Here is a 230686-nt window from a genome sequence, read left to right as displayed (position 1 = left end):
CGATCCGGTGCACTTCGGCTTGTTTGCCATTATGAATCTCTGTGTGGGTTCTATCACACCACCAGTGGGCTCAGGTTTGTACGTGGGGGCCAGTGTCGGCGGGGTCAAAGCCGAGAAAATGCTGCGGCCTTTAGTACCATTCTACATTGCAATTATGCTAGTTTTACTAGCCATCACCTACTTCCCACAATTGGTAATGTGGCTACCAAATTTGGCTTCTTAATGCAGTGAAATTTTTCATACGAAAAAGACGGCTTCCTTCCCAAAGTATTAATTGGGAGGAAGCCGTCTTTTGTTGTTTCACGTGGGGAGATACTACTGGCCACGTTTTTCTTATTTTTCGTCTACTTTGGTGTAATGGAAGATGATCTCTTTCAATAAGTTGGCAGAAGGCTGGCTAGTGCGGTCATTGTAATAAGCAGTAAAGCGTTCGTCGGCCACATACATCTCTCCTAACATCCGATGATAGGCTTCATTGTAAAAAGGGGCGGTGGTGGACAGCCATTCCCGGTGAGCCAAGAAGGCTTCTTTAGCTTGTGCCGAGTCTAAGTCTAGGGGCGTGCCCTGTTTTAGCAATGCTTCCAGATTGGCAAAAAGGCGAGTTTCCGCGGCTTGCATCGTTTCGTATTGTTCTTTGGTTAAGTGCTGCCATTTTTCATTGGAACGATCCACGGCTTCATCGCCGTAACGTTGGCGGATTTCCGTGCCGTATTGTTCTTCGTTTTGGGCGATTTTTGCGGCTTTAAAGGCTTCAAATTTTTCTGTATCACTCATGTTTTCTACTCCTTTGTAATAGGCCAATGTCTGCTCCAAATGTTGGAGCTGGCCTTTGATTTGGGTCATTTGTTGGGTCAAAACCAGGCGCTGTCTTTCCAAAAGAGGGGTGATGTCAAAGTCCGGCTTCGTCACGATCTCTTTGATTTCTTCTAGCTTAAGGCCAAATTGTTTTAAAAACAAAATCTGCTGCAGGCGATCCACTTGCGCGGGACCATAGATTCGATAGCCGGCGGAACTAATCCGTTTGGGTGGCAGGAGTCCTTGTTGATCGTAATAGCGCAAGGTGCGTTTGGTGACCCCGGATAGGGCAGCTAGTTGGTTGACTGTGTATTCCATCTGGTTCTTCCTTTCTCAATGACAAGCTTAGTCTACAGGTTAACGTTGGGTAAAGGTCAACAAAAATACAATCTTTTTTCAAAGTTTTATGTTATACTATTATTATAAAATAACCGTTTTCAAAAAATCAAAAAAAAGGAAGGTCATGCCATGAAGTTAATCGAATCACCAATTAATCGCAACTTAAACCTAGAAACATTCTATCCAAACATTACAAAATTTTTATTTGATCACACGTGTATCAAATACTACAAACTCTATACATTAGACCGAGTACAAATCATTTACGTGGACACTTACGAAAAGATTTACTTGGTCATGCTCGATACAAAGAAAAAAATCAAGCGCAGTGAAGTGGATACTGCGATTCACCGTCTATTGCATACAGATCGGGATCACGTACAGGTGGACGTGAAGATGAAACAACGAATGATCGATGCCGGCGTTACCTTTAGCCAAGCCAGAAAAGACATCGTGGTTGTTTCCATGGACGCTGCTGAGTCTAGCGTCGCAAGCTAACGAAGAATAAGGACAATGACTAAACCCGTCAATTTTGACGGGTTTTTTCTTTTTGATGAGAAAAATGAAAGCTTTCAGAGGCTTTTCTTCTGCGAAAGCTGCTTTTTTCGCTAATTCTGACGCTTTTTTGCTATAATAAAAGGCGAGTACAAGGCTGCGAGAAAATCGCGGCGGAGAGGAGTATTGACATGAAACATTATCCGGATGATAGTCTAACACTACACACGGATCTCTATCAAATCAATATGATGCAAACTTACTGGGAACTAGGCAGAGCCGATCGCAATGCGGTTTTTGAATGCTACTTTCGGGAGATGCCTTTCCAGCACGGCTATGCGATTTTTGCCGGCTTGGAGCGCTTAGTTCACTATTTAGAAGAATTGAAATTCAGTCAAAGCGACTTGGATTATTTGCGAGAAGTGGGAGGCTATCCTGAGGAATTCCTACAATACTTGGCAGACTTTGAATTCAAATGTTCCGTGCGTTCCGCCAAAGAAGGGGATTTGGTCTTTGCCAATGAACCCATCGTGCAAGTGGAAGGTCCTTTAGGCCAAGCACAATTAATCGAAACGGCTTTGTTAAATATGGTCAACTTCCAAACTTTGATTGCCACGAAAGCAGCGCGGATTAAATCTGTGATTGGGGACGATCCTTTACTAGAATTTGGTTCTCGTCGTGCGCAAGAAATGGATGCGGCCTTTTGGGGCACCCGGGCGGCTTACATTGGAGGCGCCGATGCTACTAGTAACGTCCGAGCGGGGAAAGTCTTTGGTATTCCAGCAAGTGGTACCCATGCTCACTCATTAGTTCAATCTTACGGTAACGACTACGATGCCTTTATGGCTTATGCCAAGACTCATAAGGACTGTGTGTTCTTGGTGGATACGTACGATACGTTGAAACTCGGTGTTCCTACGGCGATTCGTGTGGCCAAAGAAATGGGCGACAAGATCAATTTCTTAGGCGTCCGTATCGATTCTGGGGATATGGCTTACATTTCCAAACGCGTGCGGGAACAATTGGACGAAGCCGGTTTTACCGAAGCAAAAGTCTATGCGTCCAATGACCTAGACGAAAACACGATTCTCAGCTTGAAGATGCAAAAAGCCAAAATCGATGTTTGGGGCGTAGGGACGAAGTTGATTACCGCTTACGACCAACCGGCCCTAGGAGCAGTTTACAAGCTCGTTTCCATTGAAAACGATGAAGGCGTCATGGAAGATACGATTAAGCTTTCCAGCAACGCCGAAAAGGTCAGTACCCCAGGGAAAAAGCAAGTTTGGCGCATTAACCGCAAATCCGATGGCAAATCAGAAGGGGATTATATCACCTTGTGGGATGAAGACCCCCGGACAGAAGAGGAACTCTTTATGTTCCATCCAGTGCATACCTTTATCAATAAAACCATCCGGAACTTTGAAGCGCGGCCAGTCCTGACGGCGATTTATGAAAATGGCCAGTTGGTTTACGACTTACCGGAATTAGAAGAAATCAAGCACTATGCGCAAGATAGCTTGAACTCCTTGTGGGAAGAGTACAAACGGGATCTAAATCCACAACAATACCCAGTAGACTTGTCGACGGAGTGCTGGAACCATAAGATGGCTATTATGAACAAGGTCCGCAAGCGGGTGGCAGCTTCCAAAGAGAAAGGGGATAATGAACTGTGAGTTTACAAAGTGAAATTATCGCACAACTAGGGGTGAAACCGGTGATTGATCCGGAAAAAGAAATTCGCGTGAGTATCGACTTTCTTAAAGCCTACTTATTGAAATATCCTTTTTTGAAAAGCTTAGTCTTAGGGATTTCCGGTGGACAAGATTCCACCTTAGCCGGACGTTTAGCGCAATTGGCAATCAATGAATTACGGGAAGAAACCGGTGACGCAGACTACCGCTTCATCGCTGTGCGCTTGCCCTATGGCAGTCAAGCAGACGAAGCCGATGCCCAAAAAGCCTTGGCCTTTATCGAACCCGATGTCAGTCTTGCGGTAAATATTAAAGCAGCGGTGGACGGACAAGTACTAGCCTTAAAAGAAGCCGGGGTTGCGATTTCCGACTTTAATAAAGGCAATATCAAAGCGCGCCAACGGATGATCACCCAATACGCCATTGCCGGGGCCGAGGCTGGCGCCGTGATTGGGACCGACCATGCGGCGGAAAACATCACGGGCTTCTTTACGAAGTTTGGGGATGGTGGGGCAGACATTTTGCCACTGTTCCGCTTGAACAAACGGCAAGGCAAGCAACTCTTGGCTACTTTAGGTGCCCCAGCGGAGTTGTACACGAAGATTCCTACGGCGGACTTAGAAGATGACAAGCCACTAGTTGCCGATGAAGTAGCGCTAGGTGTGACCTATGACGAAATCGATGACTACCTAGAAGGCAAGACTGTTTCTACGGCTGCCAAAGAAATCATTGAAAATTGGTGGCAGAAAACTCAGCACAAACGTCATTTGCCAATTAGTGTTTTTGATGACTTTTGGAAATAAAATTCTAGTATTACTTAGTGAAAAGACGAACATTATGCAAAAAATGCGACAAATAATTGGTGATTTCCCTTTACTCGATAACTACCCTTATTTTATAATAAGGGTGGGAGTTTTGGGGAAGACTCCGTCAACAACGGCTAGAGGATACCGGATGGTTCCTCTTTTTTTTGTGCATTTTTTGCTAGGAATCCTTAAGTGAAACGAGGTCGAGGGCTGGTTGCTTGTTAAATTTCCTTAGGGCTAGCGGGGATAACTTTACATCTTTTTAGGAAACGGCTAAAATATGGACTATTGGTGTCCTTACTACAAAGGATTAGATGTCGCAATTACGAGGAAGTTTTTCATGAAAAAATTGATTTATGGCTTAAAGGCCGTGGGCGTTTTAGCCTTGGTGTTGATTAGTAATCTTTACTTGCAGTGGTGTCAAAATAATCTGTCTCTGGATTTGGCTTTGAAGTTTGCTTTTTCTTGGCATACGGAAAAATTCTTTCTAGGAGGTTTGGTATTGTTGGCACTTCTGCTCTTTTTGTCTGGGGTGATTGGTTCCTTGGGCATGGGGGCGGTGTTGTACACGGTGTTCATTGGGATTTTAGGCTATGCCGATTATCTTAAGATGACCATGCGGCAAGAGCCGATTTATCCTGATGATTTGAAAATGGCAGCGAACTTAGGAATGATGAAAGACCTGGTAGGCTTGCCCTTGTTTCTGGTCTTATTAGTGGTGATTCTCGCTGTTTTAGTAGGCATGGGGTATATGTTCTGGCGCAGTTTGAAAAAGCCTAAAAACATCCAGATTTTGCGTTTGGTGACGGTTGTCTTAAGTGGGGGACTCTTGCTGTACGCTAGTAATTTTAACTCCAGTAGCAATCTCTTGCGTAAAGGCTACGACCGCACGGCACTGTGGATTCCGTATTCCCAAAAGATGAATTACTACAATGTGGGCTTTGTGGGAGGCTTTTTATATAATTTGAAAGTAGAAGCCATGGAAAAACCTAAAGGCTATAGCGAAGCGGCAGTGAAAGAAATCACCGAACGTTATCAAAAAGAAGCGGATGCGGCCAATAAAAAGGTGAAAGAAGAGGAACAGCCCAATATCGTCTATGTCATGAGCGAAAGCTTCTCTGACCCCAATCGCTTGAAAGGCGTCACCGTATCCTGGGATCCCTTAAAAGACTACTACGAAGTGGTCAATCAAACCTACAGCGGACAGATGCTTTCCCAAAACTATGGCGGGGGCACGGCAAATATCGAGTTTGAAGCGTTGACCGGCTTTTCTATGGAACCATTGAACGCACAAATGACCACTCCTTATACGCTTTTGGTACCGAAGTTGGAGAAACTGCCTTCCTTGGTTTCCCTTTTGAAGGATTCCGGCTATGAAACCACGGCGATTCATCCCTATGATACGTCGATGTACAAACGAAAAGACGTCTATCAAGTTTTGGGCTTTGACCAGTTCTTGGATCAAGATACTATGACCCACAGGGACAAACTGGAAAACAATCCCTATATTTCCGATGAATCGGCTTATGAAGAAGTCTTGGATCAGCTGGACTCGGATACGCCCCAGTTCTTGCATTTGGTGACCATGCAGACCCACATGCCCTATAATGGCAAGTACAGTAATATTTCCTATCAAGTCACGGCGGAAGGCAACAACGACTCCATCGCCAATTACGCCCAAGATGTGGCCTATGCCAGTGAAGCCTTGAAGAACTTTACTCAGGAGCTATCCAAGCTTTCCCGTCGGACGATTGTGGTTTTCTGGGGGGATCATTTACCAGGGATTTACTCCGATGCTACCCAAGCTGCAAATACCGGCACTACATTACACGAGACGGAGTTTTTGATCTACGACAGTGCGGGGAAACTTGCAAATACTGCGTCAGGGCAAATTACCAGTCCTTTTTACTTTGCGCCGACACTCTTTCAACAAGCAGATCAAGCGACCACAGGTTTTTACCAGTTGCTTTTGGACTTACAAAAAGTCTTGCCGGCTTTTGAAAAGAGCATGTACTACCAAAATGGGCAGTGGCAAGCCACGGCTTCTCTAGGGGACAAAGAGAGTATTTATAAGGACTATCAAATGATTCAATACGATATCTTAGCAGGCAAGCAGTACAGCTTGGCTAGTGATTTTTTTGCGAGGGAAAATGAATGAGTTTTGTAAAAAAAGACAATCAACTATACTTTAATCCGTTACGCCGGGCCATTTTAAATCATGGGATGATTCAACCAGGAGACAAGGTTGCCATTGGCATGTCCGGGGGTAAAGACAGCACCACTTTGTTGTATTTACTGGACACGGTGCGTCGGCAAAAGCGTCTCGGGTTTGACTTTGAGATTCAGCCCATCACTTTGGATATGGGCTTTCCCGGGGTGGACTTAGCACCTATGAAAAACTTTGTGGAAAATCTCGGCTACGAATTGACCGTGGTGCCCACGAATATCGCCCAAGTAGTTTTCGAGGTGCGAGAAGAGCGTTCCCCTTGTTCCTTGTGTGCCAAGTTGCGTCGGGGCATTTTGTACCGTAAAGCAGCGGAGCTCGGGTGCAACAAAGTCGCTTTAGGCCACCATTTAGACGATGCGGTGGAAACGTATTTTATGAATTTCCTCTTCCACGGGAAAATGGCCAGCTTTGAGCCGGTAAGTTATTTGACTAAAACCCAAGTGACCTTGATTCGTCCCATGATTTACTTGGAAGAAAAAGCGATTATCCGCTATGCCAAACGAGAAGAACTTCCGGTGATTTTCAATCCTTGCCCGGCGGATAAGAAAACCAAGCGAGAAGAAATCAAGCACTTTGTCAGTCAAATCGCGGAAAGCTACCCCGATGTGCGGGAACGTTTCATCATGGGCATGGAACAAGGCACGGCGGCGGATTTTTGGCAGACGAGCCTGATAAATCAAGAAGTAGACAAAAAGACCCCCTTGCGATAAACGCAAGGAGGTCTTTTTCCTATCAGTAGGAGGTTAATCCAAAACTTGCCAAGAGCGATGTTCGTCGAAATAGCGAGCCTCGGCTTGGGCGTTGGCCACTAGTTCGGCCGGATAGTGCAAGACTTTCAATAATGCGATGGCATTACGGCTAGTTGCCGGACCTTTCTTCACTTGATAGTCGAAGGTTACACCATTTTCATCGGTGACTTCTTCTCCAAAGTGGAGGTTGTCACACTTGTTTTTCAAAATCTCCGTCAACTCGATATCGTGAGTGGCCACAAAGGCCAAGCTAGGATATTCATGAATCCAGTTGACCACACTAGCGGAAGCAGCGATTCGTTCCACCGTATTGGTACCTTTTAGAATTTCATCCACGAAGCAGTAGCAACGCTGACCACCTTTGACCACGTCCAACAAGCGCTTGATGGATTTTGTTTCGGCGATAAAGTAGCTGTCCCCTTCAAAGATATCGTCTTCCACCGCCATGGAGGTAATCACATGTCCTGGCTGCAAGGTGAAGCTTTTCGCCAAGGCGGTGTTGATGGTTTGGGCCAAAATACAGCTAATGGCGATACTCTTGACGTAGGTGGATTTTCCGGAAGCATTGGAGCCGGTGACTAGCGTATTTTTTTGCCAGTCCACAGGGTTGACCACGGCGCCGGAAACCAAGGGATGGTAGATATCCGTAGCATGAACCGGGCCGTCTTTAAAGGTCGGTTGACTCGTTAAGGGCATAAAGGTCCGGAAATTCAAAATGGCAATGGCTACTTCTTGATTGCCTAAAAGTTCCCATAGATTGATGGCTTCTTGGGTGTGATTGCCTATTTTTTTTAAGACAAAGTTATAAGCCAAGAACGGTAACATGAAAATCATGTTGATGTATTCCATAAACATTTCCGTTTCACTAAATCCTTTGGCCCGGAAAGAAAAGCCCCAGGAAGCAATGCCCTTTAGAGGCTTTAAATTTTCTTTCAGTGCTTTTTGATCGGGAAGGGGGAGTTTCGCAATTTTTTCCGCCACGGCGATGGTTTGGACTAAGTAGCGCATACTGTTCAACTCGGTCTCCAACTGATTTTTCTTCATTAAGTAGTAGACTACGTTGAATAAAATGGCACCGATCATCAGCACTAAGCCTACACCTTGCCCGAATAGCAGGAGCAAAAGCCCCACAAGTGGCAGTGCACCCAATAGCGCAAACTGTGCGAAGTGACCGATTTCTTTTTTGACACCTTGGGCCAAGTATTCCTTGGTGAAGTTATTGTCTTGTTTGCCAAGGCGGGCAAATTGAAATTGGACTTCTTCTCTGAGTTGGGGATTTTCTTGATAAAACTGAATCAAAGTTTCCAACTGATCCGCTTTGCCTAAATCAAAATTGCGCAAGCGTTGGTACAAGGCTTCGGAGCCGACGCTGGAATAAGTTGCGTTAATCTGATCAAAAATAGCAAAAAGATCCAAATCATACCAAGTGATATCGTCGACTTCCGATTCGAAGTGACGGAAGCTTTTTTCCGTTTGCCAGGCGTGTTTGAGACTTTCTTCTTTGTCCAAACGGGTTTGATGAGGCTGGCGGCCCCACCGGTAACGCACCTCGTTGCGTAATTTGTAGCGATTGTAGAGACTAAGACCGACAACTAATACGATAATGGCGGCAAAAATGGCCAAGCCAATGTAAATTTCCTTCATAAAGCGACTCCTACTGTTTTTTTTCTGCTAAGTATGCTTCCACACTAGTCAGAATTTGTTTGATAATTTCCCGAAATGCGGTCTTCGGGGTCAATAAATAAAAGAACCGATGATTTTCTCCCGGGACGTTGCGCCAAGCTTCTTGGCCGGTTAAGGAGAGTTTGGAAATAATTGATTGACCGACACCTTCGTGAAGCAAGGCCAAGGCCATTTCCCCGTTATTGACTTGAATCAGGTGGGGGTTAAGGTTCTGTTGTTTTAGGTAGTCTTCATTTACCAAGCGCATCCCGGAAAGTTCTTCCCGCATGATCCAATACTCGGACTCCGGATCGCCCACTAAAACCAGCTCGTCTTTGTAGATGATGCTCTGGTTTAAAAACTCACTGCGCACAGGTTTTTCCACGAAGCCAATATCGGCTTTATTTTGCTCCAGCTGATGCAAGACTTCTTCGGAATTCATCATTTCCAGGCTAAAGTCGATTCGCGGATACTGCTCAATCAAGTGGGCGACGATTTCCGGTACGAGGTAGACGCCACACGTATTGGAACAAGCGATAAAGCAATGCTCTCGGAAATTTTCCTTTTCCCGGATCCGCTGAGCTGAGTCTTCCCAAAGCTCTAACATCTGAAGCGCTCGGGGATAAAAGAAGTCCGCCGCTTCTGTCGGGCGAATCTCTTGTTTCCCATTACGAATGAATAAAGTGGCGTTCATTTGCTCTTCTAGTTTTTTGACCTGTAAAGAAATGGTCGGCTGAGACAGGTAGAGCTGTTCTGCGGCCTGAGTAAAATTGCGGCTTTCGTAAACCGCAATGAAAGTTTTAATTAATTGAAACATCTGACTTCCTCCTAGTGGTGCTTGAGTAGCTGTTGCTGGATAAAAAAAGAGAGAAGCTAGCTTTCTCGGCTGACTCGTACCAACTCGTCATAGATGCGTTTTACGTCGGCACTAGTTCCCCGCAGCTCGTAGTCCGCCAATAAAGGCAAGTCGAACTCCGCGGCGTACTGTTTAGCCGTCAGACAGTATTGGTTGTTAAAGTTTTTATTGCCACTACCGACGATGCCTAGGCACAAAGCGGCATTGTCGCCAAATTCTAAGTATTCTCGGAGACTTTCAGTCAAAATTTCCTGATCGCCGTTATCAACACCATTGCCCCCTTCTAAATAAGTCGGAACAAAGGCGAAGAAAGGCTGGTCTTCATCGGCCGGCAGGGTGTTGTCATCGATTTCTTTTAGGGTGATTTTATTAGGTGACTCCAGACTTTGATTTTCAGCGTAGGCCTGTAGTTGGTGAACGAAGGCTCGGGTATTACCGGTAATCGAAACAAACAAAATACGAATTTCCATGAAAGCGTTCCTCCTTGTGATTTCGTCAACGGGTTGCAAGCATTGACCTTATCTATTATAGCATTATCTTTAGGCCTTGACTCGGACTTTCGCCAAGGAGGCAAGGCTTGTTTTCTGGAAAAATCCTGTTATCCTAGGGAAGAAGCGGTCGGCACCATTTTGAAACTAGGGCCGGCCTGATAGGAGGAAGAGTATGATACGCAATGCACGAAAAGAAGACGCCAAAGCCATTGCACCTTTGATTTTGGTGATTTTAGAGGATATGGAGTTGCCTTTTGTCGCTCGTTACGGAGTGGACCAGACGTTAGCAGTTTTGGAAAAAGGCATTCAAACGGAGGATTATCGTTATAGTTACCGCCGAGCTCTTGTAGACGAAGAAGACGGTGTAGTTGCCGGGGTGGCCTTTGGGTATCCTGATTGTGATGAACCGACAATCGATAAACCCCTAGAAGCAATTTTGCAAAGTATGGGACTACCGCAAGACGAACAGCTTTTCACGGATCCAGAGACGTTCCCAGAAGAGTGGTATTTGGATACCATCAGTGTCAATGCAGATTTTCGGGGGCGAGGAATCGGGAGTCACTTGCTAGCGGCTTTGCCGGCATTTGCGAAAGAGCAAGGGCAAAGCGTGATTGGTTTAAGCGTAGACTTGGGCAATCCCAATGCCAAACGCTTGTACACGAGAGCTGGGTTTGAAGTGGTAGGTCAACGAATGATCAGCGGTCACCAATACGATCACATGCAAAAAAAAGTCTAAAAAAGAACCGTTTCCCTTAAGTGACAACCAAAGGGAGACGGTTCTTCTTTTTCATGATTAATTTGCTTGATGACGGTAGTAGTGCACACACAAAGTATGGCTCATTTTTTCCCCTACATACCAAGCCATAGCAACTGATGCAAAGAGTACCAAAGGTGAGTTTGCAAAGGCTGGACTGATGCTAGGCAATGCCAGACACAACAGACCAAACAAAAGCACACCCACAACTAAGCCCACTAGACCAAAGCGGAAAGTCATCTTGTCTTGTTCGAATTCCGATTTGCCGTAGTCCACGGTAACAGCTTCTGAGCCAGTCAACAGTTCTGGAATGTAGTAGTAAGATACTGGGTTTTGAGGGTCGAACTCACTTTTGGTCAAAGCTGTTTTGCAACTTCTGTCTTGATGCATGATGGTTTCCATTAAGAAATCCTCCTTTAAAGATTCAAAAGACTATGTAAAACAATTGTACAGACATTATGTACCACTTTTACAGGCATATTGTAACGCATTTTTCTTCGGATAGAAAGCAAGAAAGTGGCTGTTTATGGAAGATTAAATCTTCGGAAAATTCCGTTACAAACCCCAGTGTAATAGGAATTCCCTTCGTTTGAAATGCTTGTATTTTCTGATAATTGAAACACTATCGACAAGCAAGATAAATAACAAAAAAACAGCCCTTCCTCAAAAAGAGGAGGGCTGTTTAGTTGGGCATAAAATGCCAGGTAAAATCGCGATTATTGTCCTTGCGCCGGTTGTACAACCAGTAATCCATGACCGCAGCAATGCAGATACACAAAGGAGCGTTCTCATCATCGGTGACGTCTAACACGTAGTAATCCCCGGTGAGCAAGGTTGCCTTGTCCATCTTCATAATGCGATGGTTAAAGTGGTGGATACTGTAGCGATGGTTGTAAATATCCCCTTGCACGGTCCAGTGCAGTTGTTGAATGTAGTAGAAGTCTCCCGGCCAATTAAAAATCTTTTGCAAAGTGCCCACTCGTTTGAAGTCTTGGTAGATTTCAAAGCGGGAGCCAAAAGTAAAACTGATTTGCTTGATACTGGCGACTAAGCGGCCGTCCATGGCGTAAAGAGACAAGGCGTCTCCTTTGGTACCCCAGCGGCCCACCAGTAAGAAGAGGGATTTGCCGGCTTCATCTTTAACGATGGTCCGGGTGACTTTGCTCAGTTGTTTGTCCTGAATGAAAAATTCCGACATGTGCATTCCTCTTTTCTGTCGTGATTTCTGTCGGGACAAGGACGACGGTCAAGTGAATTTAGAAAAGTTAAAAGGACTGCTTACAAGTTTTCCCGTAAAGCCCGCAAAATGGCTTTGCCTACGCCATCTTCAATATTCGTGTCGGTGACATATTTGGCGTATTCTTTGACTTCCAAAGCGGCATTGCCCATGGCAAAACTAACCCCAGCCATTTGAATCATGCTAATATCGTTTAAATTGTCGCCAATGGTCATAATTTGTTCCAAAGGGATGTTGCGTTCGTGAGCCAAGTGAGCTACCGCAATGCCTTTTTGCGCATCCCGATGATTGATTTCGATGTTGTTTGCCCCAGAAGACGTGATGCTCAGTTCCCTAAAGCCTTCCAATTCTTTTGCTACAGGGCCTAAGACGCGAGCTTCTTCTTTGTGGAAGCAGATGATTTTTAAAACTTCTAAACCTTCTGCCAGGCGCTGACGGACATTTTATACATAGTGAATCGGTAAAATCTCCAGCTGAGAAGCCACCATGGCAATGGCCATCTTGTGGGTCAAATGGGGCATGACTTCCCCTAAATGAGTGGCAAACAGCTCGATACGCTGTTCCTGACTCTGAGAAAAGAGTCCTTGGTCGGTGGCCACTTCATAGTAGATATCTTGTTCATCCAAGAGATCCAAAATACTAGTGACGGTTTGGGCGTCAATCGGTACGGTAAACAGAGACTGACCGGTTTTATCGAAAACCTGGGCGCCGTTTAGTGTCACCATGGCACACTCGATACCTACTTGTTCCAATGCGGGCAAAGCTTCGGTACGATTGCGGCCAGTGGCAACGATGAATTCCACACCTTGCTCGGTAGCATGCTTAATCGCCGCGGCATTTTCCGGGGAGATTTGCATACTGGAATCTAGTAGAGTACCGTCCATGTCTGATGCGATTAATTTGATCATATATGCTCCTCGTTTCCATAGGTTCGCTACTTCCAGTTTACCACAAATGGGCGCTTGCCGGACACCTAGAGTTTCTCAAGACAAAGGAGAAAAAATAAGGTACACTGGCTCATGAGGTGAGAAACAGTGAAAGAAATTTTGCATAACAGCTGGCAACAGGTCTTAGAAAAAGAGTTCACAAAACCTTATTATTTACAGTTACGAGAATTTTTGAAACATGAATACCAAACCCAAACCGTTTACCCGGATATGTACCGGATTTTTACTGCGTTGGAATTAACCGATTATCCTGATGTGAAGGTGGTCATCTTAGGCCAAGACCCTTACCACGGGCCGAATCAAGCGCATGGCCTAGCCTTTTCTGTGGAAAGTGGCAAAGTTCCGCCTTCTTTGCAAAATATCTACAAAGAAATGAGTGAAGATGTCGGGGCCAAACCGGTGAATCATGGGAATTTGACAAGCTGGGCGAAGCAGGGTGTGCTCCTGCTTAACACGGTTTTAACCGTGCGCAAAGGGGAGGCCAATTCCCATCAAGGGCGTGGCTGGGAACAGTTCACCGACCGGATCATTCAAGCATTGAATGAACGGGAGAAACCCGTGGTCTTCTTGCTTTGGGGGAGACCCGCACAACAAAAGGACAAGATGATTGATCAGAGTAAACACGTGATTCTCACGGCACCCCATCCTAGTCCGTTGTCTGCTTATCGTGGCTTTTTTGGTTCCCGTCCGTTTTCCAAGGCAAATGAAGCATTGGTGGCCTTAGGAGAAACCCCCATTAATTGGCAGTTGCCTCCGGAGTAATACAGATTTGATACAGTAAAGGTAACTGTATTAGCATAGTGAGGATTGAAAAGCATCAGTATGTGAAATGTGTAACGAATCTAAAGAGAAAATTACTGTAACAGGAAATTCAAACTGTTTTTTTTATTGGGAATAGTGTATGATGTATGAGAAATCAAAAATAGCATCGCTTCATGGTGAAGCATCATACTCAGGAGGGTATTTCAGTGGAATTATTCGAAAGCTTGAAAGCAAAAATCTACGGGAAAAACATGCGCATTGCGTTTCCAGAAGGGACCGAGCCACGGATTCTAGGAGCTGTTGCACGTCTAAAAGCGGATGGATTGGTTGATCCTATCTTGATCGGTAACCCAGCGGAAGTGAAAGCAGCCGCAGAAGATCGTGGTGTTTCAGTGGACAACTTCGAAATCCTAGATCCAAACAACTACGAAAAATTTGATGAAATGGTCGCAGCTTTCGTGGAACGCCGCAAAGGCAAAGCGACAGAAGAACAAGCTCGGGAAGTCCTAAAAGATGTGAACTACTTCGGTACAATGTTAACCTACATGGGCTTGGCTGACGGTATGGTTTCCGGTGCCGTTCACTCAACTGGTGATACCGTTCGTCCGGCATTGCAAATCATCAAAACCAAACCAGGAGTAAGCCGCACAAGTGGTGCCTTCCTAATGGTTCGTGGCCGGGATCAAGAAAAATACCTCTTCTCTGACTGTGCCATTAACGTGAGTCCAAACGCTCAAGAATTAGCTGAAATCGCCGTAGACTCTGCGAAAACCGCTGAACTTTTCGACATCGATCCTAAAGTTGCTATGTTGAGCTTCTCAACAAAAGGTTCTGCAAAAGCACCAGAAGTCGACAAAGTGGTCGAAGCGACTAAGATTGCCCAAGAATTGGCACCTAACTACCAAATCGACGGAGAATTGCAATTTGATGCGGCTTATGTTGCTTCTGTTGGTCAATTGAAAGCACCAGAATCTCCAGTAGCTGGTAAAGCCACAGTCTTCGTCTTCCCAGATCTACAAGCTGGTAACATTGGCTACAAGATTGCACAACGTTTCGGCGGTTTCGAAGCCATTGGACCAATCTTGCAAGGGTTGAACAAACCAGTTTCTGACTTGTCTCGTGGGGCAAATGAAGAAGACGTGTACAAATTGTCAATCATCACTGCTGCTCAAGCATTGAACAACTAAGATTGCCTACTAAGAGAGTGTCGCGCAACTTGCGACACTCTCTTTTTGCTTTGGTATGGGGAAACGGGTATACTGACCATAGAAAAAAACGAGGAGGAACAGCCGTTGTTATTGCACAATCTTGAAGAGACTGAACAGTTTGCCCAAACAATCGGTCAGGTGGCCCAGCCGGGAGATGTCCTAATCCTAAGTGGGGATTTAGGCGCCGGGAAGACGACTTTGACCAAGGGAATCGCTCTAGGGCTGGGGATTACTCAAATGATCAAAAGCCCCACGTACACGATTATCCGGGAGTATCCAGGAGGACGCTTGCCCTTGTATCACATGGATATTTATCGGGTAACAGAAGGTGCCGGGGATTTAGGCTTAGAAGAATACTTTGAAGGGGAAGGCCTGTCCGTGGTGGAATGGGGGACTCTGTTAGAAGAGGACTTGCCGGCAGACTATTTGGAGCTGACGTTGGCCCAAGTGCCGGGAGTAGAAACAGAACGTCAGGTAACTTTGACTGCTCATGGCAAGCAAGGTGCGGCCTTTCTAGACCGTATCAAAGCTAGGAGCCAAAAGCATGAGTGAGATTGATTTAACTCTACGTGGGGCCGAGTTTGAAGATGCGGCCAGTCTGATTGACCTGTTGAATCAACTGGGTTCGGAAACGGAATTTATGAGTTTTGATCGCTTTGGCATGGGGTTAAAGCCAGAGTCGTTGGGCCGGCACTTGGAGGCGATTGCCGCTAGCGACCACCAGTTGCTACTCGTTGCTGAAGCCGATGGAGCGCTAGTTGCCGTAGCTTCTATCGCCGCAGACAAAGACCCGCGAACGTATCATATTGGCGAGGTGGGCATCGGCGTGTTACAAGAATACTGGGGGCTCGGACTCGGAAGTATTTTATTAGAAGAGTTGCTAGATTGGGCTGAGGTCGGAGAAGTGCTCTTCCGCTTGGAGCTTAAAGTCCAGGTTCAAAACCAGCGAGCTCGTCACTTGTATGAGAAGTTTGGCTTTGCCACAGAAACAATCATGTCCCGAGGTGCCAGAGGAGATCAAGGAGAGTTTTTAGATGTGGCTTTCATGAGCCGTTTGTTGCATTGAAAAAGGACGCCCGTTTACAGGCGTCCTTTTTATTGTATCGTGACCAATTTTTTCAAAGGGTCGGTGCCAAAGCTGTCCTCTTGCCGCAAAAGAATCTGAGCGCAAGCACGACTGTCTTCTAAAGCATCATGGTGATTGTCCAAGCCGATGTTTAAGTAGTCACACATGGTGTTTAAACGATGGTTACTGCATTCTGGATAGAGTTTCCGGCTTGTGCGCACCGTGCAAAGGGACAAATACTCGGGTTTTTCCAAGCCGTAGTAGTCTAAGCATCCGGCCAAAACTTTATTATCAAAAGCCGCATTGTGGGCCACAATCAGGCTTTGGGGATTAAAGTATTGGTTGATCTGTTGCCAAACGTCTGGAAATTTTGGGGCATCTACCACGTCTTGAGGGTGGATTTTATGAATCTGGATATTACGCCAGAAAAAGTCAGTTTCCGGTTGAATCAACGTATAGTATTCCCCTACAATCCGGCTGTCACGAACCATGACAAGTGCCAAGGAACAGGCGCTGTAGGGTTTGGCATTGGCTGTTTCAAAATCCATCGCGATAAAGTTCATCCCGACAACACTCCTTACAAAAACGTTTGTTTGCGCCTTGACTATATCACAAAAAATTGTCCGTGACACATTTCTTAATAGAAAAAAAAGACCCACAACCGGGCACTTTGCTTAGATTACTTGCAAAGTGCCTAGTTATGGGGCATTGCTGATTATAACTGTAGGTCTAGTTCCACAGGACAATGGTCGCTGCCAAAAATTTCCGTGTGAATTTTGGCATCCACGAGCTTGTCTTGTAAATCATCGGAAACCACGAAGTAATCGATGCGCCACCCGGCATTATTGGCCCGGGCGTTGAAACGATAACTCCACCAAGAATAAATCCCTTCTTGCTCTGGATAGAAGTAGCGGAAACTATCGGTGAAGCCTGCTGCCAAGAGTTCCGTGAATTTATTTCGTTCTTCTGGTGTAAATCCGGCGTTCTTTTGATTGGTTTTCCAATTTTTTAAGTCGATATTTTCGTGGGCGACATTTAAATCGCCACATAAAATCACGCTTTTTTGTGCTTTTAAATTCGTCAGATACTCTCGGAAATCGTCTTCCCAGTTCATACGATAATCCAAGCGTTTTAATTGGTTTTGAGAATTTGGGGTGTAACAACAAACTAGGTAAAATTCCGGGTATTCCAAAGTAATCACCCGGCCTTCCAAGTCATGTTCGGCAATGCCGATGCCGTAGTTAACGGACAGCGCTTGTTCTTTGGCAAAGATGGCCGTGCCGGAATAGCCTTTCTTTTCTGCGTAGTTCCAATACTCGTAATACCCGGGCAGATCCATTTCGATTTGTCCTGCTTGGAGTTTGGTTTCTTGAAGACAGAAAAAATCTGCGTCTAATTCATCAAAAACTTCCATAAAATTCTTTTTCATAACGGCTCGTAAGCCATTCACGTTCCATGAGATACATTTCAACTGCTAACGCCCTCCGATCTATTTGTATCCATTCTAGCGAAAAATAGGGTAAGATGAAAGAAATCTGTACGCAAGAAAGCCCGGATGAGTCTGGGACTTTACCTAAATAAAGGAGGAACTAAAATGAAAATCGGTGTCATTGGAATCGGCAATATCGCTCAGAAGGCTTATTTACCTTTGTATGGGCAAAATCGCGGCCAAGGGGACTTCATCTTTGCGACGACGAATCAGAAAACCAAAGAGTTGCTAGCAAAAGAGTATGGCTTTACCCACTGTGTGACTAGCCTAGAAGAATTATTGGAAGAAGGGATTTCCGCTTGTTTGATTCATGCGGCGACCAAAGTTCACAGTGAATACATCCGTCGTTGTTTAAAAGCGGGGGTCCATGTCTTTGTGGATAAACCAATCGCAGAAGATTCCGTTGTCGTAGCCGAGCTTTTACAACTGGCTAAAGAGAAAAATTTATTGCTAATGGCGGGCTTTAATCGCCGCTTTGCTCCTTTGGTGAAGCCTTTAAAAGACCAAACAGACAAGCACTTATTGATTTTGCAAAAGCATCGAATCGACGCTCCTCAACCGGTGAAATTTGTCGTCTATGATTTGTTTTTACACTTGGTAGATACTGCGGTCTATTTGTTGGATGAGGAGATTGAGAAGTTGCAAGCCCGAGGCGTGGTCAAAGACGGCCTGTTGTATCAAGCCCACTTGACCTTGCACACGAAAAACACGGTGGCTACTTTACACATGGATCTCACCAGTGGGGTCAATCAGGAGTCCTATCAACTGATCGCACCTGGGGGCAACTATGAACTACAAGAGTTAACCCAGTTGACCCAAGTGACTCAAGAGGCTGTGATACAACACCGAGGCAACGATTGGGAAACCACCTTGCACAAGCGGGGCTTTGAGCCAATGCTACAAGCCTTTTTAGCCGCTTTACGAGGAGAGGAAGTCGACTTGTGCCAAGACAATGTTTTAAAGAGTCACGAACTGTGTGAGGCCTTTTTGCAAGCTCTTAAGGATTCTTCTCAGGACTAGCCAGTCTAAGCAAGTCGTGCTAAAATGAAAAGGATGTTTTAGGGGAGTTTAACCTAAGAGCCGATTAGGGGCTATGTAGAAAGGATTTTTACTTTGAAAAATAATCTTCCGGCAATTTTTCCTGAAATTGCGATTTTAGTAGACGAACCATTGATGAATTACACCTTTACCAAAACCGGAGGGCCGGCAGACTTTTTGGCTTTTCCTAAGAATGCTGACGAAGTACGGGAGTTGGTCTTGTATTGTAAAGACGAAAATATGCCTTGGTTGATTTTGGGCAATGCCAGCAACCTGATTGTGAAAGACGGTGGCATCAGAGGTTTGGTAATTATGCTTAGCGATATGACGGACATCACCGTGGAAGAGGGACTCTTGACAGCGGAAGCCGGAGCTAAGTTAATCGACGCGACTTATGTGGCTCTGGACCATAGTTTAACCGGCTTTGAATTCGCCTGTGGGATCCCTGGGAGCGTCGGGGGCGCTGTCTTCATGAATGCTGGAGCTTACGACGGGGAAGTTCAAACGATTTTTGAATCTTGCGACGTGCTACTGGCGGATGGAAGCATTCAGACTTATACCAAGGATGACATGGATTTTGCCTATCGTCACACGGCAATTCAAGAACTGCAAGCCATTATTTTACGGGCGCGCTTCCGCTTAGTAAAAGGCGACTATGACCAAATCAAAGCTCGCATGGTAGAGCTCACCGAATTGCGCCAGTTGAAACAACCATTGGAATATCCTTCTTGTGGGAGTGTCTTTAAGCGTCCAGTGGGTCATTACACCGGGAAATTGATTCAAGACGCAGGCCTTCAAGGGATGAAATGGGGAGGCGCTCAGATTTCCGAAAAGCATGCTGGCTTTATCGTAAATGTGGACAATGCCACCGCCACGGACTACTTGGAGCTGATTGCGTACATTCAAAAGACCATCTTGGAAAAATTTGGTGTAACATTGGAAACTGAAGTCCGCATTATTGGCGAAGAAGTGTAGCAAATAAAAAAAGCTTGTGCTGACCTTTAAAGATCAGCACAAGCTTTTTGTTTGCAAACTGTTAGTTCCCCAGGGCGTTTTGCTTACGCAGACGCAAGAGAATACTGGCTACGGCGGCAGTTAGAATACCGGCCACAATCGCCTCGGGAACGCCTTGGGTAGCAATGACCGCTAAGATGGCGCCGTAGACTTGGTCGGCGCCTTTTTTGATAATCTGACCATACGAGTCTTTGAATAAGAAATAAATCAAGTTCATAACCAATAAGGTATTGGTCAACCCACCGGCAATCCCAGCGAGAAACAGCGAGATGCTATTGGTTTTTCCTTTGAAGAAGCGCTGACCAAATTTGTAAACGTAATAAGGCACGATTCCCACAAGAATTCGTGGAACTAAAGCGACTAATAAGGCTTTCCAACTTCCGTGACTCGTCCCGATAATGGGGATGAAAGGGGAGAAGACAAAGGACAGGGCGCTAGGGCGAGTAGTGGCATTAATCACGCTCATGACCCCAAAGGATGTGCCCAAAAAAGCACCTAAGCGGGGGCCTAAAATCACCGAACCGATAATTACCGGTACGTGGAGGATGGTAGCATTTAATGGTCCAATCGGGATAAAGCCGAGAAAGGGAACCACGCTCATTAAAATCATGATGCCTAGAAAGAAGGCGGTTAATACGATATCAAAGGTCTTCTTATTTTTCATTGGATGAGTACGCTCCTTGCAGCTAGTCTTCTAGTGCGGCGAGTTCGTTTTCAATCGCCGCTACGATATCTTCAATGGTGGCCAATGCCCCACGGCCAAAATCACCGCAGGCTAACATGGCTTCCCGAGGTTCGATTTCTTTGTAGCCGATTTCTTTTAAATAGTTCAGATTCTTTTGGTTCACGGGATTTTGATACATATAGGTGTTCATGGCGGGAGCCACTAATTTCGGTGTTCCCGGGTGAACCGCCATGGCTACTGTGGAGACCATATCATCAGCGATACCATTGGCGATTTTGCCAATAGTATTGGCTGTGGCCGGAGCGATTACCAGTAAGTCGGCTTTTTTCGCTAGCTCGATATGGGTAATCAGATTCGGCTGGCTTTCCGCCATGACATCCAGATAGACCGGACGTTTGGAAAGTGATTGCAAGGTTAAGGGGGTGATGAATTTTGTTGCATTGCGGGTCATTAACACATCTACCGCATAACCTTTTTTGGTCAATTCATTGGTTAAATCCGCTGCTTTGTAAGCGGAGATGCTAGCAGAGACGCCTAGCAAAATATGAGGTCGTTTCATCGTACTTCCTGCCTTTCTAAAAGAGTATCCAGAATCAAGTGAGCAATCTCCGCCTTCGTATTTGCCTCGGCTACGATGCCCTTTTTGTCCAAGAGATAGCCATGGTGCTGCCCTTCGTGAATGGAGGTTAAATCATTGGCTAGGACATAGTCCGCCTGATTTTTCTCTAGTGCTGCTCTGGCGACTGTCAGAAGTTCAGTAGAAGAGACATCCACTAAAAGTTTGAAGCCTACCAGCTGAGTTTCTGGCTGCAACGCTTTAATGCGTCCGATTACTTTCGGTGTCTGCTTTAAAACCATGAATAAATGCTCAGTTTTAGAAGAGAGCTTCGTAGCAGACTGACTTTTTTCTAAAATTGCTCTTAGTAAATCGGGAACGTCTTCTGCTGTAAAGTTTGCGTCTTTTTTTGTAGCCAGCCACGTATTCATGCCTTGGATAAGGTCTTCTTGGGTGGCGGCGATTTCTGGCGTGAAGTCACTTACTGCCATGGCGTGAATCACCGCGCCATAGGTATGAGCTTGTAGAAGTTGTGCCATGGTTTTTTCTAAGTCGGCGGTGTCGGTTACGGGATGTAATGTAATCCGGGGATCCTTTGGTGGCAATAGAGCACCTTTGGCCCAGACATAGTCCACTGTAATCGTCCCTTTTTGTAAAGCCGCTTTGGCTAATTCCACGCCGAGACTACCAGAAGAATGGTTGGTAATGGAACGGACTTGGTCGATTTTTTCAGCAGTTCCGCCTGCCGTGATTAAAATACGCATACTGATCACCTACAATTTTACGATTGTGCGTCCTGTGTGGGTGCCTGCTCTAAGGCTAGCCGCCACAGTGGGAACATCGGGTAAGGAAATTTCTTGCAAGACAATTTCTTGTAACAAGTCTTTGTGCTCAATCAAAAGGTTCCAAGCTTTTTGTCGGTCCTGGCTTGTGGCATTCACTGAATCGATGCCGGCTAGAGTAATGCCCCGCAAGATAAAAGGGAGAACCGTGGTGTTGAGCTTGATGCCACCAGCATTGCCACAGGCGGCTACGATACCGCCGTAATGAACATGAGGCAATAGTTTGGCTAGTAAATCACCGCCCACTGTGTCCACAATGCCAGCAAAAAGTTGACTATTTAGTGGTTTTTCTTCTATTAAAAAGACTTCTGGATTCAAGACGTCCTTTGCCTTAGGAAAAAGACTAGGAGCATTTTCTTTTCTGCTGAGGATCGTCAAATCACGATAGCCTAGTTTGGACAATAAATGATACGCCATGCTACCGACACCACCAGTAGCACCGGTGATTAAGACGGGTTCATCTAGCTGTACCTTTTGGGTAATGGCGGCAACACACAGGGCAGCGGTTAAGCCGGCAGTCCCAAAAGCCATGGCTTCCCAGGGAGCGAGGTTTTCTGGCAAGGGCAACAACCATTTTCCAGGGAGTGTTTGGTATTCGCTAAAGCCACCGTCCCAGCTGACCCCAATGCCAAACCCTGTCCCATAAACTTGGTCCCCTGGAGTGAAGTCTGGATTTTTGCTTTCCACTACGACACCTGCAAGGTCGATTCCTGGTGTTCGGGGAAAGGAACGGATCACGCCGGCATCCGTCAGTGCCAAAGCATCTTTATAGTTGAGCCCGGAATAAGCGATCTTTACCAAGACTTCTCCGTCTGCCGGTGTAGGGCGGGGAATTTCCTTGATTTCCCACTCATATTTTTCTTGGCGATTGACTCGTAACGCTTGCATCTTAGACAAAAGATTCCCTCCTTCTTCCTATCCTAAAGCTTTCTTTTCTGACATCATACCACAAACGATAGCCAGATGCGGGAGGAGAATTTCTCTTGTGTGAAAATTTTCTTTTCTTTTTCTATGTTAAGAGTAGGGTTTTCAAAGGGGTATTTCTTGATTTACCGGGTCTGTATGGTATGATAACTCTGTTAGAAATGTCCCTGTGCGTGTCGCGTTACGCTGGGAGGTTTTTCAGGAACAGTTCTCCGTTTTTGACGAATGACTGCGAGAATAAATAAGGATGTGTAGTTGATGAGTGAAGCCACAAAATTTACGCCGATTTTGTTGGGAAGTGATATGAATGTCTACGGGATGGCCCGGGGATTTTATGAAGCCTATGGAATCAAGTCCATTGCTTATGCCTCGGATCAGTTGGCGCCGACCCGCTACAGTAAAATTGTCGAAGTCCGTTTGGTTCATGATTTTCATGATGATCCGGTCTTTATTGAAACCATGCGTAAATTGCAAAAAGAAGTTTTCAACGATCCTGAAGGAAAGTACTTATTGGTGGCCTGTGGAGATGGCTATGCAGAATTATTAGCCAAGCACAAAGAAGAGTTGTCGGAGCATTTTCTCTTTGCGGCTAATGACTACGATTTGTTTAAGAAATTGTCCAATAAAGTCAGCTTTTACGAAACTTGTGAAGAATACCAACTACCTTATCCAAAAACCATGATCATCACCAAAGATATGGTGCAAGATGGTAAGCTAGATCGGGCACTGCCATTTGATTTTCCGGTGGCATTAAAACCGGCCAACAGTGTGGAATGGTTGGATATTCATTTTGAAGGACGGAAAAAAGCCTTTATCATCGACAACTTGACCGAGTTTAACGTGATTTTAAACCGCCTTTACGAAGCCGGCTACACCAGTGAAATGATTGCCCAAGACTTTATCCCAGGAGACGACAGCAACATGCGCGTGCTTAATGCCTACGTGGATCAAAATGGCAACGTGCGTTTCATGTTCTTAGGCCATCCTTTGTTGGAAGACCCGACACCGGCTTCCGTGGGGAACTATGTGGTCATCGTGCCGGATGAAGATGAAGGCATCTACCAAACCATTAAAGCCTTCTTGCAAAAGATCAACTATCGTGGTTTTGCCAACTTTGACTTGAAGTATGACACCAGAGATGGCATCTTCAAACTCTTTGAAATCAATTTGCGCCAAGGTCGGAGCAGTTTCTTCGTGACGTTAAACGGCTTTAACCTAGCTACTTTTGTTGCGGAAGACCGGGTGTTTAACACACCTTTTGAAGCAACTCGTTACGGTCGCAAAAAAGCCGCTAATGCCAAAGTCTGGCTAGGCGTGCCGAAGAAGATTTTTGAAGAATACGCGGTGGATAGTCCAGACAAGCGCTACGCCGAAGAATTATTGGCAAAAGGCCGGTGGGGCACCACGGTATTTTATGACAAAGACCGTTCCTTACAGCGCTGGGTCTTGATGAAATACATGTTTTACAATTACTACAAACGCTTTAAGACCTATTTCAGTGTGAAATAGGCGTACCATCAAAGTCTGATTTTAAAAGCCCTTTGCTTTCACTTAAGCAGAGGGCTTTTTTGTAGCAATACCTTTGGGGAACCCGTGAGGCTAACGTTATCTGAAAGATTTTTAACTTGTTTTTTTGAATAGAATCAGTATGCTTATAGAGAACCAAAAACCAACAGAAGGGCGCATTTTGTGCCGTCTGCAATAAGGGGAGGAGACAATTGGCAAAATCAATCATTTCATTTGAACATGTAACAAAACGCTACGAAGACACTGAGGATGCGGTCTTAAAAGACATCTGCTTTGACATTGAAGAAGGGAAATTCTATACCTTATTAGGTCCTTCTGGTTGTGGGAAGACCACGATTCTGCGGATTATCGCCGGCTTTTCAGAAGCTACGGCTGGGGACATTTATTTCGATGGTCAACGAATCAATGACATCCCCGCCAATAAACGGCAGGTGAACACGGTTTTTCAGGACTACGCATTGTTCCCTCACATGAACGTCTTCGATAATGTGGCTTTTGGCTTAAAGATTAAAAAGTTGTCCAAAGCAGCCATTCAAGAAAAAGTGATGGAAGCTTTGCGACTCGTACAATTAAAAGGGTACGAAAAACGGGAAATCTCGGAAATGTCCGGGGGACAACGGCAACGAGTGGCGATCGCTAGAGCCATCGTCAATGAACCAAAAGTCCTTTTACTAGATGAACCATTGTCCGCCTTGGATTTAAAACTGCGGACAGATATGCAATACGAACTGCGGGAATTGCAACAACGCTTAGGCATTACCTTTATCTTTGTGACCCACGATCAGGAAGAAGCTCTGGCCATGAGTGACGAAATTTTTGTCATGAACAAAGGGAAAATCGTTCAAAGTGGTACTCCGGTGGATATTTACGATGAACCGATTAACCATTTTGTTGCGGACTTCGTGGGTGAGTCCAATATTGTAAAAGGTACTATGATTGAAGACAACCTGGTGGAATTCGTGGGCAAACAATTCGTCTGTGTGGATGGTGGAATGCGTCCCAATGAACCGGTAGAAGTTGTCTTACGCCCAGAAGATTTGAATATTACCACAGCGGAAAAAGGCAAACTAGTGGTGAAAGTCGACACCCAACTGTTTCGTGGGGTGCACTATGAAATCATCTGCTACGATGAAGATGGCAATGAGTGGATGGTTCACTCCACTAGAAAAGCCAAAGAAGGCAGTCAGGTGGGCTTGTACTTTGAACCGGAAGACATCCACGTAATGCGTTTCAACGAGTCAGAAGAAGACTTCGACGCTCGTTTGGAAAGCTACGAAGAGTAGGGGGCGACGATATGACAAAAATGCGCCGTCTTTATTCGATCCCTTATGTGATTTGGCTTTTGCTTTTTGTAATCGCACCGGTTCTTTTGATTATCTATCAGTCCTTTTTTGATATGAATGGCAATTTCACCTTTGCCAATTACCAGACCTATTTAGCCAGTGGCAAATATTTGGCGATGACCGTCAACTCGGTTCTCTATGCCTTTTTGATTACGGTGTTGACCTTATTGATCAGCTACCCCACGGCTTACTTTCTGACAAAACTTAAGCACAAAGACTTGTGGCTGTTGTTGATCATCTTGCCCACCTGGGTTAACTTGCTCTTGAAAGCTTATGCCTTTATCGGAATCTTCGGGGTTCACGGTGGGATTAACAACTTTTTAGGACTCTTTGGCATCGCCCCGCGTCAGATTTTGTTTACTGACTTTAGCTTTATCGTGGTGGCTACTTATATTGAATTGCCTTTCATGATCATGCCGATTTTTAACGCCTTAGAAGAATTGAATCCGTCCTTGATTTTCGCCAGTCGTGATTTAGGAGCCAATAGCTTCGAGACATTCCGGCGGGTAGTCTTTCCACTATCTTTAAACGGAGTCAAAAGTGGCGTTCAGGCCGTTTTTATCCCTTCGCTGTCGCTCTTTATGCTGACGCGTCTAATCGGAGGAAACCGGGTAATTACCCTGGGGACGGCGATTGAGCAACATTTCCTAGTCACCCAAAACTGGGGTATGGGTTCCACAATCGGTGTGATTTTAATCATTGCCATGTTTGTGGTCATGCTCTTAACCGGTGAAAAAAGTAAGGGAGGTCGTCGTCCATGAAAAAGAAATTTGCTTGGTCGAAATTGTACCTCGTGGTCTTTTTCGTCTTGTTATACATTCCGATTTTTTATCTGGTGTTTTACTCCTTTAATGCCGGGGGCAATATGAATTCCTTCACGGGCTTCACTTTTGAACACTACCAAGCCGTTTTTGAAGACACCCGCTTGATCATCATCGTTTTAAATACCTTCATGTTGGCGTTCTTATCCGCTTTATTGGCGACGATTATCGGTACTTTTGGCGCCATGGGGATTTATTACACTAAGCGCCGGCGCACTAGAAACGCGTTGCTGTCTTTTAACAATATCTTGATGGTTTCTCCGGATGTTATTATCGGTGCCAGTTTTTTGATTTTCTTCACTTTGGTAGGTTCCGTGGTAAAAAGCTTCCAATTAGGCTTTACCAGCGTGCTTTTGTCTCACGTAGCATTCTCGATTCCCATTGTGGTCTTAATGGTCTTACCGAAGCTCCAAGAGATGAATGACTCCATGGTGGATGCCGCAAGAGACTTAGGAGCAAATAATTTCCAAGTCTTGCGCCACATTATTCTGCCGTTTCTGACACCGGGAATTATCGCTGGTTACTTTATGGCCTTTACGTATTCCTTGGATGATTTTGCTGTGACTTTCTTTGTCACAGGAAATGGCTTTAGTACTTTGTCAGTGGAAATTTACTCTCGGGCTCGACAAGGTATCAGCCTAGAAATCAATGCCTTGTCAACCTTGGTCTTCCTATTCTCCATGGTACTTGTTGTCGGTTATTACTTCATCAGTAAGGAAAACCGCAAGCGTCCAGGAAAAGGCCGACGGAAGGGAATGGAGGTGCCAGAAATTCGATGAAACGATTGCAATCATTGATTATCGGCATCGTCGCCATCATCTGTGTGCTCCTTTTTGCTGTGAAACAATTGGAGCATGCCACCGGGATGGCCGGAGCGAAAATCGTCAATATTTACAACTGGGGAGACTACATCGACCCTGAGTTAATCGATAAGTTTGAAGAAGAAACAGGCTACAAGGTGAATTATGAAACCTTCGATTCCAATGAAGCCATGTTTACCAAGATTCAACAGGGAGGAACGGCTTACGACATCACCATTCCTTCCGAATACATGATTCAAAAAATGATGAAAGAAAACCTCCTAGTGAAATTGGACCACAGTAAGATCAAAGGTCTGGAAAACATTCATGACGACTTTTTAGATCTGAGTTTTGATCCTGGAAATCAGTATTCCATTCCTTATTTCTGGGGGACGTTGGGCATCGTCTACAATGACAAATTCATCAAAGACGGGGCGATTGCTTCTTGGAATGATCTGTGGAAGGAAGACTTCCGGGATTCGCTCATGGTTATCGACGGCGCCCGAGAAGTCATGGGCATTGGCTTACAAAGTCTCGGTTATTCTTTAAATTCAAAAGACCGTGGCCAGCTACAAGCAGCCTTTACCCATCTGAAAGACTTGACGCCAAACATCAAAGCCATCGTGGCGGATGAAATCAAGATGTACATGGCCAACGAGGAAAGTCCTTTAGCCATCACGTTCTCCGGGGAAGCCGCAGATATGATGTACGAAAATGAACATCTTCATTACGTGATTCCCGAAGAAGGCTCCAATCTCTGGTTTGATAATATCGTGATTCCTAAGACTGCTAAAAACATCGATGGCGCCTATGCCTTTATCAACTTCATGTTGGAACCAGAAAATGCCGCTCAAAATGCGGAATATATCGGTTACTCCACGCCCAATGAAGCCGCCAAGAAACTCTTGCCGGCCGAAATTTCTGGAGACACGCAATTTTATCCAACCGATGAAATGCTGACTCATATGGAAGTTTATGAAGACTTAGGACCTGAGTATCTAGGAATTTACAACGACTTGTTCTTAGAGTTGAAGATGTATAGGAGATAAGCAAATTCAAATTTCAATCAAATAGATAATCAAAAAAACTACCAGCGAGCAACATTCGCTGGTAGTTTTTTGTTAAACAAGTGTCAAGAAGCGTTGCGCCCAGATTCCTTCGTAAAAGCCAATGGTTTGTCGCGCACTCATAAAATCATTGTCGTAAGTGCTAGTGAGACTCTTTTCTAGAAATAGACGGTAGCCCAGCCCATGTGCCATTTTAATAGTGGCATCAATGCAGTATTCGGTTTGGGCACCACAGATTTCAATGGTTTGAACCTGATGCTTTTTTAAAATCAAATCCAAGTCGGTTTGATAAAACGAGTTTGCATGCTGTTTTTGAACAAAATGGGTACCTTTTTCTGTTTGTAGTTTTGGGATGAGTGACCAGCTTTGGGTATTTTTCACAAGGTCTGCATCATTGTGCTGAACGAAAATGATTGTACGCTTAGCCTTATGGTAGCACTCAATTTTTTGATTGACTCGGATAATCAGTTCGTCTAAATGATGCAACTGTGTTTCACCATAACAAACGCCATTTTGCAGATCGATGATCAATAGAGCATCGCATAATCCTGCCTCGTTCATAGCAATTGTTCCAATGAAGTGTAGGACATATCCAGATCTTCGGCCACGGCTTGTAAGGTTAGGTGCCCTTGGAAAGTATTGACACCATGACAAAGGTCTTGGTTTTCTCGCAAAACGTCGCTAATTGGTTGTTTGGCCAATTCTAAGATATAAGGCAAGGTGGCATTGCTCAGGGCATAGGTCGAAGTTTGAGGGACCGCTCCAGGCATATTGGCCACGGCATAGTGGATGACGTCTTCTCGAACATAAGTCGGCGCGTCATGGGTGGTCACGGTATCGCCGGTTTCAAAGATGCCTCCTTGGTCGATGGCGATGTCTACGATGACGGAACCAGGTTTCATTTGAGCCACCATTTCTCGAGTGACTAATTTAGGTGCTTTGTGTCCTGGCAAAAGGACGGCGCCAATCACGAGGTCTGCCACAGCCAATGATGTTTCCAAGTTGCTTAAATTCGAGGACAGGGTCTGAATCTGCCCGGAGAATTCGGACTCCAGTTCCTGTAGGCGTTGCAAGTTTGTATCTAAAACGGTGACTTTTGCTCCTAGTCCAAAGGCGATTTGCGCGGCATTGGTACCGGCGATGCCGCCACCGATAATGACAACTTCTCCTCGTTTCACTCCTGGAACACCGGCTAGTAATATGCCTGCTCCGCCAGAGGAACGTTCCAAGAAGCGGGCGCCGATTTGTGGTGCCATTCGTCCTGCGATGACACTCATGGGAGCAAGTAGTGGCAGTTGGCCGGTAGGAGTAGTGACATTTTCGTAGGCAATGGCATTGACCTTGCTGGCTAAAAGGGCTTCGGCTAAAGGTTGGTTGGCCGCCATGTGTAAATAGGTAAAGAGCAACAAGCCTTCCCGGAAGTATTGATACTCTTCTGCCAGCGGTTCCTTGACTTTTAACACCAAGTCACAGGACCAAACCTCGGTCGCTACCTCCTTAATGACCGCTCCAGCCGCTGCGTATTCCTGATCAGTAATGGCCGAACCAAGGCCGGCGCCAGCTTCCACCCAGACCTCATGACCTTGATTGCGTAATTCCAAAACGCCACTTGGGGGGAGGGCGACCCGATTTTCATTGTTTTTGATTTCTTTTAAAATTCCGATGCGCATCCAATCACTCCTTTATGATTAAGCCTTTTCTTTGTTACTAGTATAGCAAAGAAAAAAGCGTAAGCGAAAAAAATAAAAAACTGTCTAAAAAATAGACAGTTTTTTATTAGAGTGCTGTGTCTTTGGTAAAGGTCCAATAATGCTGGAACTGATCGACATACTCACTGGCGGCATACCAAGTGTAAGTATGAGATTTTTCCGGATCGTCATTAGGGTCTAAGATAGTCAAATGATCTTCTGTTGCTTGGTAATTTGCTAAAACCATAATGTGTCCATTGTCGGTGAATTCACCAGGGAGGGCGGAAACCACCACGGGGATGCCCTTTTCTAAGTAAGGTTGAGCCTTGGTAAAGTCGGCACCTAAATCGTGGTAGGTCAGATTGTTGGCCTGGGCAAAGTCAGAGAAAATCGACCAGTCGGTGCCAGAACCTGCCACGTAGTATTTCGCTTGGGCCCAATCGGTAATTTCACTCGGGGAGACGCTGCGTTTTTCATGATAGGCAAGCACCATGGCCAATGAAGCAGGGGCACAGCCGTTTTCGGCGATGCTCTGACCACCGTCGACGCCGTAGCTTTCGTTGGACCACCGTTCATCGGTTTGCAGTACCAAAGGGGTTTGAATGCCTTCCACTTTCAAGTAGTCGTTAGCCTCATCTGCGTACTCAGTTTTGGTCAAAGTGCTTTCGAAATACTCGTCATCGGTAAAAGACCCATGAAAAGAATTATAGGTGATTTGTTGCATACCTAAAATACCTAAGCCACTCGAAATCAAAGCCACCCCAAGGATGATTTTAAGCGGGTTTCTGGTGCGTTCGTTTCTCATGTTGCGCCTCCTTCGTCTGTGTAGTCAAGACTAGTTAACCAGATAAAGAGGCAAAATACATCAGACTAAAGGCGGATACTTGGGAAACTAAGCAAAAAACCTCGGCGCAATCACCGAGGTTTTTGGTTAGTTTTCGTATTCTTCTAGTTCCAGGCTAGCGGCTTCCCATTCTTCCAGCAGAGCCTCTTGTTTTTCTTGTGCTTCTTCCAGCTGTTGGTTTAATTCTGTCAAAGCTAGATGATCAGCTTGAATCTCTGGTTTCGCCATTTCGCTTTCCAATTGTCCCATAGTTTCTTCCAGTTTTGCCAAATCTTCTTCTACTTGGGTGACTTTCCGTTGCAAGCTACGCAGGAGTTTTTGCTGTTCCTTGCTGTTTTGGAAGCTTTGTTTGCCTTGGGAAAGAGTAGTTGTCGGCGCAGTCTCTTGAGCCAGCAATTCCTTTAGCTCTTCTTCTTCCTTTTTCTTTTCCAAGTAGTAATCGTAGTCGCCTAAGTACAACTTGCTACCTTCAGGGGAGAGCTCGACTACTTTGGAAGCCAGACGATTGATAAAGTAACGGTCATGGGAGACGAAGAGCAAAGTGCCTTCGTAATCGATTAAGGCATTTTCCAAGACTTCCTTATTGTCGATATCCAAATGGTTGGTAGGTTCATCTAGAATCAAGAAGTTTTCTTTGTTCATGGCCAATTTTGCCAAAGCGACCCGGGCTTTTTCGCCACCGCTTAAGAGGGCAATCGGTTTTTCCACATCTTCTCCGGAGAATAAGAACCCGCCTAAGACATTGCGAATTTCCACTTCCGGGGTAGTCGGATGCTCGTCCCAAAGTTCTTGGAGAATTGTTTTGCGTGGATTGAGTTCTGTTTGTCCTTGGTCGTAATAGCCGATGGAGACGTTGGTCCCTAGATGAGCACTACCTGCTAGAAACGGCAATTCACCGATTAAAGACTTAAGCAAGGTGGATTTGCCGATGCCGTTTGGTCCCACCAGTGCCACGGAGTCTTTGCGGCGGATGTCTAAATCAATCGGACTGGCTAAGACTTCTTTGTCGTAACCAATGGCGGCAGCTTCCACTTGGCAGACCACATTGCCAGAAGGCTTGTCGATATCAAAAAGAAAATGGACGGACTTTTCATCCCCTTGAGGCTTATCCATACGTTCCATTTTTTCCAATTGTTTGCGACGGCTTTGCGCCCGTTTAGTAGTGGAAGCCCGCACTAAGTTACGAGCCACAAAGTCTTCTAGTTTGTGGATTTCTTCCTGTTGTTTTTCGTAGGATTTCCACTCACTTTGCAACTGCTCCGCTTTTAAATCTAAGTAACGACTGTAATTTCCTTTATAGTGGCGCATTTTATGGCGACTGATTTCGTAGATTTCCGAGACGACTTTATCCAAGAAGTAGCGGTCGTGGGAAACAATCAACAGCGCACCGCTGTAGTTTTGCAAATAGTTTTCCAACCAAGACAATGTCTCGATATCCAAATGGTTCGTAGGTTCATCGAGAATCAAGATGTCCGGTTTTTGCAACAACATCCGGGCTAGGGCTAGCCGGGTTCTTTGACCACCGGATAGGGTATCAATGGTCTGGTTGTAAAAGCTCTCGTCGAATTGGAAGCCGTGAAGCACGGAACGAATCTCTGCTTCGTAGCCATACCCATTGGCCGCTAGAAAGTCGTGTTGTAATTGATCGTATTCTTTTAAGATCCGTATAGCTTCTGGGGTGTTCGGGGTGCTAGCAGCGATGGCTTGTTCTAATTCGGCCAGACGACGCTCTTGTTGCCTTAATGCGTCAAAGGCTGCGAGCATTTCTTCCCAAACGGTTTTATCAGAGGTCAGTCCGGTATCTTGGGCCAAGTAGCCAATGGTGGCCGTTTTGTTTTTGGCGATGGCACCTTCGTCAGGGGCTTCCAGCCCGGCTATAATTTTTAAGAGGGTGGATTTGCCGGCACCATTTCGTCCCACTAAACCGATGCGAGCATGGTCGGCAATCTCCAGCTGAATATTTTGGAATAACACCTCGGCGCCAAAGAGCCGGGCGATTTGATTTGCTTGTAATAAGATCATAGTCGATTTTCCTTGCTTGTGAAAAGTAGGTCAGACTCGCCTGACAACCGGTGTCAAAAAGCGGTCGACGCTCCCCGTTAGTCTATCATACTTTCCTTCCCGTTGCGATGGTCTTGCTTAAAAAGTAAAGCTTGTTGTCTAGTGAGCAAGGTTGTTGTTTTTTCACAAAATTACTGGTATGATTTCGACAGTTCGTAAGAGAAATTCACAAGCGGAGGTAGTACAATTGAAAGATCAAGTTATTCCGAAGGCGACAGCCAAGCGTCTGCCGCTTTATTATCGTTATTTACGTATATTGCATCACTCTGGGAAACAAAAAGTCTCATCCACAGAACTAAGCGATGCGGTTCAAGTGGACAGTGCCACGATTCGTCGGGACTTTTCCTACTTTGGTGAGTTGGGCAAGCGAGGATACGGCTATGATGTCGAAGCCTTGATGAACTTTTTTGCCAAGACGTTAAATGACGACCAAATGTCCAATGTGGCTTTAGTCGGCGTGGGGAATCTCGGCAGCGCCTTGTTAAAATACAAATTCCACCAAAGCAATAGTATCCGTATTAGCGCGGCTTTTGATGTGAACAAAGACATTATCGGCCGGATTTTAGACGGGATTCCCGTGTATCCTTTGGAAGACATGGCAGAACAAATTCGTCTGCAAGAAATCGACATTGCGATTTTAACGGTTCCCGCAGAACATTCCCAACCAATTGTGGATGAATTAGTCCGAGCAGGGATTAAAGGCATTTTGAACTTTACTCCGGCACGGCTTCATGCGCCAAAACAAGTCTTGATTCAAAATGTAGACTTGACCAATGAACTGCAAACTTTGATTTACTTTTTACACAGCAATGCTAACGTGGAAGCAGAATAACAGCACAAAAAAACTCGCCCTAAAATGCTAGGGCGAGTTTTTATTCTTCTGACGCAAAAAGTGCAGCGTAGTCCACGGGAGCACTGCCGGCTGCTAAGTAGTTTTTAACCTCGGTTTCCAGGCGGTTGAAGTCGATGAACCGGGCTTGGCGGTCGACTTCTTTGCCTTGGGCGTAGAGTAAAATGGCCGGAGCGGTTAAGACTTGGAAACTTCCGGCGACTTCAGGAAGTGCCGCAGCATCAAAGTGTAACAGTGGAATTCCGGTAGGGCCTAAGCGCTTGACTAGCTGAGGCTTTACGGAGACACAGACGCTACAATTTGGCATGGAAATATAGGCAATGGCTAGCGGGGCTTCTTGCAATTGCGTCAAACCTGTTTCAAAATCGGTTACGTTAATCATTCAATCACCTCGCCCTTACCATAAGCCCGGGACAGTGAGAAGTCAAAAAAGGTGCTTTCTTGTGTTTTCAAGGTGGGAGAGTCTACCAAATTCCTTGGGAAACTGCTACAATCAAAATAACAAACGAAACGACGGAAAACCCGTCTTAGGAATAAGGGAGACAGTTTATGACAGAGATTTGGATCGTGGGCTTGGCAGCTTTAGTAGGGGTGATGATTGGTGCGTTAATCGTGATTATCGCATTTAATTTACGGATTCGGTACGAGGAACGTCGGGATATTCGTCGGCGGATGTTGGAGCACAAAACCAAAGAAATCGAAACCGTACTTTTATTAAATCAAAAGATTCAAGAAGTCTTGCAGAAACGGGCGGCCACCATGTCTAGCTACGTGGGCTTTGATTCTTTGGATGACGTTTATATCACCATTGATGATTATGTCTTCTTGCAGTCATTTACCGCCCAGAATAATTTTTATTTACCTAATTACATCGTGGAAGAGTTTTTCAAGCAAATCGGCCAGCGCAAGGTCATCTTATCTCCCGAAGACACGGTAGCCATGGGTGGCTATGCATACAAAGGAGCCCGGAGTGTTTTAGAAGAATTCTCCGCTTCGCTTTTGTCTTTGGTCAATGAGCGGAAGGTTCAGTTGAAGAAGCTGGCCAATGAAGAACTTACGTATTTGAAATAAAAGGGGGCGGTGGCAAACAGTTGTCACCGTCCTTTTTCCTTCTCAGGAAAGAAAATGGTACAATGAACAAGATTGGAGTGGAAACAATGACACAAGTGGTAGCACATCGTGGCGCCAGTGGCGTTCGCCCGGAAAACACGTTGCCGGCTTTTTCCGAGGCGATTCGCCAAGGAGCCAATATTATCGAATTAGACGTCCATCTATCTAAGGACCAGCAGTTAATCGTTATGCATGATGAAGACGTGGATCGCACCACAGAAGGCAAAGGTTTGATTCGTGAACATACCTTAGCCGAGTTGAAACGCTTGAATGCAGGAAGTTGGTTTTCCGATCAATATTCTTCGACGAAAATCCCTACCTTGCAAGAAGTGGTGAATCTCTTATTGATTCGCAACTTTCGTGGGGCGTTGTGCATCGAGGTCAAGACGGATAAATACGAATACCCAGGCATTGAAGAACGCTTAGCGAAGTTCATGCAAAGCCAAGAATGGACGTTTTCATACTGGTATTGCAGTTTTAATATCAATTCCTTGGATCGTCTGTATGAACTGGATCCTGGAGCACAGTTGGACCTTATTTTAGGGACTTCCGAGGCCAAGGTTCAACAAGCTATTGATCGTGGTTATATTGAAGGAATTCATCCGAAGTTGGAATGGGCGGAGAAAAATGCCGGTAAGCTAGCGACCTTTCCATTAGCCGTGCGTCCTTGGACCGTGAACACCATGGTGGGAGTTCGCAGTTGTCTCAATCTAGGGGTAACCGGGATTATCACCAATTTTCCTGAAATGTGCTTTGACGGTATTAATGCCTTTCGACAGGAGAAAAGCAAATGAAGAAAGTCTTGGTGATTGCCGGACCCACCGGTGTAGGAAAAACCGCTTTAAGCATTCATTTGGCCCAGCGTTTTCAAGGAGAAATCATCAGTGGGGATTCCATGCAAATCTATCGGGGACTAGACATTGGCACGGCGAAAGTCACGGCAGCAGAAGCTCAAGGAGTTCCCCATTATTTGATTGACATTAAAGACCCGAGTGAGTCTTTTTCCGTGGCGGAGTTTCAGCGCTTGGCCCGAGAAAAAATTGACGAAATCACCAGTCGTGGAAAGTTGCCCATGATTGTGGGTGGCACGGGACTTTACATTCAGGCGTTGCTTTATGATTACGACTTAGGCGGCGCTCCTGAATCTGGGAACCAAGAACTGCGGGAGCACTATGCTGCTTTTGCCACAGAGCAAGGCAATCAAGCTCTATGGGAACTTTTACAAGAAAAAGATCCTCAAGCAGCCGAGAAGATTCATTTTAACAACCAACGGAAAGTCATTCGCGCTTTGGAAGTCTTGGAGCGCACCGGTCGCAGTATTTTAGCGCCGGAAAACGAACCCCAGAAGCGTTACGATGATTTCTTGATTGGCTTGACTACGGAGCGCAGTCTTTTGTATCAGCGGATTAATCAACGGGTGGAGCAGATGTTTGCTGCCGGGCTAGAAAAAGAAGCGGCTACTTTGCGAGATTTGCCAGACAGTCAAGCGGCAAAAGGCATCGGCTATCGGGAGTTCTTTCCTTATTTCACCGGTGAAGTGGACTTGCTCGCAGTCAAAGAAGCGATTAAGCAAGACTCCCGTCGCTATGCCAAGCGTCAGTTGACTTGGTTTCGCAATCGCATGGCGCCGCATTGGGTAGACCTAGTGCAAGAGCCGGAGCAACTTGCAACACTGGAAGCACAAATACACCAATGGTTGGAGGGATGACCATGGAAGCAAAACAAGAACGAGTAATCTTGGTAGGGGTTGAAACCGAGGAGACTTGGCGTAATTTTGGGGAATCTATGTTGGAGTTAAAAGGTTTGACGAAGACCGCCAAGGGAACGGTTTGTTTTTCATTGATTCAAAAGCGCCCTCAAGTGGATCGGCAAACCGTGATTGGCAAAGGAAAACTGGCGGAATTACGCCAGTTGGTAGAAGCCCACGAGGCGGATTTGGTGATTTTTAACCATGAATTAAGCCCTCGGCAAAGCCAGCTGATTCAAGATCAAGTGGAAGTTCCGGTAATCGACCGGGTGCAATTGATTTTGGATATCTTTGCCATGCGGGCACGCTCTAAAGAAGGAAAATTACAGGTAGAGTTGGCCCAGTTGGAATATTTACTGCCTCGACTTGTAGGGCAAGGGAAAAATCTTTCTCGCCTAGGTGGGGGGATTGGGACTCGTGGTCCGGGGGAAACCAAGCTGGAAACGGACCGACGGCATATTCGTAATCGCATTACCGGGATCAAACGAGAGCTAAAAGAAGTGGCGGCTCACCGGGAGCGAACGCGGCAAAAACGCCAAAGCCAAGTCTTTCAAATTGGATTAATCGGCTACACCAATGCCGGTAAGTCGACGATTTTAAACCTTTTGACCAGTGCGGCGACTTATGAACAAGACGCCTTGTTCGCCACTTTGGATCCTTTAACCAAGCAGTGGTGTTTACCAGAAGGTTTTCAAGTGACGGTGACGGACACCGTGGGCTTTATTCAAGACTTGCCTACCCAGCTAATTGACGCCTTTCATTCCACGTTGGAAGAAAGTCGCAATATGGACCTACTTTTGCACGTGGTGGATGCGGCGAGCCCCGACCGCCAGCAGCAAGAAGCCACGGTGATGGCATTAATGGAGGAATTGGATTTTGCTCATATCCCTCTTTTAACCGTCTACAATAAAGCCGACAAGCTCGAAGGCGCCCAGTTTGTGCCGACGCTTTTTCCCAATGTTTTGATTTCCGCCAAAAGCAGTCGCGGGAAAGCGGACTTAACAGAAGCGATAAAACTGCGCCTGATGGAGATTTTGGAGCCGTATTCCTTAGCCGTGCCTCAAAGTGAAGGCAAGTGGTTAAGTCGTTTGAAAAAGGAAACGTTGCTCTTAAGTGAAGAATATCAAGAGGACAGCCAAAGTTATTTGGTGAAGGGCTTTGTGCCTGAGGGAGCCTCAGTTGTGAGAAAGAAGGAAGAACCATGAGTTGGACAAAGAATTTTACTCCGGAACTAGTTGAAAAAATCAATCAAGTAGATGCGTTGATTGCCCCGCGTTTAGAAGAAGTGCGACAAATTGCCTTGGACAATCAAGCCAAAGTGTTGCAGGCATTTGCTCATGCCCAGATTTCTGAAACCCATTTTATGCCATCCACTGGTTACGGCCATGATGATTTAGGCCGGGATGCCCTAGAAGCGGTCTATGCAGAAGTCTTTGGCACAGAGGCCGCTTTGGTCCGGCCACAGATTGCTTCCGGGACCCACGCCATTGCCACTGCTTTATTTGGTACCTTGCGTCCGGGAGAAAAATTGCTTTATATCACCGGCACCCCGTACGATACCTTATTAGAAGTCATCGGCTTGACTGGTGATGGCGTCGGTAGTTTGAAAGAATGGGGCATTGATTTTGATGAAGTCCCACTTTTGGAAGAGGGAGCGGTAGACTTTAAGTGTGTGCGGGAAAAATTAACGCCTAACGTGAAAGTCGTCGGGATTCAACGCTCTCGAGGCTATGCTAGTCGACCTTCATTCACCGTGGCTCAAATTAAGGAAATGTGCGACTTCGTGAAATCCATCGCCCCTGAAGTGACCATTTTTGTGGACAACTGCTACGGGGAATTCGCCGAAGAATTGGAACCGACCCAAGTCGGGGCTGATTTAATGGCTGGTTCCTTGATTAAAAATCCCGGGGGTGGCATCGCCAAAACCGGGGGCTACATCGTTGGTTCCGAAAGATTGGTCACGGCTTGTGCTAACCAACTGTCTGCTCCTGGGGTAGGCATGGAAGGTGGAGCCATGTTGACTACGGTCTTCGATATGCTTCAAGGTTTCTTCTTAGCTCCTCATGTGGTCAGCCAAGCCATTAGTGGTGCCATCTTTACTGCGGCGCTATTGGACCTTCACGGGATTGCTTCCACCCCGGCCTGGGATGCTCCTCGCACGGACTTGATTCAGCTAGTGGATTTGCAGGATAAAGAAGCCATGATTACCTTTGCCCAAGCGATTCAGCGTTTTTCGCCGGTGGATGGCTTTGTGGCGCCGATTCCAGCGTATATGCCCGGCTATGAAGATGACATCATCATGGCGGCAGGCACCTTTATCCAGGGAGCCAGCATCGAGTTATCCGCTGATGGGCCATTGCGGGAGCCTTACTGCTTGTACGTGCAAGGAGGCTTGACCTATGAGCATGTAAAAATCGCCGTGGCCAATGCGGTGAACGATGTGTTCTACAAAGGACAATAAGTAGATAAAAAAATTTGGCAGTGTTCTTTTGAAAAAAAGGAACGCTGCCTTTTTTGCGCTGAATCCTTAAGAAGTACTTATCCTTCAGCAAGAGAAGGCCGATGCTTCGGGTTTTTTACGTGAATCGGGTATACTTTAAGTGAGAGCTGGCCTTAGTGTGGCTGTGGAATAAGTTTATTTTTGGAGCGCTTTTTAGTAAGTAATTTTATCCAAAAGGCTATGGAAAAAGAACGGAGGGGTTCACATGAAAAAAGGAATCGTTTTAGGTTTGGTCATAGTAGCGGGACTCTTAGTGGGGTGTCGTAGAAATAATGAGACGCCAAATTCCAGTACAGAAGAAACCACGGTGCAATCCAGTAGCACGCAGGAAAGTTCCACTGCTAGTAGTCAGTCCAGCAACCAAAAAAGCAGTGAGTCTAGCGAAAGTAAGCCAAGTAGCAGCTCTTCTGCAAGCAGTTCAAGTAGTAGTTCAGCTAATAGCTCTGAAAAATCCAGTGAACCGGCCGCGTCTACGGAGCCTAGTAGTGAACCGGCGGGCAATACACCAAATGCAGCAGCGGAATTAGCGGCCATGCATTCGGAGTTACGTTTGCCAACCGTAACGGCACCCAATCAAAAGGCTTTAAATATCGCGAGTGCGTTGGAAGTCAATCATCTTAGCGTCTTGTACTATGCCATGGATCAGCCCTTAGTGATGAATCACCGGCAATTGAACAATGAGACGCCTTTTGCAAGCTATCAGATTACTAGTTATGGTAGTGCCGCCGAAGCCCAAGCCGCAGTCAACTATGTGGTGGATCAAGGAGGGCAAGCCGTGGACTTGGGGTACAATATAACTGGGCACATGCAAGGTGCCGCGGGATCTACTTATCTCAATTGGCAAGAGGGCAAGTGGAGTTTAACCGTCCGGGGCATCAACAGTGAAAATCAAGATCCTATACCGGTAGCAAAAGAAATGGTCACCTATTTAGAAGAAGGCTTCTTGCCGGTACCAAAATCTGTGGGACAGGTGACGGTCGACCTAGGTATTTCTGGCTACCAAAAGGCCCAAGTAGTTTGGCAGGAGGATGAAACAGTGTATCGTGTGACCCACCAAGATCCGGTTTCCGCCTTGAAAACAGCTGTCTCGGTGAAGTGATTCGGAAATTGTAGAGGTTAGATGGTTAGTTAATAGCGATCAAAAAAATACCAGTCCGGTTTAGGGATTGGTATTTTTCTTTTGCTTATTTTTTTGTGCTTTTTTGACATCTGACAAGGGAAAGTCAGGATTTTTTGAAAAAAATATTTTGAATGTTCGGTTTTTATGCTGTTGAAAAGGCCGGTATTATCAGGTTTTTAAATTTAACGAAAAAAATATTGGGTTTCATGTTAGAAAATCTAACATATGTGGTTGACGGATGAATCTCAAGTGGTATAGTTAACACATGATTTAATTGCTGATTCATGAGAGGAGCAAAACTATGCGGGAAAAAGAATTGCGACGTTCCTTGTCTGTTTTCCCCATCGGGACCGTGATGAAGTTGACGGATTTGACGGCTCGCCAGATTCGCTACTATGAGGAGCAAGATTTGATCCATCCCGAGCGCAGTGAAGGAAATCGGCGGATGTATTCTTTAAACGATATCGACACCTTGCTCGAAATCAAGGATTATCTCTCCGATGGCTTGAATATGGCCGGAATCAAACATGCTTATCAGATGAAACAAAAGCAAGAGCGACAAGCAAAAGCTAAAAAGCCTCTGACAGACAATGATGTGCGTCGGATATTTTACGACGAGCTCTTGAATCAAGGAGGACTCAATCAAAAAAATCCATACCAACAGGGTCCACGGATGTAGTCGCTGTTGTGGAAATAAACAAACAAATAGAAGGATGGGATAAAATGCCGAAAGCAAATTACACAACCGAAGATATTAAAAGCATCGCTTCAGAAGAAAACGTACGCTTCCTCCGCTTGATGTTCACTGATATCATGGGAACAATCAAAAACGTGGAAGTACCAGTTAGTCAATTGGAAAAAGTTTTAGACAACAAGATGATGTTCGATGGTTCTTCGATTGAAGGCTTTGTACGGATTGAAGAATCAGACATGTACTTGCATCCAGATCTTTCTACTTGGATGATCTTCCCTTGGGAAAGCGACCACGGCAAGGTTGCCCGCTTGATCTGTGATATTTACAATCCAGATGGCACACCATTTGCTGGTGATCCTCGTGGCAATTTGAAACGGGTCTTGGCCAATATGGAAGAAATGGGTTTCACTTCCTTCAACTTAGGACCTGAACCGGAATTCTTCTTGTTTAAACTGGACGAAAATGGCGAAATTACTACAGACCTAAATGATGCTGGTGGTTACTTCGACTTCGCACCAACCGACTTGGGAGAAAACTGCCGTCGGGATATCGTATTGGAATTAGAAAACTTGGGCTTTGAAGTGGAAGCTTCTCACCACGAAGTTGCCCCAGGCCAACACGAAATCGACTTCAAATATGCCAATGTAGTGGAAGCTTGCGACAACATCCAAACCTTTAAATTAGTCGTGAAAACCATCGCGCGAAAACACGGCTTACACGCGACCTTCATGCCAAAACCATTATTCGGCATCAATGGTAGCGGGATGCACTGCAACATGTCCTTGTTCAAAGGGGATGAAAATGCCTTCTTTGATCCAGATGGGGACATGCAGTTGTCTACCACGGCGTATAATTTCTTGGGTGGTTTGATGAAACACGCCCGGGCCTATACCGCAGTCTGCAACCCAATCGTGAACTCTTACAAACGTTTGGTGCCTGGTTACGAAGCACCGGTTTACGTTGCTTGGTCTGGTTGCAATCGTTCCCCACTAATCCGAGTACCAGAATCTCGTGGTTTGTCCACTCGTTTGGAATTGCGTTCGGTGGATCCATCGGCGAACCCATATCTCGCTATGGCAGTGCTTTTGGAAGCCGGCTTAGACGGAATTCGCAACGACTTGACACCACCACCATCCGTAGACCGTAATATCTACGTGATGAACGAACAAGAACGGGAAGAAGCGCAAATTCAAGACTTGCCTTCAACTTTGCACAATGCTTTGAAGGAATTGCGGAAAGATCAAGTGATGATCGATGCGTTAGGACAGCACATCTTCTGCAACTTCAATGAAGCCAAGCGCATGGAATGGGCTTCCTTCCGTCAAACCGTCTCCGAATGGGAACGGGATCAATATTTGGAATTGTACTAAAAACAGGAAACAAACCGCTATGGGATACGTCTCATAGCGATTTGTTTGTACGGCGTGCTTTGTGCTCCGAGAGTTAGCAAGTTAAGGAAGTTTTAGGAAAACCCCTTTCAAAAAAATCTCAAGCTTGACTTTTTTTTGACCAGCTTGTATTATCCTACTTGGGCACCCTTTTAGGAGGGTACACGAACTGTGATTTCAAAGCTCCCTATTCTTATGGATAGGGAGCTTTTCTATTTTTTGCAAAGCTGGTGCAACGAGCGTGATCACCTGGTTGGCTTTCTTTGGAAAAATTGCTTTACAGTGCTTTCCCATCACACAAGAAAAGGAGTAGTTATATGACGAAATATATTTTTGTAACAGGCGGCGTGGTTTCTTCCATTGGGAAAGGAATCGTGGCAGCATCCCTTGGCCGGTTGCTGAAAAATCGCGGGCTAAAGGTCACCATTCAAAAATTCGATCCCTATATCAACGTTGACCCAGGAACCATGAGTCCTTATCAACACGGGGAAGTATTTGTCACCGATGACGGCGCCGAAACCGACTTGGACTTAGGTCACTACGAACGCTTCATCGACATCAATCTGAATAAATACTCCAATGTGACTACCGGGAAAATCTATTCAGAAGTTTTACGCAAAGAGCGTAAAGGGGAATACTTGGGGGCAACCGTGCAAGTCATTCCACACATCACCAATGAGATCAAAGAAAAAATCATGCGGGCCGCTAAAATGACGGACTCCGACGTGATCATCACCGAAGTCGGCGGTACGGTAGGGGATATCGAATCCTTGCCATTTCTAGAAGCGTTGCGTCAAATGAAAGCCGATGTAGGCTCAGACAATGTAATGTACATTCACACCACTTTGATTCCTTATTTGAAAGCTGCCGGAGAAATGAAGACCAAACCGACCCAACACAGCGTGAAAGAATTACGGGGGTTAGGGATTCAACCAAATATCTTGGTAGTTCGGACGGAAATGCCGGTTTCTCAAGGCACGAAGAACAAATTGGCGCAGTTCTGTGACGTGGCACCAGAAGCGGTTATCGAATCTCGTGACGTAGAAACTCTATACTCCATTCCATTGATGTTGCAAGCACAAAAAATGGACCAAATCGTCTGTGATCATTTGAAACTAGATGCACCAGAAGCAGATATGAGCGAATGGCGCGCTTTGGAAGAACGGGTGTTGAACTTGAAGAAAAATGTCCGCATCGCTTTAGTGGGTAAATATGTGGAATTACCAGATGCGTACCTTTCTGTCGTGGAATCCTTGAAACACTCAGGCTTCTTCTACGATTCCGATATCACCATTGACTGGGTGCAAGCACAAGACGTAACCCGGGACAATGTAGATGAAATCTTGAAAGACGCAGATGGGATTTTGGTTCCTGGGGGCTTTGGTGACCGAGGAATCGAAGGGAAAATCGAAGCGATTCGTTACGCCCGGGAAAACGATGTACCGTTCTTGGGTATCTGTCTTGGGATGCAAATGGCCTGCGTGGAATTTGCCCGGAACGTGGTGGGCTTGGAAGACGCCGCATCTGCAGAAACCAATCCGAATACTGCCAACAACATCATCGATTTAATGGCAGACCAAGAAAACATCGAAAACCTTGGTGGTACCTTGCGTCTAGGCTTGTACCCATGTAAATTGAAAAAAGGTACGAAGACTGCGGCGGCTTACGAAGAACAAGAAGTCGTGCAAGAACGTCACCGTCACCGTTATGAATTCAACAACCGTTACCGGGAAATCTTTGAAGACAACGGCATGGTCTTCTCCGGGGTTTCACCAGACAATCGTCTTGTGGAAATCGTGGAAATTCCTGAAAACAAATTCTTCGTGGGTTGCCAATTCCACCCAGAATTAATCTCTCGCCCAACCCGCCCACAACGCTTGATCAAAGCTTTTGTTGGTGCGGCTTTAAGTGAAGGAGAAGCAAAAGCCTAAGTTAAAATTATCGCCTCTAGTCTTGGTGCTAGAGGCGCTTTTTTATTGAAAAGGTTTTTCCTTTACACCGGGGAAGTCTATCTGTATAATGAACCATCTAACACCAAAAAGAGACCGTCTATCGATTCTGCTATTGCGTAATCGATAGTTTTTTTGCGTCTCTAGCAGTCGACACTGGTTCAATAAAAGGAGGGCAATTCATGACAGACACACGCGATACGATTATTTTAAAGGGTATGCGCCAAAACAATCTCAAGAACGTTTCTTTGGAAATTCCGAAAAACAAGATTACGATTTTTACCGGAGTCTCTGGTTCCGGAAAGTCTTCGATTGTTTTCGATACGATTGCCAATGAAGCGGGCCGCCAGATGAATCAGACGTACAGTACCTTTGTTCAAGCGTATTTACCGAAATACGAAAAACCGGTAGTAGACAGCATTCAAAACTTGTCTCCAGCTTTCATCGTGGATCAACGTCGCTTAGGCGGGAATGCTCGTTCGACGTTAGGTACTCGGACGGATATCTACAGTTTCTTGCGCTTGTTGTATTCCCGAATTGCCAAACCTTTTGTTGGTTTCTCCCATGTGTATTCCTTTAATGATCCAGAGGGCATGTGTCCGACTTGCCAAGGGATCGGCAAGGTCATCGCCCCGAACATGAAGAAAATCTTGGATATGAGTAAGTCCTTAAATGAGGGGGCTGTTTTGTTTCCGAGCTTTGCTAAAGGAACGTGGTATTACAATTCCTTTGCAGTTCCGGAGTTTTTCGACTTGGACTTACCTCTTGAGCTATACCCGGAAGAATTATTGGAAAAACTGCTCTACGGTCACGGAGAAAAAGTGATGGTGCCCTATAAAGATGGTACTTTTAAGACGGATTTCGAAGGGATTATCTACAAGTTTAAGCGCTTGTTTATCGACCGCGATTTAAGTAAACACTCGGAAGCCACCCAAAAGCGACTGACAGATTATACCATAATGGATCTGTGCGAAACTTGTCATGGAAAACGACTCAATGCCAAATCATTAAGTAGTAAAATTAATGGGATTACGATCGATGAAGCGGCTCGCATGGAGCTAAGCGAGCTGCTAAGTTTCATTCAGTCTTTGGATGAGCCAGAAGTGCAACCGATTTTAGATGAAATGACCTTACGCCTGCAAAATCTAATCGATATGAATCTGGATTATCTCTCCCTGACTCGGGAGACGACCACGTTGTCCGGCGGGGAATCTCAGCGAATCAAAGTAGTCCAGTATTCAAACAACAGTTTGAACAATATCCTCTATGTATTCGATGAGCCGAGAACCGGACTGCATCCTCGTGATGTGCAAAGTTTAAATCGGATGTTGCAAAAACTACGAGACAAGGGCAATACCGTCTTAGTAGTGGAACACGATCCAGATGTGATTGCCGTGGCGGACTTTATCGTGGATGTGGGTCCTTTAGCCGGCAGTAAAGGTGGCGAGATTACTTTTACCGGTAGTCTTACGGAGCTGAAAAGCAGTGACACTTTAACCGGACGCTACTTAAAGCGAGATCTCACCTTAAAAGAAAATCAGCGCGTTAGCTCAGATTACTATCAAGTGGAAAATGCCAATACGAACAATTTGCAAAATGTCTCCGTCAAGATTCCCAAAGAAGCCTTCACCGTGGTGACTGGGGTGGCCGGTTCAGGTAAGAGCTCTTTGGTTTTTGGGGATTTTGTGGCGCAACACCCGGAATCCATCATTATCGACCAAAGCGCTTTGCACAAATCGTCTCGTTCCAACTTGGCAACTTACACCAAAATCATGACCGCCATTCGCGACAGTTACGCCAAAAAATACCAGGTAGACAAGTCGCTCTTTAGCTTTAACTCTGCCGGAGCCTGTGAACATTGCCAAGGAAAAGGGTATGTGGTGATGGAGCTGGCATTTATGGAAGGGGTCAAAACCACTTGTACCGCATGTGGCGGCAGTCAGTACAAAGACGAAGTACTCCAATACAAATTAGGTGGCTATAATATAGTAGAAATTTTGAAGATGACGGTTAGTGAAGCGCTGGCCTTCTTTGAAAATCCTAAGATTCAAAAGACTTTAGCTACACTGGCTGAGGTGGGGCTAGGGTACTTGTCCCTTGGCCAGATGATGGATACTTTGTCTGGTGGGGAGTGTCAGCGAATCAAGCTAGCCAGTGAACTCCACAAATCGGGGAATCTCTATATTTTAGACGAACCGACCACGGGGTTGCACATGGCCAACGTTGGGGAATTGTTGGAATTATTGGAGAAACTAGTAGACAACGGCAGTACCGTTATCGTGATTGAGCACAATGTGGAAGTCATGAAACAAGCCGACTGGATCGTGGATATTGGTCCGGAAGCCGGTAAAAATGGTGGCCGCATCCTGTATTCAGGGCCAGTGAAGAGCTTGACCAAAGAAGAGTCCATCACCGCTCGTTATTTATAAAGAAAAGAAGCGTCCCGGACTTTTCTAAGCGTTCGGGACGCTTTGTCGTGGTATACTTTATTGAAATCACAATAGTAACAGATGTGTTCACAAAGAAAGGAGTCCATCATGCTTACGAAAACCAATTATCCTTCGCCTTTAGGTCAGCTGATTTTGGTTAGTGATGAAACGGCTCTTTTAGGTCTGTGGTTTGAAGATCAAAAATATTTTGGTGCAGGCTTTGACTTAAGGGCAATCCCGGAAAAGCAAACCGCAATTTCGGATCAAGTCACCACTTGGCTGGATGAATACTTTAAAGGCAATGCTCCTAGTAGTGAGGCATTACCGTTAAATCCCCAAGTGACGGCTTATCGACAACGAGTGTTGCAGGTTTTGTGCCAAGTCCCTTATGGCCAGACGATTACCTATGCCGAACTGGCCCACCGTTTGTCCAAACAAGGTGCAGCCACATCGCCTCGAGCAATCGGCGGCGCGGTGGGACACAACCCTTTATCCATCGTGATTCCTTGCCATCGGGTGGTAGGAAGTGACGGCTCATTAACTGGTTACGCCGGTGGCTTAGAGCGGAAAATTGCTTTATTAAAACTAGAAGGCGCAGACTTTAGTCATTTGAAATAAGTAGGGCACAAGTTTTTGACGCAGATGTTGCAGTTAAATAGTTAAGTGCTGTATAAAACCCCATCACGAACTAATTCGTGATGGGGTTTTGCTATTGTTTATGCTTCCACTGGGGCGTTTTGAACTTTTTTCAAAATGCTCCGGGAAAATGGTCCCACGATGAGCAATTGATAAGGCAAGGCCACGACAAAGTTGGTTAACCAAGCTTTGAAATAAGCACTGCTGAACAAGATGCCGGCTTGACCTTCTACGATTAAGCCGTAAGCGGACATGAAACTTACCATGCCCAACACCATTAGAGAGGAAATCGTTAAAATCATGTAAATTGGTTTGTGTTTTGGTACAGGCAGGCGAAAAGCGATTTTTTTAGCCACAACCCCTACGACGAAAACATCTAAAATAAAAGCCACGATAAATCCTAAGGGAAACCCACCAAATAATGCGCTAGCCGTTAATGCATCATGGATGGCGAGGTTGTACAAGCTCATGCCCAACACCATTAAGCCACACATTAAGACTGTAAAAATCATTCCTTCTTTTTTGTTTCTTGGCAAAACATTCACTCCTTTAAATTCCGGTTTTTTACCGAGTGAATTTATGGTAGCAGATTTTTTTGCCCCTCGTAAGCAAAAATCTTCATATTTTCATTATTTTTTTCAAAAAGATAGGTTAGATGCTTTTTTTCAATGGGTCTGTTTCCAAATAAGCTAAAAGCTGTTCCAAATCTTCAATTTGGCGCAATAGTCTACGCCCAATCGTAGTGTCCCGAATCAGGGTTTTTCCCTCGATTTTGTCGACTACGTGTTTTACGCCTAAGTCTTCTTTTTGACGAGTCAGCACATCATTCACGGAAGTAAAGGGCTGGTGAGTGACGATTTGAAAACCGATGGAATTGTAGAGTAGGGTGTAACCAGCGATACCCGTGGTTTTTTGATAGGCCTTTGATAGACCACCGTCGATTACAAAGAGCTTGCCACCTGCCTTAATCGGACTTTCCCCAGCTTCGGCTTTCACCGGGGTGTGGCCATTGATGATATGGGCGTTGTCATGAGTTAGACCAAAAGCTTCCAAAATCAGTTGGCACGTTTCTTTGTTGTTCCGTAATTTGTAGTAAGGATTTTTGGTTTCTTGATGGGTTTCTTTCTTTTGGATAAAGTAGCGCTCGAAGGTAGTCATCTTTTCCTTGCCGAAGAGTGGGGAATAGCGGCCACACCAAGCGTACCAGTAGAAATCCGTGGCAAAATCATCGTGAATCTGGGGGCGTTGCAGTCCTTTTCGCAGCAAGCGATCCATTTCATCTAGCAGAGCCTTTCCTTGATAGGCTACCCCTTGAATGTTTACCGGTTGAAACTCTCCAGACATCGTCAAAGGAATACAGCCGTGAAAGAGCAGTTGACCATTATAAAGTAGGTACATGCTGCCTTTCTTTGCCAAAAATTCCATATGTTTTTGCATCTTTTCCGAGCTTTGGAAAGAAGCTAAAAGGGTTTTTACCACCCATTCTTCTTCTGGGGTCAAAGCGTAGGGATTATTAGGATCAATGGTTTGAAAGCAAGTATTCGTTAAGGGATACCAGTGGCCGTCAATTTGGACCTGATTTTCTGAGAAGTTCACCTGTTCTAAAAGCCGCCGATTGTCTAAATGAAAATCCGGCCGCCGTTTAATCAGTTGTCCTTCTAGCTTAAATTGCAAGGTGGTCAAAGCTTGATGGACTTTTTCCAGAGTTTGAAGATCCTCGAAATCATAGGCCTTGTTTTGGCGATTTGCTGGCGTAAAGGCTGGATTTTCATGGTAGTGATTTTCCCCATAGGTAAAGAGGGGACGGAGGTTTAGACTGTAAGTATCCTCGATTTCGTAAAGATAGTTATAGCGAGCGGCAATGCGCAAAAGATTCATCAAGCAAACCGCCGATCCGGCATACGCCCCCAGCCAGATGATATCGTGATTGCCCCACTGGATATCCACGGAATGATGGGCTATCAAAAGGTCCATGACCTGATCGGCGGCCGGGCCCCGGTCAAAGATATCTCCCACCACGTGTAAGTGATCCACCACCAGTCGTTGAATGGTCTGACACAAAGCGATTAGGAGCTGATCGATTTGACCTAATTGAATCAGCTTATTCACAATGGCCTCATCGTACTGGGCTTTATTTTCTTCTGCTTCTGTGCGGTAAATCAACTCTTCCAGCAGGTAGCTAAAAGACTGGGGCAAGGCCTTGCGCAATTTCGATCGGGAATACTTGTTGGCGCAAAACTTCGTGAGTTCAATCAGTTCACTGAGTCGGGTGGTGTACCAGTCTTTAGAAATTTCCGTCTCTCGTTTCAAACTTTCCTCTGGGTAATAGATAAAGAGGGCTAGTTGTTCTAAGTAATCTGCTGGCAAGCGATCTTCAAAGAGCAGAAAGATTTTTTCACGGATATTGCCGGCGCCGTTTTTTAACGTATGGGCAAAGGCGTCTGCTTCGCCGTGGAGATCACTGATGTAGTGCTCGGTTCCCTTGGGCAAATTCAAGATGGCTTCCAAGTTGATTAGCTCGGTGTAGACATCTTCTTTGCTTTGAAACTCTTTGTACAATAGCTCGTAGTAATTTTTGGCGTTCATCAGTTTCCTCCTAACACAGTGATTGCTTCGCTTGTTTTGAAATGGTTAACTTGTCTAGCTTTAGATAATAACCTAATCATACTGATGAAAACAAGATTTGTAAATGCAAACTTTCGCTATTTTCACTTTTTTAGAAAATCGGTCTAGTTGAAAATCCATTAGAGGTGAAACAGTTCAACCGCAATAAAAAACACCTTGCCATTTGATAGGCAAGGTGTTTTTAAGAGGAAACTATTGGTTTAACAGTTCTTTTAAGACGGGCATATCATGAACTTGATAGGTGTCTTTAAAGGCTTGAATTTCTTCTGCGCTGTATTTATCTGGATCCAATTGCAATGCTTCCACAGGGAGAGGATTGTCATTTTTGATTTTAACTTCGATGACAACGGGTCCCTTGGCTGCTTTGGCGGCGGTAAAAGCGGGTTCCAATTGATCGTAGCTCGTAACGGTAAAGCCTTTTGCTCCCAGTGCTTCCGACGCTTTTCCGAAATCGGCATCGGCTAAGTCCACTCCAAAGAGGGCGGAGTTAGTAGTTTCTTGTTCGGCTTGGATAAAGCCAAAGGAATCGTTGGTCAAAACGATGTTAATAATCGGCAATTGATACTTCACTTGGGTGATGATGTCCGGCATGTTCATAGCAAAGCCACCGTCACCGGAAATGGTGAAGACTTGTCGATCCGGGAAGTGGAGCTTGGCCGCAATGCCCCCGGGAACTCCGTAGCCCATGGTGGCAAACCAGCCAGAGGTAGTGAAGGCCTGGTGTCCATTAAGGGCCAGATGACGAACGGAGTGGGTGGTGACATTGCCCACGTCCACTACGAAGATGGCATCATCTTCGGCAATCCGGTTGATTTCTTTGTATACGGGTTCTGGTCGCAACAGGCCACCATCGTCGAATTCATCGAAACTATGGCGCCAAGCGTGCCAATTTTTGACGTTTTGTTGATTGCTTTCTAGCCAGTGATCACTAGGTCGAGGTTTGCCCAATTCTACTAGACGGCGCAAGCTTTCGCCACCGTCAGCAAGGATTGCCACATCGGCTGGATGCCGGCGACCAAATTTCGCTGCATCAATGTCGATTTGGATCATTTTCGCCTCGGGATTGATAAAAGCTCCGGCAAAAGGCATGTCACTACCTACAAAGACGACTAAATCGGCCAGTGCCAAAGCTTCATTGGCAGGCTTAGTGGCCACACGAGCACTGGAACCCAAAGCATTTTCAAAAGTATCGGCTAGAATTCCCTTGGCTAATACCGCATTGACCACGGGCATGCTAAAGTGCGTCGAAAATTCTTTAATAACGTCTTCGTGTCCTCGCAAACCTTGGCCGATAAAGAGGACGGGACGTTTGGCAGCTTCAAGATAGGGTAAGGCTTTTTCCAGTTGTTTCTCATTTAATTGAGGCAAGCTTGTTTGATAGCTAGCCGCAGCCACGTGATAGTTATCTTCAATTTCGGTAAACCCGTAGTCCACAGGAATGGTTACTACGGCAACTCCTTGGTGTTTGTAAGCGGCTTTGATGGCATCTTCCACCACATGAGGGAGACTTTCGGGATTCATCACCGTGCGATTGTAGACACTGACATCCACGTAAAGGGGATTTTCGTTCATTTCTTGGAAATAGTTGTAGTTCATAAAGGTGCTGCCCACTTGGCCTAGTAAGACTAAAAGAGGTACGTGATCCATCTTGGCATCATACAGGCCGTTGATCAAATGAGTGGCTCCAGGACCAGCCGAGCCAAAGGTACAAGCGATTTTTCCGGAGAGTTTTGCTTCTGCCGCAGCGGCTAGGGCACCGGCTTCTTCGTGACGAACTTGGATGTAGTCTACCGTTCCTTGTTCTTTGTACAATGCATCCATGGTGGAATTGAAAGAACCTCCGGGAATCCCGTATACCCGATCGATTCCCCAAGCTTTCATCACCCGTAACATAGCAACACCAGCAGCGACTTTCGCCATTTTTCCTCACTTCTTTCTTTTATTTTAAAGGCTTCTATTCCATTGTAGGACGGACTAGCAAAAAGTACAAAAAAAGGGTCTTGCAACACATCTAGCGGTCTCTTCTATAGAGAAACTAGAATGTGTCGCAAGCCCTAAAAGCAATCGAGCTCAAAACTTAGTTGCTACTTTTTGTAATGTAAGGATCCAAGAGTCCCGCTAAAGCTTCCACGTTGCGGCTTTGAATCAAAACGGTACCTTTACCAGAGAAGCTGTTGACCAAGCCTTCCCCAGTCTTAAAGCCAAAAGTTCCAGAAGCTACTTGGATTTGGTAATCTAAGCTAGCACTCCAAGCTAAGACGTGGTGGTTGTCTACCACTAGTGGCTGATTGCCGTCTAAGGTTACTTCGACGATATCCCCGTAACCGGAAATCAACATCCGTCCACTGCCTTTGGTTTCCATCACGAAGAGGCCACCTGTGCCTCCTAAAAGAGCGCCGCTGATGCTTTGGCGTACCATTTCATACTGGACGCTACTTTCGGCGGCTAAATAAGCTCCGGTGTTTAAGCGCCATTGTTCACTACCGATGGCTAATTCCCGAATCGTTCCCGGCGTGCCAGGGGCAATGGCAATCAAAGCGTCGTCTGCTAACCCGGTGGCGGTGGTAATAAAGAAACTTTCCCCACTGGTAACGGAGCGCCCTAGTGCTCGTAAAGCGCCACCAATGCCTTTTTTGCCATTGGCATTCATATGGCCTTCCAAGCTGATTTGGCCATTGTGATAGACCATGGCACCAGATTCCAATTGAAGTGCTTCCCCTTTTGCTAACGTGACTTCGACTAAAGGAAAGACGGATTGTGAAGTGAGTCGATACTGCATGAGATCCCTACTTTCTGTAATTTATTTTTATGCTTATTAGTATACGTTATTTGTAATCATTAAGCTCTTCTAAAGAACATTTTGTTCCTTTTTGGTGTCAGGGAAAAACCATGGTACACTGAATCCAGACAAATTAACGAGGGTGACGAAATGGGAAATTGGCTTTTGCTTCTAGGGGGCATTTTAATAGTAGTAATTCTCCTGTTGATTGCAGGTGTATTGTATCTAAATCGCTGGGCGCAGTTTTATGTGAATGCAGCAGTGGACCGGGGGAATGACTGGTTTGCTACGGAAGGCGCAGCGCTCTTTGATCAAGCGTGGCAAAAGCGAACGGATGAAGAAGATGAGGCGGATGCGACGTTTTGGTTGCAAGAAAAAACTTGGCGGATTACCTCAGAGGATCGTTTAAAACTGGTGGCGGCAACGTTTACCCAACCGGGACATCGTTGGGTGATTGCTTTACATGGCTATCGCAGTACTGGGTTTCAAGATATGAACGACGTGGCACAAGTCTACTATGAAAAAGGCTACAATGTCTTAGTGCCAGATTTGCGAGGGCATGGGCGAAGTGAAGGCCAGACTATCGGTTTAGGCTGGCTGGACCGCTTGGATTTGCTTCAATGGATTGACGCCATCTTGGTCCAAGACGCAGAAGCCGAGATTTTGCTCCATGGCTGTTCGATTGGTGGTGCCAGTGCATTAATGGCCAGTGGGGAAAAACTCCCCCCGCAAGTAAAGCTGATTATCGCCGACAGTAGCTTTACTTCCGTATACAGTGAGTTCAAATGGTTACTGCGTCGCTATACCAAGTACCCTGTGAGTCGATTTATGGTCTTAGCCAATCGCTACGCTAGAAGAAAAGTTGGCTATTCCTTGATTCGAGCTTCGGTGACGCGGCAGTTAGGTAGCAATCATTTGCCAATCTTACTCTTACACGGGCAAGAGGATCAATTCGTCCCGGTGAAAGAACTCGGGGCATTGGCTAAAGCCAGCGCCGGTCCAGCAGAAACTCGAACTTTTGCCGAATGTGGGCACCTGGAGGCCAAGGAGCAAAAAGCTACGGAATATTGGGATGCGGTCTTTGCTTTTATCCAACAGTACACTAAATAAAGTCATTGTCAGCCAATCAAGAAGCTATCCCTTGGTATTTGTTATCAGGAGGTGAGCGAGTCTTGATTGGCTGTTTGTACTTTTCAGGGAAACCTTAGAAAAGCTGTCAAAAAGGTAATTACTTGCGTTTTTTTTCAGCCCTCACTAGAATGAAGATACAGAGGGCCATGAGCTTATGTTATCCTCGTGTTCCTTTGCCAAAGTAGGGAAAAATTAAATAAAACAAGTTGAATGGGGGACTTTTCATGGAAGGCAACAAGATTGGTGGGCAAGCAACAACGGAAGAATCATTGCTGGCTCAAGGGTATCGGAAATATACTGGCAAAGATATCGATATTTATTACAACAAAGACATTTGTGCGCACGTGGGCAACTGTGTCCGGGGGAATGGTGCGGTCTTCGAAGTCGGCCGGAAACCATGGATTTTACCAGATAATGGGGATGCAGCTGACGATGCCCGGGTTATTAATACTTGCCCAACAGGCGCGCTAAAGTTTGTACGAAAAGACCAATAAGAATGACCAGGAAGGATGAACTTCCTAGAAAGTAGGCTAAATATGGAAATCAAAGAAGAAAAAAATCGCATGGTATTGTTAACCGACGACGGCCAAGAAGCCGGTGAAATGACGTGGTCCCAAGCCGGGGACGACTTAATCATCATCGATCATACTTTTGTGGACGATGCGTATCGCGGTCACCAATACGCGCAACAGTTAGTAGCAGCTGGGGTAGAAATGGCTCGTGAAAAAAACTTGAAAGTCTTGCCCTTGTGCCCATTTGCGAAAAAAGAATTCGCCGAAAAACCAGAGTACGGCGACGTCTTACGGAAATAGCCTTTCAGCAGGTTGAACCCTGAATTGTGTCTAGCCAAATTTGTGGGAATATGCTAAAGTAAGAGAGACGTATTTTCCAAGGAAGGGAGCTAGCGCGCAATGTATAACTTTCTCTTGGCAGTGGTCATCGTCTTATCGATTTTGATCATTATTGCCGTTATGATGCAACCAAGCAAACAAAATAGTGCAGCCAGCGCATTTAGCGGTGGGGCAGGCGAACTTTTCGGTAAACAAAAAGCTCGTGGCTTTGAAGCTGTCATGCAGCGGGCAACGGCTGTGATGAGCGGAGTCTGGATGATTCTTTTGTTCGTCTTGGCGATTTTGTCATCAAAATAAGCACTTGGATACCGTGACCTTGCCAAAAAGGTCGCGGTTTTTTTATATGCGGTGTAGTGAAAAACGCGAAGTTAAGGTAGCAGACGGCGAATGGGTAACGGTTTGCAACAGGTCTATGATAAAATGAGCTGGGAGGTGGTTTGATGGAAAACTTACCAAAACCTTTTTATAGTAAGAAAAGTCAGCGAGGCGTTTTATTACTTCACGCCTATTCCGGAAGTGCCAATGACGTCCGCATGTTGGCCCGTTCTTTGGAAAAAGCCAATTACACAGTTTATGCACCGATTTTATCCGGGCATGGTACGTTAGAGCCACTCGATATTTTAACTGCTTCGGTGGAACAGTGGCGCCAAGATGTTCGCGATAGCGTGGCCTACTTGAAAAACGAAGGAATCACTCAGCTGGCGGTCTTCGGACTGTCTATGGGTGGGATTTTAGCCATGGATTTACTAACGGAAGACGATCCGGCAATTATCGCCGGAGGTGTTTTTTGCTCGCCGCTGTTTCCAGGAAGCAATCGGGTTACTGAAAGCTTTTTGCGTTACAGTGAAGGAGTCTATCGCAAACAAGGCTTAGCACAATCTGTCGCTAAAGAGCGCTTGGAACAGCTAGCAGCCCGCCAACCAGAGCAGCTACAAGCCATCGAAAATTTGGCGGCTAAAGCAGCTCAAAAATTACCAAATGTAACACAACCGGTCTATATTGCCCAAGGGGGAGCGGATCAAATGATCGATCCCACCACTGCCTATCGCACCCTTCAGGCCTTGTCCCAAACCGACGCGAGCTTTCATTGGTTTGCCAAAAGTGGCCATGTGATTACGGTAGCGGCAGAACACCAGCAGTTTGAGGCAACAGTGGGGCAATTTATCGAAAATCTGACTTGGAATGAGGAAAACTAGTGAATATAACAGAGCAGATTCGCCAATTTCTAGCGAATAGTTCAAAAAACAGTCTCTCTCCAGAAGAACTGGCAGCAGGTCTCGGCCTGCAAAAGAGCGCCGACTACAAACGCTTAGTTCAAACCTTGGCCGTCATGGAACACGATGGCAGTCTGGTATTTACCAAAAAAGGCAAGATTCAATTGCCTCCAGAAAATGTCTTATTAGAGGGCACCTTCCGAGGAAATGAACGAGGCTTTGGCTTTGTGCATTACGATGACGAGGAAGAGGATATCTACATTAGCAAGGAACACACGGGCTATGCCATGGATGGAGACACGGTGGCAGTGGACATCCTTGCTGTGGCAGATCCTTTTAAACAAAAAGGGCCCGAGGGCAAAGTCGTGGAAGTACGCAAGCGAGGCTTTACCCAGTTAGTAGGGGAGTTTACGCTTTTTTCTGAGGAAGAGATTGCCGAGACCGATTTGTATGGTGTGGTAAAACCCAAGGATAAAAAGCTTGCCGCGTTTCAAATCTTTGTGGCCGCCGAAGGAATTCGTCCGGTAGATGGCAGTGTGGTTCAAGTGGAAATCACCCACTATCCGGAAAAAGGCTACGGGACCAGTTTAGAAGGTTTAGTAACAAGCGTCTTAGGTCACAAAAACGATCCAGGTATGGATATTTTGTCCATCGTGGTTGCCCATGGGATTCCCATGGAGTTTCCTGAAGATGTTTTGAAGCAAGCGGATCAAGTACCAGATGCTATCGATCCCACAGCGTTTCCTGAACGCCGGGATTTGCGAGATCAGACGGTGGTTACCATTGATGGGGCCGATGCCAAAGACTTAGATGACGCGGTAACTGTGCACAAGTTAGCCAATGGCAATTATTTCTTAGGAGTGCATATTGCAGATGTTTCCTATTACGTGACGGAGGATAGCCCCCTAGATCGAGAAGCATTTGAGAGAGGAACCAGTGTCTATTTGACGGATCGAGTGATTCCTATGATTCCCCACCGTCTATCCAATGGTATCTGTTCTTTGAATCCGAAAGTGCCTCGTTTGACCATGAGCTGCGAAATGGAGATTGATCCTCAAGGAAAAGTCGTGCATCATGAAATCTTCCAGAGCATCATCCAAACTACAGAGCGCATGACCTATACTAGCGTCAATGAAATTCTGGAAGACCGTAATCCGGAAACCATGGAACGATATCAAGCGCTAGTTTCCATGTTTGAAACCATGGCGGAGCTCCACGAGATTTTGACGGCTATGCGGGAGCGGCGCGGTGCGGTTTCCTTTGAAGACCGGGAAGCCCAAGTGGTAGTAGACGAGGTAGGGCATCCAGAAGCAATTTTATTACGCAGTCGTGGCGTCGGGGAAAAGCTAATTGAGTCCTTTATGTTAGCGGCCAATGAAACTGTGGCGGAGCACTTCAATAAACGTCGCTTGCCGTTTTTGTATCGGATTCATGAAGAGCCTAAAGAAGACAAGTTGCGTCGTTTCTTTGATTTTGCGGCGACTCTAGGTTTGGTTATCAAGACCACCAAAGGTAGCATTACCCCAACGGATTTGAAAAGAATTGTGGAAGAAGTAGCCGACAAACCGGAATCCTTTGTGGTAAATACGATGCTCTTGCGCTCCATGCAGCAGGCGAAGTACTCAGAGGTCAATTACGGCCACTACGGATTAGGGGCGGAGTACTACACCCACTTTACTTCTCCCATTCGTCGGTATCCGGATTTAATCGTCCACCGCTTGATTCGTGCGTATGGAAAAGATAGCAGCAAGGAAAATCAAGAAAAATGGGCAGAAAAACTACCGGAAATCGCCGTCCACAGTTCGCAAATGGAACGACGAGCGGTGGATTGTGAGCGGGAAGTCGACGGTATGAAGAAAGCCGAATACATGGCGGCTCATATCGGCGAAGAATTCGAAGGCATCGTCAGTTCCGTGGTGCGTTTTGGGCTCTTTGTGGAATTGCCCAATACTATCGAAGGCATGATTCACATTACCAATTTGAAACAAGATTATTTCCATTTTATGGAAACCCAGCTGGCGCTAGTAGGAGAACGTACTGGAGTCACCTTTAAAATCGGTCAGAAAGTCAAAGTCAAAGTAACTAAGGCTGATCCGGTAACTCAAGAAATCGACTTTGAATTGGTGGAAGCCGAAGAAGTAACGCCGATTGTGCGACAAGAAAATCGCAAACGCCGACGCAGTCGTGAAAAGAATCAACGAAATAACCGGAAAAAAGGCAATTTCAAGGACCAAGGTAAAACTAAGGAAAAACCAGGCAAAGGGAAAGAGAAGAGCGGAAAAGGCAAGAAAAACGCCGGATTCACCCAGTCTGGAAAATCCGGGAAAAAGCCAAACGGGAAAAAAGGCGCGAAAAAACCTTTCTACAAAGGAGTCAAGAAGAAAGGAAAGTAAGGTAGCGTCGGTTTAAGAGGAGGTACGCAATGCCAAAAGGGGAAGGAAAACTCATTGCCCAGAATAAAAAGGCCCGGCATGATTATACGATTGTGGACACCATCGAAGCGGGGATCGTCTTACAAGGAACGGAGATTAAATCCATCCGCAACAGTCGGATTAACTTAAAAGACGGTTTTGTCCGGATTCGTAATGGAGAAGCATTTTTGGTAAATGTCCATATCAGTCCTTATGAACAAGGAAATATCTTTAATCATGATCCTCTGCGCACTCGGAAACTACTGCTACACAAAAAGCAGATTGACAAGTTATACGGGGAAATGAAGCAGCAAGGGATGTCGATTGTACCTTTGAAAGTCTACTTGAAAGACGGCTATGCCAAAGTATTAATTGGCCTGGCAAAAGGGAAGAAACAATATGACAAACGGGAAAGTTTGAAGCGTAAAGATCAAGAGCGACAAATCGCCCGGGCAATGAAGAACCATTAAAAATAGTAATCGGTGTAATGATAATTTTTAAAAGAATTATCATTACGCCTTTTTCATAGACAGCAAAAGCATCTGTAAGGCTTTTCATTTTTTGAATGCAGGGAATGGCGAAATCAAATCGAGACTTTCTCTCATTTTTGTCTAATGAAATCCTTTTCCGGTTTAGGAGGGCTATTGCTTTATAAATTCAAGGCTTTTTGATAGCATTTAAGCAATAATAGGAAATGCCGTTCCGATTTCCTAGACCAAAAAAAGTGAAGAAATGGTGCGATTCGGATTTCCCCCCATAAAAAATTCGGCAAAACTTCTTGATTGTCTAATTTTCGTGAAAATACTTTGAAATTTTCTTTTTGTGGTGGTATGATTCGGATGGTTATTCACTCAGAGCCTTTTTTGGCCGTGTTTTACCAGTGTTTCTCAGGATTTTGCAGGAAAAGAGGTGAGAAATTTTGAAGGAAAAAACCTTGCTCTTCCATATCGGTCCGATTTGGTTTGATGGCACGGTAGTATTGATGACACTGTTAACCTGTTGCATCGTATTTGCACTCGTTTTCATTTGTACCCGAAATTTGCAGCTGAAACCAAAAGGAAAGCAAAATGTAATTGAGTATCTAATTGATTTTGTTCGAGGGATCTTAAAGGACAGTCTGTCATCAAAGGAAGTCAACAATTTCCACTTACTATCCGTCACGCTGTTTTTATTCGTCTTCGTGGCAAACGAAATTGGTTTGATTACCAAGATTGTTTTCGAACGGGGGGGTGAAGAAATCTCTCTGTGGAAAAGTCCCACGGCCGATCCTATCGTAGCCATGTCTTTGGCAATGATGATGATTGTTTTAACCCATTACTTTGGGGTGAAAAAATTCGGTTTTGGCGGGTACATCAAAAACTCATTCCTGCAGCCGGTCAGCTTCTTGCTTCCGATTAAGCTTATTGAAGAGTTTACCAATGTTATCACATTGGGGTTGCGTCTTTACGGAAACATCTATGCTGGGGAAGTACTGTTAGGACTAATCGTGACGATGGCAAATTCGCTTGGTTGGTGGTCACTCCCAGTGGTGATGCCACTGGAAATGATTTGGATTGCCTTCTCCATCTTTATCGGGGCGATTCAAGCGTACGTATTCGTAACCTTGTCCATGGTATTTATGGGTCACAAGGTCGAAGCGGAACATTAACAACGGATTTACAAAATTATTTTCATATTATAGGAGGAAATTAACAATGAATTATATCGCAGCAGCAATCGCAGTTTTAGGGGCGGCAATCGGTGCCGGCTACGGGAACGGTCGCGTTATCTCACAAACTCTTGAATCTATGGCTCGTCAACCAGAAATTGCTGGTCAATTACGTTCTACCATGTTTATCGGGGTTGCCTTGGTCGAAGCTGTGCCAATCCTAGGTATCGTAATTGCTTTTATTCTCGTATTGATGTAGTAGACGATAAAAGCGGAAAATGTAACGGAGACTCGTTGTTTTCTGCTTTTTTGTATGAGGAATCACCTGCATTTTATGCTAAGAAAAGGAGCACAAGCGTATGCTAGATCATTTGGTACTTGCGGAGATCGCCCATACGACACTAAGTAGTATCGTTGTGGTGACAGGATCCTTTACGATCCTTTTGGCCCTCTTGAAGAAATTCGCCTGGGGACCAATCTCAGAAATAATGAAGAAACGTGAAGATCAGATCGCCAATGATTTAGATTCAGCCGAACAAGCGCGGGTTAATGCTGCGAAGTTGGAAGAAGAACGTCAATTAAAATTGATGTCTTCTCAAACGGAAGCTGCTGAAATCATCAAATCCGCCAAAGATAGTGGAGAAACAAGCCGTCAAAAAATCTTAAGCGAAACAAAAAGCGAAGTTGGTCGTTTGAAAGAAAAAGCTCAAGCGGACATCCAATTGGAAAAAGAAGCTGCGTTAACTAGTGTTAAAGACGACGTAGCGGATCTTTCTTTACAAATCGCAGCTAAGATTTTGAACAAAGAGCTTACTCCACAGGCTCATGAATCACTAATCAACGACTATATCGAAGGTCTGGGTTCACAAAATGAAACTCGATAAATACACCGTAGGCAAACGGTACGGCAAAGCCCTCTTCGAATTGGCGGCAGAGGCGGGACAGACCGAGCCAGTCTACGAAGATCTGTTGCAACTGCGACAGATTTACCAAGAAATCCCCGATTTGGGCAATCTACTCAGTGACGTCCGGTTAGATCAAAGCGCCAAAACGACTTTGATGGGGCAGTTGACCGCAGGCTTTGAGGGTATCGTCAAAAACTTCTTGCTCGTATTGCAACGGTATAATCGCATGGCAGACTTACCCTTTGTCATCGATGAATACGAAAAACGTTACGACCAAGAACAGGGTATGATTTTAGGTCAAGTAACCACCGCGGTGGCCTTGGCTCCGGAACAAAAACAACGCTTGGAAGCTTCCGTGGCAAAACGCCTCGGCTTTGAAAAAGCGCAGTTAACCGAAAAAGTCGACCCTTCCATCGTTGCTGGTGTCATTGTCGAAGCCGATAATTGGGTTATCGACGGCAGCGTGGCGAACCAATTAGCCAAATTACGGGAACAATTGAAGTAAAGTTACGAGAATGATAAAGAGGTGAATCGAATGGCCATCAAAGCTGAAGAAATCAGCGCTTTGATTAAAGAGCAAATCAAAAATTACCAAAGTGAGCTTTCAGTCGAAGAAGTCGGCACCGTCACCTATGTAGGGGATGGGATTGCCCGGGCCCACGGCTTAGAAGGCGCCATGAGCGGTGAATTATTGGAATTCGCCAATGGCACTTTTGGTATGGCACAAAACTTAGAAACAAATGATGTTGGGATTATCATCCTTGGCGATTTTGAAGACATTCGTGAAGGAGATAAGGTTAAACGAACAGGCAAAATCATGGAAGTTCCAGTTGGGGAAGCCATGATTGGCCGGGTAGTTAACCCATTAGGACAACCAATCGACGGCTTAGGCCCAATCAAGACGGATAAATTCCGTCCTGTGGAAACTATGGCTCCTGGGGTTATGCAACGGAAATCCGTTTCCGAACCAATGCAAACCGGTTTGAAAGCAATCGACGCCTTAGTGCCAATCGGTCGTGGACAACGGGAATTGGTCATTGGGGACCGGAAAACTGGGAAAACCTCGATTGCGATTGATACGATTATCAATCAAAAAGGCCAAGATATGATCTGTATTTACGTAGCCATCGGACAAAAAGACTCCACCGTTCGGGCGCAAGTGGAAACATTGCGTAAATATGGTGCGATGGATTACACCATCATCGTTTCTGCCGGTGCTTCTCAACCAGCACCAATGTTGTACATCGCTCCTTACGCTGGGACAGCCATGGGGGAAGAATTCATGTACAACGGCAAACACGTATTGATCGTGTTTGATGACTTGTCCAAACAAGCGGTTGCTTACCGTGAACTTTCCTTGCTATTGCGTCGGCCACCAGGTCGTGAAGCATATCCAGGGGACGTCTTCTACTTGCATTCTCGTCTTTTGGAACGGGCAGCAAAATTGAGTGACGAACTGGGCGGCGGTTCAATGACGGCCTTGCCATTTGTTGAAACCCAAGCCGGAGATATTTCTGCTTACATTCCAACCAACGTAATTTCCATTACAGATGGTCAAATCTTCTTGGAAAGTGACTTGTTCTACGCAGGGGTTCGCCCAGCGATTGATGCCGGTCTTTCCGTATCACGGGTTGGGGGCTCTGCCCAAATTAAAGCTATGAAGAAAGTTGCCGGAACCTTGCGTTTGGACTTGGCCAGCTACCGTGAATTAGAAGCCTTCACTCAGTTTGGTTCTGATTTGGACCAAGCGACTCAAGCGAAATTGAATCGTGGTCGTCGGACTGTGGAAGTCTTGAAACAAAAACTTCACAGCCCACTAGCAGTGGAAAAACAAGTAGTCATCTTGTACGCTTTGACCCACGGCTTTACCGACAGTATTCCAGTAGCGAAAATTTTGGAATTCCAAGATTTCTTGTTTGAACAAATCGAAAACAATCACAATGAATTGTTTGAAACGATTCGGACAACCAAAGATCTACCTGCTGAGGCAGACTTAGACGCTGCGATTAAAGAAGCTAAAGACTTGTTCATGTCTTATAACAGTCAATCTTCTTCCGCACAAGAAAAAGTTCAATCCATCGAAACCGAACGGGAAGACAATAAATAATCGACCAACGTTCTGACCAAAACGTCTTAGTTTTATGTCAACACTACGACTAAACGTTACAGGAAAGGGGGAAAAGACGCATGGGTGCTTCCCTTAACGAAATCAAACAACGGATCGGCTCCACGAAGAAAACCAGTCAAATCACGAAAGCGATGCAGATGGTTTCCGCTTCGAAGCTGACAAAATCCGAAAGCCATTCAAACAATTTTCAGATTTATGCCCACAAGGTTCGGGAAGTCGTTACACATATGACGGCGCAAGAATTGACGGACATTTATACGAACAATGTGCACGATGGCGTGAACTATAACAGCATGCTACTAGCTCGTCCGGTGAAAAAGACCGGCTACATCGTGATTACTTCCGATGGGGGCTTAGTGGGCGGTTACAATAGTTCAATTTTGAAACAAATGATGACCATGCTAGAAGAAGATCACGAATCTCAAGATGATTATGTCATGATCGCCATTGGCGGGACTGGCGCCGATTTCTTTAAAGCACGGGGGATCAACCTGGCCTATGAATTGCGTAATTTGTCAGACCAACCAAGTTTTGACGAAGTTCGTAAAATCGTGACCATGGCGACCACCATGTATCAAAATGAAGTCTTTGATGAGTTATACGTTTGTTACAATCACCACATTAATTCATTAACGAGTCAGTTCCGGGTAGAAAAAATGCTCCCGATTACGGACTTGGATCCAGATGAAGCAGAAAGTTACGAACAAGAATACTTGTTTGAACCTTCAAAAGCAGCCATTTTGGATCAATTGTTACCTCAGTATGCGGAAAGCTTGATTTATGGCTCCATCGTGGATGCCAAGACGGCGGAACACGCAGCCGGGATGACCGCAATGAAGACGGCAACGGACAACGCGAAGAACATCATTGATGATTTGACGATCTCGTTTAACCGGGCGCGTCAAGGGGCTATTACCCAAGAAATTACCGAGATTGTTGCCGGAGCCATCGCTCTGGAATAAGCTCGCTGTGACTGAATCACTGACTGTGATGAAATCAGTCAGTCATTCAAAAGTGTATATAAGGAGGAAAACAAATGAGTTCAGGAAAGATTGTTCAAGTAATCGGTCCCGTTGTCGACGTGGAATTCTCATTGGATCAATCCTTACCAGATATCAACAATGCCCTTGTGGTGTATCGCGGTGATGATCAAAAACGGATCGTCTTGGAAGCGACCTTAGAGCTTGGAGATGGGGTCATCCGGACGATCGCAATGGAATCAACCGATGGCTTGCAACGGGGGATGGAAGTTGTCGATACTGGCAAACCAATCTCTGTTCCTGTAGGGAAAGAAACACTAGGACGGGTTTTCAACGTTCTAGGGGATACCATCGATATGGAAGCAGAGTTTCCAAAAGATGCTCCCCGGAGCAGTATTCATAAAAATGCACCAGATTTCGACCAACTGAGCACTAGTACCGAAATCTTGGAAACAGGGATTAAAGTAATCGACCTATTGGCTCCTTACCTTAAAGGTGGGAAAGTCGGCCTCTTCGGTGGTGCCGGTGTTGGGAAGACTGTCTTAATCCAAGAATTGATTCACAATATCGCCCAAGAACACGGGGGGATTTCCGTCTTTACCGGTGTTGGTGAACGGACTCGTGAAGGGAACGACTTGTACTACGAAATGAAAGACTCTGGGGTTATCGAAAAAACTGCCATGGTCTTTGGGCAAATGAATGAGCCACCAGGTGCCCGGATGCGGGTTGCCTTGACTGGTTTAACCATTGCCGAATACTTCCGGGATGAAGCGGGCCAAGACGTGCTGTTGTTTATCGACAACATCTTCCGTTTTACCCAAGCCGGTTCCGAAGTTTCTGCCCTTTTAGGTCGGATGCCTTCAGCCGTTGGGTACCAACCAACTTTGGCTACTGAAATGGGTCAATTGCAAGAACGGATTACTTCTACTAAGAAGGGTTCCATCACATCCATTCAAGCGATTTACGTGCCCGCCGATGACTATACTGACCCGGCGCCAGCAACGGCCTTTGCTCACTTGGACTCCACAACCAACTTGGAACGTAAATTAACCGAACAAGGGATTTATCCTGCGGTGGATCCATTGGCATCTTCTTCTAGTGCCTTGGCGCCAGAAATTGTCGGGGAAGAACACTACCGAGTAGCGACAGAAGTCCAACACGCATTACAACGTTACCGTGAATTGCAAGATATCATCGCAATTCTAGGGATGGACGAATTGTCTGACGATGAAAAAGTCCTCGTGGCTCGTGCCCGTCGGATCCAATTCTTCTTGTCACAAAACTTTAACGTGGCGGAACAATTTACCGGTCTTCCTGGTTCTTATGTACCAGTAGAAGAAACTGTTAAAGGCTTCGCTGAAATCCTAGCTGGGAAATACGATGATCTTCCTGAAGAAGCCTTCCGTAGCGTGGGCCGAATCGAAGACGTTGTCGAAAAGGCTAAGAAATTAGGATACTAGAAAGAGGTGTCCCATGGAAGAGAGATTTTTAACGGTTAACGTGGTGACGCCAGATGGCTTGGTCTATGATCACCATGCCCGGATAGTGGTTGCAAAAACCATTAGTGGGGAAATCGGGATCATGCCCCGCCACGCACCGATTATTGCGCCTTTGGTAATCGATGAAGTCCGGGTCAAACGTTTGGACTCTGATACTCACGTGGATTGGATTGCAGTCAACGGGGGCATCATGGAAGTCCGCGATGACGTGGTCTCCATTATTGCCGATAGTGCCGAACGGGAACGGGATATTGATGTATCTCGTGCCGAACGGGCGAAAATTCGGGCGGAAAAGATGATCGAAGCGGCTCAAGCCCAAGACGACGTGGATCAATTGCGTCGGGCCACCGTTGCTTTGCATCGGGCAATCAACCGGATCAACGTTTCAAAACACGGTTAAAACAAAAAACGCGTCTCGCAATTGCGAGGCGCATTTTTTGTATAACGAAAGGAATTAGCGAATCTTTTCTAAAAGCAAGCGAGTGCAGTCAATTTGGTTGGGAATCTGACCATTTTGATCCCGCACGCGCCAAATATCAGGGGTGATTTCGTCTACTACATACATCTGGCCGGCTTCATCAATACCAATCTCGATTTTCAAATCGATTAAGTCTAGGTCCATTTTTGCCAAATCGGCTTTTAAAACAGCACCGACTTTTTCTAAAATGGCTAAGGCTTGGTCGTATTGACCTGGGGCTAGGAGTCCCTTCATTTGGCACAAGCGATCGGTAATCAAAGGGTCCCCTTGCTCATCGGATTTCAAGGTGACTTCCGTGTAGACAGGATCGAAAGGCAGTCGTTCCGGTAAGTCAAAACGACGACACATGCTGCCGGCACTTTCGTAGCGCAAGACAAACTCTAATGGTGGAACGGTTAATTGACGGACTTGCATTAAGCCTTGATCTAAATCGGCGCCTAAATAGTGGGTGGGCACGCCATTTTGCTCCATGAGTTCGAAGTAGTATTGAGAGACTTCTAAGCCATCTTTCCCTTTGCCTGGTACGCTGCCCCCGACGGTATTGGAGCCTGGATCAAAGACACCATCTTCTCCTGTGGCGCTGTCTTTAAAAAGTAACCAGACTGTGCCTGTAGACTCATCTTGGAAGACCGTTTTCGTCTTGCCATCGTACAATTCTTTCATCCTTACACTCCTTTATTCGTGTTTTGATTGATTTTGTTGAATATAACACGAGTTTTTATGTCTGTCGATAGAAATAAGCTCTTTTTCATAAAGAATAACTAAAAAGGAAGGTATTTTTAAGGGAAAACACTATGCCAAAAAATCAGGTGAGTTTCTATAATAGTAGGAAAAGAAAAAGCAAAATAGTAAAGAAAAGTCAAAGATGAAGGGAATCTCTTCAAGAAAAAATGGGTAGAAAATATAAAATTGGTAGGTTTTTGAAAACCGATACATTACGTTAACCACGGGGAGATTCGCCGATACCTCTTACCAGGAAGTGGAAGCGAGTAGGCTTTTAATAAGTATAATTATTTTAAAAAAATCACGAAATAGAGTAGAATGTAGGAAATGCCTTTAAAAAAACTTTAGAAAGACTTGAAAGAAAAGTAATTTTTCTTTCATCTCTATTTATGTTACTATCTACCTGTCGAGTTTTTTTGAAAGAAGGGCTGTTATGCAATATTATGGCATGGATGCACTAGTACGAATTATTAGTCACTTGGCCTTTATCTACTTGGCTTTTTGGGGTTTACGAGCCGTGCGCTTAGACACGCTCTTTCGCTCCTTTAACAACCGACAGATTCGTTTGGTGATGACCCTTGTAGCAATTGTTTTAGGCTATCAGGCAAGTTCTTTCTTTTTGGAGGTCTTGGCACTGTGTCGCAATCTGTTTTATTCATTTCAATGATGCAACAGGCATAATAAAAAAAGCAACTGACTAACGATTTTATTGAAGGTATGGTATTGAGAGTGAGCTTGAACTGAGGTTCAACATTAGTTCTGGAGGGAAATTTATGGAAGAGATCATCGTTCACGGTGGGAATCAATTAAAAGGAACTGTCAAAATTGAAGGAGCAAAAAATGCGGTCCTACCGATCCTAGCTGCTACCTTGTTGGCTGAGAGTGGCGTTACAAAATTGCGCAATGTGCCGATTTTGTCTGATGTTTTAACGATGAATGAAGTGATCCGTCAATTAAACGTGGCGGTTGATTTTGATCAAGATACAAATGAAGTGACAATCGACGCTTCACAGGATTTAAAAGTTGAAGCGCCTTATGAGTTGGTTAGCCAAATGCGTGCTTCCATCGTTGTGATGGGGCCTTTATTGGCGCGGAATGGTCATGCAAAAGTAGCAATGCCTGGTGGTTGTGCGATTGGCAAACGGCCGATTGATTTGCACTTAAAAGGTTTTGCGGCTCTTGGTGCGAAAATTAACCAAAAAGATGGCTACATTGAAGCCATTGCCGATGAACTAAAAGGTGCGACGATTTACTTGGATTTCCCAAGTGTAGGGGCAACTCAAAACATCATGATGGCAGCGGTGAAGGCTACCGGTACTACGATTATTGAAAACGTGGCCCGGGAGCCTGAAATTGTCGACTTGGCGAACATTTTGAACAAAATGGGTGCCAAAGTTTATGGTGCAGGGACAGAAACCATGCGAATCGAAGGCGTGGAACATCTACACTCTGTTAACCATTCCATCGTTCAAGACCGAATCGAAGCCGGCACCTTTATGGTAGCAGCAGCGATGACTCAAGGGGACGTCTTGATTTTAGATGCGATTAGTGAACACAATCGGCCATTGATTTCCAAATTAACGGAAATGGGCGCTGTGATTACCAATGAAGAAAATGGTTTGCGGGTTGTGGGACCAAAAGTCTTGAAACCAACCGACGTGAAGACTATGCCTCACCCTGGTTTCCCAACGGATATGCAAGCACAAATGACAGCAATTCAAATGTTGGCGCAAGGTACTAGTGTTGTTACCGAAACCGTCTTTGAAAATCGTTTCCAACACTTGGAAGAAATGCGCCGGATGAATGCCCATGTGAAAATCGACGGCAATGTTGCTGTGATTGAAGGGGGCCACCCAATGCAAGGTGCTTTGGTTTATGCAACCGACTTGCGTGCAGCGGCAGCTTTGATCTTAGTCGGTTTAACTGCAGAAGGCATCACTCGCGTACGGAATTTGAAATATTTGGATCGTGGTTATTACCAATTCCACAAAAAACTCCAAGCACTAGGAGCAAATGTGGAACGGGTGGACGTAGCACAAGAAGTAACCGAAAAAGAAGCAACTCCAATTGCCTAGTTTGGTAATTGCAAAATCGGATCAAAGGCTCTTTGATCCCGAGCCATCTTTAGGAAAGGAAGTTTTTTGATGCGTTTGAATCGCTATATCTTGACGACGCTAGTCAAAATCCTATTGGTCATTTTATTGGCGCTGATCCTCTTTGTCCTGGGTACCATGATTGGCTATGGTGGCATCGGTGGGGGCATGCCCCTGAAGGTCTTTTATCCTGGATTGTGGACACATATTTTGAACTTTATGAAATAAAAGCAACTCCCTTCGTCATTATCGGCGAAGGGAGTTTGTTTTATTTGTTACATAGGCGTAATAATTGCTTGTTTTATCGGAATTAATCAAAAAATAGCGACAAATTCCCGGCTTTTTCTCCCATTTCGTAACACCACTGTCTAGAGTGTTTTTTCTTCATGAATTTTCATAATGAATCACTAAAAAGAGAGTAGCACGGGGTTTTTCGACGTTTGTGCTTTTTTTGTTTTTAAGAGTTGTCTGAGAATGTGTCATTTATGACAATTTTGAAAACCCTTTTTCACAGCCTGTCAATGACGCTTAACATACTTGTAACCAAGCCTTCCATTGCCCATGATAAGATACAACTCGTGAGCAATTAGGAGGGAATAAACGAAGATGAAAAGTCGTTTTTGGCCAATCGTATCGGCAACTGTGGTCTTAGCATTTGGAAGTTTACTGCCGGTTTACGCCGCAGAAAATCAAGCGGAAGCACCAAGCATGGAAACAGAAATTGTCGAAAAAGAAACCGTTCAAAATTTGTCTGCCTCTTTGGTGGAATTAAGTAAAGATAATCAAGCAATTACTTTGGTGAAAGAAGATATTGCGAAGAAGGAAGCGGCAGCTAAGAAAGCCGCAGAAGAAAAAGCGGCGAAAGAAGCAGCTGAAAAGGCAGCAGCCGAAAAAGCAGCGGCAGAGAAAGTAGCCAAAGAGAAAGAGGCTGCAGAAAAACAAGCTGCAGAAGAAGCCGCAGCTGCAGAAGCTGCTGAACAAGAAGCGGCAACTAGCAGCACCCCAGCTGGTGGCCGGACGATTACAATGGAGTCCACCGCTTATAGTTCCGATCCTGGTGATGCCCTTGGAGGCGGCAGTGTGACAGCTACTGGTCAAAACCTATTGACCAACCCAATGGCAGTAGCCGTTGATCCTAGCGTCATCCCATTAGGCACCCGCCTTTACGTAGAAGGCTACGGGGAAGCATACGCAGTGGATACTGGTTCTGCAATTCAAGGAAATATTATCGACGTGCATTTTTCTACAGCAGCTCAGTGTTATAGCTGGGGACGACGCACAGTTCAAGTAACCATTTTAAGTTAAGCAAAGTCGGCTTTGGCCGACTTTTTTTGTATTCTTTACTTAGTAGTTTGAGGCTGGATGTTCTTTTGATTTCATTAGGAACAAGAGAGCAAACTTGTCAGAAAACCCGAAAGAAGCTATGATAAGTCCAGCATAAAAGAAGGTAGGCTTTTTCATGAAACGCATATTAATCAGTTGTGTCCGAGGGTATCAGCGCTTTATTTCCCCTTTGTTTCCCCCTAGCTGCCGTTATTACCCCACATGTTCCACTTATATGATTCAAGCGATACAAGTCCACGGGGCTTTAAAGGGAACCATGATGGGCACGGCGCGGCTGTTACGTTGCCATCCCTTTGTCAAAGGGGGCATTGATTACGTGCCTCGGAAGTTTTCATTAAAGCGCAACACGCAGGACAAAGAACGGCCAAATTACCAATTTAAAAAGGAGCCCTACGCATGAGCCTTGCAATTCGTTTCTTTGATCCCATTACAGAAGTAGAGCGTCTTCCTTGGGAGTTATTATTAGACGCGGATCCTAATCGTGATCTCGTTACGGCATACTTGAAGCAGAGCCTTGTACTAGTGGCCTTTGACTCAGAAAATCCTGACAAACTTTTAGGTGTCTTAGTTTTTCAAGGACGTCTAAAGGAGTGGGAAATCCTCAATGTTGCAGTGGCCCCGGCTTGCCAAAATCAAGGAATCGGGAAAAGGTTATTGCAAGCTTGCTTAAGGGAAATCACAAAGCGGCAAGACCAGAAGCAAATTCTCATTAAAACAGGGGATTTGACGAGTCCTGCCTTAACGCTTTACCAAAAAATGGGCTTTAAGCAAATTGCTTTTATAAAGGATTACTTCGTGGAAAACTATCCCGAACCCATCTATGAAGAAGGCGAGCAATTACGCAATCAAGTGATTTTAGCTTATACCCCATCAAGCACTTGTTCGTAAAAGATCAGACTGAGGTCTGGTCTTTTTTGCGTTTTAGTCGACAAAATCAATGAAAAGGATATTAGTTCTCATAATGAGAAAATGATGATAAAATATTGAAAGTGAACTAAGTATAAAATAAGGGGAGTTTTTTTTCTTCTGAATAAGCAAAATTTTCAGAATATTTAGTTGACTTAGCATGAAAATTTCAGTATATTAAAAACCATATATTAAATGAATTGATTTAGTAATTATTAAGTGGAAGATATGAGGGGGAGTTTAGATGAAAAAAATAATCATGTTGTTTAGCGGTTTGCTACTGCTTAGTGCCTGTAGCGCGGCGCCAAAAGGTTCGGCCGGGGATACTGCCTCAGGGGGCAATGAACAATCCGGCGATACGATTAAAATCGGGGTCAACCTGGAGCTTTCCGGTGCGGTAGCGGCATACGGAAACCAAGAAAAAGACGGCATCGAAATGGCCGTAAAAGAAATCAATGACGCCGGGGGCAGTGACGGTAAAAATATCGAAATCATCATGAAAGACAATAAATCCGATAGCACGGAGGCGGTGTCTGTTACTACGAGTTTGACGACGAAGGACAAAGTAGTGGCAATGATTGGACCGGCAACGTCTGCGGCGGTGAAGTCCTCCTTGCCAAATGCTACGAAGGTCAAAGTGCCTTTGGTAACTCCTTCTGGAACCGACGACTCGATTACCTTGCAAGGGGATGCAGTTCAGCCTTATGCGTTCCGGACATGTTTCCAAGATAGCTTCCAAGGTAAGGTTTTGGCAGTCTATGCCACAGATACTTTAAACGCGAAAAAAGCGGCGATTCTCGGGGATAACTCCAGTGACTATGCCAAAGGGTTGACGACGGCATTTAAGGATGCATATACCGGCGAAATCACAGCGGAAGAGAACTTTACTAAAGGGGACAAAGACTTCCAAGCCGTTTTGACCAAAATCAAAGACAAAGACTTCGATGTCTTGTATTTGCCAGGTTACTATGAAGAAACTGGCTTGATCACGAAGCAAGCACGGGAAATGGGCATTGATGTTCCAATCTTGGGACCTGATGGCTTCTCAGATCCGAAATACGTGGAAATCGCCGGAAAAGAAAATGTCAACGATATCTACTATGCTTCTCATTTCTCCACTAAAACAGCGGATAATGAAAAAGTAACTACCTTCGTCGACAACTTCAAGAAAGAGTACGACAAGGATCCTTCTTCTTTCAATGCTCTGGCTTATGATGCGGTCTACATGATCAAACAAGCCATTGAAGACCAAGGTTCAGCTTCTTCTGAGGCCATCACGAAAGGTCTGGCAGAGTTGAAAGATTTCGCAGGGGTAACCGGTACGATGTCCATTGACAAAGACCACAACCCAGAAAAATCGGCCGTGGTACTCGGTTTGCAAGAAGGTGTGGAAGCATCTGCGGAAGTCGTAAATCCGTAAATAACACAGGTGAAGGTGGATCGTCTTAGGGCGGTCCTCCTTTTCCGCCTTTTACTCACTCCTTTTATAGGAGGAAGTAACTATCCCGGATAGGAAGTGAATTCATGGAAATGATCATTCAACAATTGGTGAACGGCCTATTTTTAGGTTCGATTTACGCATTATTGGCACTGGGCTACACCATGGTGTATGGCATTATCAAATTGATTAATTTTGCCCATGGCGAAGTCTACATGATTGCCAGTTTTATCGGCTACTTTATTTTAAACTACAATGAAAATATCGGCTTTTTCCCGGCGATGTTGATTGCTATGGTGATCTGTGCCGGCTTGGGCATGCTGATTGAGTTTTTAGCATATCGTCCTTTGCGCAAAGCAACGCGGATTTCCGCTTTGATCACGGCGATTGGGGTAAGCTACCTTTTGCAAAACATCATGACCTATTTCTTTAAATCCGATGCCCGGCCTTTCCCTCAAGTGATTGCCCGGAAAAATATCGACTTAGGCTTTTTACAAGTGAGCAATATTCAATTGATTATCCTGTTTGTGTCTTTGGCCTTAATGGTGCTTTTGCAATTGGTCATTCAAAAGACCAAGATGGGGAAAGCTATGCGCGCTGTCTCCGTGGATAGTGACGCTGCTCAGCTCATGGGGATCAATGTTAACCGGACGATTTCCTTCACCTTTGCACTAGGCTCCGCGCTAGCAGCAGCAGGGGGGATGTTAATCGGCTTGTATTACAACTCCATCGATCCGATGATGGGGGTGGCGCCAGGTTTGAAATCCTTCGTAGCGGCGGTTCTCGGGGGCATCGGGATTATCCCAGGGGCAGCACTAGGGGGCTTCGTTATCGGATTAATCGAGACCATTGCCACAGCTTTAGGCTATTCCGACTTTAAGGATGCCTTGGTATATCTGGTTTTGATCATTATCCTTTTGGTGCGACCAGCGGGAATCTTAGGCAAAAACGTCAAAGAGAAAGTGTAGGTGATCCTTATGAAAAAAGTAGCAAAATACAATCTCATCTGGCTCGCCTTCATCTTGGTGAGCTATGGCATCCTATTGGTCTTGTACAATGTGGGAATCGTGGATTTGTTTATCGACAACGCCCTAGTGAACATCGGCATCAACGTGATTTTAGCGGTGGGGCTGAATTTAATCATCGGTTATTCCGGTCAGTTTTCATTGGGTCACGCCGGGTTTATGGCAATCGGGGCGTATACCGGAGCGATTTTTGCCATGCAGAATCCGACTTACGGGGGATTTTTCTTAGGCATGTTAGTCGGTGCCTTGTTGTCCGGTATCCTGGCATTAGGCGTAGGGATTCCGACCTTGCGTCTTAAGGGGGATTACTTGGCCATTGCCACATTAGGGGTGGCGGAAATCATCCGAATTTTGATCGTCAATTTAGACGGCATTACCAATGGACCAGCGGGGATTTTCGGTATTCCCCAGTTCACTACGTGGGAGATGGTCTTTGCCTTTGCGGTGTTGACGATTTTAATCGTGGTGAACTTTATACACAGTGGTCCTGGCCGGGGCGTCTTGGCTGTACGAGAAGACGAGATTGCCGCAGAGTCCATGGGGGTCAATACGACGAAGTACAAAGTTATGGCTTTTGTGGTAGGTGCTATGACTGCCAGTGTGGCGGGGACCCTTTTTGCCGGCTATAAGCAGTCGGTCTTTCCTGGGGATTATGGCTTTATGAAATCCGTGGACATTTTGATCATTGTGGTCTTTGGAGGTATGGGTTCTACGACGGGAGCAGTGATTTCAGCGATTGTCTTAGGCGTCATGAACACTTTCTTGCAAGACACTGGAAGCCTGCGCATGATTATCTACGCTTTGGCTTTGATCATCATCATGATCTTCAAACCAAGTGGGCTGCTAGGTACTTGGGAGTTTTCTGTAAAAAATATCTTAACGAAAATTACTGGGAAAGGAGCTGGTTCGGATGCCACTATTGACCGTTAATCAATTGACTAAAAATTTTGGTGGACTGGCGGCGGTTTCCCATGTGAGTTTGGAATTAGAAACCAATGAACTGGTGGGCTTAATCGGTCCCAATGGTGCGGGGAAAACCACTTTGTTCAATCTGCTAACGGGAGTCTATGAACCTAGCCAAGGGGAGGTTGTCTTATACAAGCAGGGCAATCCTATAACTTTAAACGGCATGAAACCATATAAAGTAGCGAAAGTCGGTCTGAGCCGGACCTTTCAAAATATTCGCCTCTTTAAAGAACTAACTGTAATGGACAATGTCCTAATCGCCATGAACGCCAAACATCAAGAGGGCTTTTTCACCAGTGTGCTGCGCTTGCCGAAGTTCTATCGGGCGGAAGCAGAGCTGCGAGAAAAAGCCACAGAACTCTTGCAGATTTTTGGCTTGGAAAAAAAACAAGAGACTTTGGCGAAAAACTTACCTTATGGGGAACAACGACGCTTGGAAATCGTCCGGGCCTTGGCCACCGAGCCACAACTGCTTTTCTTGGATGAACCAGCGGCGGGGATGAACCCGCAAGAAACGGCGGAATTAACGGCCTTGATTCGCAAAATTCAAAAGGATTTTCAGTTGACGATTCTTTTGATTGAACATGATATGAGCTTGGTTATGGACGTTTGCCAGCGCATTTACGTGTTGGAATACGGGCAACTCATCGCTCATGGCACACCGGCAGAGATTAAAAATAATCCCCGGGTAATCGAAGCTTACTTAGGAGGAGAGTTATAATGTTAAAAATCAATAATTTAGCCGTCTCCTATGGCATGATTCAAGCGGTTCACGGGGTTAGTTTTGATGTAAAACCGGGAGAAATCGTTACGTTGATTGGGGCGAACGGTGCGGGGAAGACCACCATTTTGCGGACTATCTCCGGCTTGATTCGACCGAAAAGCGGTCAGATTCTCTTTGAAGATCAAGATGTTACTAAGACTCCTCCACAAAAAATCGTGGCTGCTGGACTATCTCAAGTGCCAGAAGGCCGTCACGTTTTCTCTGGACTATCCGTTATGGAAAACTTAGAGATGGGGGCCTATTTGCGAAAAGATGAGGGGCTGAAGGCAGATTACGAGCAGGTCTTTGAAAAATTTCCTGTGCTAAAAGAACGGCGCAATCAAGATGCTGCGACGCTTTCCGGTGGGGAACAACAGATGCTGGCCATGGGGCGAGCGCTGATGTCCAAACCAAAACTCTTGCTACTAGACGAGCCTTCCATGGGCTTAGCACCGATTTTTATTAAAGAGATTTTTTCCATTATTCAAGAAATCAATGCTCAAGGAACTACGGTTTTGCTAATTGAGCAAAATGCAAAAATGGCGCTGTCGGTGGCGCATCGGGGCTATGTTTTGGAAACCGGGAAAATCGTTCTTTCCGGTACTGGAGCAGAACTCTTGGATTCCGAAGAAGTCAAAAAAGCCTATTTAGGAGGGTAAAGTATGAGTGTACGGGATTTTATGCGGAAAAATTTAATCGTGGTCAAACCGGAAACACCGATTTTTGATGCGGTGGATTTAATGAAGCAAAACGATATTCACCGTCTACCTGTGGTGAATCATGGCAAGCTAGTGGGCTTGATCACAGAGGGTATCATCGGCGCAGCTATGCCATCCAAAGCCACTAGTCTAAGTGTTTACGAGATGAATTACCTGTTAAACAAGACCACGGTCGCCGATGTCATGGAAAAAAAGGTCCTGACCATTGAGGCAGATGCTTTATTAGAAGATGCGATTTACAAGATGCGCCAAAATAATGTAGGGGTCCTACCAGTGATGGAAGCCGGGCATTTGGTAGGGATTATTACCAATAATGATATCTTTGATGCCTTTTTGAAAATCACCGGCTACAACAATGGAGGAACTCGAGTCGGCGTGCAAATAGCAGAGGACCATCAAGGAATCTTAGCTGAAATTTGTCGCTTGTTAGCCGATGCGGAGTTAAGCATTTTAACCATCGTGGTCAATCGCATGGAGTTGGTTACTAATGTGGAAATTCAAGTGGAATCACGAAACACGGAGAAAATTCGCCAGGTCTTAACAGCCGGGGGCTATCTCGTGACAGATGTGGTTTTGACCAATCCCAAATAAGAATCCAGAAGAAGGGCTGCGGCTCTTCTTTTTTTGCTATTTTTTACCGTCTCATAGACTTCCTCGTGCTTTTTTTGTTGGCCTGTGGTAAGCTAATTAGGCAGAATCAAGCTCGCTTTTAAGGAAGAACTTGCTTGAATCAGAATACATCCTAGGAGGTGCACAACTGTGTCCAAGAAAAATAAAGACATTGAAGTTCGCATCGAAGAAACGAACCGGACGATTAAAGGAACGAACTACGTAATCAATCAATTGTCCATTGGAAAAAAATTGGTTGGAGAAGTCATGACCTTAGGCGCGAAGGAACACGAAGCCTTTTTAGGGGACGAAGATCTAGGTTCTTACAAGTCAGTGGACTTGGCCATCGAAGCAATTTTGCTACAACACAATCTTCACGATTAAGGTTGCGAGCGTTTTTTTTAGGGAATTTCGATTTTTGTAAAAAAAATTGAAATTTCCACTTGCAATCAAAAACGTTTTTTTGTATGATAATGAAGTCGGGTCGAGAGATAACGTTCGGCCAAGCTGGAGGAGTAGCGAAGAGGCTAAACGCGACGGACTGTAAATCCGTTCCTTCGGGTTCAGTGGTTCGAATCCACTCTCCTCCACCATTTTTTATTGGGGTATAGCCAAGCGGTAAGGCAAGGGACTTTGACTCCCTCATGCGTTGGTTCGAATCCAGCTACCCCAGTTTCTAACGAGAGCAATGTGCTCTCGTTTTTTTGTGCCTTCAAAGGGGACATCTTGCTAAGGGAGAAATGAAAATACTTTGACGTAGCTAAGGACAAAACGTATACTATTCTTGAATGAAAACACATACAAAATTGTAAAGGGTGGAATCAATGGCAACTGTCAAACAACTGCATAACGAACGCTACGGCGATTATTTTGAAGTGACCAATAAAAATGGGGTAACACTTTTATTGAGTCCTTTCGGCGCCCGGGCCTTAGAATTAGTTTTACCACTAGCAGAAGGTCCGCGAAATGTCTTGGTGGGCTTTGATACGATTGAAGGGCACAAAGGAAAATACTTTAATGCGAGTATCGGTCCGGTGGCTGGTCGGATTGCAAAAGCGCAATTTGAACTAGAAGGCAAAGTTTATCAAACAGAGGCTAATCAAAAAGGCAACACGCTTCATGGAGGACTTCACGGTTTTGACTTGGAAACTTGGACGGGCACTCCTTTTGAAAAAGAGGGGGCGGCGGGCGTCGTCTTTACTTTAGAACGCAAAGACGGGGACTATGGGTTCCCAGGAAACCTGAAAGTTGAAGCGATTTATACGTTGACGGATGAGGATGAGTACAAGTTTGGCTTTACCGCAACGACGGATCAAGCTACATTGTTCAATCCTACCAATCACGGCTACTACAACTTAACAGGCTCACCAAGCAATCCGATTGATGAACACCGCTTGGAAGTTCATGCCTCCAAAGTTGCCGAAACCCGAGACGATGTGACGACCACGGGGGAACTCTTACCAGTATCCGGCACGAAATTCGATTTCTTCACAGAAAAGACAATCGGGGATACGATGCTAGACGATCCATTTGTTTTGGATAAAGACCAAGAGCAAGCCTTAGTATTAACTGCACCGGATGGCAAAGTCGCACTGACATTGACCACCACCGAACCTGCTGTGGTGATTTATACCACAGGAGAAAGCGAAGTAGGCTATGAAATGAACGGGGGAGCAATGACACTTCATGGTTCTGTAGCAATCGAGCCACAAAAAATCCCCGGAACGGAAAGCTATCCTCAGTTTGGGTCCATCACGCTAACGCCGGATAAACCATACTTTGCGGAAAGTCAGTTCAAATTAACATACAAATAAACGAGGGCATTTTTACAAAGGCAGAACTTTTTTTAGAAGTTCTGTCTTTTTTTCTTGACACTTATTGATTACGAATGTAAACTATCGGTGTAGTAACGATTACGAATGTAAACGAAAAAGGAGGAATGAGCATGGAAGCCACTCGTACCCAACAAACTGTCAGCCCGCAAATCAAGATCAGTGATTCCGAATGGGAAGTCATGCGCGTCTTGTGGACGCTAGGGTCTGCCGATGCCCAAGAGATTACCAGTCTTTTAGGGGAGCGCATGGACTGGAAGCTAGCCACAGTGAAGACACTTTTGGGGCGCTTAGTAAAGAAAGCTGCGGTTACCACGGAAACAGCGGGAAAGAAGTTTCGTTATTTTCCTGCGGTCAGTGAAGAAGAAACCATTCAAAGTGCCACGGAAAATCTTTTTTCCCATGTCTGCGCAAAAAAAATGGGGGCCACGATTGCTGATTTAATAGCAGAGTCCACCTTAACTCAAGCTGACTTGGAGCTGATCAAAGAGGCTTTAGCTGCGAAAGTTCCGGTAGCAAAAATTGCTTGTAACTGTATTCCCGGCCAATGTGAATGCAGCGAACATCAAAAAACAACCAAATAAATCAAACTGAATTAATGGAGGAAACTAGCATGAAACAAACATTTTCAATCGAAGGTATGAGCTGTAATCACTGTGTGGCAAAAGTCGAAGTGGGAATCAAGGAATTGCCCGGGATTCAAAAAGTGAAAATCAATTTAAAAAAAGGCAATGGGGTCGTGAAATTTGACGAGGGGCAAGTGGATGCTGCTGCGATTGCTGCAAAAGTCACCGAGACAGGCTATCCTACTCAGGTGATGTAAATGAGTGAGATGACGAGTTCCCAAACCCAAAGTTTTGTCATTACGGGGATGACCTGTGCCAATTGTTCCGCCCGAGTGGAAAAAGAGCTTAATGCTCAGCCGGGGGTCAAAAGTGCCAACGTGAATCTGGCCACGGAAAAGGCTACGGTTTCTTTTGAAGACACCACACCGCAAGCGCTGATCAAAAGTGTGGAGAATATCGGCTATGGTGCGATTTTAGACGATGAAGCCCATCGGCAACAAGTTGCCAAAGAAAAAGCCGAACGAGTACAAAAAATGAAGCGAGATGTAATTATCAGCGCCATTTTAGTCGCGCCTTTGATGATTTCCATGCTCTTGATGATGGCTGGGGTGCATAATCCTGTGGTAGCATTCTTCCACTTGCCGCTAGTACAATTAATCTTGGTGACACCGATTCAATTTGTCATTGGCAAACGCTTCTACACCGGTGCTTATCATGCAATTAAGACCAAAGCGCCGAACATGGACGTCCTCGTTGCCATGGGGACGACCGCAGCTTACGTATTGAGCTTGTACAACGGCTTTTTGGCCGATAAACCTCATGAATTGTATTTTGAGTCCAGCGGTATGATTATCACGCTGATTTTACTAGGAAAATATTTGGAAACCATGGCGAAGACCAAGACGTCCAATGCCATTAAACAATTGATGAACTTACAAGCCAAAACGGCGCGGGTGTTGACCACGAGTGGGGCAGAAGTCGAGTTGCCCTTAGAAGAAGTCACCCCAGGGATGACCGTAATCGTTCGTCCGGGCGAACAGATTCCCGTGGACGGTGAGCTCTTGGTGGGGCTGACCTCCGTCGACGAAAGTATGCTCACCGGAGAAAGTCTACCTCAAGAAAAAGCCGTGGGGGATACGGTTTTCGGTGGTACGGTTAATACCACGGGACTAGTTCAACTGCGAGCATTAAAAGTCGGCAGTGACACGGTGCTTGCCCGGATTATTCGCATGGTAGAAGATGCCCAAGGATCAAAAGCGCCGATTCAACAAATCGCCGACAAGATTTCCGGGATTTTTGTACCGGCAGTTTTGATTGCAGCAGCGTTGACCTTAGTTGTCACTGGCTTTGTGACTGGCGACTGGCAGCAAGCCGTGATTCACAGTGTGGCGGTGCTGGTAATCGCTTGTCCTTGTGCGCTGGGCTTAGCTACCCCGACTGCTATTATGGTGGGCACGGGACTAGGTGCAAAAAATGGGATCTTAATCAAAGGGGGCCAAGCGCTAGAGACGGCTTCTCGGATTTCCAGTGTGATTTTGGATAAGACCGGTACGATTACCGCCGGAAAACCCCAAGTGACCGATATTTTGTTGCAAAAAGATGACTTGTTAGATGTGATTGTCAGCTTGGAGAATCAATCGGAACATCCATTGGCTCAAGCCATTTTGCAATACGGCCAAGAAAAAGGCGCCCGACAATTGCCTGTCACCGATTTCTCTACGCTTCCTGGATATGGTATTACCGGGAAAATCAATGGCGTGACCTATCGACTCGGCACGAAAAACTATGTGGCGGACTTGGCTCACTTGGCTGACTATGAAGCAAGTTTGACGGCTTGGAGTGAAGCAGGTAAAACGCTGATGATTTTAGCCGATGAAAGCCAAGTCCTAGGAGCAATCGCCGTAGCGGATACGATTAAAGAAACGTCCCAAGAAGCGGTTAAAGGTTTGCAGGAAAAAGGCATCAAAGTCTACATGCTCACCGGGGACAATCAAAAAGCGGCGCAATACATTGCCAAAATCGTCGGAATCCCGGCAGATCAAGTTTTTGCAGAAGTCTTGCCAGAGGATAAATCCGCTAAAGTCCAATACTTGCAAGAACAAGGGGAAATCGTGGGCATGGTCGGCGACGGGATCAATGATGCTCCGGCCTTGGCTTTAGCCGATATCGGGATTGCCATGGGCAGTGGCACGGATATCGCCATGGAAACCGCTGATGTGACCTTGATTCACAGTGATTTGACCTATGTGGACAAGATGATTCGCCTCTCTCAAGCAACGATACGTAAGATCAAGCAAAACCTTTTCTGGGCCTTTGTGTACAACACCATTGGCATTCCTTTTGCGGCTTTAGGCTTTTTAAATCCAATTGTCGCTGGGGGAGCCATGGCCTTTAGCTCAGTGAGTGTCTTGCTAAATTCCTTGAGCTTGAATCGCAAACGGCTCTAACCTTGAAAAATCATTTTGTGGAAAGCAAATGCCAACTGCAAAATGATTTTTTTATTTAGGGGGAAAGATGGCTCAACAAGAAAGGATGTTTACTAGATGATCAAACAGAAATGGCGGATTCTTGCCGGTGTCGTCCTACTTGTGGGTGGGGGCTTTTTCTTAGGGAAAAACCTCACTCAAAAACAGGGGACGACGGATTCTCAAGGAAGTCATGGGATGATGGGGCAAATGATGACCGACGAAAGTGCGCCTCTCCAAGTAAGTGAACAAAAGGAACAAAAACTTGCGATTCCGCCACTACTGGAACCAACGGAAGAAGAGGGCAATCACGTAACGTATCGAATTACAGCCCAAAAAGGCGCCTATCAAATCAAGTCAGGGAAAAAAACACAGACCCTAGGCTACAATGGTGATTTCTTGGGTCCGGTGATTCGCTTGAAAAAAGGGCAAGACGTGACTTTTATCACGGAAAATCAATTGCCTACAGAAACATCCTTTCACTGGCATGGACTAAAACTGGCATCTTCTGCGGATGGAGGGCCGCATCAAGTCATCGCTCCTGGACAGACCAAGACCGTAAACTTTACCGTGGAGCAAGAAGCCGCTACTTTATGGTTTCATCCCCATCCTATGGGAGCAACTGCGGCCCAAGTGTATCAAGGCTTAGCGGGATTGCTCTATATAGAAGATGATCACAGTAAGCAATTGAGGCTACCAGATGAGTATGGGGTTAATGATTTTCCGCTGATCGTTCAAGACAAATCCTTTGATCAGGACAACCAATTGAACTATCAAGAAGATACTACGGGAGATGGGATTCAAGGGGACACACTGTTAGTGAATGGTACGCTGAATCCTTATCTAGAAACAGAGGAACGTTGGCTACGCTTGCGTGTCGTCAATGGCTCCAATGCCCGCAATTTTGATTTTTCCTTATCAGAAGGCCAGCCTTTCTATCAAATTGCAACCGATGGGGGTCTTTTAAATCAAGGAGTGAAATTAACCTCCTTGCGCTTGTCTCCTGGTGAGCGAGGAGAAATCCTGGTGGATACCCAGCAATTTCGCTCGGGAGAAAGCTTCCGTCTTTTAGCGAATCAAAACACTGCGTTGACCATTAAAATCAACGGGCAAAAAGCTACAGCCTTTGATTCCAAAGAAACACTCAATGAAATAAAGCATGTAGCACAAAAAGACTTACAAGGCTTAAAGCGCCAAGAAATCACTTTAAAAGGGATGTCCCACATGGTCAGTATCAATGATCAAAAATTTGATCCGGAGCGAATTGACTTACAAGCAAAAACGGGTACCCAAGAAGTTTGGGAAGTGAGTAATGTCGGCGGGATGATGGGTGGCATGGCTCATCCATTCCATCTTCATGGAGTTCAATTTCAGATTATTTCCCGTAATGGGCAGCCACCTAGTGAAAATGAAGCGGGGTGGAAAGACACGGTATTAGTCAATCCAGAGGAACAAGTGGAGCTATTGGTGACATTCGATCATCCCGGCCTTTTTATGTATCACTGTCATATTTTGGAACACGAAGAAAATGGCATGATGGGGCAAGTCAACGTGGTTTAGACTGGAGGTTCGCGGAAACGGCTTTTCCCGAGCTTCCATGTTAGGATGGAGATAGGAAAAGAATTGGAAAGGGGCGTTGTTTTGTGAAGGAAGAACAACCGAAACATGAACATGATATGAGCAAGATGGATCACGAACACATGGAACATGATATGAGCAAGATGGATCACAAGCATATGGAACATGATATGAGTAAGATGGATCACGAACACATGGAACATGATATGAGCAAGATGGATCACGAGCATATGGAACATGATATGAGTCAGATGGATCATGGGCACATGCATCACGATATGGCTGGGATGGATCATTCCATGGGGGGCATGGACCACTCCATGCATATGGGCAATTTTAAGCAGAAATTTTGGCTATCGCTAGTTTTGGCGATTCCGATTATTTTACTATCCCCTATGATGGGGATGGAATTGCCCTTTCAAATTACATTCCCCGGTTCAGACTGGGTAGTGTTGATTTTGGCCACGATTCTCTTTTTCTACGGTGGGCAACCGTTCTTGGCCGGTGCTAAAATGGAACTAAAAGACAAGAGTCCGGCAATGATGACGTTGATTGCCATGGGGATTACGGTGGCCTATGTGTACAGCATTTACTCCTTTATAGCCAATCGTTTCCTCCACACTCATGTAATGGACTTTTTCTGGGAGCTAGCTACGTTAATCGTGATTATGCTCTTAGGTCACTGGATTGAGATGAATGCCGTGTCTAATGCCGGCAACGCTCTGCAAAAACTGGCGGAGCTCTTGCCCGATACAGTTACCCGTTTGACTGACAAAGGAGAAGAAGAGGTCTCTTTACAAGCGGTCAAAGAAGGGGAGCGGCTGTTGGTCCGGGCTGGCGATAAGATGCCGGTAGATGGAGTGATTGAAAAAGGCGAAACTACCGTGGATGAATCCGCAGTGACCGGGGAATCACGAGGGGTGAAAAAAGCCGTGGGCGACAAAGTTATCGGTGGCTCTGTGAACGGTAATGGCACAATCACCGTAAAAGTCACCGGGACCGGTTCTAGCGGTTACTTGGCGAAAGTCATGGAAATGGTACGTTCCGCTCAAGCACAAAAGTCAAAACTGGAAAATCTTGCGGATAAAGTAGCGAAATGGCTCTTTTACATCGCTCTTTTTGCTGGGATTGCAGCATTTGTCATTTGGTTGTTCGTCGCGGATTTATCTACGGCTTTAAATCGTATGGTGACCGTCTTCGTCATCGCCTGTCCTCATGCACTGGGCTTAGCGATTCCGTTGATTGTGGCTCGTTCCACATCCATTGCGGCGAAAGAAGGGCTCTTGCTGAAAAATCGCAACGCCTTGGAAAGCGCTACGGAAATTCAGCAAGTCTTGTTGGATAAAACTGGTACATTGACCGCGGGTACTTTTGCGGTTACGGGCTTTGTGAATTTCACAAAAGACCAAGATGATCAAGAGGTTCTGAGTGTTCTGGGCGCTTTGGAAGCTTCTGCTAATCACCCGATTGCCACAGGGATTATGAACTACTTGAAAGAGCAAAAAATTACTCCCAAAGCCGCCGAAGATGTGAAGAATGTTTCCGGTGTGGGCTTAACGGGAACGGTGGCTGGGCAAAAAGTTGCCATTGTCAATGAGTCGGAGTTAAAACGACGGGCAATCACCGTTCCCGATAAAGCCAGCGACCGATACGCTGAACAAGGCAATACGATTAGCTATTTACTAGTAGCAGACGAATTGTGGGCCTTGATTGCTTTAGGGGATCAAATCAAACCAGAAGCAAAAGCTTTCATTAAAGCCTTGAAAGAGCGGGAAATTGAACCGGTAATGCTGACCGGGGACAATGAACACGCCGCGGCCAGTGTGGCGAAGTATCTCGGATTAGATCATTACTATGCAGAATTGTTACCGGAAGACAAAGAAGCCATTGTGGCAAAATTAACCGGTGAAGGCAAGAAAGTTGCCATGGTTGGGGATGGAATCAATGATGCTCCAAGCTTGGCCCGGGCCACGGTAGGGATCGCTATTGGAGCGGGGACTGATGTCGCCATCGACTCGGCAGATGTGGTCTTAACCAACTCCAATCCCGATGACATCTTACGCTTTTTGGATTTGGCTAAGGAAACCCGCCGCAAGATGATTCAAAACCTCTGGTGGGGAGCCGGCTACAACATCTTTGCGATTCCGTTAGCAGCAGGGATTTTGGCACCAATCGGCATTATCCTAAATCCGGCGGTGGGGGCGATTTTGATGTCCTTGAGTACCGTGATTGTTGCCATTAATGCCATGACTTTGAAGATCAAATAAAGAAAAATCCGCCACCTCAACAAAATGTGGTGGCTTTTTTGCTGGAAGCCTGTAGTGGAGAGAAAGGTTTGTGTTATAATGTGTTCGTTAACGAAGTAGCGGGATGCGCTTCGTCCAGGAACAGCTTGAAGTAGTAGTGAAATAGGAGTGACGAGATGGAATTAAAGAAGTTGGACGTACCTACAACATCGATTACTGAAGTCAAAAAATCCCCCATGGATGTCTTTGAACAAGCCCGGGAAGCAGGGACTGCCGTCTATGTTTTCAATCGGGAAAAAGTCGCTGGGGTCATGTTGACTCAAGAACAATATGAAAATCTCTTGCAGGAATTGCACAGTCGTCCGCAAGTAGAAGAAGAACCGTTGGAATCTGTGGCAGGTTTGGATGATTTCCTCGGAGTGATGCGAGAAGCGTTGATTACCGGCTCTACTGTTTCCGCCAAGAATTTGGATGAACGCATGGTGGCTTTAGGATTTATTACCCGGAAGACCGGCTTTGGCGGCGTGGTGGACATGGTCAATGAGCTGAAACAAACCGGCAAAATCGTCTACCAACTACGCAAAAAACACAATGGTACCAATATCGTAGCGGAAGTGATTGGGGAACAAGACAATCAAGCTTCTATGTTTGATAAAGTGATTATCAAGAAGATTCACCTAAAAGAAGTCGAATAAAAAAACTGGCAAAACACTTCGTTTGAGCGTTTTGCCAGTTTTTTGTTTAGTGATGCTTTTTTTGTTGCAAGTGGCGCTGTTGGCCTTGAGAAAAGAGCTGGACACGCAGGACTTTCGCCCAAAAAATACCGAAGAGCTGGGGAACTAAATACATAAAGGACAGGCCTAACACCAGCCAAGTGGGATTAAACGGTTGATAGAAAAACGTCCACTCGGGATGCTGAAATTGCAAATACAAGGAAAGAAGCGTGCTGATGATATTGCCAATCAGCCAAAGGGGCAGTTGGTTGCTAGCTTTAAAATAAAACCCTAGCAGGACAGTGAGCAACAGAGAAAAGAGAAAGCCTAAAATGGATTGATAATAGGCATCAAGTAACAGAGACAAATAGACAAAGGGAATCGAAAATAACGCGATGGGTAATCTTTTAAGCTGTCTTTTCATAGTTCGCCTCCAGTTGTTTGTTATTCATTTTTATTTTACGACCATTAAATAAAAGGACAAGTGCTTTTGCTGGTTTTTCTTTTAGGATGAGTTATTTTTTAATGGAATCACGCTTAATTGCCAGAATTATCTACGAATTTACACAATATCCCTAAAATGCTATCGCAAGAGCAACCACTTTTAAAAACAAAAAAGAAAAAATATCGAAGTTGGATAACGAACGCAAAATTCAATTTTATCTGTTTTTTTTTTTTTATTTGTTTGTAGTTTTTGAATAACTAAAAAATACTCGTTGCTCAAGGCGTACGCTAAGCACTTTAAAAAAATTACGATGGCATTTGTATCCCGTTTTCAAGTTATGGTAGGATGTAGGGCAAAGGGGTTGATAGAATGAATCCATTAACGGAGCGATTCAACAAACAAGTAGACCAGATTGCGGTTTCTTTGATTCGACAATTCGACGAGCGAGTGTCAGGCATCGAGGGAATCTTAAAGCTAACTTTAGGCGAGCCAGATTTTAATACCCCGGAGCATATTAAAGATGCCGGGAAACAAGCAATTAACGACAATTTTAGTCATTACAGCGGGATGGCGGGATTGCCGGATGTCCGGGAAGCTGCGGCTTATTTCGTAAAAGAAAAATATGGCCTGACCTATGATGCCCAAAAGGAAATTTTGGTAACTGTGGGTGTCACCGAGGCGATTTCGGCTTCTTTGTTGGCAATTTTAGAAGCCGGAGATAAGGTATTGTTGCCAGCACCGATTTATCCTGGCTATGAACCAGTCATCACCTTAGCCGGAGCTCAGGCTGTGTACATGGATACTAGTGACAATGGGTTTGTTTTATCTCCGGAAATGCTCCGGGAAACCTTGGTAAAAGAAGGTCCAGCAGTTAAAGCTGTGATTTTGAACTATCCAAGCAATCCTACCGGGGTGACGTATAGTCGAGAAGAAGTCCAGGCGTTAGCAGAAGTTTTGAAAGAGTATCCGGTCTTTGTGATCAGTGACGAGGTTTATAGTGAGTTGAGTTACGATCAAGAGCACGTCTCCCTTGCAGAATACCTGCCTGATCAGACGATTTTGCTCAACGGGTTATCGAAATCCCATGCTATGACTGGCTGGCGAATTGGATTTATCTTTGCGCCTCAGGATTTAACGGCGGAGATTATCAAAGTCCATCAATACTTAGTAACCGCTGCGACTACCATCTCCCAAAAGGCTGCTGTGGAAGCCTTGGTACAAGGGATCGAGGATGGAGCAAAAATGGGGGAAGAATATCGGGTACGTCGCGATTTCGTCTATGAAAAGCTGAAGCAATTCGGTTTTGAAGTGGCGAAACCCAGTGGTGCTTTTTACCTCTTCGGGAAGATTCCAGCAGGTCAGATCCAAGACTCCATGGCCTTTTGTGTGGACTTGGCAGAAAAAAATCAATTGGCTGTGATTCCGGGAATTGCATTTGGTAAAGCCGGAGAAGGCTATATTCGCATTAGTTATGCGGCAAGTCGTGAAGCTTTAGCCGAAGCCATGAAGCGCTTAGAAAATTATTTGCAAAAACAACCAAATCAGTAAGCTACTAGCATCACGTTCGAAACTTTTGGAAAAGAAGCTTTCGCCGGGATGCTTTTTTGGTGCCCCCATGAAAGGGATTACGCTGGGAAATCTCACGTATTTAGAGCAAATGAAAAAAATTTGAAAACCTGTCGTTTTGATGTTTCCACAGGTTATGAAACAAATTCTTCGTTATTTAGTAAAGTTATCCACACGAGAGTTTTTGGGACGATTTTTAAGAAACTTATCCCCAATATTTACGATATTTTCTTTTTTCAAGGGGCTTTGGTAGAATCAAGAAAGAGAAAAGGAAAGTAGTGAAGTGGGATGAAAATCTTTTTAATCGAAGACGACACAGCATTGGCGAAAGTGGTCAAAGATGCGATTCAAAAATATGGCTTTGAGGTGGAACAGGCACAAGATTTCGCCAAACTCACCGAAGAAATTCAGCGAATACAGCCGGATTTGGTCTTGATGGATATCAATCTGCCTTATTTTGACGGCTTTTATTGGACTCGGCAGTTGCGGCTGCTGTCCAATTTGCCAATCATCTTTTTGTCGGCCCGGGATCATCCCATGGATCAAGTGATGGCCATGGAATATGGCGGGGATGACTATTTGGTGAAACCTTTTGACAATGAAGTTTTGGTGGCGAAAATCAAGAGTCAATTGCGCCGGGCTTATGGGGAGTATTCCGTTGCCGGGGAGCGGATTTTCAGCTTTCACGAATTGCAGTATTTCCCGGAACGTTTAGAAGTCCATTTCGGTGATCAAAAGGAATATTTGACTAAAAAAGAAGGGGAACTGCTGGAGTTATTGATTGAACATGCCCCTCGAATCGTAAAACGGGAAACTTTTTTAATGAAGCTTTGGGATGATGAGCGCTTTGTGGATGATAATACACTTTCTGTCAATATGGGGCGTCTGCGGAAAAAACTGGAAGATATGGGTTTAGTGGATAAGATTCAAACCCTCCGTGGTCAAGGCTATCAGTTGGTTTGGGAGGTTGAAAAATGAAGTTTTACCTCAAGCAGCACAAAAGTCGCTACTTCGGCTTATTGCTGATTTTTGCCTTCTTATTAGGAATCGTGGGGCTTGCTGGAGGCGTTTCTTGGTCGCTTTTGATCTACCTGTTTTTTGTAGGAGCTTTTTTGCTTGGGGGAGGCATGCTTTTTGCCTACACCCGGCAACGACGGCTCTATGCTTTTTTATCCGATCAGACGAAGCGAATTTTGCCAGGAGATCAGGACCATTTAAGTCAGGCCATTAGCTACAAGGTGAATCAATTACTTCAAGAACAAGAAAATCAATTGACCAAGGAAAGCCGGGAAAAAGAACAACAGGTGACCTTTATCAATCTCTGGGTTCATCAAATGAAAACACCGATTGCCGTTTTGGAAATGATGGCTCAAGAAAATCAACTGGACGCAGTGGAAATTTTAAAAGAAACCCAACGCCTGAAAAGTGGCTTGAATTTGGTCATGAATGAAGCGCGACTCTTAGGTGGTCTAGGGGGAGATTTTGTTTTGAAGCAAGTCCACTTGGCTAAACTCGTCAATCAACGGGTCACCGAGCAAAAGAATTTCTTTATCCAGCACCAAGTTTATCCCCAAGTGGCAATTGCCAGTGACTTGCACCTGATTACCGATGAAAAGTGGCTAGGCTTTGTGATCGAGCAACTCTTGGTTAACAGTATCAAGTACACGGCCCCCGGGGGTAAGGTGAAACTCAGCGCCTCCATGGAGCAAGAAACGCTTTATCTGGTTATTGAAGACGAGGGTGTAGGGATTCCTCCGGGAGATTTGCCTCGGATCAAACAAGCCTTTTTTACTGGGGAAAATGGTCGCCGTTTTGGGGAGGCCACGGGAATGGGACTGTATCTAGTGGATCAAGTAACCCAAGAGCTAGGCATCGAGATGAATGTCGCCTCTCAAGTAGGAAAAGGCACGAAAATCACATTGACTTTTCCCGACCCGAAAGAATATCGGGAGTAAACTTCGAAAGACCCTGGAGAATTCCGCGGTCTTTTTTTATTTTCCACAAAGGGAACGAGGAGCTTTTATATCTTACGAAGCTGTAAGAATACTCCGGGCAAAAGTCATGGTAGCGACTGGGGATTCTTGCTACACTGGGGATAAGAGATGAAACTGAAAATGATCCACGGTCAAAGGAGGATATTATGGCAGTATTGGAGATTCAAAATTTAGTGAAGAATTACTTCGGGGAAGTTACCGTAGAAGTTTTGAAAGGCATCGACTTAAAGGTGGAAAAAGGGGAATTTGTCGCAATTATGGGGCCGTCCGGTAGCGGGAAGACCACTTTATTAAACTGTGTGGCCACATTGGATACCCCCACATCTGGGCGAGTGCTGTTAGATGGTACCGATCCTCACAGCTTCCGGCCCAATCAACTGGCGGACTTTCGTCGGCAAAATTTAGGCTTTGTTTTTCAGAACTACAATCTTTTGGCACCGCTAACGGTGATTGAAAACATTGTCCTACCCTTAACCTTAGAACGAAAAAGTCCTGAGGAAATGCTCCCGGCAGCAGAAGCATTGATGAAAGAACTAGGAATTTTAGCTTTGCGAGATAAACGGATTTATCAGCTTTCCGGTGGGGAAGCACAGCGTGTGGCGATTTGTCGGGCATTGATTCATGAGCCTAGCTTGATTTTAGCGGATGAGCCTACGGGAAACTTGGACTCCAAAGCAGCTAATAGCGTGATGGAGCTTTTATCCCAGCTTAATGAAGAGCGACAAGTGACCACGTTAATGGTGACCCACGATGCCTTTTCTGCCAGCTTTTGTAATCGAGTAGTCTTTATTAAAGACGGCCGTTTTTACAATGAAATCTACTTAGGCAACAACCGGGATGAGTTTTACCAAAAAATCTTGACGGTGCTAAGTCATTTGGGAGGGCGCAGCCATGAGCTTCTTCAAGCTGATTACTAATAATGTCTTTCGCTCTGCTAGAACTTATGGCAGTTACTTTCTATCCAGTGTTTTTTCGGTATTTGTCTTTTTCATTTTCGCCATGTTGACTTTTCATCCCCAGCTTCAATCGGGGATTACCGGTTCCAGTGCGGAGGTTACCCTTTTAGCACGAATGGGGCTAGGCGTCAGTCAAGTTTTGGTAGTGTTATTGTCCTTTATCTTTTTATGGTATTCCTTTTGGACTTTTTTGAAAGCCAGAAAACGGGACTTAGGTATCTATATGATGTTGGGAATGAAACCTAAGGACTTGCGAAAAATGCTTTTCGGGGAAAATATGCTGATTGGCTTTAGTGCTTCAATCGTGGGGATTGGCCTGGGAGTCTTGTTTACTAAGGTAATCCTAATTGTGGTCCAAAACGTGCTGGCATTAGGCACAGGCTTGAAATTTTATTTTCCTTTGGTAGGTTCCGGATTGACTCTGCTCACCTATATCCTGTTGTTTTTACTTGTTAGTGTCATTATGACGTTTAAAATTCAGACGGAAAACCTCAATCAGCTGGGAAAGAGCGATGAGACCCCTATGCCGTTACCTAAGACCCATCCTTTACTGGTCTTAGGTGCTTTTCTTAGTCTGGCGGCAGGTTACGGGGCACTGGTGTATTTCTTGAAAAAAGAAGCCAGCCTTTGGTTACTCTTGTCCTGTGTGCTTTTGACCGTATTGGCGACTTTCTTGTTTTTCCATCAAGTGACGGTTTATTACTATCGTTGGCGTCGTAATCGGCGGACTTTTTGGCGGGGGAAGACCATGTTGGCGGTTTCGGAAGGCATCTATCGGGCCAAGGAAAATGCCACCATGTATGCCTTAATCGCCTGTACTGCTTCGGTGGCCTTGGTGGCTATTTCCACTACTGCTTCTTTGGGGAGTGCACAAACCGGGAATCGCAATGGTACCTCAGCCGCCATTGTTCTTGTAAACAATCAAGAAGAAAACAGTAGCGACTATCCTTTAACCGTGGGGAAACAGATTAACCAAGCCATTGAAAAGGCGGGACACGATTCCTTTTATTTCATCGGAGAGACCTATCCGGTACAGTATTTTCCAAAAGGAGAAACTGGGGATTTCTTTGCCTATGCCATGAAAGCCTCGGATTACAATCAGTTAGCAAAAGGTGTTGGGGCCAAAGAACTACACCCTAAACCAGGAGAGATTTATGAATTGGCTAGCTCTATCAGTCAATTGAATGAATTTAAGCAGATGACTCCTAGTGAACGGGTGGAAAAACGAGAAGTCTTAACCACCTCAGGCAAACAAACCATGACCTTGAAGCGTCTCCCTCTTCAATTTCGTATTGCCCAATCCTATCGTTTCTATATCGCACCGGATGAGGAAGTGGCTCGGTTTGCGATACCAGAGGGTTACGAGATGGCTCCTACGCGCTACCAAGTCATCGACTATGACCAGTGGCAATCCGATAAGGACTTAGGTGTTCAGATTCAACGGATTTTAAGTCAGGATCGAGAACGCTTTGACAAAAAATTCCAAGCAATCTACGACAAATCTGACCAAGGAAAAGATACGGAAGCAGATTACAAGGAGCTTTACCGGGATTACTACAGTTACGAATCTCGCTATGAAGTTTGGCAAAACCAGCGACAAGCCAATGGTCTGGTGCTAATGATTGGCCTGCTTTTAGGTGGTGTCTTCTTCATCTTTACCGCATCGATCTTTTATTTTCGTTTATTCGGAGATTTGGATAAGGAAGGGCGTTACCATCGCAGCCTTTATCAAATCGGCCTGCCACCAAAAGCTCGTCACCGTTTAGTCAGTGGCCAAATGTTGCAGATGTTCTTCATTCCATTGCTAGTGGCGATTTTGCACTCCGCAGTGGCATACTGGGGAATCGTAGAACTTGCGGAGATTAATCTCTGGAGTCACTTCTTTACCATTATTGGCTGTTATTTATTGGCCATGAGTTTATTGTATCTTGTTTGTCGCTTCTTCTATTTGCGAAATCTAGACGAGCGGGCAGAAAGTCCGGGTTCCTTCTAGCTTTACACAATCTTTACAGGAGTTTATGGAAACTTTACCTGCTTTTGGTAGCATCTTTACATGCTCTTGCTAGACTGAGGTTGTAGCAAAGAGAGGAGCATGAATGTGAAAAAAATCAGTATTGTCAGTCTGTTGTTGGTAGTATTACTAAGTGCCTGTGGAAGCAATGGTGCAAAGGAAAGTAATGCTGAAAAATCTACTGATCAAAAGCAGGTGGAGATTACAGCGGTGGGGTCCACGGCTTTACAGCCTTTAGTGGAAGCTGCCAAAGAGGATTACGTAGCCGAGCATCCTAATTATCAAATCACTGTCCAAGGTGGTGGCAGTGGGACAGGCCTTTCCCAAGTAGCGGCCGGGGCCGTGACGATCGGCAACTCAGATGTTTTTGCAGAAGAAAAGGACGGCGTGGATGCTAGCCTATTAGTCGACCACAAAGTCGCCGTGGTGGGCATCGCTCCTGTGGCAAATAAAGATGTGGGTGTCACAGATTTAACTAAAGAACAGCTTATTGGTATTTTTACAGGAAAAATCACCAATTGGCAGGAAGTCGGTGGCAAAGATCAAGAAATTGCGGTAATCAATCGGGCATCCGGCAGCGGAACCCGGGCAACCTTTGAAAAATGGGGGCTGGACGGCGCCGAGGCGGTGCAGTCACAAGAACAGGATTCTTCCGGTACCGTGAAGAAAATTGTGGCGGAAACCCCGGGAGCGATTAGCTACTTAGCCTTTTCTTATATTGATGATTCTCTGGTGAGTCTCTCCTTAGATGGAGTGAAAGGCAATGGCGATACCATCACCACAAACGATTGGCCGATTTGGTCCTATGAGCACATGTACACCAAGAACAAGGCAACTACCGAGGTTCAAGACTTCTTAGACTATCTTCTTTCATCGGAAGTCCAAAATGGCTTGGTGAAAGAGCTGGGCTACTTGCCAATCACGTCGATGAAGGTGGAGCGGGATGCTCAAGGCAATCTGAAATAATGTGTGAAGCTTGCAGGGGTTTAACCAACACCTGCAAGCCTTTTTTTGTGAAGAGTGAAAATGATTATCAGTGAGAATGGGGCAAACTTGCGTGGTTTTTCACATTCTCAGTTTTTATTTTGCTAAAATAAAGAATGAAAGCGCTATATCGTTTGGTGGGAGCAAAAAGTAGGAGGGAGTCAGTATGATAGGACAAACGGTTGTCTTTGAGTTTATTGAGACTACAAGTCAGGCGGAAGAACTAGCAGCGGTGTTAGAACGTCTGAAAAACCAAGCAGGGGGACAGATGCCAGCCTTGCAAGAAGCCCAACGCATCTATGGGTACTTGCCCATTGAAGTCTTGCAACGGATTGCCAAAGAATTGGCAGTTCCATTGGAGAAGTTATACAGTACCGCAACATTTTATTCCCAGTTCACCTTTGTGCCAAAAGGGGAGTACACCATTAGTATTTGCATGGGGACAGCTTGCTATGTCAAAGGCGCGGGGAACATTTTGGATAGTTATGAATTAGAATTGGGGATCAAAGCCGGGGAAACGACGACGGATCGTAAGTTTACATTGGAGTCTTGCCGCTGTATCGGTGCTTGTGGCTTAGCGCCAGTGCTTACGGTAAATGAAGAGGTCTATGGTCGCTTGACCCAGAAAAAAGGGGATAAGGTGTTGGCGACTTATTTGAAACGGGGAGGGACAGACGGATGAGGACTTGGCAGGAATTAAATGAAATGCAAAACCTGTATCGCAAGGATGTAGCCTTGCGTCTGGATGAGACAGATTTTGACTTGAAATGGGAGATTCTCGTCTGCGGTGGTACCGGCTGTCTGTCTTCCAAGAGCCGTGATTTTATGGATGCATTCAACGCTGAATTAGCTAAACATGGCTTGGCAGATGAAGCACGGGTAATCGGCACCGGCTGTTTTGGCTTGTGTGCTCAAGGTCCGATTGTGATTGTCTATCCCGGTGGTACTTTTTACCATCAAGTGCAACCAAAAGACGCCAAAAAAATCGTAGAAAAACACTTACTGGCAGGAGAGCCAGTGGAAAAATTGCTTTACCACGACCACGAAACGAAAGAAGTCATCAATAAATTATTAGATACACCGTTTTACCACAAACAAGAGCGGGTGGCTTTGCGTAACTGCGGCCGCATTGATCCAGAAAAAATCGAAGAATACATCGCATTTAACGGGTATCAAGCTTTGGCGAAAGTCCTCCATGAATACACCAGTGAAGACGTCTTAACCATCTTGAAAAATTCCGGCTTGCGGGGTCGCGGGGGAGCTGGCTTCCCAACTTATATGAAGTGGACCTTTGCAAAGAACAGTCCCGGCAATCAAAAGTATGTAGTTTGTAATGCAGATGAAGGGGATCCAGGGGCCTTTATGGATCGTTCTGTCTTAGAAGGTGACCCTCATGCGGTGATTGAAGCCATGGCCATCGCGGGCTACACGATTGGAGCCAATCAAGGCTATGTCTACGTACGAGCGGAATACCCGACTGCGGTGAAACGTCTGCAAATCGCCATTAATCAAGCCCGAGAAGCAGGACTTTTAGGCGAGCACATTTTTGGTACGGATTTTTCTTTCCAATTGGATATTCGTCTAGGCTCTGGAGCGTTTGTCTGTGGGGAAGAAACTGCCCTATTGGAAAGTATCGAAGGTCATCGGGGGGAACCCCGGCCACGACCACCATTTCCTGCGGTGAAAGGATTATTTGGCAAGCCAACCATTGTCAATAATGTGGAGACTTTGGCCAATATTGCGCAGATTATCGTGAAGGGTCCATAGTGGTTTGCGGCCATGGGAACGGAAAAATCAAAAGGCACTAAGGTCTTTGCTCTAGGAGGCAAGATTCAAAATACCGGTTTGGTAGAGATTCCCATGGGAACCACATTGCGGGAAATCGTTGAGGACATCGGTGGGGGGATTCCTGAGGGCAAGGCTTTTAAAGCGGCTCAAACCGGGGGACCTTCCGGAGGCTGTATTCCAGTGGAGCATTATGATGTGCCTATCGACTACGATAATCTGATGGAAATCGGCTCCATGATGGGCTCCGGTGGATTGATTGTCATGGATGAGGACAACTGTATGGTAGACATTGCCAAATTCTTCTTGGAATTTACCGTGGAAGAAAGCTGTGGCAAATGCGCTCCATGTCGTATTGGGACGAAACGCCTTTTGGAGATTTTAGAGAAGATTACCTCCGGACGGGCAACCATGGATGACTTGGATAAAATGGAGGAGCTGTGCTACCACATTAAGGAAAATTCCTTATGTGGTTTGGGACAGACGGCGCCGAATCCGGTCCTTTCAACGTATCATTACTTTAAAGAAGAATATTTGGCCCACGTACAAGAACGACGTTGCCCGGCAGGAGTCTGCAAAAACTTGATTCAATACAAGATTAATCCAGAAACCTGTACCGGCTGTACCGCTTGTGCGAGAGCGTGCCCTGTGTCAGCCATTTCCGGGGAAAAGAAAATGGCCCATGAAATTGATCAAGCAGTCTGCATTAAGTGTGGCATGTGTATCGATACGTGTCGCTTTGATGCCATCTACGTGCAATAGGAGGGAAGTAGGATGAACGAAATCGAGATTTTTATCAATGGCCAGTCCTATTATGCACCGGAAGGGTCGACTATTTTACAAGCGGCAAAAGCCAATCACATTGAAATTCCAACGTTGTGCTATTTAAAAGAAATCAATGAAATCGGTGCCTGTCGTATTTGTGTGGTGGAGGTTGCCGGGGTGAAAAATCTAGTGACCGCCTGTGTCTATCCTATTAAAGAAGGCATGGAAATCACCACGAATTCGAAACGAGTTTTCGAATCCCGTAAATTGACCTTAGAATTAATCTTATCTACCCATGAGCGCAAGTGTCTATCCTGTATTCGCAGTGGTAACTGTGAACTCCAAAAGCTTTGTAAAGAGTTCAACGTGGATGATGAAGATTATTACAACGGGGAAAACAATAACTGGGAATTTGACGATACAGCGGTCCACATGGTGCGCAATAACAACAAATGCATCCTTTGTAAACGATGTGTGGCGGCTTGTGACAAATGCCAAGCAATCAGTGTGATTGGTGCCAACGACCGCGGCTTTACCACACATATTGGCTCGGCTTATGAACTGGGCCTTGGGGAAGTGGCCTGTATTTCTTGTGGCCAGTGTATCGTGGCGTGTCCGACTGGCGCGATTCACGAGCGAGATCAAACAGAAGAAGTCTGGCAAGCACTGGAAGATCCGGAAAAATACGTGGTGGTCCAAACCGCTCCTTCCATTCGAGTGACCTTAGGGGAAGCCTTCGATCTGCCAATCGGGACCAATATGGAAGGGAAGATGGTGGCGGCTTTACGGCGATTAGGCTTTAACAAAGTCTTTGATACCAACGTGGCGGCCGACTTTACCATTGTGGAAGAAGCCAATGAATTCTTAGAGCGGGTGAACAATAATGGACCGTTCCCACTCTTTACCTCTTGCTCACCAGGCTGGGTGAAATACTGTGAGTCCTATCATCCGGAGTTGATTCCGAATTTATCCAGTTGTAAGTCGCCACAACAGATGTTTGGAGCTTTGACCAAAACCTGGTATGCGGAAAAAATGGGCATCGATCCTAGTAAAATCTTTATGGTGGGCATCATGCCTTGTACGGCTAAGAAGTTTGAAGTCACCCGGGAAGACGAATCCGCAGCAGGCTACCCAGATGTGGATGTAGCCTTGACCACCCGGGAGTTGGCACGCATGATCGACAAAGCCGGTTTACAATTTGCAAATCTACCGGATGAAAGTTTTGACAATCCGCTAGGGGATGCAACCGGGGCTGCTTATATCTTCGGGGCTACCGGTGGTGTTATGGAAGCAGCTTTGCGTACTGCTGTAGAGCGCTTGGTAGGGACTCAAGCCGCACCTCTTGATTTTAAAGAAGTCAGAGGATTAGCCGGAATCAAGGAAGCAACTTATCGAATCAATGGAGCAGACATTAACGTTGCAGTGGCTTCCGGTATAGGAAATGCCAAGCGCTTAATCGAAGAACGAATCGAAACGGGAGAAAAGACCTATCACTTTGTGGAAATCATGGGTTGTCCTGGTGGCTGTATCAATGGTGGAGGACAACCGGTCCAACCCGCTTCGGTGCGAAATTCCGTTGATTTAACGGCATTACGAGCAGCGGCTCTTTATTCCGAAGACGAGGCGAAAACCCTCCGCCGCTCTCATGAAAGTCCTGTGGTTCAAAAAATCTACGAGGAGTATTTGGAAGCCCCTGGTAGTTTAAAAGCCCATCATCTTTTGCATACTAGCTATCACGAGCGCATGGAAGTTCAGTAAAAAAGAGGCTGGGGCAGTTTTGCCCCAACCTCTTGTGTTACTTGATTACATTTCAAGCTTGATTTTTAAGATTCGCCGCAATTGGGGCATTAAGATTACTGCCATGGCTCCCCCTAACAAGGCCGTGACCAGTTGCGGATAGGAGAAAGTGGCGGATACCACGGTGGCTTGGGGTTCTGGCAGTTGTAAAATCAGGGGCACCATGAATTTTACGATTAAGAGGTACAAGGTGAGCGCTTTGGCAATTGCCCCGGCAATGGTGGCACCTACTAGGCGAGGATACTGATTGTACCCATGAGTTCCTAAGACAAACCACCAGACTAAGACTAGTACGGCATTGCCGATTGCGATACACAAAATCAATTGCCACATCGTCGGTCCGATTTTAAAGAAAAACGCAAAAATCGGGGATAGTAAAGCGACACTCAGTCCGCCCCAAAGACCGATTAGTCCTACGCCTAAAATCAAAATCAGGTTGACGAAACTACCGGTGATAAAGGTGTTGCCAAAACTTGCAGTGAAGGCTTGGATAACTACGATTAAAGCAACGAGGACAGCAGTTTGGGTGATCCATAAGGTTTTGTTTTTCATCGGTGCACAGACATCGGCGAAACCGAGACTGCCTTTCACATCCTTTCGTATGAGAAGCGCTTTGGAATAGTTTTATTGTACCAAATTAAAGCGGATTCATCTTTCTTTTTTTGAGAAATTTCTCACATGAAGAAAGAGAGACGTTCTTTTCAACAAACTTAAAAGCGATAAAATGTAAGATTATTCACCCTTTTCTGATAATTATGCCTTAGAAAGTATAAAATACCTAAAATATTATTTAGTTATTGGATAAAATGAAGTATTATAGGAGTAGTACCGATTTATAATGTAAAAATTCGGCTGTTAGCCAAATTAGATATTTTGAGGAGGAAGATGACATGACAGTAGCAAAAATCGTATTTGCCAGCGCAACAGGGAACACAGAAGGGATTTCCGAAATCTTGGAAGATGCTTTTAAAGCATTGGACGTAGATGTGGAACGCATTGAAGCGGATGATGCGGATGAAGATTCATTTGAAGATGCCGATATCTGTGTAGTCGCTACTTATACGGATGGGGACGGAGAAATTCCTTTTGACTTGGAAGATTTCTTCGATGAATTACCAGACCAAGAACTTGAAGGCAAAGTCTTTGGGGTTGTAGGTTCTGGGGATAGTGAATTGTATCCAGATTACTTCTGTCAAGCAGCCATCGATTTCGATGAAGCATTTGCTAAAACTGGCGCTAAAAAAGGTGCGGAAGTCGTGAAAATCGAAAACGCAGCAGATGATGAAGATGAAGAAGTGTTGAAAGCTTTTGTGAAGGCTCTAACAGAAGCCTAATCGCAAGGAACATAAAAAAGGGGAATTTTCGTTGTTTAAAATTGTTGAAAGAACAGAATTGAATCCAATCGAATTTGAAATTTTTGTTGAGGCGCCAAGAATTGCTAAGAAGGCCAAAGCTGGTCAATTTGTTATTCTGCGCATCGATGAGCTGGGGGAGCGAATTCCATTGACGGTTGTGGATACCGATGAAGAAAAAGGTTTGGTACGCCTGATTTTTCAAGTAATCGGCAAATCAACAGCTGCACTAGCTGCATTACAGGCGGGAGATAGCCTAGCAGATGTGGTGGGTCCTTTAGGAAAAGCAACGGAAATTGAAAATTATGGAAAAGTATTACTAGTAGGAGGCGGGGTCGGCATCGCGGCCCTCTTCCCAATCGTTAAAGCACTGAAACAAGCGGGGAACCATGTGACTACAATCTTGGGTGCTAAAAATCAAGAACTAATGATTTTGGCCGATGAGTGTCAAAGGTATTCCGATGAGTTAATCGTGATGACGGATGACGGTTCTCTAGGCCAAAAAGGTTTAGTAACCGATGCGATGAAAGAAGTATTTGCCAGAGAAAACATTCAAATGGCTTGGGCAATTGGGCCAAGTGTCATGATGAAGTTTTGTACGTTAACTGCTGAAGTGGCAAATGTGCCAATCTTCGTTTCCTTAAATCCGATTATGGTGGATGGTACGGGAATGTGTGGTGGCTGTCGTGTGACGATTGATGAGCAAATTAAATTTGCCTGTGTCGATGGGCCCGAATTTTTAGGGGCTGGCGTCGACTGGGATGAGTTTATCAACCGAATGGGACAGTATCGCAAAGAAGAAGGCATCAGTAACGAAGCTTATGAAAAGCAGGTGACGCACAATGGCTAAACGCAGTTATACGAAAACACCTATGAAAGAACAAGCCGCGGATGTCCGGAATAAAAACTTTTCGGAAGTTGCACTGGGCTACACCTTAGAAGAAGGCCAGTTGGAAGCAAGTCGCTGTCTGCAATGTAAAAATGCGCCTTGTATTCAAAATTGCCCGGTCATGATTGATATTCCTGGCTTTATCAAACACATTGAAGAGGGGGATTTACAAGCGGCCCATGAAGTCTTGAGCAAATACACGAATTTGCCGGCGATTTGTGGCCGGGTGTGTCCGCAAGAAAAACAATGTGAAATGGTTTGTCGCTTAGGCCGGTCGAAAAAATTTGAACCGGTGGCGATTGGTAAGCTAGAACGTCTCGTGGCGGATTGGGCGCTGACGCAACCGATCGAAGTGGCTACGACCGTCCATGACAAAGGGAAAGTCGCGGTGATTGGTTCCGGTCCTTCTGGTTTAACCGCAGCGGGGGATTTGGCGAAGCTGGGCTATGATGTGACGATTTTTGAAGCACTTCATGCACCTGGTGGCGTTTTAACATATGGTATTCCGGAATTCCGGCTACCTAAAGCCACGGTACAAAAAGAAATCGAGCGCATTAAAGCATCTGGCGTCAAAATCGAAACCAATGTGGTAGTGGGGAAAACCATTACCATGGAAGAGATTCAAGAAGAATTTGCGGCTTGTTACCTGTCTGTAGGCGCCGGAGCACCAAACTTTATGGGGATTCCTGGAACTTCTTTAAACGGGGTCTACAGTTCTAGCGAGTATCTGACGCGAATCAATTTGATGAAGGGCTATGAATTTCCAACCTACGATACCCCAGTTCAACAATCAAAAAATGTGGTTGTAATTGGTGGGGGCAATGTGGCCATGGATGCAGCTCGTTCGGCAAAACGTCTGGGAGCGGAAAATGTGACGATTATTTACCGACGCTCTAGAGAAGAATTGCCAGCCCGGGAAGAAGAGTATCATCATTCCGTGGAAGAAGGCATTCAGTATCATTGGTTAAGTAATCCAGTGGAATACATCAATGATGGGTCTGGAAAGTTAACCGCCGTTAAATGTGTGAAGATGGAGCTGGGAGAACCGGATGAATCCGGTCGTCGTCGCCCAGTAGTGGTTCCTGGAAGTGAATTTATCGTAGAAGCGGATACGGCTATTGAAGCGATTGGACAAGGGGCTAACCGAGTCCTATTGGATACTTTCCCAGAACTCCAATTGAACAAATGGGGCTATATCGATGCAGATCCTGAAACCGGACAAACTTCCATTCCAGGCATTTTTGCTGGTGGGGATATCGTAACCGGGGCTGCTACCGTGATTCTTGCCATGGGAGCAGGGAAAATCGCAGCTGCTCAAATCGATGAATACATCCAAGAAAGTGTACCCGTTCAATAAACAGTATTTGAAGCAACTCCAGGAGAATTTCCTGGAGGGCTTCAAAGTGGATATATGGGAGAAGCAAAATTAGGGAACTTGCCGATTGCTGATTCATGTGATCAGTCGTCGTCAAGTCCGCTTAGTTTGGACTTCTCTTACAGTGATACAACAGTCTGATTATTAGGCGCTAAATAGCAGGGATTTATTCTATTTGAGTCAAGATTTTATTATAAGGGGTGAACCAGGCACATGAAAAAAATGAAAACCATGGATGGAAATACTGCGGCGGCTTATGTCTCCTATGCTTTTACCGAAGTAGCAGCAATCTATCCCATCACACCAAGCTCGACTATGGCTGAGGTTGTGGACGAATGGGCTTCGGTCCATGAACAAAAAAACATCTTCGGGGAAACAGTCAATTTAGTTGAAATGCAATCTGAAGCTGGGGCTTCGGGAACGGTTCACGGCTCATTGAAGACCGGGGTTTTGACCACGACTTATACGGCTTCCCAAGGATTACTATTGATGATTCCCAATATGTTCAAAATCGCTGGAGAACTCTTACCAACAGTTTTCCACGTAGCGGCGCGGGCCGTTTCGACCAATGCATTGTCGATTTTTGGAGATCACAGTGACGTGATGGCTGCTCGGCAAACAGGTTTTTGTATGTTAGCCGAATCCAGTGTCCAAGAAGTAATGGATCTGTCTGCCGTGGCTCACTTGGCTTCAATCGAAGGCAGTTTACCATTTATGAACTTCTTTGATGGCTTTCGCACGTCCCATGAGTTACAAAAAATCGAAGTTTTAGATTATGACGATTTAAAAGAAATGGTCGATCAAGAGGCCTTGACGAATTTCCGTAATAGAGGTATGAATCCAAATCATCCTTATGTTTCCGGGACTGCCCAAAATGGGGATATCCATTTCCAACAAAGAGAAACTGTCAACCAATTCTATGACCGCATGCCGGCAATTGTCCAAAAATACATGGGCAAAATCAATGAATTACGGGGAACAAATTACGATTTGACGGATTATTATGGTGATCCAGAAGCCACAGAAGTTATCATTTCCATGGGTTCTGTCTCCCCAACGATTCAACAAACCGTAAATTATTTGAATGCCCAAGGCCGGAAAGTAGGGCATTTGAACATTCACTTGTACCGTCCATTCCCAGCAGAAAATATTTTAGAAAAATTACCGAAGAATGTGGAACGCATTGCAGTCTTGGACCGCACCAAAGAACCCGGTTCTGACGGGGAACCATTGCTATTGGATGTACAAAGTATTTTGTATCGCCACAGCAATCGCCCAATCGTAATCGGTGGTCGTTATGGGATTGCCTCAAAAGATGTGACACCGGACCAAATCGTGGCGGTTTTTGATCATTTGCAGTTACCTGCAGACCAATTGAAATATCGCTTCACTGTAGGGATCAATGACGATGTGACGCATTTGAGCTTGCCACAAAGTGATATTTTAGACTTGACTAACCCAACTACTTTCCAAGCAAAATTCTGGGGCTTTGGCTCCGATGGTACGGTAGGTGCGAATAAGCAAGCCATTAAGATTATCGGGAACAATACGGATATGTATGCTCAGGCGTATTTCGATTATGATTCGAAAAAATCCGGGGGCTTAACGGTTTCCCACTTGCGTTTTGGGAAGCAGCCAATTCTGTCCACTTACAACGTGGAAGCGGCGGACTATATCGCGTGTCATAACAGTTCTTACATTCATCAGTATGATTTGTTAAAAGGACTAAAAGACGGGGGTACCTTCCTCTTAAATACGGTATGGGATGAAGAGCGAGTTCATAAAAACTTGCCGACTCATTTGAAGAAATATATTGCAGAGCACAATATCAACTTCTATATCATCAATGCCATGGAAATTTCCATGAAACATGGTTTGGGACGGCGCATTAACACAGTTTGTTCCGCGGCCTTCTTTGAAGTAACTGATATGATGGATCGTGCAACCTTCTTACCATTGTTAAAACAAGAAGCAGAAGCGGCTTATGGGAAGAAATCTCGGAAAATCGTAGAAAACAACTGGGCTGCAATCGATGCAACCTTTGAAAACTTAATCAAAGTGACTGTACCAGCTGAGTGGAAAGATTTGACTATACCAGCACCTCGTGTGGATACCAGTGACAAACCGGCTTATGTACGGAACATTTTAGAACCGATTAGTCGCAAAGAAGGGGACAATTTGTCCGTGAAAGATTTGATGGACAATGGGATGCTAGCCGGTGCGATGCCAATGGGAACCGCTGCTTATGAAAAACGTGGCATTGCTTTGGAAGTACCGGAATGGTTGCCAGACAAGTGTACCCAATGTAACGAGTGTGCCTTTGTTTGTCCCCATGCGGCGATTCGACCATTCTTAGCGGAAGAAGACGAGTTGGAAGAAGCACCAGCAGGCTTTATTACACGGAAAATGCGGGGCGCGGATGGCTTAGAATACCGCATCCAAGTATCCGTAGAAGACTGTACCGGATGTGGTCTTTGTGCCGAAGTTTGCCCTGCCAAGGAAAAAGCTTTGGTAATGCGTCCTTATGAAGAACGCAAAGAAGATGCGGTTAACTGGGCTTTTGCTATGACCTTGCGTCAAAAAGTGAACCCATTGAAGAAGACCTCTGTGAAAGGTTCACAGTTTGAACAACCACTTTTGGAATTCTCTGGGGCGTGTGCTGGTTGTGGGGAAACACCATACATTAAATTGTTGACCCAATTGTACGGTGACCGCATGATGATTGCCAATACTACTGGTTGTTCCTCCATCTGGGGAGCTTCTGAACCTGCGACTCCTTACACGGTGAACTGCGAAGGCAAAGGGCCTGCTTGGTCCAACTCCTTGTTTGAAGACAATGCCGAGTTTGGGCTAGGAATGTATGTGGCGAACGAAACCAAACGGAAACGCTTGGCAACGGCAGTGACGAAAGTCTTGGCAGAAGGCAAAGGTAGCATCGCAACGCAAGAACTATTGCAAGATTGGTTGGAACATGTTCATGAAGGCGATGGTACGCAACAACGGGCAACCAAAGCAATCGCTGCTTTGCAAGGAGAAACAGATCCTGCTTTACAAGGTTTGCTCGTTCATGAAGACATGTTTGCCAAACCAAGTCAATGGATCGTCGGTGGGGACGGTTGGGCTTACGATATCGGGTACTCTGGTATCGATCATGTCTTAGCAACTGGTGCCGATGTGAACATCTTCGTTATGGATAACGAGCTTTATGCGAATACCGGGGGCCAAATGTCCAAAGCAACACCATCTTCTGCTATTGCGAAATTTGCCGCTGGCGGGAAGAAGACGAAGAAGAAAGACCTTGGGATGATGGCAATTGCCTATCAAGATGTCTATGTAGCGCAAATTTCCCTTGAAGCGAATCCGGCCCAAGCGATGAAAGCCATTGTGGAAGCTGAGGCTTATCCTGGACCTTCCTTGATTATTGGGTACACCCCATGTATCAACCACGGTATCAAAGGTGGCATGAGCAAATCTGCGGAAAATGCCAAAGCCGCTGTAGAATCTGGTTACTGGCAATTGTACCGCTACGATCCACGCCTTCGTGAAAAAGGCAAAGACCCAATGCGGATGGACTTCAAGAAAGCCGACTTCGATAAGATGACCGACTTTATGGAAACCCAAGTTCGTTTCTCTGCTTTGCGGAATATCAAAGAATCCGGCGAAGAAGTGGACGAAATGTTGGAACAAACAGCTGATGAATTGGAAGAAAGAACCAAAGTTTACAGCGATTTGGCCAGCTTGAAGAAATAAAATAAAAGAGCGTCGCAACGAGTACTCATTACTTGTTGCGACGCTTTTTTTGCCGATTATTCCATTGATTCAGCTAATGTAACGGTGTGCTCTTTGCCAGCGAGCCAGTAGCTGACTTTCTTGCCTTTGAAAGCTACCTCGATGGTTGGGGTGTCAGAAAAGTTCTTTCTAGCATGACCGAGGCAGGCTAAGATTATGGTTTCCTTGCCGGGAGCGACTTCAAAGTGTCCTTGAGGCAGGTGGGTTTGCGGGTAGAGCAAGTTGGTATTTGGTTCCGGTTGGGTGACTTCACAACTGCCTGGCGTGAAAAGCTTGATCCCCGTAGTACCTACGGAAGTTTCGGCGTAGGCCAGTTGTTTTCCATTGGTCACCTGGCCATCCTTTGGTGCGGAGAAACTACCAGCCAGTAAATGCAGCGAGCGCTGGGTTTCGATTTGGTGGATACGAATGTGCCACGGGTAGCAAGGAATCACAAAGGTTTTAATGGTGACGTTGGACCAGGGCTGCCACAAATTGTAAACATAGTCATCGTGAATGCGGTATTCTTTAAAACCAAAGGCTGTTTGATAGTTTGTTTCTTGTTCCGACAGGGCTAAGGTACTGTCGAAAGCGCCTTGTTTTGGTAAAACACTGCCTTTCGGGACGCTGAAGCCAAAGGTGGTGGAGTAGACGTACTTTTCATATTTGGCCTGGCCGTGGGCGTGTTCGTGGGAATGCTGCCCAGTGGTAAAGGCCTGTAATTCCTGACCGTCATCGCTGTGTACTAGGAGCATGCGACTGTGGGGATTGAACACTTGTTTTGGAAAGGTTGGACAAGTTTCCGGTAGTTGCCAAAAGGCGTCGTCTTCTGGTAGAGCCAGGAGAATAAAGTTTTTAAAAGCCCAGTAAGGAGAACCTGGCGCATTGTAGCCTTCTGCCATAACCAGATTTGGATAGGCATAGCCAATGGATAAAAGCCCATCCGTGGTAAAAATCGGTTGTTGGAACCATTGACGCATATTGTTCAAAAGCAAGTATTTGCCTTCTGCTTGAGAGAATCCGGTAAAATCTTGCTTGGCAAAAGCCGCGGCGGCAAAGAAGGCAGACTGGGCGAAGCGGTAGGTCAAGCTCCGGCCAAAGGGAAGTGCAGCTCCGTTTTTACTGAACCAGTCTTTAAAGGTTGTGGCAAATACAGTAGCACGCTTGCGAAAGATTTTTGCATACGGGCTTTCCTTGTGACTGGTCAGTTGGGCATACAAGAGGCCGTAATACTGCATGCCAAATGGAATGTAGTAGTCGATTTGGTTTTCGTAGCCGTCGAAGTACCAGCCATCTGCTAAGTAATAGTGCTGAATTTCTGCTAAATCATTCTCCAATTGTTCTGCGGGAAAAGGATAGTTCACGATTTCAAAAAAGCTATTGACCAAAATTCGGAAAAACAACCAGTTGGTAGGGGGAATTGTGTGTTGGTTAATCTGATTGAGCCATTGGCAAAGCTGTTTTTGTTCAGTCTTGGTGAAACTGTCGTAGCAAGATTCCTTGGTTAAAATCAAGAAGGTTGCCAAAGCGCCCATTTCCACGAAGAGTTGGTCATAGTCTTGCAATTCACCCCAGTAAAAAGGACTATCGGGATTTGTTCCGGCGAGAATCCCGCTTTTGGTTTGGTTAAAGAGTGTGGGATAGGCTGTAATTTTTTCTGGATGATGAAAGAGTGGGCCTAATCCCCATAAGGTGCGTAAAAAGCCCTCAATTTCTTGCCGGGGCTGGTCGTATACCGTGCCACTATCGCCTAAGTGCACCCGACCTTGTTTTTCTTGGGCCGCCATTAAGCGATACACCGGCTGAACCAGATCCAAAAGGGCCTGTTCCAAATCTTGTCTGGTTTTCAAAGGATTCTCTTTTACCACATTCATACAAACGCTTCCTTTCATTACTTTTGTCTATTTTACTTTATTTAGTAAAAAATATAAATGTTTTTCCTGTTTTTTTGACTGAAACTAGGTATAATATGGGGTATATCAAAGTAAAAAAAAGAAAGTTGGTTTGAACATGACAAAATTGCAGTTACAGATCGTGAATCAAGCAGGAGAGCAAAAGGTTGCAAAAATTGAGAGCGATACCAAAGAAGTGCCAATGCTTGCCACAGGAGAAGACTTTGTAGACTTGGCTGCACGGCATTTTACCTATGAAGATGGCGACCAAATCCGCTTGACTTTGGATCAACCAAAGCAATACTTGGTGGTAAAATTCGATGAAACACTGGATGCAAGTTTGGTTTATGTGCCAAACCAAGAATGGATTTATCCAATTTCCATGTCGGACAACGCCATTGAATCCCGGGCAGATGGTCGTTTTATGAGTGAGCGTCACTATTTAAGTGCCCGTGTAGCTACGAAAGAAGAAATCCAAAGCTACCGCAACTGGGCGCTAAACCCTCATGACGGGAAAGAATTCCATGGGGCCTATCCTCACGCTCATGCCAATGTGGAAACGCGGAATGACGCGACTTTCTTTGCTTGCAATGCCATTGATGGGGTCTATGCAAACTTGTCTCACGGTTCGTATCCTTATCAATCTTGGGGCATCAATCAAAACTTAGACGCGGCATTGACCATTGATTTTGGTCGAGAAATCGAAATCGACCAAGTAGCCTTTACACTGCGGGCGGATTTCCCTCACGATAGCTACTGGACCCAAGTTTCATTGACTTTTTCTGATGGGACGAAAGAAGTCTTCCAAACCGAAAAAACACCGACGCGGCAAGTTTTTGACATTGCCAAACGCAAGGTAACCTCCGTGACTTTCTGCGAATTGATTCAAGCCGAAGACGAGTCACCGTTTCCTGCTTTGACCCAGATTGAAGTTTTTGGTAAAAACGTGTAAAAGGAGGCAATCATGCTAAAAGCAGAGATTTTAGCAGCTGCAAAAGAATATGTCGCAAGCGGTGAGATTCCTTATTTGCCGCTTGCGGGGTATCAGGAGTATTTGACTAGTGGCAATCGCCTGCATTTTGAAGAGCGTTACTTTGCTCGGCGACGGCAACTAGCAGTTTTGGCATTGGCCTATGAGTTGCAGCCCGCCCAGGAAACGAAGGAACTTTTAGAGCAAGTCATCTGGGAAGTCTGCAATGAATACACCTGGGCTTTGCCAGCTCATTTGCCCATTGTAGAAGGTACTTTCGGGCAAGGCAGCGACTGCTGGTTGGACTTATTTGCCGCTGGAACTGCCCAAACCATCGCCGCTTGTTACGAAAAAATGGGCACAGAATTTTCCTTCTTAACCCAGGAGCGGATGTTGCAAGAGTTGGAACGGCGGATTTTTCGGCCTTTTGAAGCACATAACTGGGAATGGGAGGAAAAAGACAACAACTGGAGTGCGGTCGTGGGTGGCAGTATCGGGATGGTGATTTTAGCCGTGATGCCAGCAAGTCCGCGGCGCAAGCGCCTGCTTAAGCGTCTTGAAAAAAGCCTGGAAAGCTATCTTAGCGGTTTTGGAGAAGATGGCGCTTGTGTGGAAGGAGTTGGCTATTGGAGCTATGGCTTCGGCTATTTCCTTTATTACTGTGAAAAATTGCGTAAGGTCACAGGGGACGATCATTTTCTAAAACGGGAGAAGGTAAAGCAGATTGCAGCCTTTCCTTACTATGTGTCCTTAGGCGACGGGGCTTATCTGCCATTTTCCGACTATTCCCAAGTGGCGCTCGCCAGTGGGCTTGTGGCCTTTTGTCAGGAGTATTTTGGCGTAGCGGTGCCCCCAGTTCCTGAGAGTTCTTTGGATTTTGATCACTGCTATCGTTATGCTCAGCTTGAGTGGAACTTGAGGTATCACGGGCAACCGGTGACGGATTCTGCTGCTATTGATCACTATTTTGCCGATGCCCAGTGGTGGGTGAAAAAAGACCAAGGGCAAGTTTTTGCCGCAAAAGGTGGTCATAATTACGAAAGCCACAATCATTTAGATGTGGGGCATTTTGTCTATGGCACCAGTGAGCAGTTGTTCTTAACGGATCTCGGGGCGGGGGAATACACCAAGGAGTATTTCCAAGAGGCAACTCGTTATGACTTTTTTGTCAATCAAGCTCAAAGTCATTCCATCCCGCAAATTAACGGAGTTTGGCAACAGGAGTCAAAGGAAGCGCCCTTGGCGATAAAAGGAGAAAACCAGCTGAGCTTTACTTTAAGTCATTTTTATCCTGGCAGTCAGGTGGAAGAGTTTGAACGAACCTTCACTGTAGCCGACAAAGAAGTGACGTTACTGGATGCTTTTCAATTTAGCCAAGATACAAATGTTGTTTTGGAAAACTTTATTACCCCGGTAAAACCACTTATTCAAAAGAATAAAGTGCGTTTGCAAGGGACAAAAACTGCTTGCACCCTTGATTTTGAAACCGAAGCACCGGAAGTAAAACGAGTGGTTTATCAAGACCATCATGGGCAAGAGCAAGAAGCATACTTGGTTCAAGCCCAGTACCAACTGGCACAGCAAGGGACCATTTCCGTGAAGCTGAGCTTAGCAAACTAAAAAGAGCTGCAACCTTTTTTGGAAGGTTGCAACTCTTTTAGTTTGCTCTAGGTTTTCCAGTGGAGTCGCGAACTACAAGTTCGGTGCTTAAAAAGATCCGCTGAGCGACTACTGGGGATTTTATTCGTTTGGCTAGTAAGTCCACGGCAGCTTCGCCCATGTGCTCTGTAAAGGCTTTCACAGAAGACAAAGGGGGAGACACGTATTGCGAGATGGAGATATCATTGATGCCCATCACGCTAATGTCTTTCGGAATTTTGATATTCCGGGCTTTCAAGGTATGAATTACGCCAATCGCAAAGGCGTCGTTGGCCGCTAGAATAGCGGTAGGTAGCTCGTCTTGCCATTGTTCCAAAGCAAATTGGGTGAGAGCCTCACCGGTGGCAACATCCAGACGGCTGTTGTCCCGCATAATAAAGTAATCTTCGTCTAAAAGACCTTGGCTGCGCATGATATCCCGAAACGTATTGGCGGTAGGGGTTTTGTAACGCCGGAAGCCGTACATATTTTTACTTTCCTCTGCTCCGATAAAGGCGATTTTCTTATGTCCCAAGTCCAGTAAGTGCTGAAGCGCCAATTCAGTTGCTTGGGAAAAGTCCGTATTGACGGAATCGTAGTCATTTAAAGGAAAGTTACTACCGATTACGCAGAGGTTTGCATGCAAATTGCGCAACTTGTCGATGGTTTCTTGGGTGAACTTCCCAATTGCCAAGAGCCCGTCTACGCTTTGAGCAATGGATTCGTCGATTTGGGAAAATTTTACTACCGTATAACCTAATTCCGCTGCTCGCTTTTCCACGCCTAGGCGGATGGACATGTAGTAAATATCCTCCAGTTCCTCGTCGTCCAGTCGCCATTGGATGATACCGATACTGGTTTGACTTTCTTTTTTCTCCACTGGCTGACGATTTTTTTGTTTTACTTTGTATTTGGTGTAGTTCAAATTCTCAGCCGCTTCAAAGATTTTGCGCTTGGTTTCTTCTGTTACGGATAAGGTAGGATCGTAATTTAGAACCCGGGATACGGTTGAGATAGACACTTCGGCAGCCCGGGCAATGTCTGTAATTGTGGCCATAGATCCCACTCCCTTCAAATTGTTATTACATTTAGTATATGTGTTTTTAGTAAAAAAATAAAGGATAAAAGCGCTTAATTTGATTTTTTTACTTTTTTTAGCAAAATGTATTGATTATTTTCCTAAAAAAAATGTAATATCTAGATATCAAGAAAGCGTTTTACAAAGAGGGAAGCAAAATGAAGAAGAAAATGCTGATATTACTAGCTTTCAGCCTGCTGACCTTAGGGGCTTGTGGCAATGACAAGCCCGAAAGCGAAACGGTGAATGATTTTAGTAAAGAAGCGATTACGAATTTGAAGTCCCAGACGAAGGCCTATTCCGATGAAGAGCTGCAAGCCGGAGAGGTACCTTTAAATGAATATATTCAAATTGAAGGCGAGATTACGAAAACCGATGGTGGTAAAAAAATTACCAAGGGCGATCGCTTCGTCTTACAAAGTGGCAATAGCCAGTATCAAGTATTCAATGAACAGGAAGCGCCACTTTCTCTTGGTGATCGGGTGACCGTCTACGGTGAGTACTACGGCATTATCAAGGGCATGTTAATCGAAAGGAATGAATAAGCATGATGAATCCTCGGATTCGCCAAAATCCATTTGAATCATACGAAGATGTGGCTAGCGGGTTTCAAGATTTACTCGCACCCTTAACGCCTTTCTTTGCCGGCAAGCCGGGGCACTTGGATTTAGGAACTCATGGTTCTGTGTATTTACGCCAAGTGCGAGAAGTCGAAGCTTTCCTACGACCGCTTTGGGGCTTAGGACCTTTTATCACTCAAGGTAGCCATGAGTTAACTGCTAGCTACTTGGCAGGCATCATTGCCGGTACGGATCCTGAGAGTGAAGCCTACTGGGGCGACACGGTGGACTTCGATCAGCTGTTTGTGGAAATGGCTTCCTTAAGTACGTTTCTACTATTAAATAAAGAACAAACTTGGGATCAACTAACCCAAGCGCAACAAGACAACCTGCACGCATGGTTAATGCAAATCAATGACCATCGGATTCCAGATAATAACTGGCATTTCTTTAGAGTCTTAGTCAACACCGCCATGAAGCACATGGGCCGCAGCTATTCTACTGAAATGGTGGATCAAGATCTAGCCGCCATCGATCGGTGTTACCAAGGCAAAGGCTGGTACTGTGACGGAGTGGAGACGCAAATTGACTACTATGTCTCATTTGCCATTCATTATTACGGCTTACTCTATAGCACCTTTGAGCCGGCTAATCCGCGCTCTGAGGTCATTAAAGAGCGAGCGACAGAATTTGCTCAAACCTTTAAATACTGGTTTGCTGCTGACGGGGAGGCCGTGGCCTTTGGTCGAAGCTTGACCTATCGCTTTGCGCAAGTTTCCTTTTTCAGCGCTTTGGTTTTTGCCAATGTGGAAGCCTTGCCTTGGGGGGAAATCAAAGGCTTAATCAGCCGCCACTTGCACAACTGGATGCAGCAAGACATCTTTACTGCGGACGGTCTACTATCGGTAGGCTATCATTACCAAAATCTGGTCATGGCAGAAGGCTACAACGCACCAGGCTCTCCTTACTGGGCCTTTAAGAGTTTCGTCTTGTTAGGAGTTCCAAAAGATCATCCTTACTGGCAAGCAGAAGTATTGCCCTTGACGGTTCCTAAGCGCCGGCTGTCACTTCCTGAAAGCAAAAATTACTACGCTTACAATGAAGACTATAGCCACTTGCTCATGTATCCCGCAGGTCAATACATCAATTATCAAAGTTTTGCCAGCGCGAAATACAGCAAGTTTGTCTATTCTTCCCAATTTGGTAACAGTGTTCCTAAAGATCATCACTGGTACTACGAAGGTGCCTATGACAACTGTTTAGCGGTTTCGGAAGACGATCAAGATTTTCGCACGAAGGACTTAGACGCCAGCTACGAAATCTTAGCCGACCGGGTGATTCACGAGTGGCGACCATACCGAGATGTGCGGATTCGCTCCACAATCGTTCCCTTAGAAGGCTGCCACGTGCGGGTCCATGAAATCACGAATGACCGGGACTTAGTGGTCTATGAGGGTGGCTTTTCCACTCCTTTAGAAGAAAAAGTCTTACCTCAAGCTACGGGGCTAACCGCCGAAGTAGTCAACTCGGTGGGGACTTCCGGCATCAAGGGGATATACGGGTTCACGGAAGCCGGCATTGTGCGACCAGAACCAAATACGAATTTGCTCTATCCATTAACGGTATTACCCTTTGCTAAAGCAAGTTTGGCAAAAGGCAAACATATCTTAGTTTCCCTGGTAACTGGGCTGATGCCTGGTGAAACAGTGGAACAACCGACAGTGATGGTCCAAGGAGATCAAGTGACCATTCACCAAGGAAATCAACACGTACAAGTAGGAAAGTAGGAGAAAAAATGGATGTTATGACCACGGAAAAAAGCTTAGCTTGGTTGCCTGGGCAAATCGAGTTTGCTTTGGACAAAGTGAGAGGAAACTTGGAGACATTTCGCGATTTGGTACCACCAGCAGCCAGTGAAAATCAAGTCTACCAACCAGAAGAAAACATCGACTGGACCGCTAGTTTTTGGCCAGGGATGCTATTTTTAGGCAAAGAATTAACGCAATCCACAGAGTTTGACGAAGTATTGGCTCGCCAAATGCAGTCTTTCCAACACCGTTTGGATGAAAAAATTGCTTTGGAAACTCATGATATCGGCTTTTTATACAGCTTAACGGCGGTGGCGGATTACCGCATTAACCACACACCCGCTTCCAAGGAAATGGCGATTAAAGCCGCCGACCTTTTAATGGAACGTTATTCACCAAAAGCGCAAATCATTCAAGCGTGGGGCAATCTGGACGATCCAGAACAACGGGGCCGGATGATCATCGACTGCTTGATGAACTTGCCACTCTTGTATTTCGCTTCCGAAATGACCGGAGATGCGAAATACAAAGAAGCGGCTTACAATCACGCAAAACAAACGCAAAAATACATCGTACGGGACAATGACACCACGTTCCATACGTATTACTTCGATACCGAAACAGGGGAGCCAATCGGTGGGAAAACACAACAAGGCTTTTCCGATGATTCTTGTTGGGCACGAGGACAGGCTTGGGGGATTTATGGCTTTACATTGAGCTACTTGCACACTGGGGATGTTAGCTTTTTAGAAACAGCGCAAAAAGTAGCGGATTACTTCATTAAAGAATTGCCACAAGACAAAGTCAGCTACTGGGATCTAGTCTTCCAAGACGGCAGTGGCGAAGAACGAGACAGCTCAGCAGCGGCTATTGCGGCTTGCGGGTTGTTGGAATTATCTCGTCAATTGCCTCTAAGCAATGAAAAACATGATTTCTATCAAGAAACTGCCGTAGCAATCATGGCCTCCTTGGCGGAAAACTACACAGCAGGTCCTGATTCAAACGGGATTCTCCTGCATGGGGTTTACGACAAAAAAGGTGGCAAAGGCGTAGACGAATGCATGATCTGGGGCGACTACTACTACTTAGAAGCGCTAACCCGATTGGCAATTAGTTGGTATCTTTATTGGTAATTACAGAGGCGACTCTGAATTAGAATACAAAAATTGGAGGGTTTACAATGAAACTTTGGAAAAAAGGATTAGCAGCAACTGCCTTATTAGGGTTGAGTATGACAATGGCAGCTTGCGGCAACAACAGCAGTGATGACAAAAGCGACAGCAGCAAAGAAAAAGATGGCGACGTTACTTTAAAAGTCACTACTTGGAACTATGACACCACCCCTGAGTTTGAAAAATTGTTCCGTGCTTTTGAAGCCGAAAATCCTGGTGTTACCGTAGAACCTGTGGACATTGCCTCAGACGACTACGATACAAAATTAACTACCATGCTATCATCCGGCGATACAACAGATGTCTTGACTATGAAAAATCTGTTGTCTTACTCCAACTACGCATTACGTGGTCAATTGCTTGATTTGACTGACCACATTAAAGACATTGATATCGATCCTGCCAAAGCAAGCTACGACATGTACGAAGTAGACGGCAAAACTTACGCACAACCATACCGGACAGACTTCTGGGTATTGTACTACAACAAGAAAATGTTTGACGATGCTGGCATCGACTATCCAAACAACCCAACTTGGGATGAATACGAAGAAATGGCGAAGAAACTTTCTAAGCCTGACGAACAAGTTTACGGTACTTACCAACACACTTGGCGTTCTACTACTCAAGCAATCGCAGCCGCTCAAAACGATGCGAACTTGATCGACCCAGACTATGGCTTCATGGAAGACTACTACGATCGCGTATTGCGCATGCAAGACGACAAATCTCAAATGGACTTTGGTACTGCGAAATCAACAAAAGTAACGTACCAATCTCAATTCGAAGGTTCAAAAGCTGCAATGATGCCAATGGGAACTTGGTACATGGGTGCTTTGTTGACCAACATCGACGCTGGCAAAACGGATGTAACTGACTGGGGTATCACTTCTATGCCACAAAAAGAAGCTGGTAAATCTGTAACATTTGGTTCACCAACTGCTTATGCAATCAACAAAAACGCTGAACACAAAGATGTCGCACAAAAATTCCTAGACTTCTGTGCTGGGGAAGAAGGCGCGAAAGTCTTGGCTGAAGTCGGTGTTGTACCTTCTTACAAGACAGATGCAATCGACGAAATGTACTTCTCAAGAAAAGGTATGCCAACAGATGAAATCTCAAAAGCTGCCTTTAACCCAGAAACAATCGCCATCGAATTCCCAGTGGATGAAAATGGTCCAGCAATCGACAAAGTATTGCAAGAAGAACACGAACTAATCTTGGTTGGAGATGAAACACCTAAAGAAGGTATCGCCAACATGGAAAAACGCGTAAAATCTGAAACAGAATAAGAAGAGTAGTCATACGGCGAGGTTTTCCTCGTAAAACCTCGCCGGACTCTTTTTATCAGGTATTTGATTCTGCAACGCAACTGAATACTGTACCTACGATAGTGGTCTATTAGTTAGCACAAGTAACAAGGCCTATTCTTTAAAAGCTACTTTTAAAGGTTAACTGTAGGATGACCTTGCAATTATCACGGGAGGGGGCCCTGCTGTACATAGCAGGATACAAATATGGAAATTACTGGAAAAAGCAAAGCGGCTCATAAACTACGCCGCAAAAACACCTTAACAGCACTCTCATTTATCGCACCAAACTTCATCGGGTTCTTCTTATTTACGTTGATTCCCGTTATCTTCTCACTAATCTTAGCCTTTATGAAATGGGATTCTTTTGGAACACCAGAATTTGTGGGCTTGAAAAACTTCTCAAAAATGTTAAACGATGATACCTTCTGGATTTCATTGAAGAATACGTTCCTTTATACCATTGGCGTGGTACCATTGACTTTGATCTGTTCTTTAGGTTTAGCCATTTTACTCAATAAGAAGATTCGGGGCATGAAGTTCTTCCGGACTGCCTTTTTCTTCCCTTATGTTACGTCTTTAGTAGCAATCGCCGTAGTTTGGAACATGTTATTCCACCCAACCATGGGTCCGATTAACCAATTCTTGAAACTTTTCATCGAAAACCCACCAGGCTGGACTTCTAGTTCCGATTGGGCTTTGACCGCCATTGTCATCGTCAGCGTATGGCGGGGCATGGGTTACTACATGATTTTGTATTTGGCAGGTTTGCAAAGTGTGCCAAAAGAATTGTACGAAGCAGCATCCATGGACGGAGCTGGTAAATGGAAACAATTCCTAAACGTTACCGTACCATCTTTGCGCCCAACAACATTCTTTGTCACGATCATGCTAGTCATTAACTGTTTCAAAATCTTTGACTTGGTGCAAGTAATGACCGCCGGTGGTCCAGGTCGGGCTACCAACGTATTGGTTTACCAAATCTATAACGAAGCGTTTGTGAAATTTAACTTTGGCTATGCCTCCGCAATTGCGATGGTACTCTTTGTCATTGTTTTATCAATTACGGTGATCCAATTCAAATGGAATCAACGTCAAGAACGCGTGTAGGAGGAAAAAGACATGGAAGCAACCGTTTCAAAAAAAGAAAGTGTTAAAACAAAAAAGAAGCAAAAACTCACCATGGGTAGTATCCTCTTGATTGCTCTTTTAACGCTGTTGGCGCTGATTACTTTAGTACCATTCATCTGGATGTTATCCGCTTCATTTAAGACGAACAACGAAGTCTTCAGTATTCCCATTCAATGGATTCCGAAATCTTGGCATCCAGAAAACTATTCCGTGATCTGGGATCGGATTCCTTTGATGACCTTCTTCAAGAACACTGCCTTTTTAAGTGTTCTAATCACTTTGATCCAATTGTTGACTTCAAGTTTTGCTGCATACGGCTTCTCAAAAATGCACTTTAAAGGCCGGGATGTGTTATTCTTAGCTTACATCGGTACCATCGCCATTCCTTGGCAATCTTACATGATTCCCCAATTTATCATGATGCGTCAATTGCACTTAACCGATACGTTGTGGTCTTTGGTCTTGTTGCAAGCCTTTAGCGCCTTTGGGGTATTCTTGTTGAAACAGTACTACAGCAGTATTCCTGACTCCTTGTGTGAAAGTGCCCGGATGGATGGTTTATCCGAGTGGGGGATTTACCGTCGTATCATCTTGCCATTGACGAAACCAGCTTTGGCCAGCTTGACGATCATCACTTTTGTTAACACTTGGAACGACTACATGGGGCCATTTATCTACTTGACCTCTACTGAAAACAAAACGATTCAATTAGGTTTGAAAATGTTTGTGGGACTATTTGATGCCGAGTATGCTTTGATCATGGCAGCATCCGTGGTTTCCATCTTGCCAGTCGCTATCGTCTTCTTGTCCATGCAAAAATACTTCGTGGAAGGAATCGCGACTTCCGGTATGAAGAACTAGAGAAATGAGGAACGAGCATGTTTGCAAAACAACGCTTTGATACGAATATCTATATGAAACTCTTTCGTTGGGCTTATATCCTATTAATGGGAACGCTGTGTTTTAGTTTGGTAAACTTACCATTTTTCTTCGCAACGATTTCCTTGGCCATCGATGTGCGCAACGTGCTCTTCTTTGCTCTTAGTCTTTTGTTTGTCGGTCCCGGTTTTGTAGCTTTGTTCGGCATGATTGATGTCTTCAAAGAACACAAGGACGTGGAGCCGGTGAAAGAATTCTTCCGGAAATACCGTCAGTTTGGCCTACGTGGTTTTCTTTATGGCTTGATTGGTTGGGGTGCTAGTGTGGTTTGTCTAGCAGACGTGTATGTCTTTGCCAAACTTCCCGGAGGACAGTGGTTGATTCCGCTCTTCTTGATTTTGATGATTATCGGATTAGCCGTGAGCATCAATGCTTGGTATTACCAAGTGCGCAATCCCCAAGCAACCATGAAGGATGTGCTACGCTTGGCCTTTTACATGGCGTTGAAGAAATGGTACGCGAGTCTTTTGAACTTGGTACTCTTTGCCGCAATCTTCGCGGTAATGTTACTGAAACCGCAATTTGGCTTTGTGATTACCACAAGTCTATTTGCCGGCATTATGTATTTGAATCTTTCCTTTGCCGGAGGACGCAAGGAATAAGCAAACGACCGAACTTGCTCATGAGCAGGTTCGGTCGTTTTTTGTGAGATTCTTTTTTTGTTTAATCCGTGGTTAACTCGATTAAGTTACCTTCGGGATCGCTCATTAAAGATTCGTAATAGCCGTCGCCAGTAGTCCGAGGCCCACTGTGTAAGGGATAGCCCGCAGCCACCAAGCGTTGGGTCAGTTCATCTACGGCATCTTTTCCGCCAACGCTTAAAGCCAAGTGACCATAGCCTAAGCGTTCGGCTTGAACTTTGGGCAAGTTTTCCTTGTGGCATAATTCCAAGCGAGCACCGGTGGCAAAGGTTAGAAAGTACGAGCTAAAGCCGGTCTTAGGATTGTGGTAGCATTGGTTGGCGCTAGCCAAAAAATAGGTCTGGTAAAACTCTTTGATTGCTTCTAGGTCATTGACCCAAAGTGCTACGTGTTCGATTTTCATCATAAACACTCCTTTTTCTCTCAGGTCTAGCTAACGTTTGGCTAGGTCCTGAGCTTTTTTTGTATTGGCAAAGTGCAATTTCGCATAGTTCCCTAAAAGGGATAGCCCGCCTTTTTTCAAAAGCTCAGCGGCTACTTGGTCGGATTTGGCCCCGGCACCAGAAGGTAACTGCAGGCCGACTTCTCGGCTGCCTTCTGCTAAAGCTTCTAAAAAGGCGGCTCGGCACAAAATAGAAGCCGCAGCCACTGCCAGATGATACTGCTCTCCTTTGGTGATGAAATAAAGGTTGTCCGTTACGGGATGTTGTTCACCTTGCAAGTATTTACGATAGTTGGCTTCCGGGGTGAACTGGTCGATTAAGATGCCTTCAGGTTTTGTTGGAGCGATTTTTTGCAATAGGAGATAAAGAGCTTGATTGTGCAAGGCAACTTTCATGTGCACTGCATTGTAGCGAGGCTGGACTTGATTATACTTAGCCGGGGTGACCACTAGTTTTTGAGCGGGAACTAGTTTTTCGATTTGTGGGGCCAACTGTTTGATTTGCACATCTGTCAGCATCTTGGAATCTTTGACACCGAGTTTTTGCAAGGCTGTTAAGTGTTCTTTTGCTGCATAGACGGCACAGACAACCAATGGACCAAAGTAACTGCCGTTGCCCACTTCATCGGAACCAATCACACTCCAATTGGCAAAGCCTGATGGGAGTAGGCCGGTTTTTGGCCCAGCCTTCTTGTTAGTAGCTTTTTTTCCGGGAACTGTCCCCGAGGCTAGCGACTGCCACTGGTGCGCTTCGGTTTCTGCTTGATTGCCTTGAAACATCACTTTGCCCGAGGTATAGGCGGTAATCATCACGCCATTTTTTTTGGCGGCAAAGACCACATAGGGACTTTTGTTAGGAACGAAAAATTGCTGGTAATGTTCTTTAAGAGGGGCTTGTTTGGCTAAGGGGATCGTAAGGACGGTTTGGGACATGAATCTCTTCCTTTCTGGGATTTCAGGACTAGTGTAGCATAGTTTCTGCTAGGAAGAAAAAATTGCCCCCAGAAATTTCTAAGAATCTTGTAGACAATGAGATAAACGTGGAAATTCTGGCGGTTTTATCCTATAATGGTTAGGAGTTTTCCCACAGAAAATGGGGAACAGGTACTTTGACAGGAAACGAGGGGGACAGGTCATGCCTGCAGCAAAAAAAAGATACAAGGCAGTCATCAATAATCAGACCTATACCATCATTGGCCATGAATCAAGTCAACACATGGATATGGTGACGAAGCTGGTAAACGATCAGTTGAAAGAAATCAAAGGACTGTCTGCCTCAATCAATACAGAAGAAGCAGCAATTCTTTTGGCTATCAATGCCATTAGCGATCAATTAAAAAAACAAGAAGAATTGTTGAAACTGCAAAAGAAAAATCGGGAATTAAAAGCACAAGCGCAAAAGGCTAACGAGCTAGCCAATCGCTTGAAGCGCATTGAAGCAATCGAAACCGAAGCCAAGCAAGTCTTGGAACAAACCGGTCGCAGTGATGTGGTGATTCACAATCATTTAGAAGCGCAACAGATTTTAAACGAGCATCGGAAGCAAGAAATCAAAGGACGAGTACCGCAAGATACTTGAGCATTTGAGCAGTAGCGGATGCGAGAAAGGAACGTTGTATGTTTGGTTTAGTTATTTTTTTGCTTCTGGCAATCGCCTTTTATGTCGGGGGTAGACGAGGAGCACCCTTGCAATTGGCGTATTCTGGCGGGTATTTGCTGGCCTTTTTTGTTGCCTGGGCGAATTATCAAGAGTTAGCGAAGAAAATCGAGTTGTATATCCCCTATCTATCCGTGAGTCAGGATTCGAAGATGGTCTTCTTCACCCAAGAACAGTCCTTGGATTTGGACAAGGCGTATTACGCCGCAGTGGCTTTTTTGATCATTTTGTTTATCGGCTGGTTAGTGGTGAAATTTCTCGGAATTTTTCTGTACAATCTACGCTTTAAGCGCATAACCGAGGACAAAGACTGGCTTATTAGTGGTTTATTGAGTCTAGTGACTACTTATTTGGTGATTTTCATGTTGTTGTACGTGTTGTCCATGATTCCTCTGGCCACGGTGCAAAACCTTTTTCGCAACAGCGGAGTGGCCAAAGCCATTGTGGAACACTCCCCAATATTTAGCAATTTCTTTGAAAAAATCTGGATTACAAATATCCTTTCATAGTTTTACTAATAGGGACGGGACAGATGCGCTGACAGTTTTTGGCGGCAGGCTTTGTTCCGGGCCCTTTTTTCACGAAATCAAACAGGTAGGTGAAGGAATATGAACGAACGAATTTTACAAACTTTAGAGTTTGCGGCAGTTAAAAATAAAATCGCCAATCATTTGGTGACAGAACCGGGGAAAGAAATCCTAGCGACTTTAGTTCCCACAGCAGACCACGAGACGGTGAGTCAGTGGTTAGCGGAAACAGAAGATGGCTTGAAGATTCAACGCCTTCGCGGGGGCATCCCCATTCCCAAGATTGAAAACATCCGACCGCAGATGAAACGTATCGAAATCGGGGCCGATTTAAATGGCAGCGAGTTGGCTCAAGTCACGCGGGTGCTGACCACCACTAGTGAAGTGGAGCGCTTTTTTGAGGATTTAGCAGATAGTGAGATCGAACTTTTGCGTCTGTATCAATGGCAAAAGCAATTGGTCAATCTACCAGAGCTTACCCGCCAATTAAAGACGGCTATTGACGAAGATGGTCGGGTAACGGACGATGCCTCACCAGAATTGCGAACCATCCGCAACAATATCCGCCGTAGCGAACAGACGATCAGAGAACAGTTGGATGGCTTGATCCGTGGCGGCAATGCCAAGTATTTAAGCGACACCATCGTTACCATGCGAAACGACCGCTACGTGATTCCAGTGAAACAAGAGTACCGGGGAGTCTTCGGTGGGGTGGTACACGATCAAAGTGCGTCCGGCCAGACATTGTTTATTGAACCAAAACAAATCGTTGACTCGAACAATCGGCTGCGTAGCCATCAGATTGCGGAACGCAGTGAGATTGAACGGATTTTGGCAGAACTTTCCGCCGCTTTGGTACCTCACCGCAGAGACATCTTGCACAATGCCACCGTTATCGGGCATTTGGACTTTATTAACGGCAAGGCCCGCTTCGGAAAAGAATTAAAATGCGTGGTGCCACAAATCAGTCCGGAAAACCACGTGGCCTTCTTCTCCGCTCGCCATCCCTTGATTGATCAAGAAAAAGTCGTGGCCAATGACATTTTGATTGGCAAGGACTATCAAGCGGTCGTCATCACCGGGCCAAATACCGGTGGGAAGACGATTACTTTGAAAACACTGGGACTTTTGCAATTAATGGGGCAGTCCGGCTTGCCGCTACCTGTAGCAGAAGAGAGTACCATGGGGATTTTCCGGGAAGTTTTTGCGGATATCGGGGATGAACAGTCCATTGAGCAAAATCTCTCTACTTTCTCTTCTCATATGACGAATATCGTATCGATTTTGGACAAAGTGGATGATCAAAGCTTGATTCTTTTTGACGAATTAGGCGCTGGTACCGATCCCCAAGAAGGGGCGGCCTTGGCCATTGCCATCTTGGATGAAGTGGGAGCTCGTTCGGCTTATGTAATGGCTACCACCCATTATCCAGAACTAAAAGTTTACGGCTACAATCGTCCGAACACGATCAATGCTTCCATGGAGTTTGACGTGGATACCTTGAGTCCCACATTCCGCTTATTAATCGGTGTGCCTGGGCGGTCCAATGCCTTTGAAATCTCCAAACGTCTGGGCTTAAACCCTCAGATCATCGATTCCGCTAAAGCGATTATCGATGGGGAAAGCCAAGACTTAAACGAAATGATTGCCGACCTTGAAAACCGCCGTAAAATGACGGAAACGGAATACTTGGAACTGCGACATCATGTGAAAGAAGCCGAAAAACTGCACAAGGACTTGGAAGAGGCGTATACCTATTTCTTTGATGAACGAGAAAAAGAAATGAGCAAAGCCAAGCACAAGGCCAATCAGTTAGTGGCAGAAGCACAAGAAGAAGCAGAAGGCATCATCCGGGACTTGCGTAACTTGCAACTTTCTGGGGGCCAGACGAAGGTGAAAGAGCACGAACTGATTGATGCCAAAAGTCGGTTAAGTGATTTGCACCAAGAAGAGCACTTGCAAAAGAATAAGGTCTTGAAAAAAGCCAAAGAAGCGAAGAAACTCAAAGCCGGGGATGAAGTCTTGGTGACTTCTTACGGACAACGGGGGACGTTAATTAAGAAAATTGGCCAAGACCAGTGGCAAGTGCAACTGGGGATTTTGAAGATGACCTTGCCAGAGGCCGACTTGCAGTCTGTGGCACCGGTCAAAGAACCCCAAAGTCGAATTGTTAACACTTTGCGTTCAGGGAGTGACTCCCATGTCGCTACCCAACTAGACCTTAGAGGCAAGCGGTACGAAGAAGCCTTGAATGAAGTCGATCAATACTTGGATGCGGCGATTCTAGCGGGATATCCACAAGTGACCATCGTCCACGGAAAAGGTACCGGGGCACTGCGTCAAGGTATCACGGAGTATTTAAAGAACCATCGCAGTGTGGCGAGCTTCGCCTTTGCACCGGCAAATCAAGGGGGGAATGGCGCTACCATCGTCAAGTTTAAATAACGTTTTTGAGGATTTTGAACTTCTTTTGGAAATCTTACAAAACGTAAGCAATAAAATTTTCAATCTATACAATGCGTGTTATAATCGCTTTAGAAATGAATTGGAGGTTTTTTCATGTCAAAAGCAATAACAGATACTACATTTTCTACAGAAACAGACAATGGATTGGTACTCATCGACTTTTGGGCAACTTGGTGTGGACCTTGTCGTATGCAAGCCCCGATTTTAGACCAATTAGGCAATGAGTACGAAGAAGACGAATTAAAAATCGTCAAAATGGACGTGGATGAAAATCCTGAAACCCCAAGTCAATTTGGGATCATGTCCATCCCTACTTTGTTGTTGAAAAAAGACGGCCAAGTAGTGGAAAAGGTTGTCGGTGTTCATACAAAAGAACAATTGGAACAACTGATCAAACCTTACTTATAAAATGAAATCTGCTAGTTGACTAGCAGCATAGCAATGCCTGAGCCCGGTTTTTTCTTCTTTTGAGAAGAAGAGGCCGGGCTGGGTGTTTGTGCTCTTACGTGAAAGGAGGTCCTCTGGTGAACGAACGCATAAAAAACAAACTGGCACTCTTGCCGGATCAGCCGGGTTGCTATCTGATGAAGGATAAAAACGGAACGATTATTTATGTGGGGAAAGCCAAGATCTTAAAGAATCGAGTACGCTCTTATTTTACCGGTAGTCATGATACGAAGACGGAACGCTTAGTTTCGGAAATTGTCGATTTTGAATACATTGTCACCGAGTCCAATATCGAAGCGTTGTTATTGGAAATCAACTTGATTAAGAAGAATGATCCAAAATACAACATCATGTTGAAAGACGACAAAACCTATCCTTTCATCAAAATCACCAACGAGGAATATCCGCGCTTATTGATTACCCGGAAAGTCTTGAAAGACAAGGCTTATTACTTTGGACCGTATCCCGATGTTGGGGCGGCGAATGAGACCAAGAAACTTTTGGACCGCTTGTTTCCTTTACGAAAGTGCAAGGTTTTGCCCAAAGAAGTTTGTCTATACTACCACATGGGCCAGTGCTTGGCCCCCTGTGTCTTCCAGATTCCTAAAGATACCTATCCTAAGATGGTGAAGGAAATCAAACAGTTTTTAAATGGTGGGCACAGTGAGATTCAAGCGGAGCTGACTCAAAAGATGGAAACTGCTGCGGCGGAGATGAACTTCGAGCAGGCGGCGGAATATCGTGACCAAATTCGCGCCATTGAAACCGTAATGACCAGACAAAAGATGACCCAAGCGGATCAAATGGACCGGGATGTCTTTGGCTATGCGGTGGACAAAGGCTGGATGTGTGTCCAAGTTTTCTTCGTTCGCCAAGGAAAACTTATTGAACGAGACGTGTCGCTGTTTCCTTTCTATAATGAAGCTCCCGAGGATTTCTTGACGTATATCGGTCAGTTTTACCAAGAAAATCAGCACTTTATTCCTAAAGAGGTGCTGATTCCCGACGACATCGACCAAGAGTCTGTGGAGGCTTTGTTGGATACGAAAGTCTTGCAACCAAAACGGGGAGAAAAGAAGAAGCTAGTGGACTTGGCCGGGAAAAACGCCCGAGTAGCCCTACAAGAGAAGTTCCAGTTGATTCAGCGCAAGGAAGAACGAACGATTGGGGCCGTGGAAAAACTGGGGAATGCTATGAATATCCCGACGCCAGTCCGCATCGAATCCTTTGATAACTCGAATATTCAAGGATCGGACCCCGTGTCCGCCATGGTGGTCTTTATCGATGGTCGCCCGGCGAAAAACGAATACCGGAAATACAAGATTAAAACGGTCAAAGGGCCAGATGACTATGCGTCCATGCGGGAAGTTATCTACCGTCGTTACTCCCGGGTTTTGAAGGAAGGTTTGGCTTTTCCTGACCTAATCGTAATCGATGGGGGCAAAGGACAAGTGGATGTGGCTCGAGACGTCTTGGAAAATCAGCTGGGCCTGGATATTCCGATTGCCGGTTTGGCGAAAAACGACAAGCACAAGACGAGCGAGCTGTTGTTCGGACCGGACCTAGACGTGATTGACTTGGAGCGCAATTCCCCGGAATTCTTCTTACTGCAACGTATTCAAGATGAAGTCCATCGCTTTGCCATTACCTTCCACCGTCAACTACGGAGTAAAAACAGCTTTTCTTCTAAACTGGATGGTGTACCGGGTCTGGGGCCGAAGCGTAAAAAGCTTTTGCTAAAAGAGTTTAAATCTTTGAAAAACATCCAACAGGCCACGCTAGAGGAAATTCATCAGTTAGGGATTCCACTACCTGTGGCCGAAGCGGTGAAAGAAGTATTGGCACCAGAGGATAAAAAGTCTTCTAAGGCTGACCAAAAAGCCCAAGACAGTCAAAAAGAATAAACAGGTTTAGCGTTAACTAATGAGAAGTCCGCCCTTTTGGTGGACTTCTCTTTTGGTGGCAGAATTTCATGAGAAAAGTTGACGATTGTTATTTTTTTGGAGGCGTGTAAGGTGGGCGGTTTTCTGGAAGGTCTGCTTTGACTTTGATGAGGAAGGGGTTATTTCCCTCTCATTTGGCTAAAAGGTCCTTGTTTAAGGGGAAAAAGTTCTAAAAAGAGATAGCTACACCAAAAGGGTTTTGTTATAATAAGCGCAAATATGAATTTCAGGAGGATTGATTTTGGGAGAATACGGACTTGCTACCTTAGCTTTTGGCTTAGGGATGTTGGCGGTGTTGATTGTAGTTATCAGTCATTACCACAATCAGAAAAAAATCATGGAATTAACCCAACGGCTACAAGAAGCTAAGCGGGCACAAGAAAAACAAGTTACTTTAGTAAGCGACAGTGTGAACAATCTGCGGCGGGATTTATTACGGGAATGCCAAGACTTTACAGCTCAAGAAACCCAGAGTTTTAAAGACGGCATCAGCCAAAGCTTGAGGGAAGAAAAAGCCCTAGTGGATCAAATGAACCAGGACTTGCTACAACTGCAAGAAAAGATGGCGGCAGAATTCAGCGGAATGTTGGAATGGCGCCAAGATTTAGAAGTTACCATGAATACTCAGGCGGAAAATCAAGGGGTATTCGTGGAACATGTGCACAATCAATTGGAAAATTTTGCGAAACAAAGTTTGACGCTTCCAGATCAATTGGATGCTATTTCCGGCAAATTGGAGCGCATCAGACAATTGAAAGGGGAGTTAGCGACACTGACGCAACCGATTCAGCTAGATGCTTGGAAAGAACCCTCTCCCTTTGAAAGAGCAAACGATGCAGTGTAATAAATAAGTAAGGAAAAAAGCTGAGCTAAGGCTCGGCTTTTTTGTTTGCTAATAACAACTGACGGAATAACCCTAATTCAAGAAAATAGAGTAACTGGATAGAAAAAGCCATCTGTCTTCGTATAATAAGTGTAAGGATGAAAAAGGGGTCTTTTTTAGGGGAGGTGTCATGTTGGATAGGGAATTGATTGAAGAACTCAAAGCGCGTAATTTCGAGGCTTTGGAACATTTGATTACCGAGTATGGGGAGGCCATTATTCGGACGGTTCACGCTATTTTATGTGAAAGCCATGAGCAGAGTGAATGGGAAGCGGTGGAAAATACGATTTTTTATACAATCTGGGAAAAAATTGGTGATTTTGACCCCAAAAAGGCTTCTTTTATTACCTGGCTGTTGATGATTGCTCGCAGTAAAGCAATCGATCAAAAACGAAAGCTGGCTAGAGACTACCATGAGGATGATGGGGAAAAATTAAATAAACTTGCAGATCAAGAGGATGATCCCTTAGCCCAAGAGACTTTTCTTGAATTGGTAGATTGCTTAAGCCAAGAAGATCAGCAAATTTTTCTTCTTTATTATTTTTATCAAGTTTCCCCAAAGGATATCGCCAAGACTTTATCTTTTGAACAGTCCCAGGTCTACAATCGGCTCTCCCGAGGACGGAGTAAATTGAGACAGAAATTTGCAGAAAGGAGTGATTCTTTTGGGTTTTAAAGAAGTTGTTTATCAGGAAAATCAGCGCTTGGGTAAGCTGATGGATGAAGCACAAGTGCAGAGCCTTTATCAAAGAAGCAAATATTATATATTGATGCAAGAAATCAAGGCCAAGCTAACGCCCCAATTGCCGGCAGACGAACCGATTTTGGCGTATTTGCCACTGAACAATACCGATAATACCGCTTTGATGAATACAGGAATCAACGGGCTGGCTTACGCGCGCTCCAAAGCCGCTCGGGAGTATGTGGAGAAGTTTCACGATACCCGAGGCAACCGTCTGATGGTCTTTACCAATCGGCAAATTCTTTTTTTAGTAGTCGTTGATTTCTTGGAAGACAATCAGTATTTCAGCTATCCTTATAGCAGTCTCCAGTCCATCTTTGTGGAAAAATATCAACGAAATTACTTTGATGAAAAATTCCACAGACAAAGGTTTACTTGCTACTTTGTCGATTTTCAGTCGGAAGCCCATGTTTTTATTGAGGCCTTAAGTGAGCAAGATTATCAGGAGTTTTGCCGGATTAAGGAGCAGATTTCCGCTTTTGCCGCAGTGCCCAAGAGCAATCACGTCCAACGAAACAGCCGGATTGATCGCGTTCTTAATAAAATCGGCGCTACCGCTGTTTGGTGGATCAACATCCCTTTTTTCCTCTTGTTGGTCTATTTGATTTGGCGTTTACTCAGTGTCAAATAATCGCGATTTGTGTCTGAGAAAAAAATTGAGAAAAGCTGGGCTAAGGCTCGGCTTTTTTTGTTTGCCAAAACATGGGCAGAAAAAATTTTCAGTCAATTTTGCCTTAAACTAGGGATATTTGCTACAATAAGGGAGTACTTTTCATAACACATTTTTGTGGGGGAGTGCTTATTTGAAAAAAGGGGAGTGTTAGCATGTTACAAGTGGAGCACTTGGAGAAATCTTTTGGGGACTATCGAGCGGTAGCAGATCTTTCCTTTGAGATCCAAGACGGGAGCATCATGGGGCTGATTGGTCAAAATGGTGCAGGGAAAACCACTACTTTCCGGCTGATTATGGATTTTTTGAAGCCGGATCAAGGAACGGTTTTGTGGAATGGACAACCGATTAGCGCTAAGGAATACAATTTGATTGGCTATTTACCGGAAGAACGGGGCCTCTATCCGAAAGTCAGCATTGAAGAGCAGCTGGTCTTTTTTGCCGAATTACGAGGCAAGACACGAAAAGAAATCTTACCAAAGATCGATGAATGGATGGAAAAATTTCAAGTCAAAGGCAAGAAAACTGACAAAGTAAAATCCTTATCAAAAGGGAATCAACAAAAAGTCCAGTTGATCGCGACCTTGATTCATGAGCCAAAATTGGTTATTTTGGACGAGCCTTTCAGTGGATTGGATCCTGTGAATGCCGAGCTATTAAAAGACGGCATCCTTCAATTGAAGCGACAAGGTTCTTGCGTTATCTTTTCTTCTCACAACATGGACAATGTGGAAAAAATTTGTGACCACTTAATCATGTTAAACAATGGTCAGACGGTCTTAAAAGGGAAGGTTCACGATATCCGGGAATCTTTCGGTCGTACGAAACTCTTTTTAGATGCCGGGCTTCCTGAGGCTGAATTAGAAGCGGTAGCGGGTGTCAAACAAGTGTCAACGAGAGAAGACGGCAGCTTGGAATTGACCCTTTCAGATTCCAAAGCCGGAGAAGAAATCTTTATGCGAGCAACGCAAGATGGCTATATTCCCATGTTTAATCAGCAGCCGCCGACTTTGGAAGAAATTTTTAAGATGAAAGCGGGGAAGCATCATGAGTAAATTTTGGGTGATTGCCGGAGATGTATACAAGAAAAATGTCAAATCCGCGAGCTTTGCGATTTTGATTTTGGCTCCCTTTTTGTTTGGCGTCTTTTTCTGGTTTATCAATAATTTAGCCGGAGACAGTGATTTAAATAAAATCGGGGTTTTTAGTGAAAATGCTCAGGTGGCAGAAAGTTTTACTCAGTTGGACAATGAGGAGTACCAGTTTGTCACTTTGAAAAGTGAGGCTGCTGGAGAAAAGCAACTGGAAAAAGAAGACATTGATGCTTATCTAGTCTTAGCTTTGGAGGAAGAACAAGTCAAAGGGACGATTTACGCGGAGTCTTCCGTGGGGACGACCTTACAGATGACCTTACAGCAGATGCTCAACAGCATGCAACGAAGTCTTCGGGCGCAAACCCTGGGCTTAAGTCCTGAAAAAGTGACACAGCTAGATGAGCCGGCTAGCTTTACCACCCAAAAGGTGAGCTTCGATGCAGCGGGCAAGATGGAAGACAAGGATGATTACAGCAATATCCAAAGCATGGTGGCCATGGTGGCGACGATTTTGCTCTTGGTGTTTATCATGACCTATGCTAGTATCATCGCTCAGGAGATTGCCTCGGAAAAAGGCACCCGGATCATGGAAATCATTCTTTCCAGTACCAAAGCCCAGACTCATTATTATGGGAAATTAGTAGGGGTTCTGTTGGTGGCCTTGACGCAAATGGTGATTTACGGATTGATGATTGTCTTTGGCTGGCAGAAGTTTAAAGATATGGAAATGGTTCAAAGTGTGATTGGGGACTTGTCCATTGAAAAAGTCTTTGGGCCTTTCTTAATCTTCACCGTGATTTTCGTCTTACTAGGGATTTTGATTTATTCTGTATTGGCGGCGCTCTGTGGTTCATTGGTCAACAAAGCAGAAGATACAGCCAAAGCCATCGTGCCGGTGACGTACTTGTCCATGGCGGGCTACTTTATCGCTTATCTTTTAGGATTAATGGATCCTCACAGTGCAGTCTTGAAGGTCACGTCTTACATTCCGTTCTTTTCGAGTTTCTCTATGCCGGTGCGCTTAGCTTCCGATACGGCGACGATTGGCAATGGGATTGTGTCTGTGGTCATCTTACTTGTGGTGACTTTGGGGATGATGTTTCTTTCGGCCGGTTTGTACAAATCCAATGTCTTGGTTTACAACGACAATGGGGTTTGGGCGGCTTTGAAACAGTCTTGGACGCTTTTCCGTAGCGAACAAAAATAAAAAAATGCCAAGGTTTCCTCCATTGGGAGAGGACCTTGGCATTTTTTAGTTACAAAGAGTGAACAAAATAATCAAACAAACCTTGCTCTGTAGCAATGGTCTCACAAGCTAGTTCCGGATGCCACTGGACGCCCAACAGTCGCCGGTTTTGGTCTTCAATGCCTTCAATTACCCCATCTGGTGCCGTAGCTGTAACGGTTAAGCCACTGCCTAGGCGATGGATGGTTTGATGGTGGAAAGAATTGACTTGATAGCTGGCTGGCAAAAGAGTACGCAGTAGACTATCCTCATTGATCATCACCGGATGTGTGGGCTGAGCAAAAGGTGTGGGAAATTGATCATGTTTCAAAGTGTTTTCTTCTCGTAAGGACAAGTCTTGTACTAAGCTCCCGCCTAAAGCCACATTCAACAACTGCATCCCGCGACAAATCGCGAAAATCGGCTTGCCTTGTTCGAGGGCTGCCGCAATCAATGCCAGTTCGAAATGATCCCGTGGGACATCTAGGGCCTTGAGCTGTGCTTGGGGCAGTGCGTGATAGAGTCGAGGATCCACGTCTTGACCACCGGCAAGTAAGAGCTTGTCCACATTTGCCATGTAGGCTGGGGCATCTTCCGGTTCACCCACGGGTAAGACAAAGGGCAGGCCGCCTGCACGAGTGATTCCCGTGACGAAATTTCGCGGGGTGTAACTGAGCCAATGAGTTTCTCCTTCGACCATAGTGCGTTGACTACCGGCAATTCCAATCCGTGGCTTCACGTACATCGCTCCTTGTGTTTATTTTTCCCGAATTACTTCGATCTTGTAGCCATCTGGGTCGACGATAAAGTAATAAGAAGGGCTTGTGCCAGGAAGACCTTTCAGATCCGTTACGGTAAAACCAGCCCCTTGGTGTTTTTCATGCAATGCTTCTAAATCGGGTACTGCAATGGCAATATGACCATAGCCATCCCCTAGATCATACCCTGGGTGGTCGTAGTTGTAAGTCAGTTCCAGTTCATAGTCATCTCCTGGTAAAGAGAGGTACACCAGGGTGAATTTGTTTTCCGGGAAGTCCCGCCGGCGTGTTTCTACAAAATCAAAGGCTTCTTGGTAAAAGTTCAAAGAAGCTTCCAAGTCTTTGACCCGGACACAGGTATGGGCCATTTTCATCTGTCATCATCCTTTCAATTAGCGCAATCAAATCCTACTAGCGCATTACCTTCATCTTACCATAGGGGAGAAAGGATGATAAGAAATCGGCTTTTCCTTGTGCAAACGCCCTCACTTCGGTAAAATATGGAGAAAAGCAATGGTTGGGGGATGTTGGTGTGGTACCAAAATTTGGTGAAAAAGAAGCGGGGAAACCCTATCGCGCACGATACGGTGCATACGTGGTGATTCCTGAAAAAGATCGACAAACAATTGTTTTGGTGCAAGCACCAAATGGCGCGTATTTTTTGCCTGGTGGGGAGATTGAAGCCGGGGAGAATCATCGACAAGCCATTGAACGGGAGATGTTAGAAGAAGTCGGTTTCGTAGTCGTCTTAGGGACTTACTTTGGAGAAGCCGTGGAGTACTTTTACTCCCGGCATCGGGATACCTATTTCGAGCATCCGGGGTATTTTTATGAAGTTACTAGCTATGAAAAAGTGGCTGAGCCAACAGAAACCACGAATACGATTGAATGGCACACGCCCCAAAAAGCGTTACAGCTTTTAAAGCGGGGCAGTCATCGATGGGCCGTGGAACAATGGTTAAAACAGCAATCAGCCAAATAAAAAAGCAAAAAGCCACGACTTCCTTTGGTGAATCCCAAGAAGTAGTGGCTTTTTTAGTTTACATTACAAGACGTATTGCTCCACAACCAAAGCTACGCCGTCTTCGTCGTTTGAGGCGGTCTCCACATCAGCGACTTCTTTTACAATAGGAATCGCATTTTTCATGGCTACGCCAATGCCGGCGTATTCCAACATAGTCAAGTCGTTTTCGTTGTCGCCAATGGCCATGACTTCATCCGAGGTCAATTCCAAATGGCTAGCTAGTTGAGCCAAGCCAACACCTTTACTAGCACCTGGATGAAGGACTTCCAAGTAGAACGGTGCACTTTTGACCACCGTATAGCGCTCTTTGAAATCAGCCGGGATTTGCGCAATCGCCGCATCCAAAATCGCTGGTTCATCGATCATCATCATTTTGATCATTTCCACAGGCTCCGTGATCATTTCATCCGCTGAACGGAATTTAATCGGCATGTGCACCAACCAAGACTCGTGCACAGTGTAAGGGCTGATGTCCCGGTGAGCGGTGTAAATTGCGTCACTGCTGGAAACGTGCAAGTGCACGCCTAGTTTTTGTGCCATGTAGCTGACATCCAAATAATCGTCTTGGCTCAAATGAGCGGAAAAAATTTCTTCTTTCGTACCGACGTTTTGGACTAAAGAGCCATTATAAGTGATCACGTAATCTTCATCGGTAACCAGGCCTAATGCTTCTAATTCCGGTTGCACGCCAGGAAGTGGTCGGCCGGTACACAAAACAATCTTCACGCCTTTATCCCGAGCGGCGATTAAAGTGTTTTTCACCCGCTCCGTTAGTTTGCGTTCAGAATTCACCAAGGTACCATCGATGTCGATGGCAATAAGTCGAATGGACATGTAAAGGTAACTCCTTTTTTTTATTGCGAGATGGCCTTTGCCAAGTTAAACCAAGGCACCATTGTGAATATGGGCGGCGAAGGCTTGATAGGTTTCGCTAAACAAATCATAATTGTTGGAAGAAGTGGGGTCAACCATTTCTTTTGGGAAATAGAAGCGATGATCCCCGGTTTTTTGACCGGCGATAGCGGCGACTAGCTGGCTGACCTTGGATAGTTCCACTAAGCTACCGTCGTTTTGTTGCAATTCAATTTGCGTCCGATGTACCCCGGATTTTGGCCGATAAAAATCGTAAGGCAAATCGTAGCTTGAGTTCACCGCGGTGTAGTAATTCGGATCAAAGCCGACTTCCTCCACTAAATCTTGTAGTGTTTCGATTAAAGGCCATTGGTGCTCTTCATCGAAAGTAGCGGATTTTAGTGGTTTGCGATAGAGCCAACGCTTCGCCAAATCGCTAAGCAAGAGATCTTGCTCGTCTGCCCACTGAATGAAGTAAGTAGTCAAAACCCCATCGTCTAATTTCAAGTAGTCTTCTAGAGTAAATTCTTCCGCTAAAAAGGGAATCAATAATTGAGAATGCAAGGCGAAGATTTCCGGTGTTTCCCGGTACAATTCATGGGCCCGGTCAAGTAAATGCTCTAACATGACTTCCATGCCACGAGAGACTTTGTGGAAATAAACTTGCACGTACATTTGATAGCGGCTGACGATGTAATCTTCCACTGCGTGCATGCCACTGTAACTAAAAGCAATCCCCCCGGCATAAGGGCGAATCACCCGTAAGATTCGGGTCAAATCGAAAGTACCGTATTCCGTCCCCGTGAAGTAAGCATCTCGCAAAAGGTAGTCCATGCGATCGGCATCGATTTGGCTGGAAATCATCTGCACCACTTGAGGATTAGGGTAGTCATGGGTAATCACGCTAGCCACTTGTTCCGGAAAGCCAGGGGCCACCCGATTCAAAATTTGAAAGACTTCTGTTTCAGGGCTGGTGATGATCTCCACGGTGATGGCTTCGTGATCCGTATGGAAGATATGCTCGAAAGTGTGGGAAAAAGGTCCGTGGCCCACATCATGTAAAAGAGCGGCACACAAGGTCACCAGACGTTCTTGGTCATCCCAACCGCCGGGGCCGATTTTTTCCACGGAATAATTGCGAGCGAAGATGTCGCAAATTCGGCGAGCAATTTCGTAAACCCCCAAAGAATGGGCAAAGCGACTGTGCTCGGCTCCATGGAAAGTAAAGGAGTTCGTTCCTAGTTGCTTAATTCGGCGTAAACGTTGGAACTCTTTGGAATTGATCAAGTCCAAGATGACTTGATGCTGCACGTGAATGTAATTGTGCACCGGGTCCCGAAAGACTTTTTCTAAAGGTAGTAATTGTTCTCTATAAGGAATCATTTTTTTGCTCCTTTATGATTTGATTGCGTTGCGCCATGCTGGCCAGACGACTTTCGTAGCGACTGGTGTCTGCTAGTTGATTCAGCCAATCCCGTGAGTCCAGGTGTTTGGCTTTGGGGAAGACAGCACTTAGGCGTTTGATGACTTCTTTTGGGGTCATCCCCGGCAGAAAGTCGGCTAGATTCGCCATGCTAGTCGGGTCCACTGGGGGATAGCCTTGGGTTCCAAAAGCTTCTTTTAAACCCGCTTGATAAAAATTACGAACCAAAACGCCTCGGCCTGGTTGATCTCCATTGACGCTTAAGTACAGCATAATCACCACACCATTTTTAATCCGGCGTTGGGCGATCCCGGCGATTTTTTGTCCTTCAATGCTTAAGTCGAACTCTCCAGGACAATAAGAAGTCGCTACTTCCCCTGTAGTAATCGTCACTTCAGGAAAGGCTTGTTGAATCAAATGATACATTTTTTCGTAGGCTTCATCCGTGGATAGCTTCTGATTCGTCAAAGGCAAAATGAGAGAGACGTTTAAAATTCCCGCATCCGCCACGACGCCCAGACCACCGGAATTGCGGACTACGGGGGTGTAGCCGGTAGCTGGCAAGGTGGCCAAAGCAGCTTGTAGCTGAGGCAGTCGGGTATCTTTCATGCCTAAAATCATCCCTTGGGACAATTGCCAAAAGTGCAGGTAAGGTTGCTCCTGTTGCCCAGAGTCTTCGATTAAGACGTCTGTTAAAGCAAAGGGCGTAAAAAATTCCTGAGTTTGGTAAAGTGGTTGATTCAGTATGTGGATCGATTTCATAAAAAAACTCCTTTATTACTTATGAGGCACCTTTATTATATACGAAATGGTGAAATAAATAACTTATTAACCTCTATGGAAAAGAGATTGTTTGACAAAATCTGAAAATCATTGAACAATAAAGAAAAATGTCGGGGCAATCTCTTGTCAAAGGGTGCCACAAAGGAAAGGAGTCCGGGGAATGGAACTAAAAAATGGTTTGCCAGTGTCGATTAAACTGGCTACCAAAGTTACGCAACAACAAACCACGGAAGATTTTTATTTTGAATTAGCCGGTCAGCTAGTGACCATCGGCGATACACTGTATATTCGCTACCAAGAGGTGCAAGAAGACGGACAGAAAATTCCCGTGACCATTAAAATCATGCCAGACGGAGCAGTGCAATTGACTCGCTCTGGGGATATGCGCATGCGCTTGAAGTTTATTTACCGGGAAATGGTCAACACATCCTACAACACTCCGTATGGCACCATGCTTTTTTCTACTTATACGAAAAATTTGCGGGTGAGCTTGAAAGATCGCCCGGCTTCCGGGAAAATCGTGATCGAATACGACTTGTACATGGCAGACGAACAAATTGGCAATTATCAAATCAATCTGGATTTCACCGCATAATTTTGCGAAATAAAATTGCTTTTTTTGGTCCGTTTTTGTATGATAAGGGGTAGACTGTGAAAGGACGTGTCCTAATTTGGAAATTAAAGTATTTGAAGGCTTGAATAAAAACGAGCTATCCATGATCGAAGTGGCTCACGCGATCTTAGAGCAAAAAGCGGATGTGATGGATTTTTCCGATCTAGTAAATCAGATTCAAACGTACTTAGGAAAATCTGACAGCGAAATTCGGGATTCATTGTCCCAGTTTTATACTGATTTGAACATCGACGGCAGTTTCATCTCCTTGGGGGAAAACCGCTGGGGCCTACGTTCTTGGTATGCCATCGATTCCATCGATGAAGAGTTGAACCACGGTCTAGACGAGGATGAAGAAGAAGCGACTCCTAGAAAGCGCAAGCGCAAACGGGTCAATGCATTTATCAATGATGACGAAGATGCCATCGACTACAACGATGACGATCCTGAAGACACTGACTTGGCTGATGCCGAGGATGATAAAGAACTCTACGATGACGATGATGACGACGATGACGATGAAGAAATTGCAGAATACAATTCTGATTTGCAAGAAATCGGCGCCGACGAACCAACGGACGATGAAGTAGAAGTTCCTGGTGGCATTGAAGAAGACTTGTCTATCATTGACGATGATGACGATAGCTTCGACGACGAAGAAGAAGAGTAAGCTTGCTTTAAAACCTAGAACCTGTGGCGTGTGCCGTGGTTCTAGGTTTTTTTGTCGATTCTTTTTGTAAGGTGTAAAATGAAAGGGAATTCAAAACACTTGAAAGAAAATGAGGTGGAGAAAGTGGCTGAACTGGGATTGTTCGTCGGAGTGATTCTTGCCTTGGTCGTGATGAGTGTTCAATTTATGCGGGGAAAGTGGTTACGAATGATTGCGGGCAATAGGAAAGGTGATCCGGAAAACCTACAAGCACAAACACGTCTAGGAAAAGTCGTGGGCGGGGCTTGTCTGTTTGTCACTTTTGTGTTGGTTTTGTTTCAAATGGGCCTTTTGTCCACTCCGGTGATGTATGTAACAGCAGCCCTGGCCTGCTTAAGTACGGTAGTCGTCATCAATCAGCCGGATAAAAAAGGCTAATCTGTAATAGTGTGACAGTGGCAGTAGGGTGGCTGAGTTGCCTTCTTAGGGGATTCTCGCTAGAATGAGTTTTGCTGTGCTACTTCTAAAAGCAGCCAGTGGATAAGTAATGGAGGGGATGAAAAAATGAGTGCGTATACGACACCAATTTTAACGGCGCTATTGCTGTTTCCTTTTTTGGCTGCGTTGGCGGTGGTTCCTTATGGGGTTTGGCAATACCGAAAATTCGGCTCGATTTCCAAACGAAAAGTAGTGATTTTATTTAGTTTTAGCTTTTATTTATTGTGTGCCTATTTCTTAGTGATTTTGCCTTTGCCGGATCCAGATCAGGTGGCCAAGCTTACGACTATTCGATACAACCTAGTGCCTTTTACCGCATTGCGGGACTTTCTTTCGGGAACTGTCTGGCGACCGTGGGAATTCGGCACGTATTTGCCAGCTTTGAAGCAAGGCGTCTTTTTGCAACCTTTTTTCAATTTAATGCTGACCTTGCCGTTTGGTTTTTACTTGCGCTATATTTGGAAAGTGTCACTAAAAAAAGTGATTCTGGCCAGCTTTGCTCTGTCCTTATTTTTTGAATTAACTCAATTAACCGGTTTGTATTTCATTTATCCTCGTTCCTATCGTTTGTTTGATGTGGACGATTTGATTTTAAATACTACGGGTGGGGTATTGGGCTATGCCTTGGAGCCGGTGTTTGCGCGATTGTTGCCGTCTATAGACGAGCTGAATACCGCTGCCGGTAGTGAGCGGGATAAGGCCGGTTTTTGGCGGCGTTTGATTGCTTTATTGGTGGATCTTACGCTGTTTTCTCTGGCTTTTCAAGCGGTGGCGTACTTTGCCCCTGACCTTAGCCGGGAGCACTATGGCATCTACTTAATCGGTGTTTTCCTCTACTTTGTATTGGTGCCCTTTATTTGGCACGGGGGGACCATTGGCAAACACTTGGTGAAGATTCGTCTGGTGAATCGTAAGGGAGAGCGCTTAGGCTTTCTTGCTTTGCTATGGCGCCAGTTCTTATTGTTTGGTGTCACATTTGGAGTGTGGGACTTTTTATTGCCGGCTGTTTTGCGGCAGATGCAAAATGAGGAAGGCAAGCACGTGGAATTTTATCTGATGGTCCTAGGGGGCTGTGGGGTCTTTCTCGGATTGGTACTCATCAATGGACTTCTGCTGTTGTTTGGACAGCGGCGGATGTTTTACGAACGCTTGAGTGGTTCAAAGGAAATCGGCTACTGATACAAATCGATTTTCATTTTTAAAGAATCCAGTAGTAGGCCTACCAGCCAATCTTAGGGTGAAAATTGCCCTAAATTATGCTACGATAAAAAGGTTGGTAGGCTATTTGTGTCCGAGAGATTTCTTTGAAAAGTCACTGAGGCACAAAAAAAGACACCTCGTAAAACGAGATGTCAACAACGCGCTCTAAGGGAATCGAACCCCTGTCTCAAGAACCGGAATCTTACGTGATATCCACTACACTAAGAGCGCTCAATCGGAACATTTAATAGTGTACCTAATAATTGGAAAAAAGACAAGAGGAAATTTTATGAAATTTCAACAAAATTTTTCACAAGCACAAAAACAGACCCAAAAACTGGTTTTGACGCAGAAATTACAGCAATCAATCCAAGTTTTGCAATATTCTATGGAAGAATTGGTGAACTTCGTCGAGAATGAAGCTTTAGAAAATCCTTTGATTGAAGTTACCGACGCGAACTATACCTTAAATTATTCGAAACCGAAGACCAGTAATGGGGAAGAAATCAATTATTTAAATCAAATTCCCGATACGCGGATTTCTTTGTTCGAACATTTGATCGATCAAATCCACATTAATTACCGGGATACTTACTTGCGGACTCTGGTTTTATTTTTGGTGGAATCCATCGATTTAAATGGTTTTTTGACGATTACGTTAGAAGAAGCCTGTGAAAAAACCGGGGCCAATCAAATTCAAATGCTCGATGCGTTAACTTTGATTCAGCAATTGGATCCAGCGGGAGTCGGCGCGCGGAATTTGCAAGAATGCTTAATGTTGCAAACGGAACGAGATGACAGTGCGCCGGCGATTGCCTACTTAGTATTGGAAGAACACTTCGATCAGTTGGCTGGTCGCAAATGGCCGGAAATCGCCAAGAAGCTAAATGTCCCTGTCACGGAGATTCAAGCAGTCTTTGATTACATTCAAACCTTGACCCCAACACCGGGGGCTAGTTTTGGGACCACGGATGGTTTGTACATTATTCCCGATGTCCAAGTAAAAATCAGCGGGGATCACTTGCAAGTCAGCTCCAATCGTCGGGGAATGCCGGAAATCAAGTTCCAACAAAACTACTTCGATCAGATGACCCAAAGCAAAGACCCGGAAGTCTTAAAGTATTTAGAAGGGAAGAAACAGGACTTCCAATGGTTGCAAAAGACGATGCAGCAAAGAGGGGACACGATTCTTCGAGTAGCCGAGGCCATCTTGCAACACCAACGGGACTTTTTCTTTGACGAACACCGGCCTTTAAAACCCTTGATTTTGAAAGACATTGCAGAAGAGTTGGAGATTCACGAGTCTACCGTTAGTCGGGCGGTGAATGGCAAATACATGGAAACTCCTATGGGTGTCTTTGAGTTGAAGAGCTTCTTTAGTCAAAAGGTTGGCCCTCAAAGTGCCGGGGATGATATCTCTGCCGACACCATTAAACAAGCTTTGGCGGAAATTGTAGCCGGTGAAAACAAACAAAAGCCTTATTCCGATCAGAAATTGGTGGAATTATTGAAAGCCAAATCATTTGAGATTTCCCGGCGCACGGTGGCAAAATACCGAGAAGCCTTGAAGATCCCAAGCTCATCTAAAAGGAAACGTTTTGATTAAAGTGCCTTACAAAAAATACGGCGGGAAACTGCCGTATTTTTTTATGTTATCCAATGAATTTGTCCCGCCGGAAAAGCAAAAAAAGAAGGCCTATCGGTTGCAACCATATGCCAGAGATGGTATGATTACCCATGTGAGGTCGTTGATTTCTTCCCGCAAGTTAATTTTTTTTGTGGTGAATGGGTCGATTTAGGTCTATGTTGGACTATTAAGGTCCCACGGAGGAGTGGCACATGCTTGATGAATTAAAATTGATTGAAGCGGTCGCCCCCGATATCCTCGCCGTTTTGCAAGAACGCTTTAAAATTTTGCAAAACATCTACTGGATGCAACCCATCGGCCGGCGGAATTTGGCAGAGAGTATGGAGATGACCGAACGGATTTTACGATCGGAAACAGACCAGTTAAAAAAACTGCAATTGATCGAAGTCAGTAAAAGTGGGATGACCCTTACTGAAAAAGGGGAAGCTGCTTACAATGGCTTAGGTAAAATGATGGATCAATTGTTTGGAATGCATCGTTTAGAAAAGCGGTTGGCCGACCATTTTGGTATTGCCCGTTGTGTGATTTCCACGGGAGATAGCGATCGTCAGCGAAAGATCATCGAAGAATTCGGTGATTATCTCAATGAGGCTTTGGATTTTTTGTTACCTGAGGGCAATAATATTATTGCTGCAATGGGTGGAACTACCATGGCTATCGTAGCAGAGCGCTTGACCAATTTGGAAAGCGAAAAGCGTCATAATCTGTTTGTCCCAGCCCGAGGTGGTATCGGGGAAGCAGTCAACTTGCAAGCCAATTCGGTAAGTTCCGTAATGGCCATGCGAGCTAATGGCGACTATCGAGCGTTGTATGTACCGGAGCAGTTAAGCCCGGCAACCTATCGCTCTCTGTTGCAAGAGCCTTCGATTTTGGAGGTCTTAAACCTGATCAGTCACGCCAACTGTGTAATTCACAGTATCGGGCGGGCACTGCACATGGCAGCACGGCGCAAGATGTCGGAGGAAGAAATCTTGATGCTTAAGCAAAAAAATGCCGTGGCGGAATCATTCGGGTACTTTTTCAATGAAAATGGTGAAGTGATTTATAAGGTGCCAAAAATCGGAATTGAATTAAACGAGTTACAAGATGTTCCAGTGATTTTGGCGGTTGCAGGAGGCAAGAGTAAAGCCAAAGCAATCAAAGCCTATATGAAGAACGCACCAAAACAAACGTGGCTCATTACAGATGAAGCTGCAGCAAATGAGATTTTAAAAGGGGCAACCCTTTAAAATAAAAATATTTTTGATTTTCATAAGGAGGAAATCTCAAATGACAGTTAAAGTAGGTATTAATGGTTTTGGACGTATCGGACGTTTAGCATTCCGTCGTATCCAAGATGTGGATGGAATCGAAGTAGTTGCAATCAACGACTTGACAGACGCAAAAATGTTGGCTGACTTGTTGAAATATGATTCTACTCAAGGTCGTTTCAACGGTACTGTAGAAGTTAACGAAGGTTCTTTCACAGTAAATGGTAAAGAAGTAAAAGTTTTGGCTAACCGCAACCCTGAAGAATTACCATGGGGCGAACTAGGCGTAGATATCGTTTTGGAATGTACTGGTTTCTTCACTACTAAAGAAAAAGCTGAATTGCACTTGAAAGCCGGCGCTAAACGCGTGGTTATCTCAGCTCCAGGTAGCGCTGACGTTCCAACAATCGTTTACAACGTTAACCATGAAATCTTAACTGGTAAAGAAACAGTTATCTCTGGTGCTTCTTGTACTACTAACTGTCTAGCTCCAATGGCTAAAGTTTTGAACGACCAATTCGGTATCGTTGAAGGCTTGATGACTACAATCCACGCTTACACTGGTGACCAAAACACTTTGGATGCTCCACATCCTAAAGGTGACATGCGTCGTGCCCGTGCTGCTGCGATCAACATCGTGCCTAACACAACTGGTGCTGCTAAAGCAATCGGCCAAGTTATCCCTGAATTGAACGGCAAACTTGACGGAGCTGCTCAACGTGTTCCTGTACCAACTGGTTCATTAACTGAATTGGTTACTGTATTGGACAAACAAGTAACTGCTGACGAAGTAAATGCTGCTATGAAAGCTGCATCTAACGAATCTTACGGCTACAACGTTGACCCAATCGTTTCTTCTGATATCGTAGGCATGACTTACGGTTCATTGTTTGACGAAACTCAAACAAAAGTTATGACAGTTGGCGACAAACAATTGGTTAAAACTGTTGCTTGGTACGACAACGAAATGTCTTACACTGCACAATTGATCCGTACTCTTGAATACTTCGCAAAACTTTAAGATTAACTCTTAAAAAGCGACATTCAATAGTTTGACTGGAAGCGGGGAAGCGCATCGCTTCCCCGCTTTTTTCTATGAAAACTCAATACATGGAGGTAAGAACATGGCAAAGAAAACCATTGAAGATATCGATTTAAAAGATAAAAAAGTCTTGGTCCGCGTTGACTTTAACGTGCCTTTGAAAGATGGCGTGATTGGCGACGACACTCGGATCAAAGCGGCTTTACCTACGATTCAATACGTAATCGATCACGACGGTAAAGCAATCTTGTTCTCTCACTTAGGCCGGGTAAAAACCGAAGAAGACAAAGCTGGTAAATCTTTGGCTCCTGTAGCAAAACGTTTGGGAGAATTACTAGGGAAAGAAGTTACTTTCGTTCCTGAAACGCGGGGTGCTGAATTAGAAGCAGCCATTGCGAACATGAAAGACGGCGACGTATTAGTATTCGAAAACACTCGTTTCGAAGACGTTGACGGCAAAAAAGAAAGCAAAAACGATCCTGAATTGGGCAAATACTGGGCTTCTCTTGGGGATGTCTTCGTAAACGATGCATTCGGGACTGCTCACCGGGCACACGCTTCTAACGTAGGGATTGCTTCAACTGGTATCCCAACTGTTGCGGGCTTCTTGATGGAAAAAGAAATCAAATTCATCGGCGAAGCAGTGGAAGATCCTAAACGTCCAATGATCGCAATTCTAGGTGGCGCCAAAGTATCTGACAAGATCGGCGTTATCAAAAACTTGATTCCAAAAGCTGACAAAATCATGATCGGTGGCGGGATGACTTACACTTTCTATGCTGCAAAAGGCATGAAAATCGGTAAATCATTAGTTGAAACTGACAAGATTGACTTAGCAAAAGAATTAATCGCAGAAGCTGGGGATAAATTAGTCTTGCCAATCGACAACGTTTGTGCGGCTGAATTCTCCAACGATGTACCAACTGAAACTATCGAAGGCGAAATCGAAGGCGATGTAATGGCTCTAGACATCGGCCCTGCATCTGTTGCTTTGTTTGCTGAAACATTGGCTGGTGCGAAAACTGTCGTTTGGAACGGACCTATGGGTGTGTTCGAAATGTCTAATTTTGCTAACGGTACAATCGGTGTTTGTGAAGCAATCGCGAACCTTGAAGGCGCAACAACCATTATCGGTGGTGGGGACTCTGCAGCAGCAGCTGAACAATTAGGCTTTGCTGACAAATTCACTCACATCTCTACTGGTGGCGGTGCTTCATTGGAATTGTTAGAAGGTAAAACCTTACCAGGACTAGCTGCAATCAACGACAAATAATCGCTAATTCGTTCGGCCTCATTTTTGGGGCTGAACCAATCAGTTTTTAAAAAGAGGAGCGAATAACATGCGCAAACCAATCATCGCAGGTAACTGGAAGATGAACAAAACTTTGGCTGAAGCAAAAGAATTTACTTTGGCAGTGAAGGATGCAATTCCTTCAAAAGATGTAGTAGACTCCGTTATCGGTTCTCCTGCATTGTTCTTAGCACCAATGAACTGCAAACGGAAAGATTCTGAACTGCAATTAGCAGCTCAAAACTGCTTCTGGGAAAACGAAGGTGCCTACACTGGGGAAACTTCTCCAGCAGCTTTGGCTGACATGGGCATCGAATACGTAATCATCGGCCACTCTGAACGCCGGGAATACTTCCATGAAACAGACGAAGAAATCAACAAAAAAGCGAAAGCAATCTTCGCAAACGGCATGACACCAATCTTGTGCTGTGGTGAAACCTTGGAAACCTATGAAGCTGGTAAAACAGCAGAATGGATCGAAGGCCAAATCACTGCAGACTTGAAAGACTTGTCTGCTGAACAAGTTTCTAGCATGGTTATTGCTTACGAACCTATCTGGGCAATCGGTACTGGTAAATCAGCTGACGCTAACATCGCAGACGAAATCTGTGGCGTTGTCCGTAAAACAGTTGAAAAATTATACGGTAACGAAGTAGCAGAAAAAGTTCGGATCCAATACGGCGGTTCTGTGAAACCAGAAAACATTGCCGAATACATGGCAAAAGAAAACGTGGATGGTGCTTTGGTAGGCGGCGCAAGCTTGCAACCAGACTCATTCTTAGCATTGCTTTCAGCTGTTAAATAATCTGAAAGTCTTATGAGAATTACGCCTTTTGATTTGCGAAAAGGCGGTAAATTCAATAAAATTGTTCATAGGGCCAAGTGCCTTTAGAAAAACAACTCAAAGGAGAGAGACAAACATGTCAATTATTACTGATGTTTATGCACGCGAAGTCCTAGATTCCCGTGGTAACCCAACAATCGAAGTAGAAGTTTACACAGAATCAGGTGCTTTTGGCCGTGGGATGGTTCCTTCTGGAGCATCTACTGGTGAATACGAAGCGGTTGAATTGCGTGACGGCGACAAAGCTCGTTACGGCGGCAAAGGCGTTTTGAAAGCTGTTGACAATGTTAACAACATCATCGCTGAAGCTATCATCGGCTACGATGTTCGTGACCAAATGGCAATCGACAAAGCAATGATTGCTTTGGACGGCACTCCTAACAAAGGCAAATTAGGCGCAAACGCAATCTTAGGCGTTTCTATCGCAGTTGCTCGTGCTGCTGCTGACTACTTGGAAGTTCCTTTGTACCACTACCTTGGCGGATTCAATACAAAAGTATTGCCAACTCCAATGATGAACATCATCAACGGTGGTTCTCACTCCGATGCTCCAATCGCTTTCCAAGAATTCATGATCTTGCCTGTTGGTGCGCCAACATTCAAAGAAGGCTTGCGTATGGGTGCTGAAGTATTCCATGCATTGAAATCAATCTTGTCTGCTCGTGGACTAGAAACTTCTGTCGGTGACGAAGGTGGTTTCGCTCCTCGTTTTGAAGGAACGGAAGATGCTGTTGAAACAATCGTAGCTGCAGTTGAAAAAGCTGGCTACAAGATTGGCGAAGATGTACGTCTTGGCTTTGACTGTGCTGCTTCTGAATTCTACGAAGATGGTATTTACGACTATACTAAATTCGAAGGCGAAGGCGCTGCAAAACGTAACTCCGACGAACAAGTTGCTTACTTGCAAGAACTAGTTGAAAAATATCCATTCATCATCACGATTGAAGATGGTATGGACGAAAACGACTGGGATGGTTGGAAGAAACTTACCGAAGCTCTTGGCGACAAAGTTCAATTAGTTGGTGACGATTTGTTCGTTACAAACACTGAAAAATTGGCTAAAGGTATCGAAATGGGCGTTGGTAACTCAATCCTTATCAAAGTTAACCAAATCGGTACATTAACTGAAACATTTAACGCTATCGAAATGGCGAAAGAAGCTGGCTACACTGCCGTTGTTTCTCACCGTTCTGGTGAAACAGAAGATTCTACAATCTCTGACATCGCTGTTGCAACTAATGCTGGCCAAATCAAGACTGGTTCATTGTCTCGTACTGACCGTATCGCAAAATACAACCAATTGTTACGTATCGAAGACCAATTGGGTGACGTTGCTGAATACAAAGGCTTGCAAGCATTCTACAACTTAAAAAACAAATAATCTGCGAATAAAAAAGTAACTATACCAATTTTTCAGACATGATAAAATTAGTATAAAAAGTGTTTCTACTTTTATGTTCTAGTATTATTGCTAAGTGCCTTTCTTATGTCAACTAATGACATGAGAGGGGCATTTTTTTATGCACTATGAACGATTAGTAAAGGAATACTTGTTAGAATTGAAATTGGAAAATTATTCAAAAAGAACGATTGAGTCTTATGAACAACATCATCGAAAATTTATAGACTATTACAGAAAAGAAATTAGTTCACCGATTTTAATTGAAGATGTTTCAAAAATTCATTATAAGTTGTTCATCAGTTTTTTATTGGATTGCCAATTAAAAAGTAGTTATATAAATGCAATTTTAAAAACTCACAAAGCTTTCTGGAACTATTTAGTAGCTGAGAAAGTAGTCAAAGTTAGTCCTCTGGAAACGATAAGGTTATTAAAGGAAACAAAGCCGTTATTAACTACATTCAATGATAAAGAAGTAAAGGATATGCTAAATGTGTGGAAATTTGATACCTATTTAGGAGCAAGAAATAAGTGTATTATTGCTCTTTTAGCAGACACAGGTATCCGTGTATCTGAACTATTAAATTTAAAGGATACAGATTTAGCTGAAAACTATATCCGAATATTAGGAAAGGGCAATAAATGGCGAGTAGTTCCAATTTCATCTGAATTGAATTATTTTATTACTCGATATAGAAGAATTCGAGATAAACATTTTTATACACTTAGAAATTATCATGGCAAAACAAGGAAATTAGATGAACAGCTAATTTTAGGGAAAACAGGAAGAAAAATTAAAACGGTGACTAATATTGAATTGATATTGAAAGAAACAGGTAAGAGGGCAGGCGTTAGGGCAACTGTTAGATGCAGTCCCCATACGCTAAGGCATTATTGGACGGTAAAAAATTTGCAGATGGGTCAAGATATTTTTACAATAAGTAAGATGTTGGGGCATTCCAAACTAGATACAACGAAAATTTATATCAGTAGTATCACGGATGAACAATTAGTAGATAAAGCGGTAAAGACAAGTCCTTTGGGTAGTATACTTTAAATTAGTAGTCAAATTCAGGAGAACATGCTTAAATAGTGTTCTCCTTTTGATTTTCATATATTTAATCACTTGTGATTGTGTGTTCTACAAATTTGCAACCTCCTGTTTATGATGCTATAAAGGACCCTAGCAGGGATACTTTTATAATTAGTATCCATCATGAATCCTATTCTATCAATGTTTTATTTTTGATTTATAAGGAAATGGATACTTTTATATTGAAATGCACTATAAGTATCCATAAATAGTGCATATTTGGGAGGTAATTTATGGGACAAAAAAAGATTAATGTCAAACCGATAAAAAATAAAGAAACGCTAATTCAATTTGGAGAAGAATTACAAAAGGGCAAACACGGAAAAAGAGATTTTTTGATTATGGCAATTGGAATAAAGACAGGGTTACGGATTTCAGATATTCTGAACTTAAAGGTATCTGATGTGAAAAATAAGATACAGACAGAAATTGTTGAAATAAAGACTGGTAAAAAAAGAACTCTTCATCTGAAATCATTAACATCAAACATTATTGATTATTTAAATACAGAACATAGTGCGGAATCTGAGTGGCTATTTCCAAGTCCAACAGATAGTAGTAGACAGTTAGCCAGTCATCAGTATTATAAAATCCTACAGAAAGTTGCAGATAATCTAGGGTTAGATTATATTGGCACACATACACTTAGAAAAACATTCTCTTATTTCTTTCTAAAACAGAATAAGGGTGATATTGTTACCCTGATGAAGATTTTAAATCATAGTAGCCAAGCAGTAACTTTGCGATACGCAGGAATTGAAGAAGAAGATATAAAAGCTAAACTTGAAGATTTTGACCCGTTTAAGTAAGTAAAAGCACAATCATTTAAGATTGTGCTTTTTGCTTGACTCGTTTTAATTGAATAGTATTATACTTTTCCTTATTCAAATAACTCTGAAAATACAAGACATCTGCATTATCATAATCTGCTTTGTCATTAGAGAGATAAATGGAATCTTTAGAATTCTTGTTCAGGGTTAAATAATAAAAGAAGTCAACTACAGAATAAATTGCTCGTAATGTATATTGATTATTTTCCTTCACAAAATAACCAAGGGTATTAGAATCATTCAGATAAATCAAAATATCATCCCGAATAAGTGTGGTATTATTTTCCAAGTTTCTAAATGAGACATCTGCTAAGTTGGATTGTATGGCAGGGATATACTCTTTATTAGGAATAGCTAATATATCTACAGTATCTATAGAAGTTGTATAGTAGCGTTTTTCTAGCATATCTGAAAAAGAAGCTACTCTAATTGGGAATTTAGTCAATTCGTTGATGATAAATTGACTAAAATACTTTCTATCTTCTTCAGAAGATAATTGATTGAACCGGTTATTTGCAAGTTTTTTTATAGATTTATCATTTTTATAGTTATATTTACCTGAAGCAAATACTGAAAGATAGAGCTGTTTATTTTTATCTAGGGAATCAATTACTTGAATTTTATTGGTATACAAGCCAATTGAAACCAAATATTGAACGACCATTGACTGCAAGTCTAAATCCTTCATATGTTTCAAGTCATATTTATCAACATAATAAAAATGTTTATTTAATTTTCCTTTAGAAATGATTTTATTCTTTTTTAAGGTCTTTAATCGTGCTTCTAAGCTGATGCGATTGCATTGCAAGAGCTTAATCAAGGTGTTCTCATATATTCCGTTTGATTGGGTAATGATGTCTACTAATTCCTCAGAGTCAATTGCTCGTTTGTTGACAAAAAGTGTGGTCATATACACTCCCTCCTATATTTTTATCTGTTAATTTTTTAAAAGTATCTATTCTCGAAACTATCCATTAGTAACCCTACACTCATAACTATCCATTCTCATTTCTATCCATCTGTAAGAGGTGTGATTCACATAGAAATTTTTTAAAATTCTTCATGGGCAGCTGTTTTTGAAAATTCACGGAGGTTTCCATTGTAATTTCTCCGAATTCACATCAAAATTGGCATAGTTTTCAAAAAGTTATCACAAAAGTTCTCATTTTGTTGTCATCTATTTTTTTGGAAAAACCTCTTTTTTAGGGTTGATGGAGGGTTTAGGTAGGGTATGAAAATTAATAAATGTAAGGATTATGAAGGGGTTCATAATTTAGTAAAGTATCCCTGATTTAAAAAGTATCCATCTCGTAACTATCCCTTTTCATAACTATCCATTTACTATTTTATCATCTAAAAGTAGGGGATGGAAATTTGAACGTTGTGTGTAAATATATTTAACTATAAAAAAAGTGTGTGATAAAAAAATCCTTAACAAAATTTGTTAAGGATTAATATTTTACTGAATGAACATAGTTAAATTTAGATTAAGCATTTCGCTTACTGACGAATAATTTTAAAATTATTTCCGAATTGTTCGATATAAAGACCTTCTCCATATTTAGTTGAGATTTCTGTATATTGACCAATTACAAAAGTATTCTCCATGTTATGGTTTGTTGTAGTTGCATCATATCTAGACAAGGTGTTTGGTAGATAAAATGTTTGAACTAAATTCTTATTGGTAAAAGCATTATAGCCTAAAAAAGTTACACCTTCAGGAATGTATACCTCAGTAATTTTAGTATTAGTAAATACAGAGTCTTTTATCTCTTTTAAAGTATTTGGTAACGTTACTTTTTCTAAATTCGTAGCATTCAGACCAAAAAGATTATCCAATACTGTAGCACCATCAGGTAAATATAATTCCTTTATTTTTGAACCTTCTAAGAAATTGCTTTTAAATATTTGAGAACCATCAAATCCTTTTTCAAAATTTACTTTTGTAACTTTTGGATTTGAGTCAATACCTCGGACACGATTTGTGAGAATTTTTTCGAGATTCCAGCGGGTTAGTATCTCATCGTTTCGACCAGCCGTCAAACCAAAACCGTTTGACCGCTGATCGAAGCGATGAAGTTGAAGCCCTGTGGAAATCTCGCAAAAAAAATGTAGGTGGTAGCTAGGAACTAAGCTTGCAATGCCAACTCTTCCATCTGATTTGGTGTTAAATAATTAATACTACTATGGATTCGCTTGCGATTGTAAAATCCTTCAATGTATTGAAATAACGCTAAATGAGCAGCTTCAAAGTTTTCATACGCTTTTGATGGATAGACTTCTTCTTTTTTGAGTGAGGCGTGAAACGATTCGATACCGGCATTGTCATACGGACAGCCTTTACGACTAAAGGAGTGCCGAATGTTCAATTCTTTCAACTTTGCCTCATAGGCTTCGCTAGTGTACTGAGAACCCAAGTCTGAGTGGATGATCAAGTTCTCGGAGGGCGTGTGGTTTAAGAGCGCATGGTCAAGGGTTTCGATAACCAGTTCTTTCGTCATCTGCTTGCCAAACTTCCAACCGATGATTTTCTTTGTGTGAAGATCTTGGATGGTGGAAAGATAGGTCCAGCCATCTTTTAGGGTATGAATATAGGTAATGTCTGTCACCCATTTTTGATTGATCGACGTAGTGGTAAAATCTTGGTTTAACAGGTTTTTACGTCCTTCACTTTTAACTTTTGCTTGTTTGCCAGGCTTGTACTTCTTGAGGGTGATTGAACGCAAGCCTAATTTTCTCATCAGTATTTGTACTTTCTTTAGGGACAAGGTCTCGCCACGGCCAACAAGAATCTTATGAATTTTGGGCGCACCATAGATACCCTTGTTTTCAAAGTAGATTCCTGAAATCAAGCGGTTTAAGCGTTTGTTTTCTGATTGGCGCTTGGAAGGCTTCTTTTTCTTCCAGTCATAGTAGCTGGATTTCGGTGCTTCCAAAACGGTACACATTTGTTTTACGTCATGATCATGAACATTTGATTGAATAAATTCGAAGACATCACTCATTTTTACTTTTGAGCGAATATGGTTAAAGCCTTTTTTAGGATAGTGTTTTCCTCCTGCATGCGGGCCATTTCCTTTTTCATTGCTAGGATTTCTGCCTTAGTCATGCCGGTTGCTTCATTCTTTGTATAAAGCTTCTTCCAACGATAAATCGTTTGTGTAGCGATACCATATTGCGCTGCCAGTTCCTCGACCGATTGGCCAGACTGGTTTAAATCTAAGATCATCTTCTTAAAGTCTTCATCAAATTTTTTCTTGGCTTTTGCCATCGTGGACACGTCCTTTTCTTAGTAGTTAGATTCTACCAAATCGTGTCCATGAAATCATCCTAACATCACTTTAGTATCCGAGAATGTTGTGCTAGAAATGTAGGTTATTTTTTTACCATCTATTTCTTTTGGAATTGTTATCTCAGTTTCTTCGCCAGTATAATCATATATAAAGGTTTCATTACCATAAGTGAGTGTTTTAAAGTAAACAGATTCAGTAGGATTTTCTTCAGTGATATTTCCAATTAAATTATCTTGAGATTGCTCTAAACTGTCAGTAAAAATTCCTGATAATGTAGGTTTCAACGTATCTTTAAATAATATATAACTAATCAATACAAAAATACCAAAAATTACCACCGCTACGATTACAAAAAGTCCTTGTGAAGCTCCATCTGTCATGAAAAACGACCTCCTTTTTTTGTTTTTTAATACATATGTTATTATAGCATATAATGGAGTTGATATAAATTTTTTAATACACTATAAATGTTGATATATAGGTTCATATAGACTATTCTTATTAAGAAAATTGGGAAATAATAGAAAAGTAAAGTAAGGATTAATCTGCTGGACAAACGTTATTTTTTATGTGATAATTAAGTTACCTTGACGAGAACCATTTGAATCGCCTCTATGGTTTTAAATGTTTTTTCATTTACCCTGTCTATTTCCCACTAGTCAGGGTATTTTTGTATTTAAAAAGAAATTATTAAACTAAGGAAAAGAAAGGAGGAAACCTCGAATGAAAAATAAAACGATTGGCTATATTCGCACTAGCAAAAATACGCAGGACTTAGGACTGGAAGTGCAGAGAAAGGCATTGGAAAAGTTTGAACTCGATGAATTATTTTCTGAGCAGATTAGTGGAAGAAAGGAACATCGAACAGAACTTGACAAAGCATTGAAACGTTTAGAAAAAGGAGATACCTTACTAATTTATAATTTAGCTCGGTTAAGCAGGTCATCTAGGCAATTGGTAAATCTTATGTCTGAACTGAATGAGAAAGAGATATATCTGAAAAGTATTCAAGAATCCATTGATACCAGAACAGCGAGCGGACGACTATTCTTCACTGTTTTAGCAGGTATAGCAGAATTTGAAGCAGAAAGTATTAGTTTACGAACAAAAGAGGCGTTAGCTAACTCGGATAAACAGTTGGGTAGACCACCGATTAAGAAAAATAAACGCAAAAGAATTATTGTTTTGTATCAAGAAAATCAGCTATCTTTGAAAGAAATTGCAGTAAAATGTGGAGTATCCGAAAAAACTGTTTATAACATTGCTAAAAAAGCAGGCTTGTCCAGAAAATGAGACTTGTCATTTCAATGGACAAACGATAGAATTTAGTAGTATAAGTTGGTAATTAACCGGCAATAAATCAACGTTTTTTACCGATACCAAATTAAAAAAATAATTTACATAAAAAAGACGATTGTATCAACATTTCAGAAGTTGATTCAGTGGTCTTATTTTTGTGCAGAAAAAACGTTGATTTTTTGCATCGAATGAGAGTGAGAAAGGATTGATTTTGTGGGACTAAGTAAACGTGCAAAGATTGGTATAGGAATAATAGGAGCCATTCTAATTTCTAGTTGGGGAGTTTACACCTATGTTCAGAAACAAAAAGAGTTGAAAAGAGAGCTAACAATTGAAGAAACAAAAGATTTAAGACCGTTTTCTGCAGTAGGTAAAACTTATTCAGATGAAGATGGTCAATTAGTGATGACATTTAAGTTCAACAAAGAGTATATTGATGATAATAAACGACAAAAAATGGAGTATTATCTCTATAATTGGTAGCGTCAAGAATTATGTGTAAATGGAAAATCCATTCCGTTAATTACAGTTAAATCATTGACTCTAATGTATCCTGAATTTCTTTAAATCCTTTGTGAATCCTGCCTAAAAATTTTTGGTTATATTGATTAAATTGCGACACTAAAAATCTTTCTAAAGAGTCTTCATTTGGAAATTGTTCTTTTCTTCGAGTATACCGTTTTCCTGAATAATTCATACTTTGACTTCAAACCGTCTGAAACTGCCTAACGGCAGTCTTCATTTTCTTTTTCATTTTCACCTGTTAAGTGATGCAAAAAGAACCCCATTCTGATATGGTAAAGGTGTCGAAACCAACCATAAGAAAGGAGTTCTTCTCATGACTAGCTTACACAAAAACCAGGTAAAATTCAATTCAAATTTGACTATTTCACATACAGGTGGTCGCTTATCGAGTGATTCGGGTTTGGTCTTAGTTCAAGAGGTGATGAATACCTTCGACTTTTCACACGTAGCTAAACAGTGGCTCCATATTAAAGACAAACGTGTTTACTTCACACATGATAACTTAGCGATATTAGAACAACTCATTATGCAGTTAATTGCTGGGTACTCGGCAGACTCATCAGCTAATCTATTAAGACAGGATCCAGTCTTTCAAGCTGTACTCGGTAAAAAAGAGTTGGCCTCACAATCGTCAATCTCACGGTTTTTAGATCGTTTCACCGAGGAGAACATGGATCAACTCCAAGCATTAAATCAGTCGCTGATTGATAAAGCGCGTTTGATTCGCAATGACACCGAGTTAATCATTGATGTCGATTCCACACATTCGGATACCTTTGGACGCCAAGAACAAACAGATTATAATGCCCATTATCAAACCTACGGCTATCACCCATTAGTTGCATTTGACGGATTGACCGGAGATTTCCTAAAAGCTGAACTGCGTTCAGGCAATCAGTACACGTCTAAAGGGGTAAAAGCCTTTATCGACCCGCTGTTACACCACTACAAGAGCACGTTACCTCATACCGAGATATTGGTTCGGGGTGACAGCGGCTTCGCCACACCAGAGGTGTATGAATCTTGTGAAGCAACTGAAAGCCAGTACGTTATCCGATTAAAGAGCAATCGGAGGTTAAGTCAGTTAGCTGAACACTCTGTTCTTTATGGGGATAATAAAAAATGGGAAGACCGAGAAATACAGTATTTTTCACTCCCTTATCAAGCACAATCCTGGTCAAAACCCCGTCGCGTTTGTATTCGATCAATCCGTGAAGCAGGAGAGCTTCTTTTTCACCACGCATTCATTGTGACGAATCTATCCGATAATGTCTCGCCTGAAGTCATATTCTCTCTTTACGGCAAGCGTGGAACAATGGAAAATTTCATCAAAGAAGCGAAATCAGGCTTTTATTTTGACAAAACAGATAGTCCGCGTTTCCTGGAAAATCATGTCAGAATGATGATCAGTGTCCTGGCTTACAACCTCGTCAATTTTTTAAAGACCATTGGATTTGAACAAGTGAATCGGGGGATGACGATTCATTCTATACGATTGACATTGCTTAAAGTTGCCGGAAAACTCGTTAAAACAGGTAGACAAGTCTATCTCAAACTGTCGAGTTATCATGTGTATCAAACTGAATTTTATAAGGTTTTTGAACGCCTACGGCGATCTAGGCAATGGATTTAGGCTAGTTATCGTAAAAATTTTTAACCTATTTTTCCAAGGGGTCAGTCTGCCCTTAAATAGACAAATAATTTTTATTATAGCCTTCTTCCGTATATATCCTGTTCGAAAACACATTATTTTGGGAGAATGTATCTGCCTAATTTAAATATAGGCACTTTGTTCAAAAAAATAGCTTAAATTTAGAGCTATGAATTATTCAGGGTTTTAATTGTTTATTAAATCCTTCGATTAAGTTCGTTGAATAGATGGTTCGTCTGATAGTGGGAGGAAAATTATAAAATGTGACTATGGCAGGATTCAAGAGCAGATTGACAACTCTTGGATACTGCTTTCCCCATTTTTTGACCATAAAGTCCACTTGAGCCAATGCCTCTTCTTTAGACGTTGCTTGGTAAACCGCTTTGAACTCCTCACAAATTTCTTTTCGATCTCGAATACGCACTTTATGTGCGATATTTCTAGATACATGTACACAGCATTGTTGAAATTGTGCATTCGGATACACACTATGGATACTTTCTTCGATACCACTTAAACCATCGGTTACCACTAATAAAACCTCTTCTAACCCACGGTTTTTAAGATCTTGAAGAACCTCTTTCCAAATATACGCGGATTCCGTTGGGGCGATAGTGAACCCAAGAACTTCTTTGGTTCCATCCAATCGGATACCAATCGTAATGTACACGGCTTCTTTTGAAACGGTTTGTCTCTTCAAAGGAATATGTGTCGCATCCATAAAGATAACGGAATAACTGGCTTCTAACGTTCTTTCTTTAAATGCTAAAACGTCTTCAGACACGAGTTTACTCATGTTGGAGATCGTTTGTGGCGTATAGTGATGCCCATACATTTTTTCAATTAATTCGGAAATTTCAGCCATCGTAATGCCTTTTTGAAATAATTGGATAACGGTCGTTTCTAACGAATCATTGGTTCTCTTATATGCTGGGAGTGTTTGTTGAGAAAATTCGCCATTCCGATCTCTAGGAATAGTTAAATTTAGCTCTCCATATTCTGTTTTAAATGTACGTGAATAATTCCCGTTACGGGAATTTCCTGAATTGAATCCATTTCGATCATATTTTTCGTAGTCTAAAAAAGCAGTTAGCTCTGCTTGTAGAAGTGAATTAATCGCTCGTTCTAAATGATCCCGAAATAATTCATCTAAATCGCCTTTATTGAGTAGTGTTTGCATAATTTCTGTAGTAAAATTAGTCATGAGAAAGTCCTCCTATAAAATTTCGGTGTCGTAACTTTAATTTTACAGAATGGACTTTCTCTTTTTCTACCCTAAATTTCTATTTACACAAAATATTTTACGCTATCTTGCACGGAGTCAAAAAAATCGGTGGGTGGACGCTGTGGGCGAATAATCTCTTGATTTTGGCTTTAAGTCTGTTTCCTTTTGCCACGTCTTGGGTCAGTGATTTCCCCAGTGCGTTAGGAGCGCAAGTTTTTTATGGTGGCGTGATCTTATTGGCAGACTTTACTTATTTCCTATTGTGTTGGGCGCTCATTGCGGTGAATGACCGAGAAGTCAAAGAACACATCCATGCTTTTATGCGGAAAACCGGCGTAACGGTGGCAATTAACTGCTTGGCCCTTGTCATTGGTTGGTTGATTCGACCGGAGCTGGTCATAATTATCGATGGCTTGTCGCTTTTATTGTGGGTTGTGCCGTATAAAAGTATCAAACTAAAAAAAGCTTAGGAGGAAAAAAGATGAAGCGGAAAGTGAGTTTGTTTATCGCCATGAGTCTGGATGGTTACATTGCCAAAGCCGATGGTTCTGTGGCTTGGCTGGAAACCGACCGGCCCCAGACGGAAGTCGATGATAGCTATGAAAAATTTTATGCCCAAGTGGACACGGTACTTTTAGGTCGGAAAACTTATGAACAGGTGATTACTGAGCTGTCCCCAGAGGTTTACCCTTATGAAGATGTAGAATCTTACATCTTCACTTCCGCTCCGGAAAAAACAGTAGGGCGGCGACATTTTGTTAAGGGAGATGTGGTAGCCCTTGTGGAAAAATTACAAGCTCAGGCTGGTGGGGTGATTTGGATTGTCGGTGGTAGTTCCATTGTGGCACCTTTGATTGAGGCAAATTTGATTGATGAATACATCATAGCGGTGATTCCCCGTATTCTCGGTTCCGGCGTACCATTGTTTCAGCCGGGGAAGTGGGAGATTTTGCTGACACAAACGAATTCCTATGCCAAGAACGGTTTAACCTATCTTTGTTATGAGAAACAAAGGGAAAAGTAATCGGATTTTTCTAAGGAATAATCTGAAAATTTTTGAAATATTTTCATGACAAGCAAACAGAAGTGTAGTACGATAGGAGAAATAGATTGGAGGGAATCGGATGGTGGATATCAAATGGGAAGAATTGGGCTTTTCGTACATTAAAACGCCCTATCGCTTTATCGCTCATTGGCAAGATGGTGCCTGGGATGAAGGAGTTTTATCGGAGGACAATGTATTACATATTCACGAAGGTTCTCCCGCGCTTCACTATGGCCAACAGTGTTTTGAAGGTCTTAAAGCTTACCGCCGAAAAGATGGCAATATCAATCTTTTCCGCCCGGAGCAAAATAGCCAACGGATGAATCGCAGCGCTCGGCGTCTGCTGATGCCGGCAGTGCCGGAAGAGTTGTTTTTAAAAGGGGTCACGGAAACCGTCAAGGCCAATGAAGAGTATGTCCCTCCCTATGGCACTGGGGCAACCCTGTACTTGCGGCCCTTATTAATCGGTGTAGGGGAAAATATCGGGGTGCACCCGGCCAATGAATACCTCTTTGTGGTCTTTTGTATGCCTGTGGGCGCCTATTTCAAAGGTGGCCTGACACCAACTAACTTCATTGTCTCCGATTACGACCGAGCAGCGCCAAAAGGTACCGGGGCAGCGAAGGTCGGAGGCAACTATGCGGCGAGCTTATTGCCGGGAGCAGAAGCCAAGGAGCGGAACTTCTCTGATTGTATCTACTTAGATCCGGAAACTCACACGAAAATCGAAGAAGTAGGATCGGCCAACTTCTTTGGAATTACCGCAAATAATGAATTTGTAACACCGATTTCGCCTTCTATTTTGCCGAGTATCACCAAGTATTCCTTGCTGTATCTGAGTAAAGAGCGTCTGGGAATGACGGTGATTGAAGGAGATTGCCCGATTGCTGAGCTGGATCGATTTGTGGAAGCCGGGGCGTGTGGTACCGCGGCGGCTATTAGCCCAATTGGTGGCATTCAAAACGGGGATGATCTCCATGTTTTTTACAGCGAGACTGAAGTTGGACCGGTGACACAGCGATTGTACGATGAATTAATCGGCATTCAATTTGGGGATGTGGAAGCACCAGAGGGATGGATTCGAATTATCCCTGTGAAATAAAAGTAAGCTCAGGTTGCTAGTAGAACTAGGACCTGAGCTTTTTTCGTAGGAGAAAAGTGTGCTAGAATAATCCTGCGTGGACCAAGGGAAAAATTTGGTCCTAGGAAAGGAAGAATGTACATGACCACCAGTATGGAAAAAATCAATCAATTTCGGGACGAGCGCAATTGGCGTCCATTTCACAATGAAAAGGATCTCGCTTTGTCTTTGTCCCTAGAAGCCAGTGAATTATTGGAAATCTATCAGTGGAAGACATCGGCTGAAGGCAACCAAGACCGGGAACACCTGAAAGAAGAAATCGCTGATGTGCTGATTTATGCCTATATGTTAGCGGACAACTTAGGCTTTGACATCGACGAAATCATTGCCGAAAAGTTAGTCAAAAACGCCGTGAAATACCCCGCACCAGAAGCATCGAAAGCAGAGTAAAAAACCAGAACGTCTATTTAAGAGACGTTCTGGTTTTTTTATGGCTTAATCTGTGCCAAACCGTTAAAGCATCCACCATGCCTTTAACCTCGTGGACGCGCACAATTTCTACCCCGGCTTGAGCGGCAAATAAAGAGGCAGTAACGCTGGCGTAATCTCGTTCCTCAGGAGAGCTATCCCCGATTAAATGCTGAATCGTACGCTTCCGGGACACACCGTAGAGTAAAGGGAAGTCACGGAACCGAAAATCGGCCGGCTGCTGTAAGATTTGGATGTTTTCTTCCGGGGTCTTGCCAAAGCCGATACCAGGATCAAAGCACAGGCGTTCTGGGGCGATATTGTGCTCTTTGCAACGCTCAAATTGTTCCAGATAAAAGGCTTGAATGTCTTCTTTAACCGAAAGCTCTTTGCGGCGAGGGCGGGAGTGCATGATGACGATGCCTACCTGAGGAGCTGCTGCCAGCACTTCCAACATCACCGGGCTGTCCAGGCCTTTAATATCATTGATTATCTTTGTACCGGCTTCAATGGCGGCTGCCGCGACTTCTGGAAAATAAGTATCCACGGAAATCGGGACATCTGTGCGTTTTACTAATTCGCGAATGACTGGCAAAATCCGTTGGGCTTCGATTTCCGGAGTGACTTCTTGATAGCCGGGGCGGGTGGATTGCCCCCCAATGTCCAATATAGCGGCATCTTCTTTGATTAAAAGCTCGGCGTGGCTTAAGGCATCTTCTAAAGTATAATGCTGTCCGCCATCGGAAAAAGAATCCGGGGTAACATTGAGAATCCCCATGACTTGGTCTTTTTTACGAAAATCAATCATTTTCAGATACCTCCTTTATTTGCGGGATTAACTCTTGCAATGCCTGAACTCGAGGACTTAAGGCATTGCGCTGACTCGTTGGTAATTGGGCCAGAGTTTTCCCAAGACTGGGCACATAAAAAATCGGATCAAAGCCATAGCCACCATGTCCTGTTGGAGCGACTAATTGGCCGGTTAAAGCGGCACTGGCACTGAGAATGTTCCCAGCTGGGCTCACATAAACTAAGCAAGCGTGGAGAGTAAGCTGGCGTTTAGCAGGATTTTGTAGCTCCGGAGTATCATAGAGAGCCAAGAGTTCTTGGTTTTTCTCCGGACCGGAGTGACTTTTGAAAAAACGACTAGTGTGGACGCCTAAAAGTTCTGGAAAAGCGGCGAGGGCCAAACCACCATCATCCGCTAGAACTGGTTTTTGGAGTAAATCACTGTAAAAGTGCGCTTTTTCCAAGGCGTTGTCGTAGTAGGTTGTGCCACTTTCACTAGGTGCAATCGGGTTGGTTAGGTACTCTTGGATGCCCACAAGATGCACATCTGACGGAACAAGGGCTAGAGCTTCTTGCATCTCATTTAATTTTCCTTGGTTCCAAGTGCCGACGATTAGTTCCATCAAACAGCCTCCTTATCCTTGAATGGCTTGTAAGAAGTCAGTTTTCAAATCACGATCGCTTTGGAAGCAACCACTATAATAGAACGTTTTCGTGCGACTTTGGGGACTGCGCACGCCTCGCATGGCCATACACAAGTGTTCGGCTTCAATGACGACCGCCACACCTTTTAAAGGAATATGGGCGGCTAATTCTTGGCCAATCATCTCCGTTAAGTTTTCTTGCACGGAGGGCCGACGAGCACAGTGTTCCACCAAGCGAGGGAGTTTCGATAATCCAATGACTTTGTCTTCTGCCGGGATATAAGCGATGTGAACCAGTCCAAAGAAGGGCAGTAGGTGGTGTTCACACATGGAGTAAAAATGAATATCCTTAACCACCACCATCTCGGTTTGACTGGTGGACTCAAACAGCTTATAGTCGTCAAAGATTGTGTTTAAACCACTGAAGACCTCTGCATACATACGAGCCACCCGGGCCGGAGTCTCTACTAATCCCGGACGATTGGGATCTTCCCCCACCGCGGTTAAGATGTCTCTGACAGCATTTTCGATCATTCGTTGTTTGTTTTCTTCCAAGATTACCACACCTTTTCACTTAGTCTTACGGTCTTTTCATCCCCGGTTGCTTCGATCCATTCCGATAAACTTTTTCCTTGTAACGTCTTTTCTTGGTAGACATCTTGCAAAGGAATCAGGACGAAGGCTCGTTTGGTGATTTCCACATGAGGAATCGTCAAGCGAGGCGTCGTGAGTTTGACATCATCCAGCAGCAAAATGTCGATATCAATCGTGCGGGGACCCCAATGAATCGTGCGCACCCGGCCTAAGTCGGCTTCAATCTGGTGAATCTTTCCCAGTAAAAAGCCCGGTTCCAATGTAGTCTCAATCCGAATCACGGCGTTGAGAAAATCATCTTGGGCCACTGGACCATACGGATCGGTTTCATACAAGGACGAAGAGGCCACGACCTGGACTTCTGGGAGTGCCTCTAAAGCCGCTCTAGCAGCTTTTAGATTGGCTAAGGAATTCCCTTGATTGCTCCCTAATGCTAAATAACCAATCATTCGGCGAACCTTCTTTCTAGCTGGACTTCCACATTGTCGAAAGCGCCAGGCATGGGCACACCGTATTTCCGAACCCGAACGAGGGCACTGTCTAGCTGTGCTCCAAAGTCCGCTTCAATATCATCTAAAATAGCGGAGGCTACCGCTTCGATAAGGTTAAAGGAGCGGGTAGTAATGGTTTGAGAGATTTTTTCATTGACTGCCGCATAATTGACGGTATCTGCCACATCGTCTGTTTTACCGGCTGTTGAGAGATCTAGTCGTAGCTCAATATCCACTTCTAACTGTTGCCCGAGAATTTTTTCTTCCGGCAACACACCATTTTTGGTGAAAAATTTCTGATTGTTAATCCGAATGCAATCCATCTGATTTCCTCCTTAAATTGACTTGATATTGGGCTTATTATACCAAAGGAAGAGCAGTAGAAGATAGACGGGGCCTCTTTTTTGAACCCAGTGCGGCAAATTCCAAGGAAAACGCTGAAAAGTTCGCGTTTTTTCCGGGAAATAAGGTAGGATAGAAGTAAGATGAGTAAAGGAGAGAGAAACTATGACTTTTTCAATGAATGACTTTCGTTTAGACGGTCAAGTGGCGCTGGTCACAGGTGGCTCCCACGGGATTGGTTTTGAAATCGCCAGCGCGTTACACGAAGCTGGGGCAAAAGTAGCATTTAATAGCTCCAGTGAACGTTCCAGAGAGCGTGGCTTGGAAAATTATGCGAAAGCGGGGATTCCGGCTTCTGGGTATGTTTGTGATGTCACCGATGAAGCTGCGGTAGCCCAAATGGTAAAAAGCATTACCGCAGATTTAGGACCAATCAATATTTTGGTGAACAATGCAGGAATCATCAAACGCATTCCCATGTTGGAAATGAGTGCGGCGGATTTTCGTCAAGTGGTCGACGTGGATCTTACCGGGCCATTTATCGCAGCAAAGGCAGTTTTACCGGGAATGATTGCTCAAGGTCAAGGAAAAATCATCAATATCTGCTCCATGATGAGTGAGCTAGGGCGAGAGACGGTGGCAGGCTATGCGGCGGCTAAAGGGGGCTTGAAGATGTTGACTAAAAATATCTGTGCCGAATTTGGCGGGGCCAATATCCAGTGTAATGGCATTGGGCCGGGCTACATCGCCACTCCTCAAACCGCGCCGCTGCGGGAGACACAGCCAGATGGCAGTCGTCATCCTTTTGATGCCTTTATTCGGGATCGGACGCCGGCGGATCGCTGGGGGGAAACTGGGGATTTGAAAGGACCAGCTGTTTTTTTATCTTCCCGGGCATCTGATTTTATTAACGGACATATTCTATACGTGGACGGGGGTATCTTGTCTACTTTGGGAAAACAACCTGAATGAGAAAAAGTTTAGTTATTTATACTCAATGATGAGCGTTTTCTTTCTAGTCAAATCTGGAAAGTTTCTGAAAAAGAACGGATGTTTCTGCTATTTAATGGAAATATCCCAAGAAAAGGGCGGTATTACTAGCGCTTAAGCCATAAGTTTGCTAAAATATAAGCGTTGGTTAGGCAACAGCCTAACAAATTAGGACTCAATTTAGGAGGAAATTTATCATGCCAGTAGTATCATCAGTAGAATTTCTGAAAGCAGCTCGTAAAGGCGGTTACGCAATTGGCGGGTACAACACAAACAACTTGGAATGGACACAAGCTTTGTTAACTGCAGCAGAAGCGAAAAAAGCACCAGTGCTTATCCAAACTTCTATGGGTGCTGCAAAATACATGGGCGGCTACAAAGTAATCGTTGACCTTGTAAACAACTTGATCGACTCAATGGGTATCACTGTTCCTGTTGCATTGCACTTGGACCATGGTGACTATGAAGCAGCTTTGGAATGTATCGAAGTTGGTTATTCTTCCGTTATGTTCGATGGCTCTCACTTGCCATTTGAAGAAAACTTGAAATTGGCTAAAGACGTTGTTGAAAAAGCACATGCAAAAGGCATCGCTGTTGAATGTGAAGTTGGTTCAATCGGTGGGGAAGAAGACGGCATCATCGGTGCTGGCGAATTAGCTGATATCAACGAATGCGTACAAATGGTTGCTACCGGAATCGACTCTCTAGCATGTGGGATTGGGAACATCCACGGTGTTTACCCTGAAAACTGGCAAGGTCTTGCTTTTGACCACTTGCAAGAAATTGCAGCTGCTGTCGGCGAAGATGTGCCATTGGTATTGCACGGCGGATCTGGTATCCCTCAAGAACAAATCGAAAAAGCAATCTCCATGGGGATTTCTAAAGTTAACGTTAATACTGAATTCCAATTGTCATTTGCTAAAGCAACTCGTGAATACATCGAAGCTGGTAAAGACCATGAAGGTAAAGGTTTCGACCCTCGTAAATTGTTGGCACCTGGTAAAGCTGCCATCATCAAAGACGCTGAAGAACACATCGACTGGTTCGGTTCTGCTAACAAAGCATAATTCAGACTTTGAGAAAACTCCTATCGTTTCGGCGATGGGAGTTTTTTTGTGCTTTCTTTTACTCGCCTTTTCATCTTCCAACATGTTATTCTTAAAATAGTGAAAAAACTAGTAACGAAACTTTTTCCTTTAAAATACACGATTGTAAAGCCAATGCAACCGCCAGTTGACAAAAAACAACTAGGAATTTCTAGTAGGTAACTGAGTTCTACTGTATTTTAATAGTAGGAAGTGTACAAAATCCAATAAAGAGGTGAGCAACATGATTTTAGCAGATAAGATTATTCGAGAGCGTAAGAAGAACGGTTGGACCCAAGAAGAGTTGGCGGAATTAATGAATGTCTCCCGGCAATCGGTCTCCAAATGGGAAAGCGCCCAATCGATTCCCGATATCAATAAAGTGATTCGTTTATCGGAATTGTTTGGCGTGAGCACGGATTACCTATTTAAAGATGAAATCGAAGAACCGGAATTTGTGGATACAGAGGAAGTCGCTGGTCGTAAAGTAACCTTAGCAGAAGCCCACCAGTTTCTACGTCTGAAAGATAAGACATCAAAACTAATCGCATTGGCCACGGTTTTGTGTATGCTAGCACCGATCCCTTTGATTGTGCTTGGGGGCATTAGTAGTCAATATCCACACACTTTGTCTGAAATGATAGCAGGAATCACAGGGCTCTTGTTGTTACTACTTATCATCACGCCAGCCGTGGCAATCTTCATTTACAGCGGTTCTCAGACCGAGGCTTTTCATTTCTTAGATGAGGAGATTTTTGAGACGGAATACGGTGTGACAGGCATGGTGAGGGAGCGGCAAAAAGCGTATCATGGCACCTACACGCGGAACAATATCATCGCCACTAGTCTGTGTATCTTAGGGGTCTTGCCTTTATTACTCAGCTCGTTTACCGAAAATGAAGTATACATCGTGATCGGTTTGGCGACACTTTTGGTAATTGAAGCCATTGGGGTAGCGATTTTTATTATCAATGCCATTCGTTGGGAAAGCATGTTGAAGCTTTTGCAAGAAGGCGACTACAGCAGACAAATGAAGCAAGAAGCGAATCGGACCAATGGCATTGCGGCAATTTATTGGCCGGTTGTCATCGCTTTGTATCTTGGCTACAGCTTTTTGACCAATAACTGGCACACGAGCTGGGTGATTTGGCCGGTGGCAGGGGTGCTCTATGGCGCCGTGATCGCTGTGGTCAAGTTGTTTCAAAAGAACAACTGATTGAAATTAAATCCCACAAGAAAGAATCCGTTGAGGAAGGATATCCGGTTTTCAAGTAGCAGAAAAAAGCTACCGGATTTCCTGACGCGGCGGTTTCTTTTTTGTGTCTGGGGTCGATCTTCCTTGCGACTTCTTTCTAGTGGCAATTTGTAGTATAGTTTGGAGAGACAAACTTTAGGAGTAGGTAATAATGAAACAAACTAGCAGACAAAAACTACGAGGCACCGCTAAAAAGCTGAGTCTCTTTTTAGGAGTCATGGCATTAATCGGCTTAACCGGCTGTCAAACTACCCCAGAAAAAGACTCGCATGCGTCGAGTAGTCCATCCACAGAGGTGAGTCAGACTGTTTCCTCGGATCATTCTTCCACGGAGACGACTGCGACATCCACCACTGAGAGCACCACGGTGAGTCCTTCCGATGAGATTATTAAGGCTAAAGCAGAAGCGCTGAATCTGGATTTGGCAACGAAGGACTATTCCGGCGGGGAGCAAACCATTGAGCTCAATGACAATGTGCCCTTATTTACCAGTGCAGAGCTCGATACAAGTAAAGGTGCCTGGGAGCACTACGGAGATCTGGATCAGTTAAACCGTGCTACGGAAGCCGATGCGTTACTTAATCAAAGCTTGATGCCTACGGAAAAACGGGGAGATATCTCCAGTGTGACGCCCACCGGCTGGCACAATAAAGAAATCAAAGGGGGCTATCTCTACAATCGCTCCCATCTGATTGGTTTTGCTTTATCCGGGGAAAATGCCAATTGGAAAAATTTAATCACCGGTACCCGGCAATTAAACAGCCCCGGGATGTTACTTTATGAAATGGACATCAAAAGTTTTCTAGAGCAAAGTCCCGAACACTATGTCCGTTATCGGGTGACGCCGATTTTTCGAGAGGAGGAGCTTTTGGCACGAGGCGTTCACTTGGAAGCCCAGTCCATTGGGGATGATCAGATCAGCTTCAATGTGTATATCTTTAATGTGCAAGAAGGTGTCACGTTAAATTATGCAGATGGCACCAGTGTCGTAGCACCAGAATATGCAAAAAATGATAGCAGTACCACCAAAAGCTCAGATTCTCAAGCAGAGACGGATACTAGTGCTGCTACTACCACCAATCCTGATGTAGAAAAAGTCGTCTACATCACTCGCAGTGGGGAAAAGTATCATAGCCATGCGCATGGACCGGGGGATTTCACCAAGTCCAATCTGGCTTTGGTAAAATCTTTGGGACTAAAGCCTTGTAAGGTCTGCTATGGTCAATAAGTGACCACAGATGAATCAAGGTAGCTTGTCAGAACAAGGGAAATAGGGTATGCTTGCCCTAAGAAATATGTTTGCAGGGGGACGCATTGGCGTTGAGAAGGTAAAACCTGACCCTTTGAACCTGTTGGCTAAAACCAGCGTAGGGAGCAACGTCTTGAAGCACATGGTCCTTTTGTGAACCATCGTCCATTCAGACATCTCCTTAACTTGGAGGTGTCTTTTCTTTTGGAAAAGACACCGGAAAAAACACAAACAAGGAGGAGTAACAATGAAAACAGCATTAACGATTGCCGGTTCTGATTGCAGTGGCGGAGCGGGGATTCAAGCAGATTTGAAGACTTTTTCAGCTCACGGAGTTTTTGGTATGTCGGCCATTACTTCTGTGGTGGCAGAAAATACCGTACGGGTCATTAGCTATCAAGATATGACTCCGGAGATTATCCAAGAGCAGATCACCGCAGTTTGTGAGGATATCTTTCCCGATGGAGTGAAAATCGGCATGTTGTCTTGCAAAGAAACCATGGAGGCAGTGGCCGCAAGTCTTACAAAATGGCAAGTACCAAACATTGTCTTAGACCCGGTGATGTATGCCAAAAATGGCAGCGCCCTGATGGAGGAAGAAGCCATCGCAACCTTGATTGAGAAAGTTTTGCCCCTAGCTACTTTGATTACGCCCAATATTCCCGAGGCCGAAAAAATCGCGGATATGCAAATCACCACGTTGGCTGAAATGGAACAAGCGGCTCGGCTAATTCATCAGGCTACCGGGGCGGCGGTTTTAGTGAAGGGAGGCCATCGAGTAGCAGATGCCACAGACCTCTTATTTGACGGAGAAACACTATTTTCTTATGAGGCCCCACGAATCGATACGAAGAACACCCATGGTACAGGCTGCACCTTGTCTTCAGCGATTTGTGCCCAGCTGGCCTTAGGGGCGCGTTTACCTGAAGCGGTGCAGCAGGCAAAAGACTATATCACCCAAGCGATTCAGCAAGCTTTACCTCTTGGAGCAGGGCACGGACCGACCCATCATTTCTGGGCTTTTTATCCGAACGACTAGCTATTCTTATTAAAAGCTGACAAAGGCCGCCATTTCTTAAGAGATGGCGGTTTTTGCCGTGGCTTTATGAAAGGAAACAGAGATTCTTATTTAGAAAAGCAGTCCTTTGTGTTAAAATCGGAAGAGATATACAAAATTTAGCTAATAAAAATAACATTTAAGGTGAAGATAGATGAAAAAAATAAAAATTCACGGTGGCCGTCCTCTAAAAGGGGAAGTAACCATTAGTGGTGCAAAAAATAGTGCGGTAGCTTTAATTCCGGCTGCCATTTTAGCGGATTCTCCCGTAATCTTAGAAGGCGTACCAGACATTCAAGACGTACATTCCTTAATGGATATTCTAGAAATCATGGGGGTAAAGACGACTTTCCAAAACAACACGCTGGAAATCGATTCCACAGAATTGGTTTCGATTCCCATGCCTAGTGGCAAAATCAATAGTTTACGAGCTTCCTATTATTTTATGGGAGCACTTTTGGGACGCTTTGGCGAGGCAGTCGTGGGCTTACCTGGGGGCTGTTATTTAGGACCACGCCCGATTGATTTACATATTAAAGGCTTTGAAATGCTAGGAGCAAAAGTGACCAATGAACACGGAGCCATGTATTTGCGGACGCCGGATAAGAAGTTGCACGGGGAACGGATTTTCTTGGATATGGTATCCATTGGCGCCACGATTAATATCATGTTGGCGGCGGTAAAAGCAGAAGGCAAGACGATTATCGAAAATGCCGCCCGGGAACCTGAAATCATCGATGTGGCCACTTTGTTGAACAACATGGGGGCGAAGATTCGCGGAGCTGGTACCAATGAAATTCGAATCGAAGGAGTAGAAAAACTCCACGGTTGCCGGCATTCCATTATCCCGGACCGCATCGAGGCGGGAACGTATTTGGCTATGGCTGCGGCTGTCGGCGAAGGCATTAAAGTCAACAATGTGATCTATGAGCATTTGGAAAGCTATATTGCGAAGCTAGAAGAACTAGGCGTGCCTATGGAAGTCAAAGAAGACAGCATCGAAGTCTTCCCAGTTAAAGAGCTCAATCCTGTAATCGTCAAAACCTATCCTTATCCAGGTTTTGCCACGGATCTCCAACAGCCGATTACGCCTTTGTTAATGAAAGCCAAGGGAACTTCGGATGTGATCGATACGATTTATGCCAAGCGAGTGAACCATATCCCGGAAATGGTGCGAATGGGTGCGGATGCGCAGATTGAAGGTAATATGATTATCGTCAACGGTCCCACCAAACTCCACGGAGCGGAAGTCGTGGCTAGTGATTTGAGGGCCGGGGCGGCGCTAGTGATTGCCGGATTGATGGCAGAAGGCACGACGACGATTACCAATGTGGAATTCATCCTACGGGGCTATGATCACATTATTGAGAAAATCCAAGCTCTCGGCGGCGACATTGAGATGGTGGAAGAATGATCAAAGAAGGGATCGGCCATGAGTGATTATCTGACAATGTCTGAGCTGGAACATAAGACCTTAAAAGAAATCTATCGCTACGCCCGGGATTTCAAGATTCCTTATTACAGCCAGATGAACAAAAAAGAGCTTTCCTTGGCAGTGATTCGCGCCCAAGCAGAGAAACAAGGTTTTTACTATATGGAAGGCGTCTTGGATATCGTGGGACAAGAAGGCTATGGCTTTTTGCGGCCACTTAACTTTGGTCCCAGTGGGGAAGATATCTATATCTCTTCTTCGCAAATTCGCCGTTTCGGTTTGCGCAATGGGGACAAGGTAGCCGGCAAAGCGCGACCACCGAAAGAATCGGAACGTTACTACGGCTTGATGCATGTGGAAAGCGTCAACGGCAAGAATCCGGAAGAAGCCAAAGAACGCCCGCATTTTCCAGCTTTGACCCCACTATATCCCAACCGTCAGCTAAAATTGGAAACCACTCGGGGACGCTTAGCTACCCGGATGATGGACCTCTTTGCGCCTGTGGGCTTTGGTCAGCGGGGGTTGATCGTGGCGCCACCGAAAGCTGGGAAAACCAGTATCATCAAAGAAATCGCCAATGGGATTACCGATAATTTTCCTGATGTGGAATTGATTGTCCTCTTAATCGACGAACGCCCGGAAGAAGTCACAGATTTGGAACGTAGTGTCAAAGGGGAAGTAGTTTCTTCCACTTTTGATTTGCAGCCGCAAAACCATACTCGGGTGTCCGAGCTAGTTTTGGAACGGGCCATGCGCTTAGTGGAAGACAAGCGGGACGTGGTGATTTTAATGGATAGCTTGACCAGACTTGCTCGAGCGTATAATTTAGTCGTCCCTCCAAGCGGGCGTACGTTAAGTGGCGGGATTGATCCGGCGGCTTTATACAAACCGAAGAAATTCTTTGGGGCGGCCCGGAATATCGAAGAAGGAGGTAGCCTGACGATTTTGGCTACGGCTTTGGTGGACACGGGAAGTCGCATGGACGATGTGATTTATGAAGAATTCAAAGGCACGGGGAATATGGAACTCCATCTATCCCGAGAACTAGCCGAACGTCGCATCTTCCCAGCCATCGATATCAAGCGTTCTGGCACCAGAAAAGAAGAGCTCCTCATGAGTGAAAGCCAACTAGAAGAGACTTGGAAACTGCGCAATCAGATGAACGGGGATGCTTTGGAATACACGGAACAATTCCGCAACCTCTTGAAAAATACCAAGAACAATCAGGAATTGCTACATTCTATTAAAGATTTGACCGTGAAAAATACAGGTCGCCGAAATCAAAAAAGGTCATAAAGATAATTGCATCTAGCTGTGAAACATGGTAAGATGTTCATGTTGCAAATTGACAAATAACTCTGGTGAAGCAAATGAGCCAGGGCAAAGGAGCGAACAAATCATGAAACAAGATATCCATCCGAATTACCATCCAGTAGTATTCATGGATTCAACTACCGGTTTTAAATTCTTGTCTGGTTCTACTAAGAACTCTCAAGAAACAGTTGAATGGGAAGACGGCAACACGTATCCATTGATCCGTGTCGAAGTTACTTCTGACTCTCATCCATTCTACACTGGGCGTCAAAAATTCACCCAAGCAGACGGACGTGTGGACCGCTTCAACAAAAAGTACGGTCTCAAAGACAAGAACGCTGCACAATAATTCTAACTTGCTTAGAAGGCTGTTTTATCAACAGTTTGGAGGTTTCTTCTTTTATAGAAGGAGCCTCTTTTTTATTTACAGAAATCCACAAATCTTTTTTGACTTTTTACTACCGACTGGCTAAGCTTGAATAAAAGATGATAGGAGCTAGAGGATGAAAAAGTTCAGCTGTTTATTAATTATCATGTTCACTGTTTTTTTATTAAGTGCTTGTCGCAAGCAACCGACCTCGCAAACTAGTGGGACTATCACGGATATTTATCAAAATACAATTACGATTTTAACGGATGATGGTAAAAGTGAGCAAGGAGAGCAAAAGCAAGGGGATTTGTCTTTTGAGTGGGGAGAAGCCGCGGATTTTAAAGTTGGTGAGCGGATCAGAATTACTATCCAAGGACCAATCAGGACGTCTTTTCCTGCGATAGCTGAGGTTATGCATATTGAAAAACTAGCAGAGTAATTTAAAGCGACGATAGAACGTGAGCGAGTAGCTGTGCTTTCGTGACAAACATCGCTTTTTCTTTTATGATTGAATTAGTCGTAAATAACGAATAAATACCAATTACAAGGAGAACAGATGAATCAAAAAATCGATTTATTATTTACCTTAGATGAAGGCTATTTAGCTCCTTTAAAAGTAGCGTTGTTATCCATTCACGACAACAATCCTCGCCAAGACTTTCGTGTTTGGTTGGTCCATGAACGGATATCAGAAGAAAGTATCACAACCCTACAAGCCTTTTGCCATTCTTTGGGATTTGAGTTACAAGTAATCAAAGTGGACGGTAGTAACTGGGCGAGTGCGCCTACCGTGGCACGTTATCCTAAAGAAATGTATTTCCGACTGTTAGCAGGGGAGATTCTCCCGGAGGATATCACCAAAGTATTGTATTTAGATCCGGATATTCTGGTGATTAATCCTTTAACCGATTTATGGAATCTCGAGCTTGATCAGCACTTGTTGGCGGCGGCCACTCATACAGGCCTTTTGGATGTCTCCACGCCGATCAATAAAGTGCGCTTGGATTTGGATCACGAGTATTACAATTCCGGTGTGATGCTGTTGAATTTGACTCAGGCTCGGGAAAAAGTGCAATGGGCTGATATTAGTCGGGTGATCGAAAAGTATGCCCACTTTTTAGTTTTACCGGACCAAGACATCTTGAACTATCTCTATGGAAAGTATGCATTGACGATTCCCGAGGAGCGCTGGAATTACGATGCTCGTATGTATGCCAAGTACTTCACCCGGAGTTTGAGTAAGCATGATCTCCACTGGGTGATGGCTAATACTTCGATTTTGCATTTTTGTGGGAAGCCGAAGCCCTGGGACAAAAAACACGACAATCGGTTCACTGCTTTGTACCTGAGTTATCAAAACCGAGTAGTAGAACTTGAAAAAGAGTTATAATACGATTGGTATAGCCTAAAAAATAGGTAAGACAAAAGCAGTGGCCGTTAAAGTTACTGTTTTTTTGTCGATTAAAAAAAACTGTGTTTTCCAATTGTTCAGGCGTATACTCGGCCTAAGCGATTTGCTTATGGGGGAGGAAGCAGGATGTTTGAAAAGAAAATGGACGAGCAACAACGATTAATTCGCGGTCAAGGAGTTTTCATTGGTCTAGGGGTATTTAGCGGGTTATTGATTGTAAAAGACGCTTTGGTGGATTTTCAGGTGATTAGGATTCCGAAAATCGGAACCATTGTGGATGTGCTCTTTTTAGTGCTGGGTATTTTTATCGCCACAGGGTTTATGATCCAAAAAAGAGTGCTTTCGCTAGACTATCTCGGGCGGACGGGGAAAATTCTGGGGGCTTTGACGCTCGTTTCTGTCCTTCAGCTGTTGCAGACTATCATTAGTCAGAGACCATTGATTGACAGCAACCAAGTGACCTTGGGGATGGTGCAGTTGTCCCAAGTGGTGCTTTTTGCGGCCTTTACGATTTTTCTGTGGGCTCACTGGATTTTCTTAAGCAAAGAGAAGTAACCTTGACTTTCTAGCGCGAGATTTCTCGGTTGCGGGAAGCAGCGCACCATGCTAGTATAAAACCATTATTTGATGGAAGAAGGACTGTTATGAGCTGGGATGAAGCAGAGAAAAAAGCGGCTTATGAGCTGTTATTATTGCAACAAGCGGGACTTTTAGAAGCAGAGGACAATTGGTTGGCCAATTTAGCCAACTCATCGGCGCTTTTAAATCAAACCTTAAAAGAAACCGTCTTTGCCGGGTATTACTTATTCAATGGCGAAGAATTAATCTTAGGGCCTTTCCAAGGAAAAGTTTCCTGTACCCGGATAAAAATGGGCAAGGGGGTTTGTGGGGAGAGTGCGGCCAAGGAAGAAACCCTGATTGTGCCCAATGTGAAAGAACATGCCAACTATATCTCTTGTGACGGGACAGCCATGTCAGAAATCGTGGTACCCATGATTAAAGACGGTAAGTTAATCGGGGTTTTGGATATCGACGCCGGCGTGACAGCGATGTATGATGAAATCGATCAAGAGTATCTGGAAAAATACGTGGCGCTATTACTAGGGAGTAACTAAAAAACGTGAGTCGGAACATTCCGACTCACGTTTTTTTGCTTTTAAAATTTGAAATAATTTGCGGCGTTGTCGTAGCAGATGGCTTTGACTAAATTGCCGAGTAATTCTTCGTCTTCTGGAGCTTCTTCTCGTTCCACGATTTCGCCGACGAATTCGCAAAGGACTCGACGGAAGTATTCGTGACGAGTGTAAGAAAGGAAGCTGCGGGAGTCGGTTAACATCCCCACGAAGTTGTGCAAGACGCTACCGTCAGCGAACTTGGTCAATTGACGACGCATGCCATCGCGAGTGTCGTTAAACCACCAGCCGGAGCCTAGTTGCAATTTGTTTTGGCCGTCTTTTTGGAAACATTGCATCAAAGCGACTAAAACATCGAAGTCATTTGGATTTAAGGAGTACAGAATCGTTTGTGGCAAGCTGTCCGTTTGATCCGCTGCATCGAGTAATTTTTGCAGTGGAATGGTGATGGACAAGTCGTTGATGCCGTCGTAGCCAGTATCTGGGCCTAATTGGTTAAACATGCGAGTGTTGCAGTTGCGATAAGCATGAATGTGCAATTGCATAGTCCAATCGTGGTCGTGGTAAGCTTTGCATAAATGTACCAAGACCGCAGTCCGATACGCGTGGATTTCTGCGTCCGTTAACCCGTCGCCTTTAAGAGCTTTAGCCAAAATGCTGTTCAAAGTTGCTTCGTCTGCTGCTTCGTACTTCAATACATCCAAAGCGTGGTCGGACAAGCGTCCCCCCATAGCATGGAAGAAGTCGATCCGGCTGTCTAGTGCCTGGTACAAGTCACTCATGGTAGCGATGGTGATGCCGGCCACTTCTCCTAGTTTTGCCATGTAGTCGGCATAGTCTGGTTTGTCGATGTTTAGAGCCTTGTCAGGACGGAAGGTTGGCAAGACTTTGAAGCGATTTTCTTCTTGAGCTAGTTTTTTGTGGTAAGCCAAGTCGTCCACAGGATCATCCGTGGTACAGATGACTTTCACGTTGCTGTTGAAGATGATTTCTCGCCGACGGAAGTCTGCTTGGGCTAGTTTTTCATTGGCCCGATCCCAGATTTCTTGGGCATTTTGTTCATTGACCAGAAGATCAATGCCGAAGAAGCGTTTCAATTCCAAATGAGTCCAAGAGTAAAGAGGGTTGCCAATGATTTTTGGCACGGTTTGACACCAAGCCATAAACTTGTCGAAGTCGCTAGCAGAACCGGTAATGCGTTCTTCCGGTACGCCACAAGAGCGCATCAAGCGCCATTTGTAGTGGTCGCCCCCAAGCCAAGCTTCGGTGATATTGGTGAAGTGTTCATTGTTATAGATTTCTTTAGGGTCCAAATGGCAGTGGTAGTCAATAATCGGTTGTTCTTTGGCTACATTGTGGAAGAGGGTTTTCGCCCAGTCATTGGTAAGTAAAAAATCATCGGATAAAAACATTCTCAAAATTCCTTCTTTCTTTTATTCATACATTCACAAGCTAAGTCCGGGAAAAACCAGGGACAAGCCCTGGTAATCCTCCGACTAGAGTGTTACTCCGTTTTTAAAGATGGCGATTTCCCGTACGTCGTTGGCTTCATTGCGGGTTTCAGCTCCGCTCGCTACGGTGATAATATGGGCGATGAAATCGTCTAAGACTACATCCATGGCTTCATCGAGCAAGCGTCCGGCATTGAAGTCCATCCAGTGTGGTTTCTTTTCAAAGATTTGACTGTTAGTAGCCACTTTCATGGTTGGGACATAGGCGCCAAATGGGGTACCGCGACCGGTGGTAAAGAGTACCAATTGACAGTCGGCAGAGGCCAGAGCAGTGGCAGCTACCAAGTCATTTCCAGGACCTTCCAATAAGCTCAAGCCAGGTTCCCGCAGTTTTTCCCCATAATGCAAGACGTCCACCACAGCAGAGGTTCCGGATTTTTGCGTACAACCAAGGGATTTGTCTTCGAGAGTCGTGATTCCGCCGTCTTTGTTTCCTGGAGAGGGGTTTTCATAGACCGGTTCACCATAGGACAAGAAGTATTCCTTGAAATCGTTGATCAAATGCACGATTTTTTCAAAGGTCGCTTCGTCTTTCGCCCGAGCCATTAAGACTTGTTCTGCTCCAAACATTTCCGGTACTTCCGTCAAGACGGTGCTGCCTCCTTGGGAAACCAAGAAGTCGGAGAAAGCGCCGAGTAGTGGATTCGCAGTGATACCTGAGAACCCGTCGGAACCGCCACATTTCAAACCAACTTTTAATTCACTCAAAGGAATCGCTTCTCGTTTGTCGTCTTTGGCCACTTCTAGTAATTCTTCTAAGATGGCTTCCCCAGTTTCGATTTCGTCGGCTACTTCTTGAGCGACTAAGAACTTAATCCGACTTTCATCGTAATCCCCAAGTTTCGCCCGGAATTCTTTGACGGTATTGTTTTCACAGCCTAGCCCAAAGACCATGACAGCCCCGGCATTCGGATGTTGTACGGCGTCGATTAGGACTTGGCGCGTGTTCTTATGGTCTTGTCCCAGTTGCGAGCAGCCATAAGGATGTTTTAAAATCGTCACATTGTCAAAGGGTCCTAAGTTTGGATGTTTTTGTTTAAACTGTTGTACGATGATTTCCGCCATGCCGTTGATACAGCCCACAGTAGGGACGATTAACAAGTCATTGCGAATCCCGACTTTGCCGTTTGCCCGACGATAGCCTTGGAAGGTCAAGTCTTTTTTCGGGTATTTGATTTCGTGTAAATTGGGTTCATAAGTGTAGTCCAGTTCCCCGGAAAGGTTTGTCTTCACGTTTTGCGTGTGAATCCAGTCACCGGCTGCTACGTCAGTGGTCACATGACCGATGGGGTAGCCGTATTTGATGACATCGGCATTTTCCGGTAAAGCTTCTAAGGCGATTTTGTGACCTTGGGGGATATCTTGGGTGGGAACAATTACTAAGTCATCAATGTGAAGCTCCGTTCCCTTCGCAATTGGGTGTAAAGCTACGGCTACATTGTCACGAGGGTTTAATTTTAATAGATCCGCTTTTTTTGTAATGGTTGGATTCGCCATGTGGATTCCTCTTTTCTGATTATTCAGCTTGCTGATGAATTTCTTTGATTACTGCCCGTGTGCCTACTTCATGGATTTTTTGGACTAGGTCATTCACTGTGTCAACCAGTGGGGCAACTTCGGTTAAGTCTTGACCCCAAAGTTTTGTTTGAGCTAGTAAGAAAGCGACTTGTTCTGTTGTTGGCAATTCTTTAGCTTCAGCAAACAGTGCCAAGACTTCGGCATCGTCATTGCCAGCTTCTTGTAAATAAGAAACGATTAATGCCGCCAAAGCTGCAGTGATACCTAATGGCAAGGAGTTTTTCGTGTCATAGAAGCGTAGCAAGATTGGCAAAAGGCGAGCTTGGAATTTAGAAACACTGTTCAAGGCGATAGAAGACAGTTCGTGACGGACAAATGGATTTTTGAACCGTTCTTTAATTTGTTCTGCGTAAGCTGCTAACTCTGCTTCTGGTAAGTCGAGCATCGGGATCAATTCCCGGGCAAATAAGTCATCTACAAACACAGAAAAATCAGCATCAAGCATGACTTCTTCCACGGTTTCCAGCCCAGCCAAGCGAGCAAGTGGAACCATCGCAGTATGAGGCCCATTCAACAAGTGTACTTTCCGTTCCCGATAAGGAGTCATATCATCCGTGACGATCACATTCAAGCCAGCTTCTTGTAGTGGCAAGATTTCTTTGATTTTTTGTGGTCCTTCGATGACCCATAGCATGAAGGGCTCTGCTTTTACCATTAAATTGTCGATGTAGCCATGTTTTTCATTTAGTTCATCTGCCCGGTCTCTTGGATAGCCAGGAACGATCCGGTCCACGAGACTGCAACAGAAGGTATTTTCTTTCGTCAACCAAGTTTTGAAGTCTGCTTTTAGGTCCCAATGCTCTGCATATTGCTGGATGATAGCCAAGAGTTTTTCCCCGTTACGGTCGATGAGTTCACAAGGGATAATGGTGAAGCCTGGTTTTTGCAGCTGGTAGCGTTTGTATAAAAGGGCAGTCAATTTTGCTGGGAAGCTCTTTGGTGGCGTATCGTTCAAAGCGTCACTTTCATCATAAGCAATGCCGGCTTCCGTCGTATTGGAAAGGATGATTTCCAAGTTTTCGTCTTCGGCCAGTGCCAAATACTCTTGCCATTCTTCGTAAGGGTTGAGCACACGATTTACAGTGGAGATGATTTCGGAAGTATTGACGGTTTTGCCATCTAAAAGGCCTTCTAAAATCACTGTGTACAGATAGTCTTGCTCTTTTAACATCTTGCCTAAACCTTGGCTAATCGGTTGAACCACAACCGCGCTTCCGTTGAACAAGCCTTGTTTGTTCATTTGTTGCAATTGCCAATCTACGAACCCACGCATGAAATTGCCTTCCCCAAACTGAATCACTTTCTCTGGGAAATGGGCAAACTCCCCATAGTTGTTGCTTAATTGTTCCATTTATTACTCCTCCTTCATAATGAATGCAGAAACTGCACACGTTAACATTTTGTTGTATATTGAAATCCTCTCAAAAAGCGAGAGGACTTTGTAAACTTTGCCGCACTTCTAAGCGAGTGTCTAATAAGAAACTGGTTTGCTCCACAGGTTCTCCATTAATCATCTGTAACAAAAGCCGTAAGCCTAGTTCACTAATTTCATCCAAAGGTTTGTGGATGGTGGTCAGTGGTGGGTTGGTGTACTTGGAAAAGGGGATATCATCAAAGCCAATCAGGCCGATATCCTCAGGAACCGAGATTCCCATTTGGTGACAGGCATTTAGTGCCCCAATTGCCATATCATCATTCCCACAAAAGATGACTTCCGGTGGATTTGGTAGTTGCAGTAGCTCTAAAGCCGCCTTTTTCCCACTTTCAAGACTGTAGTCCCCAGCGATTAGCCATTCTTTTGGTAACGGAACTTCCAGAGATTGAAGCGTCGAAAGAAAGCTCTCTTTTCGAATCAAAGCGGAGCGAAAGCCACTTTTTCCTTCGATCATAGCAAATTTTCGATAGCCTTGTTCGTAGGCATAGGTCACAGCTTGGCGAACGCCTTGGGCATCGTCTGCTGTGACGTTTATCACATTGTCAGTTAAGACTTGGCGATTGAGAACCACAGTAGGTAAGCCGTTTTCCACGAGTTTTTGGAAAAACGCATCGTCGTCATCGGACTGACTCATGACGATGGCTCCATCCGAACGTTGCTGAGTGAGAAACTCTTGGTGATTCACGGAGTCAATCCCTCGAACGGAAAGATTATATTCCTTGGGCAAGTTTTCACTAATGCTCTTAATCACTTCCACCAAAAAGCTGTCTGAAGTCCCTTCATTGATGCTGGAAAAGAAGAGGCTAATAAGATAAGACTTCTGTTGTACCAAACTTTTTGCACTAACATTAGGCGTGTAATTCATGCTTTGTGCCAGTTCGTTGATCCGCTTTTTCGTTTCCGCCTTGATCAAAGGACTATCGTTCAGTGCCCGGGAAACTGTGGTATGGGAGACGCCAGCTATTTTTGCGATATCTTTAATGGTAACCATAAAAAAACTGGCCTCCTTTTCATTTACTGATTTCAGTATAAGAACGAAGGAGAAAAATGTCAATACACCAAGGATGCACACGTTAAACTTTTTTTGTAGATTCCATGCAAAGCCATTTTTTTATACGAGCTGAAAGATTGTGAAAACGATTTCTTATAGTGGCTGTTTTACAAGAGAAAAGTACGTATTGAAGGCTTTCTTCAACTGGGAAATTTTGATAACACTTGTGAAAAGACACACGTTTCTAAAAAACGAAAACGTTTGTTATCTTTTAGATGACAAAATAATAAGAAAATGATTAGAAATTTCTTGACGAGAATTTAGCGTTAATGTTAATATAAAATTATAAAAAGGTTAGAACTGAGTGAAAATATGAATTACGAGACGATACAGTTGGGACAAGCTTACGAATGTCAGCCAGTAGGATTGCAAAAAAGAATTACGGGAGAAGTCATTAAAAAACTGGACCGATGTGTGGTTGTGAATGTGGAACGTTATGATTACATCGATCATGATGAAATTCAGGAACGCTGCGGTAAAGTCGTCGTGCGTTATGAAGAAATTTATGGAAAAGCGTTGGTTAGTTGCTTCTTTAGCTAAACATGAAAACATACCTCTACAGGAAAAAACAGGAATCCTTTAGAGCACCGAAAAGAGACGGAGAGATTCGTTTCTTTTTTATTTGGGATGACAAAGTATAGAAATGACTCAGAAAAAATGGTTTGCTAAAAAACACCAAATCAAAAAGAGCCAAAATCCTGTTTTACAAGGATTTTGGCTCTTAGTGAAAAATCATAATGGAGCTGGCGGGAGTCGAACCCGCGTCCAAACATCTCGCTACTCAAGACTCTACGCTCGTAGTCAGTTCTATTTAGGAGATTCGCTCAAACAATCGCCGAGTGACAGGCTACTGTTATCGCTAGTCTGATGATCTCTTCTAGTGCTTACAGACGGAAAGCACTAGCGTATTCCACTAGATTTGAGACCCTGGTCCGAGCACATGGACGATGCCGGGAGGATCACGCCAAACTGTTTTTAGGCAGCTAAAGCGTAAGTGTTTTCGTTTTTAGCAGTTATATTTAACTGTAACGTTTTAACGCAGACGTAACCTGCGAAGCGCATCTCAAGCTCGACAATGCCTGTCGAATCCGTAACAGCCCCCTAAAAAAAGGGACGATTCCGTGAAAATAGTATACCACAAATCAAAAATGATGAAAATGTTTTTGAATTTCTTTTAATTAGTTAGCCGAAGATAAGCTCTTCTCTGTAAGCCAATCGGTAAGAGTTACACAGTTGTTTAGAACAATTGGTAGAGGAGATACTAAAAAGTCTAGAGTTTGGCTTTTGAGAATCGCTTATGCTAGTAAATCTGGGAGTCTTCTGTGAAAAAGTTGGGAAAATGATCCATGACTTGTTCTTGTTCGTCAATGGCCATGTGCAAGTGCAAGGTGATCAAAAAAGCCAATTCATCTAAATCATGGCTGACGATGGCATCGTATAAGGCTTGATGTTCATCGGTAACTTTTTGCCAGTCCAATTCGGTAACTTCCAAGCGTAGCCAACGGAACCGGTCAAAGTGGGTGGCGTGATCTTCAATCCATGTCCAAACTTCTCCTCGGCCGGCAATTTCAAAGCAGGTCCGGTGAAAGGCACTGTCCAATTGGAAAAAGTCGCTAATTCCCCGGCGAGCAGTGGCGTTTTCAGTTTCTAGCAAGATGGCTTCTAGGGCTTTTTTGTCTTTGTCATCAATTTTGGCGCTACATTCCGCTAAGATGGAACGCTCTAATGTTTCCCGTACATAACGAGCGTTGGAAGCAGATTTGAGATCGATTTTTGAGATATAGGTGCCCGATTGGGGAATCGTGTAGACTAATTCCTGATTTCGCAATTGAATGAGAGCCTCGCGAATCGGGGTACGACCGATGTTCAGGGCCTTTTCCAGTTCCTTTTCTGAAATTTTTGCCCCGGGTTCTAACTCGGAATAAATAATCTTTTTGCGAATAGCCTTGTAGGCTTGTCCTTGTAAATTTAAGATCAAGTGGGTCAATCCTTTCTGGTGAAAACAACTAAAACTGAATCGTTGATATGTTAGTTTTGTGAGAAAAACCTTACAAATACTTAATCAAGTAAATTATACGTTTTTCCTTTCCGAGAAACAAGCGCTTTGGGAAAATCAAAGACTAGGGGTAACTTAATGTTTCCATTTGCTAAGGGAAAAGCCATAGGGAAATGCTAATATATTAATTAAACGGTCTATCGTAAGTTAAATGAGCAAAGAAGGAAAGAAGCAGCGACCTCACTAGGGTCACTGCTTCTTTTTAAATCAAATCAAAGTGTTTCAAGGCGTGAACGATACCGCCGTCCGTATTTTTCTTGGTGACGAAATCAGCCACAGATTTTAAACCTTCGCCGGCATTGCCCATGGCGATTTTCGTATCACAAGCACTGAGCAAAGCTAAATCATTGGGACCATCCCCAAAGCCAAAGGTCGGAATGTTCGGTAACGCGAGTTTTTCTTTGAGAATCTTGACTCCTTGCCCTTTGTTGGTACCTTTTTTTACGGTATCCATGGAAAAAGGAGTATTGCGATAAAATTCAAACTCTGGGAACGTTGCTTCATAGTAATCCTGATGGTCCGTGCCTAAGACGAGCAACATATTAATGGGGTTACTGCGGAAGGCTTCAGGTTCAATGGGCGGAATCTGTGAATGAATGGAATTATAGGCGTTAATCAACGCTTCCGAGTGGCCTGTACACCAGATTTTTTGTTCATTATAGTAGGAAAGTTGGTCACCCTTATCAAGGATGCTGTAATAGACCCGTTCGATGCTCGCTTCATCGATTAAATCGGAATGGATTTCCTTTCCTGCTACTCGAATAAACGCACCGTTCATGACGATATTGGAGTCGATGTGAGCAGCCTTCCGAATGGCAGTGATTTCAATTTCCGTGCGGCCGGTGGCGATAACCGGTAAAACCCGATTTTCTTTTAAGCGAAGCATGGCCTCACTGACTTCCGGTGTGATTTGGGATTTCGCATCCAACAAGGTACCGTCTAAATCAAAAAAAGCGATGGCTTGATAGTTCAATAGGAACACCTCTATTTTATATTGTGCCCGTATTTCAGGGGCTCGGCTTCATCATAGCAAAAAATCGAAGAAAGGGGAAACCTTGTGGGAAGGTTCTGTGAAGATAATGGTCTAGAATGCGGTTTTCGAGTATACTTATGTTGAGGCTGACTACCCTTTTTGGGAGAACGCTATTCTAGACTGGTGAATGGATGTGAGAAGATGAATATTTTAATGATTGAAGATAACGAATCCGTGTCCGAAATGATGCAAATGTTCTTTTTGAATGAAGGCTGGGATGCTACTTTCCAATACGATGGACAAGAAGGTTTAGATGCTTTTTTGGCCGAGCCGGATAAGTGGGATATGATTACCCTCGATTTGAATTTGCCAGGGCTGGACGGGATGAGCGTCGCCCGGGAGATTCGCAAAGTTTCCAATACAGTGCCGATTATTATGTTAACGGCTCGGGATTCGGAAAGTGACCAAGTGATTGGGCTGGAAATGGGGGCCGATGACTATGTCACCAAGCCTTTTAGTCCTTTAACTCTGATTGCCCGGATTAAAGCCTTGCATCGCCGTAGTGAGTTGGTGGAAAAACCGGTGGAAACAGAAACTACAGGCTTTGACGTGAAAACCGATCACTTTAAGATGAACACCAAGACTCGAGAGGCCTTTTTAAATGATCAACCAATTGAAGGACTAACTCCGAAAGAATTTGATCTGTTGTATACCTTGGCGAAAAAACCGCGACAAGTCTTCTCCAGAGAGCAGTTGTTGGAGTTGGTTTGGGATTATCAATACTTTGGTGATGAACGCACGGTAGACGCCCATATCAAGAAATTGCGGCAGAAAATCGAGAAAGTCGGGCCGCAAGTCATTCAAACCGTCTGGGGTGTGGGGTATAAGTTCGATGATTCTGGTGTTGCCTAATGCGCTATCTCTACCAACAATTAATGGCCTTTTGGGTCGTGATTGCGGTGGTTCTCTTAATCGTCGGGGTTTCCTTTACCCAGATGACCCGACATACGATTGAAGAGAGCAACTACGATCAGCTCTTTAGCTATGCGGACTCAGTGGTGGAATTCGCTCAAAATTACGCCAATGAATACACCCCGGGAGACGATCCCGAGGTGGTTTTGGAACAGTCTTTGCGGCTCACGGAGCGGATTTACACCCACCAAAATATCAACTTTGTCTATATCAACGATCAAAAAGAAGTCATTTACCCGATGGATGCTAGTCAGCAAGCTTTGATTAATGAAGGCTTGATGGAGAGCATTACTAAGAGTCAGTGGTCTGCTTTGGAGCAAGGGATTCAACAAAAGTTCACCACCACAAAGAATATCTACGGCGAATCGGAGACCACCGCTTACGTGATGTTGCGATTGAAATTAAACGATCGTTTCGGTGTTTTGGTTTTGACTCAGCCGGCGGTAAACTTAGAAAAAAGTGTTCAATCACTAAATGCCAATATGTTTACGGGCTTTATCATTTCTAGTATCGTGGCGCTGGTCATCAGTTTCTTTTATGCCAGTATCCAAGTGCGGCGAATCAATCGCATGAAAAAAGCCACCAAAGAAATCGCCAGTGGGAATTTCGATGTGCGGTTACCGGTGAATCATAAAGATGAGTTTGATGAGCTTGCGGAAGACTTTAACCAGATGACCGTGGCTTTACAAGACTCCAATGAAGAAATTGAGCGCCAAGAAGAGCGACGGAAGCAATTTATGGCCGATGCCGCCCACGAGATGCGCACACCGCTAACGACGATTAATGGCCTTCTTGAAGGCTTGCAGTACAACGCCATTCCAGAAAATCAAAAGGAAAAAGCGGTTAGTCTAATGAAGAATGAAACCGAGCGTTTGATTCGTTTGGTCAATGAAAATTTGGACTACGAAAAGATTCGTACCAACCAAATCTCCATCGTTGTGAAACGCTTTGATGCCACGGAAACTTTGCGTAATCTGCTGACGCAATTAGAAAAGAAGGCCACGGCTGCCGGAGACAAATTGATTTTGACCACGGAAGAGCCAATCGAGGTCTACGCGGATTATGACCGCTTTGTGCAAATCATGGTGAATATCATTCAAAATGCTATTCAGTTCACTACAGATGGGACCATTACCATTGGCCTGCAAAAAGGCTACTTGGAAACCATTGTGGAGATTAAAGACACGGGCATTGGTATGACCAAAGAACAGCTGGATAATATTTGGGAACGCTACTACAAAGTCGACCCTTCCCGAAAAAATCGCAAATTTGGGGAATCTGGTCTGGGATTGCCAATCGTGCAACAGCTAGTTCGTTTGCACAAAGGAAAAATCGAAGTCACCAGTGAAGTCGATCAAGGGACTACGTTTCGGATTTCCTTCCCTGATGTGGAATTGCCAGATGAACCTGCTTCAGAGGAGCTAAAACAAGCGACAGCAGAGGAAGCACCAGAAACACCCTCAGAGACAAAAACAGACAAAGAAGACTAAAAAAACGTAGCTTCCCGTTTTAGGGAGCTACGTTTTTTTAGTCTTGATTTTTTTGAGGCATCGTTTGTTGTAAGGAGGTGGCTAGAGAAGCATTTTGGGTGATAAAGACCACATCCAAGTCCCTTTGCGCCACCAAACCATAAATGTAATGGAGCAAGTCCTGGGTTTCTTTAATACTCAAGTGTTCCGTCACATCTAGAAAAAGCAGTTGTTCTGGCTGACGCAAGAGCTGTTGCATGATTTGTAGGCGCAAGCGCTGAAAGTAGGTTAATTCTTCAATGGGTTTACGCAAAATCGTGGCGTCCAAACCTAATAATTGAAAGAGCGCTCGATTGGTTTGAGCTTTTCGCAGTTTGCGAGAGACGCCCAGGTAGAGATTATCTGAAAGGGAGAGATATGGAATGGTTTCCCAATCGTTGTAAATCAGGGCCGTCTTTTTTTTCGTCTCTTGTGCTTCATAAAGCTGCAAAGCCTCGGTGAGATCCTGGCTATACAAAACGGTAATGTGATTGGTTGGAATCAGCATCATTTTTTCCACCTCCTGGAACAAGTAAACAGGCTAAGGGGCAAAACGGTAATTAAAATTACGGTGAAGGCTGCAAAAGTGCGAGCCAAAGACCGTAAAGCAACGTGCAACCAGTGTTGACCATCCAATTGGAAAGAGTCCACTAAGAGTAAGGCATTTTGTGGCAGTTGTAAGACTAAAGGTGCACTGGCATCAGCAGACTGCTGAGTTCCAACTTCGGTAGCCATGGAGCTCAAGGTGGTGAACTGAGCGATAAAAGCCGACTGCAATCGTTGGATAAAAACTTCCGTCCAATTTTGGAACATGATCATGATGAGAAAAAGAAAGACCAAGTACCCAATCAATGGCAATGCAAATTCTAGCAGCAATTGGCTAGTGACACAGCGACGGGTGACCCCGAGTCGTTGGAAGGTACGAAATTCCTGTTTCCTTTGACGACAGTAGCCGAAACCAAGCCAGTAAATACCGATTGCAAAGAAACCACAACAAAGAAGTAAACACAGATTATAAAAAGGCAGAATACCTTGTAAATTTTGGAGCAAGGTATGCAACCAGTCTTGATCGACTTGAGTCAGACTGTCTTGACCAGCCGCAGCAATGCCAGCGCTAGTTTTCAGGACGACGGTCTTTAAAGTCGTGATTAAAAAAAGTAAGGGTAAAAAGAGGGCCAGCAAAATCAAGTACCGATATAAAAAACGTCGATGGTAGTTTAAGCTGGCCACAGCGTGAGAGATTCCCAGCATGATATTCACCTCAATCCTATCAAACAGTATAAAATAGTTTTTTGAACAAAGTATGAATAAGATGAGGCGAAAGAAGCAACTTGTGCAACACACAAAAACCAGCACAAAAAAACTCGAACTAGCTGACCATTAGGCTGGCTAGTTCGAGTTTTTAGTTTGATTTACTTTTCTGCGGCTTCACTATCCGCTGTGGCTGTACCATGAATCTCTTGATAAGTTTGTGTCTTGTAGAGATCTGCGGTGCTGACACCATTGTTTTGACTTAGGACGCTTGTGGAGTCGGCGCCGGCTTTTTCTGCGGCTTCTTTCAACTGCGTTTCCGCATCCTTATAGTTGAATTGCGTAGTGTCTAATTCTTTCAAACCGCTCTTGGTGTAGAAGCGGAACAAATCACCACTGTTGATCTGATCGGAAGTCGCTAGTTGTTGAGAAACTTGATCTTTTAGACTGTCAACTTCTTGTTGTTGTTCGGCAGTTGGTTCGGTAATCGCTGTACCAGTGGCCGTGTCGTACAAGCTACCTTTGTGGTACACGTATTTGTTTGAAACGAAATCGCCATTGCGGAAAGCAACTACTTGATCGTGTTCAGGCGACAATAGGTCTTGTCCTAGTTGGATGTAATTCGTGGTATCCACACCTAGTAAATGTAGCAAGGTTGGCAGGGCATCTACTTGGCCGCCATACGTGTGGTTGATGCCACCTTTGGTTTGACCAGGAACGTGAATCATGTAAGGAACTTTTTGCATTTGCGCATCGTCGTAGCTAGTCCAAGTATCTTCTGTTTTACCAAGCAGTGGTGCAAGAGAAGTATTCCGGCTTTCAGAAATCCCATAGTGGTCACCGTACAAGACGATAACAGAGTTTTCATAGAGGCCGCTAGCTTTCAAGTAATTGAAGAATTCTTCCACGGCGCTGTCTAAGTAGTTCGCCGTTGCGAAGTAGCCGTTAATGGTTTCATCGTCGGTTTGCGCCAATGGGAATCCAGCTTCATCCCCAGTGAACTGGGAGTAAGGGAAGTGGTTAGACACGGCGATAAACTTCGCATAGAAAGGTTGTTGCAACTGTTCCAAGTACTTCGCTGATTGCTCAAAGAACGGTTTGTCGTGCAAGCCGTATTGGAAAGAGTTGTCTTCGTTCACATCGTAATATTCTTTGCTAAAGAAGTAATCGTAACCCCAGTGTTTGTAAGTTTCGTTACGGTTCCAGAAAGTACCGTCGTTTCCGTGGAAGACTGCTGAAGTGTAACCGTCCACTTGTTCTAAAATATTTGGTGCAGATTCAAAGGTATTTTTGCCACCTAATTGTGTCATTAATGCCCCTTGGTTTAGACCAAAGAGGGAATTGTCCATCAATGTTTCTGCATCACTGGTCTTACCACCTTTGACTTGGTGATAGAAATTGTCAAAGGAGAAGGTTTGATTGTCATGGTACAAGCTGTTAATAAACGGCATCACTTCATGTTCCACACCGTTTTCGTCTTTCAACTTGTAATCGATTAAGAATTGTTGGGTGCTTTCTAAGTGAATGTAAATCACATTTTTGCCCTTGGCGATGCCATAAAGGTCATCGTTTGGGGCGGCATAGTGATCACTTACATAATTTGCTACTTCGTCCATATCGTTTGGTGAAGCTTCCGCCCGTACTTGACTGGCTTGATAGGTTTGCACACCATCATAAGCGGTAAAGGCGTTAATCCCCAAGTATTTCACGAGGTAATCCCGGGAGAATGTCCGAGTCAAAAGTTCTGGCCGATCGACTTCGGCAAGGAAAAGATTCCCGAAGAAAATCATCACGGATAAAGTGGACATCGCCAAAGCCATCCGGGCCCGCACTGGTCGTTCATCTAGGGTGATCTTCTTGCGAGCAAAAAGTACGATCAAGACAACAAAGTCGAGCCAATACAAAACATCGTGAATGCGGAAGAGGCGTAAAGCACTTTCTCCTAAGCCACTGGCTACTTTACCGGCACCTAAAATAGTGTTAATGGTAATGAAGTCGGTGAACTCTCGATAGTAGGAAATATTCGCAAATAATAGTAATGTCATCAAGAAATAGATGACCATCATGGTAATGTAGGAAACTTTTGGCCGCTTCACATACAAGGCGATAGACAATAGAAACAATGTCGTCGCAATCGGGTTAATGAAGAGGATAAAGTATTGACGCACACTTTCGATACCGAGATTGAACTCGAAAAGATACGCGCAGATATTTTTCACCCAGAATAAGATTGCCAAGAGGCTAAAGAATCCTAAACGAGTGTTCAGAAATTTGGGTAGTTTCATCTTGTTCAATGGAAGTCCGTCCTTTTTTATTTGTCTAGTTTATGAAAAGCATTTTCAATTGTTACATCATCTTTACATTTTACTAGCACCAAAATCAAGTGTCAATTGAAAGTAAGCGGTTTGGTGCGAATTAACTTTTTCTTTACCATCCGGGATACTAGCGGATAGATTGAGGAGTTTGGTATACTGAGGAGTAGAAATTAAAGGATGTGGAACATGGTGATCAAAGTCAAAAAAAGTGCAGTGAAAAAGTTTCGACGGGGGTATCCCTTGATTCAGGAAGAAGACTTGCAAAGTGTCCCTGAAACCAATCAATGGGTGGAGTTTTGTGATCAGGAAGGAAAATACCTAGCCACAGGCTATCTAGGGGAGCAAAACAAAGGCATCGGCTGGTTGGTGAGCTGGCAACGTCAGCCAATCGATCAAGCTTTCTTTACCACTTGTTTTCAGATTGCCAAAGAAAAACGGGGCTCGTATTACAATGATGCACAAACTACGGCGTTTCGGATTTTTAACGGGGAAGGCGATGGTGTCGGGGGGATGACGGTGGACCTCTACGACGAATATGCGGTCTTTTCTTGGTATAACGCCACCTTGTATCATCAAAAAGAAGTGGTTTTAGCTGCTTTTCAAACCGTATTCCCAGAGGTTAAAGGAGCGTATGAAAAGATTCGCTTCCAAGCAAAAGGCTTACCGGAAAGTCAGCAGGTCTATGGGGAGTCTGCCCCAGAACCATTGCTCGTTTTAGAAAATGGCGTCCACTATGCCGTGTACTTAAATGAAGGCTTAATGACCGGCATCTTCTTGGATCAAAAAGAAGTCCGAGGACGCTTAGCTGGCGGTCTGGCTCAAGGCAAGCGTGTTTTGAACATGTTTAGCTACACCGGTGCTTTCTCTGTGGCAGCGGCTATGGGTGGGGCGCTAGAAACCACCAGTGTGGATCTGGCAAAGCGCAGCCTACCGAAGACTCGAGAGCAATTTGCAGTCAATGGTCTTGACCCTGAGACTCAAAAGATTCACGTGATGGACGTGTTTAATTATTTTGATTATGGTAAGAAAAAAGGCTTGCTTTTTGATTTGATCGTCTTGGATCCGCCGAGTTTTGCACGGAATAAAAAGCGTGTCTTTTCTGTACACAAAAATTATGGAGACTTGATTACCGATAGCTTGCCGATTTTGGCGCCAGGAGGCTTGATTTTAGCTTCCACGAATGCGGCTAATTTGCCGGCAGAACGTTTCCAAAAGACAATTGAAGAAGCTTTTGAAGCTGCCGGTGTTCAGTATCACTTGCAGGAAGCCTTTCGCTTACCCGGGGATTTTGTGGTGAATCAGGCTTTTTCTGAAGGCAATTATTTAAAGGTCTTTTTGTATCAAGTGAAGCAATAGCCGATAGTTTGCAACTAAAAAGGGGAGAAGCGGGATGCAATTTGAAATCAAAAACCAAGTCTTTGGTCAGGGACGGCCGAAGATTTGCGTGCCTTTAGTGGGGGATACTCAAGAACTGTTAGTAAGTGAAGCGCAACTAGCCGAAAAAAGCAGTTGCGAAGTAGTAGAATGGCGAGTGGATCTTTTTGAAGAAGTGACTAGCCTAGAAGCCGTGGTGACTACTTTAGATGAAATTCGGGAAAATTTGCCAAACAAACTGCTGCTAGTGACCTTCCGTACCCAAGCGGAAGGCGGGCAGCGAGACCTTTCCTTACATTATTATCAGGAACTTTATGAAGCTGTGGCGGCCACAGGGCAAGTGGAGTTATTGGATGTGGAGTTAGGCGTGGCGGAATATCTAGGCCGTGGTTTCATCCAAGGGTTGAAAAAACAAGGTGTGGGGATCATCTTAAGCTATCACAACTTTCAAAAGACCCCGGCAGACGGCGAGTTACTTTTAAAGGTTAGTGTTATGAAGCAGTTTGCCGCAGATTTTGGTAAATTAGCGGTTATGCCCCACGAATTGAAAGATGTTTTGCGCTTTATGAACGTCTCGGTGCAATTGGCTGAATTAACAGAGCTCCCCTTGATTTTGATCTCCATGGGGGACTTAGGAAAAACGACCCGAGTTTCCGGAGAATTGATTCATTCCGTGATGACCTTTGGCTCTTTGACGGATTCTTCGGCTCCAGGTCAGATTCCTGTGGAAGAATTGCGCCAAGTGTTAGACGTGATGCATATGGAAAAGAGTGAATGAAATGGCAAAGAAAAAAATGCCGAAAACCAATGCGATTCGGCAAGTAGAACAAAAAAAGATCCCCTATAAAGAGTACACTTATGAATGGAATGAAGAGCATTTAGGCGCGGATCATGTGATAGAAGAAACCCATGCCAATCCGGACCAACTCTTTAAAACCTTAGTGGCCGTGGGCAATGTTATCGGCCCTATCGTGGCGGTCATTCCGGGAAACCGGGAACTAGACTTAAAGAAAATTGCCAAAGTCAGTGGCAATAAAAAAGTCGAATTGTTGCATTTACGGGATTTGGAAGCGACCACCGGCTATATTCGCGGAGGGTGTTCGCCAGTGGGGATGAAGAAACGTTTTCCTACTTTTATCCACGAAAGTGCGTTGAACTACCCGACGATGATCGTCTCCGCCGGTAAGCGAGGCTTGCAAATGGAATTGGCTCCCGCGGATTTAGCAAGTCTTACAGGCGCAAAATTTGTCGATTTAACTGCAGAAGACTAAGTTTGTTGTATTGGGTACAGGTTTTTTTAAAAGGCCAGGTGTCTCCTAGATTTTCTAGAAGATGCCTGGCCTTTTTGTATATTCGTAAAATAAATTGAGATTTTTATCCCCAGTATCCGGCGATTTCGGCGGCGTGTTGACCCGCCACGTGACCGGTGCACAGGGCGGCAGTAATATTATAACCGCCGGTGTACCCATTGAAATCCAAGACTTCCCCTGCAAAGAACAAGCCGTGGCAATACTTGCTTTCCAAAGTCTTCGGCTGAACTTCCTTCACCGCAACGCCGCCAGCGGTTACGAAGGCTTTTTCCAAAGCAATGGTGCGAATCACGGGAATCTGAAAAGCTTTTAGGAAATCGCGTAATTGTTCGATTTGCTTTTGGCTCGCGTCAAACCCGATGCAGTCGGCTAGTCCACATTGGTCTAAGAAATAATGAAGCAAGCGCTCTGGTACAACACCGGCTAAAGCGTTCTTGGCTTGTTTTTTCGTTTGGAGTTGTTGCTGCAGTTGAGCCAACAATGCTTTGGCGCTCATCTGAGGCAGACTGTCTAATTCCACCAGTACCGGCTGGCCAGTTTCTCGCAATTGGCGATTGACGAAATAGGCGCAGCGTAAGGCCGCTGGACCGGAAAGGCCAAAGTGGGTGAACAAGAGGTCCATTTCATGAGTGACGATTTTTTTACCTTTTGGAGAAAGGACGGAAAGGGCGATGTCTTGCAAAGAGAGTCCTTGTAAAGTCCCAGCTTTAATAAAGTCAGCTTCTGAGATTAACGGGGCCTCTGTGGCAAATAAGGGCGTAATGTGATGGCCCACACTTTTGGCAAAGGTGTAGCCATCCCCGGTAGCTCCGGTGCCAGGATAGGTTTTTCCCCCAGTAGTGACGATTACACAAGTAGCCGCCACATCCCCTAAATCACAGCGAACGCCTTGAACCGTTTCCTCCTGGGTGATTAATTTGGTCACATTACAGGAAAACTCCAAGTCTACACCAGCCTCAATGGCGGCTGCTACCAAAGCATCCACAATGGTTTTCGAGCGGTCGCTTACAGGAAACATCCGCCCATGATCTTCTTCTTTTAAGGCCACATTTTGCTGGGCAAAGAACGCCATGATGTCTTGGTTGTTCCATTGGGCAAAGGTGGAGTATAAAAAGCGACCGTTACCGGGAATATGGGTGATTAAATCATCCACGGGTCGTTGGTTCGTGACGTTACAGCGACCGCCTCCGGTCATGCGCAGTTTTTTGCCGGCTTTTTTATTCTTTTCTAAAAGGAGGACGGAGGCGCCTTGTTGTCCTGCACTAATGGCTGCCATTAAACCGGCCGGGCCAGCTCCAATGACAATCACATCGTATCTCTTTTTCATGGTGACACATCCTTTTTTTGATTAATTCCGAACTTTTAACAGAAAATTCTAAAAATTAGGTACTTTTTCCCCAATGTTTTACGAGAATCTGGTAAAATGTAAAAGCAAATAATTTTTTCATTCGTAATGGGGGGGACAATTCATGACAGCAAAAGACTATGTAAAAGCAATTGGCGCACAATTACACGAAAAAGACGGAAACCAAACAGAATTTTTACAAGCGGTGGACGAATTCTTATCCACGGTGACACCTTTCTTAGAAAAACATCCTGAATATGAAGCAAACAATCTCTTGGCGCTTTTAACCGAACCAGAGCGCTTGTTGCAATTCCGCGTACCTTGGCAAGATGATGAAGGCCAGTGGCAAGTCAATCGGGGATACCGGATTCAGTTTAATTCTGCATTAGGCCCCTATAAAGGCGGCCTGCGCTTTCATCCTAGCGTGAATTTGTCCATTTTGAAATTTTTAGCATTTGAGCAAATCTTTAAAAACAGTTTGACCGGACTACCGATTGGTGGGGGCAAAGGCGGTTCTGACTTCGATCCTAAAGGCAAATCCGATGGGGAAATCATGCGCTTTTGCCAAAGTTTTATGACGGAATTAGCCAAACATATCGGTCCGAACTTAGACGTTCCGGCTGGGGATATCGGCGTTGGTGGTCGGGAAATCGGCTACCTCTTTGGCCAGTATAAACGATTACGCCAGTACGATGCCGGGATTTTAACCGGGAAGCCCGTGGACTTCTGGGGTAGCTTAGGTCGGACTGAGGCAACTGGGTACGGTGCCGTCTATTTTGTAAATCATCTGTTAGCATACAACAAGGATAGCTTCGATGGCAAACACGTCTTAGTATCTGGCTCTGGGAATGTGGCGATTTATGCCATTGAGAAGTTGCAGCAGTTAGGCGCAAAGGCGATTTCTTGTTCCGATTCCACTGGGGTGATTATCGACGAAGCCGGGATTGACTTGGAATTATTAAAGGAAATTAAAGAGGTCAAACGGGAGCGCTTAACCGCCTACAAAGAAGCTCGCCCAGAAGCGACTTATGTGGAAGGCTCACTGTGGGATCAAGCAGTCGCCGCTGACATCGCTATGCCATGTGCCACTCAAAATGAAATCAATTTGGCTCAAGCCAAAGAATTAGTGAAAAACGGCGTGAAAATCGTGGCGGAAGGGGCCAATATGCCTGCAACCTTGGACGCTGCCGAGTACTTTATCGCCCAAGGGGTTCATTATTGCCCAGGGAAAGCAGCCAATGCCGGGGGTGTCGCCGTGTCTGCTTTGGAAATGAGCCAAAACTCTCAGCGTCTCACTTGGACAAAAGAAGAAGTAGATCAGCGGTTGGATGATATTATGAAGAATATTTATGAAACTTGCCGGGATACTGCTTTGGAGTATGGCGCGGAAAACAACTACATGTTAGGTGCGAATATTGCCGGCTTTGCCAAAGTCGCCAACGCCATGTTGCAACAAGGATTGGTATAAACCACTCCAAGAAAAAGTCAAAAAAACCCCGCCACTTGTCTAGTCAAGCTCGACAGGCCCGTGGTGTGGGCATTTTTTTTGAGTGAAGTGGGGATTTCATGACGGCTCATGCTTGAAAAAAGTTGCTTAAAACCGTAAAGTATTAGTTGTAACGAAGACTCATAGTCTACTAATTTAGGAGGAACAGAAATGGCACACATTAAATTTGACCATTCTAAGGTCGCACCATTTGTCAATGAGTACGAATTGGGCTACATGCAAAGCCAAGTATCCGCAGCACACGACTTATTGCGCAACGGAACCGGAGCAGGTAGCGATTATATCGGCTGGGTAGATCTACCAACGAACTACGACAAGGAAGAATTTGCCCGCATTAAAGCAGCGGCTAAAAAAATTCAATCCGATTCAGAAGTATTGGTCGTAATCGGGATTGGCGGTTCTTACTTAGGTGCCCGGGCCGCAATCGACTTCTTAAACAATACCTTCTACAACTTAATGACAGACGAAAACCGCAAAGCACCACAAATCTTCTTTGCCGGCAATTCAATTTCTTCAACTTATTTAGCTGATTTAATCGAAGTTATCGGCGACAAAGATTTCTCTGTTAACGTCATCTCAAAATCTGGTACGACTACTGAACCGGCGATTGCTTTCCGCGTCTTCAAAGAACGCTTGATTGCAAAATACGGGGTAGAAGAAGCTAACAAACGGATTTATGCAACAACTGACAAAGCCAAAGGGGCTGTAAAAGTTGAAGCAGATGCTGCCGGCTGGGAAACTTTCGTAATTCCAGATGATGTAGGTGGCCGTTACTCCGTCTTGACTGCTGTTGGTTTGTTGCCAATCGCAGCTAGTGGTGCCGATATCGATGCTTTGATGCAAGGGGCTGCGGATGCTTCAAAAGAATATGCTTCCGACAAGCTTGAAGAAAACGAAGCGTATCAATACGCAGCAATGCGCAACATCTTGTACCGCAAAGGCAAAGTTACCGAATTATTGATCAACTATGAACCAACGATGCAATACTTCTCCGAATGGTGGAAACAACTCTTCGGCGAATCAGAAGGGAAAGACCAAAAGGGCATTTACCCATCTAGCGCCAACTTCTCCACTGACTTGCATTCATTGGGTCAATACATCCAAGAAGGTCGCCGCAATATCTTTGAAACCGTCGTGAAAGTTGAAAAACCTCGGAAAAACATCGATATTCCAGTGGACGAAAAAGATTTGGATGGCTTAGGCTACTTGCAAGGCAAAGACGTAGACTTCGTGAACACCAAAGCTTACGAAGGCGTTTTGTTAGCTCACACAGATGGCGATGTGCCAAACCTTCTAGTGACGATTCCTGAAATGGACGCTTACACATTAGGTTACACAATGTACTTCTTTGAAATTGCTTGTGGTATTTCGGGCTACTTGAATGGCATTAACCCATTTGACCAACCAGGGGTAGAAGCTTATAAGAAAAACATGTTTGCGCTCCTTGGCAAACCTGGCTTTGAAGACTTGGCGAAAGAATTAAACGCTCGTCTGTAAGCCAAAATAGAAGATTCAACAAAAAGCCCTCAGCGCATAAGCGTTGAGGGCTTTTTCCTATTCTGGGGTGCCAATGACCTTGATATATTCATCCACGTTTAAGATGGTCATGTGTTTGACTAACAGTTGGTTACGTTTGTTGCGTCTGCCTGTGACTCGAATGGTGTACGTGTCCTTTGGCAAACGGAAGATATAGGCGGAAAGATAGCGATTACGAATCACACAATCCAAAGCGCCATCTGCATTTTCCAAGCGCATTAGCGAGAGCATAATGGGTTTTTCTTGGAGCAATGCGGTCTTTACTAGTAATCCTTCAAATTCTTCCATGAGCTTCACTCCTTGATTCTGCCGTTGTGGCTGGCTTTATTATACAAGATAGCTGCCGGGGACTCCAGTTTTCACCCTTGAAAGCAAACGGAGGCTATGAAAAAAGAACTCCCAGCCGTGGCTGAGAGTTCTTTTTTAGTTGAAAGATTACGCATCTTGTTCGGTTAAACCTTGTTCACTACCCATGAATTTGGCAACGACTGCGGCGATAATCCCACCAAGAATTGGGGCACATAAGTAAACCCAGTAATGGGACAAAGCACTGCCACCAGCAAAAATAGCTGGACCAAAACTACGAGCTGGATTCAAAGAACCGCCAGTTAAGTTCAAAGCAATGGCAACTAAGAAACCTAGAGTCAAACCGATGGCGATAGAAGCCATTTGTTTGCTACCGTATTTCTTGCTGGTCACCATTAAGATGACGAAGATGAACAAGAAACTGATTAAGGTTTCAAAAGCAAAAGCAGCACCTGCGCTGATGTCAGGGAAGTCTGTTTGCCCATATGTTCCTGCTTCTAAGCCAAGAGCACTACCGAAACCTCCGACACAAGCGGAAGCGGCAATCGCGCCGACAAATTGTGCGATGATGAAGAACACTGCTTCTTTAATCGTTGCCCGTTTGTTTAATACCATAGCAATGGTTACGGCTGGGTTAAAATGTCCATCAGACAAACCGCCGTGGCCCACCGCATAGTCAGCGATCGTAATCGATAGACCAAAAGCCAAACCAATGGTCAATGGGTCAGGATTCGTGGAAAAAACCACCATCCCGGTACCAATGAAGACTAACATGAAGGTACCAATAAATTCACCAAAAATCTTACGAAATAATTCCATTTTATTATTTCTCTCCTTTCTGGTACATTATAGAGTTTTCTCAAGAATCGAGAGTGTAAAATATTTTGTGTAAATAGAAATTTAGGGTAGAAAAAGAGAAAGTCCATTCTGTAAAATTAAAGTTACGACACCGAAATTTTATAGGAGGACTTTCTCATGACTAATTTTACTACAGAAATTATGCAAACACTACTCAATAAAGGCGATTTAGATGAATTATTTCGGGATCATTTAGAACGAGCGATTAATTCACTTCTACAAGCAGAGCTAACTGCTTTTTTAGACTACGAAAAATATGATCGAAATGGATTCAATTCAGGAAATTCCCGTAACGGGAATTATTCACGTACATTTAAAACAGAATATGGAGAGCTAAATTTAACTATTCCTAGAGATCGGAATGGCGAATTTTCTCAACAAACACTCCCAGCATATAAGAGAACCAATGATTCGTTAGAAACGACCGTTATCCAATTATTTCAAAAAGGCATTACGATGGCTGAAATTTCCGAATTAATTGAAAAAATGTATGGGCATCACTATACGCCACAAACGATCTCCAACATGAGTAAACTCGTGTCTGAAGACGTTTTAGCATTTAAAGAAAGAACGTTAGAAGCCAGTTATTCCGTTATCTTTATGGATGCGACACATATTCCTTTGAAGAGACAAACCGTTTCAAAAGAAGCCGTGTACATTACGATTGGTATCCGATTGGATGGAACCAAAGAAGTTCTTGGGTTCACTATCGCCCCAACAGAATCCGCGTATATTTGGAAAGAGGTTCTTCAAGATCTTAAAAACCGTGGGTTAGAAGAGGTTTTATTAGTGGTAACCGATGGTTTAAGTGGTATCGAAGAAAGTATCCATAGTGTGTATCCGAATGCACAATTTCAACAATGCTGTGTACATGTATCTAGAAATATCGCACATAAAGTGCGTATTCGAGATCGAAAAGAAATTTGTGAGGAGTTCAAAGCGGTTTACCAAGCAACGTCTAAAGAAGAGGCATTGGCTCAAGTGGACTTTATGGTCAAAAAATGGGGAAAGCAGTATCCAAGAGTTGTCAATCTGCTCTTGAATCCTGCCATAGTCACATTTTATAATTTTCCTCCCACTATCAGACGAACCATCTATTCAACGAACTTAATCGAAGGATTTAATAAACAATTAAAACGGTATACTCGAAGAAAAGAACAATTTCCAAATGAAGACTCTTTAGAAAGATTTTTAGTGTCGCAATTTAATCAATATAACCAAAAATTTTTAGGCAGGATTCACAAAGGATTTAAAGAAATTCAGGATACATTAGAGTCAATGATTTAACTGTAATTAACGGAATGGATTTTCCATTTACACATAATTCTTGACGCTACCCAAGAATCGGTAAAGTAATTCGCTATTTGTGCAGCAAGATATCAAAAAAAGTCGTCAATTAGTTGAATAACTAGTTGACGACTTTAGGGAAATGTTCTAGCTGTGATTTTCACACTAACGCTCCTTTGATTAGCCTCGTAGGTTACGTACGGCTTCTTCGATTGTTACGCCAGTTGCAACACGTGCTTCGTTATGGGTGTCAATCGCTAGAAAATGGTTGCTTTCCGTATCGAATGCAATTCGATAGGTGACATCATTTGCAGTATAGGTCATCGCTTCACCTGCTTTCAATAAAATAGTTTTGTTAGCTGTTTCACCAACAATTCTAATGTAACACATCCCTCTAAAAAAAACAAAAAAATATTTTTGTCTGAAGAAAATCATAAGGATTTTACTGCCGTGTATTTTTGTAAGGGTTTCCTTTGTTGTACAAGCTCTATCTGACGAACGAGCATATCAAAAAAATGTTTGCCTTGAAAGAGATGAAATACATGCTCTCAAAATAAAAACAGATTTTTCTCTAAGAAAAGGTATCTGTTTTTGTCAATTCACAGAATAATTGTGTGAAAAATTAGTCGAAAATAGCTGATTTTTAATAAACAGAATACTTTTTCGTGATAATTCCGTTCTAACAAGGGCAAATATTAAAAAAAAGTTTGGAAAACGATTGCAGTTTTTCTTTTTTCTGTTATTATATGATTAAATAAAAAAACGCGGAGGAACACAATATGAATCAAATCGAAATCGGCCAATCCTACCTTTGCACGCCAGTTGGGCTAAAGAATACGGTAGTGGGCACAGTGGAGCAAATCTACACCAATACCGTCGTGATTACGGTGGAGGACTGCAACAAGGAAGACCGGGCTACTGTCATCGAATCTCAACACCGGATGCTGGTGAAACATGGGGATGTCAAAGAACCCGTAGCCGTGGCTTTAGTAAGCTAGACTATACCTTATTGACTTTCCTTAACAAAAAAGCTCCCAACTAGGAAAACAGGACCTAGTTGGGAGTATTTTTTTAGCCGATGCCGATAACGAAGTTCAAGAGTTTGTCGGCATAGGTAGGGTCATCTTTTTGAGCGGCAATGGTGCGATCCAAGGTTTCCAAGGAGTCGGTAATGATGCCGTCGACGCCGTAAAAAATCATGCGACTGATATCATCTTCGGAATTCGGGGTCCAGACAAAGACCTTTTTGCCGTCTGCTTTGGCCGACGTGATAAAGTTACGATTGATGGTACTAAATTCCATTGTCAAAAAGTCGGCATTGGTTTGAGGCGGCCCCACGAGATTGAAAGGGAGAATGTAGCCGGTGGGGATGTTTGGGGCGGCTTTTTTGACTTCTTCCACAACAGTATAAGACAAGCTTTGAATCATATCTTGATTTTGGCTCAAGTCTGCCTCATAACGATCCAAGAAGCGTTGTACCAATTCCTTCGAGTCTTTTCGTTGGGTTTTGATTTCTACTAGTAATTTTTGATGAAGTTCTTGGGCGTAGTCAAGATATTCATCGAAGCTTACGATAGGCGCGGCTTGTTGGTTTTCTTTGACTTGCCGCTTGAGGATGTCGGCGGCAGTCATTTGCTCTGGAGTGCCTCTTTCACCAGTCAAGGCTTTCAGGTCAAAGTCATGAATCACCACAAACTGCCCGTCACTTGTCATTTGCACATCGGTTTCGACGTAATCCGGCTGATAGCGGTCATGGGTGTCTTTCAACGCCGCAAGACTGTTTTGCACACCATTTTTATCAGAGACCCCCCGGTGAGAAATGGTTAAGGGAATGGTTTCTGTCGTGCTGGTTAAATAGTTCAAATTGTAGAGGCTGACGCCGATACCGAAAAATAGGGTCATCAGCAGTAACAGGACATTTTTCCCCTGGGGGAAGCGGGGCGTTTTTAAGGGCTCTTTATAAAACCAGCTGGGGATATCAGGCAGAAAGCCTTCATCTTCCATGAAGTCGACAATAATGAAGAAAATTCCCACCGTGGACAACACGATATTTAATAAGTAGAGAAATTGCAATAAGGTCATGGCGAAGACTGCGCTGTATAAGGCATAATCTGGCAGATACGCTTCAATCAAGTTCTGGGCCCCTAGTACGAGTAGCGTTCCTAGTGAAGCAATGGCCAAAACGCTGGCACCGATAAAGAGAAAACGACCTAAGATGGCAAAGAATCGCCGCTGGGTAATCCACCAGCTTTCTTTGACGGCGGGCCAGAATGGACGATCCCGCAAGATCATTTCCGGCAAAGCGAAAATTAACCGAATGCCGAGATAAATCAAGGCTAGGTAAACCAACAGAAACGCGGAGATGATCAAGATGCGATTGGCAAAGATGAAATCCATGATAAAAGCAGGAATCTTAATGCGGCTTAAGAGATCAGAATTAAAATTCAGACCGCCAATAGGTAAGACCAACAGGAAGTAAAATAGAAAGAACAAGACCACAGAAGGTCGGACTTTGCGAATTTGGATTACCGTCATGCACAAGAGTTGGCGTAAAGAGACGGCTTCTTTTTTCTCTAAGAAGTAGACACTGAGTAATAAGAAGGTAAATTCGAAATACACCGTTAGCAAAATAAACAACAAAGTGAGTAGTAACAAGAGAAAGACAAAGGAGTGCTGGGTGGCAATGCTCAGTAGGTTGTCATAGGAAAGGTAAGGAATTCCTCCTCTGGCTAAGATAAATTTAGTCGAGCTACTCAGTAACGGAATTACGATAAAAAGCAAAAAGCCGTGCATCAATAAGACATCTCGGAAATAAGATTGCGTCTTGCCGAGAAATTCGAATGTATTCATAAGTGTTTTTTTCAAATAATTCATTTTCATCACCTAACTACAGTGTAAATCATTTTGCTCAGTAGGGAAACAGAAGGGAACTGTTCGGGTTCAGATCGTTGGATGGCTTTTTATTTCTGCCCCAAACTCTGCCCCCAAAACACAAAAAAAGCACTTTTGACAACGAGGCCAAAAGTGCGAAAAACGTTACTAAGAAGGAGAGTAGGGGATTGGTTTTAACAAATCAAAGCCTATCACTTCCTTGTAATACCGCTGTTTTATGATTTTTTATCTCATCAAAATATCAATGCTTTTCAACAAATCGAAAACAAATCAAGTCAAAATCAAGTCAATTTCCCGCCATGATTGAAGCAAATACTCCGGGAACTTTTTTCTCCATTCGTTCCGTAACGTGTGAATATAAATCTAAAGTAATCTGAATGTTCGTGTGGCCTAATCGTTCGGAAATCGTTTTTGCAGGGACACCAGCTTCTAATAGTAAGGTGGCGTGTGTGTGTCGGAATCCGTGAATCGTGATTACCCTTAGATCGTTGTTTCTCATTATTCTTAACATCCAAGTTCTAGGTTTAGAAAGTTGAAGAAAGCTGTTTTCCACATTCGGAAAAACCAATTGATTTTTTTGGTTCGTGTTAATACCTAGTTGAAGGTAAGAGGCGGCTTGTTCCTTTTTCCACTTTTTTAGAACTTGCATTGTTTCATGATCTAGGCTAACAGTTCGCTTGGAATGTTTTGTCTTTGGTTGTTCGATATACAAGCGCCTATTTTCTCCTCTAGCTAGTGTTTGATTGATATAGATACATTCTTCTTTGAAGTCAACAAAGCGCCATTCTAGGCCTAACAGTTCACCTTGACGGCAACCGGAAGCAGACAGCAATTGAAAGAAGGCGTATATTTTAGGCGGTTCTTGTTCTTTGCAACAGGTCAAAAATGTTTGCAGTTCTTCTTTTGTGTAGTAGTTCTTGGGACGTTCCTCGATTACTTCTTGTTTTCGCTTGGGTACGATAATTCTTTTAGTGGGGTTATCATTTATGATTCCCAATTGTATTGCATATTCAAAAATTCTTGAAACATCGGTGATAAAGTCACGATATTTTTTCTTAGTTTTCACCTTATCATTGGCAAACTTTTGAATATCAGTTACGGTAATTTCATCAATCTTTTTTTTGCCAAAGACAGGTAGAGTATGCACTTCATATTGACTGATAGCCTTGCAATAAGTACTTTCCTTTACAGTCAATTTGTAGTTCTCTTTCCATAAATCAAAAATTTCTTGGAAGGTCTGACTGGCTGCTGGCTTGTTTAATCCATTTTTTTCATAATCTACCTGAAGCCGACTTAATGCGAGTTGAGCTTCTTTTTTTGTTTTGAATCCACGTTTAGTGGTAGCTACTTGTTTACCCGTTGTTGGGTCAATTCCCAAGTATGCTTTATAGTACCAAAATTTGCCTTTTTTGGTGTCATATTGCTTGATTGTAGCCATGTTTATTCCTCCAGTTGCAAACGCTGGGGACGTTGTGGGAGGGAGAAATACTACATTATTTTTTTTAAGATTTTTTCGAGCTGCTTGCGGGCGTCGTCTTGCAATTCTTGTTTACTTTTTATTTTTTGTTGATTTTCTAGATTTTTATTAATTTTTTTGTTCATATCTACATAAAGAGAATATGAATATAAATTTTCCAAATGGTGCATAAGACCGTTTAATAGAGTAAAATCATCGTCTTTATAATCTTGAGAATCAATTGGAGCTAAAGCCGTTTCCAAATATGCAATTTGAGAAAAGGTGAGAGAGTTTAAATCTAAGTTCATTAGATCTTCTTGTAAAGCTTCAATGCTAGAATTTTTAATAAATTCCTTAACTTTAGGATAATCTTTTTTTGACCATGAATAGGACGGGTCTGTTAGATACTTATAGTTATCTATGAATCTAGAATCTTCCATCGTGATTGTTCCGTAGAGCAAATAGATAGTTGAAATACTGAATTCATCACTAATAGTTTTTATCCTTTCAGGACTGGGTAAACTTTTACCGGATTCCCAACGAGAAACTATACTTTTACTTGCAGGTGGATCAAAGATTAGCCCGAATTCTTCAAGAGTAAGTCCGTTTTTTGTTCGTAGTGATCTAATTCGTTTTCCGACTTCGTACTTATCGGGTTCGTTGTTCTTCATAAAATCCTCCTTCCTTATGAAAAAAGTTACGTAATGTTACTTGACATCATTGTAAATCAAATATACAATATAGGCAAGAGGTTACGCAAAGTGACGTCTAAAAAAATATCCAAAAGTTACGCAAAGTGACGTATCGCTATCGGGAAGAAAGGAGAAAATCATATGCTAACAATCGAAGAAACACTAGCCCAATGGCAAAAGCAAAGTTTTGATGGAGCGGTATCTATGTTTGAACAGGCGTTGCAAGCAGTGGTTGATAACCAAGATATTGTAAAGCAGAAGTATGCGGCAGCCGCTTTTGATGTAAGTGTTAATACATTAAAAGATTGGGTGAAACAAGGCTGTCCAGAAATTCGCTTGGAATCAGGAATGGTTCTTTATAGTAAAAAGGCAATTCGGGAATGGTTATTGCAGTATCAAAAATAATCGCAAACGCTGGGGGCGTATGTGGAATGTTGGAAGTCAAATGGTTGTTGCTGAAGGAATTTAAAGGAGGAAGCAAAAAATGCACTATTTGGAAAAAGATCGTTTAGAGAATCGAGTTTTATACCATCTCAAATCAGCATTTGAAAATTCGGGAGAAGTTGCCCAAGAGAGTTTTAAACTGGCAATGAATGGCATTGAATTACTAAAGGAAGATTATGAGCCAGAGGTAACCGCTGAATCTGTTTTACAAGATTTGTCGGATATATCCCAAGGCGTTATTACCGATAATGAAACAGGCGAGCCAGTCGATTTTGAAGAATACCAAGAGATGATCTATTTGAAAGTTGAGCAGTTAGCAAGTGTCTTGGGAATTAAGTTGGGAGTTTAAATTATGAAAGCAAACATCACGGACCTTAGAAAAAGCGTCGTACAAATATTGAAAGAAACAGACGATACCGAGTTGGTGAAAGATATACTTTTTAAGATGATTGACAACGTGGCACAACTAAACGACGAACTAGAAGCCAAGATAGCCTACTTTTCTCAACAAGAGGCAAACCTCAAGAATATGCTAAAAAGCCTCAGAGAAAGCCAATTAGCAGCACTTACGAAGCTGGCAGAGGCGGCGAACTTATCAGAGTATGAAGCGCTGGAAGTTTTGGAAGCCTTCAAGGATTACGTATCAAGTCAGGAGTATTAATCATGATTGGAGTAAGAAAAAAAGCCTTAACGATTCCACCGACCAAAGCGAACGTTAAAGGCTATCACAACGGTAATTTACAGCCGTTTTTTCTTAACTCCATGATAACAGAAAATGGAGGAAAACACCATGAAAACAGTAAAATTAACAAATGACGATTTAATGAAATATGTGGTTGAGCTAACCAATCTATCCCAACAAGCAAAGGTATTGAAGCGATTGGCTGAAACGGTGGAATACGCCAGAGTGACCGGTGATGATTTTTCTTTGAAATACCAGATTAATAGTGGGCTACTTGGTGAAATTGGCGATAGTCTTAAAATCCTAGAGAAAGATATTCAACGTATCTCAAACGAGATTTGCCCGGATTGAGGTGGCCACGATGAATAAAAAATTCAATCTGTTTACGCTAGGGGTAGTAGCCGGCTTAGGTTTTGGCTTTGCCCCAATGGTAGTGAAGGTGCTGACGTTGTTTTCAGTGGTGGCGATTTTGTGGAATGAATGGGACGAGTACGAAGTGAGGAGGGGAAACGATGATTTATACAAATATAGTGAAAACGTTGGAACCAATGCACGAAGTAAAGAATATTGATCGTGATTTTGATTTCTTTAAAACGTGCAAGGCCCAGCGCCTTCCTTATCCAAAAGACAAAGACGAAGAACTAAAGATTAAAACACAACAAATGCTGATAGTTATCGCTGGTACTATCCTTGGGGACTTAAAGCGTAACAATACAAATTTGGTTAGTCGTTCGCTACTCTTTATTGATTTTGATGATGTCCAAGAAACAGAATCCGAATTTTTAGGGAAGATAACGGACAAGCTAAAAGCCGTCAATTACTGCTTATATCCAACCCTGAAATACAAGCCGGATAATATCCGTTATCGATTGGTTCTTGAATTGGATCGTGCAGTAAGTCGTGAGGAATACGAGAAGTTGCTGTTTGGGCTTTGCTTAGATCTGGCCGTTAAGTTTGAATTTGATGAAAGTAATAAAACGTGGTCACAGGGTCAAGGCTTGCCTATCGTTACGGAATTTAGCAGTGATAATTTACGTATTTTCCACGATGGATTTAAACCTGTTCCAGTTGATAAGTTCCTTCATAGGATTACTAATTCTCAACAGTGGGTAGATGCACAAAAAAAACAGCGCCTACCTAAAACAAGTAGCTATACAACCAATAGTTCCGGCAAGCAAAAATATACAGGCGTTTTCCTGGAACAATTGTTTGAAGGGGCAACCGTTGGGAATCGAAACATTTGGTGGCGGCAGATGGTAGATAAAATGCTAAGTGTTGATACACCAATTGAAACGATTGCTAAAGTGATGGGAGCAATTAATTTCAACTTAGAAATTTTTCCAGAACCATTAGATCAAAAGGAGCTGGATACCATTTTTCATTCCAGAATTAAAAACCATGCCGAGAAAGGAGGAAACCTTTATTGAGTAGTATAAGCGATTCGGTACTAAAAGACACAATCGCCATTAGGCACACGGTACAACAAAAAAAGAAAAACAGTTACTTTGGCAAAACACCGTTAAATTTGCGTGTGGCAATCAAAGAAATTGAAAGCAAAGACGTTGGTATTGCCCAAGCAATGGTTGATGAATTGAACAACATTTCTCCAGATTGGTTTATGTGTACGGTTGAAGTGAACCAAAAAGATTCAGATAAATTTTCAATTGACCATTACTTTGATCACGAAAAAATGGGCGATATGATTATCAAAAAGAATCATTTGTTGCGATTTCCTAAGTTGTTAGAAGGGGCTGTCTATGAGCCGTTGAAAGGCGCTTGGCGGTACTTTGGTAAGAATGAGATGATTTCCTTTACAGAGAAAATCTGTCTCGAAGAACTGCAAGCGTGGGGCTACTATGACCAAAGATATATATCACCGGTCAAGACTTATGTAAAACAGAAAACGTATGATCCTTCTTATTCCAACCGTTCACCTTTTGAGGAAAGCAATCCGGCATTGGTTCCCTTTAAAAATGGGACGTACAATATTCTCACCAATGAGATGAAGGCCCACGATCCCGATAATTTCATATTGATTTCTTACAACTATGAATTGGATATGACCGGAACACCGACACCAGCGACAGACAAATTTTTCCATGATTTCTTTGGTGATGCCGCCTTATTCATGAAGCAGTTTATTGGATATACCTTTTATCGAAGCCATGCCCCAGCACAAGACTTAGTTTTCTTATATGGGAAAGGTGGAGAAGGGAAGTCTAGTTTTTTGAATATGATGGCTGAATACTATATCACTAAAGAAAATCGTACAGCACTAACTCCGCAAATGTTGACCACAGATAAGTTTGCCGTTGTTGAATTGCTGGGGAAAGCTTTAAACGTCAGTGGGGATATTGATAAGGATTACATTAGTCAGACAGGTATTTTGAAACAGTTAACTGGTGGCGATGCTGTCCGGGGTGAGTTCAAAGGAATCCAAGGGTTCACCTTTGTAAGCCACTCTAAGCATATTTTCAGCATGAACGAGTTCTTTCATTTTAAAGATATGAGTCCAGGTTTTGCTGACCGTTTAACCGTTGTCCCAATCACTATTGGCAACCAACGATTAGAAGGGGCTAAATTTTGGGATAGCCAAGATTTAGATGAAATAGAAAAAGAATCAGCTAGTTTTGTTTATCAGTGTATACAGGAGTTCAAAAAAATATTTAACGGTAAGAAGGCTAACTTCACACGTTCAAAGGCAATGGCAGATACGAAAGCCGAATGGTTATTTGACAATGACCGGATAGCCCAATTCTTGTTTGAATGTTGCGAGGTTGACAGCGCTGAAACTAGAGGGGAAATTGCAAAAACGGTTGCTGCTGAGTACAGAGCGTTTTGTTCCTGTAATGGTTACAAAGCACAGTCAACTCAAGAACTAACTAAATATTTGAAGGATAAATGCAAAGTACCAAAAAGCAGAAACACAAAAGGTTTTAATGATAGTGGTCAACATACACCTCGATATATCGGGTTAAAACTAATCTCAACGTATCGAATCTTAAGTGATTAAATGTTCGTGTTGTGTCACTAAATTGTCATTACTTCGTCCATAAAGAACCCTTATGTACCAATACTTTGTCACTAATGTCATTAAGTTTACTCAATTCTTTTGAAAATAAAAAAAGAGGTAGTATTGATTTTATTTTATATATAAAAGAAGTGGAGCAGAATTAGTGACATTAGTGACAATCGCCGGTATATCAACGGTTGTTTGGAACAGGATAGTGACACAAGGCAGATAAAGAATGAACAATAATTGACAGGAGGAATCAGATGAAACAATTTCTAGTGATAGACAAGAAGCCGAACCTAGCTTATGTGGATATGATGGAACGCTTCTTGATGAACGTGGTGGCATTTAGTGTGGCATTGGTAACAAAGGACTATTCCACCTTTTCCCCGGAAGTGCTTGAGATGATGGAATCTAACCCTGAATGGCTAAAGGAAACAGTAGCATGGGGGCAACAGATGTTGGCACAGTCAGTAGTGGACGGGGAGAACTACCTGACTAATGAGGAGATGGCAGAGGACTTATCGGGGCTGATAGTCTTGTATAACACAGCCACACAACGAGAGCTGACGGATCATGAAGATGCCCTGTTTACCAATCTGCATGATAGGTTCTTGACGTTGCTGTTAGTTGATGATGAATTGATAAAACATTTTTTGGAGGACGAACAATGAGCAACTTTACAGGTAAACCCAACCCAATGAAGATGAAACTATTTAGATCAGGAGGACCAATCTATCAGTATGTACCAGGTTCCAGTCCGAGACGACCTGACCTAGAAAAAATGGTAAATGAGTTTCTAGCAGAGAATCCGGATAGAGCGATCTTTCACATTAAGCAAAGCACGACTGCTATTGGGGATAATGAGGACTTTCAATCAGAGACTACCATTTCTATTTGGTATCAAGACTAGCAATCAGGAGGAGAGTTACTTGGATAAAGTATATATCGACAATAACCGCCAATCTCAAACGGTGGAGCTTCCTAAATATGGTGAAGTGAAGTTGATTGTTAAAGATGGCAAAGTTGTGCAATATGTGGTAATTGAGTCACATATTCTAGCGGATAAAAATGCCTAGAAAACAACGTGATAATGCGCCATAAACGGCTGTAATATGGTATAATTAACTTAGTTGAATAACGTATCTTATGAGGAAGAACCCGAGGATAGAAGAGTCTGACAAGCGATTGTCACAGGCTCTTGTGTCCTCTTTTTTTATTAATCATTTCAACAAAAACAGTCAAAATTCGACAGGAGAGAGTGAACTAAATGCCAAAGCTTAACATTCGGCAAGATCGCTTCTTAAAAGCATTACTAGAAAGCTCAACGATTGACGAAGCCTGCACAACAGCTGGAATCAATCGAACGACTGGCTATAACTACTTAAAAGACCCAGCCTTTGTAAGTGAATACCATGCTTTAAAAGAAAAGGTATTGGATCACACGACGGAATGCTTGAAAAGAGCGTCAGAGGAAGCTGTGGCCGTTTTAACAGAGGTTATGAATGATGAGAAAGCATCTACTCAATCGCGTTTGAAAAGTGCGCAAAATGTACTTGATGTTGCTTGTCTTAATAGAAAATAAAGGAGAATGAACATGAGAACTTTGGAACAACTAGAAAATTATTTAGTAGGTTTACGAAACGAAAACAGAAATGGTCTTATGGAAGCTAGCAAGAATATCGCAGTAACTCAAGAAGCGATTGATAAAGCACAAGATGAAACAGCGACCGCGCAAGTAGAAAACAATCTTGAAGCATTCAATAAAGCAAAGGATAAACTTTGGACGGCATCAAACTCATTAGACTTTTACAAGAGACAGCATGACACTCTTAAAAAGCCTATTGTTTCAGAAGAAGAAGGCAAGAAACTCTTCGATGAAATTGATAACGCAGCAGAACTATCTAATGAAGTGCTATACGAAAGAGCAAGAAATCTTGTGAACGAACTTCAAACCATATCAGAAAAAGTCTTATCTAACATGAACCAGGGTTCAAGTCTGTATAGCATATTGCAAAAAGATATATTGAAAGACAATCGACCAGGACACATGAAGGAATTTAAGACCAGGTCTAATAGTTGGTTCTTAAAAGAAAAAGTGGAGGCGGTATCTCGAAATCTTGAGGAGGAATTCTAATGGCTGATTTAAACTGGATCGATGAACTGAAAGCGAAAGCAGCAGCGAATAATGAGAAGCAAAAGAAAGCGATGTTTGAAAGTATTAATCATCATGATGAAGAACAACAGAAGCAAAATGAGAAATTATCTAAGTTACTAAACAAAAACGCAGAAGCTTCTCGTATTAGAAAAGAGAATGAGAAGCGCGAAAGTATCGACTACGAAAGACAAAAAGCAATGGGAAAAGTTGAACATGAGTTCAGTGTGCTGGGGTTGAAGACTGAAAAAGAAATGAAGCAAGAGGCTTCTTTGAAGGCAATGTTGAGAGAGTTAAATAAAAATACCCAAAAATAAATTAATTATAAAAGTATTGATACTTTAAGGGTTTCGTATTAGATGCTAGCCAAAATTTTTTCAGTGAAGACATGGGGGGGGTAGGGAGGTCAAAGAGCGCACAAGCGAGCTTCCCGCCGTATTGTACATTTTTTCTCGCGAACCGTGTCTTCATATAGAAAGGAATAAAAAAATGCCAATGAAATCATGTGCTGTATGTGGCACTTCCTTTGGTACGAACCGAGGAAATAGGAAATATTGCAGTAAGCAATGCAAAGGAAAAGCAAATAGGGCGTCCCGAAAAATGAAAGAAGGCAAAGCGTAGTGATCAAAGGGAAAGTAATTTGGTTTAATGATCAGAAAGGGTATGGATTTATCGCTGGTGATGATGGACATGAGTATTTTATCCATCATACCGGAATTATTATGCCTGGATATAGAAAGTTAGAGAAGGCGCAATCAGTTGAGTTTGAATCAGAAGATACGCCTCAGGGCAAGAAAGCTTTCAATTTATCTCCAGTGTAAAAGGATTGTTAGGGGTGGCTGCGTAATCGGTTGCCTCTTTCTATGTAATTTGGCAGGTAGGAGGCCTTGGCGTGGATATAATGGACGAGTTGATTATTCAACAATATTTCAAACTGGAAAAGAAGCTATATAAACTGAAGTATCGCCTGGAAAACGAACGCCGGGTATTCTACCAGCAGTCTATGAACACGCATGTGAGTTATACAGCGCAAGGGCTTGTACCAGTCGGGTTTAGGCCAGATAAGGAAATTATTACTTTGTATGAGCGAATCGACTTGATAGAGCGAAGTATAGAGCGCAACAGTTACCGTTTGAAGCACTTTAAAGCCTACCTGGCATGTTTACCTAAAACGGATGTAAGATGTTTTAAAGCGAAGTATATCGAGGATAAAGTGGTATCTATTTCAGAGGAAAAATGTAGCTCGCTACTCAGTGAAATTCGTGAAATCGAGACGGCTATCTGCTTTAGAGAGCGGTTGGAGCCTGAACCGGAGCAAGTCACGCTTTCCGGTGATGTATTGAACGATGTAGCAACAATGGCGGAGGTGTTTGCATTATGAACGTTTGGCAAACAAAACATTATTTGAGGCTATGGCAAGGCTTTGCGGAGCTTTCCGGCGAGTTGACTGAGTGGGACACCAAGGCGGCAACTATCTTCTTTAATGCCCTTAAAAAGCTAGATAAAGATGATGTAGCCTTCCTTGCGGATAAGTATGTTACACACGTCAGAAATCGAGTGGTAAGCCCTGTTTACGGCAAGCCATTTAGCAGTGAACCGGCTACTGATAAGACGATGGCGGAACTCAATGAGATGGATACACTCAGCTACACAAGAAAGCGAGTAAAGATAGAGGCTAAATTTCAAGTTGCTTTTAATGAAATAGCCAAGGTATATGATAAAAAGCGCCTAGATAATCTGCCGGAGTTTAATCTGATTATGGGGAAGTTGTTCCTTAAAAGTTATGAGCCAACGCCTTTAGGTTGTTTGAGAGATGAGCTAGTTTTTACCGTTGACCCAGCACAGGCAAAAGTATTTCAGCAAGGGGATCGTGAAGCAGCAACTTTGATTAGGGATCTAAAGCTTGAAAAATGGGAGCCGAACCCGGATAAATGGTTTGCGACAATCTATTTTGATGATGAGTGAGTCGTCACAGGAGCATTCTAAGCACGTTTTGCATTGCTTTGCAGGTAGTTGTAAGCAACAATCCTGTGTGTAGCTAGTGGCAATTCTAGAAACCTAGTCGGGATCATGTTAAAATGTAACTAAGTATACTAGGTAATTACCAGGCTTTTTATCGGACTGAAAATTGTAGGTCAGGTTGCAAACTGACTGGACTAGGAAAAGTTGTGGAATATGAACGTTCAAAAAAATAATAACGGAGCTGGTAAATGGTTTTTCGACGCCGTTTAGCCAGTGAGTGATGCATGGTACAGTAGACACTCCTCGGTGTTCGTACTCTTCTTTCACTTGTTTAAGAATTTGGGAGCGGATTTCTTTCATTTTTTTAACGAACATAGCGCCCCTTGTGTAATAGCGAGGGGCCTCCTTGTACATAATAAAAAGCACTTGCCAATAACTGACAAATGCTAATGCCCCCAGCGCTTATGAGTGATTTTTTTTTGAATCAAGTCAAATTCAAGTCAAAAGTAAATCTAACTGTTAGAAACCTCGATAGGACGGGGTTTCTTTCTTTATATAAGGAGAGTAGGGGATTTGAACCCCTGCACCGCTTTAAAGGCGGTTCGACGGATTTCGAGTCCGTTGCATTACCACTCTGCCAACTCTCCAAAGCACATGTTCTATTTTGCCTGAAAAACGGAATTTGTCAAGCAAAAAAAGTGTCTCCCGAACCAAGGGAGACACTTTTTTTATCGGTTTAAAGAGCTTTGAATGCTTTACTATCTAAGGTACTTTCAATCGCACGTTCGATTAATTTGATGATTTCTTCTTCGGTAGGATTGATGATCCCAGAAGACATCAAGGAAGCAATCCCAGAAACGGTAATCCAAGTGCTTTCGTGTAAGAGAGCGATTTGATCTTCATTAAGGTGACTGTACGCAGGGTCACGTTTCACTAGATTTTTAAAGTAATCATAGGAGAATTGGTGCATCAGTTCCCCCCCACCGTATTCATCCACATACAAGGAAACATACAAATTGCGATTTTCTCGAGCAAAATTGATATAATTGATTCCGAGGTCGATCAGTTCATTGCCTGTGTGGGGTTTTGGAAAGGCATTCTCATGCAAGTCTTTCATCACCGTTTCAACCAAGGTGTTTTTCAGATCTTGCATGTTTTTAAATTCCAAATAGATGGGCTGCGTGGAAATCCCCATTTTCTTGGCGATATTTCGCGCAGTAAATTTGCTAAAGCCTTCTGTGGAGATGACATCATAGGCGGCTTTTAGGATTTGATCTTTCGTGTAAACTTTGCGACGCATAACATTACTCCTCCCTTTTTATTATAACATTTAGAATCCCTGATGATATTGTATAGTAAAGACCTCGTTTTGGGCAAACGATATACATTTCCTCGTTATATTTAAAAGGGTAATTAAAGAAAAACGAAAATAACTCACTTTATTTAATTAAGTGTATGATGCGTGAATTGTCTGCTGGTATTTGAAATTGGTGTGATTTTTTAGTTGAAAAGATGGATTCACTTAGTTATCGTTAGAAAGATAATACTCATTGGAATAATTCCTTTTTTGATTGGATGAAATAACGTAAAATAGCATCTGTAATGCTAAGAGGAGGAACACTTTGGAGACGCGTAAAAAATTAATTTTAAAAACCTGTGTACTAGCAGGAAAGATTATGATGGAAAATGGTTCCGAGGTGTACCGGGTGGAAGACACGATGAATCGCATCGCTGCAAATGCCGGGGAAGTAGACTGTGTCAGCTATGTGACAGCTACTGGATTATTTATGGGTTTTAAAGAAGAAGCCTATTGCCTTTTAGAAGAAGTTCACGAGCGGGCGATTAATTTGGAAAAAGTGGTTGCCGTCAATCGTCTTTCTCGAGAGTTTGCCGCAGGAGCTCTTTCCTTAGAAGAGTTGTATCAACAGCTTTTGGTGGCACAGCAAAAGACACCGAGTTTTCACTTAAGTACGCAGGTGATTAGTGCGGGGATCGTTAGCTGTACATTGATGTATATTTTTGGCGGCTCCTGGTTTGACTTTCCTGCTACTTTTGTTATCGGAGCGTTAGGGTTTTTAACTGCTTATTTAGTGAAGAAATGGCTGCGCATTAGTTTTTTAGATATGTTTGCGGCAGCGGTGGTAATCGGCTTATTGGCGGTTTTGAGTGTTAAAATCGGTGTGGCGCAAAATGCGGACAATTTGATTATCGGTGCGGTGATGCCCTTAGTGCCAGGAGTAGCGATTACCAATTCCTTTCGCGATATTATGGCAGGGGATTTAATCAGTGGGACTTCCCGAGGAATCGAAGCCGTGTTTACCGCGGCGGCGATTGGCATGGGTATTGCTTTTGTACTATCGATTAGTGGAGGTGCATTTTGATGACCATTTTTATTCAAGTGGCATTTAGTTTTCTTAGTACCATTACTTTTGGCATTTTAACCAATATTCCGAAACGAGCTTTGATTAGCACTGGGATCACCGGAACGATTGGCTGGATGCTCTATTGGGGCTTGCGGGAAGCTTCTTGGGGACTGGGTTTTTCCAACTTCTTAGACGCTTTTGTGATCGGTTGTTTGAGCATTTATTTTTCTCGTCATAAAAAGATGCCCATGATTATCTTTAATATTCCTAGTTTAGTGCCCCTAGTACCGGGAGGACCGGCATATAAGGCGGTGCGGGAACTCGTTCTAGGGGATAACGCTATGGCGGCAGAAAATGCGGTGATCGTTCTCGTTACAGCGGGAGCCATTGCCGGGGGCTTTTTAGTTACTGGTGTGGTGGAAAATCTGATTCAAAAGGTGAAAAATCATTCAAATGCAACGCGTAAAAAGGCTTAAGGAAAATTCAGACTAAGGTCCGATGGGAATTTGCGAGAAATCTTCTATACTAAAAGAGAAGTAAGGACAGTGATTACGAAAATATAAATCTTACAATGTTGTTTGGTTAAATTCACTTAAAAAAATCGCCAAGCAATGACTTTTCTTTTATAATGAAGGGGAAGTAGTAAAGGAGATGAATCCCATGAGTGTGGCTGCATCAAGAAAGTTAATCAATGCGATTTCCATTATTGGCGTCGGTATTTCCCTAGCCCTCACAATCTATTTTATTAATTTAGGTGTGTTTAAAGACATCAATGCCTTGCGAGGCTTGGTTGGGACAAACACGATCTTGGGACCATTGATCTTTATGGCGCTACAGATTTTACAAGTGGTGATTCCGATTATTCCCGGTGGGGTCTCCAATGCGGCCGGGGTGTTAATCTTTGGACCGATGATGGGCTTTGTCTACAATTACCTAGGAATTTGTATCGGTTCTGTGATTATCTTCTTATTGGGTCGCCGTTACGGGAAGAAATTTATCCTGGGGATGATTGGGGAAAAGACTTACAATCGTTATATCGGTTGGTTGGACAATCAAAATCGTTTTGATAAATTGTTTGCTTTAGCGATCTTTTTACCGGTAGCTCCTGATGATGCCCTGTGTTTGATGGCGGGCTTGACAAATATTTCTCTTAAAAAGTTTACTTTGATTATTTTACTGGCAAAACCAATGTCAACTTTCCTTTATAGTATGGCTTTGATTTATGGCGGTACCTTCCTAAGTGGTTTCTTAGGCTAATGATTGAATCAAAAAGCGACGATTCCGAAAAAGGAATCGTCGCTTTTTACTTGTAAAAAACCCGGGAGCTTTTGGCATCCCGGTTTTTTTATATTTCAATGAATTTATGCACTTTTTTCTGCGACTTTTTTTAGCAAACGAGTTTCTAAGTAGTCTGCCAAACCGTCTTCGGTGTTAGGTTTGTCTGTTTGGTCGTTGGCCGCAGCTTTGGCACCGACGGAACCATTGGCCATAGCCACGCCCCAGCCAGCGTATTCCAACATTTCCACATCGTTGTGTTCATCCCCAAAGGCCATGATGTTTTGACGGTCGATGTGCAAAGCGTCCGCGATAATTTTGACACCCCGAGCTTTTTCAATGCCTTTAGCGACAATTTCTAAAATGGCTTTCGGGCCACCCCAAGTCCGCACGTCTACATAGTCCGAATATTGGGCAGTCAAACGTTTGGCTACCGTATCGGCCATTTCGTTGGTTGTTTGGACCAACATGGAAGTAGGATTGCTCTTGAGATTTTTCAAGAGATTGGCTTCTGTGGGTTTTTGATTGGAGAAGAGGTATGCATCATCAAAATCAATGCGATCCACGAAGAAGGTATCGCGATTTTCGGCAGCCACATAGTCCAATTGTAATTCGTCTTTTTGCGCTAAGATGTCAAAAACGATGTCTCGGCTGAATAGAGTCTCGGACTCAAAAGACCAGTTACGGTGAGGAAGATGAACTAAAGCACCATTGAAATTGACCATGGGGCTTGTTAGACCTAATTCTTTGTAAAACTGTTCGCTCATACGAAATGGGCGGCCAGTGGCAATACTAACGATATGACCGGCTTTCACGGTCTCTTGTAAGACTGCTTTGGTTTTTGGTGTAATCAGCGATTGGGCGTTTAAAGTCGTCCCATCCAAGTCGATGGCGATTAATTTTTGTGTCATGGGATTGATCCCCGCTTTCGTTTCATTTGTCGTTTTAGTGTAACATAATTTTGCGTTTTCACAAAATTTGCAAAAAGATTTCCCCGGTAGTTTAGGAAAAAGTTTAGCCTTCTGGAAGAACTGAAGAGCAAAAGGCAAAAGGAAAACTTTCCGTATCAGAAATAAATACGAATGATTTACCTTTATAAATTGATTTTATTCGACAAAAATATCTAAAACACGAACATTAACCGGATAATTATCGGAATTATCATTGGAATGTTTGCTTTTTACGCTAATTCTACCTATAATCAGTCTCGTTGGGGTATTCCCACAGCAATTATCTTACTATTCATATTGATTAAGGAGAGAATTTTAACATGGAAAAGTTTTTCAAATTAAAGGAAAACAACACAACGGTCTCCACTGAAATGATGGCAGGGGTGACGACCTTCTTTGCCATGAGTTACATCTTGTTCGTCAATCCCTCGATTTTATCCCTTTCAGGTATGCCGTTTCAAGCGGTGTTCCTAGCAACGATTGTGGCTTCTGTGATCGGGACTTTGGTGATGGGGTTATTCGCTAACGTACCCTATGCCCAAGCACCAGGGATGGGGTTAAATGCTTTCTTTACTTATACAGTTGTTTTTGGTTTAGGTTATTCTTGGCAACAAGCATTGGCCATGGTTTTCATCTGCGGTTTGATTAATATCTTTATTACGGTAACTCGGATTCGGAAGATGATCATCCATGCGATTCCAGAAAGCTTGCAACACGCAATCGGTGGCGGGATCGGGATTTTCGTAGCCTATGTAGGGATTAAAAATGCCAACCTATTGAACTTCACCGTGGAAAAAGCCAACATCGTTTCCGGAGATGCTGAAACAAGTTTGGTGGCAAATGGCGGTATCGTTCCAGCATTGGCAAACTTCAACAACGCTGGCGTGATCTTAGCTTTAATCGGGTTAGTATTAACCACCTTATTGGTAGTTAAAAATGTCAAAGGTGGCATTTTAATCGGAATCGTTGCGACAACGATTATCGGAATTTTGATGGGTGTAGTCGATTTATCTGCTATCGATTGGAAAGCTAATTCTCTAGGAGCTTCCATTAATGAATTAGGGACCACGTTTGGTGCGGCTTTTGGTAAAGATGGCATGCAGTCTTTGTTTGCAGATAGCTCAAAAATCCCTCAAGTATTAATGACAATTATTGCTTTTAGTTTATCGGATACTTTTGATACAATCGGTACCTTTATCGGAACGGGTCGTCGCACAGGAATCTTCTCTAAAGAAGACGAAGATGCTTTGGATGACAGCCGTGGCTTCAATACAAAAATGGACAAAGCCCTTTTTGCTGATGCAATCGCAACTTCTGTTGGGGCCATCGTCGGAACTTCTAATACAACGACTTACGTGGAATCTGCAGCCGGAATCGGTGCCGGGGGTCGGACTGGTTTGACTTCGGTAGTCGTAGCCGCTCTCTTTGCTTTGTCTAGTCTGTTTTCACCACTGATTTCCATCGTACCAACCCAAGCCACTGCACCGGCTTTGATCTTGGTTGGGGTAATGATGGTAGCCTCCTTTGCGGATATCAACTGGACAGATTTGGAAGAAGCAGTTCCAGCATTCTTTGCTTCCATTTTCATGGGCTTATGCTACAGCATTTCTTATGGGATCGCAGCGGGCTTCATCTTTTATACTTTGACGAAGACCATTAAAGGCAAAGCCAAAGAAGTGTCCCCAATTATTTGGGTAGTAGACTTACTCTTTATCGCGAACTTTGTCATCTTAGCAATTCTCTAAGCAATCACCAAAAAGGTTGTCTCCTGTGTGGGGGACAACCTTTTTTTGCGTGTTGCTTCCAGAGTCATGAGTTTCCTCTTGTGAAAAAATAAGGTATAGTTAATAGGAAAGAAGGGTTGTGAAATGAAGATTGATTGGCGCCGAAACCTATTGATTTCATGGGTCGGGTGTTTTTTCACCGGAGCCAGTTTTAGTTTAGTGATGCCATTTATTCCATTGTATATCGAACAATTGGGAACACCAAAAAGTCAAATTGAATTATTCTCCGGTTTGGCAATCTCCGTTACAGCCTTAGCATCGGCCATTGTGGCACCGATTTGGGGGAATTTAGCGGATCGCAAAGGTCGTCGGTTAATGATGATTCGAGCAGCTGTGGGGATGACCTTTACCATGGGTTCTTTGGCTTTTGTACCAAATGTTTACTGGTTACTGCTCATGCGGTTTATGACCGGGATTTTGTCCGGATACATTCCCAATGCCACGGCTTTGATTGCTTCTCAAGCCCCTCGAGAAAAAAGTGGGTGGGCTTTAGGAACGTTAGCCACAGGTGCCATTGCGGGGAATCTAATCGGGCCTTCCATGGGTGGTGCGCTAGCTCAGTGGTTTGGCATGGAGAATGTCTTTATCATTACTGGGGTTGTCCTGTTGATTACGACGATTTTGACGATTGTCTTAGTCAAAGAAGACTTTACTCCGATTAAAAAGACGGAAATGGCGCCCATTAAAGATATTTTTGCGCAAATGGAAAACTTCCAAATCTTGATTGGCTTGTTTGTGACCTCATTGATTTTGCAAATCGGCATTACCAGCATCAGTCCAATTTTGACACTGTACATTCGGGACTTAAGTGGCAATAGCAGCAATGTTCTCTTTGTTAGTGGATTAATCGTTTCTGTTTCTGGGGTATCGGCGATTTTGTCCTCTCCAAGCTTAGGCAAAATCGGGGATCGCATCGGCAATCACAAGGTGTTGCTCTTTGGGTTGGTTTTATCCTTAGTATGTTTCGTGCCCATGGGCTTTGTGAAGACGCCGTTTCAATTAGGGGTGTTGCGCTTTTTGTTAGGTTTCTCTACGGGAGCTTTGACGCCTTCCATCAATACGTTAATCAACAAAATCACGCCGGCAGCCGGAGTCAGTCGGGTGTACAGTTACAATCAAATGTTTCAAAACTTTGGTCAGGTTTTAGGTCCTATGGTGGGGTCCACCGTGGCTCACAGCATGGGGTATCCGGCGGTGTTCTGGGTGACCAGTGGCTTTGTCTTGATCAACATTGGCATTTCCTTGTTTAACTTCCGCAAGAACCTGCGCAATCCAATTTAATTTGAAATCACAAAAAAACCAGTTACAATAAGTTCGTAACTGGTTTTTTCTGTGGATTCTGTTTTAGCGCACGGACTCTTTTGGCGGAGCAATTGTGCCGATCAAAATGACAATCACACCAACAATCAAAGACAAAATGGTTGTCAGTTGAAAATCATAAGGGGCACCAATCAAGGCATTACCTAGATAGCCGACGACTTGGCCTAAGACAAATGCCCAAAACAGGGTAATGATGTATTTCATAATAAGGCACCTCTTTTCTGGGGAATCTTTCGTACACAGTTTACCACAATCTTCGCAGAAGTAAAGAAAACATCAACTGTAAATTTTCTGGAGGTATTTTCATGACGTTTCCTCAATTAAATACCGTTACCGCCTTCTCCTTATTGCAAAGTACGCTTTCTGTGGAACGCTATGTGACAGCGGCCAAAGAGCGAGGCTATCAGACAATTGGGATTTGTGACCGAAATGTTCTAACCGGGGCGGTGGCGTTTTATGAAGCGTGCCAAAAGGCGGGGCTTCAACCGATTATGGGCTTGCATTTGGATTATTACTCGCCAGTGCAAAAAGGGGAAAATGAACTCCTGTTGTTCGCCAAAAATCAAAAGGGCTACGAGCAGCTCGTCTTACTTTCCAGTCAAAAAATGACCCAGGGCAAAGTGACGCTAGAAGCCTTCGCACCTTTCAACGATTTAATCGCGGTATTGCCAGAGCGCAATGAGTTGCAATATTTATTGCAGTTGCATCCGGAGCTTTTGGAGGCACGTTATCAAGAGTTAGCTGAAATGTTTCCCTTGTTTGTTGGCAGAAGTCTAGACACTAAAGCAGATGCTTTTTCTGAATGGACGATGGCAAAGGGCATTCCTCCTTTTGCTTTAATGGAAGTCGTCAGCCTGGAATCCAGCGAGCTAAGTGCGGTACGGGTGATGGAGCATATTAAGAATGGTACGCAAATTGGCGATTTGCAAGAACTGGACTTGGCTCTAGGGCAACCTTTGTGGACAGAAGAGCAGGTTCGAAGCCGATTTGCTCAGGAGCAACCAGAAGCACTGGCCCAGGCAGATGCTTTTGCGGCTGACTGTCACTGGGACTTGCCCCTGCATCAAAAGCTCTATCCTAGCTATCCCATGACGGAAGGAAATGTACCGGACTTCTTACGCCAGCTTTGTCAAGAACGCTTGCCTCAGCGAGTTAAACAGGTGACAGCGGTCTATCAAGAGCGTCTGGAGTACGAGCTTTCCGTGATTCATCAAATGGGCTTCGATGATTATTTTCTCATTGTCTGGGATGTAATGGATTTTGCCCATCGTCAAAAAATCGTTACCGGAGCGGGACGGGGCTCGGCGGCAGGTTCCTTAGTAGCTTATGTGCTGTCTATTACCGATGTGGATCCGATTCAATACGATCTCTTGTTTGAACGTTTCTTAAATCCCGAGCGGTACACGATGCCGGATATCGATTTGGACATTCCCGATAATCGGCGGGAAGAAGTCTTGCATTATGTCCAACAAAAATACGGCCCATTGCGCATGGCGCAAATCGCCACTTTCGGTACTATGGCGGCGAAGATGGTCTTGCGGGACGTGGCGCGCGTCTTTGGTCTGTCCCAGTCTGAGGCCAATCGGTGGTCCAAGGCCGTACCGAATAAGTTGAAAATCACGCTACAAGAAGCATATGATACGGCGCCAACTTTGCGAAATCTAGTGAAACAAAGTCCGAAAAATCAGCGTTTGTTTCAAATTGCTTTGATTTTAGAAGGGTTACCACGCCATGTTTCGACCCACGCGGCAGGGGTGGTGATCAGTGACCGAGACTTAACGGAACTGGTTCCTTTACAAGCCGGCTCTGAGGATATTTTCCTGACCCAATTCACCATGAATGATGTGGAAGCCATTGGCTTGCTGAAGATGGACTTTTTAGGCTTGCGGAATTTGTCGATTATCGACAATACCTTGCGAGGCATCAAACAAGCCACCGGTCGAGAGTTTTCACAAAAGGAGATTCCTTTAGATGATGTCGAAACAATCGCCTTATTCCAACGTGGGGATACTTCCGGTGTCTTTCAGTTTGAGTCGGCGGGAATTCGCAATGTTTTGCGACGCTTAGGACCGGAAAATATCGAAGAAATCGCCGCGGTAAATGCTTTGTATCGTCCTGGTCCCATGCAAAATATCGAACATTACATCCAGCGTAAAAAGGGCAAAGAAGCAGTCAGCTATCCAGATGATAGCTTGCAAGATATTTTAAAAAACACCTATGGCATCATGGTCTATCAAGAACAGGTCATGCAGGTGGCGGCTAAAATGGCGGGCTTCTCACTGGGCCAGGCGGATATTTTACGGCGGGCGATTGGGAAGAAGAAAAAAGCGGCCTTAGACGAGCAACGGACGAATTTCGTGGAAGGTGCGGTTGCCCAAGGACATCCCGCTAGTAAAGCCAATCAAGTCTATGACTATATCGAGCGCTTTGCCGATTACGGCTTTAACCGAGCCCATGCTTTTGCTTATTCCTTTGTAGGGTTTCAAATGGGGTATTTGAAAGTTCATTATCCCGGTCCGTTTTATGCGGCACTTTTACGGGGAACGCGGAATAATCCGGCTAAAGTCAAGGAATACTTAGCGGAAGCAAAGAAGCGGCGCATTCAAATCTTGCCTCCGGATATCAATCAGAGCAGTTACGGTTTTTACTTGGCGGGCTTGCAACAGATCCGTTTTGGGTTAGGAAGTATCAAGGGAATTCGCCGGGACTTTATCGGGGATATCGTCAAAGAACGACAAAATCAGGGACCGTTTACTTCATTAGATAACTTCTTGTATCGCATTGACAGTAAATGGCGCAAGCAGGAATTATTACTACCATTAATTGAAGTTGGTGCGTTTGATTCTTTGGAACCTAAACGCCGCCAGTTAGCCAGTGAATTGGAAGGAAAGATTCAAAACATCCAATACAGTGGCGGTAGCATGGACCTTTTGGACTTGATGGCATTGAAGGTTACGGATATTCGGGATTATTCCTTAGAAGAACGCTTGAATTTGGAGGAGCAGTATTTAGGCGTTTATCTCTCGGGGCATCCTGCGGAAAAATATGAAAGTTTAGCCCAAAGAAGGCAGACTCGAGCCATTGCCGAGTTAGTACCAGAAGAAAAAGTCCGCATCCTTTTCTATGTGCGGGATATTCGTGAGATTCGCACGAAAAAAGGCGATTTGATGGCTTTTGTGGAAGGCAATGATCCTTCTGGGGAGCTTTCCGTGACTATTTTTCCGGAACTCTATCGTCGTGTGCGCCAGACGTTTCAAATAGGGGATGTCCTTTATTTGGAAGGAAAAGTCGAAATGAGCAAGTACAATGGGGAAATGCAGTTGATTGCTAATGAATTGGCCCAAGCGTCTGAGTTGCAAATGCAAGTGACGGAGACAACGTGTTACTTGCGAATCTCACCTGAACAGGAGAATAAAGCCCAGATGCAACAATTGTTCCAATTGATTCAGACCCATCCGGGGGCAGTACCGGTAATATTGGTCTATGTAAAATCCGGTGAAAAACGCATGCTTGCTCCGGAATATGCCGTTGAAAATTCAGCGGGCTTACAAGAGAAATTAGGCCAGCTCTTGGGATTTGAGAATGTTGTCTTTAAATAGCTTACAAGTTGTTTTCAGTAAAACATACCTATCGTTTTCATCTTTTTCAAAATATTCCTCGAATCTCAAGACATTTCTAGCTTTTAATGGTAAAATAGGTCTCGTGGTTATTGCCGTAAAGGTATGACTAGATAGTACCGAACAAAAGTCATTTTAACGAGGTGAAAGGTTAATGAAACGCATCGGAATCTTGACCAGTGGCGGAGACGCTCCTGGAATGAACGCGGCGATTCGCGCCGTTGTCCGTAAAGGGATTTATGACGGACTGGAAGTCTACGGAATCAACTATGGTTTTGCTGGCTTGGTGGCTGGGGACATCCGCCGCTTAGATGTTGCAGACGTTGGCGACAAAATCCAACGAGGTGGTACATTCTTGTACTCTGCTCGTTACCCTGAATTTGCTACTGAAGAAGGGCAATTAAAGGGTATCGAACAATTGAAGAAATTCGGAATCGAAGGCTTGGTAGTAATTGGTGGGGATGGTTCTTACCATGGTGCTATGGCTTTGACACGTCGCGGTTTCCCAGCAGTAGGGATTCCAGGAACCATCGACAACGATATTCCTGGTACAGACTTTACCGTGGGCTTTGACACTGCGATTAATACAGTTTTGGAATCTCTTGACCGAATTCGCGATACAGCGACTTCCCATGTCCGGACTTTCGTTATTGAAGTTATGGGACGGGGCGCAGGCGACATCGCTTTGTGGTCTGGGGTAGCCGGTGGTGCGGATGAAATCATCATCCCTGAACACGACTTTGATATGGCCGCAGTAGCGAAACGTATCCAAGAAGGCCGGGATCGAGGCAAGAAACATTGCTTGATCATCTTGGCTGAAGGTGTAATGGGCGGTAATGAATTCGCTGATCAATTGGCAACTTACGGAGATTTCCACACACGGGTTTCCATCTTGGGACACGTAGTTCGTGGGGGCTCACCAAGTGCTCGTGACCGGGTCTTGGCTTCTAAATTTGGGGCTTATGCTGTTGAGTTATTGGAAGAAGGCAAAGGCGGATTGTGCATCGGCATGTTGGACAATAAAGTCGTTGCAGCTGATATCATCGACACGTTAGAAAATAACAAGCATCGCCCAGATCTTTCACTTTACGAATTGAATCAACAATTGTCATTCTAAAGGAAAAGTAGTAGTATAATTATCGGAAAAAGGGCTTATCCTAGCTTTTTTAAATAAATGAATAGGAGCGTTCAGTAATGAAAAAAACAAAGATCGTCAGTACATTAGGACCAGCAAGTAATAACTTGGAAACAATCTCTAAACTTATCGAATCCGGGGCAAATGTTTTCCGTTTTAACTTCTCCCATGGTGACCATGAAGAACAATTAGGTCGTATGACGTTAGTTCATGAAGCTGTGAAGAAAACTGGTAAAGATGTCGGGATCTTGCTTGATACAAAAGGTGCTGAAATCCGCACAACTGTTCAAGGAACGGATTCAGGTAAAATCGAATTTGAAATCGGCGATGTTGTTCGTATTTCTATGGATTCTGAACATGTCGGTTCAAAAGAAAAAATCGCTGTTACTTACCCAGGCTTGTACGATGACGTACACGTGGGCGGACATATTTTGTTTGACGATGGTTTGATCGACATGAAGATCATCGAAAAAGACGATGCAACTAAAGAATTGGTAACAGAAGTTCAAAATGCTGGTATCCTTGGTTCTCGTAAAGGGGTTAACGCTCCTGGCGTATCCATCAGCTTGCCTGGTATTACTGAAAAAGACGCAGACGATATTCGTTTCGGTTGCGACAACGATATTGACTACATCGCTGCCAGCTTCGTGCGTAAAGCACAAGACGTCTTGGACATTCGCGAAATCTTAGAAGAAAAGAACATGACTCATGTTCAAATCATCTCTAAAATCGAATCCCAAGAAGGTATCGACAACGTAGACGAAATCATCAAAGTTTCTGACGGGATCATGGTTGCTCGTGGGGACATGGGTGTTGAAATCCCTGCAGAAGAAGTACCAATGGTTCAAAAAATGATCATCAAAAAATGTAACGCTGCTGGTAAAGTAGTTGTTACTGCTACACAAATGTTGGAATCTATGCAACAAAACCCACGTCCTACACGGGCTGAAGCATCTGACGTTGCCAATGCTGTCTTTGACGGAACAGACGCAACAATGTTGTCTGGTGAATCTGCAAATGGGGACTACCCAGTGCAATCCGTAGCAACTATGGCTCGGATCGACATGGAAGCTGAAAAAGCGTTGCAAGAATTAGGAACTTTCCAAATCAACGAATTCGACAAAACTGATGTAACTGAAACAATCGGGATTGCCGTAGCTCGTGCTGCGAAAAACTTAGGCGTGAAAACCATCGTGGCAGCGACTGAATCTGGTCACACTGCACGCATGATTTCTAAATACCGTCCAGATGCTGATATCTTGGCTGTAACCTTTGACGAACGCACAAAACGTGGCTTGATGTTGAACTGGGGTGTCTTCCCAACAGTTGCAGAAAAACCTTCTACAACTGACGAAATGTTCGACTTAGCAACGAAAAAAGCCGTTGAATTAGGTTTCGCTAAAGAAGGCGACTTGATCTTGATCACTGCGGGTGTTCCAGTTGGCGAACGCGGTACTACAAACGTTATGAAGATCCAATTGATTGGTTCTAAATTGTTAGAAGCACAAGGCGTTGGTGAAAAAACAGTCGTAGCTAATGCAGTGGTAGCAAAATCAGCTCAAGAAGCTGTTGCAAAAGCGAAAGACGGTATGGTTTTAGTTGTTCCAACAACTGATAAAGAATACATGCCTGCATTTGAAAAAGCGGCTGCTGTCATCGTTGAAGAAGGTGGCTTGACTTCTCATGCTGCGGTTGTGGGAATTGCGAAAGACATTCCTGTTATCGTTGGTGCGGCAGATGCAACAACTAAGATTGAAGACGGTGAATTGGTAACCGTTGACCCTCGTCGTGGGATTGTATACCGTGGCGAAACAACAGCTATCTAATTTGAATCGGCCTTGATTGAAGTGAGGCAGTCGCCATAGCTTAATGGCGGCTGCTTTTCTATTGCAAGAGATTTTCTGGAGTATGAAAAAGGTGTCAAGAAAATTTCATTGACAAAGGTTTTCTGCCCCTGTATAATAGCTTTTGTTGCTTAGAGGTGATGAATATGAGATGGTCTTTACAAGAATTGCGGAAATATCAAGAGAGTGGTTTGTCCTTTGAAGAGCATTTGGATCTTACCAAACAGCTGAAAGCACGGGATAGTCAAATCCTTGATGCCACAATCGTAGAGGTAGTAGGAACGATTACAATCGATAGCTATGGCTATTTATTGCAATACAGGCTCAAAACAACTTTGACCCTACCTTCCTCACGCAGCTTAGAGCCGGTACTCGTACCTTTAGACTTTGCTGTAACGGAACAATTTGTAACCCCAGAGCAGTTTGCACAAGCGTCGGAGGCCATGTCTGAGTATGAACTATTACTCTTGGAAGGTCAGACATTGGACGTGGTAGAATCAGTCTTGGATAATATTCTGTTGGAGATTCCTTTACAGGTTTTCACCGAAGCAGAAAAGACGGGCCAGAGCTTGCCGAAAGGTCAGGACTGGGAAGTCGTTTCCGAAGAAGACTACCACCAACAAAAAGATGCGGCTGCAACAACGATCGATCCTCGTCTTGCCAAATTATCCCAACTTTTGGAGGAGACTTCAGAAGACGATAAGGAGTAAGATTGGAATAAATTTCGGGTTTATCCCCGTGTCGAACACAAGGAGGTGTATTGAGCAATGGCAGTACCAGCTAGAAAAACTTCGAAAGCGAAGAAAAACAAACGTCGCACTCATTACAAATTGACGATTAACGGTTTGAACGAATGTCCAAACTGTGGTGAATTGAAAAAAAGCCACCACGTATGCGCAAACTGCGGCTACTACGATGGCAAAGATGTGACTACAAAAGAAGCATAATCGTTTTACTTGAGAAAACGAGGAAACCCCTTAAGGCTAACCATGGAGCCTAAGGGGTTTATTTTTTTGCTTTTGGCCTAATTCTAGGAGAAGGCATAGTTTTTCCTGCTTTGAATGACCGGGCTTTTAGGCTATAATGAGAGGGATTGGTTTACGAAGTTACTATTAGGAGGAATCGTTATGGAAAAACAGCAAATCGGCGTTGTCGGCATGGCCGTCATGGGGAAAAACCTCGCACTGAATATTGAAAGTCGCGGCTATTCAGTAGCCTTGTATAATCGCACGGGTTCGAAGACAGAAGAAGTCGTAGCGGAACATCCTGATAAGAATTTTAAAGCCACTTACACCATTGCAGACTTTGTGGCAGCCATTGAAAAGCCACGACGGATTTTGTTGATGGTTAAAGCCGGTGCGGCTACGGACGCTACGATTGCGGAATTATTGCCTCACTTGGACAAAGGGGACATTCTAATTGACGGTGGGAACACCTTCTTTAAAGATACCATGCGTCGCAATGAAGAGTTAGCCAATTCCGGCATTAATTTTATTGGTACTGGGGTTTCCGGTGGGGAAGAAGGGGCCTTAAAAGGACCTTCCATCATGCCAGGGGGCCAAAAAGATGCCTATGAACTAGTAGCACCTATCTTGGAACAAATCTCCGCTAAGGCCGAAGATGGCGCTCCTTGTGTGACGTATATCGGGCCAAATGGTGCTGGTCACTATGTCAAAATGGTCCACAACGGGATTGAATATGGGGATATGCAGTTAATCGCTGAGTCTTATGACCTGTTGAAAAACATCTTAGGGCTATCTGTAGATGAAATGGCGGATATCTTCAAGGAATGGAACACAGGGGAGTTAGATAGCTATTTAATCGAAATCACGGCGGATATCTTAACGAGAAAAGATGATCTAGGAACCGGCCAACCAATCGTTGATGTGATCTTAGATGCAGCTGGAAACAAAGGAACTGGTAAATGGACGAGCCAAAGTGCTTTGGACTTAGGCGTGCCATTGCCATTAATTACCGAAGCGGTCTTTGCTCGTTACATCTCTGCTTATAAGGCAGAACGGGTTAACGCTAGCAAAATATTGCCAAAACCAGCACCTTTCACTTACGAAGGGGACAAAGGGGAATTGGTAGAAAAAATTCGGGAAGCATTGTACTTCAATAAGATCATGAGTTACGCTCAAGGTTTTGCGGAATTACGAGCAGCTTCTAAGGAATTTGACTGGAACTTGCCATTTGGTGAAATTGCGAAAATTTGGCGAGCTGGCTGTATCATTCGTGCCCGCTTCTTGCAAAAAATCACCGATGCTTATGAAGCAAATCCGGACTTGGAAAACTTGTTGTTGGATGAATACTTCATGGAAATTACGAAGAAATACCAACAATCTGCTCGGGATGTAGTGGCTCTAGCAGTCCAAGCTGGTGTACCGGTACCAACTTTCTCTGCAGGGATTGCTTACTTTGATTCCTATCGTGCGGAACGTTTGCCAGCAAACATCATCCAAGCACAACGGGACTTCTTTGGCGCTCATACGTATGAACGCACGGATCGAGAAGGCATCTTCCACTATTCTTGGTACCACGAAGAATAAGACGTTAAAAAAAGTGGCTGGAATCCTGTCCTGGATTCTGGCCACTTTTTTGTTTTGTCGAAAACATAACGGTCTTTTTTTAAATTATGGATAAAAAGTTAACTCTTTCTGACATAGCTATTTTTATCTGCTCGCTTTCATGATAAAATGGCTATAGTATTTTAATAATAAAACAAAATTCTACCAAAGAATATTTGTAGAGAGAAGGATTGTTAAATCAATGAGCAATATCTTGATTATTGAAGATGAAAAGAATCTTGCCCGCTTTGTTGAATTAGAGCTGACCCATGAAGGGTACAACACGGACGTTCATTATAATGGCAGAACCGGACTGGAAGCAGCATTAAATAACGAATGGGATGCAATTCTTTTGGATTTAATGTTACCAGAGTTAAATGGTTTGGAAGTCTGCCGACGGATTCGCCAAGTGAAGAATACCCCAATCATCATGATGACCGCTCGGGATTCTGTCATCGATCGCGTATCAGGGCTTGATCACGGGGCTGACGATTACATCGTAAAACCCTTTGCAATTGAAGAACTCTTGGCTCGCTTACGGGCTTTGTTACGACGAATCGATATTGAAGGCGATAAACACGTGGCTAAACAAACGACGATTACCTATCGGGATTTGACCATCGAAAAGGAAAATCGAGTGGTTCGTCGCGGCAATGATGTCATTGAGTTGACCAAACGTGAATACGAACTTTTACTGACACTAATGGAAAATGTCAACGTCGTTTTAGCACGGGACGTTTTATTAAACAAAGTCTGGGGCTACGAAACGGAAGTCGAAACCAATGTGGTGGACGTTTACATCCGTTACCTGCGCAATAAAATCGATGTTCCTGGGGACGAAAGCTACATTCAAACTGTCCGGGGAACAGGTTATGTGATGCGCTCGTGAGCAGCCAATCCAACAATCTGACAGCCACAAATGAGAAAAGAGAACTGAAAGGCCCATCCCTCACTGCGAAATGGGCCTTTGCTAGTTCTTTCTTCATCTTTGTGGTTTTTACCATTTTTGCGGTGATTACGTATAAGTCTTCCATAAATTTGATCGTAGCAAATGAACGGAAGAGCTTAAAGGAGACCATGACGGAGATTACTTCCCGATTGGCGGATGCAGACCAAGAGCTGACTTCGGAGACTGCCTATCGCTTGGTGAGTAAAGCTGGGGAAGAGGATACCAGTGGCAATTACGAGCGAGCGGTGTTGGAAGGCAAAACTTTGAAAATCGATCCCTATATTTCCGACCTCGGTCAAGAAGAAATGCACTTATATATTTACAATTTGGATCGAACGTTGATTTTAAACACCGAGAGTTTGGAAATCGAGTTAACGCAATTGGATCGCAAGGACCCTACGATTACTACTATCGATGGGTTAACGGGCTTTTTGGCAGTAGAACCGGTGTATTCTAAAGTAACCGGAGAAAAAGTGGGTTATTGTCAAACCTTTACGGAGTTGTCGGCTTTTTACGAGATTCGTAGTCGCTTATTATTGACCTTGATTGTCTTAGAGGTCGTTTCTCTGATACTGAGCAGTGTCCTAGGGTACTTTTTATCCACGTACTTCTTGAAACCTTTAAAAGTCTTGCGAGATACTATGGATACCATTCGTCGGGATCCTTTATCGGATGTACAGATGCCGGAAATCGGAACAAATGATGAATTGGCCGATTTGTCGGAAATCTTCAATGAAGTGTTGGAACGGATTCGGGTCTATATGGAGCTGCAGCAGCAGTTCGTGGAAGATGTTTCCCATGAACTACGCACGCCAGTCGCCATTATGGAAGGGCATTTGAGTATGTTGCAGCGTTGGGGGAAAGATGACCCGGCTATTTTAGAAGAAGGCTTGAGTGCAAGTGTTCAAGAATTGAGTCGCATGAAGACCTTGGTGCAAGAGATGCTAGACTTGTCTCGGGCAGAACAGGTGGAGGCGCATTACAGTCATGAGGTCACCAATGCCAAAGAGGTCACCCATCAAGTCTATAATAATTTTGTCATGCTCTATCCAGAGTTTACCTTTACTTTAGACGATGATTTGACAGAAGAAGTCCAACTTAAGATTTATCGCAATCACTTTGAGCAGTTGATTATTATTATCTTGGACAATGCGGTGAAGTATTCTACCGATCGCAAGGAAGTGCGTCTGAGCATTCAGCTGATTAATGGGAAATTTGAAATCTCTGTACAGGACTTTGGTGAGGGGATTCCTCAAGAAGATTTAGAAAGGGTCTTCCATCGTTTTTACCGAGTGGATAAAGCCCGTGCGCGTACTAAGGGTGGTAATGGACTAGGGCTTTCCATTGCCAAACAATTGGCTACCAGTTACAAAGGCCGCATCGTGGCAGAAAGTGTCGTGGGTCAAGGAACGATTTTTAGGATCTATCTGCCAATTGTTACGGAAAAAATCTTACCACTAGCAGAATAACTATAGAAATTTTGAAGTCAGCGTCTTTGGATGCTGGCTTTTTTGTATAAAAAAAAGCGAATGACAGTGGAAAGGAGCGTAAGTAGGGAATAACGACTACTCGAATTCCCTTATAATATGTGCACATGAAGGGGAATAGTGAAGCTGAAAACGATTAAAAATGAACACTAGAAGCCAGTAGATAACAAATAATTCGGTATTTGAAAAAGTCTAGGAAGCCTTCCTTTTTTTGTTGCATTTTTTTTTAAGAATTGCTATATTAATACATGTCCGATTGAGCAGTTGGCAATTCGAAAAAAGTTTGAAAAAAGCTCTTGACGAATTCTTCGGATGATGATATTATAACAAAGTTGCTAAAACAACAGCTTAGTAAAACAGCTAAAATAAGCTGAAATAAGTTGTTGACAAATAACAACGAATGAGATATCATAAAGAAGTTGCTGACGCAAGTCGTAACGGATGCTTCAAAAAAACTTTTATAAAAAAAGGTTGACATTCAAAACGTCATCTGATATGATATAAAAGTTGCTGGAGCAACATAGTAGACCTTTGAAAACTGAACAAAAAGCAAAACAACCAATGTGTAGGGCGCTTTGATGTAATCAAAGCAAACAACATTTGCAAGCAATTGCTAGCAAAGTCAATTTTTAACAAATGAGCTTAAACGAGTTTATCTCGTTCAAACACTTTTTATGAGAGTTTGATCCTGGCTCAGGACGAACGCTGGCGGCGTGCCTAATACATGCAAGTCGAACGCTTTTGTTTTCACCGGAGCTTGCTCCACCGAAAACAAAAGAGTGGCGGACGGGTGAGTAACACGTGGGTAACCTGCCCTCAAGCGGGGGATAACACTTGGAAACAGGTGCTAATACCGCATAACAATCAGAATCGCATGATTTTGATTTGAAAGGCGCTTTTGCGTCACTTGAGGATGGACCCGCGGTGCATTAGCTAGTTGGTGAGGTAACGGCTCACCAAGGCCACGATGCATAGCCGACCTGAGAGGGTGATCGGCCACACTGGGACTGAGACACGGCCCAGACTCCTACGGGAGGCAGCAGTAGGGAATCTTCGGCAATGGACGAAAGTCTGACCGAGCAACGCCGCGTGAGTGAAGAAGGTTTTCGGATCGTAAAACTCTGTTGTTAGAGAAGAACAAGGGTGAGAGTAGAATGTTCACCCCTTGACGGTATCTAACCAGAAAGCCACGGCTAACTACGTGCCAGCAGCCGCGGTAATA

Annotated in this window: 230 protein-coding genes, 4 tRNA genes, 1 rRNA gene, 1 other RNA gene, 3 pseudogenes and 1 riboswitch (1 of these 240 cut by a window edge); of the genes and pseudogenes, 172 read left to right on the top strand and 67 right to left on the bottom strand. The window is 44.1% G+C overall.

Annotation, left to right across the window (positions count from 1 at the left end; genetic code table 11):
• A protein-coding gene (locus I579_RS01185; RefSeq protein WP_010753030.1) for a TRAP transporter large permease crosses the window boundary here: on the top strand, positions 1–223 show its end. It extends 1073 nt beyond the left edge of the window; 223 of the gene's 1296 nt are visible here — the last part of the coding sequence; its start codon lies beyond the left edge, outside the window; the stop codon is at positions 221–223.
• Between the two features lie 110 nt (positions 224–333).
• Here the strand turns inward: I579_RS01185 and I579_RS01180 are convergent, their stop codons facing one another.
• Positions 334–1113: a MerR family transcriptional regulator gene (locus tag I579_RS01180; RefSeq protein WP_010753031.1), complete on the bottom strand. Its 780-nt coding sequence runs from the start codon at positions 1111–1113 to the stop codon at positions 334–336.
• Between the two features lie 150 nt (positions 1114–1263).
• Here I579_RS01180 and I579_RS01175 point away from each other — a divergent pair, with 150 nt between their 5' ends.
• The 5 genes from I579_RS01175 (at position 1264) to I579_RS01155 (ending at position 7063) form a co-directional block, all read left to right on the top strand.
• Positions 1264–1632 carry a DUF1827 family protein gene (locus tag I579_RS01175; RefSeq protein ID WP_010753032.1) on the top strand — a complete coding sequence of 123 codons (369 nt, stop codon included), beginning with the start codon at positions 1264–1266 and terminating at the stop codon, positions 1630–1632.
• A 188-nt stretch (positions 1633–1820) separates the two neighbouring features.
• Positions 1821–3302: a nicotinate phosphoribosyltransferase gene (locus tag I579_RS01170; protein ID WP_010753033.1), complete on the top strand. Its 1482-nt coding sequence runs from the start codon at positions 1821–1823 to the stop codon at positions 3300–3302.
• On the top strand, positions 3299–4123 hold the full coding sequence (nadE, locus tag I579_RS01165) for an ammonia-dependent NAD(+) synthetase (protein WP_010753034.1): 825 nt from the start codon (positions 3299–3301) through the stop codon (positions 4121–4123). Before I579_RS01170 ends, nadE begins: the two co-directional genes overlap by 4 nt.
• 343 nt (positions 4124–4466) lie before the next feature.
• Entirely contained in the window at positions 4467–6284 is a 1818-nt protein-coding gene (locus I579_RS01160; protein ID WP_010753035.1) for an LTA synthase family protein, read from the top strand.
• Positions 6281–7063 carry a tRNA 2-thiocytidine(32) synthetase TtcA gene (locus tag I579_RS01155; RefSeq protein WP_010753036.1) on the top strand — a complete coding sequence of 261 codons (783 nt, stop codon included), beginning with the start codon at positions 6281–6283 and terminating at the stop codon, positions 7061–7063. Before I579_RS01160 ends, I579_RS01155 begins: the two co-directional genes overlap by 4 nt.
• 33 nt (positions 7064–7096) lie before the next feature.
• Here the strand turns inward: I579_RS01155 and I579_RS01150 are convergent, their stop codons facing one another.
• From I579_RS01150 to nrdI, 3 genes are read right to left on the bottom strand one after another with little or no spacing between them, the layout of a single operon-like run.
• On the bottom strand, positions 7097–8746 hold the full coding sequence (locus tag I579_RS01150) for a MutS-related protein (protein ID WP_010753037.1): 1650 nt from the start codon (positions 8744–8746) through the stop codon (positions 7097–7099).
• A 10-nt stretch (positions 8747–8756) separates the two neighbouring features.
• On the bottom strand, positions 8757–9581 hold the full coding sequence (locus I579_RS01145) for a LysR family transcriptional regulator (RefSeq protein ID WP_010753038.1): 825 nt from the start codon (positions 9579–9581) through the stop codon (positions 8757–8759).
• Between the two features lie 56 nt (positions 9582–9637).
• On the bottom strand, positions 9638–10084 hold the full coding sequence (gene nrdI, locus I579_RS01140) for a class Ib ribonucleoside-diphosphate reductase assembly flavoprotein NrdI (RefSeq protein WP_034810371.1): 447 nt from the start codon (positions 10082–10084) through the stop codon (positions 9638–9640).
• Between the two features lie 199 nt (positions 10085–10283).
• On the opposite strand from nrdI, the gene I579_RS01135 reads away from it, so the two are divergent.
• Entirely contained in the window at positions 10284–10847 is a 564-nt protein-coding gene (locus I579_RS01135) for a GNAT family N-acetyltransferase (RefSeq protein ID WP_010753040.1), read from the top strand.
• 57 nt (positions 10848–10904) lie between these two features.
• Here I579_RS01135 and I579_RS01130 read toward each other — a convergent pair whose 3' ends face one another.
• The 3 genes and pseudogenes from I579_RS01130 to I579_RS01120 form a co-directional block, all read right to left on the bottom strand.
• Entirely contained in the window at positions 10905–11267 is a 363-nt protein-coding gene (locus I579_RS01130; RefSeq protein WP_010753041.1) for a hypothetical protein, read from the bottom strand.
• 280 nt (positions 11268–11547) lie between these two features.
• On the bottom strand, positions 11548–12063 hold the full coding sequence (locus tag I579_RS01125) for an LURP-one-related/scramblase family protein (RefSeq protein WP_010753042.1): 516 nt from the start codon (positions 12061–12063) through the stop codon (positions 11548–11550).
• 80 nt (positions 12064–12143) lie between these two features.
• Positions 12144–13010: pseudogene (locus I579_RS01120) on the bottom strand (Cof-type HAD-IIB family hydrolase).
• 126 nt (positions 13011–13136) lie between these two features.
• Between I579_RS01120 and I579_RS01115 the strand changes: the two are divergent.
• From I579_RS01115 to I579_RS01100, 4 genes are all read left to right on the top strand, one after another.
• A complete protein-coding gene (locus I579_RS01115) occupies positions 13137–13811 on the top strand; it encodes a uracil-DNA glycosylase (RefSeq protein WP_010753045.1) in 675 nt (224 codons plus the stop codon).
• A gap of 206 nt (positions 13812–14017) precedes the next feature.
• Positions 14018–14998 (top strand): phosphate acetyltransferase, encoded by a 981-nt coding sequence (pta, locus tag I579_RS01110; protein ID WP_010753046.1) that lies wholly within the window; start codon positions 14018–14020, stop codon positions 14996–14998.
• A 105-nt stretch (positions 14999–15103) separates the two neighbouring features.
• Entirely contained in the window at positions 15104–15571 is a 468-nt protein-coding gene (tsaE, locus tag I579_RS01105; protein WP_010753047.1) for a tRNA (adenosine(37)-N6)-threonylcarbamoyltransferase complex ATPase subunit type 1 TsaE, read from the top strand.
• A complete protein-coding gene (locus I579_RS01100; protein ID WP_010753048.1) occupies positions 15564–16085 on the top strand; it encodes a GNAT family N-acetyltransferase in 522 nt (173 codons plus the stop codon). The genes tsaE and I579_RS01100 overlap by 8 nt, the downstream gene beginning before the upstream one ends.
• Positions 16086–16114: 29 nt before the next feature.
• Here the strand turns inward: I579_RS01100 and I579_RS01095 are convergent, their stop codons facing one another.
• Complete coding sequence (locus I579_RS01095; protein ID WP_010753049.1) at positions 16115–16648, bottom strand: 3'-5' exonuclease; 534 nt, start codon at positions 16646–16648, stop codon at positions 16115–16117.
• 152 nt (positions 16649–16800) lie between these two features.
• Positions 16801–17556: an exodeoxyribonuclease III gene (locus I579_RS01090; protein ID WP_010753050.1), complete on the bottom strand. Its 756-nt coding sequence runs from the start codon at positions 17554–17556 to the stop codon at positions 16801–16803.
• A 123-nt stretch (positions 17557–17679) separates the two neighbouring features.
• On the opposite strand from I579_RS01090, the gene I579_RS01085 reads away from it, so the two are divergent.
• Both I579_RS01085 and murB read left to right on the top strand, forming a co-directional pair.
• Positions 17680–18594: a Gfo/Idh/MocA family protein gene (locus tag I579_RS01085; protein WP_010753051.1), complete on the top strand. Its 915-nt coding sequence runs from the start codon at positions 17680–17682 to the stop codon at positions 18592–18594.
• A 93-nt stretch (positions 18595–18687) separates the two neighbouring features.
• Complete coding sequence (murB, locus tag I579_RS01080; RefSeq protein ID WP_010753052.1) at positions 18688–19587, top strand: UDP-N-acetylmuramate dehydrogenase; 900 nt, start codon at positions 18688–18690, stop codon at positions 19585–19587.
• 61 nt (positions 19588–19648) lie between these two features.
• Here the strand turns inward: murB and I579_RS01075 are convergent, their stop codons facing one another.
• From I579_RS01075 to I579_RS01060, 4 genes are read right to left on the bottom strand one after another with little or no spacing between them, the layout of a single operon-like run.
• Positions 19649–20290, bottom strand: coding sequence for an ECF transporter S component (locus I579_RS01075; protein ID WP_010753053.1), 642 nt, complete (start codon positions 20288–20290; stop codon positions 19649–19651).
• Between the two features lie 22 nt (positions 20291–20312).
• On the bottom strand, positions 20313–20870 hold the full coding sequence (gene coaC / locus I579_RS01070; RefSeq protein ID WP_010753054.1) for a phosphopantothenoylcysteine decarboxylase: 558 nt from the start codon (positions 20868–20870) through the stop codon (positions 20313–20315).
• Positions 20867–21631, bottom strand: a complete 765-nt coding sequence (gene coaB, locus I579_RS01065; protein ID WP_010753055.1) for a phosphopantothenate--cysteine ligase — start codon at positions 21629–21631, stop codon at positions 20867–20869. Before coaB ends, coaC begins: the two co-directional genes overlap by 4 nt.
• A 9-nt stretch (positions 21632–21640) precedes the next feature.
• The gene (locus tag I579_RS01060; RefSeq protein WP_010753056.1) at positions 21641–22606 is read right to left on the bottom strand and encodes a YhdH/YhfP family quinone oxidoreductase; all 966 of its coding nucleotides are present in this window, start codon (positions 22604–22606) and stop codon (positions 21641–21643) included.
• A 285-nt stretch (positions 22607–22891) separates the two neighbouring features.
• Between I579_RS01060 and I579_RS01055 the strand changes: the two genes are divergently transcribed.
• From I579_RS01055 to I579_RS01035, 5 genes are all read left to right on the top strand, one after another.
• A complete protein-coding gene (locus tag I579_RS01055) occupies positions 22892–24142 on the top strand; it encodes a carboxylate--amine ligase (RefSeq protein ID WP_010753057.1) in 1251 nt (416 codons plus the stop codon).
• Between the two features lie 209 nt (positions 24143–24351).
• On the top strand, positions 24352–25443 hold the full coding sequence (locus tag I579_RS01050; RefSeq protein WP_010753058.1) for an ABC transporter ATP-binding protein: 1092 nt from the start codon (positions 24352–24354) through the stop codon (positions 25441–25443).
• A gap of 11 nt (positions 25444–25454) precedes the next feature.
• Positions 25455–26264 carry an ABC transporter permease gene (locus I579_RS01045; RefSeq protein WP_010753059.1) on the top strand — a complete coding sequence of 270 codons (810 nt, stop codon included), beginning with the start codon at positions 25455–25457 and terminating at the stop codon, positions 26262–26264.
• Complete coding sequence (locus tag I579_RS01040) at positions 26261–27103, top strand: ABC transporter permease (RefSeq protein ID WP_010753060.1); 843 nt, start codon at positions 26261–26263, stop codon at positions 27101–27103. The genes I579_RS01045 and I579_RS01040 overlap by 4 nt, the downstream gene beginning before the upstream one ends.
• Positions 27100–28173, top strand: a complete 1074-nt coding sequence (locus I579_RS01035) for an ABC transporter substrate-binding protein (protein ID WP_010753061.1) — start codon at positions 27100–27102, stop codon at positions 28171–28173. Before I579_RS01040 ends, I579_RS01035 begins: the two co-directional genes overlap by 4 nt.
• 72 nt (positions 28174–28245) lie before the next feature.
• Here the strand turns inward: I579_RS01035 and I579_RS01030 are convergent, their stop codons facing one another.
• From I579_RS01030 to I579_RS01015, 4 genes are all read right to left on the bottom strand, one after another.
• Positions 28246–28752 (bottom strand): cysteine hydrolase family protein, encoded by a 507-nt coding sequence (locus I579_RS01030; protein ID WP_010753062.1) that lies wholly within the window; start codon positions 28750–28752, stop codon positions 28246–28248.
• On the bottom strand, positions 28749–29861 hold the full coding sequence (gene ald / locus I579_RS01025; RefSeq protein WP_010753063.1) for an alanine dehydrogenase: 1113 nt from the start codon (positions 29859–29861) through the stop codon (positions 28749–28751). Before ald ends, I579_RS01030 begins: the two co-directional genes overlap by 4 nt.
• A 106-nt stretch (positions 29862–29967) precedes the next feature.
• Positions 29968–30684, bottom strand: coding sequence for a C39 family peptidase (locus I579_RS01020; RefSeq protein ID WP_010753064.1), 717 nt, complete (start codon positions 30682–30684; stop codon positions 29968–29970).
• Positions 30685–30810: 126 nt separating this feature from the next.
• The gene (locus tag I579_RS01015) at positions 30811–32745 is read right to left on the bottom strand and encodes an ABC-F family ATP-binding cassette domain-containing protein (protein WP_010753065.1); all 1935 of its coding nucleotides are present in this window, start codon (positions 32743–32745) and stop codon (positions 30811–30813) included.
• A 226-nt stretch (positions 32746–32971) separates the two neighbouring features.
• On the opposite strand from I579_RS01015, the gene I579_RS01010 reads away from it, so the two are divergent.
• A complete protein-coding gene (locus tag I579_RS01010) occupies positions 32972–33616 on the top strand; it encodes a redox-sensing transcriptional repressor Rex (protein WP_010753066.1) in 645 nt (214 codons plus the stop codon).
• 40 nt (positions 33617–33656) lie between these two features.
• Here I579_RS01010 and I579_RS01005 read toward each other — a convergent pair whose 3' ends face one another.
• A complete protein-coding gene (locus I579_RS01005; RefSeq protein WP_010753067.1) occupies positions 33657–34016 on the bottom strand; it encodes a thioredoxin family protein in 360 nt (119 codons plus the stop codon).
• A 167-nt stretch (positions 34017–34183) separates the two neighbouring features.
• Here I579_RS01005 and I579_RS01000 point away from each other — a divergent pair, with 167 nt between their 5' ends.
• From I579_RS01000 to I579_RS00950, 11 genes are all read left to right on the top strand, one after another.
• On the top strand, positions 34184–34705 hold the full coding sequence (locus I579_RS01000) for a hypothetical protein (RefSeq protein ID WP_010753068.1): 522 nt from the start codon (positions 34184–34186) through the stop codon (positions 34703–34705).
• A gap of 86 nt (positions 34706–34791) precedes the next feature.
• On the top strand, positions 34792–35538 hold the full coding sequence (locus I579_RS00995) for a glycerophosphodiester phosphodiesterase family protein (protein WP_010753069.1): 747 nt from the start codon (positions 34792–34794) through the stop codon (positions 35536–35538).
• Complete coding sequence (gene miaA / locus I579_RS00990) at positions 35535–36452, top strand: tRNA (adenosine(37)-N6)-dimethylallyltransferase MiaA (RefSeq protein WP_010753070.1); 918 nt, start codon at positions 35535–35537, stop codon at positions 36450–36452. Before I579_RS00995 ends, miaA begins: the two co-directional genes overlap by 4 nt.
• A gap of 2 nt (positions 36453–36454) precedes the next feature.
• Entirely contained in the window at positions 36455–37696 is a 1242-nt protein-coding gene (gene hflX / locus I579_RS00985) for a GTPase HflX (protein WP_010753071.1), read from the top strand.
• Entirely contained in the window at positions 37693–38952 is a 1260-nt protein-coding gene (locus tag I579_RS00980) for a methionine gamma-lyase family protein (protein ID WP_010753072.1), read from the top strand. The genes hflX and I579_RS00980 overlap by 4 nt, the downstream gene beginning before the upstream one ends.
• 244 nt (positions 38953–39196) lie before the next feature.
• Positions 39197–40090: a hypothetical protein gene (locus tag I579_RS00975; protein WP_010753073.1), complete on the top strand. Its 894-nt coding sequence runs from the start codon at positions 39197–39199 to the stop codon at positions 40088–40090.
• Between the two features lie 322 nt (positions 40091–40412).
• Positions 40413–40790 carry a MerR family transcriptional regulator gene (locus tag I579_RS00970; RefSeq protein WP_010753074.1) on the top strand — a complete coding sequence of 126 codons (378 nt, stop codon included), beginning with the start codon at positions 40413–40415 and terminating at the stop codon, positions 40788–40790.
• A gap of 44 nt (positions 40791–40834) precedes the next feature.
• Positions 40835–42175, top strand: coding sequence for a type I glutamate--ammonia ligase (gene glnA, locus I579_RS00965; RefSeq protein WP_010753075.1), 1341 nt, complete (start codon positions 40835–40837; stop codon positions 42173–42175).
• A gap of 335 nt (positions 42176–42510) precedes the next feature.
• Positions 42511–44124: a CTP synthase gene (locus tag I579_RS00960; RefSeq protein WP_010753076.1), complete on the top strand. Its 1614-nt coding sequence runs from the start codon at positions 42511–42513 to the stop codon at positions 44122–44124.
• 200 nt (positions 44125–44324) lie between these two features.
• A complete protein-coding gene (locus I579_RS00955; protein WP_010753077.1) occupies positions 44325–46571 on the top strand; it encodes an ATP-binding cassette domain-containing protein in 2247 nt (748 codons plus the stop codon).
• Between the two features lie 108 nt (positions 46572–46679).
• Positions 46680–47189: a methylated-DNA--[protein]-cysteine S-methyltransferase gene (locus I579_RS00950; RefSeq protein WP_010753078.1), complete on the top strand. Its 510-nt coding sequence runs from the start codon at positions 46680–46682 to the stop codon at positions 47187–47189.
• A gap of 98 nt (positions 47190–47287) precedes the next feature.
• Here the strand turns inward: I579_RS00950 and I579_RS00945 are convergent, their stop codons facing one another.
• From I579_RS00945 to I579_RS00930, 4 genes are all read right to left on the bottom strand, one after another.
• Positions 47288–47743 (bottom strand): DUF2798 domain-containing protein, encoded by a 456-nt coding sequence (locus I579_RS00945; protein WP_010753079.1) that lies wholly within the window; start codon positions 47741–47743, stop codon positions 47288–47290.
• Positions 47744–47858: 115 nt separating this feature from the next.
• Positions 47859–49793 (bottom strand): fructose-bisphosphatase class III, encoded by a 1935-nt coding sequence (locus tag I579_RS00940; protein ID WP_010753080.1) that lies wholly within the window; start codon positions 49791–49793, stop codon positions 47859–47861.
• A gap of 231 nt (positions 49794–50024) precedes the next feature.
• Positions 50025–51752 carry a pyruvate oxidase gene (gene spxB / locus I579_RS00935; protein WP_010753081.1) on the bottom strand — a complete coding sequence of 576 codons (1728 nt, stop codon included), beginning with the start codon at positions 51750–51752 and terminating at the stop codon, positions 50025–50027.
• A 157-nt stretch (positions 51753–51909) separates the two neighbouring features.
• Entirely contained in the window at positions 51910–52611 is a 702-nt protein-coding gene (locus I579_RS00930; RefSeq protein WP_010753082.1) for a TIGR00266 family protein, read from the bottom strand.
• A gap of 150 nt (positions 52612–52761) precedes the next feature.
• Here I579_RS00930 and I579_RS00925 point away from each other — a divergent pair, with 150 nt between their 5' ends.
• From I579_RS00925 to I579_RS00855, 15 genes are all read left to right on the top strand, one after another.
• Complete coding sequence (locus I579_RS00925; protein WP_010753083.1) at positions 52762–53721, top strand: alpha/beta hydrolase; 960 nt, start codon at positions 52762–52764, stop codon at positions 53719–53721.
• 245 nt (positions 53722–53966) lie between these two features.
• Positions 53967–54236 carry a (4Fe-4S)-binding protein gene (locus tag I579_RS00920; RefSeq protein ID WP_010753084.1) on the top strand — a complete coding sequence of 90 codons (270 nt, stop codon included), beginning with the start codon at positions 53967–53969 and terminating at the stop codon, positions 54234–54236.
• Between the two features lie 42 nt (positions 54237–54278).
• Positions 54279–54554, top strand: a complete 276-nt coding sequence (locus tag I579_RS00915; RefSeq protein WP_010753085.1) for a GNAT family N-acetyltransferase — start codon at positions 54279–54281, stop codon at positions 54552–54554.
• 99 nt (positions 54555–54653) lie between these two features.
• Positions 54654–54890 (top strand): preprotein translocase subunit SecG, encoded by a 237-nt coding sequence (gene secG / locus I579_RS00910; protein ID WP_010753086.1) that lies wholly within the window; start codon positions 54654–54656, stop codon positions 54888–54890.
• Between the two features lie 143 nt (positions 54891–55033).
• Positions 55034–55789 (top strand): alpha/beta hydrolase, encoded by a 756-nt coding sequence (locus tag I579_RS00905; protein ID WP_010753087.1) that lies wholly within the window; start codon positions 55034–55036, stop codon positions 55787–55789.
• 5 nt (positions 55790–55794) lie between these two features.
• A complete protein-coding gene (rnr, locus tag I579_RS00900) occupies positions 55795–58200 on the top strand; it encodes a ribonuclease R (protein ID WP_034810373.1) in 2406 nt (801 codons plus the stop codon).
• A 29-nt stretch (positions 58201–58229) separates the two neighbouring features.
• Positions 58230–58688, top strand: coding sequence for an SsrA-binding protein SmpB (gene smpB / locus I579_RS00895; protein ID WP_010753089.1), 459 nt, complete (start codon positions 58230–58232; stop codon positions 58686–58688).
• Positions 58689–59137: 449 nt separating this feature from the next.
• On the top strand, positions 59138–59866 hold the full coding sequence (atpB, locus tag I579_RS00890) for a F0F1 ATP synthase subunit A (protein WP_010753090.1): 729 nt from the start codon (positions 59138–59140) through the stop codon (positions 59864–59866).
• A 46-nt stretch (positions 59867–59912) separates the two neighbouring features.
• Positions 59913–60125 (top strand): ATP synthase F0 subunit C, encoded by a 213-nt coding sequence (atpE, locus tag I579_RS00885; protein WP_010753091.1) that lies wholly within the window; start codon positions 59913–59915, stop codon positions 60123–60125.
• A 100-nt stretch (positions 60126–60225) separates the two neighbouring features.
• On the top strand, positions 60226–60750 hold the full coding sequence (gene atpF / locus I579_RS00880; protein ID WP_010753092.1) for a F0F1 ATP synthase subunit B: 525 nt from the start codon (positions 60226–60228) through the stop codon (positions 60748–60750).
• Positions 60737–61276, top strand: a complete 540-nt coding sequence (atpH, locus tag I579_RS00875; RefSeq protein ID WP_010753093.1) for an ATP synthase F1 subunit delta — start codon at positions 60737–60739, stop codon at positions 61274–61276. Before atpF ends, atpH begins: the two co-directional genes overlap by 14 nt.
• Positions 61277–61306: 30 nt before the next feature.
• A complete protein-coding gene (gene atpA, locus I579_RS00870) occupies positions 61307–62878 on the top strand; it encodes a F0F1 ATP synthase subunit alpha (RefSeq protein WP_010753094.1) in 1572 nt (523 codons plus the stop codon).
• A gap of 80 nt (positions 62879–62958) precedes the next feature.
• Positions 62959–63861, top strand: a complete 903-nt coding sequence (locus I579_RS00865) for a F0F1 ATP synthase subunit gamma (RefSeq protein ID WP_010753095.1) — start codon at positions 62959–62961, stop codon at positions 63859–63861.
• 74 nt (positions 63862–63935) lie between these two features.
• Positions 63936–65339, top strand: coding sequence for a F0F1 ATP synthase subunit beta (atpD, locus tag I579_RS00860; RefSeq protein WP_010753096.1), 1404 nt, complete (start codon positions 63936–63938; stop codon positions 65337–65339).
• A gap of 13 nt (positions 65340–65352) precedes the next feature.
• The gene (locus tag I579_RS00855; protein WP_010753097.1) at positions 65353–65778 is read left to right on the top strand and encodes a F0F1 ATP synthase subunit epsilon; all 426 of its coding nucleotides are present in this window, start codon (positions 65353–65355) and stop codon (positions 65776–65778) included.
• Positions 65779–65832: 54 nt separating this feature from the next.
• Here the strand turns inward: I579_RS00855 and I579_RS00850 are convergent, their stop codons facing one another.
• Entirely contained in the window at positions 65833–66519 is a 687-nt protein-coding gene (locus I579_RS00850; protein WP_010753098.1) for a phosphoribosylaminoimidazolesuccinocarboxamide synthase, read from the bottom strand.
• A 493-nt stretch (positions 66520–67012) separates the two neighbouring features.
• Between I579_RS00850 and I579_RS00845 the strand changes: the two genes are divergently transcribed.
• From I579_RS00845 to I579_RS00745, 22 genes are all read left to right on the top strand, one after another.
• Complete coding sequence (locus I579_RS00845) at positions 67013–67246, top strand: DUF1146 family protein (protein ID WP_010753099.1); 234 nt, start codon at positions 67013–67015, stop codon at positions 67244–67246.
• 106 nt (positions 67247–67352) lie between these two features.
• Positions 67353–68654 carry a UDP-N-acetylglucosamine 1-carboxyvinyltransferase gene (gene murA, locus I579_RS00840; protein ID WP_010753100.1) on the top strand — a complete coding sequence of 434 codons (1302 nt, stop codon included), beginning with the start codon at positions 67353–67355 and terminating at the stop codon, positions 68652–68654.
• 69 nt (positions 68655–68723) lie between these two features.
• Positions 68724–68900: a DNA-directed RNA polymerase subunit beta gene (locus I579_RS12600; RefSeq protein WP_010753101.1), complete on the top strand. Its 177-nt coding sequence runs from the start codon at positions 68724–68726 to the stop codon at positions 68898–68900.
• Positions 68901–69278: 378 nt separating this feature from the next.
• Positions 69279–69977 carry a 3D domain-containing protein gene (locus I579_RS00835; protein WP_010753102.1) on the top strand — a complete coding sequence of 233 codons (699 nt, stop codon included), beginning with the start codon at positions 69279–69281 and terminating at the stop codon, positions 69975–69977.
• 154 nt (positions 69978–70131) lie between these two features.
• Positions 70132–70416 (top strand): membrane protein insertion efficiency factor YidD, encoded by a 285-nt coding sequence (gene yidD / locus I579_RS00830; RefSeq protein WP_010753103.1) that lies wholly within the window; start codon positions 70132–70134, stop codon positions 70414–70416.
• Positions 70413–70904: a GNAT family N-acetyltransferase gene (locus I579_RS00825; protein WP_010753104.1), complete on the top strand. Its 492-nt coding sequence runs from the start codon at positions 70413–70415 to the stop codon at positions 70902–70904. Before yidD ends, I579_RS00825 begins: the two co-directional genes overlap by 4 nt.
• Positions 70905–71166: 262 nt before the next feature.
• Positions 71167–72342, top strand: coding sequence for an ABC transporter substrate-binding protein (locus I579_RS00820; RefSeq protein ID WP_010753105.1), 1176 nt, complete (start codon positions 71167–71169; stop codon positions 72340–72342).
• A 104-nt stretch (positions 72343–72446) separates the two neighbouring features.
• A complete protein-coding gene (locus I579_RS00815) occupies positions 72447–73328 on the top strand; it encodes a branched-chain amino acid ABC transporter permease (RefSeq protein WP_010753106.1) in 882 nt (293 codons plus the stop codon).
• A gap of 9 nt (positions 73329–73337) precedes the next feature.
• On the top strand, positions 73338–74315 hold the full coding sequence (locus I579_RS00810) for a branched-chain amino acid ABC transporter permease (protein WP_010753107.1): 978 nt from the start codon (positions 73338–73340) through the stop codon (positions 74313–74315).
• Positions 74296–75072: an ABC transporter ATP-binding protein gene (locus I579_RS00805; RefSeq protein WP_010753108.1), complete on the top strand. Its 777-nt coding sequence runs from the start codon at positions 74296–74298 to the stop codon at positions 75070–75072. Before I579_RS00810 ends, I579_RS00805 begins: the two co-directional genes overlap by 20 nt.
• On the top strand, positions 75072–75773 hold the full coding sequence (locus I579_RS00800) for an ABC transporter ATP-binding protein (protein WP_010753109.1): 702 nt from the start codon (positions 75072–75074) through the stop codon (positions 75771–75773). The genes I579_RS00805 and I579_RS00800 overlap by 1 nt, the downstream gene beginning before the upstream one ends.
• A 3-nt stretch (positions 75774–75776) precedes the next feature.
• Positions 75777–76424 (top strand): CBS domain-containing protein, encoded by a 648-nt coding sequence (locus I579_RS00795; RefSeq protein WP_010753110.1) that lies wholly within the window; start codon positions 75777–75779, stop codon positions 76422–76424.
• Between the two features lie 168 nt (positions 76425–76592).
• A complete protein-coding gene (locus I579_RS00790; RefSeq protein ID WP_010753111.1) occupies positions 76593–76826 on the top strand; it encodes a DUF2969 domain-containing protein in 234 nt (77 codons plus the stop codon).
• A 125-nt stretch (positions 76827–76951) separates the two neighbouring features.
• Positions 76952–77035 (top strand) — tRNA-Tyr (locus I579_RS00785).
• Between the two features lie 8 nt (positions 77036–77043).
• Positions 77044–77115 (top strand) — tRNA-Gln (locus I579_RS00780).
• Between the two features lie 151 nt (positions 77116–77266).
• A complete protein-coding gene (locus tag I579_RS00775; protein WP_010753112.1) occupies positions 77267–78256 on the top strand; it encodes an aldose epimerase family protein in 990 nt (329 codons plus the stop codon).
• A 131-nt stretch (positions 78257–78387) separates the two neighbouring features.
• On the top strand, positions 78388–78858 hold the full coding sequence (locus I579_RS00770; RefSeq protein ID WP_010753113.1) for a CopY/TcrY family copper transport repressor: 471 nt from the start codon (positions 78388–78390) through the stop codon (positions 78856–78858).
• Positions 78859–78887: 29 nt separating this feature from the next.
• Complete coding sequence (copZ, locus tag I579_RS00765) at positions 78888–79097, top strand: copper chaperone CopZ (RefSeq protein WP_010753114.1); 210 nt, start codon at positions 78888–78890, stop codon at positions 79095–79097.
• Positions 79098–79106: 9 nt separating this feature from the next.
• Positions 79107–81287 carry a heavy metal translocating P-type ATPase gene (locus I579_RS00760; protein WP_034810374.1) on the top strand — a complete coding sequence of 727 codons (2181 nt, stop codon included), beginning with the start codon at positions 79107–79109 and terminating at the stop codon, positions 81285–81287.
• 96 nt (positions 81288–81383) lie between these two features.
• Positions 81384–82865: a multicopper oxidase family protein gene (locus tag I579_RS00755; RefSeq protein ID WP_010753116.1), complete on the top strand. Its 1482-nt coding sequence runs from the start codon at positions 81384–81386 to the stop codon at positions 82863–82865.
• Between the two features lie 140 nt (positions 82866–83005).
• Positions 83006–85150, top strand: coding sequence for a heavy metal translocating P-type ATPase (locus tag I579_RS00750; RefSeq protein ID WP_272866949.1), 2145 nt, complete (start codon positions 83006–83008; stop codon positions 85148–85150).
• 155 nt (positions 85151–85305) lie between these two features.
• On the top strand, positions 85306–85824 hold the full coding sequence (locus tag I579_RS00745; protein WP_010753118.1) for a hypothetical protein: 519 nt from the start codon (positions 85306–85308) through the stop codon (positions 85822–85824).
• Between the two features lie 46 nt (positions 85825–85870).
• Here I579_RS00745 and I579_RS00740 read toward each other — a convergent pair whose 3' ends face one another.
• Positions 85871–86266, bottom strand: a complete 396-nt coding sequence (locus I579_RS00740; RefSeq protein WP_010753119.1) for a hypothetical protein — start codon at positions 86264–86266, stop codon at positions 85871–85873.
• 390 nt (positions 86267–86656) lie between these two features.
• Between I579_RS00740 and I579_RS00735 the strand changes: the two genes are divergently transcribed.
• The 10 genes from I579_RS00735 to I579_RS00690 all read left to right on the top strand — a co-directional run bounded on the left by I579_RS00735 (position 86657) and on the right by I579_RS00690 (position 98106).
• The gene (locus I579_RS00735) at positions 86657–87835 is read left to right on the top strand and encodes a pyridoxal phosphate-dependent aminotransferase (protein WP_010753120.1); all 1179 of its coding nucleotides are present in this window, start codon (positions 86657–86659) and stop codon (positions 87833–87835) included.
• 306 nt (positions 87836–88141) lie between these two features.
• Positions 88142–88831 carry a response regulator transcription factor gene (locus I579_RS00725; protein ID WP_010753121.1) on the top strand — a complete coding sequence of 230 codons (690 nt, stop codon included), beginning with the start codon at positions 88142–88144 and terminating at the stop codon, positions 88829–88831.
• On the top strand, positions 88828–89808 hold the full coding sequence (locus I579_RS00720; RefSeq protein ID WP_010753122.1) for a sensor histidine kinase: 981 nt from the start codon (positions 88828–88830) through the stop codon (positions 89806–89808). The genes I579_RS00725 and I579_RS00720 overlap by 4 nt, the downstream gene beginning before the upstream one ends.
• Before the next feature lie 185 nt (positions 89809–89993).
• Positions 89994–90764 carry an ABC transporter ATP-binding protein gene (locus I579_RS00715; RefSeq protein WP_010753123.1) on the top strand — a complete coding sequence of 257 codons (771 nt, stop codon included), beginning with the start codon at positions 89994–89996 and terminating at the stop codon, positions 90762–90764.
• Entirely contained in the window at positions 90739–92796 is a 2058-nt protein-coding gene (locus I579_RS00710; protein WP_010753124.1) for an ABC transporter permease, read from the top strand. The genes I579_RS00715 and I579_RS00710 overlap by 26 nt, the downstream gene beginning before the upstream one ends.
• Before the next feature lie 105 nt (positions 92797–92901).
• Positions 92902–93780 carry a phosphate ABC transporter substrate-binding protein gene (locus I579_RS00705; protein WP_010753125.1) on the top strand — a complete coding sequence of 293 codons (879 nt, stop codon included), beginning with the start codon at positions 92902–92904 and terminating at the stop codon, positions 93778–93780.
• A gap of 184 nt (positions 93781–93964) precedes the next feature.
• Complete coding sequence (locus I579_RS00700) at positions 93965–94480, top strand: NADH-quinone oxidoreductase subunit NuoE family protein (RefSeq protein WP_010753126.1); 516 nt, start codon at positions 93965–93967, stop codon at positions 94478–94480.
• Complete coding sequence (locus tag I579_RS13135) at positions 94477–95565, top strand: (2Fe-2S) ferredoxin domain-containing protein (protein WP_010753127.1); 1089 nt, start codon at positions 94477–94479, stop codon at positions 95563–95565. Before I579_RS00700 ends, I579_RS13135 begins: the two co-directional genes overlap by 4 nt.
• A gap of 12 nt (positions 95566–95577) precedes the next feature.
• Complete coding sequence (locus tag I579_RS13130) at positions 95578–96345, top strand: NADH-ubiquinone oxidoreductase-F iron-sulfur binding region domain-containing protein (RefSeq protein ID WP_010753128.1); 768 nt, start codon at positions 95578–95580, stop codon at positions 96343–96345.
• Between the two features lie 12 nt (positions 96346–96357).
• A complete protein-coding gene (locus I579_RS00690) occupies positions 96358–98106 on the top strand; it encodes an NADH-dependent [FeFe] hydrogenase, group A6 (RefSeq protein ID WP_010753129.1) in 1749 nt (582 codons plus the stop codon).
• Between the two features lie 45 nt (positions 98107–98151).
• Here I579_RS00690 and I579_RS00685 read toward each other — a convergent pair whose 3' ends face one another.
• Complete coding sequence (locus tag I579_RS00685; RefSeq protein WP_010753130.1) at positions 98152–98697, bottom strand: ECF transporter S component; 546 nt, start codon at positions 98695–98697, stop codon at positions 98152–98154.
• Positions 98698–99035: 338 nt separating this feature from the next.
• Here I579_RS00685 and I579_RS00680 point away from each other — a divergent pair, with 338 nt between their 5' ends.
• From I579_RS00680 to nifJ, 4 genes are all read left to right on the top strand, one after another.
• A complete protein-coding gene (locus I579_RS00680; RefSeq protein WP_010753131.1) occupies positions 99036–99479 on the top strand; it encodes a flavodoxin in 444 nt (147 codons plus the stop codon).
• Positions 99480–99510: 31 nt separating this feature from the next.
• Complete coding sequence (locus tag I579_RS00675) at positions 99511–100347, top strand: sulfide/dihydroorotate dehydrogenase-like FAD/NAD-binding protein (protein WP_010753132.1); 837 nt, start codon at positions 99511–99513, stop codon at positions 100345–100347.
• Positions 100340–101743 (top strand): NADPH-dependent glutamate synthase, encoded by a 1404-nt coding sequence (gene gltA, locus I579_RS00670; RefSeq protein WP_010753133.1) that lies wholly within the window; start codon positions 100340–100342, stop codon positions 101741–101743. The genes I579_RS00675 and gltA overlap by 8 nt, the downstream gene beginning before the upstream one ends.
• Before the next feature lie 231 nt (positions 101744–101974).
• Complete coding sequence (gene nifJ / locus I579_RS00665) at positions 101975–105511, top strand: pyruvate:ferredoxin (flavodoxin) oxidoreductase (RefSeq protein WP_034810325.1); 3537 nt, start codon at positions 101975–101977, stop codon at positions 105509–105511.
• Between the two features lie 56 nt (positions 105512–105567).
• Here the strand turns inward: nifJ and I579_RS00660 are convergent, their stop codons facing one another.
• The gene (locus I579_RS00660) at positions 105568–107403 is read right to left on the bottom strand and encodes a DUF2264 domain-containing protein (protein WP_010753135.1); all 1836 of its coding nucleotides are present in this window, start codon (positions 107401–107403) and stop codon (positions 105568–105570) included.
• Positions 107404–107539: 136 nt separating this feature from the next.
• Between I579_RS00660 and I579_RS00655 the strand changes: the two genes are divergently transcribed.
• Positions 107540–108373, top strand: a complete 834-nt coding sequence (locus I579_RS00655; RefSeq protein WP_010753136.1) for a hypothetical protein — start codon at positions 107540–107542, stop codon at positions 108371–108373.
• Between the two features lie 12 nt (positions 108374–108385).
• Entirely contained in the window at positions 108386–110011 is a 1626-nt protein-coding gene (locus I579_RS00650) for a hypothetical protein (protein WP_010753137.1), read from the top strand.
• 37 nt (positions 110012–110048) lie between these two features.
• On the opposite strand, the gene I579_RS00645 is transcribed toward I579_RS00650, so the two are convergent.
• Positions 110049–111086: a LacI family DNA-binding transcriptional regulator gene (locus tag I579_RS00645; protein ID WP_010753138.1), complete on the bottom strand. Its 1038-nt coding sequence runs from the start codon at positions 111084–111086 to the stop codon at positions 110049–110051.
• A gap of 179 nt (positions 111087–111265) precedes the next feature.
• Here I579_RS00645 and I579_RS00640 point away from each other — a divergent pair, with 179 nt between their 5' ends.
• The 7 genes from I579_RS00640 to I579_RS00610 all read left to right on the top strand — a co-directional run bounded on the left by I579_RS00640 (position 111266) and on the right by I579_RS00610 (position 118629).
• A complete protein-coding gene (locus I579_RS00640; RefSeq protein ID WP_010753139.1) occupies positions 111266–111652 on the top strand; it encodes a hypothetical protein in 387 nt (128 codons plus the stop codon).
• A 2-nt stretch (positions 111653–111654) separates the two neighbouring features.
• On the top strand, positions 111655–113454 hold the full coding sequence (locus I579_RS00635; protein WP_010753140.1) for a DUF2264 domain-containing protein: 1800 nt from the start codon (positions 111655–111657) through the stop codon (positions 113452–113454).
• 8 nt (positions 113455–113462) lie between these two features.
• On the top strand, positions 113463–114608 hold the full coding sequence (locus I579_RS00630) for a glycoside hydrolase family 88 protein (protein WP_010753141.1): 1146 nt from the start codon (positions 113463–113465) through the stop codon (positions 114606–114608).
• Positions 114609–114655: 47 nt separating this feature from the next.
• On the top strand, positions 114656–115939 hold the full coding sequence (locus tag I579_RS00625) for an ABC transporter substrate-binding protein (protein WP_010753142.1): 1284 nt from the start codon (positions 114656–114658) through the stop codon (positions 115937–115939).
• Between the two features lie 225 nt (positions 115940–116164).
• A complete protein-coding gene (locus I579_RS00620) occupies positions 116165–117067 on the top strand; it encodes a carbohydrate ABC transporter permease (protein WP_010753143.1) in 903 nt (300 codons plus the stop codon).
• Positions 117068–117079: 12 nt separating this feature from the next.
• The gene (locus I579_RS00615) at positions 117080–117949 is read left to right on the top strand and encodes a carbohydrate ABC transporter permease (protein WP_010753144.1); all 870 of its coding nucleotides are present in this window, start codon (positions 117080–117082) and stop codon (positions 117947–117949) included.
• Between the two features lie 17 nt (positions 117950–117966).
• Positions 117967–118629 (top strand): YesL family protein, encoded by a 663-nt coding sequence (locus I579_RS00610; RefSeq protein ID WP_010753145.1) that lies wholly within the window; start codon positions 117967–117969, stop codon positions 118627–118629.
• Between the two features lie 61 nt (positions 118630–118690).
• On the opposite strand, the gene I579_RS00605 is transcribed toward I579_RS00610, so the two are convergent.
• Both I579_RS00605 and rnhC read right to left on the bottom strand, forming a co-directional pair.
• The gene (locus tag I579_RS00605) at positions 118691–119071 is read right to left on the bottom strand and encodes a VOC family protein (protein ID WP_010753146.1); all 381 of its coding nucleotides are present in this window, start codon (positions 119069–119071) and stop codon (positions 118691–118693) included.
• A 30-nt stretch (positions 119072–119101) separates the two neighbouring features.
• A complete protein-coding gene (rnhC, locus tag I579_RS00600) occupies positions 119102–120043 on the bottom strand; it encodes a ribonuclease HIII (RefSeq protein ID WP_010753147.1) in 942 nt (313 codons plus the stop codon).
• A 202-nt stretch (positions 120044–120245) separates the two neighbouring features.
• Between rnhC and zapA the strand changes: the two genes are divergently transcribed.
• The 10 genes from zapA to I579_RS00550 all read left to right on the top strand — a co-directional run bounded on the left by zapA (position 120246) and on the right by I579_RS00550 (position 130746).
• The gene (gene zapA, locus I579_RS00595; RefSeq protein WP_010753148.1) at positions 120246–120689 is read left to right on the top strand and encodes a cell division protein ZapA; all 444 of its coding nucleotides are present in this window, start codon (positions 120246–120248) and stop codon (positions 120687–120689) included.
• Between the two features lie 38 nt (positions 120690–120727).
• Positions 120728–121276 carry a CvpA family protein gene (locus tag I579_RS00590; protein WP_010753149.1) on the top strand — a complete coding sequence of 183 codons (549 nt, stop codon included), beginning with the start codon at positions 120728–120730 and terminating at the stop codon, positions 121274–121276.
• Positions 121277–121375: 99 nt separating this feature from the next.
• The gene (locus tag I579_RS00585) at positions 121376–123739 is read left to right on the top strand and encodes an endonuclease MutS2 (RefSeq protein ID WP_010753150.1); all 2364 of its coding nucleotides are present in this window, start codon (positions 121376–121378) and stop codon (positions 123737–123739) included.
• 114 nt (positions 123740–123853) lie between these two features.
• Complete coding sequence (gene trxA / locus I579_RS00580; RefSeq protein ID WP_010753151.1) at positions 123854–124168, top strand: thioredoxin; 315 nt, start codon at positions 123854–123856, stop codon at positions 124166–124168.
• 116 nt (positions 124169–124284) lie between these two features.
• Positions 124285–126111 (top strand): excinuclease ABC subunit UvrC, encoded by a 1827-nt coding sequence (gene uvrC / locus I579_RS00575; RefSeq protein ID WP_010753152.1) that lies wholly within the window; start codon positions 124285–124287, stop codon positions 126109–126111.
• 280 nt (positions 126112–126391) lie between these two features.
• Positions 126392–126994 carry a hypothetical protein gene (locus tag I579_RS00570; RefSeq protein WP_010753153.1) on the top strand — a complete coding sequence of 201 codons (603 nt, stop codon included), beginning with the start codon at positions 126392–126394 and terminating at the stop codon, positions 126992–126994.
• Between the two features lie 169 nt (positions 126995–127163).
• Positions 127164–127709 carry a sigma-70 family RNA polymerase sigma factor gene (locus I579_RS00565; protein WP_010753154.1) on the top strand — a complete coding sequence of 182 codons (546 nt, stop codon included), beginning with the start codon at positions 127164–127166 and terminating at the stop codon, positions 127707–127709.
• On the top strand, positions 127699–128406 hold the full coding sequence (locus I579_RS12455; protein WP_010753155.1) for a hypothetical protein: 708 nt from the start codon (positions 127699–127701) through the stop codon (positions 128404–128406). The genes I579_RS00565 and I579_RS12455 overlap by 11 nt, the downstream gene beginning before the upstream one ends.
• A gap of 194 nt (positions 128407–128600) precedes the next feature.
• On the top strand, positions 128601–129500 hold the full coding sequence (locus tag I579_RS00555) for an ABC transporter ATP-binding protein (protein WP_010753156.1): 900 nt from the start codon (positions 128601–128603) through the stop codon (positions 129498–129500).
• A complete protein-coding gene (locus I579_RS00550) occupies positions 129493–130746 on the top strand; it encodes an ABC transporter permease (protein ID WP_010753157.1) in 1254 nt (417 codons plus the stop codon). The genes I579_RS00555 and I579_RS00550 overlap by 8 nt, the downstream gene beginning before the upstream one ends.
• A gap of 49 nt (positions 130747–130795) precedes the next feature.
• On the opposite strand, the gene I579_RS00545 is transcribed toward I579_RS00550, so the two are convergent.
• Positions 130796–131503, bottom strand: a complete 708-nt coding sequence (locus I579_RS00545) for a gamma-glutamyl-gamma-aminobutyrate hydrolase family protein (RefSeq protein WP_010753158.1) — start codon at positions 131501–131503, stop codon at positions 130796–130798.
• A gap of 18 nt (positions 131504–131521) precedes the next feature.
• On the bottom strand, positions 131522–131896 hold the full coding sequence (gloA, locus tag I579_RS00540) for a lactoylglutathione lyase (protein ID WP_010753159.1): 375 nt from the start codon (positions 131894–131896) through the stop codon (positions 131522–131524).
• A 158-nt stretch (positions 131897–132054) separates the two neighbouring features.
• Here gloA and I579_RS00535 point away from each other — a divergent pair, with 158 nt between their 5' ends.
• Positions 132055–132504 (top strand): NUDIX hydrolase, encoded by a 450-nt coding sequence (locus I579_RS00535; protein ID WP_010753160.1) that lies wholly within the window; start codon positions 132055–132057, stop codon positions 132502–132504.
• Between the two features lie 63 nt (positions 132505–132567).
• Here the strand turns inward: I579_RS00535 and yidA are convergent, their stop codons facing one another.
• From yidA to I579_RS00520, 3 genes are read right to left on the bottom strand one after another with little or no spacing between them, the layout of a single operon-like run.
• Positions 132568–133380, bottom strand: coding sequence for a sugar-phosphatase (gene yidA / locus I579_RS00530; protein WP_010753161.1), 813 nt, complete (start codon positions 133378–133380; stop codon positions 132568–132570).
• A gap of 45 nt (positions 133381–133425) precedes the next feature.
• On the bottom strand, positions 133426–134781 hold the full coding sequence (locus tag I579_RS00525; protein WP_010753162.1) for an HD domain-containing protein: 1356 nt from the start codon (positions 134779–134781) through the stop codon (positions 133426–133428).
• Complete coding sequence (locus tag I579_RS00520; RefSeq protein ID WP_010753163.1) at positions 134768–135583, bottom strand: lipoate--protein ligase family protein; 816 nt, start codon at positions 135581–135583, stop codon at positions 134768–134770. The genes I579_RS00525 and I579_RS00520 overlap by 14 nt, the downstream gene beginning before the upstream one ends.
• A 181-nt stretch (positions 135584–135764) precedes the next feature.
• On the opposite strand from I579_RS00520, the gene I579_RS00515 reads away from it, so the two are divergent.
• The 4 genes from I579_RS00515 (at position 135765) to I579_RS00500 (ending at position 138543) form a co-directional block, all read left to right on the top strand.
• Complete coding sequence (locus I579_RS00515; protein ID WP_010753164.1) at positions 135765–136199, top strand: YwiB family protein; 435 nt, start codon at positions 135765–135767, stop codon at positions 136197–136199.
• A 76-nt stretch (positions 136200–136275) separates the two neighbouring features.
• Entirely contained in the window at positions 136276–136887 is a 612-nt protein-coding gene (gene rpoE, locus I579_RS00510) for a DNA-directed RNA polymerase subunit delta (protein ID WP_010753165.1), read from the top strand.
• Between the two features lie 114 nt (positions 136888–137001).
• The gene (locus tag I579_RS00505) at positions 137002–137304 is read left to right on the top strand and encodes a hypothetical protein (RefSeq protein WP_155854770.1); all 303 of its coding nucleotides are present in this window, start codon (positions 137002–137004) and stop codon (positions 137302–137304) included.
• Between the two features lie 126 nt (positions 137305–137430).
• Positions 137431–138543: a VanZ family protein gene (locus I579_RS00500; protein ID WP_010753167.1), complete on the top strand. Its 1113-nt coding sequence runs from the start codon at positions 137431–137433 to the stop codon at positions 138541–138543.
• A 180-nt stretch (positions 138544–138723) separates the two neighbouring features.
• On the opposite strand, the gene I579_RS00495 is transcribed toward I579_RS00500, so the two are convergent.
• Positions 138724–138795 (bottom strand) — tRNA-Arg (locus I579_RS00495).
• Positions 138796–138853: 58 nt separating this feature from the next.
• Between I579_RS00495 and rpoN the strand changes: the two genes are divergently transcribed.
• The 8 genes from rpoN (at position 138854) to I579_RS00450 (ending at position 147940) form a co-directional block, all read left to right on the top strand.
• Positions 138854–140170, top strand: a complete 1317-nt coding sequence (rpoN, locus tag I579_RS00490; protein WP_010753168.1) for an RNA polymerase factor sigma-54 — start codon at positions 138854–138856, stop codon at positions 140168–140170.
• A gap of 233 nt (positions 140171–140403) precedes the next feature.
• The gene (locus I579_RS00480; protein ID WP_010753169.1) at positions 140404–141441 is read left to right on the top strand and encodes a sugar-binding transcriptional regulator; all 1038 of its coding nucleotides are present in this window, start codon (positions 140404–140406) and stop codon (positions 141439–141441) included.
• Between the two features lie 40 nt (positions 141442–141481).
• On the top strand, positions 141482–142483 hold the full coding sequence (gap, locus tag I579_RS00475) for a type I glyceraldehyde-3-phosphate dehydrogenase (protein WP_010753170.1): 1002 nt from the start codon (positions 141482–141484) through the stop codon (positions 142481–142483).
• 103 nt (positions 142484–142586) lie between these two features.
• Positions 142587–143777: a phosphoglycerate kinase gene (locus I579_RS00470; protein WP_010753171.1), complete on the top strand. Its 1191-nt coding sequence runs from the start codon at positions 142587–142589 to the stop codon at positions 143775–143777.
• A 67-nt stretch (positions 143778–143844) separates the two neighbouring features.
• Positions 143845–144600 (top strand): triose-phosphate isomerase, encoded by a 756-nt coding sequence (gene tpiA / locus I579_RS00465; protein ID WP_010753172.1) that lies wholly within the window; start codon positions 143845–143847, stop codon positions 144598–144600.
• A 115-nt stretch (positions 144601–144715) separates the two neighbouring features.
• Complete coding sequence (eno, locus tag I579_RS00460) at positions 144716–146020, top strand: phosphopyruvate hydratase (protein ID WP_010753173.1); 1305 nt, start codon at positions 144716–144718, stop codon at positions 146018–146020.
• A gap of 139 nt (positions 146021–146159) precedes the next feature.
• On the top strand, positions 146160–147095 hold the full coding sequence (locus I579_RS00455; protein WP_010753174.1) for a tyrosine-type recombinase/integrase: 936 nt from the start codon (positions 146160–146162) through the stop codon (positions 147093–147095).
• A 269-nt stretch (positions 147096–147364) separates the two neighbouring features.
• A complete protein-coding gene (locus tag I579_RS00450) occupies positions 147365–147940 on the top strand; it encodes a tyrosine-type recombinase/integrase (protein WP_016249767.1) in 576 nt (191 codons plus the stop codon).
• Positions 147941–147956: 16 nt separating this feature from the next.
• On the opposite strand, the gene I579_RS00445 is transcribed toward I579_RS00450, so the two are convergent.
• The 4 genes from I579_RS00445 to I579_RS00425 form a co-directional block, all read right to left on the bottom strand.
• A complete protein-coding gene (locus tag I579_RS00445) occupies positions 147957–148871 on the bottom strand; it encodes a hypothetical protein (RefSeq protein ID WP_016249766.1) in 915 nt (304 codons plus the stop codon).
• Between the two features lie 590 nt (positions 148872–149461).
• Positions 149462–150004: a leucine-rich repeat protein gene (locus I579_RS00440; protein WP_016249764.1), complete on the bottom strand. Its 543-nt coding sequence runs from the start codon at positions 150002–150004 to the stop codon at positions 149462–149464.
• Between the two features lie 86 nt (positions 150005–150090).
• Positions 150091–151232 (bottom strand): IS3 family transposase gene (locus I579_RS00435; RefSeq protein WP_129316744.1). Its coding sequence is split into 2 segments (ribosomal slippage): positions 150091–151004 and positions 151004–151232, totalling 1143 coding nucleotides; the frame shifts between segments, so codons are not numbered across the junction.
• Between the two features lie 54 nt (positions 151233–151286).
• Positions 151287–151634 (bottom strand): hypothetical protein, encoded by a 348-nt coding sequence (locus I579_RS00425; protein ID WP_010753176.1) that lies wholly within the window; start codon positions 151632–151634, stop codon positions 151287–151289.
• 343 nt (positions 151635–151977) lie between these two features.
• On the opposite strand from I579_RS00425, the gene I579_RS00420 reads away from it, so the two are divergent.
• Positions 151978–152547 carry a recombinase family protein gene (locus tag I579_RS00420; RefSeq protein ID WP_010753177.1) on the top strand — a complete coding sequence of 190 codons (570 nt, stop codon included), beginning with the start codon at positions 151978–151980 and terminating at the stop codon, positions 152545–152547.
• 219 nt (positions 152548–152766) lie between these two features.
• A complete protein-coding gene (locus tag I579_RS00415) occupies positions 152767–153036 on the top strand; it encodes a hypothetical protein (RefSeq protein WP_010753178.1) in 270 nt (89 codons plus the stop codon).
• Between the two features lie 46 nt (positions 153037–153082).
• On the opposite strand, the pseudogene I579_RS12740 reads toward I579_RS00415, so the two are convergent.
• Positions 153083–153238, bottom strand: a pseudogene (locus tag I579_RS12740) (IS256 family transposase); the annotation flags it as partial.
• A 153-nt stretch (positions 153239–153391) separates the two neighbouring features.
• Here I579_RS12740 and I579_RS00410 point away from each other — a divergent pair.
• Complete coding sequence (locus I579_RS00410; protein ID WP_010753805.1) at positions 153392–154711, top strand: IS1380 family transposase; 1320 nt, start codon at positions 153392–153394, stop codon at positions 154709–154711.
• Between the two features lie 202 nt (positions 154712–154913).
• Here I579_RS00410 and I579_RS00405 read toward each other — a convergent pair.
• Positions 154914–155933: pseudogene (locus tag I579_RS00405) on the bottom strand (IS256 family transposase); the annotation flags it as partial.
• 107 nt (positions 155934–156040) lie between these two features.
• On the opposite strand from I579_RS00405, the gene I579_RS00400 reads away from it, so the two are divergent.
• The 4 genes from I579_RS00400 to I579_RS00385 all read left to right on the top strand — a co-directional run bounded on the left by I579_RS00400 (position 156041) and on the right by I579_RS00385 (position 158530).
• The gene (locus tag I579_RS00400) at positions 156041–156424 is read left to right on the top strand and encodes a TMEM175 family protein (RefSeq protein WP_010753181.1); all 384 of its coding nucleotides are present in this window, start codon (positions 156041–156043) and stop codon (positions 156422–156424) included.
• Positions 156425–156435: 11 nt separating this feature from the next.
• Complete coding sequence (locus tag I579_RS00395) at positions 156436–156978, top strand: dihydrofolate reductase family protein (protein ID WP_010753182.1); 543 nt, start codon at positions 156436–156438, stop codon at positions 156976–156978.
• A 100-nt stretch (positions 156979–157078) separates the two neighbouring features.
• Complete coding sequence (locus I579_RS00390; RefSeq protein WP_010753183.1) at positions 157079–158101, top strand: branched-chain amino acid aminotransferase; 1023 nt, start codon at positions 157079–157081, stop codon at positions 158099–158101.
• 120 nt (positions 158102–158221) lie between these two features.
• Positions 158222–158530, top strand: a complete 309-nt coding sequence (locus tag I579_RS00385) for a nucleotide pyrophosphohydrolase (protein WP_010753184.1) — start codon at positions 158222–158224, stop codon at positions 158528–158530.
• A 13-nt stretch (positions 158531–158543) separates the two neighbouring features.
• Here I579_RS00385 and folP read toward each other — a convergent pair whose 3' ends face one another.
• Genes folP through folB form a run of 5 tightly spaced genes read right to left on the bottom strand, consistent with a single transcriptional unit; the run spans position 158544 to position 161389 of the window.
• The gene (folP, locus tag I579_RS00380) at positions 158544–159356 is read right to left on the bottom strand and encodes a dihydropteroate synthase (RefSeq protein WP_010753185.1); all 813 of its coding nucleotides are present in this window, start codon (positions 159354–159356) and stop codon (positions 158544–158546) included.
• Positions 159349–159960, bottom strand: coding sequence for a non-canonical purine NTP pyrophosphatase (locus tag I579_RS00375; RefSeq protein ID WP_010753186.1), 612 nt, complete (start codon positions 159958–159960; stop codon positions 159349–159351). Before I579_RS00375 ends, folP begins: the two co-directional genes overlap by 8 nt.
• Before the next feature lie 12 nt (positions 159961–159972).
• A complete protein-coding gene (gene folE, locus I579_RS00370) occupies positions 159973–160539 on the bottom strand; it encodes a GTP cyclohydrolase I FolE (protein ID WP_034810382.1) in 567 nt (188 codons plus the stop codon).
• Positions 160539–161024, bottom strand: coding sequence for a 2-amino-4-hydroxy-6-hydroxymethyldihydropteridine diphosphokinase (gene folK, locus I579_RS00365; RefSeq protein ID WP_010753188.1), 486 nt, complete (start codon positions 161022–161024; stop codon positions 160539–160541). The genes folE and folK overlap by 1 nt, the downstream gene beginning before the upstream one ends.
• A complete protein-coding gene (folB, locus tag I579_RS00360) occupies positions 161021–161389 on the bottom strand; it encodes a dihydroneopterin aldolase (protein ID WP_010753189.1) in 369 nt (122 codons plus the stop codon). The genes folK and folB overlap by 4 nt, the downstream gene beginning before the upstream one ends.
• Positions 161390–161573: 184 nt before the next feature.
• Between folB and I579_RS00355 the strand changes: the two genes are divergently transcribed.
• From I579_RS00355 to I579_RS00300, 12 genes are all read left to right on the top strand, one after another.
• The gene (locus I579_RS00355) at positions 161574–162380 is read left to right on the top strand and encodes a gluconate 5-dehydrogenase (protein WP_010753190.1); all 807 of its coding nucleotides are present in this window, start codon (positions 161574–161576) and stop codon (positions 162378–162380) included.
• A 215-nt stretch (positions 162381–162595) separates the two neighbouring features.
• Positions 162596–163465, top strand: a complete 870-nt coding sequence (locus I579_RS00350; protein WP_010753191.1) for a class II fructose-bisphosphate aldolase — start codon at positions 162596–162598, stop codon at positions 163463–163465.
• A 262-nt stretch (positions 163466–163727) separates the two neighbouring features.
• A complete protein-coding gene (locus tag I579_RS00345; RefSeq protein WP_010753192.1) occupies positions 163728–164699 on the top strand; it encodes a helix-turn-helix domain-containing protein in 972 nt (323 codons plus the stop codon).
• A gap of 190 nt (positions 164700–164889) precedes the next feature.
• Positions 164890–165966: a DNA/RNA non-specific endonuclease gene (locus tag I579_RS00340; protein ID WP_010753193.1), complete on the top strand. Its 1077-nt coding sequence runs from the start codon at positions 164890–164892 to the stop codon at positions 165964–165966.
• 65 nt (positions 165967–166031) lie between these two features.
• Positions 166032–166129: riboswitch (TPP riboswitch) on the top strand.
• 105 nt (positions 166130–166234) lie between these two features.
• Entirely contained in the window at positions 166235–167026 is a 792-nt protein-coding gene (gene thiD / locus I579_RS00335; RefSeq protein ID WP_010753194.1) for a bifunctional hydroxymethylpyrimidine kinase/phosphomethylpyrimidine kinase, read from the top strand.
• 172 nt (positions 167027–167198) lie between these two features.
• Positions 167199–168458, top strand: coding sequence for a UDP-N-acetylglucosamine 1-carboxyvinyltransferase (locus tag I579_RS00330; protein WP_010753195.1), 1260 nt, complete (start codon positions 167199–167201; stop codon positions 168456–168458).
• Between the two features lie 18 nt (positions 168459–168476).
• Positions 168477–169772 carry a transcription termination factor Rho gene (gene rho / locus I579_RS00325; RefSeq protein WP_010753196.1) on the top strand — a complete coding sequence of 432 codons (1296 nt, stop codon included), beginning with the start codon at positions 168477–168479 and terminating at the stop codon, positions 169770–169772.
• 103 nt (positions 169773–169875) lie between these two features.
• Positions 169876–170139: a type B 50S ribosomal protein L31 gene (locus tag I579_RS00320; RefSeq protein ID WP_010753197.1), complete on the top strand. Its 264-nt coding sequence runs from the start codon at positions 169876–169878 to the stop codon at positions 170137–170139.
• A 154-nt stretch (positions 170140–170293) separates the two neighbouring features.
• Positions 170294–170599 (top strand): DUF3221 domain-containing protein, encoded by a 306-nt coding sequence (locus I579_RS00315; protein ID WP_010753198.1) that lies wholly within the window; start codon positions 170294–170296, stop codon positions 170597–170599.
• A gap of 117 nt (positions 170600–170716) precedes the next feature.
• On the top strand, positions 170717–171550 hold the full coding sequence (locus tag I579_RS00310) for a glycosyltransferase family 8 protein (RefSeq protein WP_010753199.1): 834 nt from the start codon (positions 170717–170719) through the stop codon (positions 171548–171550).
• A gap of 147 nt (positions 171551–171697) precedes the next feature.
• Entirely contained in the window at positions 171698–172126 is a 429-nt protein-coding gene (locus I579_RS00305) for a hypothetical protein (protein ID WP_010753200.1), read from the top strand.
• An 89-nt stretch (positions 172127–172215) separates the two neighbouring features.
• Complete coding sequence (locus tag I579_RS00300) at positions 172216–172686, top strand: GAF domain-containing protein (RefSeq protein ID WP_010753201.1); 471 nt, start codon at positions 172216–172218, stop codon at positions 172684–172686.
• A 41-nt stretch (positions 172687–172727) separates the two neighbouring features.
• On the opposite strand, the gene uxaC is transcribed toward I579_RS00300, so the two are convergent.
• The 4 genes from uxaC to I579_RS00280 form a co-directional block, all read right to left on the bottom strand.
• Positions 172728–174116 (bottom strand): glucuronate isomerase, encoded by a 1389-nt coding sequence (gene uxaC / locus I579_RS00295; RefSeq protein WP_010753202.1) that lies wholly within the window; start codon positions 174114–174116, stop codon positions 172728–172730.
• A gap of 84 nt (positions 174117–174200) precedes the next feature.
• On the bottom strand, positions 174201–175712 hold the full coding sequence (locus tag I579_RS00290) for a UxaA family hydrolase (protein ID WP_010753203.1): 1512 nt from the start codon (positions 175710–175712) through the stop codon (positions 174201–174203).
• A 19-nt stretch (positions 175713–175731) separates the two neighbouring features.
• Positions 175732–177144, bottom strand: a complete 1413-nt coding sequence (locus tag I579_RS00285) for a tagaturonate reductase (RefSeq protein ID WP_010753204.1) — start codon at positions 177142–177144, stop codon at positions 175732–175734.
• Positions 177145–177214: 70 nt separating this feature from the next.
• Positions 177215–178219 carry a LacI family DNA-binding transcriptional regulator gene (locus tag I579_RS00280; RefSeq protein WP_010753205.1) on the bottom strand — a complete coding sequence of 335 codons (1005 nt, stop codon included), beginning with the start codon at positions 178217–178219 and terminating at the stop codon, positions 177215–177217.
• 372 nt (positions 178220–178591) lie between these two features.
• Here I579_RS00280 and I579_RS00275 point away from each other — a divergent pair, with 372 nt between their 5' ends.
• Positions 178592–178819 carry a hypothetical protein gene (locus I579_RS00275; RefSeq protein ID WP_010753206.1) on the top strand — a complete coding sequence of 76 codons (228 nt, stop codon included), beginning with the start codon at positions 178592–178594 and terminating at the stop codon, positions 178817–178819.
• Between the two features lie 195 nt (positions 178820–179014).
• Here the strand turns inward: I579_RS00275 and ssrA are convergent.
• From ssrA to I579_RS00265, 3 genes are all read right to left on the bottom strand, one after another.
• Positions 179015–179380, bottom strand: a transfer-messenger RNA (tmRNA) gene (ssrA, locus tag I579_RS12595).
• Between the two features lie 199 nt (positions 179381–179579).
• Positions 179580–180257: a GntR family transcriptional regulator gene (locus tag I579_RS00270; protein ID WP_010753207.1), complete on the bottom strand. Its 678-nt coding sequence runs from the start codon at positions 180255–180257 to the stop codon at positions 179580–179582.
• Positions 180258–180537: 280 nt separating this feature from the next.
• Complete coding sequence (locus I579_RS00265) at positions 180538–181308, bottom strand: Cof-type HAD-IIB family hydrolase (RefSeq protein WP_010753208.1); 771 nt, start codon at positions 181306–181308, stop codon at positions 180538–180540.
• 201 nt (positions 181309–181509) lie between these two features.
• Here I579_RS00265 and I579_RS00260 point away from each other — a divergent pair, with 201 nt between their 5' ends.
• Together I579_RS00260 and I579_RS00255 are read left to right on the top strand one after the other, a co-directional pair.
• Entirely contained in the window at positions 181510–182220 is a 711-nt protein-coding gene (locus tag I579_RS00260) for a response regulator transcription factor (RefSeq protein ID WP_010753209.1), read from the top strand.
• A complete protein-coding gene (locus I579_RS00255; RefSeq protein ID WP_010753210.1) occupies positions 182220–183770 on the top strand; it encodes a sensor histidine kinase in 1551 nt (516 codons plus the stop codon). Before I579_RS00260 ends, I579_RS00255 begins: the two co-directional genes overlap by 1 nt.
• A gap of 37 nt (positions 183771–183807) precedes the next feature.
• Here I579_RS00255 and I579_RS00250 read toward each other — a convergent pair whose 3' ends face one another.
• The 3 genes from I579_RS00250 to I579_RS00240 all read right to left on the bottom strand — a co-directional run bounded on the left by I579_RS00250 (position 183808) and on the right by I579_RS00240 (position 187324).
• The gene (locus I579_RS00250) at positions 183808–184299 is read right to left on the bottom strand and encodes a hypothetical protein (RefSeq protein ID WP_010753211.1); all 492 of its coding nucleotides are present in this window, start codon (positions 184297–184299) and stop codon (positions 183808–183810) included.
• Positions 184296–185048 (bottom strand): hypothetical protein, encoded by a 753-nt coding sequence (locus tag I579_RS00245; RefSeq protein WP_143139891.1) that lies wholly within the window; start codon positions 185046–185048, stop codon positions 184296–184298. The genes I579_RS00250 and I579_RS00245 overlap by 4 nt, the downstream gene beginning before the upstream one ends.
• A gap of 152 nt (positions 185049–185200) precedes the next feature.
• Positions 185201–187324 (bottom strand): LTA synthase family protein, encoded by a 2124-nt coding sequence (locus I579_RS00240; protein ID WP_034810384.1) that lies wholly within the window; start codon positions 187322–187324, stop codon positions 185201–185203.
• Positions 187325–187540: 216 nt separating this feature from the next.
• Here I579_RS00240 and I579_RS00235 point away from each other — a divergent pair, with 216 nt between their 5' ends.
• Genes I579_RS00235 through ybaK form a run of 3 tightly spaced genes read left to right on the top strand, consistent with a single transcriptional unit; the run spans position 187541 to position 189999 of the window.
• Positions 187541–188710: a class I SAM-dependent rRNA methyltransferase gene (locus I579_RS00235; protein WP_010753214.1), complete on the top strand. Its 1170-nt coding sequence runs from the start codon at positions 187541–187543 to the stop codon at positions 188708–188710.
• 34 nt (positions 188711–188744) lie between these two features.
• Positions 188745–189506 (top strand): type I 3-dehydroquinate dehydratase, encoded by a 762-nt coding sequence (aroD, locus tag I579_RS00230; protein ID WP_010753215.1) that lies wholly within the window; start codon positions 188745–188747, stop codon positions 189504–189506.
• 1 nt (position 189507) lies between these two features.
• On the top strand, positions 189508–189999 hold the full coding sequence (gene ybaK, locus I579_RS00225) for a Cys-tRNA(Pro) deacylase (RefSeq protein WP_010753216.1): 492 nt from the start codon (positions 189508–189510) through the stop codon (positions 189997–189999).
• Positions 190000–190102: 103 nt separating this feature from the next.
• On the opposite strand, the gene I579_RS00220 is transcribed toward ybaK, so the two are convergent.
• Positions 190103–191365 (bottom strand): BaiN/RdsA family NAD(P)/FAD-dependent oxidoreductase, encoded by a 1263-nt coding sequence (locus tag I579_RS00220; RefSeq protein WP_010753217.1) that lies wholly within the window; start codon positions 191363–191365, stop codon positions 190103–190105.
• Between the two features lie 142 nt (positions 191366–191507).
• Here I579_RS00220 and gdhA point away from each other — a divergent pair, with 142 nt between their 5' ends.
• Complete coding sequence (gene gdhA / locus I579_RS00215) at positions 191508–192851, top strand: NADP-specific glutamate dehydrogenase (protein ID WP_010753218.1); 1344 nt, start codon at positions 191508–191510, stop codon at positions 192849–192851.
• A gap of 189 nt (positions 192852–193040) precedes the next feature.
• On the top strand, positions 193041–194387 hold the full coding sequence (locus I579_RS00210; protein ID WP_010753219.1) for a glucose-6-phosphate isomerase: 1347 nt from the start codon (positions 193041–193043) through the stop codon (positions 194385–194387).
• A gap of 57 nt (positions 194388–194444) precedes the next feature.
• On the opposite strand, the gene I579_RS00205 is transcribed toward I579_RS00210, so the two are convergent.
• Both I579_RS00205 and I579_RS00200 read right to left on the bottom strand, forming a co-directional pair.
• Positions 194445–194714 (bottom strand): hypothetical protein, encoded by a 270-nt coding sequence (locus I579_RS00205; protein WP_010753220.1) that lies wholly within the window; start codon positions 194712–194714, stop codon positions 194445–194447.
• A gap of 147 nt (positions 194715–194861) precedes the next feature.
• A complete protein-coding gene (locus I579_RS00200) occupies positions 194862–195551 on the bottom strand; it encodes an MIP/aquaporin family protein (RefSeq protein WP_010753221.1) in 690 nt (229 codons plus the stop codon).
• Positions 195552–195707: 156 nt separating this feature from the next.
• On the opposite strand from I579_RS00200, the gene I579_RS00195 reads away from it, so the two are divergent.
• Positions 195708–196877, top strand: a complete 1170-nt coding sequence (locus tag I579_RS00195) for an IS256 family transposase (protein ID WP_010752995.1) — start codon at positions 195708–195710, stop codon at positions 196875–196877.
• 180 nt (positions 196878–197057) lie between these two features.
• Here the strand turns inward: I579_RS00195 and I579_RS00190 are convergent, their stop codons facing one another.
• Entirely contained in the window at positions 197058–197312 is a 255-nt protein-coding gene (locus I579_RS00190; RefSeq protein WP_034810328.1) for a hypothetical protein, read from the bottom strand.
• Between the two features lie 344 nt (positions 197313–197656).
• Here I579_RS00190 and I579_RS00185 point away from each other — a divergent pair, with 344 nt between their 5' ends.
• Entirely contained in the window at positions 197657–197875 is a 219-nt protein-coding gene (locus tag I579_RS00185; RefSeq protein WP_010753223.1) for a hypothetical protein, read from the top strand.
• 73 nt (positions 197876–197948) lie between these two features.
• On the opposite strand, the gene I579_RS00180 is transcribed toward I579_RS00185, so the two are convergent.
• From I579_RS00180 to I579_RS00170, 3 genes are all read right to left on the bottom strand, one after another.
• Positions 197949–199751, bottom strand: coding sequence for a glycerophosphoryl diester phosphodiesterase membrane domain-containing protein (locus tag I579_RS00180; RefSeq protein ID WP_010753224.1), 1803 nt, complete (start codon positions 199749–199751; stop codon positions 197949–197951).
• Between the two features lie 304 nt (positions 199752–200055).
• Positions 200056–201207: a site-specific integrase gene (locus I579_RS00175; RefSeq protein WP_010753225.1), complete on the bottom strand. Its 1152-nt coding sequence runs from the start codon at positions 201205–201207 to the stop codon at positions 200056–200058.
• A 50-nt stretch (positions 201208–201257) separates the two neighbouring features.
• Entirely contained in the window at positions 201258–201896 is a 639-nt protein-coding gene (locus tag I579_RS00170; protein ID WP_010753226.1) for a helix-turn-helix domain-containing protein, read from the bottom strand.
• A 162-nt stretch (positions 201897–202058) separates the two neighbouring features.
• Here I579_RS00170 and I579_RS00165 point away from each other — a divergent pair, with 162 nt between their 5' ends.
• From I579_RS00165 to I579_RS00100, 16 genes are all read left to right on the top strand, one after another.
• Positions 202059–202322, top strand: a complete 264-nt coding sequence (locus I579_RS00165) for a MerR family transcriptional regulator (protein ID WP_010753227.1) — start codon at positions 202059–202061, stop codon at positions 202320–202322.
• Positions 202323–202401: 79 nt separating this feature from the next.
• Positions 202402–202710 (top strand): hypothetical protein, encoded by a 309-nt coding sequence (locus I579_RS00160; protein ID WP_010753228.1) that lies wholly within the window; start codon positions 202402–202404, stop codon positions 202708–202710.
• 3 nt (positions 202711–202713) lie between these two features.
• A complete protein-coding gene (locus I579_RS00155) occupies positions 202714–203022 on the top strand; it encodes a hypothetical protein (RefSeq protein WP_010753229.1) in 309 nt (102 codons plus the stop codon).
• Between the two features lie 2 nt (positions 203023–203024).
• Positions 203025–203177, top strand: a complete 153-nt coding sequence (locus I579_RS12735; RefSeq protein WP_010753230.1) for a hypothetical protein — start codon at positions 203025–203027, stop codon at positions 203175–203177.
• Positions 203152–203394: a hypothetical protein gene (locus tag I579_RS00150; protein ID WP_010753231.1), complete on the top strand. Its 243-nt coding sequence runs from the start codon at positions 203152–203154 to the stop codon at positions 203392–203394. The genes I579_RS12735 and I579_RS00150 overlap by 26 nt, the downstream gene beginning before the upstream one ends.
• Before the next feature lie 10 nt (positions 203395–203404).
• The gene (locus tag I579_RS12730; RefSeq protein WP_010753232.1) at positions 203405–203614 is read left to right on the top strand and encodes a hypothetical protein; all 210 of its coding nucleotides are present in this window, start codon (positions 203405–203407) and stop codon (positions 203612–203614) included.
• A complete protein-coding gene (locus tag I579_RS00145) occupies positions 203556–204470 on the top strand; it encodes a hypothetical protein (protein WP_010753233.1) in 915 nt (304 codons plus the stop codon). Before I579_RS12730 ends, I579_RS00145 begins: the two co-directional genes overlap by 59 nt.
• A complete protein-coding gene (locus tag I579_RS00140) occupies positions 204467–206056 on the top strand; it encodes a DNA primase family protein (RefSeq protein ID WP_010753234.1) in 1590 nt (529 codons plus the stop codon). Before I579_RS00145 ends, I579_RS00140 begins: the two co-directional genes overlap by 4 nt.
• Positions 206057–206334: 278 nt before the next feature.
• The gene (locus I579_RS00135) at positions 206335–206730 is read left to right on the top strand and encodes a DUF3206 domain-containing protein (protein ID WP_233419255.1); all 396 of its coding nucleotides are present in this window, start codon (positions 206335–206337) and stop codon (positions 206728–206730) included.
• A gap of 258 nt (positions 206731–206988) precedes the next feature.
• On the top strand, positions 206989–207135 hold the full coding sequence (locus I579_RS12590; RefSeq protein ID WP_010753237.1) for a DUF2292 domain-containing protein: 147 nt from the start codon (positions 206989–206991) through the stop codon (positions 207133–207135).
• Positions 207136–207326: 191 nt separating this feature from the next.
• Positions 207327–207641: a hypothetical protein gene (locus I579_RS00125; protein ID WP_010753238.1), complete on the top strand. Its 315-nt coding sequence runs from the start codon at positions 207327–207329 to the stop codon at positions 207639–207641.
• Positions 207642–207653: 12 nt separating this feature from the next.
• Positions 207654–208193, top strand: a complete 540-nt coding sequence (locus tag I579_RS00120) for a hypothetical protein (RefSeq protein ID WP_010753239.1) — start codon at positions 207654–207656, stop codon at positions 208191–208193.
• Complete coding sequence (locus I579_RS00115; protein WP_010753240.1) at positions 208193–208528, top strand: hypothetical protein; 336 nt, start codon at positions 208193–208195, stop codon at positions 208526–208528. The genes I579_RS00120 and I579_RS00115 overlap by 1 nt, the downstream gene beginning before the upstream one ends.
• Positions 208529–208831: 303 nt before the next feature.
• Positions 208832–209032 (top strand): cold-shock protein, encoded by a 201-nt coding sequence (locus I579_RS00110; protein WP_010753241.1) that lies wholly within the window; start codon positions 208832–208834, stop codon positions 209030–209032.
• 71 nt (positions 209033–209103) lie between these two features.
• On the top strand, positions 209104–209592 hold the full coding sequence (locus I579_RS12450; RefSeq protein ID WP_010753242.1) for a hypothetical protein: 489 nt from the start codon (positions 209104–209106) through the stop codon (positions 209590–209592).
• Entirely contained in the window at positions 209589–210176 is a 588-nt protein-coding gene (locus I579_RS00100; protein WP_010753243.1) for a hypothetical protein, read from the top strand. Before I579_RS12450 ends, I579_RS00100 begins: the two co-directional genes overlap by 4 nt.
• A gap of 555 nt (positions 210177–210731) precedes the next feature.
• On the opposite strand, the gene I579_RS00090 is transcribed toward I579_RS00100, so the two are convergent.
• A tRNA-Ser gene (locus I579_RS00090) sits at positions 210732–210820 on the bottom strand.
• A gap of 89 nt (positions 210821–210909) precedes the next feature.
• Positions 210910–211473 (bottom strand): TetR/AcrR family transcriptional regulator, encoded by a 564-nt coding sequence (locus I579_RS00085; RefSeq protein WP_010753244.1) that lies wholly within the window; start codon positions 211471–211473, stop codon positions 210910–210912.
• Between the two features lie 322 nt (positions 211474–211795).
• On the opposite strand from I579_RS00085, the gene I579_RS00080 reads away from it, so the two are divergent.
• The 3 genes from I579_RS00080 (at position 211796) to I579_RS00070 (ending at position 213793) form a co-directional block, all read left to right on the top strand.
• Positions 211796–212554, top strand: coding sequence for a threonine/serine exporter family protein (locus I579_RS00080; protein ID WP_010753245.1), 759 nt, complete (start codon positions 211796–211798; stop codon positions 212552–212554).
• A complete protein-coding gene (locus tag I579_RS00075) occupies positions 212554–213012 on the top strand; it encodes a threonine/serine exporter family protein (RefSeq protein ID WP_010753246.1) in 459 nt (152 codons plus the stop codon). The genes I579_RS00080 and I579_RS00075 overlap by 1 nt, the downstream gene beginning before the upstream one ends.
• 184 nt (positions 213013–213196) lie before the next feature.
• A complete protein-coding gene (locus I579_RS00070; protein WP_010753247.1) occupies positions 213197–213793 on the top strand; it encodes a TVP38/TMEM64 family protein in 597 nt (198 codons plus the stop codon).
• Between the two features lie 104 nt (positions 213794–213897).
• On the opposite strand, the gene I579_RS00065 is transcribed toward I579_RS00070, so the two are convergent.
• The gene (locus tag I579_RS00065; RefSeq protein WP_010753248.1) at positions 213898–214722 is read right to left on the bottom strand and encodes a Cof-type HAD-IIB family hydrolase; all 825 of its coding nucleotides are present in this window, start codon (positions 214720–214722) and stop codon (positions 213898–213900) included.
• Positions 214723–215081: 359 nt separating this feature from the next.
• On the opposite strand from I579_RS00065, the gene I579_RS00060 reads away from it, so the two are divergent.
• Both I579_RS00060 and I579_RS00055 read left to right on the top strand, forming a co-directional pair.
• A complete protein-coding gene (locus I579_RS00060; protein ID WP_010753249.1) occupies positions 215082–216506 on the top strand; it encodes an NCS2 family permease in 1425 nt (474 codons plus the stop codon).
• Between the two features lie 123 nt (positions 216507–216629).
• The gene (locus tag I579_RS00055) at positions 216630–217826 is read left to right on the top strand and encodes a multidrug efflux MFS transporter (protein WP_010753250.1); all 1197 of its coding nucleotides are present in this window, start codon (positions 216630–216632) and stop codon (positions 217824–217826) included.
• 63 nt (positions 217827–217889) lie between these two features.
• Here I579_RS00055 and I579_RS00050 read toward each other — a convergent pair whose 3' ends face one another.
• Positions 217890–218069, bottom strand: a complete 180-nt coding sequence (locus I579_RS00050) for a YjzD family protein (protein ID WP_010753251.1) — start codon at positions 218067–218069, stop codon at positions 217890–217892.
• Positions 218070–218170: 101 nt separating this feature from the next.
• On the opposite strand from I579_RS00050, the gene dnaE reads away from it, so the two are divergent.
• The 9 genes from dnaE to I579_RS00005 form a co-directional block, all read left to right on the top strand.
• Positions 218171–221464, top strand: a complete 3294-nt coding sequence (gene dnaE, locus I579_RS00045) for a DNA polymerase III subunit alpha (RefSeq protein ID WP_010753252.1) — start codon at positions 218171–218173, stop codon at positions 221462–221464.
• A 172-nt stretch (positions 221465–221636) separates the two neighbouring features.
• On the top strand, positions 221637–222599 hold the full coding sequence (gene pfkA / locus I579_RS00040) for a 6-phosphofructokinase (protein WP_010753253.1): 963 nt from the start codon (positions 221637–221639) through the stop codon (positions 222597–222599).
• A 77-nt stretch (positions 222600–222676) separates the two neighbouring features.
• Positions 222677–224443: a pyruvate kinase gene (pyk, locus tag I579_RS00035; protein WP_010753254.1), complete on the top strand. Its 1767-nt coding sequence runs from the start codon at positions 222677–222679 to the stop codon at positions 224441–224443.
• Positions 224444–224607: 164 nt separating this feature from the next.
• Positions 224608–225171 carry a YceD family protein gene (locus I579_RS00030; protein WP_010753255.1) on the top strand — a complete coding sequence of 188 codons (564 nt, stop codon included), beginning with the start codon at positions 224608–224610 and terminating at the stop codon, positions 225169–225171.
• A gap of 57 nt (positions 225172–225228) precedes the next feature.
• Positions 225229–225408 (top strand): 50S ribosomal protein L32, encoded by a 180-nt coding sequence (gene rpmF / locus I579_RS00025; protein WP_010753256.1) that lies wholly within the window; start codon positions 225229–225231, stop codon positions 225406–225408.
• A gap of 180 nt (positions 225409–225588) precedes the next feature.
• Positions 225589–227010: an NADP-dependent phosphogluconate dehydrogenase gene (gndA, locus tag I579_RS00020; RefSeq protein ID WP_010753257.1), complete on the top strand. Its 1422-nt coding sequence runs from the start codon at positions 225589–225591 to the stop codon at positions 227008–227010.
• A gap of 220 nt (positions 227011–227230) precedes the next feature.
• The gene (locus tag I579_RS00015) at positions 227231–227917 is read left to right on the top strand and encodes a response regulator transcription factor (RefSeq protein WP_010753258.1); all 687 of its coding nucleotides are present in this window, start codon (positions 227231–227233) and stop codon (positions 227915–227917) included.
• Positions 227914–229446: a HAMP domain-containing sensor histidine kinase gene (locus tag I579_RS00010; RefSeq protein ID WP_010753259.1), complete on the top strand. Its 1533-nt coding sequence runs from the start codon at positions 227914–227916 to the stop codon at positions 229444–229446. The genes I579_RS00015 and I579_RS00010 overlap by 4 nt, the downstream gene beginning before the upstream one ends.
• A 688-nt stretch (positions 229447–230134) precedes the next feature.
• Positions 230135–230686, top strand: a 16S ribosomal RNA gene (locus I579_RS00005); the annotation flags it as partial.

This window comes from Enterococcus asini ATCC 700915 (assembly GCF_000407365.1).
GTDB classification, from domain to species: domain Bacteria; phylum Bacillota; class Bacilli; order Lactobacillales; family Enterococcaceae; genus Enterococcus_C; species Enterococcus_C asini.
Note: the sequence above shows the minus strand (reverse complement) of the source record. Positions and strands in the feature narration are given on the sequence as shown.

What these genes read in the sequence shown, in the direction of transcription:
- I579_RS01180 (WP_010753031.1), bottom strand. Translation starts at nt 1,113, where the DNA reads ATGGAATACACAGTCAACCAACTAGCTGCCCTATCCGGGGTCACCAAA.
- I579_RS01175 (WP_010753032.1), top strand. Translation starts at nt 1,264, where the DNA reads ATGAAGTTAATCGAATCACCAATTAATCGCAACTTAAACCTAGAAACA.
- I579_RS01170 (WP_010753033.1), top strand. Translation starts at nt 1,821, where the DNA reads ATGAAACATTATCCGGATGATAGTCTAACACTACACACGGATCTCTAT.
- I579_RS01160 (WP_010753035.1), top strand. Translation starts at nt 4,467, where the DNA reads ATGAAAAAATTGATTTATGGCTTAAAGGCCGTGGGCGTTTTAGCCTTG.
- I579_RS01155 (WP_010753036.1), top strand. Translation starts at nt 6,281, where the DNA reads ATGAGTTTTGTAAAAAAAGACAATCAACTATACTTTAATCCGTTACGC.
- I579_RS01150 (WP_010753037.1), bottom strand. Translation starts at nt 8,746, where the DNA reads ATGAAGGAAATTTACATTGGCTTGGCCATTTTTGCCGCCATTATCGTA.
- I579_RS01145 (WP_010753038.1), bottom strand. Translation starts at nt 9,581, where the DNA reads ATGTTTCAATTAATTAAAACTTTCATTGCGGTTTACGAAAGCCGCAAT.
- I579_RS01135 (WP_010753040.1), top strand. Translation starts at nt 10,284, where the DNA reads ATGATACGCAATGCACGAAAAGAAGACGCCAAAGCCATTGCACCTTTG.
- I579_RS01130 (WP_010753041.1), bottom strand. Translation starts at nt 11,267, where the DNA reads ATGGAAACCATCATGCATCAAGACAGAAGTTGCAAAACAGCTTTGACC.
- I579_RS01125 (WP_010753042.1), bottom strand. Translation starts at nt 12,063, where the DNA reads ATGTCGGAATTTTTCATTCAGGACAAACAACTGAGCAAAGTCACCCGG.
- I579_RS01100 (WP_010753048.1), top strand. Translation starts at nt 15,564, where the DNA reads ATGAGTGAGATTGATTTAACTCTACGTGGGGCCGAGTTTGAAGATGCG.
- I579_RS01095 (WP_010753049.1), bottom strand. Translation starts at nt 16,648, where the DNA reads ATGAACTTTATCGCGATGGATTTTGAAACAGCCAATGCCAAACCCTAC.
- I579_RS01085 (WP_010753051.1), top strand. Translation starts at nt 17,680, where the DNA reads ATGAAAATCGGTGTCATTGGAATCGGCAATATCGCTCAGAAGGCTTAT.
- I579_RS01075 (WP_010753053.1), bottom strand. Translation starts at nt 20,290, where the DNA reads ATGAAAAATAAGAAGACCTTTGATATCGTATTAACCGCCTTCTTTCTA.
- coaC (WP_010753054.1), bottom strand. Translation starts at nt 20,870, where the DNA reads ATGAAACGACCTCATATTTTGCTAGGCGTCTCTGCTAGCATCTCCGCT.
- coaB (WP_010753055.1), bottom strand. Translation starts at nt 21,631, where the DNA reads ATGCGTATTTTAATCACGGCAGGCGGAACTGCTGAAAAAATCGACCAA.
- I579_RS01055 (WP_010753057.1), top strand. Translation starts at nt 22,892, where the DNA reads ATGAGTGAAGCCACAAAATTTACGCCGATTTTGTTGGGAAGTGATATG.
- I579_RS01045 (WP_010753059.1), top strand. Translation starts at nt 25,455, where the DNA reads ATGACAAAAATGCGCCGTCTTTATTCGATCCCTTATGTGATTTGGCTT.
- I579_RS01040 (WP_010753060.1), top strand. Translation starts at nt 26,261, where the DNA reads ATGAAAAAGAAATTTGCTTGGTCGAAATTGTACCTCGTGGTCTTTTTC.
- I579_RS01035 (WP_010753061.1), top strand. Translation starts at nt 27,100, where the DNA reads ATGAAACGATTGCAATCATTGATTATCGGCATCGTCGCCATCATCTGT.
- I579_RS01030 (WP_010753062.1), bottom strand. Translation starts at nt 28,752, where the DNA reads ATGAACGAGGCAGGATTATGCGATGCTCTATTGATCATCGATCTGCAA.
- ald (WP_010753063.1), bottom strand. Translation starts at nt 29,861, where the DNA reads ATGCGCATCGGAATTTTAAAAGAAATCAAAAACAATGAAAATCGGGTC.
- I579_RS01020 (WP_010753064.1), bottom strand. Translation starts at nt 30,684, where the DNA reads ATGAGAAACGAACGCACCAGAAACCCGCTTAAAATCATCCTTGGGGTG.
- I579_RS01015 (WP_010753065.1), bottom strand. Translation starts at nt 32,745, where the DNA reads ATGATCTTATTACAAGCAAATCAAATCGCCCGGCTCTTTGGCGCCGAG.
- I579_RS01005 (WP_010753067.1), bottom strand. Translation starts at nt 34,016, where the DNA reads ATGATTAACGTAACCGATTTTGAAACAGGTTTGACGCAATTGCAAGAA.
- I579_RS01000 (WP_010753068.1), top strand. Translation starts at nt 34,184, where the DNA reads ATGACAGAGATTTGGATCGTGGGCTTGGCAGCTTTAGTAGGGGTGATG.
- I579_RS00995 (WP_010753069.1), top strand. Translation starts at nt 34,792, where the DNA reads ATGACACAAGTGGTAGCACATCGTGGCGCCAGTGGCGTTCGCCCGGAA.
- miaA (WP_010753070.1), top strand. Translation starts at nt 35,535, where the DNA reads ATGAAGAAAGTCTTGGTGATTGCCGGACCCACCGGTGTAGGAAAAACC.
- hflX (WP_010753071.1), top strand. Translation starts at nt 36,455, where the DNA reads ATGGAAGCAAAACAAGAACGAGTAATCTTGGTAGGGGTTGAAACCGAG.
- I579_RS00980 (WP_010753072.1), top strand. Translation starts at nt 37,693, where the DNA reads ATGAGTTGGACAAAGAATTTTACTCCGGAACTAGTTGAAAAAATCAAT.
- I579_RS00975 (WP_010753073.1), top strand. Translation starts at nt 39,197, where the DNA reads ATGAAAAAAGGAATCGTTTTAGGTTTGGTCATAGTAGCGGGACTCTTA.
- I579_RS00970 (WP_010753074.1), top strand. Translation starts at nt 40,413, where the DNA reads ATGCGGGAAAAAGAATTGCGACGTTCCTTGTCTGTTTTCCCCATCGGG.
- glnA (WP_010753075.1), top strand. Translation starts at nt 40,835, where the DNA reads ATGCCGAAAGCAAATTACACAACCGAAGATATTAAAAGCATCGCTTCA.
- I579_RS00960 (WP_010753076.1), top strand. Translation starts at nt 42,511, where the DNA reads ATGACGAAATATATTTTTGTAACAGGCGGCGTGGTTTCTTCCATTGGG.
- I579_RS00955 (WP_010753077.1), top strand. Translation starts at nt 44,325, where the DNA reads ATGACAGACACACGCGATACGATTATTTTAAAGGGTATGCGCCAAAAC.
- I579_RS00950 (WP_010753078.1), top strand. Translation starts at nt 46,680, where the DNA reads ATGCTTACGAAAACCAATTATCCTTCGCCTTTAGGTCAGCTGATTTTG.
- I579_RS00940 (WP_010753080.1), bottom strand. Translation starts at nt 49,793, where the DNA reads ATGAACGCCAAAAATTACTACGAGCTATTGTACAAAGAGTTTCAAAGC.
- spxB (WP_010753081.1), bottom strand. Translation starts at nt 51,752, where the DNA reads ATGGCGAAAGTCGCTGCTGGTGTTGCTATGTTACGGGTGATGAAAGCT.
- I579_RS00930 (WP_010753082.1), bottom strand. Translation starts at nt 52,611, where the DNA reads ATGCAGTATCGACTCACTTCACAATCCGTCTTTCCTTTAGTCGAAGTC.
- I579_RS00925 (WP_010753083.1), top strand. Translation starts at nt 52,762, where the DNA reads ATGGGAAATTGGCTTTTGCTTCTAGGGGGCATTTTAATAGTAGTAATT.
- I579_RS00920 (WP_010753084.1), top strand. Translation starts at nt 53,967, where the DNA reads ATGGAAGGCAACAAGATTGGTGGGCAAGCAACAACGGAAGAATCATTG.
- I579_RS00915 (WP_010753085.1), top strand. Translation starts at nt 54,279, where the DNA reads ATGGAAATCAAAGAAGAAAAAAATCGCATGGTATTGTTAACCGACGAC.
- secG (WP_010753086.1), top strand. Translation starts at nt 54,654, where the DNA reads ATGTATAACTTTCTCTTGGCAGTGGTCATCGTCTTATCGATTTTGATC.
- I579_RS00905 (WP_010753087.1), top strand. Translation starts at nt 55,034, where the DNA reads ATGGAAAACTTACCAAAACCTTTTTATAGTAAGAAAAGTCAGCGAGGC.
- smpB (WP_010753089.1), top strand. Translation starts at nt 58,230, where the DNA reads ATGCCAAAAGGGGAAGGAAAACTCATTGCCCAGAATAAAAAGGCCCGG.
- atpE (WP_010753091.1), top strand. Translation starts at nt 59,913, where the DNA reads ATGAATTATATCGCAGCAGCAATCGCAGTTTTAGGGGCGGCAATCGGT.
- atpF (WP_010753092.1), top strand. Translation starts at nt 60,226, where the DNA reads ATGCTAGATCATTTGGTACTTGCGGAGATCGCCCATACGACACTAAGT.
- atpH (WP_010753093.1), top strand. Translation starts at nt 60,737, where the DNA reads ATGAAACTCGATAAATACACCGTAGGCAAACGGTACGGCAAAGCCCTC.
- atpA (WP_010753094.1), top strand. Translation starts at nt 61,307, where the DNA reads ATGGCCATCAAAGCTGAAGAAATCAGCGCTTTGATTAAAGAGCAAATC.
- I579_RS00865 (WP_010753095.1), top strand. Translation starts at nt 62,959, where the DNA reads ATGGGTGCTTCCCTTAACGAAATCAAACAACGGATCGGCTCCACGAAG.
- atpD (WP_010753096.1), top strand. Translation starts at nt 63,936, where the DNA reads ATGAGTTCAGGAAAGATTGTTCAAGTAATCGGTCCCGTTGTCGACGTG.
- I579_RS00855 (WP_010753097.1), top strand. Translation starts at nt 65,353, where the DNA reads ATGGAAGAGAGATTTTTAACGGTTAACGTGGTGACGCCAGATGGCTTG.
- I579_RS00850 (WP_010753098.1), bottom strand. Translation starts at nt 66,519, where the DNA reads ATGAAAGAATTGTACGATGGCAAGACGAAAACGGTCTTCCAAGATGAG.
- I579_RS00845 (WP_010753099.1), top strand. Translation starts at nt 67,013, where the DNA reads ATGCAATATTATGGCATGGATGCACTAGTACGAATTATTAGTCACTTG.
- murA (WP_010753100.1), top strand. Translation starts at nt 67,353, where the DNA reads ATGGAAGAGATCATCGTTCACGGTGGGAATCAATTAAAAGGAACTGTC.
- I579_RS12600 (WP_010753101.1), top strand. Translation starts at nt 68,724, where the DNA reads ATGCGTTTGAATCGCTATATCTTGACGACGCTAGTCAAAATCCTATTG.
- I579_RS00835 (WP_010753102.1), top strand. Translation starts at nt 69,279, where the DNA reads ATGAAAAGTCGTTTTTGGCCAATCGTATCGGCAACTGTGGTCTTAGCA.
- yidD (WP_010753103.1), top strand. Translation starts at nt 70,132, where the DNA reads ATGAAACGCATATTAATCAGTTGTGTCCGAGGGTATCAGCGCTTTATT.
- I579_RS00825 (WP_010753104.1), top strand. Translation starts at nt 70,413, where the DNA reads ATGAGCCTTGCAATTCGTTTCTTTGATCCCATTACAGAAGTAGAGCGT.
- I579_RS00820 (WP_010753105.1), top strand. Translation starts at nt 71,167, where the DNA reads ATGAAAAAAATAATCATGTTGTTTAGCGGTTTGCTACTGCTTAGTGCC.
- I579_RS00815 (WP_010753106.1), top strand. Translation starts at nt 72,447, where the DNA reads ATGGAAATGATCATTCAACAATTGGTGAACGGCCTATTTTTAGGTTCG.
- I579_RS00810 (WP_010753107.1), top strand. Translation starts at nt 73,338, where the DNA reads ATGAAAAAAGTAGCAAAATACAATCTCATCTGGCTCGCCTTCATCTTG.
- I579_RS00805 (WP_010753108.1), top strand. Translation starts at nt 74,296, where the DNA reads ATGCCACTATTGACCGTTAATCAATTGACTAAAAATTTTGGTGGACTG.
- I579_RS00800 (WP_010753109.1), top strand. Translation starts at nt 75,072, where the DNA reads ATGTTAAAAATCAATAATTTAGCCGTCTCCTATGGCATGATTCAAGCG.
- I579_RS00795 (WP_010753110.1), top strand. Translation starts at nt 75,777, where the DNA reads ATGAGTGTACGGGATTTTATGCGGAAAAATTTAATCGTGGTCAAACCG.
- I579_RS00775 (WP_010753112.1), top strand. Translation starts at nt 77,267, where the DNA reads ATGGCAACTGTCAAACAACTGCATAACGAACGCTACGGCGATTATTTT.
- I579_RS00770 (WP_010753113.1), top strand. Translation starts at nt 78,388, where the DNA reads ATGGAAGCCACTCGTACCCAACAAACTGTCAGCCCGCAAATCAAGATC.
- copZ (WP_010753114.1), top strand. Translation starts at nt 78,888, where the DNA reads ATGAAACAAACATTTTCAATCGAAGGTATGAGCTGTAATCACTGTGTG.
- I579_RS00760 (WP_034810374.1), top strand. Translation starts at nt 79,107, where the DNA reads ATGACGAGTTCCCAAACCCAAAGTTTTGTCATTACGGGGATGACCTGT.
- I579_RS00755 (WP_010753116.1), top strand. Translation starts at nt 81,384, where the DNA reads ATGATCAAACAGAAATGGCGGATTCTTGCCGGTGTCGTCCTACTTGTG.
- I579_RS00750 (WP_272866949.1), top strand. Translation starts at nt 83,006, where the DNA reads ATGGAACATGATATGAGCAAGATGGATCACAAGCATATGGAACATGAT.
- I579_RS00745 (WP_010753118.1), top strand. Translation starts at nt 85,306, where the DNA reads ATGGAATTAAAGAAGTTGGACGTACCTACAACATCGATTACTGAAGTC.
- I579_RS00740 (WP_010753119.1), bottom strand. Translation starts at nt 86,266, where the DNA reads ATGAAAAGACAGCTTAAAAGATTACCCATCGCGTTATTTTCGATTCCC.
- I579_RS00735 (WP_010753120.1), top strand. Translation starts at nt 86,657, where the DNA reads ATGAATCCATTAACGGAGCGATTCAACAAACAAGTAGACCAGATTGCG.
- I579_RS00725 (WP_010753121.1), top strand. Translation starts at nt 88,142, where the DNA reads ATGAAAATCTTTTTAATCGAAGACGACACAGCATTGGCGAAAGTGGTC.
- I579_RS00720 (WP_010753122.1), top strand. Translation starts at nt 88,828, where the DNA reads ATGAAGTTTTACCTCAAGCAGCACAAAAGTCGCTACTTCGGCTTATTG.
- I579_RS00715 (WP_010753123.1), top strand. Translation starts at nt 89,994, where the DNA reads ATGGCAGTATTGGAGATTCAAAATTTAGTGAAGAATTACTTCGGGGAA.
- I579_RS00710 (WP_010753124.1), top strand. Translation starts at nt 90,739, where the DNA reads ATGAGCTTCTTCAAGCTGATTACTAATAATGTCTTTCGCTCTGCTAGA.
- I579_RS00700 (WP_010753126.1), top strand. Translation starts at nt 93,965, where the DNA reads ATGATAGGACAAACGGTTGTCTTTGAGTTTATTGAGACTACAAGTCAG.
- I579_RS13135 (WP_010753127.1), top strand. Translation starts at nt 94,477, where the DNA reads ATGAGGACTTGGCAGGAATTAAATGAAATGCAAAACCTGTATCGCAAG.
- I579_RS13130 (WP_010753128.1), top strand. Translation starts at nt 95,578, where the DNA reads ATGGGAACGGAAAAATCAAAAGGCACTAAGGTCTTTGCTCTAGGAGGC.
- I579_RS00690 (WP_010753129.1), top strand. Translation starts at nt 96,358, where the DNA reads ATGAACGAAATCGAGATTTTTATCAATGGCCAGTCCTATTATGCACCG.
- I579_RS00685 (WP_010753130.1), bottom strand. Translation starts at nt 98,697, where the DNA reads ATGAAAAACAAAACCTTATGGATCACCCAAACTGCTGTCCTCGTTGCT.
- I579_RS00680 (WP_010753131.1), top strand. Translation starts at nt 99,036, where the DNA reads ATGACAGTAGCAAAAATCGTATTTGCCAGCGCAACAGGGAACACAGAA.
- gltA (WP_010753133.1), top strand. Translation starts at nt 100,340, where the DNA reads ATGGCTAAACGCAGTTATACGAAAACACCTATGAAAGAACAAGCCGCG.
- nifJ (WP_034810325.1), top strand. Translation starts at nt 101,975, where the DNA reads ATGAAAAAAATGAAAACCATGGATGGAAATACTGCGGCGGCTTATGTC.
- I579_RS00660 (WP_010753135.1), bottom strand. Translation starts at nt 107,403, where the DNA reads ATGAATGTGGTAAAAGAGAATCCTTTGAAAACCAGACAAGATTTGGAA.
- I579_RS00655 (WP_010753136.1), top strand. Translation starts at nt 107,540, where the DNA reads ATGACAAAATTGCAGTTACAGATCGTGAATCAAGCAGGAGAGCAAAAG.
- I579_RS00650 (WP_010753137.1), top strand. Translation starts at nt 108,386, where the DNA reads ATGCTAAAAGCAGAGATTTTAGCAGCTGCAAAAGAATATGTCGCAAGC.
- I579_RS00645 (WP_010753138.1), bottom strand. Translation starts at nt 111,086, where the DNA reads ATGGCCACAATTACAGACATTGCCCGGGCTGCCGAAGTGTCTATCTCA.
- I579_RS00640 (WP_010753139.1), top strand. Translation starts at nt 111,266, where the DNA reads ATGAAGAAGAAAATGCTGATATTACTAGCTTTCAGCCTGCTGACCTTA.
- I579_RS00635 (WP_010753140.1), top strand. Translation starts at nt 111,655, where the DNA reads ATGATGAATCCTCGGATTCGCCAAAATCCATTTGAATCATACGAAGAT.
- I579_RS00630 (WP_010753141.1), top strand. Translation starts at nt 113,463, where the DNA reads ATGGATGTTATGACCACGGAAAAAAGCTTAGCTTGGTTGCCTGGGCAA.
- I579_RS00625 (WP_010753142.1), top strand. Translation starts at nt 114,656, where the DNA reads ATGAAACTTTGGAAAAAAGGATTAGCAGCAACTGCCTTATTAGGGTTG.
- I579_RS00620 (WP_010753143.1), top strand. Translation starts at nt 116,165, where the DNA reads ATGGAAATTACTGGAAAAAGCAAAGCGGCTCATAAACTACGCCGCAAA.
- I579_RS00615 (WP_010753144.1), top strand. Translation starts at nt 117,080, where the DNA reads ATGGAAGCAACCGTTTCAAAAAAAGAAAGTGTTAAAACAAAAAAGAAG.
- I579_RS00610 (WP_010753145.1), top strand. Translation starts at nt 117,967, where the DNA reads ATGTTTGCAAAACAACGCTTTGATACGAATATCTATATGAAACTCTTT.
- I579_RS00605 (WP_010753146.1), bottom strand. Translation starts at nt 119,071, where the DNA reads ATGAAAATCGAACACGTAGCACTTTGGGTCAATGACCTAGAAGCAATC.
- rnhC (WP_010753147.1), bottom strand. Translation starts at nt 120,043, where the DNA reads ATGTCCCAAACCGTCCTTACGATCCCCTTAGCCAAACAAGCCCCTCTT.
- zapA (WP_010753148.1), top strand. Translation starts at nt 120,246, where the DNA reads ATGCCTGCAGCAAAAAAAAGATACAAGGCAGTCATCAATAATCAGACC.
- I579_RS00590 (WP_010753149.1), top strand. Translation starts at nt 120,728, where the DNA reads ATGTTTGGTTTAGTTATTTTTTTGCTTCTGGCAATCGCCTTTTATGTC.
- I579_RS00585 (WP_010753150.1), top strand. Translation starts at nt 121,376, where the DNA reads ATGAACGAACGAATTTTACAAACTTTAGAGTTTGCGGCAGTTAAAAAT.
- trxA (WP_010753151.1), top strand. Translation starts at nt 123,854, where the DNA reads ATGTCAAAAGCAATAACAGATACTACATTTTCTACAGAAACAGACAAT.
- I579_RS00565 (WP_010753154.1), top strand. Translation starts at nt 127,164, where the DNA reads ATGTTGGATAGGGAATTGATTGAAGAACTCAAAGCGCGTAATTTCGAG.
- I579_RS00555 (WP_010753156.1), top strand. Translation starts at nt 128,601, where the DNA reads ATGTTACAAGTGGAGCACTTGGAGAAATCTTTTGGGGACTATCGAGCG.
- I579_RS00550 (WP_010753157.1), top strand. Translation starts at nt 129,493, where the DNA reads ATGAGTAAATTTTGGGTGATTGCCGGAGATGTATACAAGAAAAATGTC.
- gloA (WP_010753159.1), bottom strand. Translation starts at nt 131,896, where the DNA reads ATGAAAATGGCCCATACCTGTGTCCGGGTCAAAGACTTGGAAGCTTCT.
- yidA (WP_010753161.1), bottom strand. Translation starts at nt 133,380, where the DNA reads ATGTCCATTCGACTTATTGCCATCGACATCGATGGTACCTTGGTGAAT.
- I579_RS00525 (WP_010753162.1), bottom strand. Translation starts at nt 134,781, where the DNA reads ATGATTCCTTATAGAGAACAATTACTACCTTTAGAAAAAGTCTTTCGG.
- I579_RS00520 (WP_010753163.1), bottom strand. Translation starts at nt 135,583, where the DNA reads ATGAAATCGATCCACATACTGAATCAACCACTTTACCAAACTCAGGAA.
- I579_RS00515 (WP_010753164.1), top strand. Translation starts at nt 135,765, where the DNA reads ATGGAACTAAAAAATGGTTTGCCAGTGTCGATTAAACTGGCTACCAAA.
- I579_RS00500 (WP_010753167.1), top strand. Translation starts at nt 137,431, where the DNA reads ATGAGTGCGTATACGACACCAATTTTAACGGCGCTATTGCTGTTTCCT.
- rpoN (WP_010753168.1), top strand. Translation starts at nt 138,854, where the DNA reads ATGAAATTTCAACAAAATTTTTCACAAGCACAAAAACAGACCCAAAAA.
- I579_RS00480 (WP_010753169.1), top strand. Translation starts at nt 140,404, where the DNA reads ATGCTTGATGAATTAAAATTGATTGAAGCGGTCGCCCCCGATATCCTC.
- gap (WP_010753170.1), top strand. Translation starts at nt 141,482, where the DNA reads ATGACAGTTAAAGTAGGTATTAATGGTTTTGGACGTATCGGACGTTTA.
- I579_RS00470 (WP_010753171.1), top strand. Translation starts at nt 142,587, where the DNA reads ATGGCAAAGAAAACCATTGAAGATATCGATTTAAAAGATAAAAAAGTC.
- tpiA (WP_010753172.1), top strand. Translation starts at nt 143,845, where the DNA reads ATGCGCAAACCAATCATCGCAGGTAACTGGAAGATGAACAAAACTTTG.
- eno (WP_010753173.1), top strand. Translation starts at nt 144,716, where the DNA reads ATGTCAATTATTACTGATGTTTATGCACGCGAAGTCCTAGATTCCCGT.
- I579_RS00455 (WP_010753174.1), top strand. Translation starts at nt 146,160, where the DNA reads ATGCACTATGAACGATTAGTAAAGGAATACTTGTTAGAATTGAAATTG.
- I579_RS00450 (WP_016249767.1), top strand. Translation starts at nt 147,365, where the DNA reads ATGGGACAAAAAAAGATTAATGTCAAACCGATAAAAAATAAAGAAACG.
- I579_RS00445 (WP_016249766.1), bottom strand. Translation starts at nt 148,871, where the DNA reads ATGACCACACTTTTTGTCAACAAACGAGCAATTGACTCTGAGGAATTA.
- I579_RS00425 (WP_010753176.1), bottom strand. Translation starts at nt 151,634, where the DNA reads ATGACAGATGGAGCTTCACAAGGACTTTTTGTAATCGTAGCGGTGGTA.
- I579_RS00420 (WP_010753177.1), top strand. Translation starts at nt 151,978, where the DNA reads ATGAAAAATAAAACGATTGGCTATATTCGCACTAGCAAAAATACGCAG.
- I579_RS00410 (WP_010753805.1), top strand. Translation starts at nt 153,392, where the DNA reads ATGACTAGCTTACACAAAAACCAGGTAAAATTCAATTCAAATTTGACT.
- I579_RS00395 (WP_010753182.1), top strand. Translation starts at nt 156,436, where the DNA reads ATGAAGCGGAAAGTGAGTTTGTTTATCGCCATGAGTCTGGATGGTTAC.
- I579_RS00390 (WP_010753183.1), top strand. Translation starts at nt 157,079, where the DNA reads ATGGTGGATATCAAATGGGAAGAATTGGGCTTTTCGTACATTAAAACG.
- I579_RS00385 (WP_010753184.1), top strand. Translation starts at nt 158,222, where the DNA reads ATGACCACCAGTATGGAAAAAATCAATCAATTTCGGGACGAGCGCAAT.
- folP (WP_010753185.1), bottom strand. Translation starts at nt 159,356, where the DNA reads ATGATTGATTTTCGTAAAAAAGACCAAGTCATGGGGATTCTCAATGTT.
- I579_RS00375 (WP_010753186.1), bottom strand. Translation starts at nt 159,960, where the DNA reads ATGGAACTAATCGTCGGCACTTGGAACCAAGGAAAATTAAATGAGATG.
- folK (WP_010753188.1), bottom strand. Translation starts at nt 161,024, where the DNA reads ATGATTGGTTATTTAGCATTAGGGAGCAATCAAGGGAATTCCTTAGCC.
- folB (WP_010753189.1), bottom strand. Translation starts at nt 161,389, where the DNA reads ATGGATTGCATTCGGATTAACAATCAGAAATTTTTCACCAAAAATGGT.
- I579_RS00355 (WP_010753190.1), top strand. Translation starts at nt 161,574, where the DNA reads ATGACTTTTTCAATGAATGACTTTCGTTTAGACGGTCAAGTGGCGCTG.
- I579_RS00350 (WP_010753191.1), top strand. Translation starts at nt 162,596, where the DNA reads ATGCCAGTAGTATCATCAGTAGAATTTCTGAAAGCAGCTCGTAAAGGC.
- I579_RS00345 (WP_010753192.1), top strand. Translation starts at nt 163,728, where the DNA reads ATGATTTTAGCAGATAAGATTATTCGAGAGCGTAAGAAGAACGGTTGG.
- I579_RS00340 (WP_010753193.1), top strand. Translation starts at nt 164,890, where the DNA reads ATGAAACAAACTAGCAGACAAAAACTACGAGGCACCGCTAAAAAGCTG.
- thiD (WP_010753194.1), top strand. Translation starts at nt 166,235, where the DNA reads ATGAAAACAGCATTAACGATTGCCGGTTCTGATTGCAGTGGCGGAGCG.
- I579_RS00330 (WP_010753195.1), top strand. Translation starts at nt 167,199, where the DNA reads ATGAAAAAAATAAAAATTCACGGTGGCCGTCCTCTAAAAGGGGAAGTA.
- rho (WP_010753196.1), top strand. Translation starts at nt 168,477, where the DNA reads ATGAGTGATTATCTGACAATGTCTGAGCTGGAACATAAGACCTTAAAA.
- I579_RS00320 (WP_010753197.1), top strand. Translation starts at nt 169,876, where the DNA reads ATGAAACAAGATATCCATCCGAATTACCATCCAGTAGTATTCATGGAT.
- I579_RS00315 (WP_010753198.1), top strand. Translation starts at nt 170,294, where the DNA reads ATGAAAAAGTTCAGCTGTTTATTAATTATCATGTTCACTGTTTTTTTA.
- I579_RS00310 (WP_010753199.1), top strand. Translation starts at nt 170,717, where the DNA reads ATGAATCAAAAAATCGATTTATTATTTACCTTAGATGAAGGCTATTTA.
- I579_RS00305 (WP_010753200.1), top strand. Translation starts at nt 171,698, where the DNA reads ATGTTTGAAAAGAAAATGGACGAGCAACAACGATTAATTCGCGGTCAA.
- I579_RS00300 (WP_010753201.1), top strand. Translation starts at nt 172,216, where the DNA reads ATGAGCTGGGATGAAGCAGAGAAAAAAGCGGCTTATGAGCTGTTATTA.
- uxaC (WP_010753202.1), bottom strand. Translation starts at nt 174,116, where the DNA reads ATGTTTTTATCCGATGATTTTTTACTTACCAATGACTGGGCGAAAACC.
- I579_RS00290 (WP_010753203.1), bottom strand. Translation starts at nt 175,712, where the DNA reads ATGGCGAATCCAACCATTACAAAAAAAGCGGATCTATTAAAATTAAAC.
- I579_RS00285 (WP_010753204.1), bottom strand. Translation starts at nt 177,144, where the DNA reads ATGGAACAATTAAGCAACAACTATGGGGAGTTTGCCCATTTCCCAGAG.
- I579_RS00280 (WP_010753205.1), bottom strand. Translation starts at nt 178,219, where the DNA reads ATGGTTACCATTAAAGATATCGCAAAAATAGCTGGCGTCTCCCATACC.
- I579_RS00275 (WP_010753206.1), top strand. Translation starts at nt 178,592, where the DNA reads ATGAATTACGAGACGATACAGTTGGGACAAGCTTACGAATGTCAGCCA.
- I579_RS00260 (WP_010753209.1), top strand. Translation starts at nt 181,510, where the DNA reads ATGAATATTTTAATGATTGAAGATAACGAATCCGTGTCCGAAATGATG.
- I579_RS00255 (WP_010753210.1), top strand. Translation starts at nt 182,220, where the DNA reads ATGCGCTATCTCTACCAACAATTAATGGCCTTTTGGGTCGTGATTGCG.
- I579_RS00250 (WP_010753211.1), bottom strand. Translation starts at nt 184,299, where the DNA reads ATGATGCTGATTCCAACCAATCACATTACCGTTTTGTATAGCCAGGAT.
- I579_RS00240 (WP_034810384.1), bottom strand. Translation starts at nt 187,324, where the DNA reads ATGAAACTACCCAAATTTCTGAACACTCGTTTAGGATTCTTTAGCCTC.
- I579_RS00235 (WP_010753214.1), top strand. Translation starts at nt 187,541, where the DNA reads ATGGTGATCAAAGTCAAAAAAAGTGCAGTGAAAAAGTTTCGACGGGGG.
- aroD (WP_010753215.1), top strand. Translation starts at nt 188,745, where the DNA reads ATGCAATTTGAAATCAAAAACCAAGTCTTTGGTCAGGGACGGCCGAAG.
- ybaK (WP_010753216.1), top strand. Translation starts at nt 189,508, where the DNA reads ATGGCAAAGAAAAAAATGCCGAAAACCAATGCGATTCGGCAAGTAGAA.
- I579_RS00220 (WP_010753217.1), bottom strand. Translation starts at nt 191,365, where the DNA reads ATGAAAAAGAGATACGATGTGATTGTCATTGGAGCTGGCCCGGCCGGT.
- gdhA (WP_010753218.1), top strand. Translation starts at nt 191,508, where the DNA reads ATGACAGCAAAAGACTATGTAAAAGCAATTGGCGCACAATTACACGAA.
- I579_RS00210 (WP_010753219.1), top strand. Translation starts at nt 193,041, where the DNA reads ATGGCACACATTAAATTTGACCATTCTAAGGTCGCACCATTTGTCAAT.
- I579_RS00205 (WP_010753220.1), bottom strand. Translation starts at nt 194,714, where the DNA reads ATGGAAGAATTTGAAGGATTACTAGTAAAGACCGCATTGCTCCAAGAA.
- I579_RS00200 (WP_010753221.1), bottom strand. Translation starts at nt 195,551, where the DNA reads ATGGAATTATTTCGTAAGATTTTTGGTGAATTTATTGGTACCTTCATG.
- I579_RS00195 (WP_010752995.1), top strand. Translation starts at nt 195,708, where the DNA reads ATGACTAATTTTACTACAGAAATTATGCAAACACTACTCAATAAAGGC.
- I579_RS00190 (WP_034810328.1), bottom strand. Translation starts at nt 197,312, where the DNA reads ATGATTTTCTTCAGACAAAAATATTTTTTTGTTTTTTTTAGAGGGATG.
- I579_RS00185 (WP_010753223.1), top strand. Translation starts at nt 197,657, where the DNA reads ATGAATCAAATCGAAATCGGCCAATCCTACCTTTGCACGCCAGTTGGG.
- I579_RS00180 (WP_010753224.1), bottom strand. Translation starts at nt 199,751, where the DNA reads ATGAATTATTTGAAAAAAACACTTATGAATACATTCGAATTTCTCGGC.
- I579_RS00175 (WP_010753225.1), bottom strand. Translation starts at nt 201,207, where the DNA reads ATGGCTACAATCAAGCAATATGACACCAAAAAAGGCAAATTTTGGTAC.
- I579_RS00170 (WP_010753226.1), bottom strand. Translation starts at nt 201,896, where the DNA reads ATGAAGAACAACGAACCCGATAAGTACGAAGTCGGAAAACGAATTAGA.
- I579_RS00165 (WP_010753227.1), top strand. Translation starts at nt 202,059, where the DNA reads ATGCTAACAATCGAAGAAACACTAGCCCAATGGCAAAAGCAAAGTTTT.
- I579_RS00160 (WP_010753228.1), top strand. Translation starts at nt 202,402, where the DNA reads ATGCACTATTTGGAAAAAGATCGTTTAGAGAATCGAGTTTTATACCAT.
- I579_RS00155 (WP_010753229.1), top strand. Translation starts at nt 202,714, where the DNA reads ATGAAAGCAAACATCACGGACCTTAGAAAAAGCGTCGTACAAATATTG.
- I579_RS12735 (WP_010753230.1), top strand. Translation starts at nt 203,025, where the DNA reads ATGATTGGAGTAAGAAAAAAAGCCTTAACGATTCCACCGACCAAAGCG.
- I579_RS00150 (WP_010753231.1), top strand. Translation starts at nt 203,152, where the DNA reads ATGAAAACAGTAAAATTAACAAATGACGATTTAATGAAATATGTGGTT.
- I579_RS12730 (WP_010753232.1), top strand. Translation starts at nt 203,405, where the DNA reads ATGAATAAAAAATTCAATCTGTTTACGCTAGGGGTAGTAGCCGGCTTA.
- I579_RS00145 (WP_010753233.1), top strand. Translation starts at nt 203,556, where the DNA reads ATGATTTATACAAATATAGTGAAAACGTTGGAACCAATGCACGAAGTA.
- I579_RS00125 (WP_010753238.1), top strand. Translation starts at nt 207,327, where the DNA reads ATGCCAAAGCTTAACATTCGGCAAGATCGCTTCTTAAAAGCATTACTA.
- I579_RS00120 (WP_010753239.1), top strand. Translation starts at nt 207,654, where the DNA reads ATGAGAACTTTGGAACAACTAGAAAATTATTTAGTAGGTTTACGAAAC.
- I579_RS00115 (WP_010753240.1), top strand. Translation starts at nt 208,193, where the DNA reads ATGGCTGATTTAAACTGGATCGATGAACTGAAAGCGAAAGCAGCAGCG.
- I579_RS00100 (WP_010753243.1), top strand. Translation starts at nt 209,589, where the DNA reads ATGAACGTTTGGCAAACAAAACATTATTTGAGGCTATGGCAAGGCTTT.
- I579_RS00085 (WP_010753244.1), bottom strand. Translation starts at nt 211,473, where the DNA reads ATGCGTCGCAAAGTTTACACGAAAGATCAAATCCTAAAAGCCGCCTAT.
- I579_RS00075 (WP_010753246.1), top strand. Translation starts at nt 212,554, where the DNA reads ATGACCATTTTTATTCAAGTGGCATTTAGTTTTCTTAGTACCATTACT.
- I579_RS00070 (WP_010753247.1), top strand. Translation starts at nt 213,197, where the DNA reads ATGAGTGTGGCTGCATCAAGAAAGTTAATCAATGCGATTTCCATTATT.
- I579_RS00065 (WP_010753248.1), bottom strand. Translation starts at nt 214,722, where the DNA reads ATGACACAAAAATTAATCGCCATCGACTTGGATGGGACGACTTTAAAC.
- I579_RS00060 (WP_010753249.1), top strand. Translation starts at nt 215,082, where the DNA reads ATGGAAAAGTTTTTCAAATTAAAGGAAAACAACACAACGGTCTCCACT.
- I579_RS00055 (WP_010753250.1), top strand. Translation starts at nt 216,630, where the DNA reads ATGAAGATTGATTGGCGCCGAAACCTATTGATTTCATGGGTCGGGTGT.
- I579_RS00050 (WP_010753251.1), bottom strand. Translation starts at nt 218,069, where the DNA reads ATGAAATACATCATTACCCTGTTTTGGGCATTTGTCTTAGGCCAAGTC.
- dnaE (WP_010753252.1), top strand. Translation starts at nt 218,171, where the DNA reads ATGACGTTTCCTCAATTAAATACCGTTACCGCCTTCTCCTTATTGCAA.
- pfkA (WP_010753253.1), top strand. Translation starts at nt 221,637, where the DNA reads ATGAAACGCATCGGAATCTTGACCAGTGGCGGAGACGCTCCTGGAATG.
- pyk (WP_010753254.1), top strand. Translation starts at nt 222,677, where the DNA reads ATGAAAAAAACAAAGATCGTCAGTACATTAGGACCAGCAAGTAATAAC.
- I579_RS00030 (WP_010753255.1), top strand. Translation starts at nt 224,608, where the DNA reads ATGAGATGGTCTTTACAAGAATTGCGGAAATATCAAGAGAGTGGTTTG.
- rpmF (WP_010753256.1), top strand. Translation starts at nt 225,229, where the DNA reads ATGGCAGTACCAGCTAGAAAAACTTCGAAAGCGAAGAAAAACAAACGT.
- gndA (WP_010753257.1), top strand. Translation starts at nt 225,589, where the DNA reads ATGGAAAAACAGCAAATCGGCGTTGTCGGCATGGCCGTCATGGGGAAA.
- I579_RS00015 (WP_010753258.1), top strand. Translation starts at nt 227,231, where the DNA reads ATGAGCAATATCTTGATTATTGAAGATGAAAAGAATCTTGCCCGCTTT.